This window comes from Microbacter margulisiae, from assembly GCF_014192515.1.
Taxonomy (GTDB): Bacteria; Bacteroidota; Bacteroidia; order Bacteroidales; family Paludibacteraceae; genus Microbacter; species Microbacter margulisiae.
This window is the reverse complement of record NZ_JACHYB010000002.1, coordinates 692,060-922,745: the sequence shown is the minus strand read 5'-3', so window position 1 is coordinate 922,745 and position 230,686 is coordinate 692,060. Positions and strand designations below refer to the sequence as shown.

Here is a 230,686-nt window from a genome sequence, read left to right as displayed (position 1 = left end):
GTCTAAAATTGTGTACGCTAGCGATTATAATAAAAAGATGCGTATCATCAAGCTTGTTGGAGAAGCCTATTTTGATGTGGTTCATAATCCAAAATGTCCATTTGTTGTTGAAACAGGATTTGTAAATGTAAAAGATATAGGAACCGCTTTTGATGTGGAAGCCTATCCCAATGATTCCATCATTAATGTGTCATTGGTAAGGGGAGAAGCAAGAGTGGTATCGGCAATTGACCAAAGCCAGATTGCTTTGTTGCATCCTAATCAAATGGTATCCATTAATAAAGCTAACCTATTCAGTAAATTAACCAATTGTAATGCAGTTGATCAAAGCATATGGATCAGAAATCAGATACGGTTTAACGGCACTACTCCCGATGAAATGTTTAATCAGCTTAGCCGGTGGTATGGCGTAAATATTGAAGTAGCCGATGCATCTCCACAAATGCGTTACTGGTTGACTCTAAAAACAGAATCATTGACGGAAACGTTAGCATTAATCAATAAAATATCGCCTATTACTTATACGATAAACGGAGAGGAGGTGCATGTAAAATTCAGGCCGTGACAAAAAACAACAGAGCATGAAGAACGGCCATTCTCCATGCTCCCTGATGTCATCAACAAGCGATACACATTCTGATGTTTTTCCTTTTGAGATAGGAAAAGAGTGCTTATTGTTTTATGTCGGCAAATATACAAATAATAAATTGATCATATTGTAAAGATTGTTGTTCTGTTGTTAATATTCAAGATTTATGTATAACAATAGAACGCCAATAATTTATGTGCTATCAATCTATTGGATTTTGATGTTGTAGAAGGATATATTCCTTCATTATAGCTACTTTGACTAGTAAAGATTGAGCCGACCAATCATTACTTTATTAACCTGAGAAGGTCGGCAAAATGATTTTCTATAAATAAAATTTTAATCACATGAAGAAACAATTTATCCTAATTGTGGCATTTATGTCAATAGTGGGGATGCTTTATGCACAAACGCCCACCATTGACCTATCGCTCAAGAATGTGCCATTAAAAGCATGTCTCTCTGCCATTGAAAAACAGTGCGACTATACTTTTATGTATGACAATTCCATTAATACAGATCAACCGGTAACGGTTGAAGCTAGGCAAGCAAGTTTACCGGTTGTTTTACAGAAAGTATTTGAACATACCTCCATTCGTTACGAGATCGTCGGGAAACAGATTATTCTGAAAAATAAACCTGCAACATCGTCAATTACTTTTACGGGTAAGGTCGTTGATTCTCAAAATGAACCCTTAATCGGAGCTTCCGTGATAGTAAAAGGAACGTCGAAAGGCACGATTACCGATGTGCATGGTAATTTTTCAATATCGGATATTCCGCTGAATACCAATTTAGTGGTATCCTATATTGGATATAATAGCAAGGATATCGTAGCGAATTCTGCTCATCAGACAATAACACTATCCGAAAACAACAGGCAATTAAATGAAGTCGTTGTTGTGGGATATGGAGTTCAACAGAAAAAACTGATCACCGGAGCTACCGTTAATGTCAGCGGGCAAGATTTACAAAAGTTAAGTACGACCAATGCGCTGCAGGCTTTACAGGGTCAAACTGCCGGTGTTAATATTACAACCACTTCAGGACAACCTGGCGGTGGCATTAAAGTCAATATCCGGGGTGTTGGTACGATCGGAAACTCGAACCCTACCTATGTTGTAGATGGAGTGATCACGAATGACATCAGTTATTTGGACAATGCAGACATTGCTTCGGTTGATGTTTTAAAAGATGCCGCATCGGCAGCTATCTACGGGATCAATGGTGCAAACGGAGTTGTTTTAATTACTACGCGCGGTGGGAGCTTTGGCGTCAATGGAGCTCCAAAAGCACAAATTTCTTTTGATACCTATTATGGATTGCAGAATGTTGCCCGAAAATTAAGCCTGTTGAATGCTCCGGAATATGCAACCCTGCAAAATGAAGCTGCCATTAACTCAGGAGTAACTCCATTTTTTACGCAGGCTCAAATCAATGCTATGGGGCCTGGTACAAACTGGCTGGATGAAGTATTATCCAAGAATGTTCCCACGCAGAATTATAACATTGCTGCAACGGGTGGAAATGCAGCTTCGATGTATTCTTTGGCATTTTCCTATACCGATCAGGGAGGTATCATCGGAGGCGCTAGTTTATCGGATTATCAGCGGTATAATTTTCGGGTAAATACCGAAGATAAATTATATGGTAATTTCATGAAACTGGGAGAACATTTCACCTATTCGCACATCAACCAAAGAGGGATTCAGGATCAGGGGATATACAATAGCTCTCTACGGGGAGTCTTTAATACCAGCCCTTTTTTGGCCATGTATGATGCCAATGGAAATTTTTTGAATAGTACGAAATCAACATTTTACAACGGAGGACCATGGGATACCGGAGAAGCCAATCCCTATGCAATGATGTTGTATACCAACCAAAGCAGGACGAATTACGATAAGTTGTTAGGAGACGTTTACCTCTCCATTCAACCGGTTAAAGGCTTAACTGTTAAGTCGACGTTTGGATTGGAATACGATGGCAGCGCTTACCATGGGTATTCTCCGACATACGACCTTTCAGCCACTGCCATCAATACGACTGAATCCATTTCACAATCTTCTTCTGTAGGGTATACCTGGAATTGGGATAATACGGCTAATTATATCTTCAAAGTCAATAAAAATCATTTTGATGTATTGCTTGGTAACTCGATTCGCCAGTATACCGGATCTTGGTTATATGGTTCAAATCAAGGGAGCACCTTGTTTGGAAATTTGCAATACGCTTATTTAAGCAATTCGGCTATCACTTCTATTGCTGCTTCGACAAGTTCAACAGATACGAAGGTAGTCACTAACACGATTTCCTTAACAGGTAATGCAAACCCGGTTGTGGCACACTCTTCGTTCTTTGGCCGTATTAATTATGATTATAACGAAACTTACCTGGCTACGGTCGTTCTTCGTGCTGACGGATCGACCATGTTTGCACCAGGGTACCAATGGGGAGAATTCCCTTCGTTTTCTGCAGGATGGGTCATAACCAACGAAAAATTTATGGCCCCAACGAAAAATTGGCTGGATTTCCTGAAGTTACGGGGTAGCTGGGGGATCAACGGGAACGATAACATTTCCACCACTTTTGCCTATGAATCTTTAATTGCATTATCGAATGCAACCTATAATTTAGGCGGTACTGATGTCCCGGGTTCTTATCCAAACACGATCGGGACAAAGAATTTGAAATGGGAATCTTCCCATCAGCTTGACTTCGGTTTTGATGCCCGGTTGTTGGAAAATTTGAATGTGAATTTTGACTGGTATAACAAAACTACGAAAGATTGGCTGGTACAGGCTCCGTTACTGGCTACAGCAGGAGTTTCTACCCCTCCGTATATTAATGGCGGCGATGTAACAAACAAAGGAGTTGAAGTTCAATTGTCTTACAACAATCATATCGGAAGGGATTTCCACTATACAGTTACCGGCACCTACAGTTACAATAGAAATAATGTGACCAACATACCTACGGTGGACAGGATTATCCATGGAGGCACTAACATTTTATTTGCCAATTCCGGTGAATTCTATCGTGCACAAGCCGGAAATCCTATTGGATTTTTCTGGGGATACAAGACAGCCGGTATTTTCCAATCCGAAGCTGATGTGTTGGCCTGGAGAAGTAAAAGCGGAAAAGTGTTACAACCCAATGCCCAACCGGGTGATGTGAAATATGTAGATGTTAATGGCGATGGGGTTATCGATGCCAACGACAAAACTGATATCGGTGATCCGAATCCTCATCACATGTTTGGAGCTACGCTTTCCTGTACATTTAAAAACTTTGATTTCTCGGTCGATGCAAGCGGAGTCGCCGGAAATAAAATCGCACAATCCTATCGGGAAGAAGCCAGCCAGTATAGTAACTGGACAACGGCTATGTTGAACCGGTGGCATGGAGCAGGCACATCCAATACGATGCCTCGTGTCACTTTAAATAATAGCAACTGGGTCAATTTTTCAGATTTATATCTACAAAATGGGGCATATCTGAGAATTAATAACGTTACGTTGGGTTATGATTTTGCGAAACTGATCAATTGCAAATACATCCATCAATGCCGTTTGTATGGCTCCGTAGAGAACCTCTTTACCTTCACCAAATATAACGGAATGGATCCTGAAGTGGGATTCAGTACCCAGGGCGCCGGCTCAAACTATAATTTTGGTCAGGGTGTGGATGTTGGCATGTATCCTCGTCCCAGAACCTATTTGGTTGGCCTTAGTGTTAAATTCTAAAATGAAATACGAATATGAAAACATATAAGATTTTTACAATCGCTGTTGTTGCGATCCTCTCTTTGGGTTCTTGTACGAACTTTCTGACCACGCAACTCACAAGCTCAAAAACCAGTGACAGCTATTACCAGACACCTTCGGATGCCGCTACTGCGTTGGTTGGCTGTTATAATGGACTGGATCTGATATGGAACAGCGGAGTTGCAGTGCCATTGATGGCCGAAGTGGAGTCGGATAACTGTTTCGGAGGAACCGGAAGTTCGGATGGTTATGGGTATGAAATGATGGATGAGTTTAATAAATCTGTTTCTCCATCTGATGTTTCCCTATTTGAGGGTGATTGGGAAGCTTATTATCAAGCCATTTACCGTTGCAATACCCTAATTGGAAAAATAGGGCAGGTAAATTGGGGGAAGGATACGGCATCAGCAAAAACAGATGAAGGTGAGGCAAAATTTCTGCGAGCCTATTTGTATTATGATTTAGTACGCTTATTTGAGAAAGTACCTTTAATTACGGTTCCTACTATGGCGAATGTGCCGCAAGCCAGTCCTGACAGTACCTATGCCCAAATCATCAGTGATCTTAAATATGCTGCAGCAAATCTACCGTCAACGCCTTATCCCAATGTGGTGAACGGAAGGGCGACAAAATGGGCTGCTGAAGCTATGCTGGCACGTGTCTTTCTGTTTTATACAGGTTATTATGGGAAGGCCGATTGTGCAGGATTTACCAAAGCCGATGCTTTGGCAGCAATCGATGATGTGAGGGATAACAGTGGTTATGGGCTTGTAACCGATTATACCACGTTATGGCCCGCTGCTTCGGCTGCCAAAGGAGTGACCTATGCCGGCGAGGATAACAAGGAGGTTATTTTCTCGATTAAATATACCGGGAATGGGAATTATAGTGGAAATATTACCGGAAATCCCTTTGCTATTATGACCGGTATGCGTATTGGCGCTGGCGGCGGTACCAGCATTTATCCCTATGCTTACGGATGGGGTGCTGCTACTGTAGATCCGAAACTATGGAATGCTTTTAGCGCATCAGACAGCCGGCGCTTTGCTTCCATTACTTCCATTACGGACGAGGGGTTGGATACTAAATATACTACTATTACAGGGAAAGCATTTACCGGTGACAATAACCGCGAATATACCGGCTATTACCTGAAGAAATATAGCCCGATGTGCGATTCTTTAAATAATGCTCTCCCGAATACCAATTATTTAGTGGCACAACCACAGGATTATTTTGATATGCGTTATGCCGATGTATTGTTAATGGCGGCAGAATTAGAATTAGGGACAAATTCAGGGCAAGCGTTAATAGATTTCAATCGGGTACATACCCGTGCAGGATTAACGGCTGCAACTTCCATTACGTTGGCAGACATCATGAATGAGCGTCGATTGGAATTTGCAGGTGAAGGCATCCGCTATTGGGATTTGTTACGGCAGGGAATTCAAACGGCAGCAACTACCATCGTGGCAAATACTACTGCCTCTTATCTTAGTGACGGCACTTCATCTCCAGCCATTACCGTAGCGAATATTGAGGCTACCCGCGGATTTCAACAGATTCCTGAAAATCAAATCACATTGTCCGGAGGCGTTCTGAAACAAAATGCTGGCTGGTAATTACTCACTAATTAACACAATACTGATATGAAAAACAGATTTAAAATATTCTTTTCGCTATTGGGATTGAGTCTGCTCTTTACGGCATGTACGCCTGATAACCCACATATGGCTGCATTATTGGATAAAAGTGCCCTAAAATTTAGTGTGACTCAGGATCCCTCAAATCCTAATAAGGTTATTTTGACAAGTGAAACGCCTAACGTCACTCCGTATTGGGTTACCCCCATGGGAAATTCAACCAGGGTAGTGGATACGATTGATATTCCTTTTCCCGGGACAGATACTATTTATTATAGTGTTGAAGGCGCGGGAGGCCTTACTCAAGCGGATCCTTATGTGGTGAATATCACTACAATTGATCCGGCAGCTGTAAGCGGTCAAATGTGGGTTGATCTTGCCGGAGGGTATGGAAAATCGAAAACCTGGGTGTTAGATCTAAATCCTGCTGATGGTTCAAGTAAATTATTTAGCGGACCGATATATTTCGCTGGTTTAAACGCTGATGGTACGACATGGGAATGGGATGCCGCATGGTATAGTTGGGTTATGCCGTTAGGAGATTATGGAACCATGACTTTTAATTTGATTGGTAATGCAAATTTTAGCTCGGATAATAAAATGATACCTTCTTTAGGAGCTGCAAGTGGTCATTTTATGTTGTGGCCGGATCAAAATTTGTTGCAGACTTCTGGTGCACAACTTATACATTCTACATCACAAGGCACTGGTCAAAATTGGTTTGCAAAATTGAAGATTGTATCCCTGACTGCCAATGGATTGCAGATTATGGCTACAACTGACAATAGTAATTGGGTCTTTTACAACTATGTTTCTCAAGATTATTATAATTCTCATTAATTGCTTGGTTGGTATTAGTTGATAATAGGTTAGAGGCTGGTTGAACATGAAATTGGGTTTGAATTTGGTTTTATGTCAATCAGCCTCTATATTTTCTTAATTTCAGGATGAAGACCATGTGGCATCCTTTGATGTCACTGTTGTGAAGTATTAAAATTATCTACACTAAAGATTATTATGAATCGGATATCAAATGACAAACATTATCCAAACGCCACCATTAAAACAAGCCACATGAAGATCAATGAAATTTTTCGCATCAGCATTATATGTAGTGTTCTACTGTTATGTTCGTCGCAGATGAGGGCACAAATGGATTATTATCCGCCGGGATTTGATAGCATACCGTACCCTCAGGGGAAATTCAAGCCCACCGACCAGTCACTCAAGCAGTATCACTATCCGAAATGGTTCCGTGACGCCAAGTTTGGGATTTGGGCACATTGGGGGCCACAATCCGTACCAAGACATGGCGACTGGTATGCCCGGGATATGTACATTCAACACGGGCAAAGTTGGGAAACATCTGATTACAAGGATCACCTAAAAAGATACGGCCATCCCTCGAAGTTTGGCTACAAAGATATCATCCCCCTGTGGAAAGCACAGAAATGGGATCCGGCCAAACTGATGGCCCTTTACAAGAAGGTAGGCGCCAAATACTTTGTCAGCATGGGAGTCCACCATGACGATTTCTTTCTGTGGAACTCCAAACTCCACAAGTGGAACGCAGTCAACTACGGGCCACACAAAGACGTAGTAGGCATCTGGGAAAAAGAAGCCAGGAAAGAAGGCCTCCATTTCGGTGTATCGGAACACCTGGGGGCAAGTTACACCTGGTTCCAGAAAGCCCACAGCATGGATACCACAGGCCCGATGAAAGGCGTACCCTATGATGCGAATAACCCGAAATATTTTGATTTATACCATCGCAAGGCAGCCCCGGGAGATAACGGGTGGCTGACGAATAATCCGGAATGGCAGCATGAATGGTATTATAGCATACGGGAGTTGATCGATAAATACCACCCCGATCTCCTGTACTCTGACAGCGCCCTTCCTTTTGGGAATATCGGGCGAAGCCTCATTGCCCATTTTTATAATGACAATATGGCACAACACGATGGGCAACTGGAAGCCGTGTATACCTGCAAGGAACCCTCGCAGGGGCGCTTTGTCCAGGACATGGAACGCGGGGTGATGGACACCATCAGCCAATATCCGTGGCAAACGGACACCTCCATAGGGGATTGGTTTTACCGGACCGGCCAACAATATAAAAGCGCAACAGAGATTATCCAGATGCTGGTGGATATCGTCAGTAAAAACGGGAACCTGTTGATAAATGTTGTCCAGACACCCGAAGGGAACCTGGAACCGGATATGCTGCACATTTTGCATGGCATTGCCCAATGGACGGCGGCCAACGGAGAAGGTATCTATGGATCACGCCCCTGGAAAATATATGGGGAAAACCCGGCCAACGCCAAAGAAGTGAAAAGTGGGATGTTTAACGAAAGCAAGCTGCAATACAGCGCACAGGACATACGCTTTACCACAAAGGGGAAGACTCTCTATGCCTTTTGTCTTGGCCAGCCAACGGGGGCTATCCGTATTGTGTCATTGCGTAAAAACAATCCATACGAAAAGAAGGCCATTGCTTCCATCACAATGCTAGGCAGTAAGGAACATGTGAGATGGCATCAGCAAGACGATGCCTTAGTGATCGACAAACCGGCAGTACTCCCTGCATGGAAAGTACTTGGATTTAGAATCACGTTCAGAAACAAATAATTCTTTTGATCATCCTTGATTAACAGTATGAACAAGGAGGGAGAAAATATATAATTAAGTTTGAAAAATATGAATGTCATAATCAGAATGAGAGCATTGTTATTATTGCTTTTTATTCATAGTTCTGTGTTTCTCTATAGTCAGAATGACCAAGCGTTCACAGAACCGCGGGAAAGGATTAATATCAACCGCGAGTGGAAGTTTAAATTAGGTGATCATCCCGGAGCAGAAGCGACATCATATGATGATAAGGCGTGGAGTACTATAAATTTACCACATAATTTTAGTATCCCCTATTTTCGGTCACCGCATTGGTATACTGGATATGGTTGGTATCGTAAATATTTTAATGTTCCTGCTCAATGGAAATCCAAACGGATATTTGTAGAATTTGAAGGCGCTTTTCGTGTAGCACAAATATATGTCAATGGCCATCTGGTTGGCATACACAAAGGAGGTTACACGGGTTTTTCTCTGGATATTACGGATTGGGTGCAGACCGGGAGAAATGTGTTGGCAGTCCGGTTGAATAATGACTGGAGTCCACGGCTGGCACCCCGTAATGGTGACTTTAATTTTACAGGAGGAATTTATCGTGATGTTTATCTTGTTGTTACGAATCAGGTACATGTTACCTGGTATGGTACCTTTGTGACAACACCTAATCTTTCCAGGAAATCTGGCATTGTTAATATTAAAACAGAAATAAGGAATGACAGCAATAAAACAGGATATTATACATTAACAACAGACATTGTAAATCCTTGCGGAAAAATTGTATCCACTGTTTCTTCGAGTGTGATAATCCCGGATGATTCGACTATTGCGTTTGACCAAACCACAACTTCGATAAAAGCGCCTAAACTTTGGAGTCCGCAACACCCTTTTATGTATAAGGCAGTAAGTATTATTCTGGAAGGAAAAGATACGATCGATAAATACATAACGCCTTTTGGATTCAGATGGATAAAATGGACAGCAGATAAAGGCTTTTTTCTGAATGGTAAACATTATTATTTTAGAGGAGCCGATGTTCACCAGGATCATGCTGGGTGGGCCAGTGCGGTTACCGACGCAGGGATACTTCGTGATGTTCGTATGATCAAAGATTGCGGTATGGATTTTATACGAGGTTCCCACTATGCGCACTCGCCTTCATTTTCAGATGACTGTGATACACTGGGGATTTTGCTTTGGGAAGAGAATGATTTTTGGGGATCCGGAGGTACGCAACAAGAGACCGGAAATTGGTATGATGGAGCCGGAGCTTATCCAATGAATGCGCAAGATCAGCCTTATTTTGAAGAAAGTGTGAAGAACGATCTTCGGGATATGATTCGCATTCACCGCAATCATCCGTCTATAATTGTATGGAGCATGTGTAATGAACCCTTTTTTACCGATGCAAGTACCATGCCTCGCGTAAGACAATTTTTAAAAGAACTGGTTCAATTATCGCATAAGCTGGATCCGACACGTCCCGCAGCAATAGGAGGTTGCCAAAGGGGAAACATAGACAAGATAGGTGATGTTGCCGGATATAATGGAGACGGTGCCAGATTATTTATTAATCCCGGGATTCCCAATGTTGTTACTGAATATGGTTCAACTATTGCAAAACGACCCGGACAATATGCCCCAGGTTGGGGAGATCTGCAGCAGAAAAAATTTTCATGGCGAAGCGGGCAGGCCATATGGTGTGGCTTTGATTATGGTACCCGGGCCGGGGATTTCGGTATGATGGGCATGATTGACTATTTTCGCCTACCTAAAAACATATGGTATTGGTACCGCAATAAATACAGACATATCCCCCCGCCTCCTCCAGCCATACAAGGTATTCCTGCCAAATTGAAACTGACGGCAGACAAAACTACCATTTCCAATACGAATGGGACTGATGATGTTCAACTCATTGTTTCTGTTTTAGATAAAAATGGAAAGCAGCTTAGCAATTCCCCTGATGTAACATTGCAAATTGTATCGGGTCCAGGAGAATTTCCTACAGGGAACTCGATAACCTTTAAGCACAATTCGGATATTGATATTAGAGATGGAAAAGCAGCCATTGAGTTCCGTTCCTATTATGGAGGACAAAGCATAATCCGGGCAATGTCGCCGGGTTTACAAAGTGATTCTGTTATGATTGAAACAAAGGGTTCTCCTCGTTATATCGAAGGAGTAACGCAAAAAACCGTGTATCCTCCTTACGTTCGTTATACTCTGAAAAAGGAATCCGCTAATAAAGATCAAAAAGTAGATATAGCTTTTCAGAAACCAACCCTGGCCAGTAGCGAAATGCCAGGGAAGTTAGCAAGTCAGGCTAATGATAAGGACACGACCACGATATGGCAGTCCGAGGCCAATGCTCCTGTAAAATGGTGGCAGGTAGACCTTGAAAATCTATATACGATTTCCGAAATAAAATTGTTGCTGCCTCCGGGGGAATCAGAAGCATATACTATTGAAGTTTCCAAAGATAATCAACACTGGACAACTATAGCTACTCAAAATGTAATGAACAAAAATGCAAGGTATTGCAATTGTGATGTAGATTCTAAAGTCGTTGTACGTTTTCTGAAGATAACTTTCACGGATTCGATCAATAGGCCTGCTTCAATTAAAGAGATTATGGTTTATGGCACTCCTGTTAATTAGCAGGCTGGGATTTTCTTTGAGTTATAAATTTCATGGATTGGTAGATGAGGTGTAACATCATTAAAATAGACTTACAATGAATGCTTATGTGCTATTTTGAATGTTCATTGAGTTTCTGGTGAGTTGATTTATTTTGTCGAAGCTAGCAAAAATGGAGAGATAATAGATCATATATAATTTGATCTTTATTTGTTGTAATATTCTGTTTTGTAGTTTTGTATATATGTTTTATTCTATTCCTAATTATACATGACCGTAGCAAAATGCAACAAATATGGTAGTTGTATGCAACAAAATAATACCATGATCCTGTAAAATTACAGATATTTTTGTGATGGCAATTATACCAATAGTTTGGCAACAAAATGTTCATATTAAGCCGTTATAATGTTGTATAACAAGATTTTAGGTTTAATGTGGGAGACAGTAAATTCTTATGTAGAGAATAATGACGTTTCTATTTAATGTTACGACATATTCTAACTGTTTGATATGTAATATACTAAATCGATAACAACAATGACAAAGATCAAGATTCTATTTTCATCCATGTTTCTGTTTATTTTTGGATGTTTATTGCATGCACAAGTACTATATGTTGGAACGAATTACCATCCTCAGGATGATAAAAATATTGAAAAAATAAAACACGATATTGAACTAATGAAGGCAGCCGGGTTTAATGTTGTTCGTATGGGACATTTGGCTTGGGATAGCTATGAGCCTTCTGAAGGGAAATACGATTTCGGTTGGTTTGACAGCGTTATGGACATGATGCATAAAGCCGGAATTAAAGTAATTCTGGATATAGCAGTACGACCTGCACCGATCTGGCTACATGCTAAATATCCATCCATTAATGTAACAGACCCGGAAGGCAAAGTGCTATACCCGAACCACCGTTATATGGATGACATAGGGGATCCCATGTTTCAGAAGTATGCGTTAGAGTTTGCAGATACTCTTTCAAAGCATTATGCGAAGTATCCCGCATTGTTGGCTTTCGGGATTGACAACGAATCCGGCGATGGCCCTATTTCTTATTCCGAAACAACAAGACAAAGGTTTATTATCTGGCTGAAGAAGAAATATACGACTGTCAATAATTTAAATAAAGCATGGGCAAGCCAGCGTTGGTCGCGAAGAATAGATAACTTTGATGAAGTTGGACTTCCCGTATCAGGCCAGATAGATGGCCCTCCCGAAAGAATGCTCGATTTCAGACGTTTTATTTCAGACGAAGTCAACCAATATCTTTTTAAGATCATAAACAAGGTACATGCTAATGCACCCAATGTTTTGCTGACTACTAATGCCTGGTATTATAGTCCGCTGCGATATTTCGATTATGCCCCCATTGCTTATTCGGGTAAAATGACCCGGGAAGGGGACGGGTTTTATCCGGGGAATTCCCTGATTGACAATACCGGCCTTTATGGCGCTGCATTCGGAATCGTACGCATTCAATATGAAAGTACGAATCCTTTTTGGTGTACTGAGTTTACGTCCCATAATGCTGTGCCAAATTCAATCCGTAAGTCAGCCTATGCTTCATTGATGTATGGAAACCAAATGGTTTGCGGATGGACATGGCAAAGTATGTGGGGAGGTGAAGAACAATACCTGGAAGGCATGACAGACTGGGACGGCATTCCAAATAGAAAATATTACGAATACAAAAAGATCGCCACAGAATTTAAGAAGATAGAAAAATATTTTCCTTATAAAGAGAAAGCAGAAGTGGCTTTGGCTTTTTCCTTCCCAAGCCAAATTGTTAGTTATGCTTATTCAGAACAACATGAAAATCAGGTACAAACCTGTTTTGACCAGTTTTTTAACCGAAATATGGATGTAAGAATGGTTGATATCCGGCGAAGCGATTTAAAATACAAATTATTAATTTTACCAGGTGTGGCCGTTATGGATTCGGTAACAGCAAAAAAAATCCGTGACTTTGTATCGAATGGAGGTACAGTGGTGATGACAAGTTATTCAGCTCTGGTAGATACTGCAAATCAGGTATTTGCCAGTACTCATCCGGGCTTGTTGAATGATGTCTTCGGAATCCGGGTGGGAAGCTATGAACTTGTTAATGCAATGAATGAATTATCGAGACTTTCCTATAAAGGAGATCATATACGCGTGAGTTACAACGGGGAAAATATTGAGACTCATTCTTCCCAATATGATGTAATTCAACCGAAAGGTGCTAAAGTACTCGGATATATAACCAGTCTGGATCAAAATTACCCGATTATTACTTCGAATACGTATGGTAAAGGAACGGCCATTTATATCGGTTTACCGGCAAGAGGAGCTTTATTAAGTCCATTATTGGATGATTTGATCAATAAACTTGCCATTCAAAAAGGACCGGATGTTCCTGCCGGTGTCATGGCAAGACAGATCGACAAAAACCATATCCTGTATTTGAATATAAGCGATGCACCCAAAGAGATTCCTATGAAAGGAGCATCCAAGAGTATTCTCTACGATAAAGATTATTCCGGCAACTTTACCATAGCACCGAACGAACCTGAATTTATTGAATTAAAGTAAGTTGTTAATCCTATAAAATATCTTGATTTCAAGCTGATTATTAAAACACAGAAGATGAGTAAAATTCTAATTGCTGTTTTGTTGATGCAGTTGCCTTTGTTTGCCAATGCTCAATATCAGACCCATCCCAATGTCAAAGGCAAGAGCTATTATGTAAATCCAATTTTTGCCGGAGATTATCCCGATCCAAGCATACTACGTGTTGGGGACGATTACTATATGGTCAATTCATCTTTCCAATATTATCCCGGGTTATTAATATGGCATTCCAAAGATTTGATTAACTGGATGCCCGTAACGCATGCTCTGCACAAATATGTGGGTTCGGTTTGGGCTCCCGATTTAGTTAAGTACGACAACAAATACTATATCTATTTTCCTGCAAATAATACGATTTATGTGGTTACCGCCAGTTCAGTTAATGGTCCCTGGAGCAGTCCGGTTGATTTGAAAATCAGTAATGGCTGTATCGATCCCTTTCACTTTGCCTATAAAGGGAAAAGATACCTGTATTTTAGTAATGGAGGGTATGTCCCTTTATCAGACGATGGGCTTTCGGTTACAGGTACATTAAAAATTGCATATGGAGGTTGGCCGATACCCTCTGATTGGAGTATTGAATGTTTCTGTCTGGAAGGCCCAAAACTTATGAAGCGGGGTGATTATTATTATCTGACAGTAGCTGAAGGTGGAACAGCAGGCCCTCCTACCAGCCACATGGTCATTTCAGCTCGTTCAAAGTCCCCTTTTGGCCCTTGGGTGAATTCGCCGTACAATCCTATTATTCATACCAGGTCGATTGCAGAGACATGGTGGTCGCAAGGACATGGCACACCTTTCGAAGATACAACCGGAAAGTGGTGGATCGTTTTTCACGGATATGAAAAAGGTCATTATAACATGGGACGTCAAACCTTACTCGAACCTATCGAATGGACAAAAGACGGTTGGTTTAAAGTTCCCAAAGGCATCGAAACCGATAAACCCATCAAAAGGCCCGAAGGAACTTCTTTGCCTTCAAAGTTTACTTTAAGCGATACGTTTGATGGGCCTGCATTGCATCCGCAATGGCAATTTTTTGACGAATACGACACCAGCAGATACCATTTTGTCAATTCCTGCCTGGCGATTAAAGGGGAAGGTGATTCGGCTGCCAATTCTCATCCGTTGTTGTGCACCGCGTCGAATCATTCATACATAGCCCAGGTAGAAATGTTCCTGCAAGGGAAAGCAACCGGTGGACTGGTGCTTTTTTATAACAGTTCGGCACAATCAGGAATATTAGCAGAACAAGGAAATATTTTGGCTGATCTTCGCGGTTGGCAGTTTGTTGCCAAAAAAGCAGTTATTAAGGATCACGTATTTCTTCGACTAAAGGTTATAAACAGCATCGTAGATATGTATTACAGCCTTGATGGAAAACGGTGGAATAAAATAGAAAATTCTTTTGACACTTCTTGCTATAATCATAATGCGTTCGGGGGATTTTTAAGTGTAAGAATTGGTCTTTGTTCCATGGGTGACGGGATAGTTAGGTTTGAAAATTTTGTGTATAAACCAATAAAATAGATAGTGGTTTTGAGAAACATGGACGGACGGATAATAGATGTTTAATACTGAAACGTATTTTCTTCTGCGTTGTAAACGAGGAGGAGAATGATAATATTATGAGTTGCTCTCGAAATCCAACGAGTATTCAGTTTTTTGTAAAGAAGGTTTTTTAGAAGAAGTACAACGATTATCTTAAATGTGATAGCATGATTAATCCCTAATTCAATATAGCGATGAGCCGTATTATTTTTTTAGTTGCGACCTTTATGTTGCTTATTGTTATACCCAGTAATGCCCAACAACCAGCTCCTGTGAAAGTGGAGGATGGGTTATTGCAAGGGAAGTTCGAAAATGGATTGACGGTTTATTTGGGCATCCCCTTTGCCGCGCCGCCTGTGGGCAACTTAAGATGGCGGCCTCCACAACCTGCAGCAAAATGGGATGGCATTCGACAAGCCACCACGTTTGCCCCTTCGCCGATGCAGACCGGCAACCCACCGGCAGGAAAAAGCGAAGACTGCCTTTATCTGAATGTATGGACACCTGCAAAATCGGACGATGAACATTTGCCGGTACTTGTCTGGATTTACGGTGGCGGGTTTAGCACCGGATCAACAGCCGAGTCCTGGTACGATGGCGAAAAACTAGCCCAAAAGGGAGTCGTCTTTGTCAGTATTGCTTACCGGGTTGGCCCGCTTGGTTTTTTGGCAGAGCCTGAACTAAGTGCAGAGAACCCTCATCATGTTTCGGGTAACTATGGTTTGCTCGATCAGATTGCCGGATTGCAATGGGTACAAAAGAATATTGCCGCATTTGGTGGCGATCCGAAAAAAGTAACCATCTTCGGAGAGTCGGCAGGTGGAATTTCAGTTAGCATGTTGTGCGCTTCTCCTTTGGCAAAAGGACTTTTTCGTGGTGCTATTTCACAAAGTGGTGGCTCATTTGGACCCACGCGAGGGAAGACCTATCCCGGTGAAAATATGAAAACCCTCAAGCAGGCTGAGGATGAAGGCCTGGCGTATGTTCATCAAGCCGGGGCAACCTCCATTGCCGAACTTAGAAAAATGGATGCCGATAAATTGCCTATGGGTTGGGACGTTGGATGTTCGTGGCCTGTTGTTGACGGGTATGTCATCCCTGATTGTCAGTATGCAATGTACAAAGCCGGGAGTTACAACGACGTCCCAGTGCTTATCGGTTATAATTCTGATGAAGGATTGTCTTTTATGCCTGGAAGGACACCCCGGGAATATATAAAGTGGGTCAAAGCCCGGTATGGAAAATTTGCCTGTGCATTGCTAAAGGCGTATCCTTGTGGTGAACATTCAGTTACCCGAACTGCCCGCAACCTTTCACGCGATGCCGCTTTTGGATGGCATAACTGGACATGGGCACGGCTTCAGTCCAAAACAGGAAAATCAAAAGTATATTACTATTTTTTCGACCAACATCCGGATTATCCTAAGGGTTCACCCAAATATGGTGATGGCTCGCCGCATGCACAGGATGTTGTCTATGTGTTTCAGCATATAGACCCGTCGAATACTCAGACGACAAAATCCGATTTGGAGATTTCCAAAGCGATGGGCACATACTGGATTAATTTTACGAAGTATGGCAATCCGAATGGAAAAGGTGTACCTGAATGGCCTGCTTTTACCAACAGCAATCCCAAGGTGATGTATTTTGGCCCGACACCGCATATTGGCCCGGTGCCTAATGCCAAATCGCTTAAAGTACTTAATGCTTATTTCAAATGGCGTATGACACCACAAGGAGAGGCTTGGGCGAAATAATGATGATGCCAATGAAAATATGTAAAGCTTTCATGTTGAACGAAGCAAAATCCGTCTGCCAGATGGAAAGGAACCAGAAATTAAATGGATGGATTACATTTTGCAGGATAGTAGTTGTCTTGTTGTTACTGAATCCTGCAAAAGGGGACGGACAAAGTATCCGGCAAAACGGTGCATGCATAAGGGTCAGAGAAAATTTTGATTTCGATTGGCAATTTCACAAAGGCGACATTGCAATGAAACATGTTGTCAAAGCCGGAGGCCAGGGGGGGATAACGGATGTGAACGTGCCGGTTCTTAACCAGCCAGATACCGTTATTGATTATACGAATACTAACAGTGCCAGGGTATTTTATCCTCGTGATTGGAAAGAGGTCAACCTTCCGCACGACTGGGTGGTGGAAGGCCCTTTTGTACCTGATGATAATTTGGGTAGCCAACCTGGAGCCAATGGATATTTGCCCACCGGTATTGGGTTTTACCGGAAAGAATTTGCAATACCTGCATCAGACGAAGGCCGAAAAATATCCATCGAGTTTGAAGGGATTTTCAGGAATAGTACCGTTTGGGTGAATGGACATCTTTTAGGACATCATTCAAGCGGCTATACTCCATCGAATTACGATTTGACAGATTTTTTGCGCTATGGCAATGAAGGTAAAAATGTTATTCTGGTAAGAGTTGATGCCCGGCAACCTGAAGGTTGGTGGTATGAAGGTGGTGGTATTTACAGACACGTTTGGCTTATTGTAACCGACAGGTTGCATGTAGCCAGGTTTGGTACTTATATAACCACCCCGCATATTTCGAAAGAAGAAGCGACAGTGAGCCTTAAAACCACGTTAAAAAACGAGTACGATGTAGCTAAAAAAGTGATGCTTATTTCGAAAATTGTTGATAAAAGAGGTGTTGTTCTGGATACAAAAACCTCGTCACAAACTATTGCACCGTTGTGCACAACTGAAATAGCACAGACAGGTGCTATCCACAAACCCATGCTGTGGTCTCCCGAAACTCCAAATCTGTACAAAGTATTGACAGAAGTTTCTACGAATGGAAAAATCGTTGATACATATGAGACTACTTTTGGTGTCAGGACAATCGTGATCAATCGCAACGGTGTCTTTCTTAACGGAAAACTTTACCCTGTGAAAGGAACCTGCAATCATCAGGATTTTGCAGGTATTGGCGTTGCACTTCCTAACAAAATAAACTGGTACAAATTAAAACTGCTCAAAGAAGTTGGAAGTAATGCTTACCGTTGTTCGCACAATCCTCCTTCACCGGAGTTACTTGATATGTGCGACAGTATGGGAATGCTCGTTTTAGACGAGAACCGTCTTTTGTCGAGTAGTAAGGAAGGATTAAATGATTTGAAAACCATGTTGTATCGTGACCGTAACCATCCTTCAATCTTTATGTGGAGCATGGAAAATGAAGAATGGCTTGAAGGAACTACAATGGGCAGGAGAATCCTCAAAACAATGGTAGAAACCACTCACAAAATTGATCCTACCCGTCCCGTGACAGCAGCAATGAATCATGGACGCAACGAAAACGGATATTGCGATGTACTCGATGTTGTGGGTTACAACTATGGTGACAAGGGAATGGCTTATGTGAAAGATCATCAAAAATACCCTAACCGGATAGAATTCTGCACTGAGTCTACAAGTTTTGTCTCTACACGTGGCGAATATGCCAATGATTGGGGAAAAGGCTATGTGTCGAACCTCACTAAATGGGAACCAAACTGGGGACCTTTTCCTGGTGAAGACTGGGCGGATATTGTGAAGTATCCTTACCTTGGTGGAACCTTTGTTTGGACAGGGTTCGATTACAGGGGAGAACCTACGCCTTATAGATGGCCGTGCGTCACTTCTCAGTTTGGGTTTATGGATATTTGTGGGTTCCCCAAAGATGGATATTATGCGTACAAGGCAGCATGGACTAATAAGCCGGTAGTTCATATATTTCCTCATTGGAACTGGCCAGGGAAAGAGGGAGACAGTATTCAAGTGCACTGTTATACCAACTGCCAGGAAGTGGAATTGTTCCTCAACGGAAAAAGTATAGGAAAACAAAAAGCAGTTCCTTTCCATCAATTGATTTGGAATCTTGTGTATGAACCCGGCAAATTAGAAGCTTGGGGTTATAAAGGAGGGAAAGTAGTAACCAAGGATATTGTAGAAACTACGACTGCTCCTTCACAGGTTGCATTAAACAGTGATTGTAGCACACTCAAAGCTGATGGTTGTGATGTTTCGGTGATCAGGATAGCGATTAAAGATGCAAAGGGTAGGGTAGTGCCTACAGCCGATAATCTTGTAAAATTCTCTATTGAAGGTCCCGGTAAAATCATTGGTACCGGTAACGGCAACCCAAGTAGCCACGAACCCGATAAAGCCAGCCAGCGTAAAGCTTTTAACGGATATTGCCTGGTAATTGTTCAGTCCGATAAGCAAATCGGTGAAATTCGATTAAAAGCTTCTTCTGAATCGCTTAAAAGTGACGAAGTTGATATAAAAGTTGAATGACTTGATCCACAAACTTTCCATTCAAAAAGGGCCGGAGGTTCCCTTCAGGTGTCATGTCAAGGCGGATTGCCCCCCCCCACTATATTTGAACATAAGCGAGACCCTTAAAGAGATTCCTATGAAAGAAAGATCAAGAAGTATTCTTTACGATAACGCCGGAAGAGCCGGAATTTATAGAAATTAAACAGATAAATTATTAGGAGTATGATTAAGTATTTGTTGTGTGGAATCATTCTTTCAGTGTGTTCAATCAGCTTTAGCTATGCCCAAACGGCACCTCCTCTCCCATGTGGTCCTGTCCCAAGTGCAAATCAAATGCGATGGCAGGAAATGGGATATTATGCATTCATCCATTTTTCATTAAATACCTATACCAATCAGGAATGGGGATATGGAAATGAAAGTGTCAAGTTGTTTAATCCTAAAAGACTAAACCCTGACCAGTGGGCCCGGATTGCTAAAAAAGCAGGAATGAAAGGGATTATTCTGGTGGCAAAACACCACTGTGGCTTTTGTCTTTGGCCATCAAAGTATACAGACTATTCTGTGAAAAGCGCTCCCTGGAAACATGGCAAAGGAGACGTGGTTCGCGAACTTGCCAAAGCTTGTAAAAAATACGGACTAAAACTGGGTATTTATTTGTCGCCTTGGGATAGACATAGCGCAGACTATGGAAGTCCTGCATACATCACTTATTTTCGAAATCAACTAAAAGAACTCCTCTCCAACTACGGACCTATTTTTGAAATCTGGTTTGATGGTGCAAATGGAGGTTCGGGTTGGTATGGCGGCACAAATGAAACCCGGATGATTGATCGTAAAACGTATTACGATTGGAAAAATACCTACAAACTGGTTCGTAAACTACAACCGAATATAGTAATCTGGAATGATGGAGGAGATCGTGCTGATTTGCGCTGGGTCGGAACCGAGGCAGGTTCAGTCGGCGCAACAAACTGGAGTTTGTTAGATAGTACAGGTGATGTACCTTATAATATGTTACATTATGGTGTGGAAAATGGGAATGCGTGGGTGCCCGCTGAAGTAAATACTTCCATTCGACCAGGATGGTTTTATCATAAAAGTGAAGACAGCAAGGTGAAAACATTGCCACAGCTTATGGATATTTATTATCATTCGATTGGCCGTAATGCCAATTTATTACTTAGTTTTCCTATTATGCCCAGTGGGTTAATTAATAAACGGGATGAGAAAGCTGTTTTGGAATTTGCCAAAGCTGTTAAGGAAGCATTTGCTGTTGATTTGGCGAAAAATATGAAAACCACTGCCTCTAACGTTCGAGGTAACAGCGAAGAATATGGAGCTGACAAAGCTGTTGACAATGATCAAAACACGTATTGGGCTACTGATGATAGTGTAACAAAAGCCTCATTGACAATAGATTTTGGCAAACCAACTACTTTTAACCGTTTTTTAGTGCAGGAATATATCCGTTTGGGACAACGCGTGAAAGCTTTCACAGTTGAGGCTCTTGTTGACAACACTTGGAAAGAAGTAGCCAAAGCAACAACAATCGGATATAAACGTATTCTTTGTTTTCCAAGCATAAAGGCAACAAAAGTGCGTCTCAATATTACCGATTCGAAATGTTGTCCTTTAATTTCCAATATTGGAATTTATGATGCGCCGCAAATCCTGACTTCTCCTTCTATTATTAGAAATCAATCCGGTGACATAATAATAACCCCGGCAGATAAAGAATCGATTGTCTACTATACATTGGACGGAAGCGACCCAACCCCGAAATCAAAAACATATACCGGTCCTTTTCCAACAGAAGGGAAAGTGGAAGTGAAGGCGATTGCATACAGTCCTACTTCAGGTAAAAGTAGCCCTGTATGTCAGGAAACATTCGACATTTCCCGAAAGGATTGGAAGATTATTGGAATCAACGATGAAAAAGCATACGCAATATTAGACGGAGATCCAACTACTGCATGGCATCAAAGCAGTGACAAAAAATTGCCTGTTGATTTGGTTATCGATTTAGGTAAGGAAGAAAATCTCTGTGGTTTCAGATATCTACCAGATCAGAACCAATGGGGGGGTGGCATCATTACCAATTACCAGTTTTATGTTTCGCAGGATAATAAAAAATGGAATCTGATCAGTCAGGGAGAATTTTCGAATATAAAAAACAACCCATTGTGGCAAATCAAAAATTTTCCGGCGGTAAAAGCCCGTTATATCAAATTTAGGGCTTTGCATAATACAGAGGGAGATAACAATATAGGATATGCCGAAATCGGTGTAATTACAGAATAATTGGCACTATGAAGGTAATTAAGAAAATATTCAACGTATTTTTTGCCTTGTTTTTGCTAAGCATAAACGTTGAGGCACAAACAACTTTTTTTGTTTCTCCCAAAGGCAATGACACTAATCAGGGGACACAAGCCAGGCCTTTTGCTTCAATAAGCAGGGCTGTAGATGTTGCCAGGGAAACGCCGGGAAAAGTTGTAGTATATCTTAAAGGTGGCACGTATTACCTAAACCATCCGATTGTTTTTACTTCCGAAGATTCCCCGGGAAAAAACGTGTCACTCACAATAAGAAATTTTAAAAATCAGCAAGTGACCGTTAGCGGGAGTGTCGCTTTACATTTGAAATGGACGATTTATAAAAACGGCATCTGGCAGGCAAAAGTGGAAAAGAAACTGATTTTTGATGAATTGTTTGTCAACGGACAATTGCAACATATGGCGCGGTATCCAAATTACAACCCTGCTGCTCATTTTTTTGGAGGAACGTCCGCCGATGCCATTTCCAAGGAACGGGTTGCCCGCTGGAAATCGCCTGCAGGAGGATATGTACATGCCTTGCATCCATGTGAATGGGGCGATGTCCACTACCTTATCACTGGGAAAAATGACAAAGGAGATCTTACGCTTGAAGGAGGATGGCAAAACAATCGTCCGATGGGTATGTCTAAAAAGTACCTTTTTGTGGAGAATATTTTTGAGGAGCTGGATACTGTGAACGAGTGGTTCTACAATAAAAAGACCCAAATATTGTATTACTATCCTCCTAAAGGATTGAATCTCAAAACAGCAAAATTTGAAACGCCGCAGATTGCTCATCTGTTTGAGTTCAGAGGCTCGGCTGCTAACCCGGTTCAGAACATCACGGTAGAAGGGTTGACCCTTACACAAACCTTACGCACATTTATGGAAAATAAGGAACCACTACTACGTAGCGACTGGACAATATATCGTGGTGGCGCTGTCTTTTTTGAGGGTGCGGAGAAATGTTCCCTTGAAAATTGTACGCTACATAATTTGGGTGGCAATGCGGTGTTTTTTAGCGATTTTAATCGATATTGCACCGTGTCAGGTTGTCTGATTTCCGATATTGGCGCAAGTGCAATTTGCTTTGTTGGAGATCCGAAAGCCGTGCGTTCACCATGCTTCAACTATTACCAGTTTGTTCCACTCGATAAGTTGGATTGTACTCCTGGCCCTAAAACGAACAACTATCCTGCTAAATGCGAAGTTTATGATAACCTGATGTTCAACCTCGGACAGGTAGAAATACAATCGGCAGGAGTAGAATTGTCCATGTGTCAAAGCATTACCGTAAGTCATAACACTATTTACGATGTGCCACGTGCCGGCATCAATGTTAGTGAGGGAACCTGGGGCGGTCATACAATCGAATATAACGATGTGTTCAATACTGTGGAAGAAAGCGGTGACCATGGATCGTTTAATTCGTGGGGACGCGACCGTTATTGGCGCGCCGATAAGAGAGTGTTGGATTCGATTGTTGAAAAAAACTTTAATCTCGCCCTGCTGGATGTGGTGAAACCGATTACCATTCAAAACAACCGTATGCGTTGTGATCATGGCTGGGACATCGATTTGGACGACGGTTCTAGTAATTATATCATCCGTAACAACCTGTGTCTGAATGGAGGTATCAAACTTCGCGAAGGTGTCGATCGTGTTGTAGAAAACAACATTATGATAAACAATACTTTTCATCCTCATGTATGGTTTAAAAACTGCAATGATATATTCATGCACAATATCGTTTCGATGGGATATCAACCTATTAACGTGGAAAGTTGGGGCAAAGAAGTTGACTATAATGTTTTTCCTGATTCGGCTTCGCTTAAGGCAGCGCAAGACAGGGGCATCGATAAACATTCGGTGTGTGGGAGACTTGAATTTGTCAATCCGCGGGCAGGTGATTTCCGATTAAAAGCCGGATCGATAGCTTTTTCTGTTGGTTTCAAAAATTTTGCAATGGACAATTTTGGAGTTGTTTCTCCGAGATTGAAAGCCCTGGCAAAAAAAATACCTATACCTTCAGTACATGTAAGTGAGAAAATGGCTACTGATAAAATAATAGATTTCATGGGGGCTCAAGTGAAGAATCTTAATTCACTTGATGAACGTTCAGCTACGGGCATGGACAGCACTCGGGGCGTGTTTGTAGTTAAAGTGACTGCCGGATCAGTGGCAGCCGGTTTTTTGCAGGCCAATGATGTGATCCTGTCTTTCGACAACAGGGAAATCAACAACCTGGATGATTTGTCCGCAGCCCGTATGTCGGTGATCGGAACAAATACTGAAGTTGTGCTATTCCGAAACCAGAAAAAGTTAAAAGAACGGGTTGAATTAAAGATGAAATGAGCCAATATGTACAAAAAGAATCGATGTTTTTACCAAAGAATCCGAATTCTTTTGCAAAGTAAAAAGGGTTTATGGAACAAGAAACCGCAATGGATATCATTAACACATTGAACACACTATAGATATAAACAAACAAATCAGATTACAACTCCTGTTCGACGTAGGCTGAGGTCATACACCGAATCCTTTACATACTATGGCGAACAGGGGCTTGTGTTACTCAGTTATTCGATCATTCATTCATTTTTACCCGCCTGTCCGGCTAGAGAACAGAAAATCTGTTAATCAAATAAGCACATAGTATCAAAGTGATTTTTTAATGAGCGACTATCTAAACGAGATATCCCCTGTACGTTATTTCTCTTTTTATGTATATTTGTCATGAATTAAGTATATCGGGGGAAATGTGTTTTAAAACGTGAATGATATTCATGAAAATGCTCTTTCAATGACGGGGGAATTGGCTATGTCACCCATCCTTATCCACACAAACGCACGCCGCCGTATGTCCCGAAATGGGAAGAAGATTTTGGATTCGCCGCCAATAAATATCCGGTCATTGCTACTGAAATCGGCTTTACGTTGGGAGACGGCAGTATAAAAGATAATGGCGATTATGGAAAGGCAATTATTCAATATCTTGAAGGGAGAGGCATAAGCTGGATATGGTGGGTGTATGATCCTCAATGGACTCCCGGCATGATTGAATCGTGGAAGACATTTAAATTGACGGATTGCGGCAAATTCTTTGAAAAAGCGGCAAAAGGAGAAATTGACAAATAAGTAAGTAATCAAAATTAAGCGACACTATGAGAGTAGTTAATAAACATACTTTTTCCAATAGCTGCCAACGTTCTGTTGGTGGTATAGAAAAGTGTGTCTGTACTGCCATAGTCCTGTGGTCTGATCCATTTTCCCTTCAATATTCTCCAAAGCGTTTCAGCGATATTCAAGTATGGGGAATATGGCGGCAGGTAGAAAAGGAAAAGTTCTCTTTTCTCCCAGACCGGACGCAACTCCCTTATTTTATGATTGCGATGGACGGTCGCATTATCCAGTACCACAAAGGTTTGCTCACGCACATGAAACGAAAAGGCGTCGAGGAAATCGACAACCTTGTCTGCGGTGATACTCTCAGTGGTGGTAAAACCCTGATAATGATTTCTTCGGTCAATCATTCCAAAGATGTTCAGTCTTGCACTTCGTTGGGAGACAATGCCTACATCCTCTCCTGGCAACTGCCAACCGTAGGGGACGTACCCTTCGGTACAAATATGGCTCTCATCGGCATAGTAGAGAGCGATACGTCCCTCTCTTTCCTGTTGTTCAAGTTCTTGCAGCTTCTCATACTTGTATTGATAAAGCTGCGGCGAGGGGACTCCCCTTGGGCGTTTCCTTATACGCTTATATCTTGCGTCAATGCTGATAAAAAACGTTTGAAGGTCAGATCACTCGCCTCTTTCCCGGTAGCTTCCTGCCAAGCGACTTTGGCTTTGCTCACACTCTGCCTGTCTTGTTCGATCGCTGTGCGCACAGCCTGTTCGTCTGAGCAATCCATGATCGGTTTCCGACCTCGACCCGAACGAGTTTCCAATCCGGCAATACCTTCTGATAAAAAGCGTTTTACCCACGAATTCACCGATACAAAACTCATCTCGGTTTGTGCGCCTGCTTTGGCTGAAGACAGACCATCCCCCTTGAGAAGAACTGCTCGGCAACGCATGCGCAAACAGTGGCTCGCGCCCTTGCGGAAGCCATGCTCCAGTTCCCCTCGTTGGGCTTCCGTTAATTCCAGTTTCTTTATCTTTCCCATTGCTAATCGTATCTACCATAATAATAGAACGCAAAGTAAAACTAAATATTTTATATAAACTAATTATGAACATCTACTTAGAAAAGATACATATGTATAAAATGCACCCGTTCAAAGGAATTATCTGCTTTGTGGGTATGTTGTTATTGGCAACAGCATTTTCTTTTGGAAAAAACCAGGCAAAAGAAGGCAATTCCTCTTCTATTAGGGAGCATTTGCTTATGGACTTTGGTTGGCGGTTTGCATTTGGAAATGCCATAGATACAAAGAAAGATTTCAATTTTGGAACAGGTTATTTTTCATATCTGGCCAAAGCCGGCTATGGTGATGGACCCGCATCTCCTGGTTTTGATGACCGTTGCTGGCGGTTATTAAATCTTCCGCATGATTGGGCAGTAGAAATGCCTTTTAGTCCTAAGGCAAGTTCAAGCCATGGGTACAAAACAGTTGGGAGAGGTTTTCCGGAAACCAGCATAGGATGGTATCGCAAAACTTTTTTTATCCCGGAAACTGATCTTGGCAAACGTATTTCTATCCAGTTCGATGGAGTTTTCCGTGATGCAAAGGTATTTGTAAATGGCTTTTATCTTGGGCATCATAGTTCCGGATATTTACCTTTTACCTATGACATTACCGATTATCTAAATTATCATGGGAACAATGTGGTTGTGGTTCGTGTGAATGCAACCAGAGAAGAGGGTTGGTTTTATGAGGGGGCAGGTATTTATCGCCATGTCTGGTTGAATATCACCTCGCCGCTTCACGTGGCTCAATATGGTACTTTTATTACCTCTACCCTTACTAAAAAGCATTCTGCTGATGTGATGGCGCGGGCTACGCTTGCAAACGATGGACGAAAAACCAGCGTGTTTGAAATTACCCAGACGATCGTTGATGCTAAAAGCAATATCATTGCAACAAGAAAAATCGCTAACCTGAATTTAAAACCTGGTGAACATAAAGAATTTTATTGTGTTTTATCCGTTAAAAATCCTGAATTGTGGGACGTTAACTCTCCTTATCTGTACAAACTGATTACACAGGTTGTTTCGGATGATACGCTTACAGATCGTTACACAACATCATTTGGAATACGCACTGTCCGTTTTGATCCGGATAAGGGATTCTTTCTTAATGGAAAACATCTGACCATCAAAGGGACAAATAATCATCAGGATGCTGCCGGAGTAGGCATTGCAGTTTCCGATGCCATGCAGGTTTTCCGTATCAAACGATTAAAAGAGATGGGTGATAATGCCATCCGTTGTTCCCATAACCCTCCTTCACCGGCTTTTTTGAATGCTTGTGACAGTTTGGGAATGCTGGTGATTGATGAAAACAGGGAAGTAGGGACGAATCCACAACAACTTCATCAACTAAGGGAGATGATCTGCCGTGATCGCAATCATCCTTGTGTATTTCTCTGGTCATTAGGTAATGAAGAATGGGCTATTGAGGGTAATATAAAGGGAGCCCGAGTTATCAGAACCATGCAGGACTATGCCGAACGATTGGATTCTTCCCGGGCTTTTACCGCTGCTGTAAGTGGCGGCTGGGATAATGGGATCGGAATGGTCACCCAGGTAATGGGTTACAATTATATTGTACAAGGTAATATAGACGAACACCATGCTAAATTTCCCTGGCAGTCGGGCATTGGTACGGAAGAAAGTAATACGATTGGGACACGGGGCGTTTATATTACGAATGATTCAACAGCACATATGGCGCCGACAAACCGGATGCCGCAAAATGTCGGAACAGAATCAGGATGGAAATTTTATGCTGCACGGCCTTTCCTGGCTGGCTTATGCTATTGGACGGGATTTGATTACCGGGGAGAACCTACTCCATATGGCTGGCCACAGGTCTCTTCGCAATTTGGTATTTTGGATATGTGTGGATACCCCAAAGATATTTTTTATTACCTAAAATCGTGGTGGGGAAAACAACCTGTTTTGCACATTTCTCCTTATTGGAATTGGAATGTAAAAAAAGGTACGCCGATTCAGATCATTGCATATAGCAACTGTGATTCGGTAGAACTGTTTTTGAATCATAAGAGTTTGGGGGGCAAAATAATGCCTGTAAATTCGCATCTGGCATGGACTGTTCCGTATGAACCGGGGACTTTGTTAGCGCTTGGATTTAAAAATGGAAAACAAATTATTGCCGACAGTGTACAAACGTCCGGACCTCCGGCTGCCATTCGGCTTATTCCGGATCGGTCTGTCATTAAAGCCGATGGTGAGGATGTTTCAGTAATTACGGTTCGGATGAATGATGCAAAAGCCCGATTCGTGCCTGATGCTGATAATGAGATCTATTTTCATCTGACCGGGCCTGGAAAAATTATTGGCGTTGGCAATGGAGATCCTTCTTCACACGAAAAAGACCGGTTTGTTGAAAACAATCAACTTGTGACTATTGATAGTCTCACGTTCAAATTAATTAAATCACAACAAGATTATCCTGATGCTATCAAGACTTGGAATGATCGATATTGGCCTTCATTGACTACGGCCCAGGGTGACTACAACATACAGCCGCACGATTCTCTCAAAGCATGCATTATTTGTGGACAATTTTATTTGTCCTCCTATGAATCAAATACAACCATTGCTTTGTGGCCAAAAAGCCTTGGAGAAACAGAGAATGTTTATATCAACGGGCATCTTATCGCTAGCCATATAAAAAGGAATGATCCGGTTGTACGCTATGAGATTAATCATGCGATTCTTCATAAGGGGAAAAACATCTATACGGTTGTCGCAATTCCTTTTGAGAAGAAATACCAGTATGAAATTTTGAATACTGATCCGGGTACTATTCAGGTGTGTACGCCTGCTTTAACGTGGCGGCGAAAAGCATTTAACGGCTTGGCACAAGTGATTGTGCAGTCAGACAAGACGCCCGGAACTTTAATTTTGTCGGCAACATCCGATGACCTATCAACAGCAAAGATTATGATCCGGACAAAACCCTGTAAGTTATATCCTGAGGTGCAGTCTGCAATTCAAACAAAATAGTGTATATTTAAAGATTCAAAGAGGAGTGTGATTTTATCGTATCTTTGTCCAGTACTAAGTATATCATGGGGGAAATGTGTTTTAAGATGTGAATGATATTCATAAAAATGTTCTTCCCCTTCTTTTGGTATTTAAGATTTCAAAAGTCAAGGCGAATTCTGTATCCTGAGGACCAACTAAAAATCATACTATGGGAAATAATATACGCAAGTTATTCCTTCTTGTCTTTGTTGTGTTTTATAATCTGCAGGTTAACGGGCAGTCTTCCTATGTATTCCATCATTTACAAACAGATGATGGGCTCTCTAATAGTCATGTAAATGCAATATTAAAGGATAGTTATGGGTTCCTGTGGATAGGTACTGAATCTGGACTGGACAGGTATGATGGCTATGGATTCAAAGTGTATACCAATCGTCCTAATACACCAAATTCACTTTTAACAAATGATATTATAGGATTAAGTGAAGACGGTCTTGGAAATATCTGGATAGATGTTGGATTTGGTTATATGGTGTACGATCGTGATAAAGACTGTTTTGTTACTGATATCCCCAAATTTTTACAGAAGTTATCTATTTCGGTAGGTAACAGTTATAAAATATATGTTGACAGAAATCACGATTTGTGGGTGTTGAGTGATCAAAAAGTGTTTTACTTTGACACACGAAAAAAAACGCTGAAAGTATTTCGGGTAAAACTCCCAGAATCTGACATTACTACTTTGAATTTAAGTGATGATGGAGAAAGCCTTTATGTAATCAGTAAAGGCGGATCATTGTGGCAGTTGGATAAAACCGGTAAAATAACATGGATTAAATTGCCTGATTTTGTCAAAAAAAAAATAGAAAATAGCTACAACAGGATTTATGTGGATAGTTATAACGGATTATGGATCTTTTCAGATAAATCCGATTTGCTTTATTATCGAGAAAATTCAATTCAACAATGGAGGAAAGTGATTTTAAGGTCAACCATAAACACCCAAAATGATGTTGTGCAAAGTATTCTTGACGACGAAAATGGCCATGTTTGGATTTGTACTGACCACAAAGGGGTGTTTTTATATGATAGAAACAAAAAAACCTTAACTAATATTCGACACGATCCTGATCTATATACATCCATTGCCTCTGATAATGTAGATTGTATTTATCGGGATAATAACGGGACAATCTGGTTGGGACATAACAAGACGGGAATCTCTTACTTTAATGAGAGTTTTCAGAATATTATTAATGTACAACTCCATGAATGTAGAAACATTAATGCTATTTTAGAAGATAAAAAAGGGAATATATGGATTGGCACAGATGGAGAGGGGCTATTTGTTAAGGACAAAATATCTAATTCAATTCAGAAACTTCCGATGCCTAACTTTGCCATAGTCTCTTTGCTTGAAGACAGCAAAGGCAGGGTGTGGATCGGTACTTATCAACATGGTCTGTTTTGTTATGAGAATGGAAAACTTACCCAACTGAGTGCTAGTAATAGCAGTTTAGCAAATAACAATATCTGGAATTTACAAGAAGATTGTAATAGTACTTTGTGGGTAGGTTCCTTAAATGGGCGAATTCAATGCCTGAATCCTGATAATAGGGCTTTTGACTTTCTGAAGAGTCCTGACGGAGAAATCGACAATCCACTGGATATGTATTATGACGGCGGAGATAAATTATATGTTGGGACTACTTATGGCCTCTATGTGAAAAATATCATTACCGGCAAACAAAAAGTGTATTTGGGGAATAATCGAGGTACACAAAAATTCAAACAACCATTTATCTCAAATGTATATAAAGATCGAGAAGGAAACTTATGGCTTGGACATGCACAAGGCATAACCGTGTGGGATTTGAAGAAAGACACTCTATACTATATTGATAAAGCGAGTGGATTGTGTGATAATATCATTCATGGCATTGTTCAGGATAATTACGGGAATATTCTGGTAACAACAAGTAACGGACTATCAATCCTTTCTGAAACAAGAGATAAGTATGGTAATCTAAATTTTACTTGCAGAAATTACTCTACTAAAGATGGACTGAAAAATAACTATTTCAATAGCCATTCAATTTGCAAACTACGTAACGGAGATATTTTGTTGGGAGGAGCAGATGGGTACACCCTTGTCAATTCAAATAAAATGTCAGAAAAGAATCAGCCGCTTGCCAAAATAACTTTTACGGAATTAAAAATAGAAGGTCATGTTATTCAGGTAGATTCCCTCTATAACGGACACAAGCTGTTGAAACGTTCATTGGAACAAACCACAGCGCTCACATTCAGATATGATGATAAGCTGATTGCATTGTATTTTACTACGGGAGATTTGCTTAATGCAGACAGAGTAGAATATGTTTACAAGTTGGAAGGGTTCAATAATCAGTGGATGTCAACGCAAGAAAACAAAATTGAATTCTCATCGCTTCCTCCCGGTAATTATCGCCTTTTAATGAAAGCGTGTAACAGTGACGGTACCTGGAATGAAATTCCAACTGTTTTAAATATCAAAGTTACACCGCCATTCTATTGGTCATGGTGGAGCATTGCTTTATATATTCTCATGTTCAGTGTACTTGTCATATATATTATCCAGCGTGCTAAGAAGCATCACCGAACAAAACTGGAACAGCAACGTATACGACTGGAACATGAGCAGAAAATTAGTCTTAATGAGATGAAATTGCGTTTTTTTACCAATATCAGTCACGATTTACGTACTCCTCTTACACTTATAATGACTCCAATCCAGATGTTGCTAAATGAAGTTTCGGATGAAAGACTTCATAAAAAACTTTATACAATGAACAAGAACGCAGAGCAGTTATTACAACTCATAAATTCTCTGTTGGATTTCCGGAAATTAGATGTTGGAGCCGAAACATTACATCTCAAGAACGGTGACATAGTGAATCTTATCAATGAGATATATTCTTCATTTCAGGTTTATGCCGCTGACCGACAAATAACCTTCACTTTGGTAAAAGAAATGGAAAGTTTATCTATGCAATTCGATTCAGATAAAGTCCAAAAAATTTTAATTAATCTCCTTTCCAATGCCTTTAAATATACTCCGGACGGAGGAAATATCATTGTCAGTATGCATCGGCAGCAAGATAATATCAGTGTTAGTGTCTCTGATACAGGTTCTGGCATCAGTGACGCAGAAAAACAACATATTTTTGAACGCTTTTTCCAGGTTCCAGACAGACAAGAAAAAACAGGTAGTGGAATTGGCCTGCATATTGTAAACGAATATGTACGCATGCATGGGGGTGTTGTCTCGGTAGTTGATAATGTGCCTGTGGGAAGTGTATTTACATTTACGCTTCCTTTTATTGAGGCCGATGCATCCGATGGGGAACCAATCCCAAATCAAATCCCTGAAGAGGAGGTTCCGGATCAACCGGAAAGCCCTAAAATTCCAACTAAGGCAACAATATTATTTGTAGATGACAATCGAGACCTTTGTGATTTTATGTCAGATAGCCTCTCTGATGAGTATGTTGTATTGACTGCGCATAACGGACAGGAAGCAATGGAACAATTGAATGCGTACGATGTAAATATTGTTGTAAGTGATGTAATGATGCCGAATATGAGTGGCACAGAGCTCTGTAAACTAATCAAAACGAATATTCTTTGGTCTCATATTCCGGTCATCCTGCTGACTGCCCGTACGGCTGAAGAATCTCAAATAGAAGGATTAGAGCTGGGGGCAGACGACTATATAACTAAACCATTTAATCTTAATATTCTAAAGCTACGTGTTCGTAAATTTATTGAATGGACGGAAAAGTGCCATATTGCTTTTAGTGAAAAGGTGGATATCTCTCCAAGCGAGATAACGATTACTTCATTAGATCAACAGTTAATAGAAAAAGCGATCAAAGTAGTTGAGGAAAATATGAGTGATACAGAATTTTCTGTTGAGACCCTGGGGTATGCAGTAGGAATGAGTCGTAGTCATTTATACAAGAAATTAATGAATATTACCGGCAAAGGACCTGCCGAATTTATTCGTACCGTTCGTCTAAAACGAGGTCGTCAATTACTGGAGAAAAGTCAATTGCAAATAGCGGAGATTGCCTATGCCGTTGGATTTAATTCCCCAAAAATATTTACCAAAAACTTCCGAATGGAATTTGGAATATCACCTTCTGAATATTTGCGTAGTCTGAAAAATCCAAGGCAGAATGATTAGTGTTATTTCACCTTTCGCAAGTACTACAAGCCCCTATTTACTTCCTTTTTACGACAAGGCAAAAAGGAAGTCAGGTACATGGTTTGCAAGATGATTCTCGCCAATGTAAGCTTGCAAAGTCATAATGTAAGCCTGCATTCGCCAGATTCATGTTGTTTCTCGCCAAAGTAAGGACGCATTTGCCAACTGCAACCTGATTTTCGCCAATGTGAACTTACATTCGCCAAAATCAATGTGTTTTTCGCCAATGCAAGCCGTATCTCGCCAATACAAGGTTACACTTGCCAACTTTAAACTGTATTTTGCCAATGTCAGCTTGTTTTCGCGGAATTGAGCTTGCAAAGCCTATAAAACAGTTGGGAAAACTACTATGACACCTTACATGATGAAGGAAACCTATCATATATGAACAAAACATCATGTAAAACTAATGGAAACAGGTTTAATCATCAAAAACAAGGGAGCAGCAACTAGCGTAGAAAAGAGAAAAGAGAGTGAAGCTCTATCTAACATGGGGAAGGGCCAAAATGAGAATGTTTATAAAACAAGTACCCCAAACCCCAGCCGATATAATACCGGATTATCAAAACAACACATGAACTATCCGCTTGTATTTTTTATCAACTCCCCGCTTCAACGAAGCGGCCTGCGAACTGGCAAAATTATTGACTCAACTCCAAACTGTATATCCAGGTTTTAACCTGAAAATTATCTTCAAAACTACTGCTCCTTAAAAACTTTTTTCAGGCATTGACATCATCCACCTTTTTGATCCTTGCTGGAGTCTAAAAACAAAATTGTATGACGAGGCTTATTATTGACTGCTTTTCTTAAGCCTGATTGGCATGAAAAATTTAATCTGATACTTCGAAGAATTGTTAATGGTGCGCCGAATATTAATCGATGTAGAAACAACGATTTAAGCTTGCATTCACGAGAATAGTTGTATGTTAATTACAAGTATATTTTTGCTTCTGTTTGTTTTAATATTCTGGTATGTAGTTTTATATGTGTGTTTTTATCCTGCTTCTATTATGTGTGATCGTATGAAAATGCAACAAATATGGTAGTTATCTGAAACAAAAGGATACCATGATCCTGCAAAATTGCAGATATTTTTGTAATGAAAATATTAGTATATGCCACTTGAAATGTTAATTTGATTTTGAACGAACTTACATGTTTTCTGGTAAAATCAAAGCAGGGGAGTAGATGCTTTACGATATACATATATTTTCTTGCTTTGCTAATTCTCAGTGAAACATATATTGCAGTTTGTCCTGATTAATAGAAGGACCATTAGGTTCTTGCTTTTGCCTGACAAGATGCAGTCAATTGGATGGAATGAAAATATCGCTTTGTTTAATGAGAAACTGTCAGATCGTATGCAGTATTTCTTCTTGATCAATTAAAGAGGGTATATTACATAACCGCCCAATATAAAAAAAGGGAGCAACAGTACTACTTGCCAACTAGTTGTACTGTTTAGCCGTGAAAATTGTTGGCATTGAATTTTTAATCTTTTAATTTTAATTACATGAAGAAACAAATCATTTTGATCGTAGCGTTTCTGTCAATGTTTGTCTTTGTTTTTGCACAAACAGGCAATCTTGATGTAACGCAAACTCAGGTTAGAGTGACGGGAAAAATCATCGACGCTTCAAGAAATCCCCTTATTGGAGTTGCTGTCGCCGTCAAAGGAACTACTCAGGGAACCATTACAGATGTTAATGGTAAATTTACCCTAAATAATGTGGCGAAGGATGCTGTTTTGCATATTTCTTATGTTGGCTATATGTCTAAAGATGTACGGGTTACATCGGGTGATATGTTGATTATGCTTGAAGAAAATGCTAAGCAAATGGACGAAGTGGTGGTAATTGGCTATGGAAAAGAGAAAAGAAAAGATCTTACCGGTTCCATCTCTTCCATTACGGGAAACGACCTTCGCAAAACAGTACCTACCACTTTTGACCAGGCACTGCAAGGGAAAGTTGCAGGTGTAATGATACAGCAAATATCAGGGCAACCCGGTGGAGGTGTCTCGGTGCAGATACACGGTGTATCATCTATTAGTGGTTCAAATTCTCCATTGTATGTAATTGATGGTGTTATAATCCCTCCTGTCAGCGATCCCGGTGGTGGGTCGAACCCATTGAACTCGATCAATCCTTCTGATATTGAATCAATTGATGTGCTGGAAGATGCTTCTGCAACAGCCATTTATGGATCGCAGGCTACTAACGGAGTGATTGTTATTACAACCAAAAGAGGTCATGCTGGCAAACCTAGGGTAACTTACGATTTTAATTATGGTTATCAAGAAATTCCTAAAGAACTTCCAACCGTAAATTTACAGCAATTTGCAACGCTGCTTAACGCCAGGGCCCAGGTTTGGGGTTTTGATGCCAGACCTGAATTTGTTAATCCTCAATATTTGGGAACAGGTACCAATTGGCAAAAGGAATTGTTTCGCAAAGCGCCTATGAGTAACAATACAATAACGTTAAGTGGTGGAGATACTAAAACAAAATACATGCTTTCTGCCTCCTATTTTGATCAGGAAGGAATAGCGTTAGGCTCAGAATTCAAAAGATATTCAGTAGGATTTAACTTAGACAATAATACCACTGACTGGCTAAAAATAGGAACAAGTATTCAGTTGGGACATACAGATGAAAATGTAAATTCTACCACTTCAAATGTAATTTCTACTGCATTGAATTTAACTCCGGATATTCCTGTGAAAAATCCCGACGGCTCTTGGGGTGGCGTTACCAATACAAGCGGTTGGGTGAACCAAGTAAATAATCCTGTTGGAATGGCGTTGTTAGTTAAGGACACGAAAGGAGGAAACCAACTCTTTGGTAATATATATCTTGAAATTCAATTTACAAAAGATTTGTCTTTAAGAAATGAGGTATCCGGCAATTTTGATTTTTCAACAGAAGATCAGTTTATGCCTACGTATCAATTTGGTAAAGCGGTAAATAATATCAATTCTGCCCAATATTATTCCGGTCAATATTATTCTACGGACGTCCGGAATTATTTAACTTACAATCATGCATTTAAAAAACTCAATGTCAACGTAATGGTCGGACATGAAGCGCAATTAAGCACTTCTGCCAGTGTATCGGCAAAACGCACAAATTTTCCATCCAACAATGTAACTTCGATTAATAGTGGAGATGCCACCACGGCAAGTAATACCGGTGTTAAACAGTCGGGTCCTGCCTTGGAATCTTATTTTGGCCGTGTTAATCTTAATTTGGATGATAAATATCTGTTGACGAGCAATGTGCGTGGAGATGGCTCTTCCAATTTTCCTGCAGGAAATCGTTGGGTAGCTACCTATTCAGAGGCATTTGCATGGAGAATTAATAAAGAATTGTTTTTTAGAAATATAAGATTTATCAATGACTTGAAGCTGCGCATAGGTTATGGGTTAACAAATAATCAGAACATCCCGGGCAACACATATGTGACACAACTTGCATCGGCAGCCAATGGCTTATCGGGTGTTGCTCAATTTCAAAACAATTTAGGCAATCCTTATGTGCAATGGGAAAAAACAAAGGATTCCAATTTAGGGCTGGATTGTGCATTTTTAAACTCGAGAATTAACTTTACATTAAATCTTTATAATAGACGAACAGATGGACTTTTACTGCAGCTTCCGCTTCCATTATATTCAGGTACTACTACCGGATATTCGCCCGGTGCACTCAATGCTCCTTATGTAAATGTGGGTTCTGTTCAAAACAGAGGCTTTGATTTTAGAATCAGCTCGACAAATATTGATAATAGTCTTTTTACATGGAGAACTGATTTTACGCTTAGTCACAATGCCAATAAAGTAGTAAGTTTGGGTTCCGGTGGAGCCGCTGCCAATTTAAGTGAAACCTATAACGGCTATGTGGTGGAAAAAACGGTTGTAGGACAGCCTATTGGCTCATTTTACGGATACGTGTATGATGGGATTTTCGCTACTGCAAAGGATTTCAAAACGCATGCTTTGCCTGTTGACCAGAATGGTAACCCCCGGCCTATTTCTCCCGCAGGTGGTGGAATATGGTATGGCGACCGCATGTTTAAGGATTTGAATGGTGACGGTGTTATCGATTCAAAAGATCAAAAATTTTTAGGTTCTCCGCTACCTACATTCCAGTTTGGATTTAACAACTCTTTTACTTATAAAAACTTCGACTTAGATATCTTCTTTGCGGGAAGTGTCGGGAATAAAGTATTTAACGAATTAGCAATCGCTCAAACAAATCCCCAAAATAACACTTCCTATTTTACTTCGGTAATGAATTATGCAAGATTAGCATTGATAAATCCCAGCGGTTCGGCTACCGATGTGAATAACGTGTATGTTACGAATCCTAATACGAACATCGTGGGGTTGAGAAACGACAATACCAATGAAAATGAGCGCCCCAGTAATTTGTATATTGAGGATGGCTCTTTTATACGTTGTAAAAACATAACACTCGGATATAGATTACCGGAAAACATAATGAAAAAAGTTCATTTACAGTCATTGCGGTTATATGTTACCGTAGCCAATGCTTTCCTCATTACAAAATACAGTGGAATGGATCCGGAAATAGGTTCCTGGAATCCACTTCAAGCCGGATGGGATAGTGGCTATTATCCACAGCCGAGGGTATATACTTTAGGGTTTAATCTTGAATTATAATATTATAAGCCGGTTCCTGTCATAACAGGATGACTTCTAAACAATCATATAAACATATACGTATGAAATCATTTAATAAAATAGTAATACTGATACTATTTGCAGCAACAATTGCCGGATGCAGCAAGAGTTTTTTAGATCGTCCTTCGCAATCACAAATCAGTTCTGATAATTTTTATCAAACTAAAGCTGATTTAAGATTGGCTACCGCCAATTTATATGGAGGGGCGACTTGGGGTAATTGGAATTACAGCGCCTATCTGCAATTAGGCGATATACTATCCGGAAATCTTTATTATTCATGGTTTGGAGATTATATTCAATTGGCAACCCGTACTATTACTGCACAGAACAGTGTTTTGCAAAGCGCATGGACAGGGTTATTTAATACGGTTGCACAATGCAACTCAACCATTAACGGAATTGAACAATATGGATCTCCGAATATAGCTGTAAGTGATAAAAATGCTGCCTTAGGGGAAGCAAGATTTATCAGGGCAATGGCATATTATAATCTAGCGATACTTTTTGGGGCAGTCCCCATTATCGAGGACAACTCCAAACTGATAAAAAATCCTTTACTTAACCGCAATATTCTTAGTGATGTATATAAATTTATCGCTAACGATTTGACTTATGCAGCACAAAACCTCCCTGCTACGGATGTTGCCGGTAGGGTAACCACCTGGTCGGCACAAGGCATGTTGGGGAAAGTGTATTTAACAATGGCAGGTCTTGGACAAAGTGGAGGTATTCGTAATGTGGCATACTTGGATAGTGCTAAAAAATATGCAGGCAATGTTTGCAAAAATAGTGGATTGACATTACTGCCAAACTACGCCAATCTTTTCAAAACGCAATACAATAACAATCAGGAATCATTATTTGCATTGCAATGGGCACCTGGTGTTGGTTGGTTAGATGGGAATATGCTGCAGCATTATTCACCCAGTAACGACATTATGCCTCAACAAACAGGCGCATGGACACCCTTAGCCCCAACCTACGCTTTATATGAGCTTTATTCTGCGCAAGATAGCGTAAGGCGCAAAGCGACCTTTATGCTTCCCGGAGACTATTACCCGGAATTAAATGCTGCAGGGGGCGGTTATACGGCAACCGGTGCTGCAATGAAAAAACACATCGTTGGGACTGATAAAGATAATAATTCTCCAACGATGGATCAGAATTCATCTATCGAAGATAATGCACTTCTCCGTTTAGCTGATGTTTATTTGATATATGCTGAAGCAATTCTTGGTAATAATGCAACTACTTCTGATCCAGATGCACTGACCTATTTTAATAAAGTACGTATAAGAGCAGGGCTGGATCCGGTGACAGTAATCAATATGGATTCCATTATGAAAGAACGAAGAGTTGAACTTGCTTTAGAAGGTCAGTACTGGACAGACTTAGTTCGGCTTTCGTATTACAATCCTCAAAAAGCCATTGATATGCTTAATGCGCAGCAAAATATAACATTTAGCTATGCAAATGGCGTTGCTACGCCCACTCCGGCAGGTTCAGCGGGAGGTCCGATAGATATTGTTCCGGCAACCATTAGCAATTTTACTTTGCCATTACCGGCATCGGAGGTTACATCAGATCCAAAATTAGACGAAGCGCCGGTGCCATATTATTAATCCTTAAAAATTAGCTTTATGAGAACATTACATAAAAAGATAAATAGTTTCATCCTTCTTTGCATGACGTTTGCTTTAATCACTTTGTCGTCTTGTAATAAAGACAACCTGGCATTAGCCCCGGTAATTACAAGCATTCGCAATTATGCAGCAGCCCCCAATGATACATTGGTAACAAGTATAATACCCGGACAATGGATTGTCATTCAAGGACAAAATTTAAAAAATGCTGTTGCAATTCTTTTTGACGGAGTGCCTGCACAATTTAATTATGAGCTGTTTGCAAATGACAAGGCTGTACTTCAAATCCCTTCGTCAATACCCTTTAACAGTGTATCTGCAGCCGATCTCAATACTGTAACATATATTACCACAGCCGGTACAACTACTTTTAAATTAAGTGTAAATTCACTTCCGGGTACCATCACCGGCAATTCAATGTCTGCAAGTGATGTAGTAGGTGATTCGGTTTATATTTATGGTACCAATTTGTATTTGATTAAAAACGTAACCATTGCAGGAGATACCATTTCGCCATTTACAACGGCACAAGATGGTAGTCGCATAGGATTCAAGCTTCCGGCTATCACGCAGCCAATGCCCTGGCATGTAAGAGTTACAGCAGCCTCCGGTATTTATACTTATGATATTTCTATAGTACCAATAATTTCAGGCGTTTCTAATGCAAATCCTTCGGAAGGCGATTCAGTATATGTTTATGGAGCGAATTTGAATGGTATTCAAAGTTTAAGTTTTGCCGGCGCAAGTATTACAAGCTTTAAAGAAGCTCCCAATGGTTCTTCTGTTGGGTTTGTGGCACCTTCGCTTTCGCAATGCGCACCAGTTAAAATCGTGAGCACTTATGGCACAGCCTCTACCGTTTACAATGTTAATACTCAAATATCAACTGACGGCATGTTAGCTAATATGGAGTGGGGTAATTATTTTGGTTGGGGATGGTGGGGAGGCGTTTCCCTTACTGTTAATAGTGTCGCAAACAGTGGCGGTTGGATTGCCGTAAAATCTGACTTTGATGGAGTATTGGGGACAGACAACAGTATGTTTGTGTCTTATAATACTGGTATTATGAAAAGTGGTGATGGAACATCGGGTGATGGTAAATATAATTTCCCGATTGGAGCTAATCAATGGGTACCGACAGCTAATCTTTCGGATCCTGTTGGTAACTGGGCAATTCAATTTGAAATAAGTGTTCCTCACCCCTGGAATGGTGGTACTCTTTGTTTGGTAAGTGGTTTTGCCGGTAACTATATAGCTCGTTATGAACCATGGCAAATCTCTGCTTCAAGTACAGCAGCTTTTTCCACCAGGGGTTGGAGAACAGTGACCATTCCTTTGTCTGCATTCCGGGCAAGCGATCCAACACTGGGTGATGGAGAGGGTGCTTCGGTTCCAAGTTTAACGGATTTATTGGGGAGTACCGGTAATACAAGTTTGAGTATTTACCTTCATAATTTCAGTACTTCACCAACTGAAACTGGTTTTTATGCTGCCATTGATAATGTCAGAGTGGTAAAAATTAAATAGTAACCAATAATGAGGGTACGGGACATAGATCCCGTACCATTTTCTAAAAAACATTTAAAAAATAAATACATGAAGAATAAATTATTTATTGGTATTGCAGGAATATTGCTTTCATTTCTGCTTTTCAATTCTTGTAAAAATGAAGAGCCAGTTCCGCAACTTACCATTTCTAATACAACAGATACGATACCTCAAACAGGTGGAACCAAGTCCCTTACGTTTACTTGCAATGCTTCCTGGAGCATTGATACAACAGGATTTGAATGGTTGCATGTAAGCCCGATATCAGGAAATAGTGGTAATGACACTATTCGATTGACCGCAGCGGCTAATTCGTCATTAAGTCGTTCATTAATCTTAAATATCATCAGTACAAATGGACAAGAAAGAAGAATTACAGTTTTTCAAGCTGCGAATATTTTTCCATCTTATAACACATCACCGATAGCACCTGATTCAACAGGAATGGGTAGTACGGCTGCTCAATTGGCCGCTAAGTTTAAGTTAGGGATAAATATAGGAAATACAATGGAAGCACCAGGCGGCGAAACCGGTTGGGGCAATCCGGTGATCACGCAGCTATACATTGATTCTCTAAAAAAAGCCGGCTTTACTTCCATTCGAATTCCTATCGCATATGATTATTCTCACATCATCAACAAGGCAACAGCACAAATAGACCCGGCTTGGCTCAACAGGGTAAAGGAAGTAGTGCAATATTGTATCAATGATGGAATGTACACGATGATTAATATTCACTGGGATGGTGGATGGTTGGACTGCAACGCTACCGGTGCTCAGTTAGATACTATTAAAGCCAAGCAAAAAGCATATTGGGAGCAAATAGCTACAACAATGCGAGGTTTTGATGAGCACCTCATGTTTGCCAGTGCCAATGAGCCATCTAGCAATACTGCTAATTTTTCTTTCACTTTGCCCACCGTGACCAATTTATACGACTATCATCAGATTTTTATTAATGCGGTGCGTTCAACCGGTGGTAGAAATGCGTATCGTACGTTGATAATTCAAGCTCCAAATACTTCCAGCGATTTGGCTGATTACTTCACACCCGGTGGTTTGCCTGGTATGCCCCATGACAATGTGCCCAATAGATTGATGTTAGAGTTTCACTATTATGCTCCTTTTAATTTCTGTTTGGATACTGATCCTACAACAGCTTTTTTTTACTGGGGACAAAATTATCATTCCACTACTGACCTGTCGCATAATGCAACTTACGGTGAAGAACCTTATGTGGATGGCGTGTTTTCGTTGATGAAAAAAGAATTTGTTGACAAAGGTATTCCTGTGATAGTGGGTGAGCTGGGTGCATTTCCGCCAAATAGTAGTCTGACAGGCGATAATTTGAAGCTTAGTTTAGCTTCTCGTGGTCATTGGTACAGCTATGTTTGTCATTCGGCATTAACTCATGGTGCTTTGCCGTTTATATGGGATACCGGTGAAATCATTAACAGGAATACCGGTGCCGTACAGAATAAACAGCTTTTGGATTCAATACAGAATGCAGTATCGAATTGATAATATAAAGTGCCTAATTATCAGTTAATGAAATATTGCAAGAATCCCTTTTTTTAAGTCTTAAAAGCTTTATCTCAACCTCTTTCTCTCCGATAACAATCGGAGAGAAAGAGAATTTGCCATAGAAACAGTAACAAGCAATAATTCAAGTCTCCATGTGTCAGAAGTACTGAGTCCGTGCCAATGAGTATTTTTTAGATTTCTACCAGCTACTTGTCAATAGGTGAGTGGTTTGCACGAGCTATAGCTATTATGGTTTTACTTCTATGTTTACCCCTTCAATTCTAATTTAAATAAAAAACACTCTTCCTTTTGTGTTGACGTTCCTGTGGTCATTTCTTAATGCAAAGGATATTACTGAGTTTGATTTTGATGGTGTTGTCCCGATTTTCTAAAATGGTGGTTGGGGCGATATAGTTGTGTTTGACCAGGGAAGGTCGACAAATCAAAGCTTTTGTTGTAAATCATGACGGGCATATACCAATCAATGTGAATTTGTCGTCTCTTCCCAGAGGGTCTTATCTATTGTCAGTAAAAAGCAGTCATTGTACATCAACTAAATAGCTTTACTGGCAGATAAATAAATGATAATAATGTTTATATCGAAATAAAGTTTAAAAAGTTCAAGTTTAATAATTTATGATGTTGAAAAATATTGCATTCGTTACCTTTTTCCTTGTTGTATTGATAAGTGGAGCCATGGGTCAAACAACATTCAAAAATCCCGTACTTACAGGTATGAATCCTGATCCAAGCGTTTGTAGGGTTGGCGATGATTTTTATCTGGTTACTTCCAGTTTTGAGTATTTTCCTGGTTTGCCAATCTACCATAGTAAAGATTTAGTACACTGGAAAATGATTGGTTATGTTTTGTCGCGTACAAGCAATTGTCCTCTGGGAGGAGCTTATTCCTCAGGTGGAAATTTTGCCCCTACAATCCGATATCACAATGGCACTTTTTATGTTACATGTACCAATTATGGCGGACATGGTTCGCAAGGAGCTTTTTATGTAACGGCAACAAATCCTGCAGGACCATGGTCGGATCCTCATTGGGTTAATAATTGGGGAGTTGATCCATCTTTATTATTTGCAAATGACAGCGTCTACTACGTTTGCCCTGATAATAAAGGTAATTTTTTGTTGGCAACCTTGAATCTTGCTACAGGCAAGTTCTACAAAGCTCCTAAAGTAATTGCACATGGAACAGGTAGCTCAAGTCCTGAGGGGCCGCACTTGTACAAAATAAACGGATATTACTACTTAATGTCTGCCGAAGGCGGGACGGGTTATCAGCACATGGAAGTAATACAGAGGAGTCGGTCTCCTTGGGGGCCTTATGAGGTAAGTCCAATAAATCCCGTCATTTCCAATAAAAACGATTTCGATAATCCATTTCAGGCAATAGGCCATGCCGATTTAGTGCAGCTTCCGGATAGTAGCTGGTGGTTAGTGTGTCTTGGAATCAGGCCACAGGGAGGGCATTATCATCATTTGGGTCGTGAAACTTTTCTTGCACCTGTTACATGGAATGCCGATGGCTGGCCAAAGGGGGGAACTAATGGGGTCGTGAATCCAGAATACGTTGTTCCTAATCTTCCTGAATATAGTTGGGGGAAGGATCCAATACGCGATAATTTTAGCCGTACTACACTTCGACTTTGTTGGAATTTTATCCGTAATCCATATTCGGCCGATTGGTCGCTAACGGCACGACCTGGGTTCTTACGTCTGTACGGCTCAAGAATAAGTCTTAAAGATCAGGATTCTCCGGCTTTTATTGGCCGTCGCCAAACTGCTTTTAATATGGTTGCTTCGACGAAGATTAGCTTTACTCCTACTACCCCAAATGAAGAAGCGGGTTTAGTGGTAAGAGGTGATGATCAGAATCATTATGATTTTCTTATAACACTTCTTGACGGCAAACGGGTTGTTATGTTACGAAAGTATTTGCATAATAAAGCTGTAAGTGTGACTTACAAAAAAATTCCTGATGGGGACATTATTTTGAGAATTGGAGCTACTGCTTTTAAATACAGTTTTTGGGTACAAGAAGAAGGAAATAAAGCAGAATTTGTTGGTTCAGCCACAACTAAAGATTTGTCTACTGAAAAAATAGGCGGGTTTATAGGTACTTATATAGGAATGTATGCCTCGGGCAATGGAAAGGCTAATGTCAATCCTGCCGATTTCGACTGGTTTGATTATGAAGAAAACCCAGTAGTGCCATATTCTTGGCTAATGAGAAGTAAAGATATATCGAACTAGGAAGAAAGAGTTTTCTGTTACAAATATGAAGAGAATATACATCTGTCGAGAGAAGTTAGATTCTATAAATCAAAATTTTGTATCTTTGCCTCTGTCGGATGCAGAAAAAACAGTCCTTTATTTGGTTTTTATTGTAGTATCTGCAGGGAAGCAATCCATCAAGATTCTTAGGAAGTTTGGAAGTGATTTGCGGATCCGATGGCCGCAAATCACTTTTTCTCAAATCTCTGGAATGAATTTGCATATCGTAATTTGGTAAATTAAAAATAGACTTGAAATGAAACATGCAAACGGAATAATTTTAGCGTTATCACTATTGGTTCTTTTATTTTCCTCCTGTTCAACAGAGAAAAAAATTGCCTGTGTAGGCGATAGCATCACCGAAGGGTATGGATTGCCATGCCAAAGTAAAACCTCCTATCCGGTTCAGCTCGACAGCATTTTAGGAAAGGGTTATACGGTAATGAATCTGGGACGAAGCGCCACCACGCTTAGGAAACATGGAGATTTCCCCTATTGGACATGCAAGGAGTTTTACGATGTATTTGCATATAAGCCCAATATCATTATTATTCAGCTTGGCACCAATGATACTAAAACCCAAAACTGGGATTCGACCAGCTTTGCCAGGGATTATCAGGCGTTGGTAGATACTTTTGAAACGATACATCCCAGGCCAGCGATTTATCTTTGCCTGCCTGTTCCGGCATTTAAAAGTAAATGGACGATTAATGATTCTACATTAACCAAATGGATCATCCCTATAATAAAAAACGTCGCTCAAAAAAATCATCTTCATGTGATGGATCTCCACGACCAAATGAAACCCTATGGTCAATATTTCTTTGACGGGATTCATCCCGATGTAGAAGGCGCCAGAATCATGGCAGACGTTATAGCGAAAGATTTAGAACACAATTCAAATAAATAGAAAAGATGAAAGTAGTCACATTTAAACTGAATCTGATTATTGTTGCGTTGATATTTTCTTTTAGTGCCGCAACAGCTCAAACCAATGTAATTAAACTCTGGCCCAATGGAGTTCCGAACTCAAAACCTGATCCGTCCTATAAAGCACAAATCGGTTCCAATCAGTACTTTACATGGGAAAAGAACATATCCGATCCTACGCTTGATTATTATCCTGCACCGGCAGACAAAGCTAACGGTACGGCAGTTATTATTTGTCCTGGCGGGGGATACAGTCTATTGGCCATCAAGCATGAAGGATCGCAGGTTGCAGAGTGGATGAATACGCTTGGTATCACGGCTTTTGTTTTAAAATACCGCCTGCCCGACTCGGCAATTATGGTCGATAAAACCATTGGCCCGCTACAGGATGCCCAACGGGCGATGCGCATCGTGCGCAGCCATGCGAAACAATGGAACATTGATCCCCACAAAATAGGTATCATGGGTTTTTCCGCTGGTGGACATGTCGCTTCTACATTGTCAACGCATTATAATCAAAAGGTTTATAAAATGAAAGATTCAGTCAGTGCGCGACCCGATTTCTCCCTTTTAATTTATCCCGTAATTTCGATGAGGGAAAAAATTACTCACATGGGTTCGCGTATTAATTTGCTGGGAGAGCATCCGGATTCGGCATTGGTACAGTTGTATTCAAATGAATTGCAGGTCAATCAGAATACCCCTCCGGCTTTTTTGGTACAATCGCTGGACGATAATGTGGTTCCAGTGCAGAACAGTATCGATTATGCATTGGCTCTTACGAAATATAAGATTCCCTGTGAGCTTCATTTATATGAAAGAGGAGGGCATGGTTTTGGATTGGCAAACTGGACACATGATACAGAATCATCCTGGCCGCAAGCCTGTATCAGATGGCTTAGAATGCATGGTCTCGTAAAGTAGGGACTATTGTATATTTTTCTAAAGATAGTACTGGCCTTTTGTCAGGAATAGGACATTCCCGGCAAGCTAAGAATGAGGAAGTCTTATTGTATGGAATATAAAATGGCTAATCACCGGATGAAAATTTCCTGCGTACAAAAAATTCTGTGAATTCAATTGGAAATGGAATAGCAAGAAAGTAGGGTGAATTAATTATACATGAAATTAGCTCTCAGAATTCATTTTTTTTGTTTTATGATGTTATTGGACGAATAGTTTATCGCACTTCAATATTAAACGGTATGGCGAAACTGTCATTGCTGTTACGTGAAAGTTGCTGTTAATCTTGTTTTTTCTTTTCCCTTACTGTATATCTTGTCAAAACTTCGTGGTTTGAAATTTATTGTTTAAGTTTGCCTCGTTAATACAATCTTATAGATATTCGCTGCTATTCATGTGGCAATATGCCATATTTTCAGTTGTATTTGATAATATCTATGTAACTTAAAAACACTATGAAGCGATTTGCAATTATTGTAGCCGGGGGGAAAGGAGTCAGAATGGGAACGGAACTCCCAAAACAGTTTCTGGAGTTGGATGGAATGCCTGTTGTGATGCGTTCAATTGAAGCTTTTGCCCGTTTTGACGCTGGTATGAAGATATTTGTTGTATTGCCTCAGGAACATTTTAATACATGGGGGAAGCTTTGCATAAAATATCATTTTAAAATACCCCATCAAATCGTACCGGGTGGAGATACCCGTTATGATTCTGTGTCGCATGCTGTAGAAATGGTGCAGGGGGAAGGTCTTATTGCTGTACATGACGGAGTTCGTCCGTTGGTTAGCATTGATTTGATTCAAAGATGCTTCGATGTGGCTGAAAAAATGGGATCAGCAGTTCCGGCATCTGAAATTGTAGAATCTATTCGTCAGCGTACCAACCATGGAACAAAAAGTGTCAATCGGAATGACTTTTTCACTGTCCAGACACCTCAGATTTTCAATTCCATTGTTTTAAAGATGGCCTATCGCAAAGCGCAACCGGATAATTATACAGATGACGCTTCATTGGTTGATTCATTTGGTATTGCAGTAAATATAATTGAAGGAGAGCGTCGGAACATTAAGATTACCAATCCGGTAGATTTGAAAGTTGCAGAATGGATTCTTTCGTTGGATAAAAAATAAACGAAATTTTTCAGCATTATGATAGTCCGTTATCTATCAGGATTGACGGTTCGTTCTGCTGTGATAAAGATGGTTGGGCTCAAGTTGTAAAATGGTTTTTGCTTAAGACATTTTCTTACGGCATGATTGATCTCAATACAAGCGATATTCAGTTTATTCCTGGCATTGGCCCCAAACGGGCCGAATTATTACGAAATGAACTGCAAATAAAGACAGCCGAAGATCTACTCTATTATTTCCCGTATAAATATATTGACCGAAGCCGGTTTTATTCCGTTGCCGAATTGCAACATGACGTTGGATATGTGCAACTGAAAGGGAGTATTGTCCATTTCTCAAGGCAGGGAGAAGGTCGTCGCCAGCGGTTAACTGCCCGTTTTGCTGACGGAACAGGGTCATTGGAATTGATTTGGTTTCAGGGGATTCAATATGTTCAAAAACAATATCAGGTTGATACTCCGTATATTATTTTTGGGAAACCGACTGTTTTCAATGGTCGGTTTTCTATTGCTCATCCTGAAATTGAGTCAGTTGACCAAAATACATTGCAGACAAATAGTATTTTGCAGGGTTATTATGGTACGACAGAAAAGATGAAATCTAATTTTCTGAATTCAAAGGCGATTCAGAAGATCATGTTTACATTGCTTCATAATCTGTTAGAACCAATTCCCGAAACACTTCCGTCATATTTGATAAAAAAATTCACTTTGATGCCTTTGCATGAGGCGATAAGCACTATGCATTTTCCTGTAAATGCACAGAGACTCTCTAAGGCAAAACAGCGCATTAAATTTGAAGAGCTTTTTTATATTCAGCTTTCTCTTTTACGGATAGCAAAACAGCGGGCCATGCAATCGAAAGGTTATATGTTTGCGCACGTAGGGGCTTATTTCAATACGTTTTATCATCATTGCTTGCCTTTTGAACTGACAAATGCTCAAAAAAAGGTAATCCGCGAGATACGAGCCGATGTTGGGAGTGGACATCAGATGAACCGATTGCTACAAGGCGATGTGGGAAGTGGCAAAACTTTGGTCGCTTTGATGGTGATGCTCATTGCAATGGATAATGGCTTTCAGGCTTGTATTATGGCCCCAACAGAGATTCTGGCAATACAGCATTTTGAGACCATCAGTCGTTTCTTGCAAAAAATGAATGTTACAGTTGGTTTACTGACAGGTTCTACGCGTAAGTCAGACCGGGTAAGATTGCATGAGCAATTACGGGCAGGGTCACTTCATTTATTGGTTGGAACCCATGCTTTGTTGGAAGATGAAGTACAATTTGCCAATTTAGGCTTAGTGGTTATAGATGAACAGCATCGTTTCGGCGTTGCCCAACGGGCTAAAATGTGGATGAAAAATGAATTGGCTCCTCATATCTTAGTTATGACTGCCACTCCCATTCCCCGTACCCTGGCCATGACGTTGTACGGGGATCTGGAAGTGTCTGTGATCGATGAGCTGCCTCCGGGAAGGAAGCCAATCCAAACGCTTCATTTTTATGAAAAAAGGAGAGGTGCGTTGTATCATTTTATAGAACAAGAAATTACGGCAGGACGTCAGGTCTATGTCGTGTATCCGCTTATTGAAGAATCGGAAAAGATGGATTTTCAAAATCTCACCGATGGATTCAATATGATTAAAGAACGATTCCCTAAGTTTAGTGCAGGTATGGTACACGGACGTCTGACTCCAACCGAAAAAGAAGCCGCAATGACCCAGTTCGCAGAAAGAAAAATACAAATTCTGGTTGCTACTACTGTTATTGAGGTTGGTGTCAATGTGCCTAACGCATCGGTGATGATCATTGAAAGTGCCCAACGATTCGGACTTTCACAACTTCATCAGTTGAGAGGAAGAGTAGGCCGCGGATGTGATCAGTCGTATTGTATACTTATGACTCCTTTTGAGCTCGGAAAAGACACCCGGAAGCGAATGGAGATTATGACCCGCACGAATGATGGCTTTGAAATTGCAGACGCAGATTTGAAGCTTAGAGGACCCGGAGATATTGAAGGAACGCAACAAAGCGGAATTCCTTTTACTTTACGTGTTGCCAATTTAGCCCGAGATGGACAAATGCTTCAATTTGCACGAAAAATAGCCATGGAAATGCTTGAGGAAGACCCCCTATTGCAACGTCCTGAACATACAATATTGAAAAAGCAACTCCAAAAAATGCAAAAAGGCACTATAGACTGGAAAAAAATCAGCTAAAAAAGGTTCACTAAATTTGGAGATATCATTTTTTATTTCTTACTTTGACCTGAAATTAGAATTATATCGAATTAGTATACCATGCAAAGAACACTTATTTTGTTGAAACCTAGCTCTATAGAGCGTGGTTTGGTTGGAGAAATTCTTTCCAGATTGGAGAAAAAAGGCTTACTTATTGTTGGAATGAAAATGATCCGCCTTTCGGACGAATTAATAGAAGAACATTATTCCCATTTAGTTAGTAAACCTTTCTTCCCTATACTCAAGGAAGCTATGCAAAAAACGCCAGTAATTGCGATGTGCGTAAAAGGGAAAGAAGCTGTCAGACTCGTTCGTGAAATGGTGGGACCTACAAATGGTCGTAATGCAACGCCGGGGACAATTCGTGGAGATTATAGTATCAGCGCTTTGAAGAATCTTATTCATGCTTCAGATTCATTAGCGACTGCACAAATAGAGATAGACCGGTTTTTTAAGCCGGAAGAACTTTTTGATTATAAAACGGTGATGTCAACTGCGTTGTATGCACCAGATGAACTGAATTGATAAACCCACAACGAGAGCTATGAAGAAAGTGATTTTTTTCTCCTTTATTTGGCTGTTTTCTTACGGATTTGCACCTCATGCTTTTGCTAAGAAAAGAGTACACGTAAGGCACCACTATTCGCATCCTCGACAATTAGCCGCTGTAGATGACGTGCAACGCCAAATTAATGCTTTAAATGCTTTGATGTTGCAAAAGATGCAACAAGAAGAGGATCCCAATGCTACTGAAGATGATTCGAATATTCCTGCCAGTGGTATTTACGAATCATGGACAAACAGTAGAATAAATCCATATCATATGCCTGTTTCCAAACTGCCAGATTCTGTTAAGATTGATGTTTCGCAGTTTGTTCCTCCTGTACAATCATGGATTACATCGCATTTTGGGTGGAGAAGTCGTTTTCATCGCATGCATTACGGAACGGATCTGAAGTTAAATATTGGTGATCCTGTTCGTTGCGCCTTTGATGGTAGGGTTCGTATTACAGGTTATGAACCGGGCGGATACGGCAACTATGTTGTTGTTCGCCATGATAATGGACTGGAAACAATTTACGGACATTTATCCAAGATACTGGTTCGTGAAAATGAATATCTTAAAGCTGGAGATGTTTTAGGATTAGGAGGTAGTACAGGGCGTTCCACAGGACCACATTTGCATTTTGAAGTACGTTATCTGGGTAATGCTATTAATCCGGAAAAGATATTTGACTTTGCAGATGGAACACCATGGCACGATACTTACGAAATCACTAAGCGCGGATCTTTTGATTATGAATATGCTCATTTAACTCCATCTTCTAATTTTAGAAAAAGTTTGGCCAGAGCGCATAAAGCAAAAAGAAGATACCACAGAAGATAGTCAGAAATTAATCATATTGAATAATAGAGAAGAAAAGGTTCGTGAGCTTATTGCTTGCAAACCTTTTTTTATCTATTAGTAGTTTGATTTTACCTAAGACGACTCAATATTGATAAATCCAATAGAAAAAAGGGAGCAATCTTGAGAAACAAATACAACCAATTGAAAAAAAGCGTACCTTTGTGCCGCTTTTCGAGAAAAAGCACTTAGGCTTTTATTTTATTTATTTAATTCAACAATCAATGGCAACGAAAATCAGACTACAAAGACACGGCCGCAAGGGATATGCCTATTATCACATTGTTATCGCCGATGGTCGGGCACCGCGTGATGGAAAATTTATTGAGCGAATCGGATCGTATAATCCTAATACAAATCCGGCAACGATTGATCTTAACTTTGATCGTGCTTTGTATTGGGTAAATGTTGGCGCAGTACCAACGGATACAGCTCGTAATATTCTTTCGGATGAAGGTGTCTTATTGATGAAGCATTTGCAGGGAGGCGTAAAAAAAGGTGCATTTGATGAAGTAGAAGCTCAGAAACGATTTGCTGCATGGAAATCCGCTCGTATTGCATCTGTGGATTCATTGAAAGACAAATTATCTGCTGAATTGCAAGAAAAAAGCAAAAAACGTCACGAAGAAGAAGTGGCAAAAAATCAGGTTAAAGTTGAAGCTTTGGCAAAAAAACAAGCTGAAGAATCGGCTGCGCTTGCTGCTAAGGCTGTTGAGGCTGCCAAAGAAGCTGCTGCCGCAGCTGCAACAGCATCAACAGAGGCTGCAAATTAAAAAAATAGCACTTTGTGCTTGTTGTTCTTCAAGCCGTCTATTCTCAATTGGATAGACGGCTTTTTACTTGCATCTGCTCTGTCATGGTTTTGCTGAAGTTGTCCAAACCCAAAAAATTGAGTACCTTTGAACATCATTAATGGTCTATCATAATCAGAAGATTGGATTTGGTTTCTGTCTGAACCATAAGAAATAACCAGTCTTGTTTCTTTTCAATATCAATTTTATGCTTACTACCGATCAGCAATACGATGTAATTATTCGTCAGTGCCGTGATATTTTTTCTAAAAAGCTGATGGATTACGGTAGTTCCTGGCGTATTTTACGTCCTGCATCAGTTACCGATCAATTGTTTATCAAAGCAAGCCGGATTCGTTCGCTTGAAACGAAAAAGGAAGCTATGATTGATGAAAGTGCTAAAAATGAATGGATTGCGATTGTTAACTATGGTGTAATCGGATTGATTCAATTGGCAAAAGGATATGCCGAAGAGGCTGATTTATCTCCACAGGATGCTTTAACTCTTTATGATTTTTATACTCAGCAATCCAAAGCATTGATGATGGCTAAAAATCATGATTATGGTGAAGCATGGCGCTCAATGCGTATTGCTTCATATGTTGATCTTATCCTAACCAAACTCTACCGTACCAAGCAAATTGAAGATAATAAAGGAAAGACTCTGATATCTGAAGGTATCGATGCAAATTATGCTGATATGATCAACTATGCTGTTTTCGCCTTGATCAAACTTGAATTTGAGCCTGACTCTGAATCAACAATTCAGTCTCCGGAATGATTATATATGCAAAAGACAAATAGCACGAACTTTTCATCATGAACTCTTTACTAACCAATTTGTTAAAAATTTTCCGCTGGTTACTTGGTGTAGTTTTTGTCTTTTCGGGTTTTGTCAAATTGATTGACCCGCTAGGTACTGCGTACAAATTTCAGGATTACTTTGCGGTGATGGGATTGGAGCGCTTGTCTGGATCGGCCCTTGTATTTGCGGTTGCGTTGTCTGTTATTGAATTATTGATCGGATTAAATCTACTTGCTGGTATTCGATTGAAAATTACAATGATCACTGCGGCTGTTTTTATGATAGTAATGACGCCATTAACGCTTTGGATTGCTTTGAAAAATCCTGTATCAGACTGCGGCTGTTTTGGAGATGCCTTGGTGATTGGCAATTGGGCTACTTTCGATAAAAACATAATCTTATCGCTGCTGGTAATAGCCATCTTTATTTTAATGCGTTATCATACAGTGATCTTAAAACCCAAGGCGGAATGGGTTTTAATGGGATATTCCCTGATTTTTGCCATGGCTTTTGCACATGTTAATTATCATTATTTGCCAATGATCGATTTTCGTCCTTACAAAATAGGAAAAAATCTTCCGAAGGAGATGGCTGTTCCTCCTGGAGCTCAGGCAAATGTCTATTCGACGACATTTACTTTAGAAAAAAATGGAGTGCAGAAAGAATTTTCCTTAGAGAATTATCCAGATTCGACGTGGACGTTTGTAGCACAACATACGCGATTGATTAAAAAGGGATTTACTCCTGCCATTCATGATTTTTCCATTCGCGATGCTAATATGAATGATCTGACAGACAGTATATTGAACTTAAATAAGTATCTTTTTTTGTTGGTATCATATGATTTGGATCAAATGTCGACAAATCATCTTGCAAGAATTGAACATATCTACCAGTTTGCTCAACAGAATCATTATGCTTTTTACATGCTTACGGGTTCAGCTAGTGACGTTATAGCTCATTTCCAGCAAGTCAACAAAGTCGGGTTTCCAATTTGTACTACTGATCCTACGACATTAAAAACAATGATACGTTCTAATCCGGGGTTGATACTTCTGTATCACGGGACGGTGCTAAATAAATGGTCAAACGATGCATTGCCCCGTTTGACAGATCCCCTAAGCAGCAATCCGAATGATGAGACACCTTCTATTCCTTCAGCCTGGGAGGCACTGGGCTTTGCGGTACTGTATATCATTCTGTTTTGGGTTATCCGCCTATGGCTTACGACTAAATATAAACAGTCAAAAAATAGTTATTATCAAACTACTAATTAATCAATCAAATGAGAAAAAACATTGTAGCAGGGAATTGGAAAATGAACAAAACCTTGCAGGAAGGACTTGAGTTAGCTAAAGAATTGAACAGTGCGTTAAGTGGCAAAACCACTAATTGTGATGTAATTATCGGAACTCCTTTTATTCACTTGGCTTCCGTAGCATCTGCGATAGATACCAAACATATTGGTGTTGCTGCTCAAAATTGTGCAGATAAGGCATCTGGAGCTTATACGGGTGAAGTTAGTGCAGCAATGGTGAAATCTACCGGTGCAGAATATGTTATTCTTGGACATTCTGAACGCCGTGAATATTACAGCGAAACCAGTGAAATTCTGAATAGTAAGGTGGCTTTGGCTTTAGAGAATGGATTAACACCGATTTATTGCTGTGGAGAAGCGTTGGAAGTACGGAATGCAAATACTCAAAATGATTTCGTAAAAACACAGCTTGATGAAACAATCTTCAACCTGAGTGCAGATGATTTCAAGAAAATTGTCATAGCTTACGAACCCATCTGGGCCATTGGTACTGGCGTTACGGCTTCGACTGAACAGGCCCAGGAAATGCTTGCTTTCATACGTAGTCTTATTGCTGCAAAATTTGGTAAAGAAATTGCAGAAAATACATCTATTCTTTACGGCGGAAGCTGCAATGCAAAAAATGCTGCTGAATTGTTTTCTCAACCGGATATTGACGGTGGCTTAATCGGAGGAGCTTCTTTAAAAGCAGCCGATTTTCTTACGATAATTAATGCTTTCTGATTATAAACTTTTCTGAGCATAAGAGAGGAGCATACGATATCGTTTGCTCCTTATTTTTTTATTTATTGGGTACTTTTGTTACCTTTAGTCCTGAAAAATATAAACAGACAGAGCGCTGTGAAAAGCTATCTTTGTCTGTTATTTTATCTGATTCGGAAGTATGATATCGTTAGAGGCATTGTTGGATCAATTGAATGAAAATCAAAAAGAAGCTGTTGTTTATAATGACGGGCCTTCGTTGGTGATAGCCGGAGCCGGGTCTGGAAAGACGCGTGTACTCACGTTTAAGATTGCTTATTTATTGTTGAATGGATATCATCCTTCCACAATCTTGGCTTTGACATTTACCAATAAGGCTGCACGTGAAATGAAACGACGTATTGCAGATTTGGTAGGGCATGAACGTGCCCGATGGCTTTGGATGGGAACCTTCCACTCCATCTTCTCCCGAATGCTGAGAGCCGAAGCAGAACGAATTGGATTTACCAGAGATTTTACGGTGTACGATGCTTCTGATTCCCGTAGTGTCCTGAAATCAATCATTAAAGAGATGCAACTGGATGATAAGGTGTATAAACCCGGATTAATTCAAAGCCGTATCTCGTATGCCAAGAATAATTTAATTACAGCTTCTTCATATGAAACATATGCTGATCTGTTAAAATCAGATGCAGCTCAACGGATCCCGCAATTTAGCCGCATTTATGCCGAATATGCCTATCAATGCCGTAAAGCAAATGCAATGGACTTTGATGACATGTTGCTCTACGCCAATATTCTTTTCCGTGATTTTCCGGAAGTCTTGGACGATTATCGGAGCCGGTTTCAATTCATTCTGGTTGATGAATATCAGGATACGAATCTGGCACAGCATATCATTGTAAAACGTTTGGCTGAAATCCATCAGCGTATAGCCGTTGTGGGGGATGATGCGCAAAGTATTTATTCGTTCCGTGGCGCAAATATTGATAATATTCTCCAGTTCAAAAGCCAGTTTCCTAATAGCAAACTGTTTAAATTAGAGCAGAATTATCGATCGACACAAAATATTGTTGCGGCAGCCAATAGCTTGATTCAGAAGAATAAAGCGCAGATTCAAAAAAATGTATTTTCAGAAAAGAATAAAGGGACACGAATCCAACTGATATCAGCGCTGACAGATACGGAAGAAGGATATTTGGTGGCAAAAGAAGTGGCTGACCTTTATTATCAGGAACATGACCCATACAGCGACTTTGCCATTCTATACAGGACAAATGCTCAATCCCGGAATTTTGAGGAGGCTCTCCGTGAGCGAAATATTCCATATCGGATTTATGGTGGACTGTCATTTTACCAACGAAAGGAGATTCGCGATGTATTGGCCTATTTCAGGCTAATTGTAAATCCTTCTGACAGTGAAGCCCTGAAGCGTTGCATCAACTATCCTGCCCGTGGCATTGGCGAAACAACTATAAACAAGGTTAGCGATTCTGCCAGACAGAATCAGGTATCTCTATGGTCGGTCATTGGTGATCCTCAGTTTTTTCAATTGCCTGTAAATAAACCAACAGCTCAGAAGTTGCTCAATTTCCATGATATGATTTATTCGCTGTCAGTCGAAGCCCAAAAACTGGATGCATACGAACTGGCAGTAAAGATCATCAAAACGGTAGGAATTAATGAAGACATGCTGGAGGATAATGCTGTGGAAACGCTAAGCCGGCGTGAGAATATTCAGGAATTGCTGACAGGAATTCATGAGTTTTGCGAACAAAAAGTGAATGAAGGTGAAACGCAAATTGGTCTGACGGATTTTCTATCTGAAGTTTCTTTGTTGACCGATCAGGATATGGATACCGCCGAATCAACGGATAAACTTACCATGATGACCATTCACGCCGCAAAGGGATTGGAATTTCGTAACGTCTTTATTGTAGGAATGGAAGAGGACTTATTCCCGTCCGGTTATGTCTCTTCCGACCGCGAACTTGAGGAAGAACGGCGATTGTTCTATGTTGCTTTAACCCGCGCTGAGGAACGTTGTTATATCAGCTATGCAAAAAGTCGATTTAAAAACGGGCAGTTGAACTTTACCCATCCAAGCCGCTTCTTATCAGATATTGACCAGGCTTTGATTGATCTGCCAGCTGATTTCCGCCAGGCGCATGTTGAGCAACCCAAGCCGCTGGAAGTATATAATAAGAATATGCCTCCGCAACGTCCATCAATGTCATCCGGGCCTGTTTCTTCCTGGAAACGGTTAACACCAGGCGCATCCAAAGAAGAAGCATCTTCTGATACCGTATACCAATCAGGTGGAGGCGTGACAATTGGAAACAAGGTCTATCACGAAAAATTTGGCACAGGAGTCGTTCTGGCTTTGGAACAAATGGACGGCAACTGGAAGGCTAACATCGATTTTGGAGATAACGGCACACGTGCTTTGCTTCTCAAGTATGCCAAACTCAAGATTTTGGAATAACTAATTGTGAATATTGCGTCATTAGAATAATCTCCATCCCAGAGAGAGAAAAATGACATGTCCGCTGTTGCTGGTGCTGAATGTTTGTCCGTTTAATGTGAATGATGTAGCCGGTGAGAAATAATGGCAATAATCCACATTAATACTTAAGGCCAGAATATCGAATCCTGCACCGAATTGCCATCCCCAGTTCCCGCTCTTGACCTGTTGGGTAAGGCTTGAACTAAAGGATCCCCAGCTATTTGTTTGTGTCATGGAAGACCCCGCGTTGAGAATAAACCGGGGACCGGTAGTTACATGCAAATTCAGGACTTTCAAGTCAATGAGTTTGTATCCTAACAATACAGGTACTTCTATTGTATTGGATTTGAATGAGCTTTGCAGGGGTGTATTGTCTACATACACGGTTTGGCTGGCTTTCTTAAAATCGAAGAGTACCTCAGGCTGTAGATAGAGTTGCTTGGCTCCGATCCGCATCCATCCTCCAACTTGTACACCATTCGCAAAGCCTGATTTTAATTCGTTGACTACATTACTGGAAAGATTTAAATCTTTCATTTCGTTATAGCCGGAAGCTGCTTCATATCCGGCCTTTACACCGATGCTTAACATTTGTGCAAACAAAAGTTGTCCTGAGAAAAGGATAAGACTGAGGATAATAAGCTTTTTCATGACAATGTGATTTATATTATTTCAATATGTAAGGTATGCGTGCTACGACTGACATACTGCATTGGTAGTAACATGTCTCTGTTGGAACATGTGTTTTCAGCTTAAAAATAGAGTTTTTATAGTTCTATATTTCAAAGATAGATAGATCCAACCTCAAATGCATCTCCTTTGTTGTTATTTAACGAATTAGATTGGTTTGAATGATTGGTCTCTACCTGTTACAGCTCACGTTATTACATCAAACAGGACTAACATATTGTCACAAAAATGGATCTTTCTGGTGAGGAATATTTGTCTATAAATCGTGCTTAGGGTATACAATTCCACACTGCGCTCTGATGGCATCCATCATTTCCATTAATTGCAGGCTATCGGTCCAGCTCCATAGTTCGCTTTGTGTCTTTCCGGCCAGGATACAAGCTGCTGCCTCTTCCGCTTCGTATTCATAACCATTCCCTTTTATGTCGAATGAATAGATCTTTTCGCTTCCATCCAGATAAGTTGCTTTTATGTTGCCCGGGGCGAACCACACATGTTCGAGGGTAAGTTTCCCTTTTGTGCCAATGATTTCGGCTACAATAGGTGCTTCTCCCATAAATGAGGAATACATGACGGCAAGCACATCCTTGTCATATTTGAATGTATAGCTGCTGCTATTGTCACCTCCCTGTTCGCTTAGGCCTGCCATAGCTGTAAAACTTTTCGGTTTCCCCAGTAGAAACAGGGACAGGAAAATATTATAAATGCCAATGTCTAAGATGGCTCCACCACATAAATCAATATTGAAATGGCGATGTTCCGGCCCGTTTACCGATCTTATGGAAAAGAAAGCGGTTAATAGTTTTACTTCGCCAATCTCCCCCGCATCGACGAGTTCTTTTGCTTTAATAATATTGGGCAGAAAACGGCTCCACAGGGCTTCCATCAGGAATAGGTTTTCCGCTTTGGCTTTTTCCATCATTCGTAGGGACTCTTTACGATTGACTCCCATCGGTTTTTCGCAGAGTACATGTTTATGATGATTGAGAGCAAGGATGGTATTTGCTTCGTGCAGATTGTGTGGTGTCGCAATATATACCACATCAACCTCGGGATCACCTATGAGTTCTTCGTAACTTCCATACGCTTTTAATATCTTAAATTCAGAAGCAAACTGAGTTGCTTTCTCTTTGTTCCGGGATCCAACGGCTATCAGTTCAGAGTTTGTTACAACTTGTAATGCCTGGGCAAATGTGTGTGCAATTCGTCCCGTCCCTAAAATTCCCCATTTGACGCGTCGATTTTCCATTGTATATAGGTTTATATCATAAAATCAGATTGACTGTCATGCGTTTCAGTGATTGCTCAAAATTGCTGCTGAAACCTTCGCAAGATAAGATGTTTTTTCTGAAAAGGCAAGGGAATAATGCTCTGGTTTTTAATTGCCAGAAGATGGTTATGACGGTTCTCTGACATAATTTTGCTTCCTGTTGTCACGATCTTAAAAGAGGATTATGAATGGGACTGCCTAATATTTAATTGTTGTCTATAACTATTTATTTCATAGCTAATCCTATATTTAGCTATAGATATCTCATAATATATTACTATGAAATATCTATGGGTTATCTATGGAATAAGTATGGAATATATATGGGTTATTATATATGAATATGTGATTAAAAGTTTAGGAAGCAGAATTATAATGTTTTATTGAGATTCAAAGCAGAGTGAACCACTCGCAGAGCTAACGCCCTGTTTTATTGAGGAACCTACGAAAAGGCATAATTTTATTGTATAGGTTGATGTTTAGCTATATATTCGGTAAAGGTCATGAAAACACAGTTTTGTGTTTTTGCTTGATCAATGACCGTAGCTAAACGCGAGGTAAAAGGATCTCCCGAATGGGTACAAATATAATGGGGAAGTCCAAATTTAGCTTGGTGTAAATCAACAAACTCCCAAGGGTGAAAGTAGATGACTGCATATCCATCATGTTGTAGTGTTTTTGTCAATAGTTTGATATACAGTTTGACGGGCATATTATGAAGGGATAACCAAAATAAAGGAATCCGCAAATATGGGGTTACAGAGGCAGGAATTTGCCATAGATTTTCATTCCGAAAAATTGTGCGCGGCTGGAAATAGTGGTTATAGCGTCCGGGAAGAAAAGTTGGATTAAGCGACGAATCGTAATGATAACCGGCTTTTTCAATTTCGTTAGGGGCGATTTTCATCATACGAGCCATACGGAAGCCATAGACAGGATGCTGTGTGATAAGTTCAAGTGCTTGTTTGGAATCGGCTAAATCTGTTAGCGTAAAGGTAGAATGTGAAATGCCATGAGAAGCCACTTCATGTCCGGCATTTACCATTTCGTTTATTAAATCAGGGGCATATTGTGCAAATCTGACAGTACAAAAAAAGGTCGCTTTTATCTGTTTTTGCGTAAGTAGTGCGAGAATTTGCTTTGTTCCTTGTATGGAAGGTATCATTTGCTCTTCAAAAGATAGGGATTTCCCGTATTCATTTGGTGTATCAAACTCTTCAATATCAAAGCTTAATAAAAGGTGCATAAAACCGGTGTATAATCTTATTGATGATCAGGGATGTTTGTTTTTCTAACTATATACAAGGGTCTGTGTTTTACCTGTAAGAATATTTTCCCAATATAAAGTCCAATTGTCCCCAAGATAGTAAGTTGCATCCCTCCAAAAAAAGCAATTGCAATAAGGATTGATGCCCAGATAAAAATAATATGTCGATGAGGTTGAAAGCTAATAATTACGAATGGAATAGCCAAAATTGCCAGCAGGGAGATGGTTAATCCTAAGTAAATTGCTGCATATAATGGTCTGATGCTTAATGATGTTATGCCATTGATTGCCAAAAGGAACATTTTTCGAAGTGAGTATTTTGTTTTTCCCGAGAGCCGTTCATTGGGTTCATAGTTTATAGCAGTTTGCTTGAATCCCAACCATGGAATTAAGCCACGAATAAAAAGATCATTTTCGTTAAACCCGGTGAATATCTCGACTACACGTCTGTCCATCAAGCGAAAATCGGCTGTTCCTTTCTCAATATTGACTTCTGCCAGCCAATTAAAAATGTGATAATATATTTTCCCTGATTCCTTTTTTACTAAAGATGTGTTTTGATTTTCTATACGTCTTGTATAAACAATATCATAACCTTCTTCCCATTTTTCAATTAAACTATTAAGAAGATGTGGTGGATGTTGCATGTCGCAATCCATTGTAATGACACAATCTCCGGTAGCATAATCGATCCCGGCTTTCAATGCGTTTTGGTGTCCAAAATTACGGGAGAGCTCAAGATAAAAGACATGTTTGTCTTGTTGTGCTATCTTTTGTATTTGAGTTAGTGTATTATCAGTGCTACCATCATCTATAAAAATAATTTCGTATTGATACCGATGATGTGGAAAAAAACTCTTTATTGCAGTCGTTAAGGGAGCAATATTATTTTCTTCATTATAAGCCGGGATAACAATACTGATTGTTTTCATGTGATGTTATAGGTTTTATGTTTCAAAAATGTAGTTTCATAAACAATTGTAAACCATATAATTGTGCATGGAAGAGCTAAGAGCGCATACGGAAACATGTAGTGGTTGCGCAAATAGGCAGGAAACAGGTCGGATGACGGCATGCTGGTAAACACGAAGGCAAGTGTTAGCAATATCCATTGCCACCTGGTGATGGAGTGTGGTTGGATAACAAACCATATTGCAACTCCAACTATGCCGATAATGAATGTGTTCGGTTCGGTGCTGGTGCTAAACAGGACGGTGAAAAGCAGTACTGATGCCAGCGTGAGCATTTGGAATCCTGCTTGACGATAGCGATTAAACTGTAAATATGAGACCAGGAATAATATTGCTCCAACAGCCAGCATGGGGAAGTTGGACCATTCAAAGTGTCCTGTTGTCTTGCGAATCATCCCCATGACGGACATGTCCTGCATGAGTGAGAATGTATTTTCCCTGTTTTTTAAGATGAGTTCATGCCCCCAGGCAGCGTATTGGTTGAGGATGTATTCGGGAGAGGAAATTACCATAGGCAAAGCTCCCAGAACAATGAACCACACCATCAACCAGCCAATGAAGCGCAGTTTGCGCCTGGAGAAAAACAGGAAAGCAAGCCCGACAATGCCATATAGTTTTACAAGCGTTCCGATGACAATGAATAGTGACGCCCATATCTCTTTTTCTTTGCGGGTACTTGTCAGGGTGAGTATAATCAGGGCTACTATGGCAATATTAAACTGAACATTGGTAAGGGAAGTGAATAGTGAGTTGTAAGAAAACCAGAAAATAACAGCATGTTGCCATTGTTTGAGCGGTAGTTGCCGGATTGCAGCAAACAGAAGGAGCGCAAGCGAGGCTTCCCACAACGGCACTCCCAACCAATCGGGAAGCAAAGCAAACGGAGCTATGATAACGCCAAAGAGAGGGCCATAGTTATTTACATCTTGATATAGATGGGGATAGGGTGGAAATAGAGGTAATTTCTCTACTACATGCCAGAATACATATTTGTATATGAGATAATTGTTGTGTACACTGTGAGTCACTACTCCTTTTATAGCAATAAACAATCCGGTTCCAATCCATACAATAAGGCTAGTCCGGTAATCTTGCCAAAATGATCTGTTTAGTAATTTTGATGAGGCTGTTTTGACGCTTTTTAGTAGTGGATTCATGAAAGATTTATATGGGGATTGAATGAGATATGTTATTTAATATAATCTCTAATTAGCTCTACAAAGATATTGATGTTTGTTTAACTGTTTAGTTAAATTCGTGTAATTATTGAGATTTTCTGTCCTCCGTTGTCTTAATAATTATTCCTTTAGAATTCTACAAGATAACGCATCTTCTGACTGGATTTAATTTGAGGGAATGTCCATTCTATTCTTTGTAAATTACAAAGATGTTGATATTTATAGCAATGTTAGTGTTAAATAATATTATAATGCTTGATACCTCTTTTGATTTACATTACCTTCGTAAGCAAATACTCGCAAACAAAATGGCACGCAAAACGACTGAAGTAAGGCAGGATGAGATAAAACAGGCGGTATTAGAGATTATCTTTACTGAAGGATTGAAGTCTTTATCGACAAAAAATATTGCTAAACATATCGGGATGAGTGAAGGTGCTATTTTTCGTCATTTTGCTACCAAGCAGGATATCCTTTTGTCAATTTTGGAAGATGTTCAACGTGAGTTAATAAACCAGTTACGTGAAGTCGCCGTATCATCATTGTCCCCCGATGTAAGACTGGAGAAATTTTTGTGTGTAACAATCCGATATTTGGCCGAAAAAAGAGGTATTACCCTGTTATTATTCTCGGAGGCATTGCATAGCGACGATTCGGCTTTGAAAAGCAGTTTGCAGCAAATATTTAATATTCAGCGGAATCTGGTGAGTAAAATTATTCTTGATGGGGTAGCGATAGGGATGTGGGATGATCAGGCCAACATTGACCGTGTCCCTTTAATTTATCTGGGCATTCCTGTTACCTTAAATATCGAACTGGCACTCAATGGTGGTCTTTATTATCAGACTGATTTTTGCAAGCAAATGCTGGAGCTTTTGCTTAAGATGTTGCGGAAATAGTTTTCGAAGTAGTTGCTGTTGAGTAACTACTTACATGTAAAAAGATTTGAACCTATCCACTAATTTCTTTTAGAAACGTCATCATCTTATAATTTATCATTTAGATGGTAAGTTGTATTTTTTACCGTTTTTCTTTCCCATCAACCAAAATCTTGATATAACTTTATTTTTTAGTGCATTGTGGTTATTATGTGATGAGCCTGACTCAATATCGAATATTTTGCAGTGTCTTATGTGTTAATATATAAAAATATAATTGCTTCATATTTTTACCGGCTTGTATAGAATTCATACGCTTCCTGCCGGGTAAAATAAGTGAGGTATGATCAAGATCGTCATAATCCATTCTTTGAAATATTTTATCGCGACATGGTTTTGTGTATAAATATATGCTGTGTTGTCTATCTATAGCAGGTTCAAAAGTGAGTGTCAATGTTTAATTTAGTATTTAACTTTTTTGCTAAGTTGATATAAATAAGGAGAGTATCAGAGATTAATAAATATCAAAACGTGGCTATTTTGATTCAAAAAATGTAATACCGGAATGAAAACACAAATGAGTGAATATATTTGCTGTGCTTTGTCTCTGTAAAGTTGGTTCATGATATATATTGTAAGTACATACTTACAATGTTTCATCCGGATATTCAATTTTCTAAATATAAACGACGATGGGAACTATTAAGCAAGTGATTTTCAAAGAAGCTGTGAATCAGGTGATAGCTAACAGGACATTACGCAGTGTAGCTGTCAGACAATTGGACAAGTATTTGTACAATAGCATTATGAACCTGGGGAAAGAGCAGCTACATCAGGAGAAGCTTGATCAGTTTGCCTTTGCAAGCGGCATTTTACATCAGGCAAAGAAGAATCTGGATAAAAGGGTGATTAACCCAAATGTGGTAAAGAAGATGGCTCAGGTATTTGTAGGTGATTCCTATAGCCCCGACCGTTATGCTACGCTAAACACTGCCAAAGAAACTTTCAAGGAGAAGCATGGCGAGTATCCTCCGACTTTTCTTGTTTTATCACCGGGCAAAGGATGTAATCTGCATTGTGTAGGATGTTATGCTTCGGCTGACTCTGCTATTGCGGAAAAGCTGGATTTTGAAACTGCGAGACGTATTGTCAAAGAAAATCACGACCTTTTCGGAAGCCGTTTTATGACTATTAGCGGGGGCGAACCGTTCATGTATAAAGATAGCGGAAAAACGTTGCTCGATATATTTGAGGAGTTTAATGACACGTTTTTTCTGGTTTACACAAATGGAACCCTGATCAATGAAACTATTGCCGGAAAATTAGCGAAACTTGGGAATGTGACTCCCGCTATTTCGGTTGAAGGGTGGGAAGAACAGACGGATAGCAGGCGGGGGAAGGGCATTTATAGCCATATTTTGAAAGCAATGGCTAACCTAAGAAAAGTAGGTGTTCCTTTTGGTATTTCGGTGACAGCCACCAGTCAAAACTTTGATATTTTGATGCAGGACGATTTTTATGATTATTTCTTCAATGAAGAGGGCGCGACTTATATGTGGCAGTTCCAGTTAATGCCTATCGGCAAGGGGAAGGATGTGGTCGATCTGATGATTCAACCTGACCAACGGGTCAAGTTATATGAGAAATGGTCTACACTGCTTAATGAAAAACATTATCCTATTGCTGATTTCTGGAATTCCGGTTCTTTGTCGAGCGGCTGCATTGCTTATGGACGCTTTGGCGGCTATTTCTATATTGATTGGAATGGAAACGTAATGCCTTGTGTATTTGTGCCTTACTACAAAGATAATATTAAAGATATTTATGCAAGCGGGAAGGATCTGGGAGATGCCATTCAATCTAAGATGTTCAGGAATGGAAGAGCCTGGCAAAACAAATACCGCTTTGATGATCCTGAGCACCGGGGGAATGGTTTGATGTCCTGTTCGATTCGTGATCATTATGACAATTTTAAACACCATATTTTGACGCCGGATGCAAAAGGTGAAGATGCAGATGCAGAAGCCGTATTGAGTGATCCGATGTATGAAGCCATGATGAAAGATTTTGATGACGAATTAAGCAGATTGACAGACAAACTTTTTGAAGAGAAATATCTGAAATCGGAGAAGAACCTTGTCAGTCATGAAGTAGATCAATAGGATTTACTCCCATGAGGTTTGTATTTTTGAGGAAGTATGGGCGATAGAGAACGACGACTCCCCCTGCAACAGAAAATTTCTTGAGCTTGATAAAAATGTGATCAATGAGCATTGATTGTTTATTTTAATTTTTTGAGTATGAGAAAATTATTTGTAACCTCGTTTTTATTGATTTGTTCAATGACATGGGTGATGGCTCAATCTATGTCGAATAAAGAATTGAACAATGGTGAATCAAATTTCACTTTAGGAGCCTTTGGTGGGCTAAACATCCCTGATTTAACCGGGGGTGGCGGCAATCCCTTAAGCGCCAATTGGTCATCGCGTACCGGAGGTGCTTTTGGTGTCACGTTCAATTGGTACACAAGTTCGCATTTTGCATGGCGTGCCGATCTTCTCTATTCAAGTGAAGGTGGAAAAAGGGATGGGATGCAGGCGTTAGATGCTTCATCAATTAATCCGCAAGTACCTGCCGGTACCTATTTTTATGCAAATTACAACAATGAATCTGTATTGAATTATCTGGAGCTTCCTGTAATGGCCAAGTATATTCTTCCTTTAAGCAAGACATCGAAGTTTTATATTGACTTCGGTCCGTATGTTGGCTTACGGTTGAATGCAAAACAGGTTACGGGTGGCTCAAGCATGGTTTATGCTGATGAGGCAGGAACGCAACCTGTTTCAAGCCAGGCCGTTTCATTTGATGCCAGTACAAGTGTTACCAGCCAAATCAATACATTTAATTTTGGTTTGACCGGGGGCATTGGTTTTTCGCAGAGTGTGGGGTTTGGTGCAATTACACTGGATTTCAGAGGCGCTTATGGGTTAACTAACGTTCAAAGATATGCTCAGGATGGGAGTAACCATATTGGGAATCTTTTGATCTCGTTAGGTTATTCTGTTCCATTGTAATATAGCCATAGCTAAGGGGTATCTTTTGTTAACCTTGGGGGTGAAAGGAGTTGGAGTTTTCCACCCCTTTCACCCTTGTTATTTTATGCGATACTATATCGGGAAAAAGCATTCGGGAGCATATACTATAGCTGCCTGCATATTTGCATATCATCCCGTGAAATGTCTTGTCCGATGGATGTAATCAATTAATTTTCTTTTTGATAGGGGTTGTATGGAAATATATAGCTACCTTTGCACGAATTTTAAAATAGCTACAATGACATTTGAAGAGTTGGGTATTGATAGTAACATTCTAAAGGCTATCAATGAATTAGGCTACGAAACCCCAATGCCTATCCAAGAAAAAGTAATTCCGGTTTTATTACAAAGTGAACACGATGTGATTGGACTGGCACAAACAGGGACTGGTAAAACGGCAGCCTTCGGAATTCCTATCATTCAAAAAACGGATTTGTCATTCCGGCATCCTCAATCATTAATTCTTTGTCCTACACGCGAATTATGCTTGCAAATTGCTGATGATTTGATTGATTATTCGAAATATCAGGAAGGTTTGAAAGTTCTTCCGGTTTATGGAGGTTCAAGTATAGAGAGTCAAATCCGCTCATTGAAAAAAGGCGTTCATATTATTGTCGCCACGCCCGGCCGTTTGATTGATTTGATGAAACGGGGAACTGTTAAACTGGATGCTGTTCGCAATGTTGTAATGGATGAGGCGGACGAGATGTTGAATATGGGCTTTACTGAGAGTATTAATGCTATATTAGCTGCTGTACCGCAGGAAAGAACAACTCTGCTTTTTTCGGCTACTATGCCGAACGAGATTGCCCGCATAGCAAAAACCTACATGCACAATCCCCAAGAGATTGTTGTCGGCAACCGGAATGAGAGTACTAATAATGTAAAGCACCGTGCTTACGTAGTACATGCTAAAGATAAGTATTTGGCTTTGAAGCGTATTGCGGATTATTATCCTAACTTCTACGGCATTGTTTTTTGTCGTACCCGAAAGGAGACCCAGGAAGTCGCGGATGCTTTGATCCGCGATGGATATAATGCAGATTCCTTGCACGGTGACCTGTCTCAACAGCAACGCGATTATGTGATGCAGAAATTTCGCATACGGAATTTACAAATTCTGGTGGCTACCGATGTGGCTGCACGCGGATTGGATGTGGATGATCTGTCTCACGTGGTTAATTACGGTTTGCCAGATGATATCGAAACCTATACTCATCGCAGCGGGAGGACCGGACGTGCGGGTAAAACAGGGATATCCATTGCTATTATTCATAGCAAGGAAAGGCATAAACTTCACGATATTGAGCGAAAGATAAATAAGAAGTTTGAGCCAGGTGTCATTCCGACGGGCAAAGCTATTTGTGAGAAGCAATTAATTAATTTGATTGATAAGATAGAAAAGGTGGAAGTCAATGAAGCTGAGATTGCCGATTTGCTCCCTGTTGCATACCGTAAACTTGACTGGCTGTCTAAAGAGGATGTCATTAAACGATTAATTTCAATGGAGTTTAATCGGATGTTTGAATATTATCGCGATGCTGATGAATTGGATGTTCCGATTGAAACATCCGAAAGACAGGGGAAAGTCCGGGGAGAAAAAGGATTTGCCCGGTTGTTCGTCAATTACGGAAAAATGGACGGGATGATGCCTCCTCATTTTATTGAAATCATCAATCAATATGTCCCAAAACGAATTGATATCGGGAGAATAGACATTCTTCCCAAGATATCGTTTATTGAAGTCCGTGAATCGGATGCTGATTTGGTTATCCGTTCATTAAACAAGATTAAAGGATTGGAGCGTAAACTGGTGGTAGACCGCGCTCAACCAGAGAACACACATGGAGATAATAAGTCCCGTTCAGGGCAGAAATTTGCTTCTCAGGACAGGAAACCACGCCGCAGATAACGCTTCGTTGGTTTACTGTGTGTGGGTGCTTTAATGGGATCTCCTGCTGATGACTAGTCCTAAAAAACCGTTACAGGTTTATTGAACAAAAATACTCTTTTTATCAAACCTTATCAAGGCTAGCCTTGATAAGGTTTTGCTTTTTATAATTTCTAATTTTTATTTCTTTTTGGCAGTGCATCTGTTCAGGTGTTTTCATGTAACACGACCAGTGTGGCCTTTGTGTATTGTAAATATGAACAGCATCTTCTACCAATAATTTCATTGTTTTGATATCTACCAGATAATCCTCCAGAAAAAACTCCTGTTTTAATATCCCATTTACCCTCTCAGCTATCGCATTGGCATAAGGGTCATAATGCTCAGTCATACTTGGTATAATCTTTTTCTTTTTCAATACATTTTGATAATCGTTACTGCAATACTGTAATCCTCTATCCGAATGATGGATCAGTTTGTTTTTATATTTTTTTTGTTTAATGGCCATGTTTAATGCTCTCAAAGAACCTTCAGTGGACAAACTATTAGAAACATCATAACCCATGATCTTTTTGGAATATGCATCTGTAACTAATGCCAGATAACAGTTCCTGTCCCTGCCCCCGATATAAGTTATATCCGATACCCAAACCTGTTCGGGATGGGTCAGTTCTATATCTGCCACCAAATTCTTGTGCTTTCTAAAACGATGGTGGGAGTCTGTGGTTATACGATAATTTCTCTTTGGTTTAATCAACATCTGATTAGCCTTTAGTATAGATAGAAACTTGTCACGGCCAACATGTAATTCTATTAATGGTTCATAAAGAAGATAATATAACTTCCTGAATCCTATTCGGGGCATATTTTTCCGTATGGGACGAACCATTGTTAATACTTGCTCTGCCTTGTCCTGTTTCTTCTGTTTTGACCTACAATAACGATAATAAACCTGTCTACTTACCCCGAGCAATCCACAGGTGGAGGTTTTGCTCACTTTGTTTTCTTGGCTGAATCGGTCGACTGTTCGGGTAAAGAGTTTTTTCGGATAGAGATATTGTACTCTTTTTCTGCCATATCAACCATCATGTCAAAGAAAGCTGCTTTCATATCAGATTGCTCTGCCTGTTTTTCTAGAAATGCCTTTTGCTTTTCTAAAACCTTGATCTTTTGTTCTAATTCAAGGATCTTTTGATCTTTACTTTTTGGCATATTACTCGGCGTTTGATTTTCCCAATCAAAGGTACCATATTTTCTGAGCCAACCAACAACTGTGGATCTTCCCTGTATACCATATTTCTTCGTAGCTGATGTGACTGAGATATCTCCTCGTTCTATCTCTGAAATAATCGATAATTTTAAGGACATGCTATAATCCTTTTGAGTGTGCTTTACATACTGATTCTTAATTTCTTCCATTATTTTACGCTTTTTGTGTAACGCTATTTCAGGACGAGACATGAACAAAATAAAAAAGAGAGTGCTTCAACAAGCACTCTCTTTTTTATTCTATGGTTATAGCATATTAGAAGAATTTCTGTCTATTATCTGTAATGGTTGCTTTTTCTTTCAATACCTGGAACATAAGATACGGTAACATGTAAGCCTGACGCTCATCAAGTGATTGTTCTTCGTTTTGTACACTAAACGCATCTTGTTTCTTTTGGATACCCGAAACATTCAGTACATAGACTCCCATTTTGCCTTGTAACGGCATTGAAAGCTTGTTCGGCTGGCTGGCAGTAGCAGCTCCGACGATAAGAGGTTCGTTGGTTAATGAACCAGCTCCATTGCTATAGAAATTCACATCGTTTGCTGTATCAACTTTTAATTTCAACGAAGCAGCAAGAGCGGGTAATGTTTGGGCTGTTGCCATAGTGGCCGAAATATTCTTCATCATAAGCTGTGCTTTTTTGTCTGTGATCAATTGAGCTTTTAACTCAGGTGTGACAGCTTCAAGAGAACGATAACCCTTTTTGTGTTTTGCAACAATGGCAGCAACCACCAACTGGTCGTTTTCTGCTCCACATTCCAGCACGTCTGATACAGAGCCTACTTTGTTGTCGTTTACCCACCGAATTATCGAGCGGGAGTTTTTAATCATCCCGATTTGTGGTGCGTTAGGATCCACCTGATTGGCCGGGTGAACTACCAGATTTTGTGCTTTTGCAGTTGCATCAAAGTTTGAAATTGATGTCACAGCTGCTGCAAATTGTTTAGCCTGATTGTAATACTGTTCGCGGGTAGGATCGCTCGATACAACACGCATAGTGATAACGCCCAGTTTTACTTTTGGAACGACATTCTTTTGTGCTGTTACCTGAATAAGCTGGATGCCCTGCGGTTCTTTGTCAACAATAATGTTGTTTATGCCTGATTTGAAAATCTTATTTGCCAGAGGCAGGTTGAAGCCCATTTGAAGTAAATTTGGTTCACGAACCCATCCGATTTCGCCGCCATTAGCTGCTGTCTGTTGAATGCGGGAATATTTTTTTGCTAATGCTCCAAAGTCAGCACCTCCCTTGATTGCTTTTTGAATACTGTCAGCAAGTAAAGTTGTTGCTGTATCGGTTTGTGCCACAACAAAGATGTGACGGATGTTGACAGAATCAGGCATCATGGTTTTAGCTTCTACGATTTTTGCCATGACGTAAGTGTCATTTTCCAATGTTGGACCAAAAATATCCCCTGTTTTGCCATTCATTGCAAAATCCTGAAGGAACGGAGGAATTTCATCTTTGCTTAGAGGAACGTCAACGTATTTGGAGTCGGAATTGTCATTAATGATGGTTGAGACATCAGTAGCAGATGCCAAGCCTGCTTTCAAGCCGTTAATCTTTTGAGCAACGGCATTGTAGTCAGCCTGTGATGGCTTGATGGGGATTAAAATGTATTTGAAGTCGTTACTGGCATCTTGTCTGTAACGATCCTTTTGTTGTTCATACAAGTCTTTGATTTCGCTGTTGCTGACAGTTACTGATGCATCCGGGATTGTATAGTACGGCTGCATTACATAAGTCATGTTCGCGGAAATTTCATTACGATCAAAAGCATATTTTGCATCCAGCGCGTTGCTGGTAATCGTTTTAGAAAGCAGTGTGACATACTTTTGTTGCAGGGCATTATCTTTTACCATTTTAACCCAAAAATTCCAATATTGTTCAAACTGTTTAACCTGGTCAGCTTGTTGCGGATCATTTTTCTGAGCGGCCTGGCTTAATCCTGTTAAGAAGTTGAGTAAAGCCTGTTTGCTGAAAGTTCCCGTTTGTGGATCAGTAAAGACACGACGACCGGTAATAAGAGGGCTGATATGATCACCGATAGTCAGATCATTCATTTCTGCTTTGGGGACAGTCAACCCCAACTCACTAGCCTGGTTTCCTATCAGAGTAGAATTGAGATAGTTTGACCAAACCTGTGCCCTGATTTGTGCATTCATTTCATCACTCCCTGTTTGACCGGTTTCAATCTTATATACATCAGTCAATTGATCTATATCGTCGAGGAATTGCTGATATTTGATGGTTTTCCCATCAATAACGGCGACTTTCATCTTTTCCTGACCAAAAAAAGACTGGCTGGAATTCAGAAAGTCTCCAATGATAAATGCAAACATGGCTAATCCTACGGTTACCACCAAAAATACTCCTTTACGTCTAATTCGTTCTAATGTTGCCATTGAATAGTGTCTATTAAGGGATAATAATAAAGTTCTGTAATTTGCAGTTTTTGATATTAAATCAATGATTTTCAGTGTTATGTGTATAACTATTCTTCTCTCACCCAATAACCCAAACTGCTTCAAATCAGGGCACGAATATACAAAAAAATGTTTATAGTATAATGGTGTCTTATCCCTTCAATTTTTTTAAAGGATTATTCACCTATTAATACGTCAAATCCTTGTGATTTTATACGTTGTGCAATGGATGTGAGTTCCTCGTGCGTGGCTTTTTGCAGTGTCTGAGTAGGCGCTTCACGATCGAGTGTATAAATCATGACCTGTTTCGGTTTAATCTGTTGAAGCGCTTCTAGCCATGCTCCAATTTCTTCCGGTGTTGTATTGTCAATGGTTTGTCCTCCGGTTTTCCCATGTAAAAACATTGTTTGGATAATGAGTTTTCCCTCAAACTTTTTCAGATGCTCAATAAACCAAGCCGCATTGACGGTAGTCGATCCCGGTTGATTCAGTAACCTGAGTGTTGTGTCAACAGCTGAATCAAGTTTGAGAATGTTGTTGTCTACCCGTTGCAGTGCTTCAAATACCGAAGGTTTGTCTATCTGAGTGCTGTTTGATAATACGCTGATTTTGACATCGGGGAAATATGCATCACGGGCTGCTATCGTATCATCAATAATGCCGGCAAAATCTTTATGAATGGTTGGCTCTCCATTTCCTGCAAACGTGATTACATCCAGAGGCTGATTTGCCTCTTTCATTGCCGATAACGTTGCTATAAGCTCTGTTTTCACTTCGTCTCGCGTGGGAATATACGCCCCTTTGGCGGGGGTATTAAAGCCACATTCGCAATATATACAGTTGAAAGAACAAACTTTTGCTGTTGTAGGCAGCAGGTTGATGCCAAGCGAAACGCCCAGCCTCCGGCTTTTGACCGGACCAAAGATGATTTTGTCAAATAAAAAAGTGGACATGCAATTTTTTGTTGTTTCAGAGTCTTACAGCATACGGATGTATGCGTATTATAATTTCCAGCCGGCAATGCGCTGCATTGCTTCGGTGGTTTGTTGAAGGCTTCCGAATGCTGTCAGGCGGAAATAACCTTCGCCGTGTGGGCCAAATCCTACCCCCGGTGTACCTACAACATTGACTTCGTTTAATAAACGGTCAAAAAATTGCCATGATGAGATATTGTCAGGCGTTTTGAGCCAGATATACGGAGCATTTACTCCTCCAAATGCTGCAATGCCTTTTTTCTCAATGCCTTCACGGATTAAAGTGGCATTATGCATGTAGTGTGCAATTGTTTCTTTGATCTGTTGTTGTCCTTCAGCAGAATAAACGGCTTCAGCAGCCCGTTGTACGATGTAGGCTGTCCCGTTGAATTTTGTCGTTTGGCGTCTGTTCCACAGACGGTTGAGCGGAATACGTTCGTGGTTTTTCGAATGTGCGGTTATATTCTTCGGCACGACAGTATATCCGCAACGCAGACCGGTGAACCCGGCAGTTTTTGAGAAACTGCGGAATTCAATGGCTACATCCCTGGCACCTTCAATCTCGTAAATGGAATGGGGGACATCCGGTTCGCTGATAAACGCTTCATAAGCGGCGTCAAACAAAATGATGGAATCCTGTTCCCTCGCATAATCAACCCATTTCTTCAGTTCATCCCGTTTTAACGTTGTCCCAGTCGGATTGTTGGGATAGCAAAGGTAAATGATATCAGCATGTTTGTCGGGCAATGACGGTACAAACTGATTTTCGGCTGTACATGGTAAATAAACGATGTTATTCCATGCTCCACTGGCGTCCTGCATGCCGGCACGGCCTGCCATAACGTTGGTATCCACATAAACGGGATAAACCGGATCGGTAACTGCGATGATATTATCTTTGCCGAGAATATCGCCAAAGTTTCCTGTATCACTTTTGGCTCCATCGCTTACAAAGATCTCGTCAGGACTTATGGAGATGCCACGTGCTTCAAAATCGTGACTGACAATTGTCTGACGCAGGAAGTCGTATCCCTGTTCAGGCCCGTAACCTCTGAAAGTGGAGGCTTGTCCCATTTCGTCAACGGCTTGGTGAAGTGCAGTGACAACGGCAGGAGCTAATGGGCGGGTGACATCCCCTATGCCCAGGCGAATGACGTTTGCACTTGGATTGTGTTCTTTGTATGCAGCTACTTTACGTGCAATTTCTGAAAATAAATAGGTCTCTGACAGAATAATGAAATTGTCGTTGATGAATGCCATATATACTTGTAGTTTACTGTTTCGTTTTTTTTGATAAGTTGCAGTTTGGATGTGGTCTTAAGCCGGGAAATATTCTCCTTCAAAAACGGTGGTCGCTGGCCCGGTCATATAGACGTGGTTATCAGCTTCTGACCATTCGATGAATAAAGTTCCTCCTTTTAATTCCATCGTGACTCTTCGTTCTGCTTTTTCATTCAGGATAGAGGCAACAGTAGCTGCACATGCTCCCGTTCCACATGCCAGTGTTTCACCTGATCCCCGCTCCCAAACGCGCATTTTTAAATGGTCAGGAGATAATATCTGAACAAATTCAGTATTGGTTCGTTTTGGAAAAAGCGGATGGTGCTCTACTTTAGGCCCTACTTTTGGTAAATCAATTTCATCCACATTATCAACAAAAATAATAACATGAGGATTGCCCATAGACAACGCCGTGATATTGACTTTCTTTCCGTCCAGCGCAATAGGGAAGTCGATAATCTCATCTTCGTCGCTGTGAACCGGAATCTGTTTTGACGATAAGATCGGTTCTCCCATGTCCACGCGAACAGATGTTACAATTCCTTCTGCAAGTTGGAGGTCTAACCGTTTTTGGCCTGAAAGCGTTTCAAGTGTGATCGAAGTTTTATCGGTCATCCCGTGGTCGAATACATATTTTGCGATACAACGCGAGGCGTTTCCGCACATCTCGGCTTCCGAACCGTCAGCATTGAAAATACGCATTCGAAAATCAGATGTTTCCGATGGCAGAATAAGAACCAATCCATCGGCGCCTATGCCAAAATGCCTGTCGCTAATTGCAATGGAAAGGGAAGCCGGATCTTCAATGGTCTCGACAAAACCATTTACATAAACATAGTCGTTTCCGGCTCCGTGCATTTTAGTGAATTTCATACGATAGTAATTTTATTTTTTCAGGGATGTATGGAATTGACATGCCGGCATGATCTTACGGTGTGGTGTGCAAGCCAGCTGTGCTCGTTTCATATTTATTCCTGTTTTATAGTTTTGAAAATATTCATTTAAATCGCAATCCTGATGCCGGCAATTTCATAAGGTACTTCAATACTGTATGCAAAATAATGATCCGACTTTATTCCCCCGGCGATTTTATCGGGCGTGTATTTTTATTTTCGTAATAGTTTATAAAGGCCTGATTGACAATTTTATTTCCTCCGGGGGTAGGATAATCTCCCGAGAAATACCAATCTCCTTTATGGTTTGGACATGCATGATGCAGGTTCTCAATCGTTTGATAGATAATTTCAATGTCAGTGTGGCAATCGTCAGGCCGTACCAGTTGACTGATTTTTGCTGCAATTTCTTTATCAGTGAACGGTGTGTAAATTTCTTTGACATAATTGACAACCTTCTCTTTTGGCAGGTTTTCCTGTGCTTTGCTTTTACGGTAAACTTCATCGATGATGGCTTGCCTGCCTTGTTCTTTAAGCAACGCAATGGCTGCTGTGAAAGCGATGAATTCGCTCAAGCGGGACATGTCGATGCCGTAACAATCCGGGTAACGGATCTGGGGTGAGGACGAAACAATGATAATCTTTTTAGGATTCAACCTGCTGATAATCTTTATAATACTTTGTTTCAGGGTAGTCCCTCTTACAATGCTATCGTCGATGACCACAATGTTGTCTTCGTGTTCCCTTACAATGCCATATGTTACGTCGTAAACATGAGCTGCCAGATCGTTTCTGTTAGTATCTTCCGTAATAAAGGTTCTTAGCTTGATATCTTTTACCGTTAATTTTTCGGTGCGTACCCTTTTAGCGAGAATCTCTTCTACTTCTTTTTCCGTGAGCGACTTTTTTTGATGCAGGATTGCGCTCGTTTTTTGCTGGTTCAGATAATTGTCGAATCCCTCCATCATGCCATAATAAGCCACTTCGGCTGTGTTGGGAATAAATGAGAGAACTGTATGATCCAGATCGTATTTGATGGATTCGAGAATTTGTGGCGTGAGCAATTTGCCCAGCATTTTCCGTTCCTGGTAAATATCGCGGTCACTCCCTCTCGAAAAATAGATGCGTTCGAATGAACATGGTGCGATTTTGTCGGAGGTATGCAGTTGTGAAATTTTTAAGGAACCGTCTTTTTTGATAAACATTCCTGCTCCGGCAGGGAGTTCGTGAATATCGTCTGTTTTCAGGTTGAAGACGGTTTGCATGGCTGGACGCTCCGATGTAACAACGATTATCTCGTCGTTGGCAAAATAATATGCCGGACGGATTCCCCATTGATCGCGGAAAACGAAAGCATCACCGCTTCCGGTCATTCCGGTGATTACAAAACCTCCGTCCCAAATTTTGGTTGCTTCTTTTACAATGGGTTCAATGTCGATATCATGTTCTATCTTTTCCTTGAGTGCTTCTCCAGTGAATCCCTGAGATTTTAGAGAAACATTAAGCTCTTCAACAGCAGAATCGAGCATATTTCCCAATTGTTCTAAAATAATGAAGGTGTCTGCATTATGTCGTGGATGTTGTCCTTCGGCAACGATCTGATCGAATATTTCATTGACGTTTGCCAGATTGAAATTTCCGGCCAGACAGAGGTTTCGGCTTCTCCAGTTGTTCCGACGCAGGAAAGGGTGTGTATATGCAATTCCTGACCGGCCAATGGTTCCGTAACGCAAATGCCCCATGTAAATTTCACCTAAAAACGGAGCTTTCTCTATATGATTACCATTGTTATTCCCTTGATTAAAGGTAGCAAGCTGTTGATTCACAACATTGAATACTTCACTGATAGCACCATTTCCTAAAGCTCTTTCCCTAAAAATATACTCTTCGCCGGGGCTGGCATGAAGTTTTACCGTAGCGATGCCGGCGCCTTCCTGTCCGCGGTTATGTTGTTTTTCCATCAACAGATAGAGCATATTGAGTCCATATCTCTGGCTGCCATATTTCTTTTCATAATAAGCCATCGGCTTTAATAATCGCAGAAGTACTATACCGCACTCATGTTTTATAGGGTCGCTCATTGTGTTAAATTGAACAGTGTGTAAAAGAGAAGTTCTTTTCTTGAAATCTAATGCAAAGGTAGTGCTTTTTTGACGTAATCAGGTTGTAATGTTTTCTTTATTTGTGTGGAAGGGCCTATTTACAATGGGTAATCTCGTTAATATCGGGCAAAAAAGTTATCTTTGTACATAAACTCAGAAACTTTTAATAGATTCAAATAATGAAGATTACAATTCGGAAAGCTACACAGGATGATTACCCTGCTATTTTGGAGATGATAAAAGCGTTGGCTGTTTTTGAGAAAGCCGGAGATAAAGTGTCCAATACAGTGGAACAGATGATAGAAGAACAGGCATTCTTCCGTTGCCTGATTGCAGAAAACGACCAACATCAACCGGTAGCTATTGCCCTCTATTTTTTTGCTTATTATACTTGGGTAGGCAAATCACTCTACCTGGATGATTTGTATGTGAAAGAGACATATCGTAAACAGGGCATTGCGACGCAATTGTTACGTGCGGTTTTTGATGTGGCACGGGAGGAAAATTGTCACAGGGTTCGTTGGCAGGTACTCAACTGGAACGAAAATGCGCTGGCTCTTTACCGTAAGTGTGGTGCCACCATTGATAGTGAGTGGTCGAATTGTGATTTTGACAGGGAGGGTATCGTAAACTTTTCAATTTAACCTGTTTGTCTCTTTATGGAAATTAACGCAGCTCTTGCAAAAAGAGATTGAATGATTTTCCAAAATATTTTTGTTGTTGAATATTAATGTTTACGTGTTGTTTTTTGCGTTTGAAATGAGTATATTTACGTCAAATTCATTGTTTAACAAGTAAATAATTCAAAATTTATGAGATCATTAATTGGCAAACAAGCGCCGTTGTTCAAATCACCGGCGGTAGTAAACGGGAAAGAAATTGTAAGCGATTTTTCACTTGAACAGTTTATTGGCAATAAATATGTAGTCTTTTTCTTCTATCCGATGGATTTTACCTTTGTGTGTCCGACAGAGTTGCATGCTTTTCAGGAAAAACTGGCTGAGTTTGAGAAACGGAACGTGGCTGTAATCGGATGCTCCGTTGATTCTGAATATTCGCATTTTGCGTGGTTGTCAATGGACAAAAACCATGGAGGCATCAAAGGCGTAACATATCCTATTGTGGCTGACTTCTCGAAAACAATTGCTGAAAATTTTGGCGTGTTGGCTTCTGACATTGACTATGACGATGAAGGGAATGCGTATTCCGTAGGTGATCCTGTTGCTTTTCGCGGATTATTCCTGATCGACAAAAAGGGTGTTATACGTCATTGCGTGATTAACGACCTTCCATTGGGCCGCAACGTGGATGAGGCATTGCGTATGGTTGACGCTTTACAGCATTTTGAAGAATTCGGCGAGGTTTGTCCTGCAAATTGGACCAAGGGCAAAGATGCGATGAAAGGAACCTCAGAAGGGGTGGCAGACTACCTGAGCAAACATTAACCAACATCAGATAAAGGTATAAACAAAAGGATTCCTCAGAGCGGGGAATCCTTTTTTTATTGGATGATCGGAGAGCGTGGAAGCATTCAAATTTTGCAGATATGCTACACGGAAAAATAGGCTTCCAGTTCTTTCAGTGTGTCTTCGTTGGTTTGCAGATCTTTCACCATGTCTCCCTTTTCGAGGACAACAATGCGTTGGCAGACTTCGGTCACATGGTTCAGGTCATGGCTTGAGATAAGCATGGTCATGTTTAACCGGTTTTGAAGATCAATCAGAAAACGTTTCAGACGAATTTGCGATGACGGATCGAGCGCTGTGAAAGGTTCGTCGAGGATCAGTATCTGAGGATCACCCAGAAGCGCTGCTGCTATGCCAATTTTTTTCTGATTGCCTTTAGAGAATTCACGGATCAGTTTTTTCTTCCCGATAATTTCTCCGTTGAAGAAATCCTGCATTGTTTCGATAAACTGGGCGATATCTCCTTCGGACTTGTTATATAGTTTTCCCACAAACGTAAAATATTCTTCAGGTGTTAGGAAATCAATCAGGAAACCTTCGTCGAGGAAAGACCCGGTAATCATTTTCCATCTATCGTTGCGGGCTACTTTTTGTCCGTCAATCATAACCTCGCCGTTAGTGGCTTCTATCAGGTCAAGGACGAGACGGAAAAAGGTGGTTTTACCTGCACCGTTGTTGCCTACCAGTCCGAAACTTTCACCCCGGGCAACAGTAAGGGTGGGGATATTCAAAACGGTTACGTTGTTGTATGCTTTTTGCAAATTGGTAGCTTGTATCATGGGAATATGCAATTTTGGTGTTGTATTCTGGAGCGGCATGTCGGTTATTCTTTTTCGCGGAATCCTTCTGCCATTACATATTTTCGGTTGTTGAACTGTTTGACGCAGAGATTGATCAGTGGATTGCGGAGCGCCAGTCCGATGATGCCAAGAATGGCAAGTGTCCAGAGGGCTGTGCCAATAGATGTGAAGAAGGCGATCACATTGACCAGTAACATTGGGAGAAACATGATGGGCAATACAATAAGGAAGCTTTTATACGTGGTTCCCTGGTAATTCATCACCGAAGAACGTGACAAGTCAACCCGTTTGGTGTTATAAGTGGCGAGGAACAGCAACAGGTAAATATTGACCCCGATATTGAAAAGGAATGCTGCCAGATGCATATAAACGATGGTTGATCCAAACAGGAAATAGGGGGTCGTGAGTACAAAACAGATGACATTGAAGGCAAGCATCAGGTAGTAATTAGCTTTGATATACGTGGGTACCGGGATATTTTTTGTCAGCAACCCGTCGAAATGCGTGCTGTCCCAGCTAATCGACCATTGCCCGTAGATATACATCAGGATGCCGGTCATAAACATGGCAATGAAAAATAACATGCCATAACCGTAAGCATGGTGCGGATTGTTATAAAAGAGCAATCCGTAAAAAAGGAAGATGATGGATAAGAAAAGCATGCTTCGTGTCCGTTTGTGGCGCAGCATCAGCTTGACTTCCACCGAAATCAGTTCTCCGATGATACCGAAGCGGTTCAGGAAAGCCAGGTCGGCTGTGGCAGTCTTGGATGTTTGCAACTTGCGGTTGAATCGTTCGGGATAGTAGTTTTGAGCAAAAAACCATTTATTGAGCATAAATGCCACTGCTACGGCCAGCAGTGGCAGCAGCAATCCTACGGGGCTGAGTACGATGAATCCGAACAATGCCTTAGACAGGGCGAAGAGCGAAAATACCCTGAAATATTCCAGCGTTACAATGATGGCAATAATGCCCAGCACCATGAAGAACGAAAGAAGATTACCCCCGAATTTGCGCTTCAGGAAGGCTGCCAACAGTGAGTTGAACCACACCATCAGCTCAAAAGCCACCACAAAACGCAACGCTACCATGCCGTTGTAATAGCCAGCCACCGAGCGTATGGCAAAAGGGATGACTGCCAATAACAAGGCATAATTGGCAGGACTGGCCAGGGGTTTCAGAAGCAGGAAATTGATCAGGGTAGAGCGTTTCAATGGCAGCACCTGATACGAAGGCAGGTTGATAGTGTTCAACTGCTGCATCAGAAACCGTAGTGTGAGTCCTCCCAGCAGCAAGTAGATCATGGCTCCGTTGAACAACTGCATCGGGGTGTCTTCCCCCGGCACTTTCTCCAGTATTTTATTCAGGGAAAATCCCAGAAAGAAAAGCAATCCACATATGTATAATACAAAAATCCCTATAAAGAAACTTGCCAGGGCATTTCTGTAAAATCCCTGCGAGCGGATGCTTTTTATCCATTCCTGTTTGATAAGATTCGGTGTCAGCATATCGTTGTGTCTTTTTACAGGGGCAAAGATAAATAAATTTATTTTATGTCAATATACATCAGGGAAATTATTAAAAAGTACGAATCAATAAAAAAGCCGCTTCAACGTAAATGTCGATGCGGCTTTTGATATGTTGTATATCCGTTTTGAAATTGTCTGATCAGTCGAAATAACCTTTCATGATGCCCCGTGGCGAGTTTCGTACAAAAAGGATCACTTCGTCGCGTTCCTTTGTTGCCGGCAGTTCGGCTTCGATATGTTCGATGGCGGTGCTGTTGTTCATACCCGAGAGATAAAGGAAACGATAGATCTCCTGGATATCCCTGATCTGTTCGTTGGTATAACCCCGGCGGCGCAGTCCAACCGAATTGATGCCACAGTAGGATATCGGTTCGCGGGCTGCCTTTACAAACGGTGGAATATCTTTATTGACTTTCGATCCACCCTGAATCATCACATGTGCCCCGATGTGGGTGAACTGATGAATCAGCGAACCGCCTCCGATGATTGCCCAGTCGCCTATGGTAACTTCACCTGCCAGTTGAGTGGCGTTCGACATGATGACATTGTCACCTACTGTACAATCGTGAGCTACGTGGCAATAAGCCATGATCAGGCAGTTCTTCCCGACAATGGTATGTCCTTTTGCAGCAGTTCCGCGGTTGATGGTGACACATTCGCGGATGGTTGTATTATCCCCGATGATGGCGGTTGTATCTTCTCCCTGAAACTTCAGGTCCTGGGGAATGGCGCTGATGACCGACCCCGGGAATATCTTGCAGTTTCTGCCGATACGTGCGCCCTCCATAATGGTCACGTTCGATCCGATGTGAGATCCTTCAAGGATAACGACATTTTTATCAATGGTTACGAATGGCTCGATGACTACGTTCGAAGCTATTTTTGCTTCCGGATGAATGTATGCTAACGGTTGTTTCATTTGATACGAATTTGAATACTAATGAATGTTTTTCGCGTTGTTTTTCCGGTATGAATGGAACGTATGGTTTCCCTAAGGTTATTGGGTTTTTATTTATTTTTGGTGATCTGAGCCATGAATTCCGCCTCGCATACAATTTTTTCACCTACGAAGGCATATCCCTTCATTGTGGCGCAACCGCGACGGATAGGCGATAACAATTCCAGGCGGAAAATAACAGTGTCACCCGGAACCACTTTTTGTCTGAATTTCACCGCGTCAATTTTCATGAAATAAGTGGAATAAAGTTCGGGATTTTCCACCTGATGCAGGATCAATAATCCTCCGGTCTGCGCCATAGCCTCCACCAAAAGGACACCTGGCATAACAGGTTCCTTAGGGAAGTGCCCGTTGAAGAAAGTTTCGTTGACGGTGACATTTTTTAATCCTGTGATGACCGTCTGGTTGATGTTCAATACTTTGTCAACCATCAGAAAAGGCCAGCGGTGAGGCAGCATTTTCTTGATCTGATTGATATCCAGAAATGGTTCCCCATTAGGATCATAATCGGGCAGGGGTACTTCCTGACGTTTGATTTCCTTACGGATAAGTTTTGAAACCGAGGTGTTGGTTTTGTGTCCCGGACGCGTAGCAATCACCCTTCCCTTGATAGGTTTCCCGATCAGGGCAAGATCGCCTAACACATCCAGCAGTTTGTGTCGTGCGGGTTCGTTGTCAAATTGCAATTCTGACAGGTATCCCAGTTCGTCTACTTTTTTATGTGGATGATTGAGCAGGTCGGCTATTCGGTCAAGTTCTTTCTGATCAATGATTTCATCGTAGATTACCAGTGCGTTTTCCAGATCACCGCCTTTGATGAGGTCCATTTTAAGAAGCTCCTCCAGTTCTCTGACAAAGACAAAAGTACGGCAGGATGCAATTTCTGTGGCGAAGAGCGACAAATCATCCAGTACTGCATACTGGTTATGTAAAATAGAAGAATTGAATCCGATTAAGGTTTGGATGCTAAAATGATCATCCGGAAGGATGGTTATGGATGAATGAGTGTTCGGATCGGTGTATTCGATTTTTTTCTTAACGATAAAATACTCTTTCTCCGCTTCCTGTTCAACGATACCAACTTCCCGAATCTTTTGAATGAAAGGTTTTGCACTTCCGTCGAGGATTGGAAATTCCGCTGCATTTACCTCCATGAGGCAATTGTCTATCTCGGATGCGAATAATGCAGCCATTGCATGTTCAATCGTGCTGATCTGAACATTGTTATGTGATAAAACAGTTCCGCGTGTAGTTTGTGTTACATACTCTGCCAAAGCTGGTATGGTTGGTTGACCTTCTAAATCAATTCTTTTAATGATAAAACCATGATTTTCGGGAGCCGGAAGAAAGTGTAATTCAATGTCTAACCCTGTGTGTAATCCCTTGCCTGTTAAGGTAAAGCCACGTTGTAAAGTTTTTTGATTTGGCATGTTGATTAGATGATTGTCCTGATTTAATGGATATTTTTACGCAACTCTTCAATTTCTTTTTTTAATGCGTCAATGCTTTTGTCTAATTCGGGAAGTTTGCGAAAAACAACATAAGCTTTAGTGTATTGAACATGTGAAAATGCAGGTGCACCCATGTATGTAACGTTGTCGGGAATTTTACTGATGACACCGGTTTGAGCTGCTAATTTGACATTGTTGCCAATAGTTAAATGTCCTGATATCCCGACTTGTCCGCCGAACATACAGTTTTCGCCGATTTTTACCGATCCTGCAACACCCGTTTGAGCGGCCAGCACACTATTTTGTCCGATTTCCACATTGTGGGCTACCTGTATCAAATTATCCAGTTTTACTCCTTTATGGATGCGGGTCGAACCCATGGTTGCCCTGTCTATGGTAGTGTTTGCACCAATTTCAACGTCATCTTCCAATATGACATTTCCGATTTGGGGTATTTTATTGTAGCCACCGTTGTCGTTGGGAGCAAAACCAAATCCGTCAGCTCCAATTACAGTTCCGGCATGAACCACACAACGATTTCCGATGACACAATCGGCATAGATTTTCACACCCGGATAAATAATGACATCATTACCCAGTGTTACATTGTTGCCGATATATGTTTGTGGATAAATCTGGACATTGTTGCCTGCTTTTACTCCTTCTCCAATAAAAGAAAAGGCACCAACATAGGGATTTTCTCCTATTTGTGCCGATTTGGCAATGAATGCCAGTGAGTCGATGCCCCGTTGCTGTTGTTTTACACTATTCACCAGCTGCAACAATTTAGCTAATGACTGATAAGCATCATCTACTTTTATAAGGGTTGTTGAAATAGATTGTTCGGGAGTAAAATCTTTATTGACCAGTATGATACTTGCTTTAGTATCATAAACATAGTGGGTGTATTTCGGATTGGACAAAAATGTGAGCGTGCCTGGTTCGCTTTCGTCAATCTTTGAAAGGTTGTTGACTGTAATTTCAGGGTTTCCAACCACCTCTCCTTGTAAGAAATCCGCAATTTGTTGAGCAGAAAAATCCATTCGTCAAAATTTTTGCAAAGGTATAATAAATGTCTTGTGTGACAAACAATGTGTTTTGCATCGTAAATATCACTTGTTTTCGTCTAAAGATGCCGGAGATTGTTTTTTCGTTGCATCGGCTGTTTACAGGCTCCTGATGGGGAAAAAGTATTGTTTTTCTTGTCAAAAGCGGATGTTATAGATGATGTTGCATTTTCTTCCGTCATTTTCTACTCACACTCATTCTTTTGTGGTTTGCAAAGGTAGTGTAATTTCTTCAACTTTTGACTCCTGTATCTTATGAAATATTTTTATTAATCAGATATATTTTGTGATTTATTATGAATTCGTTTCTCCTGTTTCGAGGGGTATGAAAGGTGCGTTTGTCCTCTATGTCCGATCGGATACGATAATGAAAAAGAAGAATTCGGCAGGAGGCTCGATTACTCCGAAAAAAGCACTATTTTTGTACTCATTATCAATCTTTGTCGTAACAACATGGATAAGAAGGAATTTTCGCGGTTTGTGCATTTCTTTTCGCGTAGTTTATTGCTTAAAAACCTAGTGTTGGCATGTGTTATCATTGTGCTTCTGTTTGTTGGTGTCCTTTTATGGCTCAATATTTATACGCATCATGGAGAAGCGCTCGAGGTGCCTAATTTGGTAGGATTGCGTTTGGATGATGCTTCGAATCTGTTAGCTAATGATGAATTACATTACCAGATTGTTGATTCTGTTTTTCAGCCCAATAAACAACCCGGAGTGGTGGTTGAGCAACAACCTACTCCCGGATCGTTCGTTAAGAGTTATCGTGATGTTTACCTGACGATCAATGCAAGACGTCCGCCCGGAACTCCTATACCTGATGTACGTGACCTGTCGCTACGTCCTGCCCAGGCTTTACTCGAAAATATGGGTCTGCATGTTGGAAGTGTGGAATATGTACCTTCCGATTTTAATAATTTGGTGATGGATATTAAATATCAGGGACGTATCCTGGCTCCAGGGCAACAAATACCCGCCGGAAGTACAGTTACGCTGGTAGTAGGACGAAAAGCATTACCTGCAGACGGATTGTTGGTAATGCCTGATCTGACAGATATGAATCTTGAAGAAGCAACTTCGTTGGTCAATAATGATATGCTGACACTTGGTGCTATTAATTTTGACGAACAGCCCTCTTCAGATCAGGATAAAGCAAATTTTGTGGTGTTTAAGCAATTGCCTGAGGCGGGTGATTCTATTCCTGCCGGCAAACCGGTGACCATATGGTTGACAAGAAGTAAAATCAATCCCAATGCTGCTGATTCTGCCGCATTAAATAATAAAAAGCCACAGAAGCCGAAGAAGAAAAAAGACATCGAGAAGTTTTTTTAGTGATAACATGTGTCACACCAACTTATGATATCATCTTTGGAAGACGAACAGGAAGAAGAAATTGAATCGTGGGAAGAAAATACGGAACAGGAACTGTACGAACACTTCAGGTTTGTAGTGGATCGGGGACAAACTCCGTTACGGATTGATAAATTTCTTTTTGATCGTATTCAGCATGTTTCCCGTAACCGGATTCAGGAAGCTGCGGCTGCCGGAGCTATTTTGGTCAATGGCAATGCGGTAAAAGCCAATTATCGGGTGAAACCTGACGAGGTAATTACGATTGTGATGGCTTATCCTCCTCATGAAGTTACCATCACCCCTGAAGCTATACCCCTCGATGTTGTTTATGAAGATGCTGATTTGTTGGTGGTCAACAAACCTGCCGGTTTAGTGGTACATCCCGGACATGGAAATTACCACGGTACATTACTTAATGCGTTAGCCTTCTATTTCAAGGATGACCCTGCCTTCGATGCCAATGATCCCCGTTTAGGCTTAGTGCACCGTATTGATAAGGACACATCCGGTTTATTGGTGATTGCGAAAAATGAAACGGCAAAAACAAAGCTTGCCGAACAGTTTTTTTATAAAACCACTAAACGGCTTTATCAGGCGCTTGTTTGGGGAATCCCTGAACAAAACGAAGGTACCATCGAAGGGCATATTGGACGAAGCCAAAAAGATCGACAAGTAATGACAGTGTATCCGGAAGGTGAGCATGGTAAATCGGCTGTTACGCATTATCGGGTATTGGAGCGTCTGGGGTATGTGTCGCTCGTGGAATGTCGTCTTGAAACAGGCAGAACGCATCAGATTCGTGCACACATGAAATATATCGGACATCCGCTGTTTAATGACGAACGTTATGGCGGATCTGAAATTTTGAGAGGGACCACTTTTGCAAAATATAAACAATTTGTGCTCAATTGCTTTGCGGTTTGTCCACGACAGGCATTACATGCCAAGACGTTGGGGTTTGTGCATCCCCGTACTGGCGAATCGCTTTATTTTGACAGTGAATTGCCTGAAGACATGCGATTGCTGCTTGACCGTTGGCGTGGCTATATAGCATCACGCGATTGAATTACAATAACAATAGAAAGGGTTCATGATGCAAACAAAAAAACGCAAAATTATTAATGACCCTGTTTTTGGGTTCATTTCCATTCCTACCGAAACCTTGTATGATATTATCCAGCATCCTTATATGCAACGATTGACCCGGATCAAGCAACTGGGTCTTTCTTCTTTTGTATATCCGGGAACGCAACATACACGTTTTCAACATTCATTGGGGGCTATGCACCTGATGGGTGAAGCTATCCGCCAACTACGCTGGATGGGCGCTGATATCAACGCTGAAGAGGAAGAGGCTGCCTTAGCGGCCATTCTGCTGCATGATATCGGACATGCTCCTTTTTCGCATGTGTTGGAAAATAGCCTGGTATCAGGAATTTCCCATGAGGAAATTTCATCACTCATGATGGAGGAAATCAGCCGTGAGATGCCTGCCTGCCTGCCTATGGCTATTTCGATTTTTAAAGGGACTTATCCCAAATATTTTCTTCACCAGTTAGTTTCCGGTCAATTGGATATGGATCGGCTCGATTATTTGCGGCGTGACAGTTTTTATGCCGGCGTCACTGAAGGTTCTATTGGTTCAGCACAGATTATCCGTATGCTGGATCTTTTTGAGGGAAGGCTTGTTGTGCAGGAAAAAGGTGTTTATTCTATCGAGAAATTCCTGTTGGCAAGGCGCCTGATGTATTGGCAGGTTTATCTGCACAAAACATCGATTGCTGCTGAAGAGTTATTGATTCATGTGCTATCGCGTGCCAAGGAGCTGACGCTTGCCGGGCATCATTTGTTTGCTTCGCCTTCGTTACAATTTTTTCTGAATCAAAAGATTGTGAAAGATGACTTTTATCGTTCTCCCGAAGTGCTTCATAATTATGTCAATCTTGATGATAGTGATATTGTTTCTGCCATAAAAGTATGGATTGTGTATCCTGATATTATTTTGTCGACTTTAAGTAATGCATTTATTAATAGAAGATTATTTAAAGTGTCTATACTTCGGAAACCAATGGACAACCTGGAAATAGAACGGTTAAATGAACGCTATGCGACGTATTTCGGTATTACAAAAGAAGAAGGACGCTATTTTTGGGCAGAAGAGCAGGTGGCAAACGAAATATATGCCGCTAACGAGGATGGAATAAAAATTAAATATAAAAATGGAGATTTGAAGGATATTACAGATGCTTCTGATATGTTTAACCTGGATATGTTGTCCAAAGAAGCAACGAAATTGTATCTTTGCTATTTACCGGTTAATGATTGATTTTTCTTGATTTTATGATGTTTAGTATAATCAAATATAGAAACTTATGAGTACAAAAACGGCTTTTATTACCGGAACAACTTCCGGTTTTGGTTTGGCTATTGCCAATCGGCTGGCTTCTTTAGGGTGTAACCTTATTATTACAGGACGCCGTCGGGAGCGTCTGGAAACTGAGGCTGCCGATATTCGTTCGCATTATGGAGTAGAAGTGCTACCATTGTGTTTTGATGTTCGCGATCGTGAAGTATGCCGGCAAACTGTAGAATCATTGCCTGAACGCTGGAAACAAATTGATTTACTCATTAATAATGCCGGACTGGCTGCCGGGGCAACACCTGTGCAGGATGGCGACATTGACGATTGGGAACGAATGATAGACACCAATGTAAAAGGATTGCTCTATATAAGCCGGTTTGTGATTCCACTTATGGTGAAAAGAAAATCAGGACATGTCATTAATATTTCTTCCATAGCAGGTGTCGAGGTTTATCCTTCTGGGAATGTCTATTGCGCCACCAAACATGCCGTTAATGCGATTACCAAAGGGATGCGCATTGATTTGCTGAAAGAAAATATTAAAGTAAGTTCTATTTCTCCCGGAGCTGCCGAAACGGAATTTTCCCTGGTGCGTTATCATGGCGATCAGGAAAAAGCAGATGCTGTTTATAAAGGTATTGTACCTTTGAATGCGGAAGATATTGCCGATGCTGTGGAGTTCATTGTTACACGTCCTCCTCATGTCAATATCAATGATATTTTGCTAACTCCTGTTAGACAGGCAAACACTTATGTGTATCATCGGGAAGGCTAACGGAACCTGTTTTTTTTGTTGGTATGTAGAGTCATAGTTTTTACATTCTTTTTTATCATGCGTATGGCACCTGATTGGCAATTATCCGAATCGGAACGGCAAGAAATGATAAGTCAGTATCGTGCTGCATTGCATGTGGTTGGAGTAAAACTTAAACCACATGAACTAAAGACGCTGCGAGACTGGGTTACCCGTTCTTTCACACAAAATCCATCGGAGGATTCGTTCCGCTTATTGATACGCAATTTGCGTATTATTCAGTTGTTGGTAAACGAATTCATGCTAGGTCGTTCTTCCATTTTGGGAACGATTTTGTATGATGGATTACTGGATGGCACCGAGACGGTTGAATCTATCGAGAAGCAGTTTGGGGATTCGGTAGCTGTCATTGTTCAGGGTCTTTACCGGGCACATGATTTGTATGAACGGAATATTTCCATTGATAGCGAAAATTTCAGGCAGTTGTTGCTCACTTTTGCCGAAGATCTTCGGGTCATCCTGATTATGATTGCCGATCGTCTGGATACGATGCGTAATCTGAAATTGTTGGATGAAGAACTCCGGCCTAAAGTGGTTTACGAAGTGACGCATCTCTATGCACCACTGGCTCACCGTCTGGGTTTGTATGCCATAAAAACGGAAATGGAGGATTTGTCGCTGAAATATGAACAGCCGCAGGTTTATCATGATATTGCCAGAAAACTTAATGAGACAAAGCGGTCGCGTGATGCATATATTCAGGCATTTATTGAGCCTGTGAAAAAAAGGATCGAACAGGCAGGTTTTGATTTTGAAATCAAGGGACGCACCAAATCCATTCATTCCATTTGGAACAAAATGAAGAAACAAAACACTTCATTTGAATCCATTTATGACTTATTCGCCATCCGAATTATTCTGGATACACCGGTAGAAGCTGAAAAATCATCTTGCTGGCAGGTTTATTCCATCATAACTGATATGTATACGCCCAATCCAAAAAGATTGCGTGACTGGCTTTCTATTCCCAAATCAAATGGTTATGAGTCACTGCATATTACGGTAATGGGGCCGCAGGGCAAATGGGTGGAGGTGCAAATCAGAACCCACCGTATGGATGAGATTGCAGAGAAAGGGGTGGCTGCCCACTGGAAATACAAAGGGATCAAAAGCGAATCCGATAGTATGGACCAATGGCTGAAAAACATACGGAACATTCTTGAGAATCCTGATTTGAATGCTACCGAAGCCGTGGATACATTCAAGCTGAACCTCTACGATGACGATGTTTTTGTCTTTACCCCCAACGGAGATTTGTTTAAGCTGAAAAAAGGATCTACCGTGCTTGATTTTGCTTTTGCCATCCATACCAGCGTGGGAAGCCACTACGTGGGAGCTAAAGTGAGCGGGCGGAATGTTCCTATTCGTTATATTTTGCGCAATGGCGACCAGGTTGAAATTCTGACTTCACCAAGCCAGACTCCAAAACGAGACTGGCTTAACATCGCAGTTACTTCTAAAGCGCGTGCTAAGATCAAGCAGTCAATCAAGGAGCAGGAAAACAAAGATGCAGATCTTGGTCGTGAAGCATTGATGCGCCGGATGAAAAACCGGAAAGTGGAGTTTGATGAGTCGCAGATGACAGGTCTTTCGCGGAAACATGGCTTTAAATTTATTTCCGAGTTTTATCAGGCGATCTCGTTTGGACAATTGGATGTGATTGAGCTTTGTGACGAGCTGCAGGAAATGGCGAAACATGGTAATGATGAAACGGATACCACCGCATTACGTAGTGTGGAACATTTCACTAAGCAGACAGATCTGGAGAAGATCACTACGGAGAATGATGTCCTGGTCATCGGTAATGACGTCAAAAACGTACAATATTCTTTTGCCAAGTGTTGCAATCCAATCTATGGTGATGAGGTGTTTGGCTTTGTCTCTGTTTCAGGAGGTATCAAGATTCACCGGACGAGCTGTCCCAATGCACAACAACTTAAAGAACGCTTTGGTTACCGCATTATTGATGTGAAATGGACTGGCAAATCGGGCAAGGTTGATATGGCTACCCTTCAGATTATTGGCAATGATGATATCGGTATTGTCAATAATGTGACCTCTGTTTTATCCAAGGAGAAAAACGTACAAATGCGTTCCATTACGGTTAATTCTCACGAAACTTTTTTTGAAGGAACCATCTCGGTGATGGTAAGCGATGTGGCACAATTATCGTCTTTAATCAAAAAACTGGAGATGGTGAAAGGGGTGGTGCGGGTAACCCGGCTGTAAATCAGTTTTCTTTATTTTATGCCCGACAATTATTCGAAGTAGATGTTCTGGTATATTTCATTCAACTTTGTAAGATAAGAGTGAATGCTATATTGTTGTTGCACCCAGGCCGCAGCTTGTGTGGCTTTTATCTGGTAGAGTTCGCGCTTGGAAAGGAATGCCACAAATTGATGGAACAATGCTTCGTCCTGTTTTGTCGGATACAAGTTGGCATAGGTTCCTTCGTTTGTGATTTCCCTCATCACCTCCCAGTCATTGACGAATACGGATATTGCACTTGCCATAGCTTCAATCACGGCAATGCCGAAAGTGTCGTGGTCGCTGGCATAAAGGAAAGCATCCAGTTGTTTCAGGATGGACGGGACATCTTCGCGTGAACCCAGAAAAAACACATTGGAGCTGAGGTGATGTTCATTACAAAATTGCATGCATTCCTCAAAGCGTTTGGGTTCTGTTTTGCTTTTGGCCCCAACAAACAGAAACCGGAAATCAACTTTTGCATCATGAAGTCGTTTCAGAAACCGGCAAAGTGTCATCTGGTCTCTACCTGGTACAAAATTGCCCACACTGCCCAGCAGCAAGACATCCTTTGGAAAATGTAATTCGTCCCGGATATTGTTTATTTTTGCACGATCAAGCTTTTCAAAGGAGATGCCATTGTACAATGTTTGGATTTTAGTTGCTGCGAGCGAATATCGTTTTTGATAATATGCCTTTTGGGTATTGCTTACACATAAGATCATATCCGTCCAATGCATTGCCTGCCGAAGAATGACCCGATCTGTCGTGTTGAATCCGGCATCGTAGCCATGTAGCGTAAGCACTACACGAACATGCATAAAAAGGGTTGCGATTCGGGCAAAAATAGCATCCAAGGGCTGTTGTGCATGAAGGACAGTGATGTGTTGGCTGTGAATCAGGTTTCGCAAACGAAGAAAATATCCTGCATCCAGCGGATACTTTGGCCGAAGTTTGAATAATGGGACTTGGGATGCCTGAAAATCGTTGGATAGTTGCCCCTCTTTCCGGTAGATGCCTATGAAATCGAATGACGATTGTGCCTTGTTCCGAAAACAATCAAGCAGGAGCATTTCCGTTCCGCCACGATTGAGCGAACCAAGCATATAGGCAACCTTCATGTTTATTTTGTTCCGTGTTTGACAAACTGCTTTGCCCTGGAACCAATCTGCATAAGTTGGCTATGGAGCCGGAGTAATCCGATTGGACTCCGGTAGCGTATGCGTTCCTTCAGGGGTTGTTGTTCCCATGCCACTTTGTCCAGTTCGTATAAAGCAGCTTCCCGTGTTGGTTTGTTAAGATAATAGGGTAGCAGGACATACACCCGCAACGCGTCCAGCAGAGTTTTTAGCGCTGCATTGTTGCGTTCTTTTGATTCCAGATATCCTAAGTTGAAAATATAATGCTCTTCAGGCTGATAAAGATCTGTATTTCTGACACCACGGGTTTTGATGTCAACATCATGATTGTAAAAAGCTAACGGTTTGTTCAGAAGAGCTACTTTATGATTCAGGGCCACACGGATCCACAGATCGAAATCTTCTCCCAATTTTAATCTCGGTTTAAATCCTTTTTCTTCCTGAAAAATCGGTTTGCGGATGATGGCTGCGCTGGTCCATACCGGCATACACAGGGTTTTGGCATACACTTTGCAATAGTCAATGTATCCCATTTTGAAATCGGGATTTACTCCAATTTCCGCTTTTACCCGCTGTTCGTGTTTTACCTGATAATAGGAAGACCCATAAAGCGCTGCATCCGGATATTTGTCGATGAGTTGTTTCATCTCGGCAAGGTAATGCTTGTGCCACCAGTCATCGGCATCCAGAAAGGCTATATATTCGTATTTGGCTGCATTAACACCGTTGTTACGGGCTATGGCTACACCCTTGTTCTGCTGATTGATAATGCGGACATGTTCTTTAACCGAAATATTCCCTTCCTGCTGCTGTGAGCGTAAAAAATATTCCACGATATGTACGCCGTTATCAGTAGAACCATCATTTACGATAATGACTTCAAATTCATGAAACGATTGATTTAGAACCGATTTCAACGCTTTTTCAATATAAGCGGCTTTGTTATAGAGGGGGATAATGACGGAAAACATACAGTTAAGCAATGAAGGGTAAGTAACTCCGTTTTTATGTTTTGTTATGGACAAAGATAAGGATTGTTTGCGAAATCAGGTTCGTTTTTATATGATTTTTTTCAAACTTGTGATCTACAGAAAAGCTTATTGCTACTGATGTTTGTGTAATCTTCGGGAAGCGTTTTTTGCTGTAGTGCTGATATGTTTTGATGGCCCGTCCTGGATGAGTTGAGGCATAGGTTAAGTTGCAGCAGTTCTTCGTGGTTTACTGAGAATATCTTTGAAATATAGCTTTTTTGGCGTGGAGATAAGTCTAAAAACGTACATGTTTCAGATAATAGCCCAGAACATAGCGGCGAAACAGTACCAACCCTGCGATGCATAGCAGGGCACAGATAAGGAATGAAATAGAAAGAGACGTGTGTTCCGAGATAATACCGACCGCTACCATCCCACTACCCATACCCAGATCCAACGCCGTGTAAAGCGTGGAATTAGCAGCCCCCCGGTGAGAAGGTTCTGCCAGATTATTCACCATGGTCTGAAATACAGGGAAAACCACCCCGTTCCCGAATCCGATAATCATGGCTGAGGCAAAATAACCCATTGGAGTTTTAAGCAATGCGAGCATGGCAAATCCGAAGATATCCAGAATCAGGCATAATGTCAGGATACGGGCTGGTCCATGTTTGTCGAAAACTTTTCCTACAGTGATCCGCGAAATAGCAATTCCTATGGCAAAAATCAAAAAGAAGAGGGAGGTATTTTGTACTCCGACTTCTCGTCCGTAGAGCGCTACAAATGACAGCAACCCTCCATAGGCCATCATGACTATCAGCAGGTTGAATGACGACGACAAGGCTTTGGGTTCAAAAAGATTATGCAGATTGAGATTCAGGTTGGCTATGGCAGGAGTGGCGTTTCTGGGTATTTTGACCAGATAGCCGCTGAGTGCACCCAGGGAACTGATCAACAACAAACCCCAGAACATGGCCATGTAATCCCACTGGCGTGCTATAAACAATCCTATGATTGGCCCGACTGACATGCCCAATGTGGTGGAAAGGGAATAAAACCCGATGCCCTCGCCCCGTTTGTTGGCTGGCATGATATCGACGGCCATAGTAGCTCCCGAGATAGTAGCTACGCCCCATCCCAGACCTTGCATAAAACGCAGTAGTGTGATAAAGGCAATAGATATCGCCACTATATAACCGACAAAAACAGCAGTGTAGAGAATTAATGCCGCAAGGAAAATCATTTTACGGCCAAACTTATCGAGAGCGAAACCTGAGAAGGGTCTTACCAAAACCGATGCAATGGTATAGACGGCCAGCACAATACCGATGGCGCTGTTGTCAGCGTGAAGATTGACGGCTAAATAGATGGGAAGGGTAGAAATAAGCGCATAATAGGTGATGCACAATAAAAAATTGGAAAGGGTTAGTAGGATAAAGTCTCTGTTCCAAAGTGTTTTGTCCATTATTTTTTATTCTAAAAATACAAATGCAAAGTTAGGTCGCTTTTCGTAAGAACGTTACATGAGGATGCAATTTTAATCAGTCTTTCGGGAAGGATGCAGATAATCGTTATGTTTAGAGCCGCCACTTTACAGGGGGCTTCTCCGTATCTCCAGGCCACCTCTAATTTAGATATAGTATATATGTAGCATATATATAGCTTATATATAGTATATATATAGCATATCTTTAAAAAGGAGTAATATATCAGCTATATATGTGTTGTATTTATATTGATAATCAGTTATTAATAACTTAGAGATACGACAGAGATACGGTAAAGGTTGCCTGAAACCTATTCAAAGTGAAAGTTTGAGCATAATCCGGGGTTACAAACAAGATATATCTTTGATTAAGCCGTATTCGTTCCTATTCCCGGTTAGCGACTGAAATGACTCAATGATTGATGAGTAACAGAAATCGGACACAACTATTAAGTACACTTTTGTGGCTTTGCTCAAACAATTCTTTTCACTTCATTTTATGATTTTTTGAATGTATAACTGCCAATGCGAGATGAAACGTGTAAATTTGCAGCTTTCCTGTTTTTATAAACAGTTCCTTATAAATAATTTGTATGTGCATTCTGGTCCTGTTGTTTACCAGGGCGACCAGTAAAATAAAATTCCACAATGGTTACCTGATTCAGGTTGTCAGAAATGGAGTTAAAAAAAAACGGCTGTATATCGCTATGAAGCCATAAACGCTGCAAGAAATCAATAACTGATGATGTGATTAAAATCTTATTTTGAATACGGCATTAATCTTAGTTATCACGGAAAATGGACTATTAAACAATAAACAAAACCTTATTCCCTTATTATATGAAACGAGCACGACAGAAAAACTTTGACACACAAGGTAATGTTTATGTGCGAGTTCCATGTGACCTTTAAAAATCAATTATAAACACATGAAAGGGAACATAAAATGACTCACGCCCAATGAGATAATGGCTTTAACCAGTTTCACATCCTACGGGTAAAAATAAAAATAAACGTATGAAATCTTTTCTTTCGCTTTCGGAAGCCATGCCCCGCATGATGGATAATCCTTTTGTTGATCCGGCAAACTGGCAGATGCAGGAGGGCGAGGTATGGGCACTGACGGGTGGCAACGGGAGTGGAAAATCATTACTGGCTGGGATGATTGCCGGGAAATGTGCATTACAGCATGGCGAAATTACGTATTCTTTTGCAGAGGCTGTCCATTTGCAATTTCCCGACAAGCCATTTCATCCCTGGGAACATGTCCGTTTGGTAGGTTTTCATGCAGCCTATTCTTTGGCAGATTACCGTACGCTGTACTACCAACAGCGTTACCATCAGACTGAGACGGATGATTCTCCTCTGGTAAGAGATATATTGGCTGAGGAAGAACGTGAAAGCATGGTGGCTGAAGCGTTGCAAATAGAACATTTACTGGATAAGCGCCTGATTCAACTATCGAGCGGAGAGTTGCGAAAATTGCTGATTGCAAAAGTAATGACAGGCAATCCGCGTCTGGTGATTTTTGATAATCCGTTCATCGGGCTTGATGCTACGTCGCGTGCACTGCTGGATGATTTGTTTACAGGTCTTCATCGTCATGGCATGCCTCTGATTTTCCTGTGTGCCTCACAGCGTGAGATGCCTTCGTGTGTGACGCATGTTTTACAAATGTCGCATTGTGCTATTGTAAATCAAATGCCTGTCGGTCAGTTTTGTGAGCTACATACTGATGTTCCGGCTTATTTGTTTGATACTTCTGTTGACGGCTCATTGTTCGGACATTCGGTTGTATCCACAGAGGATTATGCCATTGCTGTAAAGATGGAGCATGTGAATATCGAGTATGGGACTAAGGTTATCCGGAAGGATGTGAACTGGACCATCCTGAAAGGGGAGAAATGGGCGCTGGCAGGCCCTAACGGAGCGGGGAAATCGACACTGCTGAGTTATATTTTTGCCGATAATCCACAGGCCTATTCTAAACAACTGACACTCTTTGACCGTTTGCGGGGCACCGGAGAGTCTATCTGGGAAATCAAGGCGCGCATCGGGTTTACTTCGTCGGAGATGCATCTCTATTACCGGGAGAATGTGTCATGCCTGGCGGTGGTGGCTTCCGGATTTTTTGACAGCATAGGGCTTTACCGCAAATGCAGCGAGCAGCAAATGCAGCAGGCGGAACAATGGCTAAAGTTGCTGGAGAGTGAGCATCTAAAAGATCGAATGTTTCTGAAAATATCTTCGGGGGAACAGCGACTGGTGCTGTTTGCACGGGCATTGGTGAAGAATCCTGCTTTATTGATTCTGGATGAACCTTTTCATGGATTGGATGACCGGAAGAAAGCCCTATGCCGTCACATTGTCGAAACCTATGCATCGCAACCCGACAAGACATTGATTTATGTGACACATCACCGCGAAGAAATTCCTGATTGCGTGGGACGGTATATGGAGTTGGGGTTTTGAAAAATAATCACAGCGGCTATTGCAAAATGATACTAATATTCGTATCTTTGTAGCGCATCGTAACCCGAATATTTTTAAGAATGAAGTATTCAGAATTAGAGCGAAAACTTTCAAAAGCAGGTTGTCAGTTGATGAGAAGTGGAGGAAATCACCCAATTTGGTATAGCCCCATAACTGGAATGACCTTTCCAACCGGCAACCATAAAAGTGAAGAGGTAAAAGCCGGAACATTAAAATCAATTAGTAAACTATCGGGAGTTGATTTTTAATCCGATTAATGTAGATATGTGAGTCCCATTTGAACATTTGACCATAATGAATTTTTTTTATACAGATGAAAGCAATAGTAATAATTGAAAGAGGCAACGACGGAACCTATGATGCTTATTTGGAAAGCACTGAAAAATTAAGTTTCGGTTTACTTGGTCAAGGTAAGACGGTAAAAGAAACTATGGATGATTTTATAAATTCGAGAGATGAAATGAAAGCATATTATGCTGCTGAAAATAAACCTTTTCCCGAAGATTTGGAGTTTGAATATAAATATGATGTACCTTCATTTCTTTCTTATTATTCCAAAGTATTATCATTAGCCGGTTTGCAACGACTTACAGGAGTAAATCAAGGACAATTAAGCCATTATGTTACCGGACACAGAAAGCCAAGCCCAAAAACAGCAGAAAAAATTGAAAAAGCGCTACACAATTTCGCCAATGAAATTAGTCAGGTTCATTTTGTATAATTGAACTATCGTGTTGTTTCACATATTCACCTCCTTTGTTCTTTTCCACGCTTTGATTTAGAATCCTGCTTTATTGATTCTGGATGAACCTTTTCATGGATTGGATGACCGGAAGAAATCCCGGCATGTGTCGCTCATATCATGCAACTGGAATAGATCTGGCAACGAAGTTAAAAGAAAGTGTGAAGTTTTGAAGTTAAGGGAGTTAAAGTCAAAACGATGTCAATTTATATCCCAAGCAAAGAGATGGATCTTTCAGGGGCGGCATTCCGGAGATAATACGCTCGTGCTCCCTGTTCCAGTTTATGGCGGTATGATGTGTCATGCAACAAAAGACGTATCGCCTGATCCATTTCATCCCTGTTGTGATGAATAATATGAATGTTTTCTCCGTGCATAAGCGGTTCTGGCAAGGCATTGGATAGTGGTGTAGAGATAATGGCTTTGCCAAGCGCCAGGTATTCACCCAGTTTCCATCCGTGACAATTCCAAAAGGCAGGCGTATTGAATACAACCGTAGATGCTTTTGTTTTCTGCAGATAAGTTTCCGGAGACATGTAGCCGTGAAATACAAAATCTTTGAAACGTTCATTCAGGGGATGTGTTCCTGAATAGTAAAATCCGCCTTCAAAATTTATCTCAGGCAACGATTTGCAAACTTCCATAAAGTTTGCCCGTGGAATGTTGACCCGTTCATCATTTTGGTTGTATTCGTCGTTTTGCCATAATGTGCTGACGTGGAAAATGTACTTTCCCTGTGCGGGTTCCGGTGTGTACGCTTCAACAGGAAGCCGTAGTGAAAATTGCCGTTTGTATTTTCCGATAAATTTGCGGCTTCCGGATATATTTCCGGTTTTTAGCAAATTAGCGATGGCATAATACATCGTTTGTTGCAGATTCCAAATCCGGATGCCGAACCCCGGGGCTAACGAGACAATTTTCGGAAATCCGGACTTTGGCGTTTTCTCCCAGTTTGTGTTTACCTTCCCGTAGATGTCGCACCATTGGTAACATGAATGATCTATGGTATCAAAGTCACCAGCATCAATGGTCACGTTGGTTGATTTCCCATTTTGCCGGATGACGAAATTGAAACAGCTGGTTCTGTTTTGCAGACTCCGGAACGGAGCATTGTGAAACGTGAGCGAAGCGTTCCCAAATCTTTCAATTAGCCCCCTGATATAAAAGGAAGCGTAATAAACATTGACGAAAGGATCGATGATGATAGTCATGAGGAATGTTTGTTTCTAAGATTTCTTTTATAGGCGCGGGTATAAATTAAAATGGGGGCAATCGGATAAAGCAATGTATGCGCCTCTTTTAAATGGCGTAACAGCATAAGCTTCCATCCATTTATTGCATTCTCATGCAGCAGTATTGGAGCCATATTGTTTAGATAATGCATTGCTATTTCTCTTTCAAAAGCTTTGAAATAAAAGAATTGCTTGATAACAAAATTAAAATACCATAATGCGGCTTGGTATACGGTTGTAGAGAGTTGGGGATCATTTGCTTTTATTTCCTCTGAGAATTGGGATAGGTCTGAAGCGAGGGTATAAACTGAAAGGTATTTAGTAGCTGTCATCCTTGTGTTTACTGTGGAAGTAGGATTGAATCTATAATAATAGCAATACTTGTCGCAGTGTCGAAATCGTTTTGCATAATATACTGAGCGTAACGAATAGATTTGATCCTGAAGGTAATTGCCAACTTTGAAATAAAGCTGTATTTCGATTAAAAAACTTTTCAAAAAAACTTTTCTTCCTACAGAACCATTCAACTGCCAATCAGCTCCAAGTTGATGTATGAAATTTTTTCCCGGAATAACTTCGGTTGGGTTTGCTAGTTTATTTTTTATTATATTCAGTTCAAGATCAACTTTATATAGTTCAAAGTTCAATACATCTAAATTATTGTCCTCACATTCGGAGATAAGAGTCCCAATAATATTATGCTCTATGTAATCATCCGGATCGACGAACCAGATGTATTTCCCTTTTGCCGCGTCAAAGCCTATGTTTCGCGAAATTCCCTGATGTTTATTAACTGCATTTTCGATCAGGCTTAAATTGGCATGTTTTGTTTGATATTGTATGATGATGTCCCGTGTTCTATCAGGGGAACAATCATTAATGCAGATAATTTCATATTCCGATTCGGGAATGTCTTGCATATACAGGCTGTCCAAACATTCGGCTATGTATTGTTCTACATTGTAGCAGGGAAGTATGATAGAAAGTTGCATGGTGTTGAACTTAAGCTTATATTATACATCTACAAATTAACGGTTTGCTTTGGCTATGGCTTCCAGTGTCAGGTATATGCTGAACAAAAGAGGATGTATTAACAGTAAAGTATATATTCTCTTATGCCGGGGGTAAACACTTACCGTTTTGAAATTTGCCCAATTAATATGTTGTTTGATTACTTTGGTTGTCAAAAGATTCTTTTTGTTGTGTGGATACATGAATGCTCCGAAGTAATAACCTGCAATTTCACGGTAAAGGTAGCTTTTGTCGATATTTTGTTTTGGAATAAAGAAATCGGACAAGGTATTGGCAATATCTATTTTGTCCAATATTCTTTTGGGGTTTTCCGATTGCGTGATGCTTCCTTTCCTGATACGATAAACGTACAGTATCTCAGGAATAACTTTTACCGATTGTGCATAATAACAGACGAAAGGTGCAAACAGATTATCTTCATGGAAGATGCCTTCTCTAAAAAACAGATTATGTTGCAGCAGAAAGTCTCTCCGATAGATTCGTAGAACAGCACAAACAAAATGGAATTTGCGGCTTTCCAACGAGTATTTGTTATAATACGGCCAGCCTTCGATATTGAATTCCGTAATACCCGGATCAGGTATTTCCTGTTTGCCATCCTCGAAATAGCGTCGTCCGTTAAAGCCGATCATATCTTCGTTGCCAGCCTGACGATAGAGTGTCTGCAATGCGTTGGATTCGAGCCAATCGTCGCTGTCTAAAAACAAGATATAATCGCCATGTGCAGCTCGAATTCCCCGGTTTCGGGCAGCGCTGAGTCCTTGGTTAGTTTGTGAAATCAGTTTAATGTGTGTGTGTTTACCTGCATATTCTTCCAGTATTGTCCCGCTTTCATCTGTAGAGCCATCATTAATACAAAGGATTTCATAGTCTGTGAACGATTGCAGTAGAACCGAATCGAGACATTGCCGGAGGTAGGGAGCAACGTTATATATGGGAATAATGACGGAAAAGAACATATGTTTTTTATTTTTTTGAGGCATAATACCAGCGCCTTATTTTTCGTCGTTGTGTATTGGAAAAAGTGAATATGATCCAAATCAGATTGCGAATTTTCTTTTCTATATCTTCTTTAAATTTCTTGCCTGTTTTTGTCTCGCAATATGCAACCACAGCGTTGATGCGTCGTGTGTGGAATCGGTTGAAATAGTAATTTCTTGAGAACCATGTATGCAGGAGAAACGGTTCCCCATTGTGATTTTTTAAACAGGTGGAATAATGGTCGGAATGATCTTCTGCATCAAGATAGAACGTTTTGAAATACTGATTAATCCATAAAAAAAATGGATAAAACGGTTCTGCAATTTCAATCCGGTAATTCGTTTTTAATAAGTATTTCGGATGTGACGAAGCATCAAATGGTGGATGTGCTGCAATGTTTTTGATTTCATTCAATGAAAACCGTTCGCGAATTTTTTTTGTATTGAGAATGTTGAAATAGGGATTGGTTACCACAGGACTGTAAGCACGAATTCCTACAACACCGCCATCCGGCATGCCACAATTTACATAATCATTATCAATTACGTATTGAATCAGGCTTTGCAACCTTTTCGTATTAAACACGAAGGCATCTTCATCAATATTAACTACGATATCAGCTTCCGTGTCTTCAAGTATTTTATAGAAGTAACCATCGGCGGTAGTGTGTGTCAATCGAATTTTAGGATAGGGTAGATCCATGAAAAACATGGCTCTGTCGTATAGAGCCGGATTCATGGAACGGGTATAGATTTTGATGCGATAATCCTCCATGCTACTTCAGTTTAGATGTAGGAATGGGTTGTGCTGTTTTGTGGAGCATAACCTTAATCCATAGTTTGATGTTAAATTTTAAAGGTAAACGGAACAGAATGCCTGATGAAAACAATGAAATATATCGATTTAATGTATATCGTTCAACAAACCACTCTTCAACAATAAAGTTTCGGATTTTAGCAACAATATGCTGTTGAAGAATTTGATGCAAAGCCTTCTGGTTCAATGTCGGGTGAAGCATGTTGGCTTGTAGTATCCGCTGCTTGCACTGGTCATACGCTTTGACCTCATTAATGGCAGAAATACCCTTTGTTTCTGCAAAGGTAGAAATAAAAAGTTGTGTATCTTGCTGAGAGAGTGCAGGAAATAGTTTTTGAAGATAGAGCGTTCTGACCTTATCACTCATTTGTGATTGATTGGTTCTGGTTTCTGATACCTGTGTGGCGTGCATCCGGTAAAGAAAAAGCGTTTCGGGAATATTGTACATCTTTAATTGCATAACACATTTTGTCCAGAAACGGTAGTCTTCAGCAGGAAAAAATTCCTGTTCATATTGCAAATGAGCTTCCACGATAGATTTTTTACGAAATAGTGGAATAATCATGCAACATCCAAAAAGCAAACCAACTTTAATTGCTTCATGATCTTGAGGATAACGAACCTCATAATTTTTGCTTCCAAAAAAACGGTATCCTGCTCCGCAAATATCAATGTCCGGGTGCCGATCCAGGATATCTACCTGTCTTTTTAACCGGTCGGGGAGGCTGATATCATCGCCATCCATCCGTGCTATGTATTCTCCTGCTGCCAGTTCAATTCCCCGGTTTAAGGTATTTGCCAATCCTATATTGTGTTCATTCTCGATAAAACGGATACGGGAATCGGTAAATTGCAGTACCTTATCGCGGGTTGTGTCGGTAGAACCGTCGTTGATGATTAGTAGTTCAAAATCCGTATACGATTGATTTATAATGCTTTCTATAGCTTCCTGCACATAGGTGGCTACGTTGTAAACAGGCATCAGGACGGATATTTTCGGAGATGTTTTCATGGCTGGTAAAGCAAAGCGCGTTTGAAATAAAATGGATTCTGATGTTGCCGCTGCATCCCTCCATCGATACATACTGCAGATAAGTATCCGGATTGTTTTACGGCTGCTGCCACGTAATTATTCATATCACCGTAAGGATAGGCAAAATGGGTTGGTTCCTGTCCGGTTTCTTTCTTAAGACGTTGGCGCGATTGTTGCAATTCATTCATCAGCGATGATTCATTGAGTTGTGTCAGCGAAGTATGGGTTACGCCATGCGAGCCTATAGTGCATAGCCCACTTCTTAGCAATGTACGGATATCATCCCAGGAAAGTAACAGATCAGGCATAGCCATGTTTTGATATTCATTGAACGTTGAACCCAATAGTTCCTGTAATGCGGTTTTTGCATTTGCCGACGGATGGTTGCGCATCTTTTGTTTAATCGCTTCGAATGTTTGATTTCTGTCCGATATCGAATCACATGGGTAACTGTCGCCATCGTTTACAATAAATGTTGATTCATTTAGCAGAAGATTCTCCAGCCAATACCACCACACAAACGCACGGTTGTCAGGGAAATCTGTTGTCACATACACAGTGAATGGAATATGGTATTTTTGAAAGACCGGCAATGCCATCGTTAGATTATCCCGGAATCCATCATCAAATGTAAAACAGAGATAGGGTTTCTGAGCTTTATTCCTGTGTATCTGTATTTGATAAGCTTGGTCAATGCTTACGAACTGATAACCGGCAGCCTGATATTGTTCTATCGTTTGCTCTAAAAATGCAGGTGTAATTTCCAATTTCCTGTTGTCAATAATTGGGCTGCGTACTTCTACCACCCTGTGTAGCATCAGGATCAATCCTGCAAAAGGATTGAACTGATCATAAATTTTGTTGATCAGTGGGAAATGCTTTAGTAACGATTTAACATGAGACATGGAAACGCCGGAATTTGTTAGTAGAACTTATATGGTGTTTGTTGCAAAGATATACATCATTATGTTATTCATGCCATTTTAAAATGAGTTTGATAATAGAAAATTGTATATTAGCCACGAAGACCCAAAGTCACGAAGGAGGCACGAAGATTGTCTTTATTATCTGATTTGTTTGCGATGCTTAGCCCCCATGGTGTCTTTGTGTATGTTGTTATTTATTAGCCACCAAGGCTCAAAGTCACTAAGGGGGCACAAAGAATATTATTGTACAATTTGTTTGTGTAACTTCGTGTATTAGTGTTCTTGTGGCAGGATGTCGGTTATTAGGCACGAAGACTCAAAGTTACGAAGGAGTCACAAAGATTGTCTTTATTATCTGATTTGTTTGTGATGCTTAGCCCCTTGGTGTCTTTGTGTATATTGTTGCTTATTAGCGATAAAGACTCAAAGTCACAAAGAGGACACAAAGACTATTTATTGTCTAATTTGTTTGTGTTACTTCGTGTCTTTGTGGCAGGGGTTTTTATAAAGCATCTTCGTAGTTTTCGCCGTAATAGTTTTATTGTCATTTTGTTATATAAAAAATGATTGATAGGTCGCAATTGCTTAAAATCCCTGAGAGGTTCCCAGGGTAATCCCGAGGCATATATATCACTGACATAAGCATGAAAAGCTTTTATGATTAACTGTTGGTCAGATACAATTTTGTTATTCCATAACCAATTATAAATATAGAATAGTTCTACCAGATAATCGTATCCGGCCTTTTTAGAAACATTAGAGGTATGTCCCCGGTAGTTACTCAGTAATTGAGGGGTATAGGCAATGGAGGAGATGGCTGCTATTCGAAGAAAACAATACCAGTCACCTGAAAACCGAAAAGCATATGGGAACGGAAATATTGTCTCCAGTATTGACTTGCGGAGCAGCACTGCACTGGCATTGTTGATGGTGCAATCCCATAAAAGTGCCCGTTCAATTTCTTTATTTCCTTCCCAGCAATAATCCTTCTGCCAGTGATCGGAATTGAACTTTCCCGTTTTATAAGCGGCAAATATTGTTGCCTTTTCTCCCTCAATATGAATTTTGCTGTCACAATAGGCAAGTCCTGCTGTGGGTTGTTTGTCAAGAACATGCGTTAACGTGGATAAAAATTCCGGTTCTGCCCAGTCATCACTTTCAGCAATCCAGATATATTCACCTTTTGCCAGTGCAATTCCTTTCTCCCATTGCCTGAAAGTGCTTCCACTATTAGTTTCATTGAAGATAATCTGTGTAACTTTCGGATGATGTCTGTACGTATTCAATATTTCCTGGCTATGATCGGAAGAACAATCATCTAACAGAATCAGTTCAAAATCCGGATAAGTTTGATCCAGTATGCTATCAATCCGTTGCTTCAGGAAAGGGGCATGGTTATAATTGGGTACGATGACCGAAACTTTGGGCATGAAATGGGAGATTATTATTGAATGAAACAAACAGCCAATTTGTTAATTGTCATGCTGTTTAGTTAAATGTTTTTTTTATGATTTTCACAGGCATTGTCAATATGTTTCCAATACGGTATGCTGATGATTGTTTTTTGAAATGAGCTATCGTATTATCAATGATAAATGCATAATGTTTCCGGTATAAATCATAATGTTTATCGAAAAGATATGCGTTACGTCTGAGATAATCTTTATTCTGAAGGTGAATATCCATTAATGATCCTTTCCGGATTCTGTAGTAAAACAGGGCTTTTTCGATGAATATGAACTTCCATCCTTGTTCATATAGTTTGAGCCAGAAATCCCAATCTTCAAGTGTCAGAAAATGGCGGGATTCATCAAAACCGTTTACACTTTCCCATGCTTTTTTACGTATAACAGCACACATGTCGATATAGTTTGACACCAAAAGCTCTTTGATGTCAAAAGGAGCAACTTTGAACTCACCTCTACTGGCATCGCCTATAAAATTGGCTTTTGCATATACTACTCCTGCCTCATGATTTTTCAATAAACTATTAATGCCATAATCAATATATTCCGGAACAATTGAGTTGTCACTATCCAGAAATAATAAAAAATCCCCTTGAGCAATTTTACAACCGGCATTTCTTGCCGCAGCGGGGCCAGCGTTAGATTGTTTTAGCACGATATGTTTTCCGGATAGCGAATCCAAAAGTTTAAGTGTTGTAAGATCCGTCGATCCATCGTCAATGATAATGATTTCACACGTATAGTTGCCTGTATAGGCGTACACGCTTGCTAATGCTTCGGGGAGGTACTCTCCTGTATTGTAACATGGAATTATGACAGATAACATAATCTTAGAGGAGTCCATTTGCATAAAAGTTTATGATTGACGATAAAAAAATGCTTTAGTTCCAAACGGCTACTTACGGAATGACAGGCGCAGCGACATGTAAATTTCTCTGAAATTCTTCAATAATAGCCTGGTTTTCATGCTCGTATTGTAATCCCATTTCCAGTTCACGATTTACTTGTGATAAACGTTTCCGATACATATTAATGCGATTGAGCATATATTCGATTCCAAGATTTTTATAGTGTAACAATTTTAGTTCGTCATATTGACTGATTTTTACAATGCCTTCCGGATAAGCTTCATGTGCTCCCGGTTTAAAATTAATCTCCGTAATCCGGTGAGGATCAAATAAAATCATTTTATTGAAATAGTGGCTTGGAAATCCGGTTTTAACAGACTGTGTTATACTTTTTGTGGCGTCAGGATAATATGCTGATATCATTTCAAATCCATGAGGTTGAAAGATCGATTTGTTGGTTAAATGAACAGTCAGAAATGATTTTATTTCGGGGTGATACAAAAATTCATCCATGTCACAAACGATAACAAAGTCGGCTTTTCCTCGTGATTGTTTCCATGCGTTGTTTTTGATTTGTTGATGGGCAAGGTCATTAAATGTGCCTCCAGTGTCATATTTGAGAACGGTGATATTGGATTGGGCTGAAAGCAACGAATCCGTAGTATCGTCGGAATAGTTATCATAGATATAATAATGATCCACAAATTCGTTGTAGTGTATTAAGAAGAACGGAATGATTTTTTCTTCGTTCCAGCAGACAGCATAAAGGTGTACCACGGGATGATGAATGCCCAAGATCCGTTTTTTGATCTGCCATACTCTGCAAAGGACCATATTGCATGCCAATTGCAAAAGCGTTTTGAGGCGGTGTTTTTTCTGGAAACGGATATTATAATGGGTAAAGAAGGTCGTAAGCATGGCATTTAAAATTCGATCTGGTGAAATTTAGCGGTCATAATACCAACGGGGAACTCTTTCCTGACTTTGAATCCCCACCAATAGGCCGGTGCATAAATTTGGGCAGAAGGTTTGTGCGACAAATAAGCTGCCCACCAGGCAAACGTGCTATTGGCAATAATGGCAATATCTGCATGTTGAATCAACTGAAAATCGATAATTGAGGGATTCGTTTCAAACCGATAATTAGGATGGTTGCCAAAATCATTTTTGACGCTTTCGATATCGTCGCTGATAAACAAGATAACATAGTCGTCCAGTTGTTTAATCTGCTCAAACGCTTTTTGATAGTAAGTAAGTGGCAGGGCAATGTTGACTCCTCCAATGTCATCGTATCCGACGAGATTGTAGTCCTTTCTTCTTAAATGGACAACAATGGTTTTGTGCGTACGGAAAAGTTCTCCGTATTTATTTTCAAAAGCGTTACGATATGATTTTTTGATCCGGAATCGTCTGCGAATGGTGTCTGGGAATGGTTGAAAATAGCGTTCGGACTGGAAAAAGCCGTCGTAATAACAATTGTTCTCAATGTTGTCTAAGAGATGCCATTCATTGTCATCTATTTTTGTCTTAATCATATGCTTTACCAGTTTTCTGCATACGCGTGAATATTGCCGGGTGATTTTGGGATAAGAAAACACAAAACGGGTAAAAGGATCCAGTTTAAAATACTCCAGTTTGAAAGGATAGTAAGGTGTATTTAAAAATGGGATGAAGCGGGTATGTAGCCGTTTTGCATTTGCTGCTCCAAAAGCGTATTGAAACAGTTGATTCCCCATTTGGCATTTCAGTGAGACAATGATCATTAGTGTATGTTTATGCCTGAAAAACTTTGGCAAATGATGCCATAATACTTATAAACCGTCTGACTAGCCTCCATAGCCAGGGATGTAGCATGATGGTTTTAATATTTCCGATGTATTTAGTGCTCTGCTCGCTTTTTAATTGTTGCAATGTTTGATAATCAGCTAAGATTCTTTCCGGAAAATATTCGCTTAATATTTGCGTCCTTTCGTTGTTTTGTAATTCTGAGAATACCTGGTTTTGACTGATTCCCATCATATCAAAATAGATGATGGTTTTATTCAGGTAATAAGTAGAACAGTTTTCAAAAATGATTTTTTCAATCTGAAATTTCCAATCGGAAGCTATTTTATAATGTTCATCATACAAAGTATCAAATAATGTTGCTTTGTGGAAAGTTGCCTGATGCGAGATGGTTCCCGTATAAAGCAGGAACCCAGTGAGTTTAGTAGGATATGTTTTGAATGTAATATGTTGCTCATTATAGAATAGGGCATCGTTACCATACAGAATATCTTCAGTTCTGTTCAATGCAAATACTTCTTTGAGAATGGACTCTGAATACAACCAATCGCCTGAATTGAGAAATTGCAAATATTCTCCTTCCGCTTTTTTAATGCCCTTATTCATGGCATTATAAATACCTGTATCGGGTTCACTTATCCAATATGTAATTCGATCCGCAAATTGTCTGATAATATCTACGCTTTCATCAGTACTTCCTCCGTCAATGATGATGTATTCAAAATCGGTGAAAGTTTGGTTTATCACGCTTTCTATGGTTTTACGTAATCCTTCGGCGTTATTGAGGTTGATGGTGATGATAGATAGTTTAGTCATAACAATTGCATCATAATTTACTTAACCATATTCCCAGAAATCGGTCGTAAACCATATATCCTCTTTCCGATTTGTAAATAAGTTCTTTCTCGAGCAATTTATTTAATGCACGAGTTATGCTGCTCACATTTTTAAGTCCGTATTTGGAAATAAACTGACCGGCATTGATTTGTGTTACGATCTTTTCTTTTGCCACTGCTTTTAGTAAATTTACCTGAACTGACGAATAAGCATTGAGCAATTCCTGATAACTATACGTGTTTTCTTCGAGCAATTCATGCAGGGCATAATAGACTAACTCCTGTTCATCTATGTTTGTGCGATATTCGTAGAGACGATTGAGCACTGCCTGTACATACCAGGTGTGCCCTTCGAATAGAGTGTAAACCGTATCAAAACAAGCTTCGCTCAGGGTAAATCCTGCCTTTTGAAAATGAAAAGAAGCAAATTGATAATAGCGCTCGCGGGTTACCACATCTAAAGTCATCAGTTGTGTGCTTTGGTAAAAAGGTCGCTTAGCCGATAGAAATATCTCGCTCATCAGGTGCTGCCTGCTACCCGAAAAAATAAATTTCACATTGGTTGAAAACTGTATATACGAGCGTAAAAGTGCTTCTGTCCCTTTTTCAGGGTATTCGGCAACCTGTTGAAATTCATCAACAGCTATGTAACAACGCTTGCCCGACTGCTGCAAATACGAAAAGACTTCCTGTAGACTGTTATGAGCTGTTTCCGTTTCAATCTTCACACTTAATTCGGGTTGTCCGCTCAGGGAGTCGTACGAAAGCACCGGACGAAAACTTTTGAAGAAAGCAGCAAATCTTTTCATTGCTTTTTCCAAATTATCATCTACTTTTCCCAATACATTTTCGGCAAATAGCTTTACAAAGTCATTCAGATTTTGAGTAGCATAAATATCTATGTAGATGCATACAATATTGCTTTCTTTTTCAGTGAGTTGATAAAAAACGTGGCGGATAAGCCCTGTTTTTCCGTAACGGCGTGGGCTCATCAACGAAATATTTCTATCGTTATCCAAAGCCGAAATAATTTTTGCCGTTTCCGTTTCACGATCGCAAAAATAATCGGGACTGTGATAGCCTGCGATCAAGAATGGATTGTACGGTTTATTCGTGGTCATTGGTTGATAATTCCTTTATTGGTTCATTGTTGCAAAGCATGTATTGGCTGAATATCAGGGTGCATGTTTGTCTGGTACGACAAAATTACAAACAATATCGCATAATGCGATACGCAATGTGCGATATAAATTATTATTACTCAAAATCGGTATAAGTCCGCCCCATATATTCCATAATTTTATGCAGTTCGTAGGCGTTGTTGTGGTTGATGGTGATGATAGAAAGTTTGTAGTTCGTTTTTTTCTGAAATAGATTAAACAGAAGGATTGCCAATGCGTTTATAGCAAACCTCAATATCTTTTATTGCAATAATGTTTTCGTATGGATAGTGTAATTTTTTTTCTTGCAACTGTAATCTATTTGTGTCCTTATCATATGAATACCAATTATATCCAAATGATTTTACATAGTCAAATAATTCGCCACAATAATAACCTGCTGCAAATGCATTTGTTTCCGTAAATTCTACTAACAGAACAGGGGCCTCTGTTGAAGCTAAAAGTTTAGAGGCTCCTTTTAATACATTTAATTCCCACCCTTCTACGTCAATTTTCATTAAATCTATATGTTGAATTTGATTTGTTTCATCGTATTCATCTAAGGTAATTGTATGCACATTAGTTATATTACTATTATTAAGTTCATTTAGATTTGCAAAACTATTCCATGCATCATACCCGTTAGTAGACAAGTGAAATGGCAAGATTTCTTTTGAGTTGGACAATCCAATATTCTCTAATATAACATTAGAATATGAATTTAGTTGGATGTTCTTTTCTAATCTGGAAAAAGTAGAGGGAGCTGGTTCAAAGGCGTATACTGTACCCTGAATACCTACTATATTGGCAGCATATAATGTATATAGCCCGATATTAGCTCCAATATCATAAAAACAATCTCCAGGAGATAAGAATTTTCTTAGAAACATGATTTCTGTTTCTTCAAAGCTGAAATAAATATATTTGCATAATAGGCTGTCTTTGTATAAAATAATTTTAATATTGTCATCCAGTTTATGTTGAAAATAATCTGAATTCTGTGTGAAATTTGCTAGCCATGTCGTTTCTTTGATAGCTTCTGGATCAATAGTTTTTTCTCGTTTCCTAATATAATAGGAAAGCCAGCGTCTGCAAAAATTAGCGATTTTGACATCAATTGCTTTATGCATAATGTTTATTTAGTTATGATTTTATTCTCCCACATGATAAATGGATTAATTATGCCAGGTCTGTAGTCTGATATGTATACTTTATTTATACCATCTACGTTATAATAACTTAGTGGAATTTTTATGCTATCGTATATTATCCATCTAACATTATGAATTCCTACAGAAACACTTAGAATATATTCTCCTTCTAAAAATAAATTATTAGGTATTGTGGCTTTGGATTCATAGATTCCTTTATTTATCGTTTCAATGGTATCAGAGTGGTCATCGTGGAATGATCTGAAAATTACCATGCCTGTTTGTGTATTTATTAGGTCAAAACCAATTCTCAATGCATAAGTTTCCTTCAATACTTCATATTTAAAATATACTTCTATGTCCTTGTTGGTATAAAAGGATTCTGCTGTCTTTCCTTCTTGTACTGCGTAAACATTAAGAAGTTTAAAGTTCTTATCATCGACTTGTTTACTCAATTGCTGTTGTATGTTTTCTAATTTTGCAAACATACTATCTTGTAAATAAAATGCTACCCCTTTGTCAACATTTCCAATAAAACTAACAGATCCATTTTTTAAGACGCAAATATTTTTACATAATTGTTGTATTGCCCCCATATTATGACTAACAAACAATACCGTTCTCCCATCTCCATGGGAAACATCCTGCATTTTGCCAATGGCTTTTTTTTGAAATTCGGCATCGCCAACAGCCAACACTTCGTCCACAACCAGAATTTCAGGTTCCAGGAATGCGGCTACGGCAAAGCCAAGCCGTACTGTCATCCCGGAGGAATATCGTTTTACCGGCGTATCAATATAACGTTCCACACCTGCAAAATCCACAATCTCATCAAACTTCCGGTTGATTTCAGGTCGTGTCATTCCCATGATTGCTCCGTTCATGTAAATGTTTTCCCGTCCTGTCATTTCGGGATGGAAGCCGGTGCCTACCTCCAGTAAAGAGGCGATACGTCCTTTCGCTTTAATGATGCCTGTTGTAGGAGTCGTTACTTTGGAGAGAATTTTAAGAAGGGTGCTTTTTCCTGCGCCGTTTTTACCGATAATGCCTACTACATCCCCTTGTTCCACTTCAAAATTAATATCTTTCAGCGCCCAGACATATTCACTGGTTCCTTTGTGGGCGCGGTCGTTTATTTCACCTATCTTCAGGTATGGGTCTTCCCGGCGCAGCATATTCATCTGCCACCAACGGTTGAGGTCGTGCGATAGTGTGCGGGTGGAGACCAGCCCGAGGCGGTATTGTTTGGAGATGTTTTCGAATTTAATAGCCGTCGACATGTAGTGGATAGTGTAAAGTTTATGGTGTAAGATATTAATGAATTAGTCGTTTAATCGTTTTTTATAGGCATTTTTCAATGCACTTAATTTTATTGCAACCTTATCGACTGCCGATTTCTGGGATTCAAATTGTTCTTTGGTTATATATTCTAAGTCTAGAGCAAGATAAAATTGACAATAAACTTCCATAAGTGATCCATAGGCTATTTCAATAAATCGTATTTTTTCTTTATCTGTCGTTCTGGAAGTGCCTTCAGCAATATTTGAAGCAATTGAAACAGACGCTCTTTGTATTTGAGAACATAATCCATATTTTTCGTGTTCAGGCATAGTTTTTGTCAACGTATAAACATCCACTACAAAATTACGAGCATCTTTCCATACCTCTAAATTCTCGAAACTATACTTGCGTTCCATCTTGTTCTGTTTTATGTGGTTTTTTACACTTTACACTATACACTTTCTTCTTTACACTGTATCCATAAACGATCGCTCTACCTTGTTGAATGTGATGATGCCAATGGCCAGGATAAAAAGCATAAAAACAAAACTATAGGTTAGCATCCCCCAACTGAATACGCCAGCTCCGAGGGTGCTGTACTTAAAGGCTTCTATGATGGATGTGAGCGGATTGAGTGCCATGATCCATTGCCGGTGGGGAGACATCATGCTGAGGGGGTAGATCACAGGGGTGGCATACATCCAAAGCTGGACAATAAAGCCGAATAATAACGTTAAGTCGCGGTACTTGGTCGTCAGAGATGAGATCAGGATACCGAACCCCAGGGATAGGCCTGCCATGATGACTAACAGAACCGGAAACAACAGAAGGGTTACATTCGGATGAATGGGGGTTCCGATATAGATATAATAGAGATACACCAAGAGGAATAGTCCCAATTGTATGGCTAACCGGATCAGGCTTGATGTGATTGTCGACAAAGGTACTACAAGGCGCGGAAAATAGACTTTCCCGAAGATGGAGGCATTATTAGTGAAAGTCGATGAGGTACGGTTCAGGCACTCGGAAAAATAATTCCACATTGAGATGCCTGCCAGGTAAAAAAGGGGTTGCGGAAGTCCGTCAGTAGAGATATGCGCAATGCCGCCAAAGACAATCATGTACATGATGGTTGTAATGGCAGGTTGAATGATAAACCAAAGTGGACCCAAGATGGTTTGCTTATAGGAAGTGGTAATGTCGCGCTTTACAAACATATACCATAAGTCGCGATAACGCCATACCGCTTTCAAATCAATGTCAAGGAGTCTGTTTTTGGGTTTGATGACGGTGGTCCATTCCTCGTTTTCGTTGTTCATGGGCAAAAGGAGAATAAAACGGGTTCAGAAAGCAAAGATAAGTAAAAAAATATTCTTTGATATCCTGCGGATCGAGATTATCTCTCATTGTCAGACTCTGCCCCGTTATGAAAACGCTCCTTGTCTACCGACAGCTGCTCCCATCGCTCCATTTCTGCTGCAAGTTGTTGTTGTAATTGTTGGTATTCTTCAAAAGCAGATGGATCATTGTCTTCATTCAAAGCAATTTCAAGTAGGGTAATCTCTTTTTCAAGCCGGTCAATGGTGCTTTCGATTTCTTCCAGTTGCCTTTCCAGTTTTTTTAATTGGCGGTTATATTCTTTTCTTGCCGAATATTCCTGTTTTGTGTCGCTCCCCGGTTTGCTGATTTTTATTGTTGTGGGAGAAGTTGAAGCGGGGGTTCGTTCCAGTTCCTGCAGGGATTCCATTTTTTTATGACGAAGAAAGTCGTAAATTCCACTCAGATGTTCGCGTACTTTTTGTTGTCCGAATTCATACACTTTGGTAGCCAGCCCGTCAAGAAATTCGCGATCGTGCGATACGATGATAGCGGTGCCGTCAAATGCTTTGATAGCGGATTTCAGTACATCTTTGGAAGGAATATCCAAGTGATTGGTAGGCTCATCCAGAATCAGAAGGTTGACGGGTTCAAGCAGCAGACGAATCATAGCCAGCCGGCTTCGTTCTCCACCGGACAGCACTTTGACTTTTTTCTCTGAGGCTTCACCTCCAAACATGAATGCTCCAAGGATATCGCGGATTTTGGTGCGAATATCACCCACGGCAACATCGTCGATGGTTTGAAAAACCGTTTTGTTTTCATCGAGCAGTGATGCCTGATTCTGGGCGAAATATCCGATCTTAACATTATGTCCAAGACGAAGTAATCCGGAGTGATCTGTTTCTCCCATTATGCATTTTACCAAAGTGGTTTTCCCTTCTCCGTTTTTTCCTACAAAAGCTACTTTCTCTCCCCTGCGGATCGTAAGGCCGATATCTTTTAGGATAACTTTCGTATCATAAGTTTTGGTCAGATGTTCAATTTCGAGTGGTAACGTTCCTGACCGGGGAGCAGGCGGAAATTTAAGATTTAGGCGTGATGAGTCGATTTCGTCCAGTTCAATGCGTTCAAGTCTGGCCAGTTGTTTAATACGGGATTGTACCTGCACAGCTTTGGTGGCTTTCGAGCGGAACCGTTCGATAAATTGCTCGGTATCCTGAATCAATTTTTGTTGATTCTCGTATGCCCGTTGTTGTTGCTCAAGCTGTTCCCTGCGCAAGGTGACATATTTCGAGTAAGATACCCGAAAATCATGGATATGACCCAGCGACAGTTCAATTGTCCGGTTCGAAACGTTATCCAGAAAAGCCCGGTCATGAGACACCAGCATTACTGCCCCTGATTGGTTTGTCAGAAAGTTCTCAAGCCATTGTATGGATTCGATATCCAGATGATTTGTAGGCTCGTCCAATAACAAAAGATCGGGTTTGCGCAGCAGGATTTTTGCTAACTCGATACGCATCCGCCAGCCACCGCTGAATTCATCGACCCGACGATCGAAATCGGCGCGCGAAAATCCTAATCCTGTCAATGTCTTTTCTGCTTCAGCGTGATAATTGCCTTCGCTGATCAGGTGCAGATATTCCGTTTGGTGCGTCATTTGCTCTATCAACCGGTGATACTCATCCGACTGGTGATCGGTTCTTTGTGACAGTTGGGCAGTCAACTGGTCAATGGACTGTTGGATTTGCAGGATTTCCCTAAAAGCAGATTCTGTTTCTTCCATAACCGTCAGCCGGCCTGCCGGCAAAAGATGTTGGGGCAGATATCCGATGGTGATATCGGGCGATTTTACGATACGTCCTGATGTTGGATTTTGTTCTCCTGCGAAAATTGAGAGTAGGGTTGTTTTTCCTGCCCCGTTTTTCCCAACCAGAGCAATGCGATCTTTGGGATTGACTAAAAAAGAGATCGAATCGAAAAGTGTAAAACCGCCAAACTCGACGGTCAGTTGTTCAGCTGAAATCATTTGTTGATGAGGCGCATTTTAAGTAAAGATTTCATGTGAGGGTAATTCCCCCGGAAAAGATGACCCTGAATGCGTTATATTTGCAGGTATAGTCATAATTGATTGCAAAGATACTATTTTTGTGAAGTGCCGCCAAATGAGCCCAAAACGTCATGTTTTCAATGATAACTTATTTCTAAGAGGTGTTGATAATCTGTTCGTAAAAAGGATTTGGCAATTTCAAGTTGATGATTTAACTTTGTCTTTGATAAAATCGAACGGAGCAATGTATTCCGTGATTTTAGTTGTTCAATTTCATTTATCTAACTATTTTTTCCGACTATGAAATTTGTTGCTTCCAGTACAGCTTTGCTAAGTCATTTGCAGGCTGTTAGCCGTGTCATAAATTCGAAGAATACGATGGCTATTCTCGATAATTTTTTGTTTCAAATAGAAGGTTCTTCTTTGAAAATCACTGCCTCGGATTTGGAGACAACCATGATTACCTCGATGGAAATTGTAGATGCGGAAGGGGAGGGGAGTGTTGCCGTGACAGCCAAACTTTTATTGGATACTTTGCGTGAATTTCCGGAGCAACCGCTGACTTTCGAAATTGATGATGAAAATCTGGCAATGGTGATCTATTCTGAAAACGGGCAATATAATTTTATTGGACAGAATGGCGATGATTATCCACTTTTGCCGGCCATGCCTGAATCGGCCAAATCGATTACCATGGATGTGGCAACGCTTAACGACGGCATACAATCTACCTTTTTTGCTGCCGGAGACGATGAGTTGCGTCCTGTGATGATGGGTATTTACTTTGATCTTACTCCCGAAGCTATGACGGTGGTTGCTACCGATGCCCATAAGCTGGTTCGTTTCCAAAACAGCGAAGCCCGCAGCGAGGAAGCCTATTCTTTTATTCTGGCGAAAAAACCGGCCAATATGTTGCGGAATATTTTACCTAAGGAGAGCGGTGAAGTCCTGATTCGTTTTGACGATAAAAATATTTGTTTCATTTTGCCTACATATACGTTGTATGCCCGTCAGATCGAAGGTCGTTACCCGAATTACAACGCGGTTATTCCCATGAATAATCCGTATAAGGTGATTGTTGACCGTGCGACTTTGTTGAATGCGGTGAAGCGTGTTTCTGTATTTTCAAATCAGGGAACGAGTTTGATCAAATTGCATATTGAAAATGATCAGATTGTGATTTCCGCTCAGGATATTGATTTTTCTATTTCTGCCGAAGAGTCTTTACGCTGCCAGTATGAAGGGGAACCTTTGTCAATTGGTTTTAAATCGTCATTTCTGATTGATATTATTGGCAATCTGGCTTCCGAATCAATTATACTGGAGTTGTCGGATCCTTCACGCGCGGGCATTTTTATGCCTTTTGAACAAGCGGAAAAAGAGAATGTTTTAATGCTATTGATGCCTATGCTGCTAAACAATTAATATTTTATTTGTTTTTTATTCACGCAGGTCATTTGAAAAAATGGCCTTTTTTTCAATTTAAATTACCAAGTATGAAAAAGCAGATTTTTTTAGTAGGTCTTTTTTTGACGATTCTTTCGTTTGGATTTTCTGCATCGGCACAAACCGGTGAAGTGAGAACCATTAATGCTGCGCAGTTTAAGCAGTTGATTTGGAATTATGACAGGAATCCATCTGTGCATCTGGAATCCAGATTGCCTGTTCTTGTCGATTTTTTTGCCACATGGTGCCCTCCGTGCAAACGTCTGTCTCCACTTGTTGACCAGTTGCAACGTGAGTTTAAGGGGAAAATAATTGTTTATCGTGTTGATGTTGATAAAGATCCTGTGTTATCACAGCAAATGGGTATTCAGGCCATGCCCACCCTGATGTTTTTCAATAAACAAAACACCCGATATGAATCAGTTGGTTTTGTCGACTATCAAACGCTAAAGCAATTAGCTATTACAAAATTACTTAGAAGATAATATTGTCATTGAGATTTATAAAAAATCATCCGCAGCAACTATCGATAGATGCATATGATTATGAATTGCCGGATGAGCGAATTGCAAAATTCCCTTTACAGCAACGAGATGCGTCAAAGTTGTTATTGTATCGGGAGGGAGGAGTCAGCCATACAGTGTTCAGCTCGTTGGCTGATTATCTGCCTTCGCAAACCCTTCTGGTACGAAATAATACAAGGGTTGTACAGGCCCGCCTTATTTTTCACAAAGCGACGGGAGCACGTATAGAGCTGTTTTGTCTGGAGCCTTTTTCTCCATCGGATTATGCATTAATGTTTCAACAAACCGGTTCATGTCAATGGATCGGTTTGATTGGAAATGCAAAGAAATGGAAAGAAGGTGTTTTATCGCGACCTTTCGAAATAGAGGGTAATCTTTATACATTAAAAGCTACACGCGTTGCGTCACATGGCAAAGCATATGTGTTGCAATTTGAATGGGATGCTCCTGTTTCGTTTGCCAATCTTTTGGAAAAGGTCGGAGAATTACCTATTCCACCGTATCTGCATCGTGAAGCCCAGGCTTCCGATAAAGTGACTTACCAAACCGTTTATGCTCAGATTGAAGGATCAGTGGCTGCTCCTACGGCAGGTTTACATTTTACCGAATCAGTCTTGTCTGATTTGAAGAAAAAAACGATTGAGTGGGTAGATGTAACTTTACATGTGGGTGCCGGTACCTTTCAGCCAGTGAAGGCAGATGCCATGAAGGATCATGAAATGCATACAGAGAGCATAGCGGTGACCCGTGATGTAATCCGGCGTTTGCTTGAACACAAGACGCCTCTGGTAGCTGTGGGGACTACATCCGTGCGAACACTTGAAAGTCTTTATTTTTTAGGGAAAAAATTGCTTGTGAATCCATATCTGTCTGATTTTCATATAGATCAGTGGACTCCTTACGAGAACGATGATTTTAATCCTTCTAAACAAGAAGCACTGAGCGCCCTGATAGATTATCTCGACCGGTTGCATGTGGCTGAATTGCATGCTTCAACGCAGATTTTGATTGCTCCTGGCTATACGTTTCATTTGGTAGATGCATTGATTACTAATTTTCATCAGCCACGCAGTACGTTGTTGCTTTTAATTTCCGCTTTTGTTGGCGACGACTGGCAACGTATTTATGAATATGCATTACAAAACGATTTTCGGTTTTTAAGCTATGGAGATAGCTCATTGCTTTTCCCAAAAAAGGCTAGTGTGTGAAATTTGGGTTATTCTGATATTTAACTATTTGAAAAAATATAACATAAAAAGTCCATGTGCTGCCAGATAGCATGAAAATAAGGGATTATGGAATTTTATTTGTCTTGTAAAAACAAAATTATCTGCCAATGAGTAACGAAAATAAGATCACTTCCTCGTTTCAAAAAGAATATTTACTATCCGATATGATGGCTCATTTTGGAGTGAATTCTTCTGATTTACAGATGGTCATTCATGAAGCCATGTCAACGGGAGGGGATTTTGCGGATCTGTTCTTTGAACACACTTTTGATTCGATGTTGAATTTACGCGATGGAGAAGTCAATGCAGTTTCTGCCAATATTGATTTTGGAGTAGGAACCCGTGTAGTCAATGGAGACCAGACGGGCTACGCCTACACCGAGACAGTTACTTTGGAAGAAATGCTGAAAGCTGCCCGTACGGCTTCGCGTATCGCCCGGGAATCGACTCCGCATCATGCGGTAGCTTTAGATGCCAGTCGTGATGTGTCGTCCTTTTATCCCCTTGTACAGTCTTGGGAAGAAGGGAGAGTAGAACAAAAACGACCTTTTCTGCAAAAGCTGAATGATCGTATTTTTAGCTTGAGTAATTATGTGTCGCGGGTACTGGTGTCGCAAACAGATACTACTTCCTATATCCTTTATGCCAATTCCGAAGGTGTTTTGACATGTGACTACAGGCCAATGGCAACATTGTCGGTTACCTGTGTCATGGAGAAAGACGGTCAAGTGGAAAATGGACGTGCTGCACGGTCGTTCCGCATGGGAACCGAATTCCTGACAGAGTCGCTGGTGGAGACACTAGCGCAGGAAGTGGTAAAGCAAACATTGTTTCTGTTTGATGCTGTTTCTCCAAAAGGAGGCGAAATGCCTGTTGTAATGGGTGCCGGTGGTTCGGGAATTTTATTGCATGAAGCCATAGGACATGCTTTTGAGGCGGATTTTAACCGGAAAAATATTTCTATTTTCTCTGATCAGTTGGGGAAGAAAATTTGTCATGAATCGATATCTGTGGTTGACGATGGTACTATTGCGTTCAATCGGGGAGCGGTTAATATTGATGATGAAGGAGTAGAAGGACAAAAAACATATCTTGTAAAGGATGGTATCCTAACGAGCTATTTGCACGACAGGATCAGCGCTCGTCATTTTGACGTTCCTCCTACAGGCAACGGGCGCCGTCAGTCATTTCGGTTTGCACCTATTCCCCGTATGCGGGCTACTTATATGGAGAACGGTCAGGCAACCGAACAGGATTTGATTACTTCTGTAACAAGAGGTATTTATGTTGATTCTTTCACGAACGGTCAGGTACAGATAGGAGCTGGTGATTTTACGTTTTTTGTTAAAACCGGATATTTGATTGAAGATGGGAAACTAACTCAACCTATCAAAGATATTAATATTATCGGCAATGGTCCTAAAGCTTTGTCTGATATTAAGATGGTTGCTAACAATTATGCTATGGATAACGGAACATGGACTTGTGGCAAAGATGGACAAAGTTGTCCTGTAACCTGCGGCATGCCATCGGTATTGGTATCAAAGTTGACCGTGGGTGGAGCAACCGAATAAATCTTTTTAGCGAAACTATTATTTACGATTAAAATGATATCAACTAATCAGAAAGAATTAGCCTTGTGGTTGAGGGATTACTTGTTGAGACACGGGGTGCAGGCTTGTCGCATCGGAATGTATTCAGGAACTGACAGTTCATTTGAAGTTCGCGACGGAAAAATAGAGCATCTACAGCAAGCTGAAGAAAATCAATTGATCGGTTATTTATTTGTGGATGGGCGTTATGGCTCTTTCTCCACAAACCGACTGAACAAAGAAGAACTGGAACATTTTTTTTCCCAGGCAATTGTTTCGACTCGTTTGTTAGCCGTTGATGAAGCCCGTCACTTGCCTGATGGTAATCGTTATTTCAAGGGTAGCGATCAGTTTTTATCGCTTTATGATCCTGATATTGCTAAGCTTGATCCTGATTTTAAATTGAAGGCTGCTTTTGATGCTGCTGCAGAGATTGACCGTAACGATGCCCGGATTATTTCGGTAGCATCTGCCTATGGGGACAATGAAAGCTTTACGTATTTGATTGACAGTAATGGATTAGAGATTGAAAGCGCTTCCTCATCGTGTGGCATTTCAGTGAGTATTTCTGTTCAGGGAGAAGGTGATGCCCGCCCCGAAGCGTATTGGTATGATCAGGCTTTATCATGGAAAGCTTTGCAAAAAGAAGGTATAGGAGTAACTGCATTAGATCGGGCCCTGATGAAAATAGGGCAACGTAAAATACAGTCTGCTGCCTATCCGATGGTTGTTGAGAAAAATGAAGTACGGACATTATTGTCACCTCTGCTGAATGCTTTAAGCGGGGCTGCGTTACAGCAAAATAATTCATTCCTGATAGGAAAGCAAGGGCATAAAGTTGGATCGGATAAATTGAATTTAATAGATAATCCATTATTGCCCCATACGATCGGAGCGCGTGGATTCGATCGCGAAGGTATTGCTTTGAAGCCGCTTAGTGTGTTTGATCATGGCATTTTGCAAAACTATTATATCGATACCTACAACGCCCATAAACTGGGTGTTGATCCTACCACAGGATCTCCATCCGTACTACAGTTCAATTTAGGAGACAGTGATCGTCAAGCACTTTTGAAGCATCTTGATACAGGTATTCTGATTACTGGTTTTAACGGAGGAAATTGTAATAGTTCCACAGGCAATTTTTCCTATGGTATTGAAGGTTTCTGGGTTGAAAAAGGAGATATCCAGTTCCCAATTGGCGAAATGAACCTAACAGGCAACATGTTGGCTTTGTGGAATCATCTGGTTGAAGTGGGCAATGACCCGATGAAGTCGTCTGGCTGGCAGACTCCAAGTTTATTGTTTGATGCCGTTGATTTTAGCGGGATATAGGCTGAAGTTTGTTTTATAATTTCTTTCTCAGGAGATGCAGACGTGCTTTTTACAAAAGCATCAGTGTACTTTTCATGAAAAAGATGTAATTTTGTCATGTTAAGACAATGCGTCAGGATTTTTCTTTCAATGTTATTTGAGCCAATAAAATGAGTATGCAACTATCGGAATTACAAGCTGTAAAACAACGTTTTGGAATCATTGGCAATTCTCCGCTACTCAATCGTGCTATTGATATTGCAGTTCAAGTATCAGCTACCGATTTATCTGTTTTGATTACGGGTGAGAGTGGTGTCGGGAAAGAGAACTTTCCTCAGATTATTCATCAATTCAGTCATCGGAAACATGGTCCGTATATAGCAGTTAACTGTGGAGCGATTCCTGAAGGAACGATTGATTCTGAACTTTTTGGTCATGAAAAAGGTTCATTTACAGGTGCTTTAGGCGATCGGAAAGGCTATTTTGAAGTGGCTGATGGTGGTACTATTTTTTTGGATGAAGTGGGTGAATTGCCTCATTCGACGCAAGTGCGTTTGTTACGAGTACTTGAAGCCGGAGAATTTATGAAGGTAGGATCTTCTAAAGTTCAGAAGACCAATGTACGAGTGGTTGCCGCTACCAATATGAATATGCAGGAAGCTACCCGGGAAGGGAAGTTTCGCGAAGATTTATTTTATCGTTTGAATACTGTTCCTATTTTTATTCCTCCACTTCGGGAGCGTAAAGAAGATATCTTGCTTTTATTCCGAAAATTTGCTGTGGATTTTGCTGAAAAATATAGAATGCCAGCTATCCGTCTTACCGATGATGCACAACAATCGCTGGTTAATTATTATTGGAGAGGCAATATACGGCAGTTGAAAAATATTACCGAACAAATTTCGGTTATTGAACAGAACCGAGAAATAACAGGAGACGTACTTCGTATTTATCTTCCTGATAATGAAATGGAAAAATTACCTTCCTTGTTAGGCCATGCTTCCAACGATCAGAGAATGTTTGCTAATGAGCGGGAGATTCTGTATCAGGTTTTGTTCGATATGCGCAAGGATATGAACGACTTGAAAGCTTTGGTACATGAACTAATGGCAGGAGAGAAGGTGAATGTTTCTCCATCAATGAGCACTGATGAATTTGAGTTGATCCGTCCGCAACACATTTCTTCTTTGAAAACTAAGGATACATTTATGTCTTCTAAATATACTCCTGCTATGGAGTCTGAAGATAAGGAGGGTCATATTGAAGACACACAGGAAATTGTGGAAGAATCCCGATCTTTGCAGGCTATAGAAAAAGAGATGATTATAAAATCGCTAGAACGTAATCAGGGGAAAAGAAAACTGGCTGCAAAGGAACTGGGCATTTCTGAGCGAACGTTGTACCGGAAAATTAATGAATACGGATTGGATAAATTAGGCTGAGTCCTGATTTGTATTATTGATTAGAAACATCAAACAGTATTTTAGTGAAAACAGTTTCTGTATATTGTGCCTCAAGTAGCAAAGCCTTGCCGAGTTATTATGAAGCGGCAGCCAAGGCAGGAGAGTGTTTTGCGAAAGCAAAAATCCGGGTTGTCTTTGGTGGTGGTAAAGCTGGATTGATGGGAGCTATGGCTGATGGCTTATTGCAGAACGGAGGGCATGCAACAGGTGTGATTCCTCGTTTTATGTGCGATGAGGGATGGCATCATGATGGATTGACTGAATTGAAAATCGTTGAAACTATGCATGAACGAAAGGCATTGATGGCTGCGATGGCAGATGCCGTTGTTGCAATGCCCGGAGGCATCGGTACTTTTGACGAGCTTTTTGAAATTATTACATGGAAGCAGCTGGGATTATTCAATAAACCGATTGTTATTTTGAATACCAATAACTATTTCCGCTATTTTCTTCAACTTATACAACATGCTGAATCAGAAAAATTTATTCGAAACGAACATCGCCAAATCTGGCAAGTGGTAGAAACCCCCGAGGAGGTATTACCTGCTATTGAGAATGCTATGATTTGGCCTGATGATGCACGCCAATTTGCTGCTGTTTAATATGAGTTATACTACTCCTGATACAACTTCCTTTTATATTTCGCAAAGAATAGCTCCTATGGATACCTTATGGGGACGGTATGGGACGAATATTTATTTGCGTACTCAATCGACATGTCCGGTAATAATTCAGCAAACCGGATTTGAAGGCATCAATATTCATTCCGGCTTGTTTTCCTACAACGTTTCGTCGGGTATTTTTTTATTAATAGGTGTGATATATGCCTATCTGATACCACGTGCTACCAAAATTTTTAAAGATGGTGCCCGTGCAGTGTTTCAGAAAAAAATGGGCAGGAGTTCTTTGTTCGAGGAAGAATTAGGAGCGATCGAATTCAGGTATCGGCTTGTTTTGTTGTTTTTAGGGGTTCTGGGATTTACCACTTTCTTATATCCTTTCGCCGCATCGTTTTTTCCTCATGCTGATATTGTGTTAGGATTCGTAATATTAGCAGTCACTTTCATTGGCGTGTTGCTGTTTTTTGGCATAAAATGGTTGTCATTCCGACTGCTGGAATTCGTATTTTTTGCTTCAGATAGACGGGCTTTGCAGTTTCGGAGCGCTTATTTCTCCATGTTGGTTGGTTTAGGTTTTTGTATCCTACCTTTAATGACAGCAGAAAGTTTTGTTTCCATAGGCTTATCGGGAATATTTAATACTATTATATTGATTTTGTGCGGAATATTTTTCTTTTTGATTTTATATAAAATAGTCCAACTTTTTTGGAATTGGCATGATTCAATTTTCTATATTTTATTGTACCTTTGCACACTTGAAATTTTGCCAGTTTTAGTGAGCTTGCAAATGCTTAAACAATTGAGTTTTGTCTTACAAATAAAGTGATTACGTTTTGAAGGTAAAGAAAATTCTGGTTTCACAACCACCGCCAACATCTGAAAAGTCTCCATATTTTGACATTATTGAGAAATATGGAGTGAAGATTGATTTCCGTCCTTTTATAAAGGTAGAACCGGTAACGGCGAAAGAGTTTAGACAACAAAAAGTTGCTATTTTAGATCATACTGCTGTTGTGTTTACGTCAAAGACCGGCATAGATCATTTCTTCCGTATTTGTCAGGAAATGAGGATTACTGTTTCAGAATCCATGAAATATTTTTGTGTTTCTGAATCTGTTGCTCTTTATTTGCAAAAGTATATTCAGTACAGGAAGAGAAAAGTATTTTATGGGGCGACAGGTAAATTGGCTGACTTGTTTTCTATCATTTCCAAACATTTAGAAGAATCTTATCTGGTAGTGCTTTCCGATGTTCATAATGAGGAGATTCTTCTTTTATTGGAAAAGAATAAAGTTCAGTTCCATGTCGGTATTATGTATCGGACTGTGAGCAATGAATTTTCTCAGGATGAGGAATTTAATTATGATTTGTTGATTTTCTTCAGTCCCCAGGGAGTCGCTTCTCTATTGAAAAACTTTCCAAATTTCGAGCAGGGAGAGATCAAGATTGCCACTTTTGGAGCGACAACTGCGCAAGCTATTCGAGATGCTGGGTTGCAACTTGAAATAGAAGCTCCCCGTCCCGAAGCACCTTCGATGACTGCAGCGTTGGAGTTGTTCTTAAAGGAAAACCACAAGAACAACAAAAAATAGTTTTTTTAATTAACGTAAAAAGCCTACTTTTCATTTTTAGAGAGGTAGGCTTTTTACGTTATATACAATCGTGTTTTAAAGGATCAATCGGGAAAGTTGTGTTTTTGTTGATTAAGCATAAATTTTTGTTAGTCTGAAAAGGAAAAAATTCACATCTCTCACGCCTCTGAAAGATGCCCTAAAAGCTTTGATTTTGGCATTGAATGATTCTGCAGAAGCATTTGTACTTCTGTGATTAAAATAATTCAGGATCGTCAAATAATGTGATTGAATGGTTCTGGTGATGCTTCCAAATGACAAAATACCTGAGTTATCAACCCTATCATACCACTGTGCCAGTTTAGCAAAAGCTACTCCTTTGTCTTTTGTTTGATGGTAAATAGCCCCCAATTGCAAGGAAAAATGATATGCTTTCTTTAGGTCAGGATACAGTTCAAAAAGAATTTCAGCTCTTGTTTTCTGAGAATATGTCCATGCTGTGGGTTTCTTAAACAACAAATATCTGCTACGCGCCAGTAGTTGCTTGAGAGTGTCTCCGTTTGCCAGAACCGGTGGATTGTATTTCCTTCCGCAGGCTTTCGCTAATGCCATATCGATCGTTTCCCTGTCCAGTGCATTCCAACGATGTTTAATTCTGAGCTCCTGAACGGCATCATAAGCCAACTGTTGAACATGAAACCTGTCGGTCACTCTACTGGCTTGGGGAAAGCAAATTTTGATCACGTATTCCATATTGGCTGCCATATCCATGGTAACTTCCCGGACTTTCCACCTGACACGCTTTGGCAGCTTGTTGAGAACCGCGACAATATCCTCTGCCTTAGTTCCCCGAACCATAGCCACAATGGTTCCTTTACCTCCTTTTGCCGCTTTGTTGGTAACAAGAGTATATAGTTCTCCGTTAGACAAGCTAGTTTCATCTATACTTAAGAAACGGTCTACATTATCCGGATAAAGCAGCCATTGGTGAGCATGAGATTTTTGATCCCACTGATGATAATCACTCAGATAGTCCTTGTATTGCTCTTGCAACTGCTTTCCATCCAGATAATAATGCACTGCAAGGGATTTAGCACTTATGGGATGAATATCCAGGTAATTCTTTTAAAAAAGCCGCGAATTCCTGTGTAAATCGCGTTCCTTTTGCCGTAAGTTCCCAATTTCGGCTAACCACTTGGTTTGTATTGGCATTCAACCACCTTCGACACTTAATCTTCAAATCAAATACCTTTCCTCGTATTGGAAAATCATGTATGGTTTGTTCCTGATGAAAGCCATGACAACGAAGAGGTTCTCCTGCATACTCTGAAGGAATATCAGGCTTTTCTTCAAGATAAACCGCATAACCTATCCCAATGTTCCTAACTGATTTTATTTCAAAATACTCCAGGATCCCTTCTGGCAATATTAACTCCAACAACTGATGTTCCGCTGACTTTAATTCTGTCTCTTTTTCCATGAAACAAAATTATCATTTTTTATCCTCTAACACAACTTTTCCGATTGATCCGTTTTAAAGACCTTTGGTCTTTGCTTCGTTCCAGATAATATTCATTTGCTCTAAAGTCAGATGTTTTAGGTCAATGCCTTTCTGAATGGTTTGTTCTTCCAAATAATTGAAGCGCTGAATAAATTTGGTGTTAGTTCTCTCTAATGCATTGTCAGGATTAATGTTGTATAAACGGGCAGCGTTAATGATGCTGAATAGGAAATCTCCAAATTCGGCTTCGCTTTTTTCTGCATCTGCCTGTGCAATTTCTGTTTGCAATTCTCCAAGTTCTTCAGCCACTTTCTCCCAAACATCTTCCCGTTGTTTCCAGTCAAACCCTACCCCGCGAGCCTTGTCTTGTAAACGATAGGCTTTGATTAAGGAAGGCATAGATTTGGGAATTCCTGCTAAAACAGTTTTATTTCCTCCTTTTTCTTTTAATTTCAGCTTTTCCCAATTCTCTTTTACATCATTGGATGTTTCTGCCTGTGTCTCTCCAAAAATATGAGGGTGACGGTAAATAAGTTTTTCGTTGAGCCCATCAATGATTTGGTCGAGTGTAAAGTCATTTGTCTCACTCCCTATCTTGGCGTAAAAGACGATATGTAAAAGTAAATCTCCAATCTCTTTTTTGAGTTCTTTCGTATTGTTTTTTGTGATGGCGTCCGCCAGTTCGTATGTTTCTTCTATTGTTAACGTACGTAGACTTTCGAGTGTTTGTTCTCTGTCCCATGGACATTTTTCCCGAAGTTCGTCCATGATAAGTAACAATCGCTCGAATGATTTTAAAGCAGCATCAATATTTGTGTTCATTGTGTTGAATATTAATAAATTAATGGATTGACAAATGCTCAATGACAATCTTTATGCCAATCCCGATAAGTAAGAGGCCCCCGACTATCTCAGCATAGTTCTGAAAATGATTTCCTATTTTCCTCCCTACAAAAATGCCCAGCAAAGCAAAAGCGAGTGTAGTCAAAGTGATAATGAAAACTGGCAACCAAATCGTTTGATGAAGCGCTGCAAATGTGAATCCTACGGCAAAAGCATCAATACTGGTTGCGATACCTAACGTGAAAAGAAATTTATAGGAATTAAGCCGGAGTGATTTCTTTTTATGTGGATGATGATATTCGATGATGCCATCATACACCATCTTGCCTCCTATCCAGGTCAGCAGGCCGAATGCAATCCAATGGTCAATATGTGACAAAAGATCGGCAACATGTTCTCCAAGAAACCATCCTAAAACAGGCATCCCGCCTTGCATAACAGCTAAAACCAATGCAAAGCGTAGAATTGTTCCTATTTTTAAAGGCTGCTTGCTACATCCTGCTGCGACTGATACTGACACAGTATCCATGCAAAGACCGATTGCAATGATAAATATAGTAAAAGAATTCACGTCTATTTTTCAATCGAATCCCTTTCTTACATAGTTTCGATGAGATTCAGCATTTTAATAGTTGCTTTGATAGCGGCTTCAGTTTGATCCGGATCTAATGCTCTTGTTTTGAATGTCCTGTCATTAAATTTCCATGTGATTACAGTCTGTACAAATGCGTCAGTACTTCCACCTGGAGGAATCGTGACTTCGTAATCAATGAGGATTGGATGCGGTTTCTTTAAGCTATCATAGATTTGCCAGAGTGCTTTCATAAATGCATCGTATTGACCATCGCCAACGGCAGTCCGTTGATATACAACTCCTTTAATGTCTATTTTAATCGTTGCAACGGGTTTTAATCCCTGTGCAACGGATAAGGAATAATTTAGGACACGAATATTTTCGTCTACTTCCTCACTATGTAATAAATCGGAGATAATATAAGGCAGGTCTTCCATAGAGACTAATTCTTTTTTATCTCCTAATTCAATAATATGCTGAGTCAAGAGCTTCATGGAAGCGTCATCCAGTTCAATCCCCAGGCTTTCCAGATTTTTCCGGATATTGGCTTTCCCTGAAGTTTTTCCTAAAGCGTAAGAACGTTCACGTCCAAAGCGTTCAGGCAATAAGTCATTATAATATAGATTGTTTTTATTATCACCATCAGCATGAATACCGGCACATTGTGTGAAGACATTTTCTCCGATGATGGGTTTGTTGGCCGGAATACGAATTCCGGAATAACTTTCCACGATTTTACTAACGTGGGCAATGCGATCTTCTTTTGTGCGCAGCTTGGCATGTAAGTGGTCGGTTAGGACTGCCATTACGCTTGATAGCGGCGTATTACCTGCCCGTTCACCAAGTCCGTTGACAGTGGCGTGTATGCCATGGACTCCCACCATTACTGCAGCAAATGAATTCGCCACAGCAAAATCATAATCATTGTGCGCATGGAAATCAAAATGTGCTGAAGGATAGCGATCAATCATGTCTTTGCAATAAATTCCCGTTTGATAAGGATTTAAAATGCCTAATGTGTCGGGTAGCATAAAGCGCATGATGGGTAGCTGGAGAAGATGATCCATCATAAAATATACGTAATCGGGAGAATGTTGAATCCCGTTGGACCAGTCCTCTAAATAAACGTTTACCTGAATGTTATTTTGTTCAGCATAATGGATAACTTGTTTAATATCAGCGATATGCTCTTCGGGGGTACGATGTAATTGTGCGGTGACGTGTTTCAGGGATCCTTTGCACAGCAGATTAAGTACCGCAGCTTTGGTTTCTTTCATCCAATCTACCGTGATCGTTCCGTCTACGAATCCTAAAACTTCGATTCTCGACAAATAGCCTCTTGCTTTTCCCCAGTTGATGATGCGGGCTACTGCTTCCTGTTCTCCTTTGGAAACACGGGCAGATGCGATTTCGATACGATCTACTTGTACTTCTTCCAGTAAGAGACGGGCAATGCTCAGCTTTTCGTTGACAGCAAACGATACGCCGGATGTTTGTTCTCCATCGCGTAGCGTAGTGTCCATAATTTCGATGGTCGGCTGCATGTTTATGTTCATCTTTCCTGAATTTTAACTTTTTTCGAAATGTGTATCCACCGGCATGTGTGATAAGGAATTACAGAAACATCGCTCAAAAATCATTCTTTTTTATTGAATGATTTATCTTGAAGCTAAAAGAAGCGCAGCCACTATTCAGCAACTGCGTTTCTTCGTTTTATAGCATTGGTTTGTTGTCAATTAAGTGTTCATTCCACCACAAACGTGGATTACCTGTCCTGATACATAAGATGACAGATCGGAAGCCAGAAAAAGCGATACCTTGGCAACTTCGTCAGGAGTTCCGCCACGTTTTAATGGAATAACTTCCGTCCATTTTGCACGTTGTTCGTCTGTAAGTGCATGTGTCATTTCCGTTTCAATAAATCCAGGAGCAATGGCGTTTGCACGAATATTACGTGAACCAAATTCTTTGGCAATTGACTTTGCTAATCCAATCATACCGGCTTTTGAGGCAGAATAATTTGCTTGACCTGCATTTCCGGAAACACCAACAACGGAACTCATATTGATAATGCTGCCCTTTTTTTGGCGAACCATTGTAGGAATAACGGCATGTGTAAAATTAAAGGCTGATTTCAGATTGACATTGATTACCATGTCCCATTGTTGTTCGGTCATACGCATCATCAATCCATCGCGTGTGATGCCGGCATTATTGACCAAAATATCAATCTGTCCGAATTCTTTGACAATCTCAGCCACTACTGTATGTGTATCGTCAAAATTTGCCGCGTTTGAAGCATACATTTTGGCTTTTACGCCAAATGCGGTTAGTTCATTTTCGGTAGCTTTGGCTATGTCGTCATATGCCAAATCAGTAAATGCGATATTTGCTCCTTCTTCAGCAAATCGTAATGCAATTGCCTTTCCTATTCCTCTTGCAGCTCCTGTGATAAGCGCTACTTTTCCTGCTAAAAGTTTCATTGTCGGTTTAGTTAGATTTTGAAAATTAGATATGATACAAAGATAATGAATTTTGTGACGTTTGTGTAAGTGCTTTCAATCTCCCTTTATAATTGGGCTTCTTTAATGCGTTCTGCATTCTCTGCAACAATTAATTTGTCGATGATGGGCTGTAAATCGCCATCCATGATGTTCGGTAAGTTATAAAGCGTAAGATCAATCCGGTGGTCGGTGACACGGCTTTGGGGATAATTATACGTACGGATTTTTGCCGAACGATCTCCTGTGGAAACCATCGTTTTACGCTTGGATGCTATTTCGTCCAGGTATTTCTGATATTCCATGTTATAAATTCGGCTTCGCAGTTCCACCATAGCTTTAGCCTTGTTCTTTAACTGTGATTTTTCATCCTGGCACTGCACGGTTATTCCTGTAGGAATATGTACCAGACGAATAGCGGAATAGGTAGTGTTCACAGATTGTCCTCCGTGTCCCGAAGCACAAAAAATATCTACCCGAATGTCTGATTCTTTGATATCAACGTCAAATTCATCTGCTTCCGGCAGTACAGCAATAGTTGCTGCCGAAGTATGTACTCTTCCTTGTGTTTCAGTTGCTGGTACGCGTTGGACACGATGGACTCCAGATTCGTATTTTAGAATGCCGTAAACTCCTTCACCCGAAATTTCCATTACAATTTCCTTAAATCCACCGGCTGTTCCTTCATTGAAATTGGTAACCTGAATTTTCCATCCTTTGTTTTCACAGTATTTAGTGTACATTCTGTATAGGTCGCCTGCAAAAATCGAAGCTTCATCGCCGCCTGTTCCTGCCCTAATCTCCATGATAGCATTTTTTGCATCCTGAGGATCATTGGGTACCAGCATAAGTTTGATCTGTTCTTCCAGAACAGGCAATTTCTCCTGGATTTGTTCGATTTCTTCTTTGGCCAGATCACGCATTTCAGGGTCGCCTTCCGTTTCAAGGATGGTTTTTGCCTCTTGCAAATGTTCTAAAAGTTGTTGATATTCTTTCTGGGCATTTACAATTTGTTCCAATTCATGATATTCTTTGTTGAGTTTCACGAATCGCTGCATGTCTGCAATGACACTCGGATCTGTGATTAATGTGGAAACTTCTTCAAAGCGTTGTGATAATCCTTCTAATCGTGTTAAAATTGTATTATTGTCCATGTCGTATCTTTTACAAACTACAAAGGTACGATTTTTTAAGTGGACAACCTACATCAGGCAATACCGCGCCCGGCGAGCTTAAACCAGTTCCATCCAATCACTAGGAAAACGATAAACGCCAAAAACGGGATAAACCATTTTCGCTCCTTTTTCCCGGTTTGGGTCATGCCATATGCTGCCATGGCTAAAAGGAAAGGAACTGCTGGTAAATGAAATCGCTCGGACATGGCAAAAGCACTTTTGGCGATAATGAGCAGATAGGTAACAAAGAAAGTAATGATAAAAAGGTGTTCTCTCCATTGTTTCCTTCGTATTAGCAAAAAGAGGGCAAGCAGAACAAAAAAACTATACACATTGCGGTCGAAATATCCACCGGAAAACATCATCTGATTTTTTTGTTCATCGTTTGCTAACGTGAAGGTTGGGAATGGAAGTGTGATGATCATCGGGGCAAAAAGCGCCATGGTGCCGTAACGGGCAAATGAATTGCCCCCTTTTTCAATAGCTCTGTATTTCATGCTGGTAGCTTGGTCAGCATTCCTATATTCGTATAATTCATGAATTTCATTCGACATTCTGGCAGAAAGAAAAACGCTTAGAGCCGCAACTACCCAAACTCCTATGATAATTCTTTTTCCCCATTTCTTGATGTTTTGTCCTTTTGAAAAAACCAGTGCAGTCATTAAAGCAAAAATAGCAGTAATCCCAAGTGCAGTACGAAACAGGAAGAATACCAGAGTAAGTACGATGGTAAGAATAAATGCTTTAGGTTTTAGTTTTTCTCCCCGGATTAGTTGGTCTGCATTTTCAGCAAAAGCTACTACAAAGAAAATCATCATTGTTTCTTTAAGATGAATACCAACGTAAAAGAAAAAGTTTGGGAGCAGCATAAACATGATGCCTGCGAGTCTTCCGGCAGACTCTCCAAAATTGCGGGTTGTCAACCGGTAAAGTAAAACAGCCGTCCAGGCGCTGAAAATAGCATGGATTAATCTTTGAACCAGTAAAGACGGGCCAACAGTCAGGTCAAGGAATGATAGCCACAAAGGAAATCCCATATCGGATACATCCATTCCTTTATTGGCAAAAATGGCAAGAAATTGTCCATTTCTGATCATATCAGCAAATGCCATTCCATGTGTCACGTATCCATGTGAATCAGCTGCCGCAAATTCAAAGGGTTGCCCGCTCATCCAGATATAGAAGAAATACGCAAATACAACCCATATGGCATGTAGAACCAAAGAGTTGATAAATAGGCGTTTTTCAAAGCGTTTTACACTGCTTGACCGCCAACGTTTGGAAAGGATTTGTGTGAAATAGAAAAAGCCAACTGCTTCGATGATAGCAAATATCATCCACTGAAATGGCAATAACCGATTATAAAACAATAAGTTTGTCCCTACGAGAGCCAGAAAAAAAGCGGCAATGGCTTTTGAACTGAAATATTTTGGCAGATAAAGATTTTCTTGTAAGGGATAGTTGTTTTCCATAGGTTATACAGCGTCAATAGACCGGAGCCGATCAGGCAAAATGGCTAAGTCCGGCTCATTTGTCTTTATGTTTGGTAGCGTTACTCTTTTTTTGGACGCTCCAACCAAACTTCCCGATCTCTTCTCCTAATTTGTAATAATGACCGTGTGAATAGGTAATAAGATGTGCCTCATTCATTTTAAATTGCCCGGTTAATTCATCAATAAATCGCGCATCGGCCTGAATATTGACCACTTCAGCGATAAACATGTCATGTGAGCCTAAAGGCATGATCTCTTTTACCCGACATTCAATACTCATTGGGGCTTCCTGAATGATGGGAGCCTTGATTTGTTTTGATACACCTGGTGTCAGATGCATTTCTGCAAATTTTTTATAATGTTTTCCAGACCGGACACCACACCAATCCGTTGCAAATGCCATATCTTCATTGGTCAGATTGATAACAAACTCTCGGTTTTTTACGAGAATAGGATAAGAATGTCGTTGTGGACGTACTGAAATATAACACATGGGAGGATCGGTACAAATGGTGCCAACCCAACTTACAGTTAAAATATTATATTCCTCTTCATCTGCCCCGCAACTGATTAAAACAGCAGGCAAAGGATAAATCATTGTTCCCGGCTTCCAATCAATTCTATCTGGTTTATCCATGTCTATCTTATTTAATTTTAATTTCATCCTCCGTCATCATACGTTCACAATAGTGGCACCGGATGGTAAGCGGAGCGTGATTGGTGACGTCGAATAGAGTAATGATTGGCTGATGATTGGTAACACAGTTTGGATTACCACACCGGACTATATCTTCAAAACGGTCGGGTATGCGTAATTTCTTCTTTTCTATTACCTCAAAATCGCGGATGATATTAAGCTGTGCATCAGGGGCAACCAGGGCTATTTTATTGATATCTTGATCTGTTAGAAATTTGTCGGAAATTTTTATAATACCTTTTGATCCTAGTTTTTTACTGGATAAATTATTCCCAACTGTGATTTGGTTTGGGAGCTCTGCTAAATGTAAAATAGAAACCACCTGGAATAATTTGTCGGAAGGAATGTGATCAATCACTGTTCCGTTTCTCAGCGCAGCCACCATTTTTACTTCTTTCGATTCCATGAAGCTTGTTATTGAAGATTTGTATTATAAAATGACCCAGCCAATATTAAAGGTAATAGCATTTCTGTTGAGCCCTGCCCAACGATTCGGAATAGCATTAATTTGATCAATGGTGGAATACGTTTTCCAGTGCCCAACATGCTTGAGTTCATAACCAAGAGATGCCGTAAAACATTGTTTCCCCATAAAAAATTTATATCCAACACCAATATGCATCCATTCGCCTGCTTCAAAAGCTCTCCACCAGGAGAAACTATCGCCTAATTTTACAAAAGCGAAAGGCGTATTTTTTGCGTCTTTTAGGTATCCACGCAAATCGATATACAAAGGCAATGAGTTAGCATTGGGCTGCATGTAACGTTCATAAGCTACCCCAACTCCTGCAGAATAATTTGGAGTGAAGTAATAACCAATGTTCATGGCAACTGAGTAGGACATAGGAGAATAGCTGTCGTAAACAGCTTTTTCCTGAAGATTATAAAGTGGATAATTGGTTGCCAGAAAACCGTAGCCATAATTAATTTCCGGAATAAAATATAGATCACTGTTCTTTTTCGGATCACGATCCTGACTGATGAATTGTGATTGAGCTGCTAAACCAGAGACAGCAGCAATGAAAATGAACAAAAAAATCAGTTTGCGTTTCATATCGAAGAATTTGAAAGTTATAGAATGAAAATATAAATTATGAGATTAATTTTAGAACATAAGCAATCACTGCCTGACGCACAAATACACCGTTAAGGGCCTGTTGAAAATAATAGGCCTTTTCATTTGCGTCTACGTCTTCATCAATTTCTGTGACACGTGGCAACGGATGCAAAACGCGCAAATTGGGCCGCGTATTCTCAAGCATTTTATTCTTGAGAGAATAGACATTTTTCACTTTTTCATATTCCATGAGATCCGTAAATCGCTCACGTTGTACCCGCGTCATATAAAGGATATCGGCGGTGTTAATTTTGTCGTTCAGTTCATTGTATTCCGTAAAAGGAATGTCTTTTTCATTGCAGAATTGTTTGTATTCCAACGGCATTTTCAATTCGTCGGGAGCAATGAAATAAAAATGAGGATTAAAATGAGCCATTGCCATGAGTAGTGAATGCACGGTTCGTCCATATTTCAAATCTCCTACCATAAAGATATTCAAATCTTCAAGTTTTCCCTGTGTTTTTTTGATAGAATACAGATCGAGAAGCGTTTGTGTAGGATGTTGGTTGGCGCCGTCGCCTGCGTTGATTACCGGAACGCTGGCTACTTCAGAAGCATAACGGGCTGCACCTTCCAGAGGGTGCCTCATGACAATAAGATCGGCATAATTGCTGACCATTTTGATGGTATCTTTCAATGTTTCTCCTTTGGATGAACTTGAAGTTGAGGCATCTGAAAAACCAATAATTCTGCCTCCTAAGCGGTTTACAGCTGTTTCGAAACTAAGCCGTGTTCGCGTTGAAGGTTCAAAGAAAAGCGTTGCAACAACTTTTCCGGCCAAAAGAGATTGATTAGGATTTTGTTCAAATTGTTCCGCAAGCTGCAGAAGACGTAAAATTTCGTCTTTCGAATAGTCGGTTATGGACACTAAACTTTTTTGCATAGCAAAAGATTACTACGTGATGCGTGAAAATCAATGGATCTGGATCACTTGTTTTGATTGATAGAAAGAACGTGGATTACGATGAAAATTGGATATCATTCGATTCCAGTATCGATTACAAGACAAAATTACTGCTTTTTGTTTAGATCGCTCTTTGCCTGTTGTGGAATGTCAATTTTTTTTATTTTTTTTGCAAGACATTTCTTCCAGACATGATTACTCTTGATGCAGAGAAATCATTCGGAGGATAAAGAATTGAATCGAAACGCTTTTGACCTGAAATATATGAACCCGATTTTTCTGATTGGTTATATGGGTAGCGGTAAATCCACTGTTGGAAGACTTTTGGCAAAGCATCTGCGTTTGCAGTTTATTGATCTGGATGCATGGATTGAAAACCGGTATCGCAAGTCTATTCATGATCTTTTTGCCGAATACGGAGAAACAGGATTCAGGGAAATTGAACATAAAAACCTGATTGAAATTTCTGAATTTCAGGATGTTGTTGTTGCAACAGGCGGAGGAGCGGCTTGTTATCATCAAAATATGGAATGGATGAATGCCCATGGTTTCACCATTTATCTGTCTGCTTCAGTTGATATGTTGGTGGATCGGTTAAAAACCGGAAAATCCAAACGCCCTCTAATTAGTCAGAAGTCTACAGCAGAGATGGAACGTTTTATCCGTGAGAGTCTTTTACAGCGAGAACCATATTATCGGCAAGCCTTGCTGTTGATTAAGTCCACTTCAGAGGCTCCCGAAAAACTAGCTGAGCATATTGCAGAAGAGATACTCCGTTTTGAGAGTCGTTCTTAGAATATATGCAGGAAAAAATCAAATGCATCGTATATTTCTTCTCTGGTAGCATGTTGATTAATCCGAATTTCTCCGGGCTCATTAAGTAAGGTGAAATTAATCCCTGAAGCATCATTTTTTTTGTCGTGAGTCATTAATTCGAGCAATACAGGATAGTCGGTTTTTTCAAATGAGAATGCTCCGTAATGTTGTTTGATATGTTGTACGGCCTGATGAAGAATAATTTCCGGTAATCCAACTTTTATATGTGATAGGTATAGTTCACAAATTAATCCGAACGCCACAGCATAACCATGCAACAAAGGTCTTGCAGTAGAATAAGAAAAACTTTCAAATGCATGTCCGAAGGTGTGCCCTAAATTAAGCGCTTTCCGAATGCTTTTTTCTGTCGGGTCTTGTTCAACAATAGCCTCTTTTACTGCAATAGATTGTTCGACAAGCTTTCCCAGAGCATCATAGTCTACGTTTGTCCACTGGAAAGAGAGAATTTCTTCCCATGCTTTTGTTGAGGACAGCAGAGCATGCTTTATCATTTCCGCCCAACCTGACATGAGATTTTCGTGATTTAACGTGCGGAAAAATTGTGGATAAAGGATTACTGCTTCTGAAGAATGAATAACGCCGACTTCGTTTTTTAAACCGTTAAAGTTGATCCCCGTTTTTCCTCCGACAGCAGCGTCGACTGCTCCCAAAAGCGTTGTCGGAACATTAATATATCGGATACCACGCTTGAATGTTGAAGCGGCAAATCCCCCAAGGTCAGTTACCATACCTCCACCGATATTGATCAACAATGAATGGCGTGTGGCTTTATGTGTGGAGAGAAACTGCCATACGGATGCCAGGTTGTCTATTGTTTTATGATCATCACCTGCTGGAATTTCAATGACAGGATATTCGCTCTCCATTTTGGAGAGGCATAGTTTATGTGTATTACTGTCAACCAGTAAAAAGATAAAGTCGGGCGCTAAAACAGCAATCTGATTTTTTAATTCTTGCTCAAAATCGTATGTAATGGTGACTGATTTACTCATAGAAACGTTAGAAAACAGAGACAATTAAAATTTATACCAAAAATATTATATATGCCTGTAAATATGACTTTTGAAAAGACAAAGATACGCAAAAGATTTTATTTGGAGCAGAAACTGATTTTCGATTCCTGTCTTTATTGTTGTTTATATTTAAGCTCAATGACCAATGCAAGTATTGCCCAAAGTAACATTTGCCATGTAACCAAAGTCCATCCACCATGTTTCCAACTCAATAGTCCGACAAATGTTCCGATAGCACCACCAATAAAATAAGAAGTCATGTAAATAGTGTTGATCCGGCTGTGTGATGTTTCATCCAAAGTGTAAATCAACGCTACATTGGTCACTTGTGTTGCCTGAACACCGACATCCAGAATCAGCACGGCAACAATTAAGGCTACTACCGAAGTCGGGAAGATTTTCATTAGAAGAATGCTGGTAATCACTAATGAAACTGCTAAAAGCAACGATCTTCTGGATTGTCCTCTATCAGCCAGTTTTCCAAAAACGGGAGCCATCATTGCCCCGGCTATGGCAACCAGTCCAAAAAGTCCGATTGTATCGGTATGAAAATAAAATGGCGGAGCACTCAGATGAAATGTTAGAATGGTCCAGAAAGAACAAAAAACGCCAAATAATAAGCCTCCTGTCATTGAAGCTTCTCTAAGCAATGCAAATCGTTTGATCTGGACAAGAGCCGATCGTAATAATTTGAAATAATGGCCAATAAATTTAGTGGTTACATTGGGTAAATAGATTTGCAATAGAACAGTGATGGAGAGAGTCATGAATGCTGAAAAGCCATACACATAGCGCCAACTGAGCCATTCAGCAATGAATCCGCTAAATACCCTCGCCGCCAGAATGCCTATTAAAATACCAGAGAAAATTGTGCCAACCGTTTTGCCCCTGTTTTCAAAATCGAGGCTGGCTGCCATAGGCAAGATCACTTGTACTGAAACTGATAGAATCCCGATGAGAAGGCTCAGTGCCCAGACTTCAAACAGTGTGTTGGCGATGGTCATCCCTAATAGCGCAACTGTCAGCAGTGATAATAGCGTGAGAATAAGATTCTTTTTGTTTAGCTTATCGCCAAGAGGAATGATGAAAAATAGTCCTAATCCATATCCGATCTGGGAAAGCATGGAGATATCTCCTGCCTGATTTTCAGATGCTTTCAATGAATTTGCAATCTCTTTCAGAATAGGCTGATTGTAGTAGATGTTTGCTACCGATACACCAGCCGCCACAGCCATTAGGATTACCTGAAATTTGGATAAAGAATTTTTTTCGGGCATATTGACCGTTTATCAGAATAACACAGACTCATTTCAAAACAGAAAGAATCTGCAATTTATGAAGTAAAGTTTGTGGTTAATTTTTATCTACCAACTGATAATTTGATGCATTGTACCGATCGCCGGTATTTGGATAAGTAGCCAACAATCGTTCTATATCGGCAAAATCCTGAGCGGTTAGGATTACATCTACAGCTTCTGCGTTTTCAATCAGATATTTTCTCTTTTTGGTTCCCGGAATAGGTATGATATTGGGGCTTTGAGCCAGCACCCATGCCAAGGCCAATTGTGCAGGTGTACATCCTTTCTTTTGAGCAATTTGAGCAAATCCTGCCGCTAATTTCTGGTTGTTATCGGCATATGTCTCCTGATAGCGTGGCAATGTCTTGCGAAAATCATTCTCTTTGAGGGTAGTTACATCCAACATATTCGTCATAAGTCCGCGGGCTAGCGGACTGAAGGGCACGACTGTAATCCCCAATGCTTTACAAGCAGGCAAAATTTCTTTTTCAATTTCCCGGGTTAGTAGCGAATATTCGCTCTGTAACGCACTGATGGGATGTACAGCACAGGCTCTTCTTAATGTGTTAGCCGAAACTTCTGACAGCCCCAGAAAACGTACCTTTCCCTCCTGAACCAATTCGGACATTGCCCCAACCATCTCTTCTACAGGAATATTTGGATCAATGCGATGTGCATAATATAAATCAATGACATCTGTTTTGAGTCGTCTGAGACTTTGTTCAATTGCGGTTCTCATGTATTTTGGCGAGCCATCAAACTGGTTGGCAGATTTTCCATCTGAAATTGAGCGAAATCCAAACTTGGTTGCGATGAAAATCTTATCCCGATGATGTTTTAATACGGTAGAGATTAATTCTTCATTTTTTCCGTTGCCATAGATATCTGCTGTATCCCAAAATGTTACGCCTATTTCAATGGCTTTTTCCAATGTTGCAATGGATTCATTGTCGTCGGGTTCTCCATAAGCATGACTCATACCCATGCAGCCCAGCCCGATAGCCGGAAGCTTAATGTCTGTTTTCCCTAATTTTCTGTATTGCATAGTCTGAGGTATTATGTTGTTTTCTTGTTAGAATGATTGTCAAAATGATTTACAAAGATATACCTTAATTTGAACGGCACATGTCATGTTTATTCAAAACAACAAAGTTTATGGCTAGTCCATGGATGTAAAATCAATAAAGCCTGCAAATCTTTTTGATTTACAGGCTTTATAAAGTCGGGGTGAGAAGACTCGAACTTCCGACCTCCACGTCCCGAACGTGGCGCGCTAGCCAACTGTGCTACACCCCGATTGTATGTCTAAAGCTAAATGATTGAAAAATTTGCTTTGTTTCTGATGCATTAATGAGCCGGAGTTGCAGGCTTTGGTGCTTGCTGAGGTTGTTGCGGCTGTTGTTGTGCCGGTATGTTATAATTTGGGATAGCTGTTTTTGCTGCTTCCTGTTGTTGTGCGGCAGCAGCACCTTCCGGAATCGGGGATGCAGTGGACTTAGAAGACTGTTTTTCAATAATACCGGTTGAAACAATGGCAAACAAAATGATGGCACCCGCCAGCGTCCAGGTTGCTTTTTCCAGAAAATCGGTCGTTTTACGTACACCCATAATTTGATTGGATGATGAGAATCCGGAAACTAAACCACCTCCTTTGGAATTCTGAACCAGCACGACAAGCACTAATAGAATCGATGCCAGAACAATCAATATGATTGCTAATGAGTACATAAGTCTATGATTTATGAATAGTTGTTATTATCTTTTCAAGGAAACGAATTTGGTCTGCAAAGTAAACACTTTTTTCCGGAATATTCAAATGTAAAACATGTAATATTTTAAGGGCTTCTTCATAGCGTTTTTGTTTGATCATTTGAATAGCCCTCTCTTCGGTATAAGTCTCCGGTTCTTTTGTTGGTTGAATCTTGCTGGGTTGAGAAGTGTGGTTTTGTTCTGTTACGGTTTCTTTTGATTTTTGTCTTGCTTCACGCAGTTTTTGAGCTAAGCTTTTTAACGAGTCTTCAGGATGATCGTATACATCAATGGATTGTATAGTAAAATAATCGCCTCCGAAAGCGTAGAGTGGCTTTTGTTCCCTGACAGGTTCCTGCTGCACCGGTTTTTTATCGGGAAAGAGCAAAAAATAAAGTTGACGCCGGTCGGGGCAATAGGTTGCAGTACGTCGCGTTTCCCTTTCCACCCGGACATCCTGCATGTTTTGCAGACTTTTGAGCCATAGCATCCGTGTAATGGCGAAATAAGGATAGACTTCACATATTTCCTTTAATGCGGAACTTTGCTTTTCTCCCAAAGATTCGGGATGCTGCATCCATGCGGTGAGTTCGGTCGTTGTCATATCCTTACCATTTTGCAACGGTTTGATTGTAAATATTTTCTACAATCTCTTTTATCATTTCCGATACTAACTGGTCTTGTACTTGGTTAAGCATTAAATTGCTTGAGAATGTCTGTGATGACGAAAAAGAAGAGTCAAAATTATCTTTTTCATTTTTGGTGTTGACAAAGTGGACCTTGACAGTGAGGGTCAGTCGTGTCTCTCCTGCTAATCCGCTGGTTTGAATAGCCAGAGGCGTCAGATCATATCCGGTAATCTCACCGCTGATCTGCAGGTCTCCATTGCGACTGACGGGCTGCAAACGGGTATATTGTGCAAAATAGTTTTGAAGTGCAATGTTAAAATTCTGTGCTAAAGGAGGATAAACCAGTGGTGCATTATTAGGAAAGTCAGAAATAGTAATGGTTTTAATTTTTGAATAATCAATGGAAGATCCGTTGAACTTGTAAGAAAGAGCACAAGAATCAAAAGTAAAGACTACCAATAACCACAGTGCGAACAATGCCAGCTGATTATGCCGTTGCTTGAAAAACAGGTGTTTCATTTGACGGTTTTGATTTTGTAGGCACATTTTGTTGTGCCCTTTAAAATGCTATTGAGTTTCCCCTGAATCAATTGGCGACGGATAGGTGAAATTCGGTCGATAAAGAGATGTCCTTCGACGTGATCATATTCATGTTGAATGACGCGGGCAACATATCCATCAAATGTTTCAGTGTGTTCTGTAAAATCAGGATCCTGATAGGTAATAACAAGATGATTAAAGCGTGGCACCGTCTCGTGAATTCCGGGCAAACTTAAGCATCCTTCTTCTTCGTTTTCTTTCTCTCCACTGAGTTCAATAATCTGCGGATTGACAAGAACGCGTTTAAAGTCTTTTAGTTCAGGCTTTATGTCGTTCAAAAGGGATAAATCAATCACAATAAGACGAATGCTTAGTCCGACCTGAGGTGCTGCCAGACCAATACCATCAGCGTGTGCTAATGTTTCGGTCATATTGGCGATTACTTCCTGAAGATTACGATAATCCGGATCGATAGGTGCTGCTACTTTGCGTAAGACCGACTGTCCGTATGTGTAAATTGGATAAATCATTATTTATAAAGTGGTTGTTGTTATGTGTGCTGAATAAATTTGAAGTCAAAACGGGCAATTATCGTTTACTTTCAAGGTATGACTGAAGCAAAATGGTAGCACTGATTTGATCAACTAATGCTTTGTTTTGCCGTTCTTTTTTCTTTAATCCTCCTTCAATCATTGCTTTATGCGCTAAGGATGAGGTGAATCGCTCATCAAACATAATCAGTTGTTTGCCCGGAAAACGCTTTCTGAATCCGTTCACAAATGGTGTGATAAAGCGCATAGATTCCGAAGGTTCATTGTTTAATTGCTTCGGTAGTCCGACGACCACCAAATCAACCGGTTCGGTGGTAAAGTAATTGCCCAAAAAATCAAATATTTGTCCTGACGGAACCGTTGTCAGTCCGTTGGCTACGATTTGCAATGTGTCTGTAACTGCTATACCTACCCGCTTTTGACCATAATCAATGGCTAAGATTCTGCCCATGCTTTTTATGTTCAATTTGGATACAAAGGTAATATAAACCGTTCATAAAATCTTCTCTGACGTTGTTTTGCTCCAAGAATGTAATGGTTTCGAATGGATTGTAAAAAAGCAGACTTTATTTTCCGTTGCTGTTTGTTGCGTGTTTCCCTGGTTTGGGTTTTTCAGTTGCCATAGCAATTTGTTTCAGTAGTTTCAACATTTGCGGAATGTTGGCAATGTGGTATTTGGCAAGAGATGGGCTTGATCCGATACGGATTGTATATGCTTTCTCCAGGATAGATTTGAACATGAACTCGTCGGTCCGGTCGTCACCGACAGCAAGCAAGAAGTTGTAATGCTGGCCTTGAATGAATTTTTTTACGGCTTCTCCCTTGTCATATTTTCCACATTTGACTTCCAAAACCTTATGGCCTTCCAGAATCTCAAAATCTGTTTTTTGATGAATCATCTCTACCAATCTGTCGCGTAATTCATGTAGCCTTATTTTTGTGCAGTCAGGTTTCGCGTTACGATAATGCCAGGCCAGACTTCCGCTTTTTTCTTCGATAAGCGTTCCTTCGCAACGGCTGACATAATCTTCCAGAAGCGGTTTGACATTTTCTTTCCATGAATTGTCGGAGTTTACTGTAGAAACCCAATTGGTACCTTTTTGTTTGATAAAATAGCCATGTTCTGCTACCAGAGAAACCTCTTGCCCGGCAAATTGTTGATCTAAAAATTCCTTGTTTCGTCCGCTGATGATTACCACCTCGTTTTTAGGATCAGAGGCAAGCTGACGAATTGTTTTTGCTGTTCTTTCTGATAGGACAGCCAGTTCAGGCAACTTAGCAAAAGGAACCAGGGTGCCGTCGTAATCAAGGAATAAGATCCGGCGTTCAGCGTTTCTATAATCGGAAAGCATATCCTGAATGATTGATTCGTCTATGAATTTCGCCTTCATTGCGTGTTGCTGCTTTTTGATATAGAATGTCTGGTTGAAAAAATCGAATGCCCATTGAAAAACATCATAATGAATAATGCGTTCTTTCATTTTTTCGAGACGTTCGTGTTTTTCTTCTGAATTCATATCGAGTGCTTTGACGATAGCTTCTGCCATTTCCATTCGGTCAAAAGGATTAATCAGGATGGCTTCGTTTAGTTCGTCGGCAGCGCCTGCTACTTCACTTAAGACCAACATCCCTTCATTTTCAGTTTGGCAGGCAATGTATTCTTTGGCAACCAGGTTCATCCCATCTCGTAATGGAGTGATCAATCCTACATCGCTCATATCGTATAGTGCTACCAGCTCATGGAAGGAGAGCGATTTGTACTGATAGACAATCGGGCGCCACTCAAGCGTACTGTATTTCCCATTAATACGCCCTACCATTGATTCGATTTCTTTCTTCATTTCCCGGTATTTTCTGATGTTGTCTCTGGATGGTACAACAACAAAATTGAAAATGACTTTCTTGTGCCATTCTGAATGTTTTTCGAGGAATGTTTCGTAGCCTTCAAGTCTGGCTAATAATCCCTTGGAGTAATCGAGCCGGTCAACAGAAAAGATTAGTTTCTGGTTAGGCATGATTTCCTTGATTTTGTTTTTGTAGTGAATGGTTTTGGGCAGAAAGCAGGCGAGATGGAATTTATCGTAATCAATGCCGATTGGGAACGCTTCTGTTTTTACCAGCTTGTTGTGTGTATAAATCTGGTTTTGACGACATTCATAGCTGGTGGTTCGTTTGACGGATTTGATAAAATGTTGTGCATAATCGTGTGTGTGGAATCCCAACATGTCAGCTCCCAACAATCCTTTGATGATTTCTTCCCGCCAGTTACGCGGTAATAAGCGAAACAGCTCAAATGACGGGAAGGGAATATGAAGGAAAAAGCCAATGGTGGCGTCCGGAACTTTTTGTCGGATCATTTCAGGAAGTAACATGAGTTGATAATCATGTATCCAGATAAAATCTCCGGGGCGGATAATTTTTACCAGCTCGTCGCAAAAACGTTCATTGGCTTCCTTATACGCTTCGAAATAGCTTTCTTCAAAGACACAATAAGAGGGGAAGTAGTGAAACAAAGGCCATATCAGATCGTTACAGAACCCACCATAGTATAACTCATTGGTTCGTTGTGCGATTTCAACAGGGACGATTTCAAAATGACTATTTTCAATTTTAGGATTTGTAGCCTGTTGAGGCAATGTTTCTCCAATACCTGCCCAAACAATTTTGTTGTCAATGAATTCGCTTTTTGTTTGTTGCAGATTTTCAGATAGAGCAAGTATGGCGGAAACGAGCCCCCCTGAGTTTTGCATGGCTTTATATCCTTTTTTGGTTTTGATGAACTTGAATGGCAGACGGTAAGCTGCAATCACTAATCGTTCAAAATGTGAAAATGTTTCCATGTTTTATGTTGTTATAAATAAATGCTTTAATTGAATAGAGTGATCATGCAACGAGGTTGCTCTGAATGATCAACCTGGTTTGCATGCAATAGCCGAAATGTTCCCTACGTTTCATAAAGGCAGGTAAACAAGGCAATTTTCAATGATCTGAGCGTACTAACGCTCCGTTAGGGCTTAATGAATTTCGAAGCTTTGCGTTCGTCTGAGAACAGCATCGCTGTATTGATTAAAGCCAAATGTGAATATGCCTGGGGAAAATTACCAAGCAATCTTTTTGTGGTGAAATCGATATCTTCGCTGAACAGGCCAACATGGTTGGAACAACGAAGTAATTTATTGAAAATAGTTTGCGCTTCATCTTTTTTACCAATGCGTGCTAATGCCTGCACCAACCAGAATGTACCGATGGTAAAAGAAGAACTGGGTTTCCCAAAATCGTCGTGATTTACATATCTGTACATCAGATCATTGTGAAATAACTCTTTTTGACAGGCGAGCACTGTGCCTACATATTTCGGATCATTGGCTTCAATAAATCCGTATTCTGCCATGATCAGCAACGATGCATCCAGTTCAGTGTTGTCGTATGTTTGCGTAAAGGTTTGCAACGATTCGTTCCACCCTTTGGTCAAGACATCTTCTTTGATCCGGTTTGCAATGCCGCTCCATAATTGTACATAATAGGGTTTGTTCAATAGCTTTGCAATTTTTATGGCTCTGTCCAAGGCTACCCAACACATGATCTTCGAAAATACAAAATGCTTTTCTTCGTTGCGTATTTCCCAGATACCCTGATCTGGTTTCTCCCAAACATTGGATACGGTTCTGATAATATTCCGGACAATTTCCCACATTTCTTCCACTTCATCAAGCATGCCCGGAAAATAGTTATAATATTGATAAATAACATTCAATAAATATCCAAAGACATCATTTTGCCGTTGCGAAAAGGCATTATTCCCGATGCGTACCGGCTTGGAATCTTCGTAGCCGGACAAATGAGGCAGACTGACCTCCATTAAGTCGCGTTCTCCACGGATACCATACATAATCTGAAAAGTATCATGTTTTGAACGTAAAATGCCTTTTATGTATCCCATAAATCGCCTTGCTGCTTGATTATGACCCATTTTCAGCAGCGTGTCGATGGCCATGGAAGCATCGCGTAGCCAGCAGAACCGGTAATCCCAGTTGCGTACTTCACCCAATGTTTCGGGAATGCTAGTGGTTAATGCTGCCAGTACCGCTCCTGTAGACTGGAATGATAACATTTTAAGTATTAAAATACTACGCGTCATCTCTTCGGTATATTTCTCAAATTTCTTAGACCGGTTGGCCAGATTGAGCCAATAGACTTTGGTACGTTGAAATTCGGTGTACACTCTTTCCAAATCGACGTTAATGATCTTTTGGTTGTACGAAAGCAGCAGAAACTGGTGCGTTGTCAGTGCGATCTCGTTTTCGTTTAAAATATCGTCCGGATCAATGCTTGTATACAGATAAACGCAGTCTGTTGGACTGATAACCGATTGGCTGCGGATATAATTGTCTTCCTTTATGTGCTTTACGTCATCTTCGCCGTAATTCAGTTTGGGACGATAACGAATTTTGAATGATGGTTTCCCCGACGAAAAACGGATGTACCGGTAAATTTCAGGCGGTGTAAAATATTCCTGTTCTGTCTTGTAACGAGGCATGAAGTCGATGATACTGAAACTTCCTTTGGGCGATTTGAATTTCGTGACCACCACATTCGTGTGGTACATATAGTTTTGCGAAATAACGTATGAAGAATCCACTTCAATACTGAACTGTCCGCCTTTTTCTTTGTCCAGTATTTTTGCAAAAACCGATGGAGAATCAAAATCAGGTAAACAGCACCAATCAATACTTCCTTCTTTCGATACCAATGCTGCACTGCGACAATTACCAATCACCGCATAATCTAAATTGTCCATCATAAGTTTATCCCTGGTTGAATATAAATGAATACGATAATCCGTTTTATGCTGCATAAAACGTTCGCCAATATACGAATAATAATGAATTATTACGATTTACATTAACTTATAAAAGCTAAATTTAAGTTTATCGTGATGCTGTATAGTCATGCGGTCAACAAAGAAGATGTCGATGTTGATTCCTGTAGGTAACAGATGTAGATTTCGGATAATTTATACGTTAGGAGTATTCTCGAATGCAAAGTAGCTTCTTGTTATTTATTCTTTTCAATAGCCGGCATCCTGGTCGATTAAGATTACTGTAATACGGTGTTTGGGGTAAGATTTTTCTGTGATAGTCCAAGTGTTGCAAATCCGTTGCGGGCTTCGGCATTCCTGGCAAATTCCTGTTGTTTGACACGGCAATTTAAAATTAGTATGCCGTTTGCTGTTCATCGGGGCGGAAATGGTCTTGATACGCTGAAAAGCTTCGTCCAGGTTGTTTACGATTTTGTTTTTACCGATAAACACAACGACATGTTCAGGGCCAAAAGTCAATGCTGCCACACGGTTTCCGATCATGTCCAGATTGATCAGCTGTCCTTGTTCGGTGATAGCGTTGGTGCCGGTGATGAAAAGATCCACCGTCAATGCCTTTTTGCGTTTACGAATTTTTTCCTCCAGACTGTCATCGGGCGCAAAAGTGTCAATGAATTCAATTCCAGGTTTTGCCCTAAGCAAGTCAAGCGCCCCGCTCTGGCGCATGGTGATGGAGTCGGCATAGGAAGCGCTGGAAATCGGTAGTTTGTTGACGATTTCATTTTCAAAAACCGTTTTTGCCGCTTCCAACGTAGGTGCATAAAATACCTCGAAATTGTTGCGTTCCAGTTGCCGGATGACGTTTTGGAGCGTTATATCCATAGTTATGCAGTTTTAGCAGTATGGAGATAAATAGTGTATGAACAGTTACTCTATTTCAATGTCGTATTTGTCCAACAAACCCATTACTCCGGTTTGCGAAAATTTGGCCTTTTTGATGCGGTTCTTTTCCGGATCGATTGAGTAATTATAGGAGGTACGGAAATCGACTTTTTCTACATTCGTATAGTCAAACAGCGTTTTGTTTAAGTCGCACGTATCAAAAACCGATCCTGTCAGATCTGCCTCGCTCATGTCCACTTCCTGAAGGTTGCACGAGCGAAAGTGCGTCTGCTTGAGTTTCATCTTATGAAAAGAGGAGAATTTCAAGATACAGTTTTCAAAGGAAGCAGAAAAAAGAAACTCGTTACAATCGTCAAACTTTACCCCTAGCAGCTTACAATTGACAAACCTTGCATTCCGCAGAGCCGCACTTTTGGTGTTGACAAGGCTGAAGTCACAGCCGTCAAATGTACAATCCGTAAAAAAGACATGGGATAAATCCGCTTTATGAAAGATGCAGCGCACAAACTTGCAATGCTCATATTCTCCTTTAAACAGGTTGTTTTCGGTGTAGTCGTTTTTTTCAAAAACCGTATTCTCAATCAACTTTTTGTTCATTATTGCCAGGCATTACCCGAAAAGAATTTGACAATCAGTGTACAAAAAAAGACTAAACAAAAGCAATGCTTTTTCATTTAGTCTCTTTTGATTATGATAAAATGGTGGAGTATAGCGGACTCGAACCGCTCACCTCGACACTGCCAGTGTCGCGCTCTAGCCAGATGAGCTAATACCCCCTGATTTTTGCGGGACAAAGGTACGACTTTATCCGAAAGAAAAAGCGTACTTTTGCAAAAAAATGTGTGATGTACCTTTTTAATACGACCTTTTATATTGAAGATGGGTTGACAGATGCCTGGATGAAATGGCTGTGGAATGTATATTCTCCAATGATGCAATCGTCCGGGAAATTTACTCATCCGTTGGTCTATCGGGTGCATTCTTTGCAGGGTGAGGAAGGGTCGAGTTCGATTGCCGTACAATTTTCGGTGCAAAGTGTTGAGGACATTGCACAATGGGAAGAGGAAATTAGCGGGCGTGTTGCGCAGTCGATTCAGGAGATATTCGGAACCAAAGTGCTTTATTTCTGGACTGTTTTAGAACCTTTGGCATGAAAGCTTCAGTAAATCCACGCATTATATTAGGGGTTGATCCCGGAACAACCGTGATGGGATATGGTTTGTTGCGGGTTACCGGCCAAACACCTGAGATGTTGACTATGGGGGTAATTGATTTGAAAAAGATCCGGGATCATTATGCCAAGTTGCAGCGCATTTTTGAACGGACTCTTTCCTTGATTGATGAGTATCATCCTACTGAAATGGCTATTGAAGCTCCCTTTTATGGCAAGAATGTTCAGTCAATGCTGAAACTTGGGCGCGGACAGGGGGTCGCAATGGCTGCGGCGCTTTACCGTAATCTTCCGATCACCGAATATGCTCCGTTGAAGATTAAGATGTCCATCACTGGCAATGGAAACGCTGCGAAAGAGCAGGTGGCTGATATGTTGCGACGTATTTTACAAATTCCACCTGAAAATATGCTTGAACGTCTTGATGCTACGGATGGACTGGCTGCCGCTTTATGTCATTTTTATCAGACCAACCGTGTGCAAGGCGAAGCTCCTTTTTCCAACTGGAAAGATTATATTGCAAAAAATAAGGACAAGTTGATTCAAAAATGAAAAATTGTTCTGCAAAAGCAGTATGTTTCTTTGTGCAAAAGAACAACATGCTCGTTGTTTGTTTTATCTTTGCACTTCTTGTTCAAATCAAGTATCAATGAACCGGATTTTAGGTGACCAGAAATGGCGAACGGTGACAAAGGTCATGCTTTTTGTGATGGCAATCGTGGTCATAGTAGCTATCTTCCCCCGCGAAAGTCATTTCAATTATAACTTTGCTGTGGGAAAGCCCTGGCGCTATGGACTCGTGACAGCCTCATTTGATTTTCCTGTTTATAAAAATGCACGGCAACTGCAAAGCGAGCAGGATAGTGTATTACGCGCATTTACTCCTTATTATTTACTCAACGACACGTTATCCGGCTTTGAATTAAAACAATTAAAACAGAGTCTGGAGAAGATGTCCCCCCAGGTGGCTCCTCAGCTTGCCTATCTGAAAAGTGCTTTGTCGACGGTTTATGACAAAGGCATCATGCCAACCGATGATTATAATAGATTGGTAAGTCGCTATCCCTTTGTCAATATTGTGAGACAAAACCGGGCTTCAAAGTCATTCTTAAAAGATATTTTTACGGTAACTTCTGCTTATCAGTATATTGTTGGCAATCTTCCTGCCTCGTTTGATAAGAATGTATTCCAGTCATTGAATATCAATAGCTATATTGTACCTGATCTGCAATATGATGCTGTTATTTCCAATCAGATCAAAAATGATTTACTGCGTTCCGTGTCCGAGACTTCCGGGCTGGTTCAGGCAGGCGAAAGGATTATTGACCGTGGAGATATTGTGACGGATTCTTCTTACCGGGTGCTCACCTCGTTGCGTGTCGCTACCGAACGCCAGCACCGGGACACGCATAAATCGTGGTTGGTGGTTGCCGGAGAGTCATTGTTAGTGACGGCTTTGATGTCGTTACTTTTCTTATATCTGTACCTGTTTCGCCGGCGGGAGATTTTTGCACGTTTCAAGAATGTGTTGTTCATTGTGATGATGATTGTTTTCATGGTGGCAGTAGCTTTCACAGTTGTCTCTTTCACGGGGCTTAATATCTACGTTGTGCCTTTCGCCCTTTTGCCCATCATTATCTGTACTTTCTTTGATGCACGTTCAGCGTTGTATGCCCATATTATCACCATCTTACTAATTTCGTTTGTAGTCACGACATCGCCCTTGCAGTTTGTAATTCTGCAAATCATGGCAGGGATGACCGTCATCTCCAGCTTGCAGGATTTGACGCAGCGCTCGCAACTGGTAAAAACGGTAGGGCTTATTTTTGCAACATACAGCGTGGTTTATTTAGGTATTACCCTGATTCAAAACCAATCACTGGATAAGATCGTATGGATCAACTTCCTGTATTTTGGATTAAATACCTTGCTACTTTTGTTTGCTTATGCGTTTATCTATTTGATTGAGAAATCATTCGGATTTTTGTCCAATGTCACCCTGATTGAGCTTTCCAATGTCAATAGTCCATTGATGGTGCAGTTTTCGGAACAGGCGCCGGGAACATTCCAGCATTCGCTTCAGGTGTCGAGTTTGGCTACGGAAGCCGCCCAGAAAGTACATGCCAATAGCTTGCTGGTGAGGACAGGCGCTTTATATCATGATATCGGAAAGATGGTTCATCCGATATATTTTATCGAGAACCAGACAAATGGCATCAACCCTTTGAACGAGATGTCGGATGAGGAAGCGGCTCAAATTGTGATCAGTCACGTAAGCGATGGCGTACGCATTGCCAATAAGTATAACCTGCCCTGGCAGATTATCCAGTTTATAAAAACCCATCATGGACACAGCAAGGCGAAGTATTTTTATCTGCGTTTCATGCAGGGAAATCCTGAACGGAAAATAGACGAGAAACTTTTTACCTATCCCGGTCCGAATCCCGGTACCAAAGAGACGGCGATCCTGATGATGGCTGATGCGGTTGAAGCAGCCTCCCGCACATTAACGGAATATACGGACGAAAGTATTAACGAACTGGTGGATAAGATTGTCCAGACGCAGATTGCCGAAGGGGCTTTTCAGGATGCTCCAATCACCTTCCGCGATATCGAAACAGTGAAGACGGTTTTCAAAGAGAAACTGCGCAACATGTACCATCACCGTATTGCATATCCCGCTAATATTTTGCCTGAGGAAGTATAGGCAACGTGGACTTCATTTCCTTTTTAGACCATTGTTATAATAGAAAAGCCTTCACCCACGTGATGTAGTGAAGGCTTTTTATGTGATTTTGCCGATCGGCTATTCTGTTTTCTCCGTATTTTGTTGTTTTAAAAAAGCATTCATCATTTCCGTATGCTCTTGTTGCATGTTTATAAATGCCTGTTGTTGGGCTTCGAGTATATGTTCTATCTTTTCATGCAAAACCTGAATCTCCAGTTCCGACTTCAGGTTGATCATATAATCCTTTTGTGCCCGGTCCCGGTCTTTAGCTTCCTGCCGGTTCTGGCTCATCATGATTACAGGTGCCTGTATGGCAGCAATGCATGAAAGGATCAGATTCAGCAGTATGAAAGGGTAGGGGTCAAATCCCTTGTTGCTTAGCCAGAAAGCATTAATGGCGATCCAGATCAGCAAGAATCCTAAAAAGGAAAGGATGAATGTCCAGCTACCTCCGAAACTTGCCACCTTATCAGCAATGCGTTGCCCGAAGGTAGGAGACTCTGCCGCCTCACTTTCCTGCAGTTGATCCGTCAGGGTTTTCCGTTTTGTCAGGGAAGAAACCACTTTTTTCTCCAGTTCATTGAGTTTGCTTTTGTCTTTACCCAGTGAGTGGAGTATATGTTTTTCGCGGTAGTGGTTAAGCTCCGTAGTGGAAAGGGATTGATCCCGGGTAAAGTCAGGATGATCTTTCCGGATCAAATCGAGAATGGATGGGCGCAAGGTAGTCCCTGCTATGCGTTCCGAAACGGGAAACTCTTTTTTTGACAGGTCGCTGATAAATGTTGCCATGTGCATTGAAATTAATTGGGTTGCGGACAAACACAAAGATACAAAAGGAATCGTTATTATCCCATCTGTTTTTTTAGCGAAGGGCTCGCTTTGTCAAAGAGCTCGCTATTGGATAAGTTAAATGCCTTTAGGTAGTTCATCATCATTATTGCTTCGTTCATCTGGATATTGTTTAGCTACAAAAAACAAGACTAAACTTCCAATGAATAAAACCAATGAGCTGGCCAACCATAACCAATAGCCGGTACTATAACCCACAATCAAATACTTATTCCCTGCTTCATCAAGAACAGCATCATGGAACAAAAGAAATAAAGATGATAAACTAGACGATAATGCACTGCCAATCAACAGAAGTTGTTGTTTCGTCGTAAATAGCATCAATATCCATGTTGTTAGAAGGATTGGATTTGCTAACCACGTGATTGAAGATCCTCCAGTAAACAGCATACCCCAAAAACCCCCAAGTAAAGCACTTAATGAGCTTACAGTTCCATCCGATACAGAAAAACAGTCCTGAGTTATGGAGACCGCAAATAAGCCGATACTTAAAGTTAGGGTAATTAATTTAATATATACAATAGGTTTTGCTATCTTGGCCATTTTTAGAGTGTGCTTTTTTGTTTTAGTGAAACCTTCTTTAGCAGTGAAGGCCTCACTATCTTTAGTTTGCGCCGAAAGGTTTTTTGTTTCATTCATTCGTTGATTCGAACTCATCGGATGAGTTAATCCCTGACAGGCGTGAATCTCGCGTTGTCATTCAGCTTAGTGTAGTTTAAAAGTGATAGGCAGGGTATAGAGCACATTGACCGGTTTGCCCCCCTGATACCCCGGAGTCCATCGCGGCATGGCTTTAACGACCCTGATCGCTTCTTCGTCAAGCGCTTTGGTAACTCCACGAATGACATGGACTTCGCTTATATTTCCTTCTTTGTCAACAACAAACTGACAGATTACCCGTCCCTCAGCGCCTTGTTTTTGTGCTTCTACCGGATATTTGATATGTGAGGCAAGATATTCCGCTAATGAAGTTCCTCCATCCCCGAATTTTGGCAATACTTCAACAACTCTATAAACATTCTTGTATTTCACCGGTTTATAGGTGGTCTCCTGTTGTTTTGCTTTTTTCGCTGAAGCTTCATCAGCGCCATAGCCCACTACAGTGACCTGGGTTAAGGTATTACCTGCATTTTGCTTTGCTTCGTCTGTTTGACGGGGTTGTGCGTAGCTAACGAGGATTAATCCTGCCATTGGCACCACCATAAGGCTCTTCGCTATGGAGAGTCTTTTTGATTTTTTCTGTTTCATAGTCGTAATGCGTTTTAATGTTAATGGATATGAGAAATGTAATGCAACGGAATACATCGCTTCTCCTATGCTGTGTTTTAGTAGGATATGAATATATTCCTGTTTGTATTCGGTTCCTTCAATGGCTTTCCGGTCAGCAATAAATTCGCAATTCACCTGTATAGCTTTGGCGTAAAGCCACATAAATGGATTGTAAAACTGAATGATACACATCACACGTGATAGCCATAGATCGAGATAATGCAGTTGCCGGATATGTGCAGACTCATGTCTGATGATAAGCTTTTGTTCAAGTTCCGATTCGATATCTTTTGGCATAAAGATGTACTGTCCGAAAGAGAAGGGAGCGTTTTTCAGATCGGTGTAAATAATTTTTTGCGCAGATGGCAGTCGTTTGTTTTTCAGAATCTCCCGGACGATTTTGACCAGATGCAGCATAACGCGGATTATTAGCACTGCGCTAGCCGTGATGTAAAGAATAACAATGGAGATGAGAGCTATCGCTTTCCATGAAACGGGGTCTGCCTGTTGTCCGATAATGGTGGCATAAACGCCTCCTGTCTGGATAAGAGGTCTGTTTCCATTAAGTGCTGTGTAATGCACCGTTACAAACGGCATAACTATCGAAGCAACAATTCCCGCGAGCAGGAATGCGCGGTTAAATCCGTGGAATGACTCTTTTTGCAAAAAGAAATGGTGGACAAGATAAAATATCATGATCCACAGCGAAGATTTTAGGAGGTAATCAAAATAAATTTCCATAATCGTTATGTTTCAGTATTGTTGATTTCATCTTTAACTGTCTTCATAATTTCATCTATTTCCTGTACGGAAAGATTGTTCTCTTTTGCAAAGAACGAGGTCAGTCCTGCGAAAGAGTTGTTGAAATAGTTATGCAGGATATTCGTAATCTGTTTCTTGGAATATTCCGTTTTACTTACAAGCGGAAAATAGACGAAGGTTTTGCCATAGGCTTTGTGACTGACAAACTCTTTCTGTTCCAGAATGCGGATGATGGTTGACACCGTATTCCTGGCTGGTTTCGGATCGGGAAATCTATCCCGGATGTCGGCTACGATGCCTTCGCCCATTTCCCACAATTGTTGCATAATCTGTTCTTCTGCTTTGGTAAGTTGTTGCATGATTCTTATTGTTTTGTGTGAGTAAACTTTTCCAGTTCCTGTATCCTCTCCCTGATGGAGTTAATAATGCCGGCTATGACACTGTTTTCTGCCTCTTTATTCGTTGTGTGTTTATTATCCCACATGTTTACTATTATTTTGTAATAACGAAGCGCTTCCTGTTTGTCATTCATGCAATTATCTGCCCGGATAGCCAGCATAAGCAATGTATTTCCATCCTGAGGGTTGAATTGATATGCTTGTTTATAGGCTTTGTAGGCATCCGTACAATTGCTTTTGTCATATGCGTCGAATGCTTTGCCCAGATTAAAGTAGAGCGATGAGAGATAAACCGAGTCGGGTGTTGCAAGATCAATTGCTTTTTGCAGATAATAGATTCCTTGTGCTTTGTAAAACGATAAGTAACACGATACTCCCAGATAATTGGCAATCATGTCATCGGAGGTGTCTTGGTGGTATGCCTTTTCAAGAAGCTGTACTGCTTTGTCGTACATTTTATTTTTGAAGCAACTGATGCCATAATATTTTAGTACAAACAGCGAGCTGTCTTCCGATGCATAGCACTTTGCGAAATGACTGACAGCAACTGAATCCTTATTTTGCAAATAGTAAATGTAGGCATTCGTGCTGTTTATCCTTTGATTAGTAGAATCGTTTTTTCTGTACTGACGGGTTACGGCCAATGCCTCATCATATTTCTTTTGCTTTATCAGGATATTGCATAGAGCATTGGTGGACACCACATCGCCGGGATTGGCGCTGATTGTTTTGTGATAAAACCAAATTGCTTTGGGAATGATTTCCAAGTCATCATAACATATTGCCAGAGAGCGATTGATAAGTATGTTTGTTGAATCTGCCTGATACATTTTTTCATAAAGCATTTTGGCAAGAGGGATATTGTTTGTTGTCAAAAAATAGTTTGCGGCTTCCATATGCAGGGCAATGTTGCCTGAATCTTTTGCTATTGCCTTTAGATAGAACTGAGAAGCTTTTGTTTCATCACCTGTCATACGGTAACACTCCGCTATTTTAGCCAGGGCATCTACTCTCAGGCTATCCATAGCAACTGATTTCTTTAGGGATGCAACCGCATCCATCGGCCTGTAAAGATTTAATTGCGTGATGCCTCTCAGGAAGAAATATTCAGAAGATCGGGAGATGGGCTGTTTCCCACAAGCATCAAGTACGCTGAGTGCAGCCTGATAATTTGATGCAGCAATATATGATTTTACTTCATCTATGGATTGCGATTTTGCTAAACGGGGTAAAGCGATAAAGGCAATGACAGAAACAAGTATCCATGTTTTCATTTGTTTGCTATTGTATTTGAAGCATAGATTGGAGACATCATCTATCCGAATATATGTTGTTTGGTAGCTTATTTCAAATAATAAGGGAATAAGGTTCGTCTGATTTTTAATCATCTGTTTTTCTGCTACTAAGGGAGAATCTCTTATCCGAAATAAGATTTTAATCCCTCCGGTAATTGACTTTATTTCTTTATTATCTATTACATACGCTTTTTAATCAATACTGCTTTAATCGGATTATACATTCTGTTGTATAGCTAACCCTCGACAAATATATGACTAAAAAGTTAGGCAATGCAATAGCTTTTGAAATAATTAACTAATAAATTAGTCAAAAGACGAACAACTACGGCAATGATGTATGGTAAGGGGCCAGAAAGTAAACCAACCGTTTATCCTTTCCACTTTTAGGATTGCCGGGCATAGATAATTTGCAATGAATTGATATGCAAATGCCCAAAAAAACAAAAAATGTAACACAAAGTTGTTGTTGTTTTACAAGGCTCAATTTTGTATTTATTTATTTTGTATCTTTAGCCAGTTAAAACAAGTCCTGAAGATATTGTTTTTATTGCAAGAAAGTATGCGCCGTTTCCTTTCCTTTCTTTTGCCTGTTCTATTGCTTACAGCCTGTGGACACACTCCACCACAGGACAAAGTCTTGCTTGCCAAAGCCGACAGCCTGATGGGAACAAATCCTCCAGTCGCTCTGATGGCATTACGGCAAATCAGAAATGTACGGCAGCTCTCCTCTCCCGATCATGCATGGTATGCCCTGTTGATGAGCCGGGCGCTTGATAAATGCAATATCCATGTGCAATCCGACTCACTTATCCGCATCGCCACACATTATTACGGCGAGGATAACCCCGTTTGTGCGGGATATGCCTGGTTCTACATGGCCCGCGTGGATGAACACCGGGGCAACGCTGAAGGGCGCGCCACCTCCCTGCTGAAAGCCCAACAGTATGCCCTGCAGAGTCGGGACTATGCACTCCGCGGATTGATTTACGGGGACAAAGCACGGGAGTTTCAGGAACAATGGCAACTGGATAGTTCATTATTTTATTTTCATCAGGCTTATTATTCATTTAAACAGGGCATAAGTCGACGTAATGAAGTGGTGAACTTATTAAGCATAGGATATACGCATTACTTAAAAAGGGAATTCGACAGCGCTCTGGTGTATTACCAATATGCCGGAAAGCAGGCCGTTTTTTTGCAGGATACCCTTGTCAGGTCATCCATTAACAGGGAAACAGGGCTGACATTTTTTTATAAAAAGAATTATTCCCAAGCGCTACACTATTTCAGGTTGGCTTCCGAAGTGTCCGATGCTTTTGATTATAGTAAATGGTTTGATATCGCTATGACTTACCTTCAAATCAATGAACCGGACTCTGCACGGTTCTACCTGCTCAAGTGCAAAGATCCTCATGAAATGGCTCCCGACTATTACCGACTATGGGAAATCTTGTATGAAAAGAAGGGAAATCTCCCGCTAGCGCTTCACTATGCCAATAAAGTCTCCATCGCTAAAGATTCGCTAAATCGGCTGGCCCTGAAAGAAAGTTTTGCCGGGTTGGAAAAGAAGTACAACTACCAGCGGATGGTGGCGGAAAACAGTAAACTGGCGGCTGCCAACCAACAAAAGATGAACCTGCTGCTTATGGTGCTTGTGGCGTTGCTTTTCATCCTCTCTTTCTTCCTGCTGTTTTACCTGAACCGGAAGAAAAAAGAGCTGGCACAACAACAGGTCATCATCAATCATCAAAAAGAACGGACACAATTGATGGAAAAACAGCAGCACCTGCAAAATGTGTTACAGCATAAAATCGATACGTTCAGGCAAAATGTATTGGCCGGTCTTCAGCTTCCGGAACAACAGACAGAAGATGCTTGTGTACCCGGATTGAATCAACCTCAATTAGAAGAGGTGTTAAGCAATATTGAAGCCTGTTACAACGATATTGGCGTAAAGCTTCAAACCCGTTTCCCGATACTAACCCAGCATGAAATTCACATTCTTATGCTTATTCAGGTACATTTTACCTCGTCCCAAATTGCCGGTGTACTGGGCACTTCAGAAAATGCTATTAACGTCACCCGTTCCACGATCCGCAAGAAGCTGAATCTAAGCAATAAAATCAATTTGGTTACCTTTCTTTCCCATGTTTGTACAGATCAGGGAGAAGAAAAGGTCTGAAGTTACAGGAAGGTAAAGAAGAACTGAAGAATCGGGAAACCGGTTCATCCAAAATTCCCATAACAGGTTGATTTTAGGCCTTCGCCTTTCGATCTGCTGTTTATTTGTTTGTCTTTAGACCTTCGATATTAGACCTATTCCACTTTACGCTTTTGTCCGTTGTTCTCTTTAAACTCTTGTTTTTTTACTCATTCCTCCATTCCTTCTATCTTTAGGCGGGCCTGACCCGCCGGATTTATACATCCGACGAGACGTAATGTGTTTTCGTATGGCATAAATCCTGTTTTCAAATTTCCTTTTCCTTCCCTCGCGGCAGAGCCGCTCAATATTTGTAGCAGAATGAGATGATACGATGTCGCCAGGAAGATGCAGAGCATTGTAATATTAAATCAGTTGGCACAATGATGACCCTGACCCGTCGAATTTATAAATCAGAAGTGACGGGGTTAAAAAAAATTTAACCCTATCCCCAATTAAATGACCGAATAATAGAATGATCTAATCTTACCCCCGTTCCGGGTACTTTCCTTCATCAGAAGGGCAGAACAATCTGACAATCAAGCAAAGGCTGCCATGGTTACCAAAACATGATGATCAAGCGTTGTCCCCAATGTTAATAACAGAATAACCGATAAAACAACATGAAACGAGCACGACAAATAAAGCATGACACACAAAGAAATGTGTATGTGCGAGTTCCATCTGACCAATAAAAAAAATTATAAACAGATGAAATTAAATAAGTTAGAGAAGTTATAACCCTCAGTTCCTCAAATCTTCAGTCCTGTTTGGTTTGTCTCCTGCTTTAGCCGGAGGATAGTAGGAAAAATCCCTATCCCGGCTTCAACCAAAGGATTATGGAATGCAGCTGCCAATAAAAAAAACCGCCGAAGCTGTAAAAGAAAAAAAAGAACGTTAGTTCTGAAATCTAATGTACTGAATCACTCCATTTTTTTACCATAAAACCCTGATTCCACCCTATAGGCAAAAAACCTAAGGTAGAAGAAGCTTGTTTGATTGCATAATTCATTCATTGTGAGTTGTTTGTTTGTGCTTAATTATCCTTAAAGTTAAGGTGCCTTCCTGATGATATTTGTCTCTGTTCTGATTTTTTTTATATTACTTTGAAATAAATCAAATAACAGAAATGGGCATGCAACTACATCCTTGTATTGACATGTGAATTTCAGAGCATCTTTAACAACAAAATTCTTTTAGTATGAAAACAAACCGCTCATTTTGGAAAAAAGGAGTCATGGTTGTAGCCCTGCTTCTTTACTGTGGCGTCCTGTTTGCAGACGATCCACCTCAACCTCCAGTAGTAAACCCTAACCCTGTTTCGCAAACTCCTCCTCCCATTACCATTGGGCATGTGGGATAATTGATGCTTTTTTGATTGGTAAATCCGGAGCGGCGTGATGCCGCTCTTACCTTTTCTCCATTGTCCCGTATCATCCGAAAGGATACCCACAGAGATACATCTCTTCAGGCAAACAGCTCTTTTTTTCGATACATCAAAGAGCCTCCCTTGTTATTTACGGGGCTTGCAACCCTGTAAAACAAAAAATGGCCTCCCTGTGAGTGCCACACAACAAAGTGAACCAAAAATTGAAGTTTAACAAACCCAGAGAAGCCGCAACAAAAATACTTACTTTTCCCGATATCATTGCACAGGCTGTAATAGGCGGGCGTGTCCGATTCTGAAAAGGAGTTGGTTGCGTGAAAAAAAGAGCGAATACCGAAAAGCTTTACGAGTAGGAAACTTCAACTCATATCATTATGGCAACTATTAATGTTTTAATCGCAGTGGATGCTGCAAAATTAGCCCAACAAGTAGCAGATGGTTCCCTCAAACCAGGGACAAAGGATAATCCTACCAACCTGGGGTCTTATGACCAATCCGATGTTTATATTGCAATGATTACGCAAAGCGGAAATGTGGACAATACTTCACAGGGTAAGTCGGAACTGGAAATCAAATGTAACGGAGGGGATACTATCCAATGGGCCATCACCTCATTTACCAATAACTTCGATCACTCCGTATTCCTTTATAACGGGCGATTCAATCCTGCCGATGCGATGAATATGATGAGCTATAACTCTTCACAGACTAAAAACTACCTCCCTGCACCGGGTACCGGCGGCTCCATCGGGAATATCACAAAATATATCAACCAGGTTGTCACTGCCCAGGCAAACGTGGCAAGGGTTGAAGTCAGGATACAATATTTTCTGTCATTCCAGTTGTATGATAATGCTAAAGGGTCGATTATCGGCTACTTTGCCTGGGATCCATTCATTAACGTTCATTGATGTGAATTCCTTTATCCAAAAGAGGAGCCGGTGATTCCGGCCTCCTGCTTTGGATATTTATGCGAGTCCGTAACTTATTCTTTTCACGTAACGTTTGAACTATGCCAACTATCAATATTTTAATTGCAGTCGATGCGGCAGCTTTAGCCCGGCAAGTCAGTGATGGTTCTGTGAAATGCGGCTCGATGCGTTGGCCTACCTCGTTAAATTCGTATCGCCGGACCGATGTTTATCTTGTTATGCTTTCTCCATACGGTCCGATTGACAACAAGAAACAATTGTCGGATTTGCTGATTAATCCGCAGCAGGATTACACCATTCGGTGGTCGATTACCTCGTTTGCCAACAATTTCAATCACTCACTGTTTTTCTACAAGGTGCGGAGCAGCTGGTCCGAGTACGATTCCACACAAGTGGACAATTATTTGCCTGCGCCGGGAGATGGCATCTCAACCGGAACGGTCACCCGATACGCGAATCAGGTGGTCACTGTCCGCTCTGCCATTACATGGCGTTGCTCCCTGTGCTTCCAAGTGATTGATAATGCCACCGGGGAAAGCATCGGCTTTTTTAAATGGAATCCATTTTGATGGTATCCCTGGATATATTCTTCTGTCAGGCAAATAGACATTCGTAACACACAGTTTGTGCTGTTTATAGTGAACTTTTACGTACATGGCGGAGGCCAGAAACCGCTTGAAAAAACGGGGTGTAACCTGAAAAACCATACGAGTAGGGGATTAAAAAATAAAAGATTATGGAAGCAGCAGTAGGAGGATGGACTCCTTTTAGCACACAAATTCCAGCTGATGTACTGGATGTATTCAAAAAATCCTTTGCAGGATTTGTAGGTGTAACTTATAGCCCCCTGGCTTATGCATCGCAGGTTGTGGCTGGAACAAATTACCAGTTTTTCTGCAATGCAAAAGGCGTTTATCCCGGAGCAGCAAACGAAGCCGCAATGGTAACTATCTATAAACCTTTGCAGGGAGATCCGCACATCACATCCATTCACAAAGTATAGCCTTTGGTTGTGGGGATCATGAGAGCCGGCGATGAAGTTATTTGTTGCCGGTTCTCTTTTTTTATGCTTTTCTCAGACACAACTGAATAACAAAATGACTGAATAATGAAACTGCAGAAAGATCTATTCAATTGACAATGCAAGTAATCTGTTTAATTATTGCGTGTGTCTGGATTCACAAATTATAAATGATTGGAAGATGTCACCGCTACGCGGCTATTGTGATGTAATGGATATTGTTTTCTACGAAGATATCAGGGCTAACGCCCCTATACATGGAAGGACTGGCAATCAGGAAAGTCTCTCTACTTTGGAGAGGGATTTAGGGAGAGGTCTGAATATCCCTGGTTACTAAAATATTATTCTCAAGTGTATCCTGTCCCCTTTGGTGAAAGGGGACGAGTGGAGCGGAGGGTTGGAAATCAAATACCCCCGTCATGTCGGATTTATAAATTTGACGGGTCAGGTCCCTCAATCCTTCAATTCTTCAATCCTTCAATCCTTCAATCTATAGGGGCGTTAGCCCTGTGATCTGTTTCATTTATGTGAGGGCTGGATTACAAATTATCAGGAATTAAAGATGTCACCGCTACGCGGCTATTGTGATGTAATGGATATTGTTTTCTACGAAGATATCAGGGCTAACGCCCCTATACATGGAAGGACTGGCAATCAGGAAAGTCTCTCTACTTTGGAGAGGGATTTAGGGAGAGGTCTGAATATCCCTGGTTACTAAAATATTATTCTCAAGTGTATCCTGTCCCCTTTGGTGAAAGGGGACGAGCGGAGCGGAGGGGTTGGAAATCAAATACCCCCGTCATGTCGGATTTATAAATTTGACGGGCCAGGTCCCTCAATCCTTCAATCCTTCAATCCTTCAATCTATAGGGGCGTTAGCCCTGTGATCTGTTTCATTTATGTGAGGGCTGGATTGCCAAATTATCAGGAATTAAAGATGTCACCGCTACGCGGCTATTTTGATGTAATGGATATTGTTTTCTACGAAGGTGCCAGAGCTACGCTCCTCCCGTCATGTCGAATTTACAAATCCGACGAGTCAGGAAAGTCTCTCTACTTTGGAGAGGGATTTAGGGAGAGGTCTGAATGTTCGTGGTTACTAAAATATTATTCTCAAGTGTTATCCTGTCCCCTTTGGTGAAAGGGGACGAGCGGAGCGGAGGGTTGGAAATCAAATACCTCCGTCATGTCGGATTTATAAATTTGACGGGTCAGGTCCCTCAATCCTTCAATCCCTCAATCCTTCAATCTATAGGGGCGTTAGCCCTGTGATCTGTTTCATTTATGTGAGGGCTGGATTACAAATTATCAGGAATTAAAGATGTCACCGCTACGCGGCTATTGTGATGTAATGGATATTGTTTTCTACGAAGATATCAGGGCTAACGCCCCTATACATGGAAGGACTGGCAATCAGGAAAGTCTCTCTACTTTGGAGAGGGATTTAGGGAGAGGTCTGAATATCCCTGGTTACTAAAATATTATTCTCAAGTGTATCCTGTCCCCTTTGGTGAAAGGGGACGAGCGGAGCGGAGGGTTGGAAATCAAATACCCCCGTCATGTCGGATTTATAAATTTGAGGGGTCAGGTCCCTCAATCCTTCAATCCTTCAATCCTTCAATCCTTCAATCTATAGGGGCGTTAGCCCTGTGATTTTCGTAGGAATATATATTCCACCCATGACAAAGGAGCGTTAGCTCTGAGATCTTTAAAACATGACCATTGACAATGAAAATTTGAAGTTAAAGAGGATGAGACGTTCCGAAGTTAAAGAAGTTGGAACCTTCAGTCCTTCAATCTTTTTAGCGATATGTATTACAGGATTTTTCTTATTGTATGTTTTTTATTCGTAGCCGGCTGCGGGGATATTGTGTGGCCGGACAACGTATTGTTTTTCCGGAAAAACGGGCGGATACAGCATAACACCGATAAAACGGCTGCACCGCATAAACTGTTCATAACGAAACGAAAACCCGGGCCACACGACTATAAAAGATGGTTATCACTGGCTGCACGATATCTGAAAACAGGCCAAGCGGACTCCGCCAGGCTATGCCTGGCCCGTTGTCCCGATCCGCACGAATTGGCCCCCGAATATTTCCACCTCTGGCAACAGGTCGAAAAACAGGAGGGTCATCCGGACAGGGCACTCTATTACGCCGAACGGGTAACCATGGCCAAAGATTCGCTCCGGGACAGCATGCTTGAGCAAAGTTTGTACGGTCTGGAGAGGAAATATAACTATGAACGCTTTATTGCCGAAAACGATCGCCTTATTATCGAAAACCAGCATGGCAAAGTGTACCTGTTGCTGTTGACGGTTATCGTCCTGATTGTTGTCTCCCTGTTGCAATATCACAAATATAGGGCCCGGCAAAAGGAGCTGGAACAAAAAAATGCATTGATTGCCCGCGAACAGGAAAACAATCGTCTTACCTTGCAGCAACTTAAGCTACAACAGACTATCATTGAAACGCTGGAATTTTACCGGACAACCCGCTTAACCGGATATTTATCCGATAAAACCGCCGGTAATTCCCCGTCCGTCCGCCAGATGCAGGCCGCCACCCGCATAGAACTGCGCGACCGTATCATGGCCTGCATTCAGGTCATTTATCCCCAGTTGTATGATTATTTGTTGTCGCATCCTTCCAATCTCAATGCTACCGAGATGCTGCTCTGTTGCCTCATCCATGCCGGGTTCGAGGTGTCGCTCATTGTGGCATTGCTCAACATCAAAAAAGAATCGCTTTATGTGTTCCGGTCGAAGATCAGGGAGAAACTGGAACTGGATAAAAATGAGGATCTCTCTTCATTTCTTGCCAAAAAACAGGCTCCTTTTCAGGGCAATTTATAGGGTTTTTTGACCAGTTAATATGCTTACATTTTCAAAAGCCTGTATTTGATTGGATATTAATAAGATGCGAATCGTTAAATAACGCAAAGTTAATATATCCGTTTTTTTGAACTGTACAGCCCAACTCTGTTATTATTCTTTACTTTGCAGCGCTCACCCATTCAAAATCAAATACTATGAGCGCTACTTATTTTCTTACCCGGCGGATTAAATATTCAATAGAACGAATTCTATCTCCCATACGATATGTCGAATATTGGACACATCGGATTCCATATTGGATACGACGGATAGAATATTTGGTACGACGAATTCTATATTTCACACGTAGCATCCAATATTCGACAGAGCGAATCAAATATTCCATACGACGAGCCGAATATTCAACACAACAGATTCCATATTGGATACGGCGAATAGAATATCCGACACGACGAATTCCATATTCAATACGTAGAATTCAATATCCGACAGAGCGAATCAAACATTCAACACAACAGATTCCATATTGGATACAACGGATAGAATATCCGACACAACAAATTCCATATTCTTTCCGCGGGGAGCAATTTTGGAAGGCGGATCGGATGTTGAATAAACGGGATAACCCTTCTGATGGCATACATCGATTTATCGTGCGTTCATACATAATTAATTTACTATTAACTTTATAACAATGAAAAAAGTAAAAGCGCTTTTGGATTTTATCCAATATCCGATTCCGGCAAAGATTACATTTTACTACAATGTGTATGATAAGCTGACCGGAAGTAGCCTGTTTCCCGAACCAGATGTACCTCTCCCGGAGCTCAAAACAGCTATAGATACCTTTAATACTGCTTATCTGGCATCCAAAGACGGGAGTCATACGGCAATCTCGGCCATGTACGATGCCGAAGAAGTAGTTGATCATGATCTCCGCCTTACGGCGGCTTATGTCAACCGGATTGCCAATGGAGACGAAACGGCTATCCTGAGTGCCGGGTTTCACACTTCAAAACAGCCCGCTTCCATTCAAAAGCCGGTTTTGGCAGCCATTGACGGTGACAACTCAGGTGCTATCAATTTGGTGGCAAAGGCAATACCCAAATCCCGCGCTTACATTTGGCAAATGGCAAAGGACAAACTGCCCGAGACGGAAGCAGGATGGGGAATTGTGGGATACAGCACCCAGGCTTACCTCCAGTTAACCGAACTGACAGTGGCTACGAGGTATTACTTCAGGGTGGCTGCCATTACGCCAACCGGCAATACCGACTATACTCCTGCCGTAATGAAATTGGTGGTGTAGGAAAGAACAGAAAGAAAATAAAAAGATAAGAACGCACGAATTTTTTTCTGATCTGCTCTTTTACTGACCGGATAACTCTAAGTCATCCGGTTAGTTTGGTTACAATCAAATAACAGAATAACCGATTCAGTTGACAATGGACAATGGAAATCTGAAGAGAATGGTCAAGTAGACAGCGGTTGGAAAAAGAAAGAAATTTTAATACATTCTCCCTGTCATTTATAAACTGTAAAGTTTTTTCTAAAATGGCTATTTGTAGCATGCAGATATTTAATGACATATAATAGCTAAAAAAATGCAATGTAAAGTTGCTGCTTTTTGAGAAAACGGGATTTCGTATTTATCTATTTTGTATCTTTAGCCAGTTAAAACAAGTCCTGAAGATATTGTTTTTATTGCAAGAAAGTATGCGCCGTTTCCTTTCCTTTCTTTTGCCTGTTCTATTGCTTACAGCCTGTGGACACACTCCACCACAGGACAAAGTCTTGCTTGCCAAAGCCGACAGCCTGATGGATGCATATCCTGAAAGCGCCCTGATAACATTACGGCATATCAGAAACCTCCGGCAGCTCTCCTCTTCCGATCACGCATGGTATGCCCTGTTGATGAGCCAAGCACTCGACAAATGTAATATTGAAGTACAATCTGACTCCCTTATCCGTATCGCCACACATTATTACAGAGTAAACGATCCAGTCCGTGCAGGATATGCATGGTTCTACATGGCCCGTGTGGATGAAAATCGCGGAAATAGCGAAGGTCAGGCAGCAGCGTTGCTTAAAGCCCAGACATACGCTACTCAAAGCTGTAATAACAAACTGCTTGGCTTTGTTTATGGAGATAAAGCCAAAATGTACCAGGATCAAAACCAAGTGGATAGTATGCTACATTATAATCTTTTGGCATATTCCAATCTGAAAAAAGCAGGAGATCAAAGAAATTCTATTGTCAGCCTATTAGTAATAGGCTACAGTTACTATCTGGCAAAACAGTATCAGAGTGCATTATCATATTATAATTTGGCATTAAAAGAGTGTTCAACAAAAGAGCCCTTTTTAATTTCTTCTATTCATCGGCAGCAATGCCTGACATATTATTGTTTGAAAAAGTATCATCAAGCACTTCATTTTGCCAGGTTGTCAACATCAAGCTCTGACATATACAACTATAGTAAAATGATTGATTTGGCAATGGTTTTTAATAAACTCAATCAGCTTGATTCTGCTGGTTTTTATTTGAGAAAATGTGAGAATCCACACGAAATGGCTTCTGAATATTATCAAACCCTAATCAATATTGGTGCTAAACAAAAACAATGGAATGCTGTTATTTATTATACCGACAGGCTGGTAACTGCTAAAGATTCACTGTATAAACATTCCTTATCGGAAAGCTTTGCCGGGGTGGAGAAGAAATATCATTACAAAAATGTCATTTCTCAAAATAAATCACTGATTATCAAGAATCAGCAGAGTCATATTGCCATTCTTTTCCTGTTGTTGATTATAAGCATAGGCGGAATTGTTTTTTCTCTTTTTAGAAATAAACAAAATGAGAAAATGTTGGAGCAGCAGCGTTTATTGACCAGTAAAGAAAAAGAATTGGCTCTTCACGCAGAAGAAAGAGTTGCAACACTGCAAAAACAGATCAATGCACAACAAAATGCCTTAAAGGCTCTTTCTAAATTAAGACGCAAGATGAGAGAATCTGCAAAAGTCAGGTTTCCTGAGGATAGGATGTCCACTCACCTTCTTGATGACACAGATCAGGAAACTATTGATCAAATCATAAAAGATGTGGTCGAAAATGTAGATTTACTTTATAATAATATATCCAAACGATTGATGGATTTCTTTCCTGATCTTTTGGAAAATGAAATTCTGATTTGCTGTTTTCTGCTGGCCGGTTTTGATAATGTTACTATCTATACCACCCTTCATCTTCAACCAGGTTCCTACAATGTCAAACGGACAAATCTTAGGAAAAAGCTGCACCTTGACCACGAAGCTGAATTAACCGATTTTCTCGCCAAATTTTAGCCCTGTTTTTTATATCTGTAAATGTCATTTTTTCCGATTAGTATGCAGGAATGTCATTTATTGTGTTATGTTGCTGAAATATAATGTGATGCAAGAGTGTTAATTGTGTGTAAATTAGTATGATTTGTTTACAGGATAATTTGGGTTATCTGAAGGATAGCCTGTAATTTTATCCTGCAAAGAAAATGGTATAAGAATTACTACAATAATAATTGATAGTCATGTTGTATGGTTTTCTTCGAAAGTTATTTATTCTAATTTATAGTTTCACAGTGAAAACCTACAAATCTTTTTTATTTCCAATATTGATTATTGTCTTGTTGATGATTTATCCCGAATCATCTCGAGGGGATGATCCTACAAATCCTAATCCTCCAATTAAAACACAATCAACTCAAATTTACACTCCCTGTCTTGTTTCTCAAGATGGTTCTGTTATTACTGTTGAGTTTACTGCTAACTGTGGGTATGTGACTATTTCTCTAGTAGATAGCTTCAATAATATTGTTTACGAAACCAGTATGATTGGTTCTGTAGATTCATCGATGGCGATAAATACTGCCGGATGGACGAGCGGGACTTATATATTGGTAGTGACAAACGATAGTGGTGCCATATTTACCATAAATGTGGATATTCCGTAAATCAGTTTTTATATCAGGCTAAAATGTAATTTGATATGGAAGGTACGGTTATTCATTTTTGATTATATGCCATGAATCTGATAGAAAGATATTAAATCGGTAAATTTTACAACATAAATCAGTTGTAAGTATATAGATAATAAAGCGTCTATATAATCTAAGTCTCATTAAAAGCATTTTGCATGAAAGTTATTCAATCATTTTGGGGAGGTCAACATAAAAGCATTCAAAACAGCTATGGTTGGTTAGACTATAAATTCCATTGGCTGGGATGGATGCTGAGTTGCCATCAATTAGTGAAATATTATAATGACGTAGAACTTTATACGGACGAGTTCGGGTATGATATTTTAATTTGCAAATTACATCTTCCATACACAAAAGTCCATGTCATACTCGATGAACTCAATAATTTACCCAACGATCTTTGGGCAATGGCTAAAATAAAAACATACTCCATGCAAAAAGAACCATTCCTGCATGTGGATGGTGATGTTTTTATCTTTGAACCTTTTCCTGAAGAATTTATTAATTCCCCACTTATTGCACAGAACAGGGAGTTTACGACAACCTATTACCGGGTCATGTGGGATAAAATATATCCGAATCTGGAATATTTACCCGAACAAATGGAAAGCTTTCATCAGGGACGTAATAATTTAGCTTATAACATGGGCATTGTTGGTGGAAATGATGTCAGTTTCTTTAAACGTTACAGCCGGCTCTCGTCTGATTTTGTTTATCAAAATAGTCAGATCTGGGATAAAATCAATTTATTCAACTTTAATGTATTTTTTGAGCAGGTTCTATTTTGTGAGTGTGCTGATTCCGAGGAAAAAACGATTGATGTATTGATCAACGGGGATATTGGAGACAATGAGTATACAGGTTTTGGCGATTTTGACGCTGTACCCGATAACAGGAGATACCTGCATTTAATAGGCGTATTCAAAAGAGATGCTTGGACATGTTATAAGATGTTGCAGTATTGCTGGTATCATCATCCGGAATGGATTAAAACTCTTTTTGATCTTACCATCCCTGATTGGAGTCAAAAGTTTGATTTTCGATTTACAAAAGATGAGAATGATGAGTTGATCGAATGGTATGCAAAACATTTGGAAGAAGAGGAAATAACTGCCACCCGGTTATTAGCACGGGATCTTTTTACTTATGAACAAATCAGGAAAATCGACAGCTATGAACAGGAAGGGCTTGACTATAAAATTACCTTGTTGCCAGAAATAATGATCAGGGAAAAACAAAACGGAGGTCATAATGTAAGCACCAAAGAAATATTTGAGTATAGTTTTTCTATTGATCTGGATCAAATGAGCGAAGTGATATTATATGAATTGAGCACCTCCAGGCTAAAGTCAGAATTATATGCCGCCATGCTTAGCCATTTTGAAACAGCTCCTTCTCCTGAAGATGCAGAAAAGCTACAAGCGGTACTGCTTGAGCATATTAAATATTACATTGGCCTTAAGATTATTACAATTTATATTTGAGATTTGAAAATTTGAAGATGGAAAATTTTGAAGTTAAAGACGATATGTTGTCGAATGTTTGACATCCAACTCACGATATATACAGATCTGTTTAAAGTTTGAAAAGTGCATTTGATATCGAAATAAATGAGGTAAATTTTTATATTTATGAATCTTCTACTAAAACCCTTTTCCTGCAAGCGCTGTTTGCTACTGCTCTTTGTATTCAATAGCCTGGTGATCTGGAGCCAGGTTGAATTGCGGGGCAAAGTCGTAACCCCAAACCACCAGGGCGTCGATTTCGCAGAGATAGACCTGTTGAAAGACAGCACCTTTGTCAAACAGGCCCTGTCCGATACCGATGGAACCTTCACGATAGCCATTAAAAAAGGACGATATGACCTGCAGGTCAGGCAATGGGGAAAGCTATTGAAAGACACCACGCTACTATTGGAGCACAATATAAACATAGGCAACATATTCATAGATCCCACCCAAATGCTGCACGAAGTCGTAGTAGAAGGTCACCAAAACCTGTTTGAACGCAAGCCCGACCGGCTGGTCTTCAATGTCGCCAATTCCATCATCAGCACAGGCGGCGACGCCCTGGACGCTTTACGCGTCACGCCCATGCTGCAAGTGACAGACGACCAGATCAGCATGATAGCCAAAAGTAACCTGATGGTCATGGTAGACGACCGCGTTATCCCCCTCAGCGGCCAAGACCTGATCAGCTACCTGAAAACCATCCCTTCATCCAGCATCAAAAGCATAGAAGTCATCACGACCCCACCGGCCAAATACGAAGCAGAAGGCAACAGCGGTATCATCAACATTGTGCTGAAGAAAAACCGGACGGATTCCTGGAACCTTAATCTGCGTGGCACTTATACACAAGCTACCTATCCAAGCGGTAATGCCGGAGCTGACTTTAACTACAAGAAGGGAAGGATGTCCATGTATGCTAATGTTACCACCGGAGCCGGGAAAAATTTATTTCAGATGAAGAACCTGATCTATTATCCCGATGAAACATGGATATTGACAGCTCCCTTTCGTGGAATCAATAAATATGCGAATGCAGATATGGGAATTAATTATAGAATGAGCGATCGATGGGAAATCGGGGCCATGTATTTCGGAACGATTTCAAGAGATCATCGTGGAAATAACTCTATATTAACTACGATATACAATAATGCAGATAACTCAATCAAAGAGTTTATGCCTACTACAAAAACTAGTGATTTTTATAGTAATCTCCATGCCGTGAATCTGAACAGCACGATCAAACTCGATACGCTGGGGAAGAAAATAACGGTTGATCTGGATTATTTTATCAACCACAGTCATGATTCCATCAGTAATTGGGGAAACAGCCTCTATCCGGACCAAAGTATGATCCCCGGTTCCTATTATGCCAATATGAACCGGAATAAAGGAAAAGTAATCAACTATTCGGCCAAGATTGATGTGACGTTACCCTATTCATGGGCCAGCCTTGACTTTGGCGGAGAGGTATCCTTTACCAACAATAATAACGACTATATTTTTTACGACAACACGACAGGGCAGCCGGTGGTGGACAACAACCAAACCAATACCTTCCGCTATCGGGAGAACATCCAGGCAGCCTATCTGTCAGCCAGCAAGAAGCTCTCTAAGGTATTGAGCGCACAGGCCGGGTTGCGGTTGGAAAACACGGAGACCCAGGGCTATTCCCAAACGTTGAATCAGACAAACAACCATAACTACCTCAAGCTATTTCCCACCTGCTACCTGACCTACCAATTGGGCGGTGACAAGTCTATTGCATTGAGTTACAGCCGCAGAATTAACCGTCCTGCCTATAATGATTTGAATCCTTACAAATCGTATTTGAATTCTTATGATTACAACGAAGGAAATCCTTTCCTGCTTCCTTCCTTTTCCAATAATGTAGATTTTTCAATCACGACAGATCATTTCGTGCATGATTTTTGGTACAGCAGTTTTACAGGGGATATCTACACATTTCCTTTTATTGATCCCACCACCCAGGTGATACGTTACTATCCGGAGAATTGCATTGATTACTACAGCACAGGTATTTCCGAATCCTTCACATTTAATAAATTATGGTGGTGGAACTCGTACAACAATGCCGTCTGTTATTATATCCGGAAGAGAGCGACGATACCCGAGGCTATGCCATTACTCCACAAGGTAAGCGGGAACTTCACTACCAATAACGATTTCATGCTCAATAAAAAAAGAACCCTGATGTTCAATCTCGGTTTCTATTATGAGTTCCCTTATTTAGCGGCTTACAACAACGTGGATGCCACCTGGTATGCCTATGCAGGGATTAAGATGCTGTTGTTAAAGGAAAAATTAATCTTATCGTTAACAGCAAACGATCTGTTCAGGACAGACCATGCAAAATCTACTGTTCTCTCAAATAATATTAGATATACATTTGATAATTATGGTGATACGCAGTATTTACGTCTGGCGGTAAGCTATAGATTCGGGAATAAGCTTGTCCGGGTAGAAAAGCGCAATGTAAGCAATGAAGATGAACGGGAAAGAGTGAAATAATATTCTTGTATTTGTTTATAATTTGTATTTTCAGTACATATTCTGCAAGTAAGGTGGCCAATTACAAGCGAATCAATGTATTTAAAATAGATTTTTGATTGCAATCGAAAGTAGACCGATAATGATTCTATGTCTATAATAAATAACTATGAATCGCCATTAGTGTCCACTAAAAAAAATTAAGAGTCAGTTGATCTGACGAGAGTTCTTTGACATCGTTTCTATCTGTATTAAAAAACAGCTCACCAATTGGTGATTTGTCCAGCAGAGATATTCCTAATATCTGCAGGACTTCATATGTTGAGCGTTTAATCATAAGTTCATTTTCAATGATTGCAACCAGGCAATATGAAATTACCGCAGTGTATATTTGTATTCTGACAGCATTTTCTGTCATCCCCCAAAAGGACTTAATTTTTAAGTGTTGCTTAATCCATTTGAAGAATAACTCTACTTGCCAACGGTTTTTATAAAGTAATGCTATCTGTTCAGAAGTTAGTTCCATGTTGTTCGTCAGGTAAACAAATGTTCTGTTTGTTTCCTTGTCGTAATAAACAACTTTTCTAATTTCATCCGGATAATATTGCGATATATAAAATCCTGTAAGTTTACCGATTTGATCACTCATCACTCCGTTTCTTTCATTTACGGGATTCATTTGAGTGTACTGGAACTGAAGATTTTTCTTGGCTCTAATCACAAAATAAGCTGTATGCTTTGTGATATTATAAAGCCTTTTGTAGTCTACATATCCACGGTCAAATACATAATACGCACCAGATTCATAAGGAATTACATCCATTGCATTCATGTCATTTACAGTAGCGTTTGTAATATGAATGAATGCCGGAATCTGTGTTGTTATGTCATAGAGCGTGTGAAGCTTAATACCCGCTTTTGTTGTACGAAACTTCGCCCACCAAAACACATTCAAACATAAATCAATGGTCGAAGAATCAAAAGCATAAACTTTACCGTCTATTTCAAAGTTATCGTTTGCCCGACGCTTTCGGGCAATTTCAATCAAATAATAGGCATAGTCTCCAAAGATTTTACTATCACGTTTTTCATTTGCTTTGGAAAGATTACTTCGGGTAACATTTTTTCCAAATCCCAAATGATATTTCTTCTGGCGATGTGCCTCTATAGCTAAAATCAAATCCCGAAGGCTATCGCGATTTGAAAGTTGACCAAACATCATTACCAACAATTGATTCCAACAACTGAAATGTTTTACATATTTGTTGCCTTCATACTTGGCGACAAATCCGTCAAAAACACGTTGAGGTAAAAACTCAATCATTTGTGCAAAAATATATTTTCCTGTATTCATTGCCCGTTTTTTTACATTTCGGGCAAGATAAAAAAATCAAATCGTCACGCAATATATTTGCTCGGAAAATACTGATAGAAAAGGATTTCAAAGAACTATTAATGAGTTTTAGTGGACACTAATGATGAATCGCTATTAATTAATATGTTTAATATTTTATTGTTATGGAAACAACGAATAAGTTAACCAAGCTTTCCGAAGAAAATGGAATTTTCAAAGGTGGATTTGCCTCATTAACAACAGAGCAGCTTAGTAAATTAAAAGGAGGAAGTGGGGTAACCAATAATGGAGTATGTTTAAATAAGTGCTAAAATGTAACTGTCCATATTAATTCGATTTTTAATTGAATTATGAATAAAGAAAGGGGAAGATTTCTTCCCCTTTTAATGGACTCTATTATGTGTATTAAACAGTTCTGTGTTATACCCATGAATATCAATTTTCATTTTGTAAATCAATTAATTTATTTTGTCCTATGAGGGTTAGTCAATATAACATTTTTTTTCCACATCTGCACTATGTGGTCGGATATAATGCCTTAGCAGATGACTTTATTTTTTTAACTGTGGAACTATATGAATTGTTTAGTAATACTCTTCTGGAAGATATCAACAGGCTGGAAACTCTTCATCCTGATTTCTGGAATTTACTTGTTGCAAAGAGTTTCTGTATTCCGGAACAGACAGACGAATTACAAAAAGTAAAAGATTTGGTTTATTCAATTGACCGGAATTCGGAACATTATCATCTCATTATTAATCCGACGTTGAACTGTAATTTTAAATGCTGGTACTGCTACGAAACGCATATTCCTGGTTCAAAAATGAATAAAGACACTATTGAAAAAATTAAAAGACATATTGCCAAGAAATTGAGCAACGGAATTATTAAACAATTTACTGTCAGTTGGTTTGGTGGTGAGCCGTTGCTGTATTTTAAACAAGTAATACTTCCTATGCTTGAGTTTGTTCATGAATATACAGGCAGCAGGGATATTCAATTTAATTCTGATTTTACATCAAACGGCTTATTGATCGACGACAACATTTTGTCAGCATGCAAAAACTTACACGTTACTCAGTGGCAAATAACCTTGGACGGGCATAGGAAACGGCATAATCAGGTACGCTATATCGGCCAGGGGAAAGAATCTTATGATCTTATTGTGGCAAATATTAAGCGATGCTTGCAAGCAGGTATGAAAGTAACTTGCAGAATCAACTTGTCAAAGGAAACATTAACGGAAGATGTAACGCAGATTATTGAAGATTTCTCGGATTTATCTTCAAGCGAAAAACAGTTGATTGATTTTTCCTTTAATAAAGTATGGCAAGAATCTACAGACCTTCACACAGAGATATTACAAATCATTAAATTTTTCCACGATCAAAATTTTGTGGTGAACTATAATAAGTTCATTGATACTGTCAGGAATTCTTGTTATGCGGATAAGATGAATCAGGCCACGATTAACTATAATGGAGATGTTTTCAAATGTACAGCCAGGGATTTCATTCCGGAAAGCAAGGAAGGTATATTGACAGAAAAAGGTGATATAGAATGGAATAAAAAATATTATGAAAGGATGGATGCCAAATTTCATAATCCTTCATGTTTGATTTGTAAAATCTTGCCTATATGCAATGGGGGATGTTCTCAACAGGCATTAGAGCATAAAGGGAGGGAATATTGTATTCATAATTATGACGAAAATATAAAATTAGACATCATCCGAGATAAGTTATTGTATGTTATAAATTAAATATGTCGTTATTTTTAATATATACATTATCACATATCCGATCTTTAACAATAAAATAAGGATTATAGTATGAGGCGAATATGCCAAAGCATATCCTCGTACCATGTGAGAGAATGCTTACATTTTATAATGGAGTTTCCTATAACTCTGAAAAATCAATTATAAATATATGAGATATCTTGTCATACTTACATTTCTACTGGCTAGTATTTTGCATATGCAAGCTCAGATCGTAAAAGAAGTACGTGTGAATACTGCTGGTACCATCCATACGGTCAAAATTAACGACGTTGCCGCCGTCTGTTTTTTAGCGGGCAGCACCTACAAGGTGGAAATCGAAACAGAAAAAGCAAATCAGCCCAATGTTACAGTTACAGAAACCAACCATCAGCTTGCGATAGACGTGACACACAAATTAAACTCCAAACGCTGCATTGCCTATATTACGATACCCAATAAACCGGTAACCATCATAGCCAGGAATGTAGCCAGTTGTTATACAAGCCCAAACAGCACCCTGGAACTCGATAACTTACAGTTTGACGCCCGATCGGTAGCCAGTATCAAAATGAATCTTATATCTAATGTTTTTAACTGCACGTTCAATGCCGTTGCCTATGCAGAGATGACAGGCTCTGCCAACCGGTGCAAATTTGATTTTACCTCCACCACGGATATAAAAATGGGGAATTTTAAGATCAAGGATCTGGATTTAACGGCCCACAGTGGTATTTCTATGAGTCTTTATGTAAGCAAGCAGTTGAAATCCGATGTAAATAATGTTATGCATTTTGACCTTGCAGGACATCCTCTTATTATAAACTAACGCCTCCTCTTTAATTTCAACAATATACGATTTAGGTTGAATGAAATTTACGCCTCAGCATGATCAAATGGACTGTGGTCCGGCCTGTCTTTCAATGATTGCAAGTCATTATGGGAAAGAATATAGCATACAGTTTTTACGGGAAACATGCTATCTTACCCGGGAAGGGGTGTCTTTATTGGCTATCGTCCAAGCGGCTGATAAGATGGGGATGACTACTTTGTCGGCTAAATTGACTGTCGATAAATTAATCGAACTTGTACTTAGCTCACAAGTACCAATGCCCTGTATTCTGCACTGGAACCAAAGTCATTTTGTTGTCTTACGTAAAATAAACAGAAATTCATTGACAAGAAAATATACTTTTCAACTTGCAGACCCCGGACATGGTTTTATTACGTTATCACAAGATAAATTCGAAGCATCCTGGCTTTCGGAAGATAAAGAAGGTGTGGCCATGTTTGTCGAACCCACTCCTAAATTCTATGAGCTTAATCCTCAGAAAAATGTAAAATTCTCAATACGATATTTGCTTGATTATCTGATTCCCTTCCGTAAGCATTTATCTGTCATGCTTATCCTTTTGCTGATTGGGAGTGGATTAAATTTGATTTTTCCGTTTCTGACACAAGACCTTATTGATAAAGGGATAAATCATAAGAATCTGAATCTTATTGTCCTAATCCTGATTGCACAGCTCTCTTTGTTTGTCGGAGTCATTGTTATAGAAATACTGCGTAACTGGATAACGCTTATTGTAGGAGCGCATCTTAGCATCAATATTATATCCGATTTCTTGAAAAAGATCTTTAAATTACCTATTAAGTTTTTTGATTCCAAAATGGTAGGAGACCTTCAGCAACGTATCCAGGATAATGAACGTATTGAGCATTTTATCACATCCCAAAGCATACTTACAGTATTTTCCATGATTACATTTATCGTATTCTTTGGTGTCTTGTGTTATTATAGCTATGAAATATTAGCCATTTATCTGGTTTTGACTATTGTTGCTGTATTTTGGTCATTTGCATGGTTGAAGAAAAGAAAAATTGTGGATTATTTTAGGTTTCAGGAGCAGAGCCGGAATCAAAGTTCAATATACGAAATTCTGAATGGAGTTACTGAGATGAAACTTAACCAACTTGAAGATTATAAACGAAATGAATGGGAAGAAATACAAAAGAAATTATTCAAAATTAATATCAGAATTTTGAGATTAGATCAATTCCAAAACTCAGGATTCGAGTTCTTCAATCAATTAAAGAATATTCTGGTAACATGTTTAGCTGCTTATTTTGTCGTACAGGATAAGATGACATTGGGACAATTGATGAGTGTTTCCTATATCATAGGGCAAATGAATTCTCCTGTTAATCAACTAGTCACCTTTTTTCGCTCATTACAGGATGCCCGTTTATCCTTGGAGCGTCTTAATGAAGTACAACAAATTGCAGAGGAAGAGCAGCCTAATCAAATTCATTTATTGGACAAATCCCTTAATGAGCATATAGAAAGGCACGGAATTCAGATTAATAATCTCTCATTTCAATATCAAGGGCCCATGTCTCCTTTTGTGTTAAAAGATATTGACTTGTTTATTCCCGAAGGGAAAGTTACAGCTATAGTAGGAATTAGCGGAAGTGGCAAAACAACCTTGATGAAATTATTACTTAAATTCTATGAATCAGTTCAGGGTGATATATTCTATAATGAATATAATATAAATGAGCTATCGGCAAAAAGTCTACGTGAGAATGTTGGCGTAGTTATGCAGGATGGTTTTATATTTTCCGATACAATGGAAAGAAATATTGCTACAAGCGACAGCACAATAGATAATGAAAGGTTACAGCAGGCGGTTCAAATTGCATGTATAAAGGATTTTATTGAGGAATTACCTCTTGGGTATAAAACCAAAATAGGCTCAATTGGGAATAGTATTTCCGGAGGGCAACGGCAACGCATTTTAATTGCTCGTGCCGTGTACCGAAATCCACGATATATCTTTTTGGATGAAGCAACGAGTTTTTTAGACGCTAAAAGCGAAAAAATGATCCATGATAACTTAAAAAAATTCTTTGTAGGGAAAACGGTTATTATTATTGCCCATCGCCTTTCAACTGTAAAAAATGCAGATCAAATAGTCGTTTTGGAAGAAGGAAAGATAGTTGAAATAGGGTCTCATGAAGAGTTAACACATAAACAAGGAGCTTATTATCAATTAGTAAAAAATCAATTAGAGCTAGGAAACTAAAGCAAAGCGAGGAGAAAACTGCAAATTTCATTCTCACTCCACGATACAACAAGCAGATTACAAGTTATTTTACGGGATTAATTCAAAACAAATAAGAAAATAAATTAATGACTTAATGTTCACGTTCGTGAATTTATAGGCAGAAAAGAATTAAAAATGTAGATCCGCTGATTTATATCATAGTACACAATAGTTCTTTATGCAAAGCGATGGGGACAGGGCGGCGGGATGCCACTCTGTTCTTATTTTGATTAAAGAGCATGTGTGCTTCCGCTTTTTCAGGGATCGAGAGGTTCAAACGGATTAATCTGCAGGGCTACTTCTTGGGGATAAAATTCAATTGCCCGTTTTGACACACGTTTTCCCAGACGATACGGAACCATGTTCAAATCCGTTTCGCATCGTTTTGCAAACATGCCCTGATCTTTAATATAGTTGATGTGCGATTCGGAGGAAGTCATTAGGGCTGGCCGATCCAATGGAAATCCTTTCCTAATCATGATTCTTACCGTGTTGCGTACATTGGTGTTAGTATGCCTTGCATGGGGTTCCATAATGATGGCATCTTCGGGAATCCCCCACCTTTTCATCAGGTACTTCTTCATTTCGTAGGCTTCGCAATAGGGCGTATGGTATGGGTGGACTTTTCCGCCCGAAACAATGATGAAGGGAGCCAGGTGCTTTTTGTACAAGAGAGCGCCATAAGCAGCTCTTAATCTTCCGAACGGACTGATCTCCGTGTTGAGGGTCTCCGGTCCGGCGCCTAACACCAATATTGCTGTGTAAGAATATTTTGCCCAGTTAGTATGCATTATTTTGGCATAGCTTTTTTGGTTTACTCCTTTTCCCAATGGTTCATAATCGATGGCCAGATCCCTGTCATTAAAATCCAGAATGGTTTGTACAGCGGTGAGTGGCACAGCAAAGAAAGCATTATTCCCGGAGACAATTGCTTCGATATTTTGCTGGCATGCGGGTAGGATTCCCTGGGTATAGTATGCGCTGTGTACATTGAAAGAGATGGAATCTATGGAGGCATATTCAGGTCGTTTTGCCGCTGCATACACATCGATTGCGTAATTCATCCCATTGGCATCCTGATCCCAAATGGCTTTCAGCAGGCTTTTCCCCTGAAATTTTTTTGCCAGCAGGATGTAGCACCCGGAAGGAAGGATGTGCCGTTGTATCATACTATCCAGAATAGTTCCGGGTGTATAGAGCGCTGCCAAACGGTTGCCTATGTCATCTATCTCTTCCGGGGAAAATTTAAATGCTGCAATGATCTCCGCAGAAGTGGTTGCCGCTGCTAATTTCTGTTGTTTTTCCTTACTTATTGCGCAGAGAACCGGATCGTTGGTGATGAGTTTTCTGGCTGCCGGAAGATGTTCGAGTAAAGAGACGAAATAATAGTTCTTGGTTTCAACGCTGGCCGGCGCCAATAGTTTGTAGCCGGGAACCACCTGTGCATAAGCATATATAAGGGTGGCAGTCAATAAAAAGACAATGGATAGCAGCTTCTTCATATGGTGTAATGTTGTTTGTAAGGAGGTATAAAATGTTGTATCACCTCATATCGGTTTTCTGTAGCAAATATACATAGGGGATATATGATTTCCATGGAACGGGGTTAGAAGATTTTATTCAAGGTTGATCCTTTCAATCGGGAAGGAGAGGATCCACTTCAGGGGATTTTTCGTATCTCCCAAGCTTTTTTTTTCGTGTAAAAGACAAATTCAGGATCGATTTAGCTTTTTCAGAGGCATGATGTAGGAATTTTTTTGCAGGATTTCCGTAAAGATTTTAGCGAAAAGAGGGGAAAAAGGGAATGCTGAGGACAAGACATTGGGGTTTTTTTCTATTTTTTGAGAGAGGAATTTGATTATTCAGGATGGATAATCATGATATGGGAGGGTATTTTGGATGTATTTTGGCCTTATTTTTTCATTTAGGGCAGAGTCCGGTGGATAAATGGGGGAAAAATATATTCTTATATTTCAGTTTGTTGTATGTTTTTTGAGGGAAAATAGGATAAAAAAGGGGGATAAATTTGGAATGGGAATAAAAAAGGGCTTATCTTTGCAGCCGCTTTGCCAGGGGACATGAGAGTTCCTGATCAGGGGGGCGGAAAAAAAGAGCACAAGATATTTTGCAGACCGAAAAAAAGCAGTATCTTTGCAGTCCGTTTCGCCAGGGCAGGCGGGCGAGCGATCTTTGGAAGAATGAACAACAAATGTAGTATACAAGGAAAGGTTAGAAAAGAGCTAACCGTCAAGAGCCAAAACAGGGGGTTTGTATTTCGGTTAGAGACCGGGGTACAGGCAAAATAAAAAGGAGACATCCTGAGCAGAACAAGTTTTTTCAGCGCGAGCAGAAAAGACAGAAAGAACAAAAGAGATTAATACAATGAAGAGTTTGATCCTGGCTCAGGATGAACGCTAGCGACAGGCTTAACACATGCAAGTCGAGGGGCAGCACAGGTAGCAATACTGGGTGGCGACCGGCGCACGGGTGCGTAACGCGTATGCAACCTGCCTATAAGAGGGGGATAGCCTTCTGAAAGGAAGATTAACACCGCATAAGACAAAGAAACCGCATGGTTTTTTTGTTAAATATTCATAGCTTATAGATGGGCATGCGTCTGATTAGATAGTTGGGAGGGTAACGGCCTACCAAGTCAACGATCAGTAGGGGTTCTGAGAGGAAGGTCCCCCACACCGGAACTGAGACACGGTCCGGACTCCTACGGGAGGCAGCAGTGAGGAATATTGGTCAATGGGTGAGAACCTGAACCAGCCAAGTCGCGTGAAGGAAGAATGTCTTATGGATTGTAAACTTCTTTTGCAGGAGAATAAAGTGGGATACGAGTTATCCCTTTGTAGGTATCCTGCGAATAAGGATCGGCTAACTCCGTGCCAGCAGCCGCGGTAATACGGAGGATCCGAGCGTTATCCGGATTTATTGGGTTTAAAGGGTGCGTAGGCGGTTTGTTAAGTCAGTGGTGAAAGGTTTGCGCTTAACGTAGACATTGCCATTGAAACTGGCAGACTTGAGTACAAATGAGGTAGGCGGAATGTGTTGTGTAGCGGTGAAATGCATAGATATGACACAGAACACCAATTGCGAAGGCAGCTTACTGGGATGTAACTGACGCTGATGCACGAAAGCGTGGGGATCAAACAGGATTAGATACCCTGGTAGTCCACGCAGTAAACGATGATTACTAGCTGTTAGCGATAGAATGTTAGTGGCTAAGCGAAAGCGATAAGTAATCCACCTGGGGAGTACGACCGCAAGGTTGAAACTCAAAGGAATTGACGGGGGCCCGCACAAGCGGAGGAACATGTGGTTTAATTCGATGATACGCGAGGAACCTTACCCGGGCTTGAAATGTACCCGAATAGACTGGAAACAGTTTAGCCAGCAATGGCGGGTATGTAGGTGCTGCATGGTTGTCGTCAGCTCGTGCCGTGAGGTGTCGGCTTAAGTGCCATAACGAGCGCAACCCTTATTGATAGTTACTAGCAGGTAAAGCTGAGGACTCTATTGAGACTGCCACCGTAAGGTGCGAGGAAGGTGGGGATGACGTCAAATCAGCACGGCCCTTACGTCCGGGGCGACACACGTGTTACAATGGATGGTACAGAGGGGAGCTACTTAGTGATAAGATGCCAATCTCAAAAACCATTCGTAGTTCGGATCGGAGTCTGCAACTCGACTCCGTGAAGCTGGATTCGCTAGTAATCGCGCATCAGCCATGGCGCGGTGAATACGTTCCCGGGCCTTGTACACACCGCCCGTCAAGCCATGGGAGTTGGGGGTGCCTAAAGATTGTGACCGCAAGGAACGATTAAGGGCAAAACCAGTGACTGGGGCTAAGTCGTAACAAGGTAGCCGTACCGGAAGGTGTGGCTGGAACACCTCCTTTCTGGAGAGATGTCTCTGAAACCCTTGAAAGAGGCACAAGACAAAGGTTAGGTCAAGACAGCCTGACTTGTGTACTGCAAAAGTTGTTTTTCATGATAAAAGCTGCGGAAAGAGAAAAGATGCAGCACGGATCCTCAAGGCAGGGGGAAAGAACAGTCCTATAGCTCAGTTGGTTAGAGCGCTACACTGATAATGTAGAGGTCGGCAGTTCAACTCTGCCTGGGACTACAAAAAAACAATTGGCAATGGACAGTGACAATTGGCGAAGGACGAGTCAAATAGTCAGGAGCATAAACAGTCAGGTATAATTGTCAATTATCAATTATGAATTGTATAGCATAAGGGGGATTAGCTCAGCTGGCTAGAGCATCTGCCTTGCACGCAGAGGGTCAACGGTTCGAATCCGTTATTCTCCACAAAAAGGGGACAACCAGGGGAGGTTGTTTGGCATGGGCAGGGAGCAATGCAAAGCCAGTATGGCAGGCACAGGATTGATGAGCAATTAAGAAAAAGCAGGAGCATGCTGGAATCCTCCCGGTAAAGAGCAAGCAACCCGAGCGCGGGAAGCGGAAGAGACAAGGGACAAAAGATGAAAGAAGGAGTAACATGACCACAAGGGGTCTGCACGGTAATAAACCCAGAGCGGGTTTGAGCAGTGCGCACGGTTCGAATCCGTATCACTCCACGCAAGGCGTAGAGCCAGAAGGCAACGCCGTAAGGTCTTTGACATATTGAAAAACAAGAGAGAAACGAGTAAAGTAAGGCGAAGGGTGAAAGTAGTGATACTGAGCTTAACGCAAAAGAAACAAATGAGATGTATTTTTCTGGCAACAGGGAGATACGTTTTAGACAAAAAGTAAGCAAGAGCGCAGGGTGGATGCCTTGGCTCTCGGAGGCGAAGAAGGACGTGATAAGCTGCGAAAAGCTGCGGGGAGGTGCAAATAACCGGTGATCCGCAGATGTCCGAATGGGGCAACCCATCCCGTTGAAGGCGGGATACTCGGCGAAAAGCCGGGGGCGAACGCAGGGAACTGAAACATCTTAGTACCTGTAGGAGGAGAAAACAAAAGTGATTGCGCAAGTAGTGGCGAGCGAACGCGCAGGAGCCCAAACCAAGAGTGTTTTGGCATTTTTGGGGTAATAGGACCTCGATATATAATTATAAACAGAATCAGAACCGTAATGGAAAATTGGACCAGAGGGGGTGAAAGTCCCGTATGAGTAAAGTTTATAAGAGTTAGGGGTATCCTGAGTAGCGCGGGACACGAGAAATCCTGTGTGAATTAGGCGGGACCATCCGCTAAGGCTAAATACTCCCGAGAGACCGATAGCGAACAAGTACTGTGAAGGAAAGGTGAAAAGCACCTCGAATAGAGGAGTGAAAAAGAACCTGAAACCGTGCGCTTACAAGCGGTCGGAGCATATATAATATGTGACGGCGTGCCTATTGCATAATGAACCTACGAGTTACTTTCACCGGCAAGGTTAACCCCGTCACGGGGGGAGCCGAAGCGAAAGCGAGTCTGAAAAGGGCGTTAAGTCGGTGGGAGTAGACGCGAAACCAAGTGATCTACCCTTGAGCAGGTTGAAGTCCCGGTAACACGAGATGGAGGACCGCACCGGTGAGCGTTGAAAAGCTTTCGGATGACTTGAGGGTAGGGGTGAAAGGCTAATCAAACTTGGAGATAGCTCGTACTCCCCGAAATGCATTTAGGTGCAGCCTTGAGAAAGTTTATAAGAGGTAGAGCGACTGATTGGATGCGAGGGTTTCACCGCCTATCAAGTCCAGATAAACTCCGAATGCTTATAAATGATTTTCAGGAGTGAGGGTGTGGGTGCTAAGGTCCACATCCGAGAGGAGAAGAATCCGGACCAACCGCTAAGGTCCCCAAATAGATGCTAAGTTGAACTAACGAAGTCAGACCGCAGAGACAGCTAGGATGTTGGCTTGGAAGCAGCCATTCATTTAAAGAGTGCGTAACAGCTCACTAGTCGAGCGGTCAGGCATGGATAATAATCGGGCATAAAGCATCTTACCGAAGCGATGGTCTCATATGGTAAACATATGAGAGGTAGGGGAGCATTCCTGGACAGCGTTGAAGATATTCCGTAAGGGGTGTTGGAGCGCCAGGAAAAGCAGATGTAGGTATAAGTAACGATAAAGAGAGTGAGAAACTCTCTCGCCGAAAGACTGAGGGTTCCTGAACAACGTTAATCGGATCAGGGTCAGTCGGGGCCTAAGGTGTACCTTTTTAAGAGGGGAGCCGATGGAAGAACCGGTTAATATTCCGGTACTACCTTATAGAGAGAAGTGGGGACGGAGAAGTGACAATCCGGCGTCCTGACGGAATAGGGCGTTAAAGGGGGTAGATGTTGAGAATGGCAGGCAAATCCGTCATTTGAGTCGAACCTGACAGTACAGAGAGCCTTCGGGTGATCTGAAAAGGATGTAAACAGGCTTCCAAGAAAAGCCGCTATCGTTAATTTATAAGGTACCCGTACTCTAAACGGACACACGTGGTCAAGTAGAGCATACTGAGGCGCTCGAGTGAATCACAGCTAAGGAACTAGGCAAAATAGTCCCGTAACTTCGGGAAAAGGGACGCCATCTGAATAAGGTGGCCGCAGAGAAATGGCCCAGGCGACTGTTTAACAAAAACAAAGGGCTTTGCAAAATCGAGAGATGAAGTATAAGGCCTGACACCTGCCCGGTGCTGGAAGGTTAAGAGGAGAAGTCAACCGCAAGGCGAAGCTTTGAATTGAAGCCCCAGTAAACGGCGGCCGTAACTATAACGGTCCTAAGGTAGCGAAATTCCTTGTCGGGTAAGTTCCGACCTGCACGAATGGTGTAACGATCTGGGTACTGTCTCAGCTGTGAGCTCGGTGAAATTGTAGTATCGGTGAAGATGCCGATTACCCGCAACGGGACGGAAAGACCCCGTGAACCTTTACTGCAACTTTACATTGAATTTGGGTAATTAATGTGTAGGATAGGCCGGAGACTGTGAGTCAGGCACGCTAGTGTTTGAGGAGTCGACGTTGAAATACGGCCCTTTGATTATTTGAGTTCTAATTCCCTGTTAAGGGGAGACAGTGTATGGTGGGTAGTTTGACTGGGGTGGTCGCCTCCAAAAGCGTAACGGAGGCTTCCAAAGGTGCGCTCAGTCCGATTGGTAACCGGACGAAGAGTGTAATGGCACAAGCGCGCTTGACTGAGAGACCGACAAGTCGACCAGGTAGGAAACTAGGGCATAGTGATCCGGTGGTTCCGTATGGAAGGGCCATCGCTCAAAGGATAAAAGGTACTCCGGGGATAACAGGCTGATCATTCCCAAGAGCTCAAATCGACGGAATGGTTTGGCACCTCGATGTCGGCTCGTCACATCCCGGGGCTGGAGAAGGTCCCAAGGGTTGGGCTGTTCGCCCATTAAAGTGGCACGCGAGCTGGGTTCAGAACGTCGTGAGACAGTTCGGTCCCTATCTGTTGTGGGCGTAGGAGATTTGCGAGGATCCGGCACTAGTACGAGAGGACCGTGTTGGACGAACCTACGGTTTACCGGTTGTTCCGCCAGGGGCACTGCCGGGTATCCGCGTTCGGGCAGGATAAGCGCTGAAAGCATCTAAGCGCGAAACCAACCTCAAGATAAGATCTCCATGAGGGCCGTTGAAGACGACGACGTAGATAGGCTGCAGGTGTAAAGGCAGTAATGTCAAAGCCAAGCAGTACTAATTGCCCGAAACTTTTTGTAAGTTTGTAGCTACCCAGTCAGGTAGCAAGGTGTAAGGTTCAGTAGTGCTATTGGAGCCGTTGCCAACTTTAGGGTATTTTCTTTCTTGTTTTTTGGTAAGTCATACAAAATATATTGGCAGCCTCAGGTAAAGATAAGCCGGAGGGCCAGAAGATTTAGGTGGCTATAGCGCTGGGGATCCACCTCTTCCCATTCCGAACAGAGAAGTTAAGCCCAACCACGCCGATGGTACTGCCCACAAGGTGGGAGAGTAGGTAGCCGCCACTTTTTAAGAGAGCTTCATTTGATAACAAATGAGGCTCTCTTTTTTTCCCATAACAACCTCACTCCCCTGTTCAAAATGCTGACGCTAATTTATGAAACTGTAAGGTTGGATCATCTTCTTATTGTTTCTTTAATAGAGAGATATCTCGGATAACCGATTGTAGTTTGGCAAGAAAAGCGGCACTTTCTGTCCGTGGAATGGATATAACCATGTGGCAGGTGCTCTCAAATTGTTGTTCCTGAATAGTAACATGCCAGGCTTTGATTGCAGCCATTACCTGAGGCATTTGTGCATAATCAAAGGAGAGCTGCATTGTTTGTCTGATTTCTTCTTCGCTGATTTCATTATTTGCCAGGGCATCAGTAGCCGATTGTTTGTAGGCGTGAGTCAACCCGCCTGTTCCCAACAAAACACCTCCGAAATATCTGACTACTATAATCAATACATTCGTGAGCTCATATGAATGAATCTGCCCTAAGATGGGGCGCCCTGCAGTGCCTGAGGGTTCTCCGTCATCATAGGCACGATATTGATTTTTCTCCTCGCCCAATACATAAGCATAGCAAACATGCCGTGCATCATAGAAACGTTTTCTGAATGATTCTATGATTTGCCTGATCTCCGTTTCGCTTGACACCGGCATGGCAAACGAGAGAAACTTACTCCCTTTTTCTTTGTAGATGCCTTCTGAAGTTCTTCGTAATGTACGTATGCAGTCTGACATATGCTCCTTGAATTGAATGCGTTATTTTTTTTGTAAATAAAGCTGTTTTTAATTGAGTGTTCTATTACGAATACAAGCTTCTGCCTAAAAATATGTACTTTTGTGTTGTCGTATTCCTTTGTTAATTGTCTGATTTTTTTGATAAGTATAGTATGTTCCAGACCTATAAATCTCATTATTTTAAGGCGATAGCCATGGTAGCAATACTGGGGCTGTTTTTGTCGTCTTGTTCCCGCGAGAAATATCCCGAAAGTCTAACTATAATTCCTGCTAATGCTTCGTTAGTAGCTTCTATTAATATGAAACAACTTGTTGATAAAGCTGCTTTGAGTTCATTCAAAAATCTACCATCAATCGCGATGATAACTCATGGTGGACCTGGTGGGGAGCCTATGTTGAAAACGTTAATTGACCATCCTGAAAAAAGCGGCATCGATTTTAAAACTATGTTTGTGTTTTTGTTGCCTCCTAATCAGACGGGAATCTCTTTTCCACTGCACTCTGCTTCATCTTTTGAGAAAGCCGTAGTAGCCATTGGAAAAGAGGGATATTATCCGGTAGCGATTCAAAAAGCTTCCAAATGCAAATATATCTTTTTTTCGGCACAGGACAGCATGGTCTTGGTATGGGATCATCATAAAGCATTAATCCTAATACATTCGTCTCCTCAATTAGCTTTGGCTGTGTTTGCCACTCCAGTAGCAAATAATATTCTGACAAACAGGGATTTTGTCCGTTTTTATCAAAACCAGAAAGATATTGCTTGTTGGATAAACCTGAACGAATTTCACCAATGTAGTTTTTTACCAAAAGAAACATTGGATACGCCGTTTACAAGCAAAAAATACCTTCATGCATACCTTTCTTTTGATAAAGGAAGCATTGACGGACATCTCGATTTTGTTACAAATAATGATTCTGTAGTGAGACATTCAATAGCAAAGCAACCGGAGGATAGCAGCTTTATGTCTTACCTACCTGCTAATTCCTTACTAATAGCCAAGCTGTCTGTTCTTCCTGAGATTGCATTTCCTTATCTTGCAGCAGTGAATGAATCGTCATCTTCATATCAGCAGTTTCTTCATGCATGGTCGGGAGACGCCGCGTTGTCTTTTTTCGGTTTTGCAAATTCAGATTTTCCGATTCCTCAAATGGTACTTCTGGCAACACTTCGTGACCGGAAAGGATATGACGTTTTGCTGAATGAATTGTTGCAACATTTTCAGAAGAGGAGCATGGGAGGATATACGGTAGTGTCCATCCAACCTTTTACATTATATACTGCTCTTGTGGGGCAAACAATGATGGTGACCACAAATCAGATTATGATCCGTGATTTTGTAGCTAACCGGGCATGTGATAATCCTGTACAGTCCACTGCCTGGAATGGTGCAATCCATGATCCTTTGTTTCTGTATGTTAATTTGGATTTACAAAAGTATCCTGCGGCATTAGCAGATTTCTTGAGTAATTTTGGAATAAGCTCCTTTGATGCTGTGAAACAGAATTTTATTTTCAAGGATTTACAGGTTTCTTATAATCCATCCACTAATAGAGCTTCTTGTGAATTGCGTTTGAAAGATACTACCCAAAACAGTTTGCATGTGATACTGCAGAAAGCCAATGAAGCTATTGGCTCAACTAATTAATTTATAATTGCTTGTTAAAGTGCATACAATAGAACTAACTCAGGTCGTTCCAGAACCGATTGTCGATATTGCTGCCCGGGATTTATCTGTTTGGTATACCGATCGTCGTTTCGAGCGTGGGCATCATTATTTAATTACATCAGAATCGGGAAAAGGAAAATCTTCTTTATTCGATTTTTTTTATGGCCGGCGTAATGATTTTGTCGGAACAATTTCATTTGACGGACACTCGATAAAGTCGCTCCGAACCAACGACTGGGTAGAAATCAGGCAGAATCATTTAAGTCTTGTCTTTCAGGGATTCAGACTTTTCTCCGAATTAACGGTATGGGAAAATTTGCAACTTAAGAATCAGCTGACTCATTATTTGTCTTCCGAAAAACTGAATCATTTGCTGGAGGCGATGGGAATTGCAGACAAACGAAATATTCCTTTACGATTCTTGTCCTATGGTCAGCAGCAACGGGTTGCTATTGTGCGGTCGCTTTGCCAACCATTCGACTTTTTGTTGCTTGATGAACCTTTTAGCCATCTGGATGAAATAAATCAACGTACAATTTGTCGTTTGATTTCAGAAGAAATACGAGAGCGGGGAGCAGGTTTACTTCTCTCTTCGTTAGGCGATCCCTATTTTTTTGACTTTGATGAAAAGTTAGTGTTATAGCTAAATTAAAATATTACATTTATGTTGTTGTGGCATTTATTGCGTAAGAATATTGCTATTGGTCAGCTGATAGGGTATGTGCTTGCTACGCTACTGGGTCTAACTATCGTACTGATGTCAATTCAGTTTTTTGAAGATATTCGTCCGGTCTTCAACGAAAAACAAGGTATTTTTGCGCACGATTATCTGGTAATCAGCAAAAAAGTTTCCATTTTCAGAACCTTGAAAATCACGAAGACGTCTTTTAGTAATGAAGAGATGAAAGAGATTGAAAGTCAACCCTTTGTTAAACGTATTGCCGGTTTTACCACCGCTACTTTCAGGGTTTATGCCTCGGTTGCCATGGGAGGGAAAATCGCCAATTTAGGTACTTCGCTATTTTTCGAATCCGTCCCGGATGCATTTTTAGATGTGAAACCCGGAGATTGGCAATGGAATCCAAGCAGTAATTTTATTCCTATTATTTTACCTCGGTCGTATTTGACGCTTTATAATTTTGGATTTGCTCCAAGCCAGGGACTTCCTCAGCTTTCTGGTAGTATGTTGTCTCATTTGGATCTGACGATTGAACTTTCAGGAAATAATAAGGATGCAGTTTTTCACAGCAGGATTGTCGGTTATACGGATCGTATTAATTCAATTTTGGTTCCGCAGTCATTTATGAATTGGGCAAATGATCAATTTGGTACAGGATTGAGCTTTCCATCACGACTCATTGTGGAACCTTACAACCTTACTGATCCCCGGATGGGCGATTTTTTTGCTTCACATGATTATGAGGTTGCCAATGATAAAGCTGTTGCCGGCGAAGCCTCTTCATTTTTACGTACCCTGATTTTCGTAGTGCTTACAATTGGAATGGTTATCACCTTGCTGGCACTGGGATTGATGCTGCTTAGCATAAACCTGTTGATCCAAAAGAATCATGATAAGATAGAGAATTTGGCCCTGACGGGTTATCCCACTGAATCAATTGCCCGGCCCTATCAGGGGTTGGTGATTGTGGTAAATGGTGTGATCTTCGTCTTATCACTCCTGTTGGTTACCTATTTGCGCAATTATTATATCACTTTGTTCTCTTCGTCAATGCACATTGACGATTCGCTTTGGGACTGGGGAAGCCTTATTTGGGGCGGTGGTATTATTGCTGCATTAACAGTGGTAAACAGCATTTGGATCTATTGGAAAATACGGGAGATTCGCCGTTAAAAAAAGAGTCGTCTGTAGGTCTTTCCGATAGTGTTCCCGTGAATTCCGGAGTTGTAAGGGTATTGTTTTCTGTTTGGTAGATAGAAAATTAAGTTCTAACTTTGCAACTCGCTTTTTTGACAACATAATGTCCAATTTATTAACAGTTACTCTATTCTTATTTTATGGAAGAACAACAAGAAAACATCGTGGAAGATGTAAAAAATTCCGCCGCTGAAGAACCTACACAACAAGCTGTTGAAGCCAACGACCAGCCTCAGCAAGCTGAAGAAACAACTCAACCGGTAGCAACACAGGAACCCCAAAAAGTAACTGCTCCTGCAGAAGACTTTGATTGGGATGTATATGAAAAAGGAGATATACAGGTTACTAACCGTGCAGAGCTTACAAAACAATATGACACAACCCTCAATACCATTAAGGAAAAAGAAGTTGTTGAAGGAACTGTCATTGCAATGAACAAACGTGAAGTAGTGGTCAATATCGGATTTAAATCGGATGGCATTATTTCTTTAAACGAATTTCGCTACAATCCTGATCTGAAGATCGGCGATAAAGTAGAAGTGTATATTGAAAACCAAGAAGATAAAAAAGGTCAACTTATCCTTTCCCACAAACAGGCACGTACGTCACGTTCGTGGGATCGCGTAAATGCAGCACTTGAAAATGACGAAACAATCAAGGGTTATGTAAAATGCCGTACCAAAGGAGGTATGATTGTTGACGTATTTGGCATTGAAGCTTTCTTGCCAGGCTCACAAATTGATGTTCGTCCTATCCGCGACTACGATGTGTTTGTTGGAAAAACAATGGAATTCAAAGTCGTAAAAATCAATCATGAGTTCAAGAATGTTGTTGTTTCGCACAAAGCATTAATTGAGGCTGAACTTGAACAACAAAAGAAAGAAATTATCTCAAAACTCGAAAAGGGACAAGTACTCGAAGGTACTGTGAAGAATATTACCAATTACGGTGTATTTATCGATTTGGGAGGTGTTGATGGTTTGATTCACATTACTGATCTTTCCTGGGGTCGCGTTTCACATCCGGATGAAGTAGTGAAACTGGATCAAAAACTGAACGTAGTTATTATTGATTTCGATAACGAAAAGAAACGTATTGCTTTAGGATTGAAACAACTAACTCCACACCCATGGGACGCTTTGGATGCTGATCTGAAAGTAGGAGACAAAGTAAAAGGCAAAGTAGTGGTTGTTGCCGATTATGGCGCTTTTGTTGAAATTTTGCCAGGTGTAGAAGGTTTGATCCATGTTTCGGAGATGTCATGGAGCCAGCATTTACGTAGCGCTCAGGACTTCCTGAAAGTTGGTGACGAAGTTGAAGCTGTTATTTTGACTCTTGACCGTGACGAACGTAAGATGTCATTAGGAATCAAACAATTAAAACAAGATCCTTGGGTTAATATTGAAGAAAAATATGCTGTTGGTTCGAAGCATACTGCCCGCGTCCGCAATTTTACTAACTTCGGTGTATTTGTTGAAATTGAAGAAGGCGTTGATGGCTTGATCCATATCAGCGATCTTTCATGGACACGTAAGATTAAACATCCATCCGAATTTACCCAAATTGGGGCAAATATGGATGTTGTAGTCTTGGAAATCGACAAGGATAATCGTCGTTTAAGCTTAGGCCACAAGCAACTGGAAGAAAATCCATGGGATGTTTTCGAGACAATCTTCAAAGTAGACAGTATTCACGAAGGAACCATTATTGAATTGTTAGATAAGGGCGCTGTTGTTGCTTTGCCTTATGGTGTTGAAGGTTTTGCTACTCCGAAACATTTGATTAAAGAAGACGGAACTGCGGCTAAATTGGATGAAAAATTACCGTTCAAGGTGATTGAATTCAATAAGGATGCAAAACGTATCATTGTTTCGCATAGCCGCATTCATGAAGATGAACAACGTGCTGCTGCTCCAGCTGCAGAAAAGAAAGAATCATCTCCTAAGAGAGGAAGGAAATCCGCTGGTGACGAATCAGGTTCCAGCGCTCCTACTGCACCAGTTTATGAAAAAACTACATTAGGTGATATTCAACAATTGGCTGATTTGAAGGATCAATTGTCGGAAGAAGAGCATACACAAGCTGTGAAAGCTGCTGAAGCACATGCAAAACGTGTTGCTAAAAAAGCTGCTGCTTCTGAAAACAGCGAAGAAGAAAAAGCAGCTGAATAAGCTGTTTTTATCAATATTACAAAAAGCTGCCTGTTTTAGGGCGGCTTTTTTTGTTACTTTTGTAAGCATTCTGTTAAGGATGCTTCCTGATTACATGATACTGTAAAACTACCTGATATGGCTCACATTGAAAATGATCCGAAGTATAAAGGGCTTGTTGTAAACGATGGAATTGTACAACCGCCGAGTGTGAATCCTTATTTGCAATCCCAACGGATAAAGAAAAGAAAACAATATTCTGCTGCTGAAATTGTAGACGGTATTGTTAAGGGAAATCGGGTAATTCTGAGTCAGGCTGTAACGTTAATTGAGAGTGAACTTCCAGAGCATGAGATCATTGCTCAGGAAATTATAGAGAGATGTCTTCCCTATTCAGGAAATTCGATTAAAATAGGGATTACCGGAGTGCCCGGAGCTGGAAAAAGTACTTTTATAGAGGCCTTGGGAATGTTTCTGGTTCAGCAAGGTCATCAACTGGCTGTTTTGGCTATTGACCCCAGCAGTGAAAGGACAAAAGGGAGCATACTAGGGGATAAAACCCGTATGATAGAACTGTCACGGCAACCTAATGCATTTATCCGGCCTTCGCCATCGGCAGGCACATTGGGAGGCGTTGCCCGTAAAACGCGAGAAACAATTCTGTTGTGTGAGGCGGCAGGTTTTAATACTATTTTTGTGGAGACAATGGGTGTTGGTCAATCGGAAACGGTTGTTCATTCTATGGTCGATTTCTTTTTGTTGTTACAAGTAGCCGGTACTGGTGATGAACTGCAGGGGATCAAACGGGGAATCATGGAAATGGTGGATGGAATAGCCATTAATAAGGCAGAAGAAGGCAACCTGGAACGGGTGAACCTTACCAAAGCCCAATTGGTAAATGCTTTACATATGTTTCCTTTGCCGGAATCCGGATGGACACCTAAAGTAATGACTTGCTCGGCTATGAATCATACGAATATAGATGTTATTTGGGCTATGATTCTGAGTTATATTGATTTTGTTAAAGACAATGGTTTCTTTCAACGCAATAGGACACAACAGGCGACTTACTGGATGTATGAAGCAATCAACGAGCAACTTAAAAATCATTTTTATAATGATCCTAATATTGCCCGTTGGTTGAAGGAATATGAACAAAAGATTTTTGCAAATGAAATTTTCTCTTTTGCCGCAGCTTCCCGTTTACTTGATCTTTATTTCAATCAATTATTGAAGCAGAAGGTATAACCCGCTTTTTAATCAATCGGATATTCTTCGAAGGCGTATAGAACTGTTGATAAATAGCGTTCGCCTGTATCCGGAAGTAAAGTGACTACCATTTTATCTGCATTTTCGGGTAGCTTAGCGATTTGTAAAGCTGCAAATACAGCTGCTCCGGCAGAGATACCAACGAGAAGCCCTTCTGTGCGTGCCAATTCACGGCTTGTTTTGATGGCATCGTCATCACTTACCTGAACAATATGGTCTACCCAGCGTGGTTCGTAATTGACCGGCTGAAATCCTGCCCCAATGCCTTGAATTTTGTGGGGCCCCGGAGATCCACCTGACAATACGGGTGAATTTTTAGGCTCTACGGCTACAATTTGGACGTTTGGATTATGTGTCTTTAGTGTTTCGCCAACACCAGTCACCGTGCCTCCTGTGCCTACTCCAGCCACAAAAATATCCACATGTCCTTCTGTATCTCTCCAGATTTCTTCTCCAGTTGTCTTTTTGTGTATGATTGGATTAGCGGGGTTTTCAAACTGCTGTAGAATGACTGCTCCCGGGGTTTTTTCTTTCAATTCATTAGCTACACGGATTGCCCCTTTCATACCTTCCGGACCCGGAGTCAATACGATTTCTGCGCCTAATGCTTTCAATAAGTTGCGTCTTTCAATACTCATTGTTTCCGGCATGGTGAGGATCAGATGATACCCTTTTACGGTTGCTACCCATGCTAGCCCAATGCCGGTATTCCCGCTTGTGGGTTCAATGATGGTTGCTCCAGGTTTTAAAGTCCCATTCTCTTCTGCTGCCTGAATCATCGCATTAGCGATACGGTCTTTGACACTACCTCCGGGATTGAAAAATTCTAATTTCAGAATAAGAGGATTCTTTAAACCATGATTTTTACTGAAGTGCTTTGCTTCCAGTAATGGTGTGTTACCGATTAAATCGGTCAACTGAGAAGCTATTCTTGTTGTTGTCATAATATGTCTTGTTTAGAGTTTATCGAATGCTTGAGCAAAATCAGCAATAATATCATCAATGTGTTCAATACCGACGGATACTCTTAATAAACCGGCTTCAACACCTGATGCCTTTTGTTCTTCTGCTGACAATTGCTCGTGTGTGGTAGATGCCGGGTGAATAATCAGTGATTTGGCATCGCCCACATTGGCTAAGTGACTTAATAATTTTACGTTGTTAATTAAAGTGTCTGCATTTTTTGGATCACCTTTGACTTTGAAGGTTAGGACACCGCCAAAGCCTTTTTTGAAATATTTCAAAGCAAGTTTGTGATACAGACTGCTTTCGAGTCCCGGATAATGTACATATTCTACTTTGGGGTGTTGTTCAAGCCATTGGGCTAGTTTTAATGCATTTTGCACGTGTCTTTCTACCCGTAACGAAAGCGTTTCCAGTCCTTGCAATAGCAGGAATGAGTTGAATGGACTAATGACATTTCCCCAGTCGCGCAGTCCTTCTACACGGGCGCGAAGAGTGAAAGCTATATTACCAAAAGGACCGCCAGTCCCAAATACATCCCAGAAAACCAGCCCGTGATAGCTTTCGGAAGGTTCTGTAAAGGCTGGGAATTTTCCATTCCCCCAGTTGAACTTACCGCTATCGATGATGACACCTCCCAGCGATGTGCCATGTCCGCCGATCCATTTAGTGGCCGATTCAACGACCACAGAGGCTCCATGTTCCAAAGGTCTGAAGATGGCTCCGCCAGCTCCGAATGTATTATCTACAATTAATGGGATCTGATGAAGATCTGCAACTGCTGCGATAGCTTCAAAATCCGGAATATTAAGATCCGGATTACCAATGGTTTCCACATAAAGTGCTTTGGTTTTTTCGTCAATCCGTTTTTCAAATTCTTCCGGATCGTCGTTAGGTGTGAAACGTACTTCGACGCCTAATCGTTTGAATTGATTCTTGAATTGATTGTAAGTACCACCATAGAGGTGTGATGTTGAGACAAAATTATCGCCAGCTTCGATGATGTTATTAAGTGCTATGAATTGTGCCGATTGACCGGAAGATGTGGCCAAAGCGCTTAGGCCTCCTTCAAGGGCGGCGACTCTTTTTTCAAACACATCCGTTGTGGGATTCATCAAACGTGTATAGATGTTCCCAAATTTACGTAATGCAAACAAATCTGCCCCATGTTGAGCATCGTCAAAAAGGTAAGAACTTGTTTGATAAATAGGAACGGCGCGGGAACGTGTTAATGGGTCGACTTCTTGTCCTGCATGTACTTGTAGTGTTTCAAATTTTAATGATGAATTAGCCATAATGAGTGTGTTATAAATATTTTGTTGATTACAAAGATACAGCAAGAATAAATTACTTCACAATACCATGATCATGGTAATTTTTAGCTAATAGAACATCAGAAGCAGCATTATGGCTTTTTATCCTTTTAAATCGAAAATCAATAACATTGAAAAATGAGAAGACTGCCATGGGAAATGTCCAGTCGAAAAGAATCGGTTAAACTCTCGTTCAGGGTTCCTTGCCACCAATTTGTCAGTGGTCTATTGTTCAATGGATATTTTAATCCATAAGATGTAATTTGTTGGGTAGGATCAATGGAGAATAAAGAGATTTGTTGTCCGGGATAGCTTTTAATTATTTTGGAATCACTAACGACGATGAAAATACCAAAATCGGTCATCATACGAATAGAGGGAAGATATGTGGCATAATCGGCCAAAAGAGAAATGTTTCCCAGTGTGTGATCTTCGCGTAATCCTGTAGCTCCCAGAATAGTGATATTTGAAGCGTCTTGTCCCAGACAAAAACGAAATCCTTTGGTCAGATCGTTTGTTTCCTGATCAGGACTATGTACCAATCGATCATGAAAACGGACTCTCACCTCTGGACTGATACTGTCGAAATCACCTACAATATAATCGGGTTCCTTCCCAAAATCGAGTAATTTTTGCGATGCGCCATCACAGCAAACTATCTTATGCGCTTTTTCTAAACATGCCAGGGCTTGTGGATGAGAAGGAAAGAGCCCATCTGCTAAAAGAACGTATGAAATTGAGGATTGAGTCATAATCAGTATTGGCTAAATCCATGCAGGTCTTCATATCATGTATTCGGCGACAGAAAGAATTCCGGCCCGGAGTGCATATTTTGTAGCCTCATGGATGTTATTGACTTCTAACTTATGAAAGATGTTTTTTCGGTGTGTATTGATGGTATGAAAACTCAGATTCTTCTCTGCAGCAATTTCTTTCGTTGTTTTTCCAAGCGACATCATGCGCAGAATGGATTGTTCTGTTTCACTCAGGATAGGTTTATTCTGACTGTAATCAAGGTTATTTTCTGCTATCGTCTGAATTGTTCTTTCATCCAAATAACGTTTCTGTGCTATATTTAGCCGAATAGCCGTTTTACACTCATCTAATGAGGCTTCTTTCAATAACACGCTGATAGTCTCAGATGAGGTGTCGATACGTCTCAGAAACTCCAGACTCAATTCATCCGAAAAAATAATCCATCGGGTTAAAGGATATCGTTGAGCCATGTTGAGCAACTCCCCTATATCATTAAAGTCGGCAAGCGTATAATCCAGAATAACAATTGTTTCTGAAGTTTGTCGTAAGACGGTGCGTAAATCACTTTTTGTGTAAACATCGGTCGTGACATGAGAAGGAAATGTTTTCGCAAGAAGCGTTTTTATTCCCAAATGTGTGATTTCCTGATTATCAAACAAGATGAATGCCACTTTATTCATATCATGCTGTGTATGTTACAAACTATTGTTCATCAGGCATCACGCTAAACAGAGGTACACTTTCTACCGTTACACTGGTTGGGTCAAGCCCCAGTATTTGTGTATCCGAAGTAGAGAATCGTTTCATGAAATAATAAAAGGAAAGAATTGTTTTCTTGACAGGTGGCAGTTTTGTGTCTCCCTGTAAAATACGTTCCACAACCACAAATCTGAAATCACCTCCAATGTGATGATTATACAATGATGGATAACGGCTTGCCAGAGAAACCATGCCCTTTTCTTCCATTTCCAGTGCAATCTGGCGGATATATTTATCGATATGGATCCCTAACTTAAAGCCTGCATTGATATCGATACGGAATATCTTTTGCTGAGAAAACGTCTTAACCGTATAACTGAATTCATAAGGTTCGTCACTGCGTGAAAGATATACAAACCAATAGGTGTCAGCTCTCTTGGGGAGCAGGTGGATTAATGAGTAAATTACTTTTCGTTCTATTTCATTTGGATATTTTGCCCGAGTCACATACACCAGGTGAGTGGCAAATTTCGGAATGGTGGTGTCTGTACTTATTTCTTCCAAAACAGGAATGGTTGATTTGATGGGCTGATAGGTTACGGCGCGGTTTTTAATTCGACGACCGTTGTACCACACATACATAAATACGAATATAATGCCTGCAATAATAATAGTTGCAAAACCTCCGTGAGCAAATTTATTCAGGTTTGCAATCAGAAAGTTTGTTTCTACTGTTAAGAAGAATGCTGTGATGGTAATGCTGATCCATAATGAAATATGCTGCATTCTGAAATAGAGGAAAAGCAACATGGTTGTCATCAGCATGGTGATAGTGATGGATAATCCGTAGGCTGCTTCCATATTGTTGGACGATCGGAATGCCAATACAATGGCAAGGCATAGCGTTAGCAGAATGTAATTAACCATAGGGATATACATCTGCCCTTTTACTTCGGTAGGATATTTAATATAGATATTTGGCCAGATATCCATTGAAATAGCTTCGCTGATAATGGTATATGATCCACTGATCATAGCCTGACTGGCTATAATTGCTGCTAAGGTGGCCATGAGTACCCCAAAAGGTGAAAACCAAGTAGGCATCATGGCAAAGAAAGGATTAACTGAGCCTGACATGGATGAAGCGTGAGTCAGGATCCAAGCGCCTTGTCCCAGATAATTAAGGATGAGCGATGATTTGACAAAGATCCATGAGACTCGTATATTGTTCATCCCGCAATGTCCAAGATCCGAATAGAGGGCTTCTGCTCCTGTAGTAGCCAGAAATACGGCACCTAAGATGACATAGGCGCTTGGAACTTCCCGCAAGAACCGGAAAGCATATATTGGATTAAATGCTTTTGCTATTTCCGGATATTGTAAGAATCCGATGATTCCTAATGTGGCAAGCATGGAAAACCAAATTAGCATGATGCTGCCGAAATATTTACCGAGCCAGGCCGTCCCGAAAGGTTGAATAAGAAACAACACAAGTAGAATGGCAATCGTTACAGGGATAATGGGGACAACTGATAAAACGCCATGCACACCTTCTATAGCCGAAATCACTGTAATAGAAGGCGTGATAACGCCGTCGGCAAGTAGGGTGGCTGCTCCGATGGCAGCGATGATGTAGGCCCAACGGTATTTTTTCCGAATTAAGGCGAACAGCGACATGATGCCACCTTCTCCCTTATTATTGGCCCGTAACGTAATAATGACATATTTGACAGTGGTTTGTAGCGTCAGTGTCCAGATGATACATGAAAGCGCTCCGATAATGGCATTTGCATTCAGGTATGCTTTGGGCAGGCCGTCGTAAATAGCCTGCATCACATAGAGAGGGGAGGTGCCGATGTCACCGTACACAATGCCGATGGCGACGATAAGTCCGATAATACCAAAAGGAACTTGTTTTCTTGTTTGTGTCATATTCGTTTTGTTGAAAAGTGCAGCTAAGTTACATGTTTCTTTGAAAAAAAGGAAAGCATACGCAGTGATTGCCTAGTTATTATTGTACGTCATTTCCCTGAAGAACTCCCATATTACGATGCCGGCTGTAACGGAAACGTTGAGTGAATGCTTAGTGCCATATTGTGGTAATTCAATGCAACCTTGGCACATATCCACAACATCCTGTTGAACACCTTTTACTTCGTTTCCGAGGATGACGGCATATTTTTGTCCTGTTTGTAAATGTAAATGATTGAGCATGATACTTCCTTCAGCCTGTTCAATGGCAAAAACAGTGTAGCCCTCTTTTTGTAACTGAACAACGGCATCTTCTGTCTGTCTAAAATAATACCAGTCGACAGAAAACTCTGCTCCAAGGGCTGATTTATGAATTTCGGCATGAGGAGGTTGTGCCGTAATGCCGCAAAGATAAACGGCTTGTATCAGGTAAGCATCGGCTGTGCGAAATACGGAACCCACATTGTGCAGGCTGCGTACGTTGTCGAGAACTACCACCAGGGGAAGTTTCTCTGCCTCCTTGAATTCGTCTGTGGAAAGACGATTGAGTTCCGTTATCTTAAGTTTACGCATCGTTTTATTTCACTTCCACGCCGTTGGTGACTTTCGCTCTCGGCTGAATCAATATTAGTTTGCCGTCGGCATCTTCAGCGGAAAGGATCATTCCTTCGCTCATAACGCCACGAAGTTTCTTGGGCTCGAAGTTAGCTATGAAACAGACTTGTGTCCCTATCAGTTCTTCGGGATTGGGATAATATTTGGCAATGCCTGACAGGATGGTGCGTTCCTGTAATCCGTCTGCAATGCGGAATTGTAACAGCTTGTCGGCTTTCGGCACTTTCTGGCAATCGAGGACGGTACCCACGCGGATATCCATTTTCGTGAAGTCTTCGAATGCCACGTTCTCTTTCACAGGGTTGGCTTTGAAGGCGGCTGCTTCGTTGGCCTTTTTCGTGTTGAGCAGTTTCTGTATCTGGGCTTCTACTACGTTATCCTCTATTTTTTCAAAAAGAAGGGTAGCTTGGTTCAATGTATGGCCTTCGAGCAGAAGGGAGAAACTTCCCAAGGCGCTCCATTCCCATTGTTGCAAGCCGATCATGTCGCGCAGTTTTTCTGCTGAGAAAGGTAGGAACGGTTCAAATGCTATGGCAAGGTTGGCTGTAATCTGCAGGCTCAGGTTCATGATGGTGGCGACGCGGGACATATCTGTTTTGGCCAGCTTCCAGGGCTCCATGTCAGCCAGGTATTTATTGCCGATACGGGCGAGATTCATCGCTTCCTTCAACGCATCGCGGAACCGGTAGGTGTCGAGCAGATGCTCCATTTCAGCTTTGACGGCTACGAATTCGTTTATCGTTTGTTGGTCATATTCGTTGAAGTTGCCTTTTGCAGGTACTTTCCCGTCAAAATATTTTTGTGTCAGCACCAGTGCGCGGTTTACAAAGTTACCGAATATGGCTACCAACTCGTTGTTGTTGCGTGCCTGAAAGTCTTTCCATGTGAAGTCGTTGTCCTTGGTTTCGGGAGCGTTGGCGGTGAGTACGTAGCGCAACACATCCTGCTTGCCGGGAAATTCTTCAAGGTATTCGTGGAGCCACACTGCCCAGTTGCGGGAAGTGGATATTTTGTCCCCTTCGAGGTTAAGAAACTCATTTGCCGGAACGTTATCGGGTAGAATATAAGAACCTTCGGCTTTGAGCATTGAGGGGAAGACGATGCAATGAAAGACGATGTTGTCTTTCCCAATGAAATGTACCATCTTGGTTTCCGGGTCTTTCCACCATTTTTCCCATGTGTCGGGGAGTAATTCTTTTGTGTTGGAGATGTAGCCTATCGGGGCATCGAACCAGACGTAGAGCACTTTGCCCTTGGCATCTTCGAGGGGAACGGGAACGCCCCAGTCGAGGTCGCGACTTACGGCGCGGGGTTGCAGTCCCATATCCAGCCACGATTTGCACTGCCCGTACACGTTGGGTTTCCATTCTTTATGGTTTTCGAGAATCCATTCGCGCAGCCATGCTTCGTGCTTGTCGAGAGGAAGATACCAGTGGGTGGTTTCCTTCAGCACGGGACTGCTGCCGCTGATAGCTGACTTTGGGTTGATCAGGTCGAGCGGACTGAGCGATGTGCCGCATGATTCGCACTGGTCGCCATAAGCTCTTTCGTTGCCGCAATGGGGGCATTGGCCAGTGATGTAGCGGTCGGCAAGGAACTGTTGTGCTTCTTCATCGTAATATTGCTCGGAGGTCTTGGTGATGAATTCACCTTTGTCATAGAGTGTCTTGAAAAAGTCAGAAGCGGTCTGGTGGTGAATACGGGAAGTTGTGCGGGAATAGATGTCGAATGATATGCCGAATTCTTCGAACGAACGCTTGATGATAGAGTGGTACCGGTCGACTACTGCCTGAGGGGAGATGCCTTCATTGCGGGCTTTGATGGTGATGGGAACCCCGTGTTCGTCGGAGCCTCCGATCATGATTACTTCTTCTCCCCTGAGCCGGAGATAACGTGCATAAATGTCGGCAGGTACGTATACGCCTGCCAGGTGGCCGATGTGTACAGGCCCGTTGGCATAGGGCAGTGCAGTAGTGATTAGTGTTCGTTTAAATTGTTGAGCCATTGTGGTATGTATGGTTTGTTTTGAATGTACTGTTGTTGATTTTAAGGAAGGATATTCCGCGTATATCTGTTGTGCAACGGGTTGTCGTGTGAGTGGCAGATTGCAAACAGATTAGAAAAAGCGCACAAAGATACAAAAACTACTTCATAATACCTTTTGTGGAGGAGCCTGAAGTGTTAAACGGGTGGATTTCAATATTCCGGCTGCTTTAATGCTTTGTTTAGGACTTATTGAACAGGGGTGAATAAATATTGACAATTATGCCTTTTTGTTTTTGTTTATGTGAATATTTTTTTACCTTTGCCATGCAGGCCTTGGTTGAATAAAATGGCTGAGCCTGGAAGCACGGGGTTGTGTATCGTGTTCTTCAGTTAAATAGCTGTTTTTTGTGGGGGTGTGGCTGTGCTGATTTATGTGTGTATCGATTTTTTAGTATTAATCAATTAAAACATTTTTCAATGAGTAGCATCTTGCATCGCATTAAAGCGAATTTGTATGACAATCTTCTGACTGAAGATCCGAATGATTTTGTGGCAAGGGTAAGTTCCGAACGTACGCTCGATGTAGCTGACATTGCCAATGCCGCTGTGACACGTGGCGGCGCTTCCGTATCGGCTGTCGATATGGAGCATCATGTGAATCTTTTTTTTAAGGAAATGACCTATCAGCTGTGTGACGGATTCTCTGTCAACACTGGTTATTTCACGGCAGCGCCACTGATTAAAGGTGTATTCAACAGTCCTGTGGAAGGTTTTGACCCTGCCAAGCACAGTGTGATTTTCCAGTTCAATCAGGGTGACGTAATGCGCAAAGAGATTTCGAACATCGAGGTTCAAATCATGGGTGTGGCCGAAAGTGGCATGTCAATTGTGCAGGTGACCGATGTGAAGACAGGGGAGGTGAATGGTGTCATCACGCCGGGGCGCAACCTGAAAATCAAGGGCAGCAAGATTAAACTGGCTGGGAGCGATCCCTCCATCGGTATTTATTTCACCAACGAAACCACAGGCGATGTCGTCAAAGTAGATACCTCCGATGTGGTGATCAACAATCCTTCAGAACTGATGATCATTACGCCTTCTCTTCCGGCAGGCACATACACCCTGAAGATGACAAGCCAATTCACTAATAGTTCTTTGCTGAAAGAACCCCGCACGGCGATATTTGACAAGGTACTATCCGTAAAATGATTGTAGCGGATGGCACTACAGCACGATAGTGGATGACGCTACAGTGCGCTCAATGTCATTAAGTTAGCGATATAATTATCTGATTATCAACAATAAACGCTTGTGTATATGAGTTGTTTTTTGTATATTTGTTTCAGAATCAAATAGTTATTATCATGAAAAAAAACGCCGGAAAGTATATTGGAACTGATAAGGAAAAGAGTATTTTCGCAAGAAATAGTTTTACAGTTCAAAATGTTAGAGACAGATTTTACAAGAAACAGGAAGCAATCATTTCATAGTGCTATTGTCTTTATGATAAATTTTCTCACTAAAAGTCTTTCGGTTGAGATAACTAACTTTATTAGTTTCATAAAGTACAATATGCCTGGTGCTTCGATAAATGGTATTACAAAAAGTGCTTTTGTACAGTATCGTAAAAAGATAAAGCCGGAAGTGTTTAAGTCACTTTCAGATAGTTTGATTGAGGAGTTTTATACAGACAATCATTGCTGTCCCATTAAAATCTAAGGAAGCTCTTTGAAATATTTGAAATTTAGTTCATTACTGGGTTTTTTCGATTAAACGGATTTCAATTTGCACTTTTGCAATACTTAAACAGATTTGTAAATGCATAAGGAAAAATACGTTTTCGCTCAGTTAGCCTCTTTCTTGGATCGGAATAAGTTCAACTACATTGTTCGCAAGTTCGATGGCGACAAATATGTAACGCATTTTAAATGCTGGAATCAATTACTTGCTCTGATGTTCGGACAACTGTCCAACCGAGAAAGTTTATGAGATTTGATTGTCGCACTTGATGCTCATCACTCCAAATCTTACCATTTGGGTTTTGGCAAAAATGTTTCAAAATCATCTCTGGCAAGAGCCAATCAAGACAGAGATTATCACATTTTTGAAGAGTATGCTTACTACCTGATAAACGACGCGAGAGAGAAACGAGTTTCTGACATTTTCAAACTTGGTGGTAATGTCTACGCTTTCGATTCAACAACGATTGACTTATGTCTTTCAGCCTTCTGGTGGGTGAAGTTCCGTAAGAAGAAAGGTGGGATCAAAGTACATACATTATACGATGTAGAAACACAGATACCAGCATTTTTCCATATCACTGAAGCGTCAGTACATGACTCAAAGGCAATGAAAGAAATTCCGTATGAATCAGGATCATATTATATATTTGACAGAGCGTACAACAGCTTCAAAATGCTGTATAAGATTCATCAGATAGAAGCTTTCTTTGTTGTTAGAGCCAAGAAGAACCTGCAATACAAATCCATCAAATGGAGACGCAGGTTACCTGAGAATGTGCTTTCAGATGTGATGATTGAATTGACGGGATTTTATCCAAGTCAATACTATCCGGGAACTCTTCGTTTGGTCAGATACTGGGATGAAGAACAAGAACGTGAGTTTGTTTTCTTAACCAATGCGATGCATATTTCAGCTCTTCATGTTGCCGAACTTTACAAGAACCGCTGGCAAGTTGAGCTGTTCTTCAAATGGTTGAAACAACATCTGAAAATAAAGAAATTTTGGGGTACAACTGAAAACGCTGTTCGGATTCAAATCTACGTAGCTATATGCACATATTGTCTGGTGGCAATAATCCAAAAGGACATGCAACTTGACAGTAGTACATATGAGATTTTGCAGATATTGAGTATGTCATTAACTGATAAAACTCATCTTCGGGACCTCTTCGAGAGAACTAAATTCCAAAATGACAAAGATCGTTTTAGGCTTAATGTGCCAAGTTTATTTGATTTTTAATTCGCCCCAATTTTAATGGGACACTAGTGACAGACAATGATGCATCGATAAAGCTCTGGAATGGATTTAGGTTGTTGGCTATTGATGGGTCAAGATTGGTTTTGCCCGATACTCAGGAGTTGGAAAGCATTTATGGCAGGACTAAAAACCAATCTGAAACCGGGGTGGTACAGGCCAGAATATCGGTATTGTACGATGTTTTGAATCGGTTTGCCATAGATGGTGTTTTAGCTCCACTGTCAACTGGAGAGAGTGTTTTGGCGTTGAATCATTTGGTTTTTGCAAAAGCTAACGACTTGATTATTTACGATAGAGGTTATCCTTCTTTCAATTTGATTTATGAGCATTTTGAAAAAGGAGTAGATTTTCTCATCCGGGTTAAAGCTGATTTTAGTAACCTCACCCGGGAATTTTACCAGAGTGGACTACAGTCAGCTATTGCTCGAATGCAACCTGGAAAGAACATAAAACTTTCAGATAAGCCGTATTCGAAAAATACATTCAAAGATGTCCGGCTGGTTCGGGTTGAACTACCTGATGGAGAAATAGAAATACTGATAACCTCTTTGTCTGACACACAAAAATATCCAAACTTTCTATTTAAAGAACTGTATTTTTTAAGATGGGGAATCGAAACGTTTTATGATGAATTGAAGAACAAGATAAAAATAGAACATTTTTCAGGCTATTCAGAGCATTGTATATTGCAGGATTTTTATGCAGCCTTATTTGTGTCAAACGTTCAGAGTTTAATCGTTGGAGACATAAATGATGAATTAGCCAAAGAATCAACCAAATATCAATATCAATACAAAGTCAATAGCAATTTATCATACGGCTTTCTCAAAGACAGGATAATTTTACTGTTTTTCTCGGAAAAGGATATGAACGAAATAGTATCAGAACTCAAAGCGTTGTTTAAAAAACACACGATACCAATACGACCAAATAGAAGATTTGAAAGAGATACTGACAAATACAGAAAAAGAGGTAAACCGAAGTTGCTGAAAAACAATAAAAATACTTTCTGATGGCCTTAACTTAATGACATTGACAGTGCGATAGTAGGTGACGCTATAAGCCGATAGTGGGTGATGCTATCGCCCGACACATGATATAAGAAACTTTAGGCAGGGATTCCATAGTAGGAGTCCCTGTTTAACCCAAGTATGGAGAACCCCGAAAATCCAAAAAAGAGTAGGGAGCCTAAGCCGAAAAGCTAACGAGTAGGCGCAACTAAATACGATATTAATATGGATATAAGAGAATTACAAAACGGGAATTGGGTTTTGCACAATGGGGAACGTGCAACAGTATTGGGATTTGATCATAATGTAAACCCACCAAAGCCAATTCAATTAAATGATTCAAAATATTATGGTGAGAATGAAATTGGTCCGATGCCGTTGGATGAAGAATTGCTTATAGAATTAGAATTTACGGTTGTTCCTACTGGATATTCCAGAGGTTCTTTGCTTCTTGATGTACCTGTTAATGGTAGTTATAGTATTCTTCAGAACCCTATTACAGATCCAAATCTTCATCAGCCAATCCGGTATGTTCATACACTGCAAAATCTTTTATTGGCTATAGATTCACAAAACTCATAATTTTTGACTTGCCTGAAGATGTATCACTGGCCGGATGACGAGACGTTGTTCGGCCATTATATTTTACAACAATGAATGGCGGCTCTTTCAGCTTTTTTCTGCAACTTTGTAAGAGATTTAAAGATCATTCTACCTTCCGATATTTACCTATAAATGAATCCTTATGAAGAAACGTGTATTCATGCTTTTGATGGCCGCAATGACAGGATTGATAGCCATGGCGCAAGATCTGGAAGCGCCCGGACAAGTGACAACCCTTGAAGATGTGAACAGAACGCCGGAGCCTTTCATGTATTCGGTAACCACCCTAACGTCGCAGGACTTGAAATGGAGCATGCACTATGCGGGCAGCTATGGACAGAATGTTGAGGGCCCTTTCGGATACGAAGGCGTCAGCCAGCAAATTGCTGTGAAAGGCTATCTGGGCAATCGGCTTACACTTTTGGCCAATGCCTCTCTGGGTATTCCCAATGAAGGAGGTAATGTGACCAGTGCCCAACAGGTGGAGGTGATCCGTGATCTTATCGGGGGCAAAAGGCTAATGGGTCTTCGTATAGGTCTTGGACTGGGCGTAAGCAATGACTTTAGCAATGCCAAGTCTCTGCTGAGCCGATTGACGCTTGCTTATGATATGCCTTACCTGAAACTGAGCGGGAATGCCTTGTTTGAACACACCTTCCTGAAAGGTCGCGACCCCTTGGATGTCATCATCAATCTTGGAGCACAATACTGTGTGGCCGGTAATCTGTATGCCGGACTGGAAGCGGTAGGGCAAGATCTGGAAGGCTTCTGGGAAACGGATGAAGCCGAGGGTGGTGCCAAAATGCTCGTCGGGCCATCCCTGAGCCTGGCGCCAAAAAAGTCGAGGCTTTCGTTTTCGCTTTGTGGAGGCCCCGAGATACGCGCCACCCATAGCCAGATGACCAATCCCTATGCCATACGGGAACTGCCTGTGCAATCCGGTTTTGTGGTCATGGGTAGTGTGATCTTCAATTTGCAGGGTTCCTGAGTGCATCTTTAATTTCAAACTATTATGATTCATACTGAAAATCACCTGAAGAATTCGGATTTCATCACTGATGTTGTGATCGGGATGAGCGACGGGCTGACTGTTCCTTTTGCTTTAGCGGCTGGTGTAAGCAGCGCCGTGGCCAGCAATCACATTGTGACTACCGCGGGCATTGCCGAGGTAATAGCAGGATGCATCGCTATGGGGCTTGGAGGTTATCTGGCGGGCAAGACCGAGTGGGATCACTATAAATCGGAACGTGCCAAAGAAGAATACGAAGTAGAGTTTATCCCCGAGAAGGAAAAAGAAGAGATAAAAGAGATTTTTGCAGCGTATGGATTCAGCGAGGATTTCCAGACCCGCCTGGCTGAAGAGCTGTCGAGGGACAAGGAGAAATGGGTGGACTTTATGATGAAGTATGAGCTGGGGCTTGAACGCCCCGATCCCAATCGTGCCTCCAAGAGCGCCATCACGATTGGTTTGAGCTATGTGGTCGGAGGGATGATCCCTCTTTCACCCTATTTCTTTACTGCTACTCCTGCAATGGGGCTGCACATTTCAGCCATCATCACGTTAATTTGTTTGTTTGTGTTCGGCTTTGTCAAAAGCAAAGTCACTGGACAACCCTTGTTTACAGGTGCGTTGAAAGTAATGATTATCGGAGCGTTGGCTGCTGCAGCTGCTTTTGTTGTGGCCAGGCTGTTTGCCTAACCTCCCCATCCGTCGCGGTCGAGATTCCGGTAGTTAATGGCTTCGGCGATGTGGTGTCCAAGCACTTTGTCACTACCTTCGAGATCCGCTATGGTACGCGATACCTTCAGGATGCGGTCATATGCTCTTGCCGAAAGATTGAGTCGCTGCATGGCATTCTTCAGTAGTGCCGAACCTGAGGCATCGGGTTGTGCATACTGCCGTAATAGCTTTGAACTCATTTGTGCATTGCAATAGATACCTCTTGTCTCTTTAAAACGATTTTCCTGAATATACCGCGCTTTCATGACACGCTCGCGGATTGCACTACTGGGCTCAGGCTGTGCTGAGCCGGCCAGTTTGTCGAAAGGCACCGGAACGATTTCAATCTGAATATCAATGCGATCGAGCAATGGGCCTGAGATTCGTCCCAGGTATTTTTGGATGGCACCTGGTGAACAAACGCATTCCCTGTCGGGATGGTTGTGATAGCCGCATGGACAGGGATTCATCGAAGCCACCAGCATGAAGCTCGCGGGATATTCAATAGCGAACTTGGCGCGCGAAATGCAAATCTTACGTTCTTCCAGTGGTTGTCGTAATACTTCCAGTACGCTGCGCTTAAATTCAGGTAATTCATCCAGAAAAAGTACCCCATTGTGTGCCAGGGAAATCTCTCCAGGTTGAGGGAAAGTACCACCCCCTACCAGGGCAACGTCGGAAATGGTATGGTGGGGATTTCGGAAAGGTCGCTGTGCCAACAACGAAATATTGGTTCCCATCTTTCCTGCTACCGAATGAATTTTGGTTGTTTCCAATGCTTCGTGAAGCGACAAAGGAGGAAGAATGGAGGGAATACGTTGCGCCATCATGGATTTTCCCGCGCCCGGGGGACCTACCATAATCAGATTGTGACCACCGGCAGCTGCTACTTCAATAGCCCGTTTCACGCTTTCCTGACCGCGCACATCGGCAAAGTCCGATTCGAAAAGTCCTATCTGTTCCATAAATTCCTGCCGGGTATCCACTATGGTTGGCTCAATTGTGATATCACCATTGAGAAAATCGAGCACCTCTTTGATAGTTTCTGCACCATAGATAGAGATATTGTTGACCACAGCAGCTTCGCGTGCATTTTGTTTAGGAACAATCATTCCTTTAAAGCCTTCTTCACGCGCCTTGATGGCGATCGGAAGCATCCCTTTCACAGGTTGCAGCGTCCCGTCAAGTGAAAGTTCTCCCATGATGAGATATTGATCCAGTTCATCGCTTTTAATCGTTTTCGAAGCAGCCAGAATTCCGATAGCGAGTGGTAGATCGTATGCAGAACCTTCTTTGCGGATATCTGCCGGAGCCATGTTGATCACCACCTGGTGACGCGGAAATTCGATGTTATTGACCTGCAATGCTGAAATGATGCGTTGTTGACTCTCTTTGACGGCGTTATCGGGTAAGCCGACCAATAAAAAACGGATTCCCCGCGATACATTTACCTCGATGGTTACAATGGTTGCATGAATGCCATGCACAGCTGCTCCGAACGTTTTGACTAACATGGTGTAAGCAAAATTAGCATTTATATGCATACAAAAGTACTAATGTTTGCTTAATATCGAAAATGATTGCCATTATTTCTTATTGTTGATTTTTTGTTGTCCTTTATGCTGTGATTACTGATATTATTGACACTTGCGTGGTTGTAAAGAAGATGTTCCACGGCTTTTATACGCCTTCTTTTGCGTCCTTTTTCTCCTCTTTTTGAAAGAAATAAATTGGTTCGCTTTGAACGAATGGCAATAATCGTTAAATTTTCATTGTCATCGTTTTTTTGCCACTTTTTTTGTTTTTTTTCTTGTACATTCGCTATGCCCTTTATTCTGAAATCTATGTTGACAGCTACTGAGATACAAAAAATTATTAATCAGAGAATTGAATCCCTTTCATTTCCGGCTACTCCTGCCGATTTATATGATCCCATCCAATATATTCTTTCGTTAGGAGGTAAAAGGCTACGTCCAACTCTCACATTGATGGCGTGCAATTTGTTTTCCGATGAGGTTGAATTGGCAATTGAACCTGCTTTGGGAATAGAATTGTTCCATAACTTTACGCTCTTGCATGATGATATCATGGATAAGGCGGATAAACGAAGAGGACACCTTACCGTTCATCGTAAGTGGAATGAAAATGTAGCTATTCTATCCGGAGATGCGATGCAAATAGAAGCTTATCGTCATATATCCCTTACTTCTGTTGCAAATCTGCCGAGGGTACTTGCCCGTTTTTCGCAGACAGCTATTGAAGTGTGCGAAGGTCAACAAATCGATATGGATTTTGAGAAGCGATGTGAAGTTCCGGAAGAGGATTATCTTGAAATGATACGGCTTAAGACAGCGGTTTTAGTGGCAGCCAGCCTTCAGATAGGTGCTTGGATGGGTGGAGCCACTGAGCAGGAAGCTGGATTGTTGTATGACTTTGGGTCTTCGTTAGGGCTTGCATTTCAGCTTCAGGATGATTTGCTGGATGTGTATGGTGATGCAAAGACATTTGGGAAAAATATCGGAGGAGATATTGTTTCCAACAAAAAAACCTTTTTGTTGATTCTTGCTATGAATAGCGCTACCGGAAGTATTAAAGAATCCCTTTTACGCTGGATAAAAGAACCGGTAGTAAATCCTGAAGAAAAAATCAAGGCTGTCACTGAAATATATGATACGTTGGGGATAGGATCCATTTGCAAAAAGCAGATTGCTTCTTTTCATGAAAAAGCATTTGTGGCGTTTGATAAACTTGGCTTACCCCTGTCGCGGAAACAAATATTGATTGATTATGTCTCTGCCCTGATGCAGCGTCAAACTTAATATTAACATCTTAATTCGTTGGAATCATGCCTTACAGAAGATTACCCAATACCGATCAGGCACGCCTTCGTGCGCTTCGTGCTGTCCTTACGGCCTCTGCAGCCCAACCAGGAGATTCTGTTGTTTCGTATAAATCTCAACTTGAGGCGAAAACATGTTTTCAGAATTTCGAACAAACCATTTCTCATTACCAGCAAATGTACGATCGGCAAGTTACTGCCAGCAAGGATTTGCAAGAGGTTTTTCATAATGCCCGCCTTTATCTTTCCCATTTTATTCAGGTATTTAACCTTTCGGTGATTCGTGGTGAAATAAAACCCGAAATAAAGAGGCTTTTTCATATATCTCCGGATGTTGCTTCAATCCCTGATTTTTCTTCGATGGATAGTTTACTTGAAACCGGAGCTTATGTTATCGAGGGCGAAGCAGAGCGTATTCGTCAAGGAGGTACTCCGTTGTACAATCCGGCTATCGCAAAAGTCAAAGTGCATTATGATATCTTTAAAGAACGCCGACTGAATCAATTATCATTGCAACAAAATACCCAACGATACGCTGCACAGGTAAGCGCTATGCGTAATGATGTGGATACGTTGATTGTTGATCTTTGGAATCAGATTGAAGCATCTTTTCAATCGCTTTCACCCTATCAGCGGTTGGAAACTTGTAAGGCGTGGGGAGTGGTTTATTATTATCGGCGTGGAGAAGCGGTTTTAACTCTGGAAAATGATTGCATCGCTGATGCCGAACCTGTAGAAGTAGAGGCGATTGCCGCGATAGCAATTCCTGAGACTGTTATAGCTGAACCATTACAGGAACATCTATTGTTTGATGAGGAGGAAGCGAAAGAAAAAGAAGAAATACCCATGTCTGTACAAATGAGATCGCTGATGTCTAAAAAGAAGAGAAATCATCCCGTATCTCAGGATCTTTTGCTCTCTTTATTCTTTCAATAGCCGGAATCCAGGCGTACTTTACACACAAAAGCTGCTATAAGAAAGATGACTTTCGCATAGCAGCTTTTTGTGTTGTAGTTGTAAGATCTATACTACATAAGTTGTTGAAGCTGTATCTCCACCTTTTCCTGTCCAGTTGGTATGGAAGAATTCGCCACGCGGTCTATCGACTCTTTCGTAAGTATGTGCGCCGAAATAGTCGCGTTGTGCTTGTAAAAGATTAGCCGGGAGACGTTCCGTGCGTAATCCGTCGAAATAACATAATGCTGCGGTTAACGCTGGCACAGGGATACCATTGGAGAGAGCGGCTGCGCATACGCGACGCCATCCGGACTGGGCTGCTTCGATAATGTTTTTGAAATAAGGATCGAACAACAGATGTTCCAGGTTCGGGTTCTTATCAAATGCCTTTTTAATATCGCCTAAGAAGACAGAACGGATGATACATCCTCCACGCCACATTAATGCGATTCCTCCGTAATTCAGGTTCCACTCGTATTCTTTGGCCGCTTCCATCATCAGGTTATATCCCTGAGCATATGAAATAATTTTTGCTCCAAATAACGCATCTTTCAGATCCGAAATCATCTGAGCTTTATCTCCTGTGAAATTCACTTTAGGGCCTTGTATTAATTTTGAGGCTTCAACGCGCATCTCTTTTTGAGCGGATAAACAACGGGCAAAGACCGATTCTCCAATCAGTGTCAAAGGAATGCCAAGATCGAGAGCCGATACGGCTGTCCATTTTCCGGTACCTTTTTGGCCTGCCGTGTCGAGTATTTTTTCAACCAGAGGTTCTCCATTTTCATCTTTGTATGCTAAAATATCACGTGTAATTTCGATGAGGTATGAATCGAGATCGCCTTCGTTCCAAGCCTTAAATACTTCATGCATTTCGTCAGCAGACATTCCCAGCATGTCTTTCATAATCTGGTAAGCTTCGTTGATAATTTGCATGTCGCCATATTCGATGCCGTTGTGCACCATTTTGACAAAATGACCGGCACCGCCCTCGCCGACCCAGTCGCAGCAAGGTGTTCCGTCTTCCACTTTTGCGGAAATAGATTGAAAAATATCTTTGACGGCAGACCAGGCAGCGGGTGATCCGCCAGGCATCATTGAGGGGCCGTTCAAAGCACCTTCTTCACCTCCTGAGACACCGGTTCCGATATAAAGTAGCCCTTTGCTTTCAACGTATTTAGTGCGCCGGATAGTATCCGGGAAATGGGAATTTCCCCCGTCGATGATGATATCGCTCGGCTCCAGGTGAGGTAATAATTGATCAATAAAATCATCCACAGGTTTGCCCGCTTTTACAAGCATCATCACCTTACGCGGTCTTTCGAGCGATGCGCAAAGTTCGGCAATGGAATGTGTTGCTATGAAATTTTTCCCTGCTCCGCGACCATTTACAAAATGATCAACACGTTCTACGGTACGGTTAAAAACGCTCACTGTGTATCCTTTGCTCTCCATGTTTAGAACCAGATTTTCGCCCATCACGGCTAATCCGATTAATCCGATGTCTGCCAGTTTTTTCATAAAATGTTGATGATTAATTAAGTGTTCTTTTTTTATTTATTATCAATGTTGAATCCCAGTTGTCGAAGTTTGGCTATAGTCTCATCTGTTATTTTGGTAGGAATAATGGTATAGGCCGGAAATTCCCGACGGGTAGGGTAGTCGCCGCGTAGTTGCTCAAACTGAGCTGTATTGTTTCTGAAAGTAGCGTCATCCTGCCGGATATCATATGTTGCCAGTATTGCTTTTGCCAATATTTGTTGTTCCGTTAAGCCGGATCCATTAATTTCAATAACAGGATTTTGAGGTTTTTCGACACCTGACGGCTGCCAGTCATTTAAACCAAGATTGAAAAACGTATTGACTGCATGCACGCTCATTTGTGTCCCTAATGCTTTTCCGTCTTTGGAATAACCTGCAATATGGGGAGTGGCCAGTTCTGTCTGACTTAATAAGTCGAGATCGATTCCGGGTTCGTGTTCCCAGCAATCGCATACAAAAGAAGAGATTTGCTGTTGAGCAATCGCTGTTTTGACGGCTTCCGTTTCCACCACTTCGCCGCGGCATGAATTAATCAGCACCGGTTGTCTTTTCAGCTTTGCAAAAAACGGTTCATCCGCAAGGTGATAGGTGGCATCTTCTCCTTTCATGTTTAATGGCACGTGCAGCGTGATAATATCAGCTTCTTCCATAACTGTCTGTAACGATACAAATCCGGATGAACCTTCGGTGCGTTCCCGGGGAGGGTCATTCAGCAGTACTTTCATTCCTAACAGATCACACAACCGTGCAATTTTCTTTCCTACATTTCCAACCCCTACGATTCCCATTCTCAACTCTTTTAGTTGCAGGTTTTTTTTCGTTGCCAGCACCATCAATACGGAGGCAATGTATTGTTCAACCGACTTGGAATTGCAGCCAGGGGCATTTGTCCATTGAATGCCATGCGTAGCGCAATAGTCAATATCAATGTGATCGAATCCGATGGTCGCTGTTGCGATAAATTTCACCGACGATCCGGACAGTAATTTTTCATTGCAAATTGTGCGTGTACGGGTGACCAACACATCAGCGTCTTTCACTATGTCGGGTGTCGTTTTTGATCCGGGGAGATAGATCACTTCCGCTTTCTCTTCGAAAGCTCCTTTTATGTAAGGGATTTTGTCATCAATAACTATCTTCATAAATCTCTTGCTTAGTAGTCAAATCTATCCTTATATGCCCATAGTCCCAGGGCAGGATTGGAGATATAGAAAATCTCTTCTCCGTTTTCCAGTGTATTGTATCCGTCATGGAGTTTCCCCGGATTGTACAATGCTGTGATTTGGTCAATATCGCCATACTTGAAACCAACGCTTTCTATTTCTGCCTTTGTCAGATTCTCCGGTCCTTTTCCCGGGCAATAGGTAATGCTGAATCTTCCTTCAGAGGATCCATGAATCAGATGGGCGGCAGCGCTCAGGTTGTTTCTTAAATCTTCGTTCTCATTGCATGCCCTGAGGGTGGCGGGCGTGCCGAAGTATCCGTATTTCCGGATGAGACGGTCGATTTCCTTGTCTTCACCGAATTCTCTCAGTGCCGGTGCAATCACGATCAGTTCTCCACCGTCGTCTATTGCCATCCTTGTCCTGTAAACAGATTTATTTCCCAGCCATGTACTCTTAAATTCAGTCGGATCCAGATAAACCACCACCTTTTTTAAGGGTTTGTCCAGCATTTCGAAATTTACTTGCAATGCCAATTTAGCAGCTTTATCGAATACTTCAAAGTCATCGCCAATAAAAAGTCCGCGTGTCTTAATTTTTCCATCGCTTTTGTCAAGTCCCACTACCGTTTGTACATACACAATCGGAAGATGTTTGGTAAAATGCTCGGAAGCGTAATTGAATAAGCGGCGCACAGGCGTATCGGCATGTCCCATCATCTTTTCCATTCCATACACAGCTCCTACGAAATGGCTTTTATTGATGCCTTCCACTCCTCCTGTCCCGACAAAGATGTTCTTATTGTAATTTGCCATTCCCACTACTTCATGAGGGACAACTTGTCCAATGGAAAGGATCAAGTCAAAATGTCCCTCTAAAAGCAATTTGTTAACCTGTGCAGGCCAGGGGAAGCTGACAGCTCCTCCTGAAACTTCTTTTACATATTCCGCCGGGATCATTCCCACGGTTACTACGTCATGCCTCCAATCGTGATCGCGAATTAACGAGGGTGGCAATGAGCCGAACATATGAGCAATCTGATGAGGAGTCATGGGGGTATGAGTGCCTAATGCAGGCAATACATCCGTCAATGCCTCTCCATAATATTGCCACGTAAATTCGGTAAGTTCGCCGGAGCGGCTTGGCAGCCGCGTATAATCGGGAGGAATAGCAAGTACTTTTGTCTTCTTCCCCAGTTTATCTAATGCTTCATACAGACCCTTTTTTAGGTCATTAGCATTGAGTTCGTGATGTATAGAACCTATTTCGTAATACAACATAATATTCAGTTTGAGGCCATAGTTTTTCTTTGTTACTTATTTTTTACCTCTGCCTCCTTTTTTACCTATCTTTTTACTCTTGCATTGCCTCCCCAGATGCTCCATATCATTTCTTCATCTGCAGGTTGTGCATAGTCGGTCAAAAATGTTGTAGCCAACGCTCCGGATGCCCATCCGAATTGTCCCCATTTTTCAGGTTCCCAGCCTTTCAGAATAGCATATAACATACCGCCTACAAATCCATCGCCGCCACCGATACGGTCAAGGACATTTATTTTTCGCGGTTCAATGACCTGCCAATTGTTTCCTTCGAGCATGATTGCTCCCCAAAGGTGTTCGTTCGCACTGATTACCTGTCGCAATGTGGTAGCAAAAACAGAAGCATTGGGGAATGATTTTTTTACTCTGGAAATCATTTCCTTGAATCCTTCGATTTTTGCTTCAATACCTTTCCCTCCGGCTTCCGGACCTTCTATACCCAAACATAGTTGAAAATCTTCTTCGTTGCCAATTAAAATATCTGATACAGATGCAATTTCGGTAAAGATCCCGCGTAGTTCTTTTTCACGTCCTTTCCAAAAAGAGGCTCTGTAGTTCAGGTCGAATGAAATACGCGTTCCATGTTTCTTAGCAAAACGGGCTAGTTCAAGGCAAAAATTACTTGTTTCAGGAGAGAGTGCTCCAATCAATCCCGACAAATGTACGACCTGAACCCCTTCTTTTCCAAAAATCCGTTCCAGATCAAAATCTTTTACATTCAGCGTGCGTCCTACTTCGCCAGCCCGGTCATTCTGAACGCGCGGCCCTCTTAACCCGAATCCGCTATCGGCAATATTAAACTGATGCCGGTATCCCCACGGATCTCCTTGGGCAATTTCCGGCCCTTCGTAGTCCATGTGTCTGCTTTTTAGATCGTTTTTTATAAATTGAGCTATCGGGCTGTCTTTTACAAAGGTAGTCAAAACTTTTACGGGAAGTCCTAAATACGATGCTATGCTGGCCACATTGGTTTCAGCACTGGTAGCTTGCATTTCAAACAGATGACTGCTATGGACGGGTTGTCCGTTTACCGGCGTAATCCTGACTCCCATACTGGAAGCTACTAATAAAGAATATGCACAATTTTTTTTTAATTCTAGGCTCATATCTATTTGTTTAATATGTAGTGTTTTTGTTGTTAAATGGCGAATGCATCAAATCCACCGTCAATTATGGTCAAGGTTCCTGTAACAAATTTGGAAGCGTCACTAGCCAGCCAATGCAAGGTTCCTAATAATTCTTCTGCTTCGCCAAAACGTCCGAACGGCGTATGGGCTATGATTGTTTTTGCCCTGTCTGTATAAGAACCATCAGGATTAGTCAGTAAGGTTCTGTTTTGTTCCGTAAGGAAAAAGCCCGGAGCCATGGCATTTACTCTAAATCCTTGCCCAAATTTAGTGGCTAATTCTATGGACAAATATTTTGTGAAATTAGTTACAGCGGCTTTGGCGGCACCATATCCCACTACGCGTGTGAGTGGTCGTAAAGCTGATTCGGATGAAATATTAATGATGCTACCCTGCTGTTGTTTCACCATTTCTTTTGCAAAAACCATCGTGGGAATAACAGTTCCCATCAGATTCAAATCTACCACTTTACGAAAATCATCAATATTTAGATCGAAGATCGTTTTATCCGGAGAAATTGTTGCTCCCGGCATATTGCCGCCGGCTCCATTAATTAATACATCAATATGTCCGAATGTGTCTATAATTTTGCGCGCATTGGTCTCCAACTGGGCTTGATTAAGAACATCTGCCTGTAAAAATATTGCCGTACCGCCTTGTTTGTGAATACTTGAGACCAACGCTTCTCCGTTGGCAATATTTCTTGCCAAGATAGCAATTTTTGCCCCTTGTTCTGCCAAATATTCTGACATTTTACTACCTAAAACTCCGGTGCCACCGGTTATGACAACCACTTTGTCGTGTAAATCAAATAAGTTTTGCATAATGTTGAGTATTTTGTTTTGTTCTGTATAGTATTAATGTTTTTATGTTTAAATATTTGGGCGATTTGACCTATTCTCCCAAACCAAATAATCGTTTTAAGTGCCGGTCAAATATGTTTTCTTCAACGCATTGACCGATGATTTCTGCGTGTTGTTCCAATAAATCTGTGTAGGTCGTTCCCATATCCGCTGCAATTTTATATGCAACGTGGATCAACTGGCGGAAATTCGGATTGTAATCAGGATGTCCCGGAATGTGTCGTAAGGTATTTGCAAACTTTTCGCTATCCCAACTGTTTACTTCTTCAATCGATGGTAATTGGGATACGTCAATGTCGATTACATCAGCATAAGGGGCGCATAATTCATCTTTCAATCCCAAGGAAGTAGCATAAATTTTCTTTGCGATTGTAAGGGCTTTTCCCCCAGCAAGCGCCAATCCTATAACTTCTTCAAGCCAGGTGGTACCTGCAGTTTTCAGATGTAATCCTTTGTTATGCTTTTTGATGATTTGAGCCATAATTGGGTAAATGGAAAATTTATCGCTGCCAGAATGTATGCTTAATTTCAACTCTTCCGGCAAACCAAATTCTTTGACAGCAAAATCAAGAATTAGCACATCTTCTTCAAATTCTTTAGCAAATTGTTTTGTGTCTCCTTTGTAATCAACGCCTTTGTTGAATCTTCCTGTAAATTTTGGCGCAATAGTCTGCGCTGGAACTCCTTTGTCTGCCAACATTTTTAAAATAAACAGTAGTTCAATTGGTGTTTGTGGGCTTTCCACTTCATCCATAGATACCTCCGTGATAAAGTTATCTTTCCCTTTTTTGTTTTCAAGAAAATGATATATTTCGGAAGCCTGTTGGGTGGCAGCTAAAAATTTTGTGGCGATGTTTTGGAGTAATTCTTCTGAAACGAGCAGCGGATGATCAATTCCCGGAATACTCAGATCTCCTATGTATTTTTGGCATGAAGAAACGAATAATTTAATATCATTTTCAGCGCTTTCTTTTCCGATGAAAGCTGCTACATCAAGCGTAAAGAAATCAGCGGTTTCTACAAATGGTGATACTGTGCCTAAATTGATATGGTCGGCATCTACAAAATACTTTCCTTGAAATTCCAGCGTAGCTACCGCTAAATCAGCCTCTTTGCGAACGTCTGAAGGATGCGAATGTATGTATATGTGTTCACGGTTTGATTTATTCCAAACCGGACTGATATTGACTCCATATTGGTTTGCTTTTGCTATTGCGCGGAGTTGTGCTACTCCTTGATGTGCAAAACGATCTCCAATGCCAATGCTGTTTTTTGCTAATTTCATAATGATCAGTTTAATAAGTTAAGATTACGGTGTTTCAGGTTTTTTGCTCGGAAACGATTTGATCCCCCCCTTGGGGAGTTTGTTTATATACTTTCAATGATGATGTTCTGAATGGTATTTTTCAGGTAAAACATTCTTATAAATATCCGGTAAATAAACAATAATTTAGAAAATAGACCGACCGTTTTCGTACACAGAAAAATTTTTCTACAAAAATACTATTTAATTTGATATTCTGTATTGGTCTTAGAAAATTTATAAGGATAAGATGAATTGGCACATCTTCTTGATGTTTTGCTACATCAAAGAATCAAATCAATACAATGGAATTCTCTTTTCAGAGATTGTTTTGATGTAAAGAAGGTTTATTTGTTGGATGGTCCTGATTTGGAATTATAGGGGAAAACGAACCTGATAAAAATAGTGAAGCTTTCTCTTTTTATATAGAGAAGGCTTCACTACATGTAAAAATTGCACAATTATTGAATCGTCAATGTAATGATTGATTTTGCAGGAACTTTCAGTACAACGTCATTTCCTTTTAATTTGGCCGATGTAAAAGGCTTCAATTGAACTGTAGAAGGAAGATCAAATGTATTGATATCAGTCAGATTCTTAGAGGTGAGAATTTCTCCCATAACGCTTTTGTATGTTCCATCGCGGAGCACGCAAGTAAGATCTGCATCTCTTGTTGGATCTATATTGACAATCGACAAAGTTAGAACGCCATCTTTTTCGGAAGCTGAAGCGCTTAGCATTGGACTGTCTTCACTCCCAAGGTTGACGGAGTCACATTTCATGTTCGAATCAAGGAATTGGCCTCCCATATGTCCTTTGTACATTTCAAAGGCATAATATGTTGGCGTTAAAATCATTTTATCTCCCTTGGTCAGAATAATAGATTGCAATACATTGACCATCTGTGCAATATTTGCCATACGTACCCTGTCTGCATGTTGATTGAAAATATTGAAATTCAATGCAGCGATGATCGCATCCCGTAAGGAATTTTGTTGGAATAAGAATGCCGGATTGGTGCCAGGTTCAACATTGGTCCATATTCCCCATTCATCCACTACTAATCCGATCTTTTTTTGGGGATCGTATTTATCCATAATGGCAGAGTGTTTTGCGATCAATTCGCCCATATGTAATGTTTTTTCAATCGATGTGAGATATTCCTGATCACTGAAGCTTGTGGCCGATCCTTTGTCTGCCCAGGTTTTGGGAACAGTATAATAATGTAATGAAATTCCCTGCATCCTATACCCTATATTTTTCATCAAAACATTGGTCCAGTCGTAATCATCAGCATTTGCTCCGCTGGCAATCTTGTAAAGAACATTTCCATTATAGTTGGGAAGAAAAGTTGAAAATCTGCGATATAAATCAGAGTAATACTCTGGTGTCATGTTTCCACCGCAGCCCCAGCTTTCGTTTCCGACTCCCCAAAATTTAACCTTCCAGGGGGCTGGGTGTCCATATTTTTTCCGAAGATCAGCCATCGGGCCGTTTGTCGCGGTAATATATTGTACCCAATTAGACATTTCTTTAGGCGAACCGCTTCCAAGATTTCCGCTTATATAAGGTTCTGCTCCTACCAGCTTACAGAAATTGAGAAATTCATTGGTTCCAAAACTATTATCTTCCTCGCCGCCACCCCAGTTGTTATTGATAATAGGTTTGCGTTGGGATTGGGGACCGATGCCATCCATCCAATGATATTGATCGGCAAAGCACCCTCCAGGCCAACGGATGACTGGGACGGATAGTTGCTTGATAGCATTCACTATATCCCGTCTGTATCCATCAATATTGGGAATCTTTGAATTTTTTCCTACCCAAATACCTCCATAGATGCCTGCTCCCAAATCTTCAGCAAATTGACCATAAATCTCTTTGTGAATTTTAAACTGGGGATGGTCTGTTGCAATGACCAGAGTTGCTTTGGAGGGTTGCGCCATGGCAAAACCTCCGGAAAGCATCAGGCTGATTAAGAAAAAACTAATTCTTTTCATAGTTAGATAAATTAAAAACCAGGTAATTATAATAATGAAAGAGGCCCTTGTTTGTTGCCTTTATTTTTCAACAGAGAATTTATAGATAGAATATGTTGCGTATTTCTTTCCGGGCTTTAGCACAATGGATGGGAAATTCTTGTGGTTTGGAGCATCCGGATAATGTTGTGTTTCCAGACAGAATGCCGTGCGGTAACCGTCTTTTATATTCTTATTTTGAAGGATATTGTTTCCTGCCATGAAATTCCCGCTGTAGAACTGAAGCCCCGGCTCAACAGTATAAACATCCATTTGTATACCTGATTTGTCACCAATAACTGTTGCTGCATGGAACAGGCTGCCTGCTTTGGGATTATTCAATACATAGTTGACATCATAGCCTTTTCCGTAAGCCAGCTGGGTATTCTTTTCCCCAATGCGTTTCCCTATGGCCGTTAAGGTACGGAAATCAAACGGCGTTCCTGCCACTGAATCAAACTTGCCGGTTGGAATCTGAGTGGAATCCACAGGAGTAACCTGGTCGGCATTCAGTTGAAGCTCCTGGTTGTCGATGGTTCCGCTGCCTTCTCCGTTAAGGTTGAAGTAGGAGTGGTTTGTCAGGCTGACCAGGGTTGTTTTGTCCGTCTGGGCTTCATAACTAATTTTTAATGCATTGTCTGATCCCAGGGTATAGGTCACATGAATCTGCAGGTTTCCCGGATAATTCGCTTGCCCGTCTTTTGACAGGTAGCTCAGTTCCACCGTTGAGTCATTGGGTTGTGTAGCATCCCAGACCACATCCTGGTAACCGGGTTCCCCACCATGTAATGAGTTGGGTGGATTGTTGATGGCCAGATGGTATGTCTTTCCGCCTAAAGTAAACATTCCTTTGGCAATCCGGTTGGCCACACGCCCGATAATGGCTCCATAGAAACGATCGGGAGAAGTAACGTATTCCTTCACATTTGTGAAGCCTATGATTACATCTGTCGGTACATTGTTTTTGTCGGGAACGACGATGCTCACCAGCCGTGCTCCGTAATTGGTGATAGCCACCTGCATGCCATTCTTGTTTTTCAGGAGATAGAGGCTCGTTGTTTTCCCGTTAATGGTGTCTGCAAAATTCTTTGCCTGCAAGACGGGAACGCCGGGATTGGTACTTTGTTGTTGATTGGTTGCCGTATGCGACTTGCATGAAGCCAGCATGGCAATCGTAAGGCTTAGCCATACATAATGTTGAATGTTTTTCATATTACTCTCATTTTAGAAATTAGTGTGTTGGGTATTATTTGTTTGTCTGTTGCTCAATAAAACCACCAAGTATAGAATATTTTTCATACAAAGCTTTGTAAGCTTTCGCGTTAGCTGCATCAGGCTGATATTCGGCATCAAACCCATTGCTCATAGCTTTTTGGGCATCGAGTACAGAAGGGTATAAACCGCCAACTACGGCTGCTGCCATGGCAGATCCCAATGCACATGCCTGTTCGCTACTGGCAACAAGAATTGGCATATCCAGGACGTCTGATACGGTTTGCATGACGAATTTTGATTTCTTGGCAACCCCTCCTAAGGCAATTACGCCTTTAATTTCTACGCCCTCCTCTATAAAGCGATCTACAATTTTCTTTGCCCCGAAAGCGGTTGCTTCCACTAATGCCCGGTAAATGCGGGGAGCATCCGTTCCCAGTGTAATTCCTGTTATGGCTCCTTTTAGTAGTTGGTTTGCATCGGGTGTCCGCCGTCCATTCATCCAATCAAGGGCAATCACCCCGGATTCACCAATTGGTATTTTCAGTGCCTGGCGTTCCAGTTCCGGAATCATGGCAGAGGAAATTTCATCTATGAGTTTTTTTCTTGTTGTTTCATCCAGCACAGCAGAAGAGCTCAGCAGTGTGTTGACAGGCCACATCAGCAACTCTTTGAACCAAGCATATACATCTCCGAAAGCCGATTGCCCAGCTTCCAGCCCCATCATTCCGGGCACTACAGAACCGTCGACCTGTCCACAAATGCCTTTGACCAATTTGCCTTTTACTTCTTTTTCAGGAGCTATTAGGATGTCGCATGTTGAAGTTCCCATCACTTTACTAAGATAGTAAGGTTTTATTTCTCCTCCAATAGCGCCTAAATGAGCATCAAAAGCGCCGACTCCTACGGAAACTGATTCAGGTAAACCTAACCGTGTCGCCCATTCAGGAGAAAGATTGCCTACTTTTATGTCGCACGTATCTGTTTGTGAAAATAACCGTTCACGTAATCCCTTCAACAGAGGATCTAGCTTAACAAGAAATTCTTCGGGTGGAAGTCCGTCCCAATCCTCATGCCATAAAGCTTTATGCCCGGCAGCACATCGGCTGCGTTTCATGCTAAGCGGATCTGTATTACCTGTGATTAGTGCAGGAATCCAATCGCAATGTTCCACCCATGAAAAGGAAGCTTCGCGTACCTTTGCATCCTCGCGGAGCACATGTAGCAGTTTTGCCCAGAACCATTCCGAAGAATAAATCCCTCCTTCATATTTTGTGTAATCTTCTCCGCCCCATGAACGGGCCATTGTATTAATCTCTTCTGCTTCCTGTGTTGCTGTGTGATCTTTCCATAAAACGAACATTGCATTCGGATTTTCGGCAAATTCGGGTAACAATGATAGCGGAATACCTGCTTCGTTAACTGCAACAGGCGTTGATCCGGTGGTGTCGACTGAAATAGCCACAACATTTTCAGCCACGTTATCCGGAGATTTCGAAAGCGCTTCCCTGATGGTAAATTCAAGCCCTTCGATATAGTCAAGCGGGTGCTGGCGGAACTGATTTTTTGAAGGATTGCAATATTTTCCTGCTTTCCAGCGTGGATAATAAAATACGCTACCAGCTACTTCTTGCCCATTTTCTGCATTCACAATAAGGGAACGAACTGAATCCGATCCGTAATCCACTCCAATGGTGTATTTTGACATAACTTCTTGATTTAAATATTTTGATTTTCAGATAAACTATCAGATGATTTGTTGCTGTAAAGAATTCTGTTGGTTATTATTCACCTTTTGTTACCAGAAATACCAGTAAAATGCAGCGCATAAGGCTACAACGCCCAGTGACGTAATCACATCCCATTTGTTCCAGCTTTTGTTGATCAACGCTTTGTAATCTTTGGTAAAAGTGATAAATTCAACCTGTTGAGCAGTTGGTTTAGGCGTAAAAAACGATACCACAACCATGGTCAACATAATGAAAATAAGCAACCAAACTTCAAAAATAAGCCAGTTGGTGTGCCAGAACCAATAGGTAGAATTCCAGAAAGAACCGGTCATTACGTTTTTACCCGTATCTGTTAATATATTGGTCAGCAAGCGTACCATACCGATACCAAAACCGACTATTAAACCAGTTTCGCCGGCTTTAGGGGTAATTTTTTTTGAGAATATTCCCAGTACAAATACAGCCACCATGGCCGGTGCAAGCAACGATTGAATCCCTTGCAGGTAAGAATACAAGCTGCCGAGACTCATCATCACAGGTATCCATGCCATACCCAAGATAACCACTACAACTGTTGCAATACGACCTACCAAAACATATCTTTCTTCGCTCTTACCCTTGAAGTTTGGTTTATAGAAATCTTCTGTAAACAGCGTAGCACAAGAGTTGAAGAATGCAGATAATGAAGTAACAAGAGCCGATATAAATCCAATTGTTACAATCCCTTTAACACCAGCAGGTAATACGAACTTCACCATTTGGCCAAAAGCCATATCAGGGTTGGCCAATGAAAAACCGCTATCAGGACGTGCAGCCAATGCAGCTGCTACCATTCCTGGAATCAGGAACATAAAAACAGGTAATAATTTAAAATAACCGGCAGCGATTGTTCCTCTGCGGGCCCGTTTCATGACCACATCGTTGGCTTCGCCTTTGCTTTGCCCGAGTACCCGTTGAACAATATGCTGGTCGGTTGCCCAATACCAGAATCCGATAATAGTAGCTCCGATAAACACCCAGAAGCCCGGATAGTCGTCATACAACGGGTCACCGGTATTGAAGTGAAATAAATGGTTGGTGCCGTAGGCGACGCCATCCTTACCGACATTAAGCGTTTTGGAATAATTAATCATGTCTGTCCAGCCAGCACTGATACTTCCATGACCGAGCGCCGATAATCCAAGGAAAAGTACCAGAAATGAACCGATGATTAGAATGGGTGTCTGAATAGCCGATAGCGTCATTACGCCTTTCATGCCGCCAAAGACAGTGAAAATCCCTGTCAGCACAATCAAGCCGATAGCTCCGTACCAGAATGGCAAACCAAGAAGACTTTCCATAAAAATACCACCCGTGAAGGCTGTGACGCTTACTTTGGTCAGTACGTAGGCTATGAGTGTTATGATGGATAGCCACGAACCGGTGGCTGGTGTGTAACGGTTTTTGAGAAAGTCGGGCATAGTAATGATTTTACCTAACTTATTGTTCATAAGCTGATAAAATGGAACGAAAAGCCACCCCAGAATAAGAATCATCCAACCCTGCATTTCCCAGTGTGCCATACCAACACCTGCTTTTGCTCCGGTACCTGCAAGACCGACAAGATGTTCCGAACCAATGTTGGCCGCAAAAATAGCCGCTCCGATGATGTACCATGGTTCGCCTTTACCAAAGAGGTAATCTTGACTGTCGGCACCCTTTTGGGCTTTTTTATGCTTGTTTATCGAATACCATACTGCCCAGGCTACAGCCAGAATACCTACTGCAATGATTACCCAGTCGAGCCAAATAAACTCATGTGAATTCCAATTCATTGTTTTTTGTTTTTATTAAATTTATGATTATCTGTTGTATATCCAAGTGCTTTTATGCGCTTTTCCCGTTTCAGGAAAAGTTGATGTCCGTGCGTATGGCAGCATGCCGTTTGTAACCCATTTCTTTAGATGTAGGCGATTGAGATGTTCGTTTCATATTGCTGTCCTTTTCAGAAAGTTTTGCTTGTTGTATACATGTATTATTGCCTGTATTTGCTTCATTTATGATTTTCCCCTGAATGGTCAGGAATCCATACCTCCATCTCATCGACTCCCCGGTTGCTCCATGCGTAATATGGAATGGCTTTGATGAGGCAGCTCTGATTAACTACTCCTTGATTCGTTTGTTTAACCACTTTGGCCTCGCCTGTTATCATGTCGATGCCACCTAACAAATCAGGATAAAATGTTGTTTTTAGTTTTGTGGCATCGGGAAGTATGATGTCCGAAACATTTCCTCCGTTATCTATTCCTTCCAGGCAATAGACAATCGGACCCCGTTCCAAAGTCACTTTCCCCTGATCATTCTTAACCTGCTGATTGGCTATCACACGTCGGATAGGCATGGGAAGGGTATATGCAATCTCGTCATTCTTTCCCCATGTCCGGCTAATAACGGCATATCCTTTCCTTTTTATGAAAGAAACAGGTTTCCCGTTGATTCTTATTGTAAAAGTTTTCGGATCAGTATGTTTGAACGCATACAGGTTGCTGGGCACAGGCTGGTTTTGTACCCACCCCGGGATACGGAGGCAAACTGAAAAGCGGGAAGGATGTTCCGGATGGACACCTATCCTGATATTTCCGCTCCATGGATAATTTGTCTGTTGATCTATTTTTACCGGCATTCTTCCGTTTAATGTAACGTCGGTTTTGCTGCCTACAAACAAATTGATATAAAGGCTGTCCCTGTTTTGTGCGTAAATATATTTTGGCAGGGAAGGCATGAAGCGGCACATATTTGTGGGGCAACATGAGCAATCAAACCACGGCTGGCGGGTTAAACTTTCCCGGTTAAACTGGAACTTCCCGTCACAGGCAAGCGGATTGGCATAAAAGAATTTATCACCACTGATGGAAACTCCTGCGCGTAAACTGTTATATAGCGTACGTTCAAGAACATCAATATATTTTGCATCTCCATGCAACAGGAACATGCGGTAGTTCCAGAATACATTTGCAATAGAAGCGCAAGTCTCATTATAGGCAGTCAGGTTTGGCAACTGGTAATTATCTCCAAATCCTTCCCACTTTGGAATGGCGCCGATACCTCCAGTAATATAATATTTCTTTGAAACCATATTGTTCCATATCTTGTCAATGGCATGCCGATAAGCAGTATCGCCGGTTAGCGCAGCAACATCGGCCACTCCTGAATACAGATAACCGGCCCTCACCGCATGACCTTCAGCAACAGTTTGATCAACGACCGGTTTGTCATCTTGTGAATAAGTGGATCTGGGATTGTTGTATCTTCCCCGGCAGTCGATAAAAAACTTGGCCAGATTGAGGTATTTCTTTTCGCCGGTAATGCGGTATAAACGTACTAAACCCATCTCAACGATTTCATGTCCGGTAGCATCATGT

181 protein-coding genes, 4 tRNA genes, 3 rRNA genes and 1 pseudogene (2 of these 189 cut by a window edge) are annotated in these 230,686 nt (G+C 40.9%); 97 read left to right on the top strand and 92 right to left on the bottom strand.

Going from position 1 to position 230,686, the window contains the following annotated elements; genetic code table 11:
* The 14 genes from FHX64_RS12840 to FHX64_RS12775 all read left to right on the top strand — a co-directional run.
* Positions 1-565 carry the 3' portion of a FecR family protein gene (locus tag FHX64_RS12840; protein WP_183414231.1) on the top strand. It extends 431 nt beyond the left edge of the window, so 565 of the gene's 996 nt are visible here — the last part of the coding sequence; its start codon lies off the left edge, out of view; the stop codon is at positions 563-565.
* Positions 566-936: 371 nt separating this feature from the next.
* Positions 937-4,335, top strand: coding sequence for a SusC/RagA family TonB-linked outer membrane protein (locus FHX64_RS12835; RefSeq protein WP_246392479.1), 3,399 nt, complete (start codon positions 937-939; stop codon positions 4,333-4,335).
* A 14-nt stretch (positions 4,336-4,349) separates the two neighbouring features.
* A complete protein-coding gene (locus FHX64_RS12830; RefSeq protein WP_183414229.1) occupies positions 4,350-5,978 on the top strand; it encodes a RagB/SusD family nutrient uptake outer membrane protein in 1,629 nt (542 codons plus the stop codon).
* A gap of 27 nt (positions 5,979-6,005) precedes the next feature.
* Positions 6,006-6,839, top strand: coding sequence for a hypothetical protein (locus tag FHX64_RS12825; RefSeq protein ID WP_183414227.1), 834 nt, complete (start codon positions 6,006-6,008; stop codon positions 6,837-6,839).
* 234 nt (positions 6,840-7,073) lie between these two features.
* Complete coding sequence (locus tag FHX64_RS12820; protein WP_246392477.1) at positions 7,074-8,633, top strand: alpha-L-fucosidase; 1,560 nt, start codon at positions 7,074-7,076, stop codon at positions 8,631-8,633.
* Between the two features lie 69 nt (positions 8,634-8,702).
* Positions 8,703-11,291, top strand: coding sequence for a glycoside hydrolase family 2 protein (locus tag FHX64_RS12815; RefSeq protein WP_246392476.1), 2,589 nt, complete (start codon positions 8,703-8,705; stop codon positions 11,289-11,291).
* 519 nt (positions 11,292-11,810) lie between these two features.
* Positions 11,811-13,850 carry a beta-galactosidase gene (locus tag FHX64_RS12810; RefSeq protein WP_183414225.1) on the top strand — a complete coding sequence of 680 codons (2,040 nt, stop codon included), beginning with the start codon at positions 11,811-11,813 and terminating at the stop codon, positions 13,848-13,850.
* A 54-nt stretch (positions 13,851-13,904) separates the two neighbouring features.
* A complete protein-coding gene (locus FHX64_RS12805) occupies positions 13,905-15,419 on the top strand; it encodes a family 43 glycosylhydrolase (protein ID WP_183414223.1) in 1,515 nt (504 codons plus the stop codon).
* Between the two features lie 215 nt (positions 15,420-15,634).
* On the top strand, positions 15,635-17,197 hold the full coding sequence (locus FHX64_RS12800) for a carboxylesterase/lipase family protein (RefSeq protein ID WP_183414221.1): 1,563 nt from the start codon (positions 15,635-15,637) through the stop codon (positions 17,195-17,197).
* Between the two features lie 11 nt (positions 17,198-17,208).
* Positions 17,209-19,734 carry a beta-galactosidase GalA gene (gene galA, locus FHX64_RS12795; protein ID WP_221202212.1) on the top strand — a complete coding sequence of 842 codons (2,526 nt, stop codon included), beginning with the start codon at positions 17,209-17,211 and terminating at the stop codon, positions 19,732-19,734.
* 204 nt (positions 19,735-19,938) lie between these two features.
* The gene (locus FHX64_RS12790; protein WP_183414220.1) at positions 19,939-22,020 is read left to right on the top strand and encodes a discoidin domain-containing protein; all 2,082 of its coding nucleotides are present in this window, start codon (positions 19,939-19,941) and stop codon (positions 22,018-22,020) included.
* Between the two features lie 8 nt (positions 22,021-22,028).
* Positions 22,029-24,392 carry a PDZ domain-containing protein gene (locus FHX64_RS12785; protein ID WP_183414218.1) on the top strand — a complete coding sequence of 788 codons (2,364 nt, stop codon included), beginning with the start codon at positions 22,029-22,031 and terminating at the stop codon, positions 24,390-24,392.
* A 418-nt stretch (positions 24,393-24,810) separates the two neighbouring features.
* Positions 24,811-24,993 carry a hypothetical protein gene (locus tag FHX64_RS12780; RefSeq protein ID WP_183414216.1) on the top strand — a complete coding sequence of 61 codons (183 nt, stop codon included), beginning with the start codon at positions 24,811-24,813 and terminating at the stop codon, positions 24,991-24,993.
* Entirely contained in the window at positions 24,975-25,175 is a 201-nt protein-coding gene (locus FHX64_RS12775) for a hypothetical protein (protein ID WP_183414215.1), read from the top strand. The genes FHX64_RS12780 and FHX64_RS12775 overlap by 19 nt, the downstream gene beginning before the upstream one ends.
* A gap of 14 nt (positions 25,176-25,189) precedes the next feature.
* On the opposite strand, the gene FHX64_RS12770 is transcribed toward FHX64_RS12775, so the two are convergent.
* Both FHX64_RS12770 and FHX64_RS12765 read right to left on the bottom strand, forming a co-directional pair.
* The gene (locus tag FHX64_RS12770) at positions 25,190-25,792 is read right to left on the bottom strand and encodes an IS630 family transposase (RefSeq protein ID WP_183414530.1); all 603 of its coding nucleotides are present in this window, start codon (positions 25,790-25,792) and stop codon (positions 25,190-25,192) included.
* Positions 25,789-26,115, bottom strand: a complete 327-nt coding sequence (locus tag FHX64_RS12765) for a helix-turn-helix domain-containing protein (protein WP_246392474.1) — start codon at positions 26,113-26,115, stop codon at positions 25,789-25,791. The genes FHX64_RS12770 and FHX64_RS12765 overlap by 4 nt, the downstream gene beginning before the upstream one ends.
* Before the next feature lie 155 nt (positions 26,116-26,270).
* Here FHX64_RS12765 and galA (FHX64_RS12760) point away from each other — a divergent pair, with 155 nt between their 5' ends.
* From galA (FHX64_RS12760) to FHX64_RS12670, 19 genes are all read left to right on the top strand, one after another.
* Complete coding sequence (gene galA, locus FHX64_RS12760; protein WP_246392472.1) at positions 26,271-29,234, top strand: beta-galactosidase GalA; 2,964 nt, start codon at positions 26,271-26,273, stop codon at positions 29,232-29,234.
* 190 nt (positions 29,235-29,424) lie between these two features.
* Positions 29,425-33,444 (top strand): hybrid sensor histidine kinase/response regulator, encoded by a 4,020-nt coding sequence (locus tag FHX64_RS12755; protein ID WP_183414211.1) that lies wholly within the window; start codon positions 29,425-29,427, stop codon positions 33,442-33,444.
* Positions 33,445-33,874: 430 nt separating this feature from the next.
* The gene (locus tag FHX64_RS12750) at positions 33,875-34,144 is read left to right on the top strand and encodes a hypothetical protein (RefSeq protein ID WP_183414209.1); all 270 of its coding nucleotides are present in this window, start codon (positions 33,875-33,877) and stop codon (positions 34,142-34,144) included.
* An 837-nt stretch (positions 34,145-34,981) separates the two neighbouring features.
* The gene (locus FHX64_RS12745; protein ID WP_183414207.1) at positions 34,982-38,149 is read left to right on the top strand and encodes a SusC/RagA family TonB-linked outer membrane protein; all 3,168 of its coding nucleotides are present in this window, start codon (positions 34,982-34,984) and stop codon (positions 38,147-38,149) included.
* Between the two features lie 62 nt (positions 38,150-38,211).
* Positions 38,212-39,795: a RagB/SusD family nutrient uptake outer membrane protein gene (locus tag FHX64_RS12740; protein WP_183414206.1), complete on the top strand. Its 1,584-nt coding sequence runs from the start codon at positions 38,212-38,214 to the stop codon at positions 39,793-39,795.
* A gap of 18 nt (positions 39,796-39,813) precedes the next feature.
* Positions 39,814-41,343 carry a glycan-binding surface protein gene (locus tag FHX64_RS12735; RefSeq protein WP_183414205.1) on the top strand — a complete coding sequence of 510 codons (1,530 nt, stop codon included), beginning with the start codon at positions 39,814-39,816 and terminating at the stop codon, positions 41,341-41,343.
* Positions 41,344-41,412: 69 nt separating this feature from the next.
* Positions 41,413-42,885 carry a cellulase family glycosylhydrolase gene (locus FHX64_RS12730; protein ID WP_183414204.1) on the top strand — a complete coding sequence of 491 codons (1,473 nt, stop codon included), beginning with the start codon at positions 41,413-41,415 and terminating at the stop codon, positions 42,883-42,885.
* Between the two features lie 639 nt (positions 42,886-43,524).
* Complete coding sequence (locus FHX64_RS12725; RefSeq protein WP_183414203.1) at positions 43,525-45,153, top strand: glycoside hydrolase family 43 protein; 1,629 nt, start codon at positions 43,525-43,527, stop codon at positions 45,151-45,153.
* Positions 45,154-45,430: 277 nt separating this feature from the next.
* On the top strand, positions 45,431-46,084 hold the full coding sequence (locus tag FHX64_RS12720) for a GDSL-type esterase/lipase family protein (protein WP_183414202.1): 654 nt from the start codon (positions 45,431-45,433) through the stop codon (positions 46,082-46,084).
* A gap of 5 nt (positions 46,085-46,089) precedes the next feature.
* Positions 46,090-47,028, top strand: a complete 939-nt coding sequence (locus FHX64_RS12715) for an alpha/beta hydrolase (protein WP_183414201.1) — start codon at positions 46,090-46,092, stop codon at positions 47,026-47,028.
* A gap of 494 nt (positions 47,029-47,522) precedes the next feature.
* A complete protein-coding gene (locus FHX64_RS12710; protein WP_183414200.1) occupies positions 47,523-48,197 on the top strand; it encodes a 2-C-methyl-D-erythritol 4-phosphate cytidylyltransferase in 675 nt (224 codons plus the stop codon).
* A gap of 122 nt (positions 48,198-48,319) precedes the next feature.
* A complete protein-coding gene (gene recG / locus FHX64_RS12705) occupies positions 48,320-50,419 on the top strand; it encodes an ATP-dependent DNA helicase RecG (RefSeq protein WP_183414199.1) in 2,100 nt (699 codons plus the stop codon).
* An 81-nt stretch (positions 50,420-50,500) separates the two neighbouring features.
* Positions 50,501-50,965: a nucleoside-diphosphate kinase gene (gene ndk / locus FHX64_RS12700; RefSeq protein ID WP_183414198.1), complete on the top strand. Its 465-nt coding sequence runs from the start codon at positions 50,501-50,503 to the stop codon at positions 50,963-50,965.
* A gap of 19 nt (positions 50,966-50,984) precedes the next feature.
* Entirely contained in the window at positions 50,985-51,827 is an 843-nt protein-coding gene (locus FHX64_RS12695; RefSeq protein ID WP_246392470.1) for a M23 family metallopeptidase, read from the top strand.
* 242 nt (positions 51,828-52,069) lie between these two features.
* Complete coding sequence (locus FHX64_RS12690; RefSeq protein ID WP_183414197.1) at positions 52,070-52,618, top strand: 30S ribosomal protein S16; 549 nt, start codon at positions 52,070-52,072, stop codon at positions 52,616-52,618.
* Between the two features lie 226 nt (positions 52,619-52,844).
* On the top strand, positions 52,845-53,417 hold the full coding sequence (locus FHX64_RS12685) for a DUF1599 domain-containing protein (protein ID WP_183414196.1): 573 nt from the start codon (positions 52,845-52,847) through the stop codon (positions 53,415-53,417).
* Positions 53,418-53,455: 38 nt separating this feature from the next.
* A complete protein-coding gene (locus FHX64_RS12680) occupies positions 53,456-54,718 on the top strand; it encodes a BT_3928 family protein (RefSeq protein WP_183414195.1) in 1,263 nt (420 codons plus the stop codon).
* A gap of 8 nt (positions 54,719-54,726) precedes the next feature.
* Positions 54,727-55,482: a triose-phosphate isomerase gene (gene tpiA / locus FHX64_RS12675; RefSeq protein ID WP_183414194.1), complete on the top strand. Its 756-nt coding sequence runs from the start codon at positions 54,727-54,729 to the stop codon at positions 55,480-55,482.
* Between the two features lie 160 nt (positions 55,483-55,642).
* Positions 55,643-57,946, top strand: coding sequence for an ATP-dependent helicase (locus FHX64_RS12670; protein WP_183414193.1), 2,304 nt, complete (start codon positions 55,643-55,645; stop codon positions 57,944-57,946).
* A gap of 21 nt (positions 57,947-57,967) precedes the next feature.
* On the opposite strand, the gene FHX64_RS12665 is transcribed toward FHX64_RS12670, so the two are convergent.
* From FHX64_RS12665 to FHX64_RS12645, 5 genes are all read right to left on the bottom strand, one after another.
* Entirely contained in the window at positions 57,968-58,618 is a 651-nt protein-coding gene (locus FHX64_RS12665; RefSeq protein WP_183414192.1) for a porin family protein, read from the bottom strand.
* A 295-nt stretch (positions 58,619-58,913) separates the two neighbouring features.
* Entirely contained in the window at positions 58,914-59,906 is a 993-nt protein-coding gene (locus FHX64_RS12660; protein WP_183414191.1) for a Gfo/Idh/MocA family protein, read from the bottom strand.
* 481 nt (positions 59,907-60,387) lie between these two features.
* The gene (locus FHX64_RS12655; RefSeq protein WP_183414190.1) at positions 60,388-61,173 is read right to left on the bottom strand and encodes a polysaccharide deacetylase family protein; all 786 of its coding nucleotides are present in this window, start codon (positions 61,171-61,173) and stop codon (positions 60,388-60,390) included.
* 17 nt (positions 61,174-61,190) lie between these two features.
* Complete coding sequence (locus FHX64_RS12650; RefSeq protein WP_183414189.1) at positions 61,191-62,126, bottom strand: glycosyltransferase family 2 protein; 936 nt, start codon at positions 62,124-62,126, stop codon at positions 61,191-61,193.
* On the bottom strand, positions 62,123-63,322 hold the full coding sequence (locus tag FHX64_RS12645; protein WP_183414188.1) for a glycosyltransferase family 87 protein: 1,200 nt from the start codon (positions 63,320-63,322) through the stop codon (positions 62,123-62,125). Before FHX64_RS12645 ends, FHX64_RS12650 begins: the two co-directional genes overlap by 4 nt.
* Before the next feature lie 272 nt (positions 63,323-63,594).
* Here FHX64_RS12645 and FHX64_RS12640 point away from each other — a divergent pair, with 272 nt between their 5' ends.
* The 4 genes from FHX64_RS12640 to FHX64_RS12625 all read left to right on the top strand — a co-directional run bounded on the left by FHX64_RS12640 (position 63,595) and on the right by FHX64_RS12625 (position 69,228).
* Positions 63,595-64,242, top strand: coding sequence for a TetR/AcrR family transcriptional regulator (locus tag FHX64_RS12640; RefSeq protein ID WP_183414187.1), 648 nt, complete (start codon positions 63,595-63,597; stop codon positions 64,240-64,242).
* Positions 64,243-64,913: 671 nt separating this feature from the next.
* Positions 64,914-66,383, top strand: coding sequence for a radical SAM protein (locus FHX64_RS12635; protein ID WP_183414186.1), 1,470 nt, complete (start codon positions 64,914-64,916; stop codon positions 66,381-66,383).
* A 138-nt stretch (positions 66,384-66,521) separates the two neighbouring features.
* Positions 66,522-67,295 (top strand): porin family protein, encoded by a 774-nt coding sequence (locus FHX64_RS12630; protein WP_183414185.1) that lies wholly within the window; start codon positions 66,522-66,524, stop codon positions 67,293-67,295.
* 259 nt (positions 67,296-67,554) lie between these two features.
* On the top strand, positions 67,555-69,228 hold the full coding sequence (locus tag FHX64_RS12625) for a DEAD/DEAH box helicase (RefSeq protein ID WP_183414184.1): 1,674 nt from the start codon (positions 67,555-67,557) through the stop codon (positions 69,226-69,228).
* A gap of 103 nt (positions 69,229-69,331) precedes the next feature.
* Here FHX64_RS12625 and FHX64_RS12620 read toward each other — a convergent pair whose 3' ends face one another.
* The 7 genes from FHX64_RS12620 to FHX64_RS12595 form a co-directional block, all read right to left on the bottom strand.
* The gene (locus tag FHX64_RS12620; protein ID WP_183413736.1) at positions 69,332-70,204 is read right to left on the bottom strand and encodes an IS3 family transposase; all 873 of its coding nucleotides are present in this window, start codon (positions 70,202-70,204) and stop codon (positions 69,332-69,334) included.
* Entirely contained in the window at positions 70,201-70,626 is a 426-nt protein-coding gene (locus FHX64_RS14350) for a hypothetical protein (RefSeq protein WP_246392446.1), read from the bottom strand. Before FHX64_RS14350 ends, FHX64_RS12620 begins: the two co-directional genes overlap by 4 nt.
* A gap of 106 nt (positions 70,627-70,732) precedes the next feature.
* Positions 70,733-72,886, bottom strand: a complete 2,154-nt coding sequence (locus FHX64_RS12615; protein ID WP_183414183.1) for a SurA N-terminal domain-containing protein — start codon at positions 72,884-72,886, stop codon at positions 70,733-70,735.
* Positions 72,887-73,083: 197 nt separating this feature from the next.
* The gene (locus FHX64_RS12610) at positions 73,084-73,860 is read right to left on the bottom strand and encodes a radical SAM protein (protein ID WP_183414182.1); all 777 of its coding nucleotides are present in this window, start codon (positions 73,858-73,860) and stop codon (positions 73,084-73,086) included.
* Between the two features lie 48 nt (positions 73,861-73,908).
* Positions 73,909-75,141 carry an LL-diaminopimelate aminotransferase gene (locus FHX64_RS12605; protein ID WP_183414181.1) on the bottom strand — a complete coding sequence of 411 codons (1,233 nt, stop codon included), beginning with the start codon at positions 75,139-75,141 and terminating at the stop codon, positions 73,909-73,911.
* 57 nt (positions 75,142-75,198) lie between these two features.
* Complete coding sequence (gene dapF / locus FHX64_RS12600) at positions 75,199-76,035, bottom strand: diaminopimelate epimerase (RefSeq protein ID WP_183414180.1); 837 nt, start codon at positions 76,033-76,035, stop codon at positions 75,199-75,201.
* 199 nt (positions 76,036-76,234) lie between these two features.
* Positions 76,235-78,136 (bottom strand): amidophosphoribosyltransferase, encoded by a 1,902-nt coding sequence (locus FHX64_RS12595; protein ID WP_183414179.1) that lies wholly within the window; start codon positions 78,134-78,136, stop codon positions 76,235-76,237.
* A 200-nt stretch (positions 78,137-78,336) separates the two neighbouring features.
* Between FHX64_RS12595 and FHX64_RS12590 the strand changes: the two genes are divergently transcribed.
* Both FHX64_RS12590 and FHX64_RS12585 read left to right on the top strand, forming a co-directional pair.
* Positions 78,337-78,801, top strand: a complete 465-nt coding sequence (locus FHX64_RS12590) for a GNAT family N-acetyltransferase (RefSeq protein ID WP_183414178.1) — start codon at positions 78,337-78,339, stop codon at positions 78,799-78,801.
* 168 nt (positions 78,802-78,969) lie between these two features.
* Positions 78,970-79,602: a peroxiredoxin gene (locus FHX64_RS12585; RefSeq protein WP_183414177.1), complete on the top strand. Its 633-nt coding sequence runs from the start codon at positions 78,970-78,972 to the stop codon at positions 79,600-79,602.
* 104 nt (positions 79,603-79,706) lie between these two features.
* Here the strand turns inward: FHX64_RS12585 and FHX64_RS12580 are convergent, their stop codons facing one another.
* The 5 genes from FHX64_RS12580 to lpxD all read right to left on the bottom strand — a co-directional run bounded on the left by FHX64_RS12580 (position 79,707) and on the right by lpxD (position 85,404).
* Complete coding sequence (locus FHX64_RS12580; protein ID WP_246392468.1) at positions 79,707-80,441, bottom strand: ABC transporter ATP-binding protein; 735 nt, start codon at positions 80,439-80,441, stop codon at positions 79,707-79,709.
* Between the two features lie 5 nt (positions 80,442-80,446).
* On the bottom strand, positions 80,447-81,931 hold the full coding sequence (locus FHX64_RS12575) for a DUF5687 family protein (RefSeq protein ID WP_183414176.1): 1,485 nt from the start codon (positions 81,929-81,931) through the stop codon (positions 80,447-80,449).
* Positions 81,932-82,091: 160 nt separating this feature from the next.
* Entirely contained in the window at positions 82,092-82,871 is a 780-nt protein-coding gene (gene lpxA / locus FHX64_RS12570) for an acyl-ACP--UDP-N-acetylglucosamine O-acyltransferase (RefSeq protein WP_183414175.1), read from the bottom strand.
* A gap of 89 nt (positions 82,872-82,960) precedes the next feature.
* A complete protein-coding gene (locus FHX64_RS12565; RefSeq protein WP_183414174.1) occupies positions 82,961-84,340 on the bottom strand; it encodes a bifunctional UDP-3-O-[3-hydroxymyristoyl] N-acetylglucosamine deacetylase/3-hydroxyacyl-ACP dehydratase in 1,380 nt (459 codons plus the stop codon).
* A 23-nt stretch (positions 84,341-84,363) separates the two neighbouring features.
* Positions 84,364-85,404 (bottom strand): UDP-3-O-(3-hydroxymyristoyl)glucosamine N-acyltransferase, encoded by a 1,041-nt coding sequence (gene lpxD, locus FHX64_RS12560; protein ID WP_183414173.1) that lies wholly within the window; start codon positions 85,402-85,404, stop codon positions 84,364-84,366.
* Positions 85,405-85,881: 477 nt separating this feature from the next.
* Here lpxD and FHX64_RS12555 point away from each other — a divergent pair, with 477 nt between their 5' ends.
* The 5 genes from FHX64_RS12555 to FHX64_RS12535 all read left to right on the top strand — a co-directional run bounded on the left by FHX64_RS12555 (position 85,882) and on the right by FHX64_RS12535 (position 92,186).
* Entirely contained in the window at positions 85,882-86,760 is an 879-nt protein-coding gene (locus FHX64_RS12555; protein ID WP_183414172.1) for a PASTA domain-containing protein, read from the top strand.
* A 24-nt stretch (positions 86,761-86,784) separates the two neighbouring features.
* Complete coding sequence (locus FHX64_RS12550) at positions 86,785-87,846, top strand: RluA family pseudouridine synthase (protein ID WP_183414171.1); 1,062 nt, start codon at positions 86,785-86,787, stop codon at positions 87,844-87,846.
* A gap of 25 nt (positions 87,847-87,871) precedes the next feature.
* A complete protein-coding gene (locus FHX64_RS12545) occupies positions 87,872-89,107 on the top strand; it encodes an HD domain-containing protein (RefSeq protein WP_183414170.1) in 1,236 nt (411 codons plus the stop codon).
* Between the two features lie 46 nt (positions 89,108-89,153).
* Positions 89,154-89,918, top strand: coding sequence for an SDR family NAD(P)-dependent oxidoreductase (locus FHX64_RS12540; RefSeq protein ID WP_183414169.1), 765 nt, complete (start codon positions 89,154-89,156; stop codon positions 89,916-89,918).
* Positions 89,919-89,981: 63 nt separating this feature from the next.
* On the top strand, positions 89,982-92,186 hold the full coding sequence (locus tag FHX64_RS12535; RefSeq protein WP_183414526.1) for a RelA/SpoT family protein: 2,205 nt from the start codon (positions 89,982-89,984) through the stop codon (positions 92,184-92,186).
* A 29-nt stretch (positions 92,187-92,215) separates the two neighbouring features.
* On the opposite strand, the gene FHX64_RS12530 is transcribed toward FHX64_RS12535, so the two are convergent.
* The 3 genes from FHX64_RS12530 to FHX64_RS12520 all read right to left on the bottom strand — a co-directional run bounded on the left by FHX64_RS12530 (position 92,216) and on the right by FHX64_RS12520 (position 95,779).
* Entirely contained in the window at positions 92,216-93,325 is a 1,110-nt protein-coding gene (locus tag FHX64_RS12530; protein WP_183414168.1) for a glycosyltransferase, read from the bottom strand.
* A gap of 2 nt (positions 93,326-93,327) precedes the next feature.
* Positions 93,328-94,368 carry a glycosyltransferase family 2 protein gene (locus FHX64_RS12525; protein ID WP_183414167.1) on the bottom strand — a complete coding sequence of 347 codons (1,041 nt, stop codon included), beginning with the start codon at positions 94,366-94,368 and terminating at the stop codon, positions 93,328-93,330.
* A 241-nt stretch (positions 94,369-94,609) separates the two neighbouring features.
* The gene (locus tag FHX64_RS12520) at positions 94,610-95,779 is read right to left on the bottom strand and encodes an MFS transporter (RefSeq protein ID WP_183414166.1); all 1,170 of its coding nucleotides are present in this window, start codon (positions 95,777-95,779) and stop codon (positions 94,610-94,612) included.
* A 1,038-nt stretch (positions 95,780-96,817) separates the two neighbouring features.
* Between FHX64_RS12520 and FHX64_RS12515 the strand changes: the two genes are divergently transcribed.
* The 3 genes from FHX64_RS12515 to FHX64_RS12505 all read left to right on the top strand — a co-directional run bounded on the left by FHX64_RS12515 (position 96,818) and on the right by FHX64_RS12505 (position 99,014).
* Positions 96,818-98,272: an ATP-binding cassette domain-containing protein gene (locus FHX64_RS12515; protein WP_183414165.1), complete on the top strand. Its 1,455-nt coding sequence runs from the start codon at positions 96,818-96,820 to the stop codon at positions 98,270-98,272.
* 80 nt (positions 98,273-98,352) lie between these two features.
* Positions 98,353-98,541 carry a type II toxin-antitoxin system HicA family toxin gene (locus tag FHX64_RS12510; RefSeq protein ID WP_183414164.1) on the top strand — a complete coding sequence of 63 codons (189 nt, stop codon included), beginning with the start codon at positions 98,353-98,355 and terminating at the stop codon, positions 98,539-98,541.
* Between the two features lie 65 nt (positions 98,542-98,606).
* Entirely contained in the window at positions 98,607-99,014 is a 408-nt protein-coding gene (locus FHX64_RS12505; protein WP_183414163.1) for a helix-turn-helix domain-containing protein, read from the top strand.
* Positions 99,015-99,241: 227 nt separating this feature from the next.
* On the opposite strand, the gene FHX64_RS12500 is transcribed toward FHX64_RS12505, so the two are convergent.
* The 17 genes from FHX64_RS12500 to FHX64_RS12420 form a co-directional block, all read right to left on the bottom strand.
* On the bottom strand, positions 99,242-100,246 hold the full coding sequence (locus tag FHX64_RS12500; protein ID WP_183414162.1) for a glycosyltransferase: 1,005 nt from the start codon (positions 100,244-100,246) through the stop codon (positions 99,242-99,244).
* Positions 100,243-101,259 (bottom strand): glycosyltransferase family 2 protein, encoded by a 1,017-nt coding sequence (locus tag FHX64_RS12495; RefSeq protein ID WP_183414161.1) that lies wholly within the window; start codon positions 101,257-101,259, stop codon positions 100,243-100,245. The genes FHX64_RS12500 and FHX64_RS12495 overlap by 4 nt, the downstream gene beginning before the upstream one ends.
* A gap of 36 nt (positions 101,260-101,295) precedes the next feature.
* Complete coding sequence (locus tag FHX64_RS12490) at positions 101,296-102,282, bottom strand: glycosyltransferase (RefSeq protein WP_246392464.1); 987 nt, start codon at positions 102,280-102,282, stop codon at positions 101,296-101,298.
* A complete protein-coding gene (locus FHX64_RS12485) occupies positions 102,266-103,054 on the bottom strand; it encodes a hypothetical protein (protein WP_183414160.1) in 789 nt (262 codons plus the stop codon). Before FHX64_RS12485 ends, FHX64_RS12490 begins: the two co-directional genes overlap by 17 nt.
* A 1-nt stretch (position 103,055) precedes the next feature.
* Complete coding sequence (locus FHX64_RS12480; RefSeq protein WP_183414159.1) at positions 103,056-104,180, bottom strand: glycosyltransferase family 2 protein; 1,125 nt, start codon at positions 104,178-104,180, stop codon at positions 103,056-103,058.
* Positions 104,105-105,034: a polysaccharide deacetylase family protein gene (locus tag FHX64_RS12475; RefSeq protein WP_183414158.1), complete on the bottom strand. Its 930-nt coding sequence runs from the start codon at positions 105,032-105,034 to the stop codon at positions 104,105-104,107. The genes FHX64_RS12480 and FHX64_RS12475 overlap by 76 nt, the downstream gene beginning before the upstream one ends.
* A 470-nt stretch (positions 105,035-105,504) precedes the next feature.
* A complete protein-coding gene (locus FHX64_RS12470) occupies positions 105,505-106,485 on the bottom strand; it encodes a glycosyltransferase family 2 protein (protein WP_183414157.1) in 981 nt (326 codons plus the stop codon).
* A gap of 58 nt (positions 106,486-106,543) precedes the next feature.
* Complete coding sequence (locus FHX64_RS12465) at positions 106,544-107,365, bottom strand: glycosyltransferase family 2 protein (protein ID WP_183414156.1); 822 nt, start codon at positions 107,363-107,365, stop codon at positions 106,544-106,546.
* 55 nt (positions 107,366-107,420) lie between these two features.
* Positions 107,421-108,287, bottom strand: coding sequence for a glycosyltransferase family 2 protein (locus tag FHX64_RS12460; protein WP_183414155.1), 867 nt, complete (start codon positions 108,285-108,287; stop codon positions 107,421-107,423).
* 5 nt (positions 108,288-108,292) lie between these two features.
* Positions 108,293-109,132, bottom strand: a complete 840-nt coding sequence (locus FHX64_RS12455; RefSeq protein WP_183414154.1) for an alpha-1,2-fucosyltransferase — start codon at positions 109,130-109,132, stop codon at positions 108,293-108,295.
* Between the two features lie 10 nt (positions 109,133-109,142).
* On the bottom strand, positions 109,143-109,970 hold the full coding sequence (locus FHX64_RS12450) for a glycosyltransferase family 2 protein (RefSeq protein WP_183414153.1): 828 nt from the start codon (positions 109,968-109,970) through the stop codon (positions 109,143-109,145).
* Between the two features lie 10 nt (positions 109,971-109,980).
* Positions 109,981-111,111, bottom strand: coding sequence for an AAA family ATPase (locus FHX64_RS12445; protein ID WP_183414152.1), 1,131 nt, complete (start codon positions 111,109-111,111; stop codon positions 109,981-109,983).
* Positions 111,112-111,365: 254 nt separating this feature from the next.
* Positions 111,366-112,280 (bottom strand): FkbM family methyltransferase, encoded by a 915-nt coding sequence (locus FHX64_RS12440; RefSeq protein ID WP_183414151.1) that lies wholly within the window; start codon positions 112,278-112,280, stop codon positions 111,366-111,368.
* A 5-nt stretch (positions 112,281-112,285) separates the two neighbouring features.
* A complete protein-coding gene (locus FHX64_RS12435; RefSeq protein ID WP_183414150.1) occupies positions 112,286-113,581 on the bottom strand; it encodes an ABC transporter ATP-binding protein in 1,296 nt (431 codons plus the stop codon).
* A gap of 42 nt (positions 113,582-113,623) precedes the next feature.
* Positions 113,624-113,998, bottom strand: coding sequence for a four helix bundle protein (locus tag FHX64_RS12430; protein WP_183414149.1), 375 nt, complete (start codon positions 113,996-113,998; stop codon positions 113,624-113,626).
* 51 nt (positions 113,999-114,049) lie between these two features.
* Positions 114,050-114,901: an ABC transporter permease gene (locus FHX64_RS12425; RefSeq protein WP_183414148.1), complete on the bottom strand. Its 852-nt coding sequence runs from the start codon at positions 114,899-114,901 to the stop codon at positions 114,050-114,052.
* Positions 114,902-114,978: 77 nt separating this feature from the next.
* Positions 114,979-116,931 carry an ABC-F family ATP-binding cassette domain-containing protein gene (locus tag FHX64_RS12420; RefSeq protein WP_183414147.1) on the bottom strand — a complete coding sequence of 651 codons (1,953 nt, stop codon included), beginning with the start codon at positions 116,929-116,931 and terminating at the stop codon, positions 114,979-114,981.
* A gap of 321 nt (positions 116,932-117,252) precedes the next feature.
* Here FHX64_RS12420 and dnaN point away from each other — a divergent pair, with 321 nt between their 5' ends.
* The 9 genes from dnaN (at position 117,253) to FHX64_RS12375 (ending at position 126,732) form a co-directional block, all read left to right on the top strand.
* Complete coding sequence (dnaN, locus tag FHX64_RS12415) at positions 117,253-118,377, top strand: DNA polymerase III subunit beta (protein WP_183414146.1); 1,125 nt, start codon at positions 117,253-117,255, stop codon at positions 118,375-118,377.
* A 71-nt stretch (positions 118,378-118,448) separates the two neighbouring features.
* Positions 118,449-118,883: a thioredoxin family protein gene (locus tag FHX64_RS12410; protein WP_183414145.1), complete on the top strand. Its 435-nt coding sequence runs from the start codon at positions 118,449-118,451 to the stop codon at positions 118,881-118,883.
* Between the two features lie 17 nt (positions 118,884-118,900).
* Complete coding sequence (locus FHX64_RS12405) at positions 118,901-120,130, top strand: S-adenosylmethionine:tRNA ribosyltransferase-isomerase (protein ID WP_183414524.1); 1,230 nt, start codon at positions 118,901-118,903, stop codon at positions 120,128-120,130.
* 128 nt (positions 120,131-120,258) lie between these two features.
* On the top strand, positions 120,259-121,725 hold the full coding sequence (locus tag FHX64_RS12400) for a TldD/PmbA family protein (RefSeq protein ID WP_183414144.1): 1,467 nt from the start codon (positions 120,259-120,261) through the stop codon (positions 121,723-121,725).
* Between the two features lie 33 nt (positions 121,726-121,758).
* On the top strand, positions 121,759-123,078 hold the full coding sequence (locus FHX64_RS12395) for a TldD/PmbA family protein (RefSeq protein WP_183414143.1): 1,320 nt from the start codon (positions 121,759-121,761) through the stop codon (positions 123,076-123,078).
* Positions 123,079-123,233: 155 nt separating this feature from the next.
* A complete protein-coding gene (locus tag FHX64_RS12390; RefSeq protein ID WP_183414142.1) occupies positions 123,234-124,499 on the top strand; it encodes a sigma-54 interaction domain-containing protein in 1,266 nt (421 codons plus the stop codon).
* Positions 124,500-124,543: 44 nt separating this feature from the next.
* Entirely contained in the window at positions 124,544-125,122 is a 579-nt protein-coding gene (locus FHX64_RS12385; protein ID WP_183414141.1) for a TIGR00730 family Rossman fold protein, read from the top strand.
* Position 125,123: 1 nt separating this feature from the next.
* A complete protein-coding gene (locus FHX64_RS12380; protein WP_183414140.1) occupies positions 125,124-125,966 on the top strand; it encodes a DUF4271 domain-containing protein in 843 nt (280 codons plus the stop codon).
* 7 nt (positions 125,967-125,973) lie between these two features.
* The gene (locus FHX64_RS12375; protein ID WP_183414139.1) at positions 125,974-126,732 is read left to right on the top strand and encodes a uroporphyrinogen-III synthase; all 759 of its coding nucleotides are present in this window, start codon (positions 125,974-125,976) and stop codon (positions 126,730-126,732) included.
* A gap of 111 nt (positions 126,733-126,843) precedes the next feature.
* On the opposite strand, the gene FHX64_RS12370 is transcribed toward FHX64_RS12375, so the two are convergent.
* From FHX64_RS12370 to pyrB, 12 genes are all read right to left on the bottom strand, one after another.
* The gene (locus FHX64_RS12370; protein WP_425487970.1) at positions 126,844-127,791 is read right to left on the bottom strand and encodes an ISAon1 family transposase; all 948 of its coding nucleotides are present in this window, start codon (positions 127,789-127,791) and stop codon (positions 126,844-126,846) included.
* A 10-nt stretch (positions 127,792-127,801) separates the two neighbouring features.
* Positions 127,802-128,191: an ISAon1 family transposase N-terminal region protein gene (locus FHX64_RS12365; RefSeq protein WP_183411864.1), complete on the bottom strand. Its 390-nt coding sequence runs from the start codon at positions 128,189-128,191 to the stop codon at positions 127,802-127,804.
* A 54-nt stretch (positions 128,192-128,245) separates the two neighbouring features.
* Positions 128,246-129,034, bottom strand: a complete 789-nt coding sequence (mazG, locus tag FHX64_RS12360) for a nucleoside triphosphate pyrophosphohydrolase (protein ID WP_183414138.1) — start codon at positions 129,032-129,034, stop codon at positions 128,246-128,248.
* A gap of 19 nt (positions 129,035-129,053) precedes the next feature.
* Positions 129,054-129,584, bottom strand: coding sequence for a manganese efflux pump MntP (locus tag FHX64_RS12355; RefSeq protein ID WP_183414137.1), 531 nt, complete (start codon positions 129,582-129,584; stop codon positions 129,054-129,056).
* 68 nt (positions 129,585-129,652) lie between these two features.
* On the bottom strand, positions 129,653-131,185 hold the full coding sequence (locus FHX64_RS12350; protein ID WP_425487969.1) for an alpha-isopropylmalate synthase regulatory domain-containing protein: 1,533 nt from the start codon (positions 131,183-131,185) through the stop codon (positions 129,653-129,655).
* Positions 131,186-131,365: 180 nt separating this feature from the next.
* Complete coding sequence (gene fabG / locus FHX64_RS12345; protein ID WP_183414136.1) at positions 131,366-132,112, bottom strand: 3-oxoacyl-[acyl-carrier-protein] reductase; 747 nt, start codon at positions 132,110-132,112, stop codon at positions 131,366-131,368.
* An 86-nt stretch (positions 132,113-132,198) separates the two neighbouring features.
* Positions 132,199-133,284 (bottom strand): peptide chain release factor 1, encoded by a 1,086-nt coding sequence (gene prfA, locus FHX64_RS12340; RefSeq protein ID WP_183414135.1) that lies wholly within the window; start codon positions 133,282-133,284, stop codon positions 132,199-132,201.
* Positions 133,285-133,337: 53 nt separating this feature from the next.
* The gene (locus FHX64_RS12335) at positions 133,338-134,777 is read right to left on the bottom strand and encodes a glycosyltransferase family 39 protein (protein ID WP_183414134.1); all 1,440 of its coding nucleotides are present in this window, start codon (positions 134,775-134,777) and stop codon (positions 133,338-133,340) included.
* A 55-nt stretch (positions 134,778-134,832) separates the two neighbouring features.
* Entirely contained in the window at positions 134,833-135,435 is a 603-nt protein-coding gene (locus FHX64_RS12330; RefSeq protein ID WP_183414133.1) for a flavin reductase family protein, read from the bottom strand.
* A gap of 7 nt (positions 135,436-135,442) precedes the next feature.
* On the bottom strand, positions 135,443-135,901 hold the full coding sequence (pyrI, locus tag FHX64_RS12325) for an aspartate carbamoyltransferase regulatory subunit (RefSeq protein WP_183414132.1): 459 nt from the start codon (positions 135,899-135,901) through the stop codon (positions 135,443-135,445).
* A 24-nt stretch (positions 135,902-135,925) separates the two neighbouring features.
* A complete protein-coding gene (locus tag FHX64_RS12320) occupies positions 135,926-136,549 on the bottom strand; it encodes a hypothetical protein (RefSeq protein ID WP_183414131.1) in 624 nt (207 codons plus the stop codon).
* 37 nt (positions 136,550-136,586) lie between these two features.
* Complete coding sequence (gene pyrB / locus FHX64_RS12315; RefSeq protein WP_183414130.1) at positions 136,587-137,495, bottom strand: aspartate carbamoyltransferase; 909 nt, start codon at positions 137,493-137,495, stop codon at positions 136,587-136,589.
* Positions 137,496-137,780: 285 nt separating this feature from the next.
* Here pyrB and FHX64_RS12310 point away from each other — a divergent pair, with 285 nt between their 5' ends.
* Entirely contained in the window at positions 137,781-138,311 is a 531-nt protein-coding gene (locus FHX64_RS12310; protein WP_183414129.1) for a shikimate kinase, read from the top strand.
* On the opposite strand, the gene aroB is transcribed toward FHX64_RS12310, so the two are convergent.
* The 14 genes from aroB to FHX64_RS12240 all read right to left on the bottom strand — a co-directional run bounded on the left by aroB (position 138,308) and on the right by FHX64_RS12240 (position 150,631).
* Positions 138,308-139,345, bottom strand: a complete 1,038-nt coding sequence (aroB, locus tag FHX64_RS12305) for a 3-dehydroquinate synthase (RefSeq protein ID WP_183414128.1) — start codon at positions 139,343-139,345, stop codon at positions 138,308-138,310. The two genes, FHX64_RS12310 and aroB, sit on opposite strands and share 4 nt — an antisense overlap.
* 134 nt (positions 139,346-139,479) lie before the next feature.
* The gene (locus FHX64_RS12300) at positions 139,480-140,643 is read right to left on the bottom strand and encodes an MFS transporter (RefSeq protein ID WP_183414127.1); all 1,164 of its coding nucleotides are present in this window, start codon (positions 140,641-140,643) and stop codon (positions 139,480-139,482) included.
* A 76-nt stretch (positions 140,644-140,719) separates the two neighbouring features.
* Positions 140,720-141,709, bottom strand: a complete 990-nt coding sequence (locus tag FHX64_RS12295; protein WP_183414126.1) for an aldo/keto reductase — start codon at positions 141,707-141,709, stop codon at positions 140,720-140,722.
* A gap of 177 nt (positions 141,710-141,886) precedes the next feature.
* Positions 141,887-141,960: transfer RNA gene (locus tag FHX64_RS12290), tRNA-Pro, on the bottom strand.
* 51 nt (positions 141,961-142,011) lie between these two features.
* The gene (gene secG / locus FHX64_RS12285; RefSeq protein ID WP_183414125.1) at positions 142,012-142,392 is read right to left on the bottom strand and encodes a preprotein translocase subunit SecG; all 381 of its coding nucleotides are present in this window, start codon (positions 142,390-142,392) and stop codon (positions 142,012-142,014) included.
* Positions 142,393-142,396: 4 nt separating this feature from the next.
* Complete coding sequence (locus tag FHX64_RS12280; RefSeq protein WP_183414557.1) at positions 142,397-143,017, bottom strand: hypothetical protein; 621 nt, start codon at positions 143,015-143,017, stop codon at positions 142,397-142,399.
* Positions 143,018-143,021: 4 nt separating this feature from the next.
* Positions 143,022-143,561: an LptE family protein gene (locus FHX64_RS12275; protein ID WP_183414124.1), complete on the bottom strand. Its 540-nt coding sequence runs from the start codon at positions 143,559-143,561 to the stop codon at positions 143,022-143,024.
* Complete coding sequence (def, locus tag FHX64_RS12270; protein ID WP_183414123.1) at positions 143,558-144,112, bottom strand: peptide deformylase; 555 nt, start codon at positions 144,110-144,112, stop codon at positions 143,558-143,560. Before def ends, FHX64_RS12275 begins: the two co-directional genes overlap by 4 nt.
* Positions 144,113-144,170: 58 nt before the next feature.
* Positions 144,171-144,584 (bottom strand): Holliday junction resolvase RuvX, encoded by a 414-nt coding sequence (ruvX, locus tag FHX64_RS12265; protein ID WP_183414122.1) that lies wholly within the window; start codon positions 144,582-144,584, stop codon positions 144,171-144,173.
* 115 nt (positions 144,585-144,699) lie between these two features.
* The gene (locus FHX64_RS12260) at positions 144,700-146,973 is read right to left on the bottom strand and encodes a bifunctional alpha,alpha-trehalose-phosphate synthase (UDP-forming)/trehalose-phosphatase (protein WP_183414121.1); all 2,274 of its coding nucleotides are present in this window, start codon (positions 146,971-146,973) and stop codon (positions 144,700-144,702) included.
* A 167-nt stretch (positions 146,974-147,140) separates the two neighbouring features.
* Positions 147,141-148,931 carry a glycoside hydrolase family 15 protein gene (locus FHX64_RS12255; protein ID WP_183414521.1) on the bottom strand — a complete coding sequence of 597 codons (1,791 nt, stop codon included), beginning with the start codon at positions 148,929-148,931 and terminating at the stop codon, positions 147,141-147,143.
* A 270-nt stretch (positions 148,932-149,201) separates the two neighbouring features.
* Entirely contained in the window at positions 149,202-149,834 is a 633-nt protein-coding gene (locus FHX64_RS12250) for a lactate utilization protein (RefSeq protein WP_183414120.1), read from the bottom strand.
* A 45-nt stretch (positions 149,835-149,879) separates the two neighbouring features.
* Positions 149,880-150,452, bottom strand: a complete 573-nt coding sequence (locus FHX64_RS12245) for a pentapeptide repeat-containing protein (RefSeq protein ID WP_183414119.1) — start codon at positions 150,450-150,452, stop codon at positions 149,880-149,882.
* A gap of 102 nt (positions 150,453-150,554) precedes the next feature.
* Positions 150,555-150,631, bottom strand: a tRNA-Ala gene (locus FHX64_RS12240).
* 69 nt (positions 150,632-150,700) lie between these two features.
* Between FHX64_RS12240 and FHX64_RS12235 the strand changes: the two genes are divergently transcribed.
* From FHX64_RS12235 to FHX64_RS12225, 3 genes are all read left to right on the top strand, one after another.
* Entirely contained in the window at positions 150,701-151,009 is a 309-nt protein-coding gene (locus FHX64_RS12235; RefSeq protein WP_183414118.1) for a DUF4286 family protein, read from the top strand.
* On the top strand, positions 151,006-151,578 hold the full coding sequence (ruvC, locus tag FHX64_RS12230; RefSeq protein ID WP_183414117.1) for a crossover junction endodeoxyribonuclease RuvC: 573 nt from the start codon (positions 151,006-151,008) through the stop codon (positions 151,576-151,578). Before FHX64_RS12235 ends, ruvC begins: the two co-directional genes overlap by 4 nt.
* A gap of 97 nt (positions 151,579-151,675) precedes the next feature.
* The gene (locus tag FHX64_RS12225; RefSeq protein WP_183414116.1) at positions 151,676-153,733 is read left to right on the top strand and encodes an HD family phosphohydrolase; all 2,058 of its coding nucleotides are present in this window, start codon (positions 151,676-151,678) and stop codon (positions 153,731-153,733) included.
* Positions 153,734-153,832: 99 nt separating this feature from the next.
* On the opposite strand, the gene FHX64_RS12220 is transcribed toward FHX64_RS12225, so the two are convergent.
* From FHX64_RS12220 to FHX64_RS12200, 5 genes are all read right to left on the bottom strand, one after another.
* Entirely contained in the window at positions 153,833-154,543 is a 711-nt protein-coding gene (locus FHX64_RS12220) for a DUF1003 domain-containing protein (protein WP_183414115.1), read from the bottom strand.
* Positions 154,544-154,660: 117 nt separating this feature from the next.
* A complete protein-coding gene (locus tag FHX64_RS12215; protein WP_183414114.1) occupies positions 154,661-155,242 on the bottom strand; it encodes a hypothetical protein in 582 nt (193 codons plus the stop codon).
* A gap of 66 nt (positions 155,243-155,308) precedes the next feature.
* Positions 155,309-156,613, bottom strand: a complete 1,305-nt coding sequence (locus FHX64_RS12210) for a M56 family metallopeptidase (RefSeq protein ID WP_183414113.1) — start codon at positions 156,611-156,613, stop codon at positions 155,309-155,311.
* Between the two features lie 5 nt (positions 156,614-156,618).
* Positions 156,619-156,993 carry a BlaI/MecI/CopY family transcriptional regulator gene (locus FHX64_RS12205; RefSeq protein WP_183414112.1) on the bottom strand — a complete coding sequence of 125 codons (375 nt, stop codon included), beginning with the start codon at positions 156,991-156,993 and terminating at the stop codon, positions 156,619-156,621.
* Between the two features lie 5 nt (positions 156,994-156,998).
* The gene (locus FHX64_RS12200; protein WP_183414111.1) at positions 156,999-158,306 is read right to left on the bottom strand and encodes a tetratricopeptide repeat protein; all 1,308 of its coding nucleotides are present in this window, start codon (positions 158,304-158,306) and stop codon (positions 156,999-157,001) included.
* Positions 158,307-158,889: 583 nt separating this feature from the next.
* Between FHX64_RS12200 and FHX64_RS12195 the strand changes: the two genes are divergently transcribed.
* The 15 genes from FHX64_RS12195 to FHX64_RS12125 all read left to right on the top strand — a co-directional run bounded on the left by FHX64_RS12195 (position 158,890) and on the right by FHX64_RS12125 (position 174,771).
* Positions 158,890-160,512, top strand: a complete 1,623-nt coding sequence (locus FHX64_RS12195) for a LuxR C-terminal-related transcriptional regulator (RefSeq protein ID WP_183414110.1) — start codon at positions 158,890-158,892, stop codon at positions 160,510-160,512.
* 1,219 nt (positions 160,513-161,731) lie between these two features.
* Positions 161,732-161,893 (top strand): hypothetical protein, encoded by a 162-nt coding sequence (locus FHX64_RS12190; RefSeq protein ID WP_183414109.1) that lies wholly within the window; start codon positions 161,732-161,734, stop codon positions 161,891-161,893.
* A 398-nt stretch (positions 161,894-162,291) separates the two neighbouring features.
* Positions 162,292-162,828, top strand: coding sequence for an AidA/PixA family protein (locus FHX64_RS12185; RefSeq protein ID WP_183414108.1), 537 nt, complete (start codon positions 162,292-162,294; stop codon positions 162,826-162,828).
* A 101-nt stretch (positions 162,829-162,929) separates the two neighbouring features.
* Positions 162,930-163,418 carry an AidA/PixA family protein gene (locus FHX64_RS12180; RefSeq protein ID WP_183414107.1) on the top strand — a complete coding sequence of 163 codons (489 nt, stop codon included), beginning with the start codon at positions 162,930-162,932 and terminating at the stop codon, positions 163,416-163,418.
* Between the two features lie 167 nt (positions 163,419-163,585).
* Complete coding sequence (locus FHX64_RS12175) at positions 163,586-163,852, top strand: hypothetical protein (RefSeq protein ID WP_183414106.1); 267 nt, start codon at positions 163,586-163,588, stop codon at positions 163,850-163,852.
* A 199-nt stretch (positions 163,853-164,051) separates the two neighbouring features.
* On the top strand, positions 164,052-164,207 hold the full coding sequence (locus tag FHX64_RS12170; RefSeq protein WP_183414105.1) for a hypothetical protein: 156 nt from the start codon (positions 164,052-164,054) through the stop codon (positions 164,205-164,207).
* 225 nt (positions 164,208-164,432) lie between these two features.
* Complete coding sequence (locus tag FHX64_RS12165) at positions 164,433-164,588, top strand: hypothetical protein (protein ID WP_183414105.1); 156 nt, start codon at positions 164,433-164,435, stop codon at positions 164,586-164,588.
* Positions 164,589-165,191: 603 nt separating this feature from the next.
* A complete protein-coding gene (locus tag FHX64_RS12160; RefSeq protein WP_183414105.1) occupies positions 165,192-165,347 on the top strand; it encodes a hypothetical protein in 156 nt (51 codons plus the stop codon).
* Positions 165,348-165,680: 333 nt separating this feature from the next.
* Positions 165,681-166,727, top strand: a complete 1,047-nt coding sequence (locus FHX64_RS12155; RefSeq protein ID WP_183414104.1) for a hypothetical protein — start codon at positions 165,681-165,683, stop codon at positions 166,725-166,727.
* A gap of 176 nt (positions 166,728-166,903) precedes the next feature.
* Positions 166,904-167,401 carry a hypothetical protein gene (locus FHX64_RS12150; RefSeq protein WP_183414103.1) on the top strand — a complete coding sequence of 166 codons (498 nt, stop codon included), beginning with the start codon at positions 166,904-166,906 and terminating at the stop codon, positions 167,399-167,401.
* Positions 167,402-167,403: 2 nt separating this feature from the next.
* Positions 167,404-168,018 (top strand): hypothetical protein, encoded by a 615-nt coding sequence (locus FHX64_RS12145; RefSeq protein WP_183414102.1) that lies wholly within the window; start codon positions 167,404-167,406, stop codon positions 168,016-168,018.
* 407 nt (positions 168,019-168,425) lie between these two features.
* Positions 168,426-170,057, top strand: a complete 1,632-nt coding sequence (locus FHX64_RS12140; protein ID WP_183414101.1) for a hypothetical protein — start codon at positions 168,426-168,428, stop codon at positions 170,055-170,057.
* Between the two features lie 272 nt (positions 170,058-170,329).
* Complete coding sequence (locus FHX64_RS12135; protein WP_183414100.1) at positions 170,330-170,701, top strand: DUF3244 domain-containing protein; 372 nt, start codon at positions 170,330-170,332, stop codon at positions 170,699-170,701.
* 182 nt (positions 170,702-170,883) lie between these two features.
* Positions 170,884-172,212 (top strand): DUF6734 family protein, encoded by a 1,329-nt coding sequence (locus FHX64_RS12130; protein ID WP_183414099.1) that lies wholly within the window; start codon positions 170,884-170,886, stop codon positions 172,210-172,212.
* Between the two features lie 147 nt (positions 172,213-172,359).
* Positions 172,360-174,771: an outer membrane beta-barrel protein gene (locus FHX64_RS12125; RefSeq protein ID WP_183414098.1), complete on the top strand. Its 2,412-nt coding sequence runs from the start codon at positions 172,360-172,362 to the stop codon at positions 174,769-174,771.
* A gap of 169 nt (positions 174,772-174,940) precedes the next feature.
* Here the strand turns inward: FHX64_RS12125 and FHX64_RS12120 are convergent, their stop codons facing one another.
* Entirely contained in the window at positions 174,941-176,104 is a 1,164-nt protein-coding gene (locus tag FHX64_RS12120; protein ID WP_183414097.1) for an IS4 family transposase, read from the bottom strand.
* Between the two features lie 164 nt (positions 176,105-176,268).
* Here FHX64_RS12120 and FHX64_RS12115 point away from each other — a divergent pair, with 164 nt between their 5' ends.
* The 4 genes from FHX64_RS12115 (at position 176,269) to FHX64_RS12100 (ending at position 180,949) form a co-directional block, all read left to right on the top strand.
* Positions 176,269-176,415 (top strand): hypothetical protein, encoded by a 147-nt coding sequence (locus FHX64_RS12115; RefSeq protein ID WP_183414096.1) that lies wholly within the window; start codon positions 176,269-176,271, stop codon positions 176,413-176,415.
* Between the two features lie 164 nt (positions 176,416-176,579).
* Complete coding sequence (locus FHX64_RS12110; RefSeq protein WP_183414095.1) at positions 176,580-177,866, top strand: radical SAM/SPASM domain-containing protein; 1,287 nt, start codon at positions 176,580-176,582, stop codon at positions 177,864-177,866.
* A 169-nt stretch (positions 177,867-178,035) separates the two neighbouring features.
* Complete coding sequence (locus tag FHX64_RS12105) at positions 178,036-178,692, top strand: GIN domain-containing protein (protein WP_183414094.1); 657 nt, start codon at positions 178,036-178,038, stop codon at positions 178,690-178,692.
* Between the two features lie 40 nt (positions 178,693-178,732).
* A complete protein-coding gene (locus FHX64_RS12100; protein ID WP_183414093.1) occupies positions 178,733-180,949 on the top strand; it encodes a peptidase domain-containing ABC transporter in 2,217 nt (738 codons plus the stop codon).
* Positions 180,950-181,227: 278 nt separating this feature from the next.
* On the opposite strand, the gene FHX64_RS12095 is transcribed toward FHX64_RS12100, so the two are convergent.
* The gene (locus FHX64_RS12095) at positions 181,228-182,472 is read right to left on the bottom strand and encodes a YdcF family protein (protein ID WP_183414092.1); all 1,245 of its coding nucleotides are present in this window, start codon (positions 182,470-182,472) and stop codon (positions 181,228-181,230) included.
* Positions 182,473-183,349: 877 nt separating this feature from the next.
* Between FHX64_RS12095 and FHX64_RS12090 the strand changes: the two genes are divergently transcribed.
* The 5 genes from FHX64_RS12090 to rrf all read left to right on the top strand — a co-directional run bounded on the left by FHX64_RS12090 (position 183,350) and on the right by rrf (position 188,889).
* Positions 183,350-184,874: ribosomal RNA gene (locus tag FHX64_RS12090) — 16S ribosomal RNA — on the top strand.
* Positions 184,875-185,027: 153 nt separating this feature from the next.
* Positions 185,028-185,101, top strand: a tRNA-Ile gene (locus FHX64_RS12085).
* A gap of 114 nt (positions 185,102-185,215) precedes the next feature.
* Positions 185,216-185,289, top strand: a tRNA-Ala gene (locus tag FHX64_RS12080).
* Between the two features lie 434 nt (positions 185,290-185,723).
* Positions 185,724-188,622, top strand: a 23S ribosomal RNA gene (locus FHX64_RS12075).
* Positions 188,623-188,777: 155 nt separating this feature from the next.
* Positions 188,778-188,889 (top strand): 5S ribosomal RNA (gene rrf, locus FHX64_RS12070).
* Together the 16S, 23S and 5S rRNA genes with 2 tRNA genes alongside form the textbook arrangement of a ribosomal RNA operon.
* Before the next feature lie 116 nt (positions 188,890-189,005).
* On the opposite strand, the gene FHX64_RS12065 is transcribed toward rrf, so the two are convergent.
* Positions 189,006-189,611: a YigZ family protein gene (locus FHX64_RS12065; protein ID WP_183414091.1), complete on the bottom strand. Its 606-nt coding sequence runs from the start codon at positions 189,609-189,611 to the stop codon at positions 189,006-189,008.
* 152 nt (positions 189,612-189,763) lie between these two features.
* Between FHX64_RS12065 and FHX64_RS12060 the strand changes: the two genes are divergently transcribed.
* From FHX64_RS12060 to meaB, 5 genes are all read left to right on the top strand, one after another.
* The gene (locus tag FHX64_RS12060; protein WP_183414090.1) at positions 189,764-191,260 is read left to right on the top strand and encodes a DUF4836 family protein; all 1,497 of its coding nucleotides are present in this window, start codon (positions 189,764-189,766) and stop codon (positions 191,258-191,260) included.
* Between the two features lie 19 nt (positions 191,261-191,279).
* On the top strand, positions 191,280-191,924 hold the full coding sequence (locus FHX64_RS12055; RefSeq protein WP_183414089.1) for an ATP-binding cassette domain-containing protein: 645 nt from the start codon (positions 191,280-191,282) through the stop codon (positions 191,922-191,924).
* A gap of 21 nt (positions 191,925-191,945) precedes the next feature.
* Positions 191,946-193,133 (top strand): FtsX-like permease family protein, encoded by a 1,188-nt coding sequence (locus tag FHX64_RS12050; RefSeq protein ID WP_183414088.1) that lies wholly within the window; start codon positions 191,946-191,948, stop codon positions 193,131-193,133.
* A 164-nt stretch (positions 193,134-193,297) separates the two neighbouring features.
* Positions 193,298-195,328, top strand: coding sequence for a 30S ribosomal protein S1 (gene rpsA / locus FHX64_RS12045; RefSeq protein ID WP_183414087.1), 2,031 nt, complete (start codon positions 193,298-193,300; stop codon positions 195,326-195,328).
* A 117-nt stretch (positions 195,329-195,445) separates the two neighbouring features.
* Positions 195,446-196,555 (top strand): methylmalonyl Co-A mutase-associated GTPase MeaB, encoded by a 1,110-nt coding sequence (meaB, locus tag FHX64_RS12040; RefSeq protein WP_183414086.1) that lies wholly within the window; start codon positions 195,446-195,448, stop codon positions 196,553-196,555.
* 8 nt (positions 196,556-196,563) lie between these two features.
* Here the strand turns inward: meaB and cysK are convergent, their stop codons facing one another.
* From cysK to metG, 7 genes are all read right to left on the bottom strand, one after another.
* Positions 196,564-197,520: a cysteine synthase A gene (gene cysK, locus FHX64_RS12035; protein ID WP_183414085.1), complete on the bottom strand. Its 957-nt coding sequence runs from the start codon at positions 197,518-197,520 to the stop codon at positions 196,564-196,566.
* A 12-nt stretch (positions 197,521-197,532) separates the two neighbouring features.
* Entirely contained in the window at positions 197,533-198,834 is a 1,302-nt protein-coding gene (locus FHX64_RS12030; protein WP_183414084.1) for an O-acetylhomoserine aminocarboxypropyltransferase/cysteine synthase family protein, read from the bottom strand.
* Positions 198,835-198,974: 140 nt separating this feature from the next.
* Positions 198,975-199,604, bottom strand: coding sequence for a thiamine diphosphokinase (locus FHX64_RS12025; RefSeq protein WP_183414083.1), 630 nt, complete (start codon positions 199,602-199,604; stop codon positions 198,975-198,977).
* Positions 199,605-199,634: 30 nt separating this feature from the next.
* Entirely contained in the window at positions 199,635-200,288 is a 654-nt protein-coding gene (locus tag FHX64_RS12020; RefSeq protein ID WP_183414082.1) for a response regulator transcription factor, read from the bottom strand.
* Between the two features lie 22 nt (positions 200,289-200,310).
* Positions 200,311-202,239, bottom strand: a complete 1,929-nt coding sequence (locus FHX64_RS12015; protein ID WP_183414081.1) for a KUP/HAK/KT family potassium transporter — start codon at positions 202,237-202,239, stop codon at positions 200,311-200,313.
* Positions 202,240-202,311: 72 nt separating this feature from the next.
* Complete coding sequence (locus FHX64_RS12010) at positions 202,312-202,851, bottom strand: RNA methyltransferase (protein ID WP_183414080.1); 540 nt, start codon at positions 202,849-202,851, stop codon at positions 202,312-202,314.
* A gap of 4 nt (positions 202,852-202,855) precedes the next feature.
* On the bottom strand, positions 202,856-204,898 hold the full coding sequence (gene metG / locus FHX64_RS12005) for a methionine--tRNA ligase (protein ID WP_183414079.1): 2,043 nt from the start codon (positions 204,896-204,898) through the stop codon (positions 202,856-202,858).
* A 458-nt stretch (positions 204,899-205,356) separates the two neighbouring features.
* Here metG and FHX64_RS12000 point away from each other — a divergent pair, with 458 nt between their 5' ends.
* From FHX64_RS12000 to FHX64_RS11975, 6 genes and pseudogenes are all read left to right on the top strand, one after another.
* Positions 205,357-206,088: a DNA-binding domain-containing protein gene (locus FHX64_RS12000; protein ID WP_183414078.1), complete on the top strand. Its 732-nt coding sequence runs from the start codon at positions 205,357-205,359 to the stop codon at positions 206,086-206,088.
* A gap of 609 nt (positions 206,089-206,697) precedes the next feature.
* Positions 206,698-207,861: pseudogene (locus tag FHX64_RS11995) on the top strand (IS4 family transposase).
* A 26-nt stretch (positions 207,862-207,887) separates the two neighbouring features.
* Positions 207,888-208,892: an IS4 family transposase gene (locus FHX64_RS11990; protein WP_183414077.1), complete on the top strand. Its 1,005-nt coding sequence runs from the start codon at positions 207,888-207,890 to the stop codon at positions 208,890-208,892.
* A gap of 222 nt (positions 208,893-209,114) precedes the next feature.
* Complete coding sequence (locus FHX64_RS11985) at positions 209,115-209,471, top strand: hypothetical protein (protein WP_183414076.1); 357 nt, start codon at positions 209,115-209,117, stop codon at positions 209,469-209,471.
* 163 nt (positions 209,472-209,634) lie between these two features.
* Entirely contained in the window at positions 209,635-210,480 is an 846-nt protein-coding gene (locus tag FHX64_RS11980; protein ID WP_183414075.1) for a hypothetical protein, read from the top strand.
* A gap of 24 nt (positions 210,481-210,504) precedes the next feature.
* Entirely contained in the window at positions 210,505-211,191 is a 687-nt protein-coding gene (locus tag FHX64_RS11975; RefSeq protein ID WP_183414074.1) for a VIT1/CCC1 transporter family protein, read from the top strand.
* Here the strand turns inward: FHX64_RS11975 and FHX64_RS11970 are convergent.
* Complete coding sequence (locus FHX64_RS11970) at positions 211,188-212,726, bottom strand: YifB family Mg chelatase-like AAA ATPase (RefSeq protein ID WP_183414520.1); 1,539 nt, start codon at positions 212,724-212,726, stop codon at positions 211,188-211,190. The genes FHX64_RS11975 and FHX64_RS11970 overlap by 4 nt on opposite strands.
* 330 nt (positions 212,727-213,056) lie before the next feature.
* Between FHX64_RS11970 and FHX64_RS11965 the strand changes: the two genes are divergently transcribed.
* Positions 213,057-214,031, top strand: a complete 975-nt coding sequence (locus FHX64_RS11965) for a polyprenyl synthetase family protein (protein ID WP_183414073.1) — start codon at positions 213,057-213,059, stop codon at positions 214,029-214,031.
* A 26-nt stretch (positions 214,032-214,057) separates the two neighbouring features.
* A complete protein-coding gene (locus FHX64_RS11960; protein ID WP_183414072.1) occupies positions 214,058-214,987 on the top strand; it encodes a hypothetical protein in 930 nt (309 codons plus the stop codon).
* An 87-nt stretch (positions 214,988-215,074) separates the two neighbouring features.
* Here FHX64_RS11960 and gnd read toward each other — a convergent pair whose 3' ends face one another.
* The 11 genes from gnd to FHX64_RS11905 form a co-directional block, all read right to left on the bottom strand.
* Complete coding sequence (gene gnd, locus FHX64_RS11955; protein ID WP_183414071.1) at positions 215,075-216,529, bottom strand: decarboxylating NADP(+)-dependent phosphogluconate dehydrogenase; 1,455 nt, start codon at positions 216,527-216,529, stop codon at positions 215,075-215,077.
* Between the two features lie 32 nt (positions 216,530-216,561).
* Positions 216,562-217,692 (bottom strand): 4-phosphoerythronate dehydrogenase PdxB, encoded by a 1,131-nt coding sequence (gene pdxB / locus FHX64_RS11950; RefSeq protein ID WP_183414070.1) that lies wholly within the window; start codon positions 217,690-217,692, stop codon positions 216,562-216,564.
* Positions 217,693-217,703: 11 nt separating this feature from the next.
* Positions 217,704-218,993: a nickel-dependent putative hexonate epimerase gene (locus tag FHX64_RS11945; protein WP_183414069.1), complete on the bottom strand. Its 1,290-nt coding sequence runs from the start codon at positions 218,991-218,993 to the stop codon at positions 217,704-217,706.
* Positions 218,994-219,058: 65 nt separating this feature from the next.
* Complete coding sequence (locus tag FHX64_RS11940) at positions 219,059-220,138, bottom strand: sugar kinase (RefSeq protein WP_183414068.1); 1,080 nt, start codon at positions 220,136-220,138, stop codon at positions 219,059-219,061.
* 32 nt (positions 220,139-220,170) lie between these two features.
* Positions 220,171-220,983 carry an SDR family oxidoreductase gene (locus tag FHX64_RS11935; RefSeq protein ID WP_183414067.1) on the bottom strand — a complete coding sequence of 271 codons (813 nt, stop codon included), beginning with the start codon at positions 220,981-220,983 and terminating at the stop codon, positions 220,171-220,173.
* A gap of 70 nt (positions 220,984-221,053) precedes the next feature.
* Entirely contained in the window at positions 221,054-222,307 is a 1,254-nt protein-coding gene (locus FHX64_RS11930) for a tagaturonate epimerase family protein (RefSeq protein WP_183414066.1), read from the bottom strand.
* Between the two features lie 479 nt (positions 222,308-222,786).
* Positions 222,787-224,325, bottom strand: coding sequence for an alpha-N-arabinofuranosidase (locus tag FHX64_RS11925; RefSeq protein WP_183414065.1), 1,539 nt, complete (start codon positions 224,323-224,325; stop codon positions 222,787-222,789).
* A 60-nt stretch (positions 224,326-224,385) separates the two neighbouring features.
* Positions 224,386-225,555: an aldose epimerase family protein gene (locus FHX64_RS11920; protein ID WP_183414064.1), complete on the bottom strand. Its 1,170-nt coding sequence runs from the start codon at positions 225,553-225,555 to the stop codon at positions 224,386-224,388.
* Between the two features lie 34 nt (positions 225,556-225,589).
* The gene (locus FHX64_RS11915) at positions 225,590-227,263 is read right to left on the bottom strand and encodes a ribulokinase (protein ID WP_183414063.1); all 1,674 of its coding nucleotides are present in this window, start codon (positions 227,261-227,263) and stop codon (positions 225,590-225,592) included.
* 90 nt (positions 227,264-227,353) lie between these two features.
* Entirely contained in the window at positions 227,354-229,099 is a 1,746-nt protein-coding gene (locus tag FHX64_RS11910) for a sodium:solute symporter (RefSeq protein WP_183414062.1), read from the bottom strand.
* A 218-nt stretch (positions 229,100-229,317) separates the two neighbouring features.
* Positions 229,318-230,686, bottom strand: the 3' portion of a protein-coding gene (locus tag FHX64_RS11905) for a glycoside hydrolase family 127 protein (protein ID WP_183414061.1). The gene runs 626 nt beyond the window's last position; only the last 1,369 of its 1,995 coding nucleotides appear in the window; its start codon lies off the right edge, out of view; its stop codon occupies positions 229,318-229,320.

Excerpts from the sequence above, each read along its gene's own strand:
- FHX64_RS12175 (WP_183414106.1), top strand. The coding sequence starts at position 163,586 with ATGGAAGCAGCAGTAGGAGGATGGACTCCTTTTAGCACACAAATTCCA.
- FHX64_RS12125 (WP_183414098.1), top strand. The coding sequence starts at position 172,360 with ATGAATCTTCTACTAAAACCCTTTTCCTGCAAGCGCTGTTTGCTACTG.
- rpsA (WP_183414087.1), top strand. The coding sequence starts at position 193,298 with ATGGAAGAACAACAAGAAAACATCGTGGAAGATGTAAAAAATTCCGCC.
- FHX64_RS12540 (WP_183414169.1), top strand. The coding sequence starts at position 89,154 with ATGAGTACAAAAACGGCTTTTATTACCGGAACAACTTCCGGTTTTGGT.
- FHX64_RS12235 (WP_183414118.1), top strand. The coding sequence starts at position 150,701 with ATGTACCTTTTTAATACGACCTTTTATATTGAAGATGGGTTGACAGAT.
- FHX64_RS12535 (WP_183414526.1), top strand. The coding sequence starts at position 89,982 with ATGGCACCTGATTGGCAATTATCCGAATCGGAACGGCAAGAAATGATA.
- FHX64_RS12150 (WP_183414103.1), top strand. The coding sequence starts at position 166,904 with ATGAGCGCTACTTATTTTCTTACCCGGCGGATTAAATATTCAATAGAA.
- FHX64_RS12065 (WP_183414091.1), bottom strand. The coding sequence starts at position 189,611 with ATGTCAGACTGCATACGTACATTACGAAGAACTTCAGAAGGCATCTAC.
- FHX64_RS12530 (WP_183414168.1), bottom strand. The coding sequence starts at position 93,325 with ATGAAGGTTGCCTATATGCTTGGTTCGCTCAATCGTGGCGGAACGGAA.
- FHX64_RS12800 (WP_183414221.1), top strand. The coding sequence starts at position 15,635 with ATGAGCCGTATTATTTTTTTAGTTGCGACCTTTATGTTGCTTATTGTT.
- metG (WP_183414079.1), bottom strand. The coding sequence starts at position 204,898 with ATGGCTCAACAATTTAAACGAACACTAATCACTACTGCACTGCCCTAT.
- FHX64_RS12550 (WP_183414171.1), top strand. The coding sequence starts at position 86,785 with ATGATATCATCTTTGGAAGACGAACAGGAAGAAGAAATTGAATCGTGG.
- FHX64_RS12575 (WP_183414176.1), bottom strand. The coding sequence starts at position 81,931 with ATGCTGACACCGAATCTTATCAAACAGGAATGGATAAAAAGCATCCGC.
- FHX64_RS12680 (WP_183414195.1), top strand. The coding sequence starts at position 53,456 with ATGAACTCTTTACTAACCAATTTGTTAAAAATTTTCCGCTGGTTACTT.
- FHX64_RS12365 (WP_183411864.1), bottom strand. The coding sequence starts at position 128,191 with ATGGAAAAAGAGACAGAATTAAAGTCAGCGGAACATCAGTTGTTGGAG.
- FHX64_RS12295 (WP_183414126.1), bottom strand. The coding sequence starts at position 141,709 with ATGCAATACAGAAAATTAGGGAAAACAGACATTAAGCTTCCGGCTATC.
- FHX64_RS12470 (WP_183414157.1), bottom strand. The coding sequence starts at position 106,485 with ATGCCCAAAGTTTCGGTCATCGTACCCAATTATAACCATGCCCCTTTC.
- FHX64_RS12585 (WP_183414177.1), top strand. The coding sequence starts at position 78,970 with ATGAGATCATTAATTGGCAAACAAGCGCCGTTGTTCAAATCACCGGCG.
- FHX64_RS12050 (WP_183414088.1), top strand. The coding sequence starts at position 191,946 with ATGTTGTTGTGGCATTTATTGCGTAAGAATATTGCTATTGGTCAGCTG.
- FHX64_RS12825 (WP_183414227.1), top strand. The coding sequence starts at position 6,006 with ATGAAAAACAGATTTAAAATATTCTTTTCGCTATTGGGATTGAGTCTG.
- FHX64_RS12020 (WP_183414082.1), bottom strand. The coding sequence starts at position 200,288 with ATGAATAAAGTGGCATTCATCTTGTTTGATAATCAGGAAATCACACAT.
- FHX64_RS12450 (WP_183414153.1), bottom strand. The coding sequence starts at position 109,970 with ATGACTAAACTATCTATCATCACCATCAACCTCAATAACGCCGAAGGA.
- FHX64_RS12215 (WP_183414114.1), bottom strand. The coding sequence starts at position 155,242 with ATGAATGAAACAAAAAACCTTTCGGCGCAAACTAAAGATAGTGAGGCC.
- FHX64_RS12145 (WP_183414102.1), top strand. The coding sequence starts at position 167,404 with ATGAAAAAAGTAAAAGCGCTTTTGGATTTTATCCAATATCCGATTCCG.
- FHX64_RS12160 (WP_183414105.1), top strand. The coding sequence starts at position 165,192 with ATGTCACCGCTACGCGGCTATTGTGATGTAATGGATATTGTTTTCTAC.
- FHX64_RS12015 (WP_183414081.1), bottom strand. The coding sequence starts at position 202,239 with ATGACACAAACAAGAAAACAAGTTCCTTTTGGTATTATCGGACTTATC.
- FHX64_RS12280 (WP_183414557.1), bottom strand. The coding sequence starts at position 143,017 with ATGACAACGACCGAACTCACCGCATGGATGCAGCATCCCGAATCTTTG.
- prfA (WP_183414135.1), bottom strand. The coding sequence starts at position 133,284 with ATGGACAATAATACAATTTTAACACGATTAGAAGGATTATCACAACGC.
- gnd (WP_183414071.1), bottom strand. The coding sequence starts at position 216,529 with ATGAAAAAACTGGCAGACATCGGATTAATCGGATTAGCCGTGATGGGC.
- FHX64_RS12490 (WP_246392464.1), bottom strand. The coding sequence starts at position 102,282 with ATGCCTCAAAAAAATAAAAAACATATGTTCTTTTCCGTCATTATTCCC.
- FHX64_RS12710 (WP_183414200.1), top strand. The coding sequence starts at position 47,523 with ATGAAGCGATTTGCAATTATTGTAGCCGGGGGGAAAGGAGTCAGAATG.
- FHX64_RS12115 (WP_183414096.1), top strand. The coding sequence starts at position 176,269 with ATGGAAACAACGAATAAGTTAACCAAGCTTTCCGAAGAAAATGGAATT.
- FHX64_RS11915 (WP_183414063.1), bottom strand. The coding sequence starts at position 227,263 with ATGTCAAAATACACCATTGGAGTGGATTACGGATCGGATTCAGTTCGT.
- FHX64_RS12170 (WP_183414105.1), top strand. The coding sequence starts at position 164,052 with ATGTCACCGCTACGCGGCTATTGTGATGTAATGGATATTGTTTTCTAC.
- FHX64_RS12025 (WP_183414083.1), bottom strand. The coding sequence starts at position 199,604 with ATGACTCAATCCTCAATTTCATACGTTCTTTTAGCAGATGGGCTCTTT.
- mazG (WP_183414138.1), bottom strand. The coding sequence starts at position 129,034 with ATGAACACAAATATTGATGCTGCTTTAAAATCATTCGAGCGATTGTTA.
- FHX64_RS12635 (WP_183414186.1), top strand. The coding sequence starts at position 64,914 with ATGGGAACTATTAAGCAAGTGATTTTCAAAGAAGCTGTGAATCAGGTG.
- FHX64_RS12555 (WP_183414172.1), top strand. The coding sequence starts at position 85,882 with ATGGATAAGAAGGAATTTTCGCGGTTTGTGCATTTCTTTTCGCGTAGT.
- FHX64_RS12185 (WP_183414108.1), top strand. The coding sequence starts at position 162,292 with ATGGCAACTATTAATGTTTTAATCGCAGTGGATGCTGCAAAATTAGCC.
- FHX64_RS11940 (WP_183414068.1), bottom strand. The coding sequence starts at position 220,138 with ATGAGCCTAGAATTAAAAAAAAATTGTGCATATTCTTTATTAGTAGCT.
- FHX64_RS12740 (WP_183414206.1), top strand. The coding sequence starts at position 38,212 with ATGAAATCATTTAATAAAATAGTAATACTGATACTATTTGCAGCAACA.
- FHX64_RS12205 (WP_183414112.1), bottom strand. The coding sequence starts at position 156,993 with ATGCAACAACTTACCAAAGCAGAAGAACAGATTATGCAACAATTGTGG.
- dnaN (WP_183414146.1), top strand. The coding sequence starts at position 117,253 with ATGAAATTTGTTGCTTCCAGTACAGCTTTGCTAAGTCATTTGCAGGCT.
- FHX64_RS11920 (WP_183414064.1), bottom strand. The coding sequence starts at position 225,555 with ATGAAAAACATTCAACATTATGTATGGCTAAGCCTTACGATTGCCATG.
- FHX64_RS12610 (WP_183414182.1), bottom strand. The coding sequence starts at position 73,860 with ATGTCCACTTTTTTATTTGACAAAATCATCTTTGGTCCGGTCAAAAGC.
- FHX64_RS12455 (WP_183414154.1), bottom strand. The coding sequence starts at position 109,132 with ATGATCATTGTCTCACTGAAATGCCAAATGGGGAATCAACTGTTTCAA.
- FHX64_RS12685 (WP_183414196.1), top strand. The coding sequence starts at position 52,845 with ATGCTTACTACCGATCAGCAATACGATGTAATTATTCGTCAGTGCCGT.
- FHX64_RS12815 (WP_246392476.1), top strand. The coding sequence starts at position 8,703 with ATGAATGTCATAATCAGAATGAGAGCATTGTTATTATTGCTTTTTATT.
- FHX64_RS12445 (WP_183414152.1), bottom strand. The coding sequence starts at position 111,111 with ATGACCACGAATAAACCGTACAATCCATTCTTGATCGCAGGCTATCAC.
- FHX64_RS12400 (WP_183414144.1), top strand. The coding sequence starts at position 120,259 with ATGAGTAACGAAAATAAGATCACTTCCTCGTTTCAAAAAGAATATTTA.
- FHX64_RS12810 (WP_183414225.1), top strand. The coding sequence starts at position 11,811 with ATGACAAAGATCAAGATTCTATTTTCATCCATGTTTCTGTTTATTTTT.
- FHX64_RS12505 (WP_183414163.1), top strand. The coding sequence starts at position 98,607 with ATGAAAGCAATAGTAATAATTGAAAGAGGCAACGACGGAACCTATGAT.
- dapF (WP_183414180.1), bottom strand. The coding sequence starts at position 76,035 with ATGAAATTCACTAAAATGCACGGAGCCGGAAACGACTATGTTTATGTA.
- FHX64_RS12790 (WP_183414220.1), top strand. The coding sequence starts at position 19,939 with ATGATTAAGTATTTGTTGTGTGGAATCATTCTTTCAGTGTGTTCAATC.
- FHX64_RS12435 (WP_183414150.1), bottom strand. The coding sequence starts at position 113,581 with ATGTCGACGGCTATTAAATTCGAAAACATCTCCAAACAATACCGCCTC.
- FHX64_RS11910 (WP_183414062.1), bottom strand. The coding sequence starts at position 229,099 with ATGAATTGGAATTCACATGAGTTTATTTGGCTCGACTGGGTAATCATT.
- FHX64_RS12510 (WP_183414164.1), top strand. The coding sequence starts at position 98,353 with ATGAAGTATTCAGAATTAGAGCGAAAACTTTCAAAAGCAGGTTGTCAG.
- galA (WP_221202212.1), top strand. The coding sequence starts at position 17,209 with ATGAAAATATGTAAAGCTTTCATGTTGAACGAAGCAAAATCCGTCTGC.
- meaB (WP_183414086.1), top strand. The coding sequence starts at position 195,446 with ATGGCTCACATTGAAAATGATCCGAAGTATAAAGGGCTTGTTGTAAAC.
- FHX64_RS12250 (WP_183414120.1), bottom strand. The coding sequence starts at position 149,834 with ATGGATATAACGCTCCAAAACGTCATCCGGCAACTGGAACGCAACAAT.
- FHX64_RS12260 (WP_183414121.1), bottom strand. The coding sequence starts at position 146,973 with ATGGAAACATTTTCACATTTTGAACGATTAGTGATTGCAGCTTACCGT.
- FHX64_RS12595 (WP_183414179.1), bottom strand. The coding sequence starts at position 78,136 with ATGAGCGACCCTATAAAACATGAGTGCGGTATAGTACTTCTGCGATTA.
- FHX64_RS12765 (WP_246392474.1), bottom strand. The coding sequence starts at position 26,115 with ATGCGTTGCCGAGCAGTTCTTCTCAAGGGGGATGGTCTGTCTTCAGCC.
- secG (WP_183414125.1), bottom strand. The coding sequence starts at position 142,392 with ATGTACTCATTAGCAATCATATTGATTGTTCTGGCATCGATTCTATTA.
- FHX64_RS12615 (WP_183414183.1), bottom strand. The coding sequence starts at position 72,886 with ATGGCAACATTAGAACGAATTAGACGTAAAGGAGTATTTTTGGTGGTA.
- FHX64_RS11980 (WP_183414075.1), top strand. The coding sequence starts at position 209,635 with ATGAAGAAACGTGTATTCATGCTTTTGATGGCCGCAATGACAGGATTG.
- FHX64_RS12730 (WP_183414204.1), top strand. The coding sequence starts at position 41,413 with ATGAAGAATAAATTATTTATTGGTATTGCAGGAATATTGCTTTCATTT.
- FHX64_RS12460 (WP_183414155.1), bottom strand. The coding sequence starts at position 108,287 with ATGCTTACGACCTTCTTTACCCATTATAATATCCGTTTCCAGAAAAAA.
- FHX64_RS12300 (WP_183414127.1), bottom strand. The coding sequence starts at position 140,643 with ATGCCCGAAAAAAATTCTTTATCCAAATTTCAGGTAATCCTAATGGCT.
- FHX64_RS12275 (WP_183414124.1), bottom strand. The coding sequence starts at position 143,561 with ATGAAACACCTGTTTTTCAAGCAACGGCATAATCAGCTGGCATTGTTC.
- FHX64_RS12545 (WP_183414170.1), top strand. The coding sequence starts at position 87,872 with ATGATGCAAACAAAAAAACGCAAAATTATTAATGACCCTGTTTTTGGG.
- FHX64_RS11960 (WP_183414072.1), top strand. The coding sequence starts at position 214,058 with ATGCCTTACAGAAGATTACCCAATACCGATCAGGCACGCCTTCGTGCG.
- pyrI (WP_183414132.1), bottom strand. The coding sequence starts at position 135,901 with ATGGAATCGAAAGAAGTAAAAATGGTGGCTGCGCTGAGAAACGGAACA.
- FHX64_RS12440 (WP_183414151.1), bottom strand. The coding sequence starts at position 112,280 with ATGCATAAAGCAATTGATGTCAAAATCGCTAATTTTTGCAGACGCTGG.
- FHX64_RS11945 (WP_183414069.1), bottom strand. The coding sequence starts at position 218,993 with ATGTTGTATTACGAAATAGGTTCTATACATCACGAACTCAATGCTAAT.
- FHX64_RS12580 (WP_246392468.1), bottom strand. The coding sequence starts at position 80,441 with ATGCCGCTCCAGAATACAACACCAAAATTGCATATTCCCATGATACAA.
- FHX64_RS12425 (WP_183414148.1), bottom strand. The coding sequence starts at position 114,901 with ATGAACAACGAAAACGAGGAATGGACCACCGTCATCAAACCCAAAAAC.
- FHX64_RS12645 (WP_183414188.1), bottom strand. The coding sequence starts at position 63,322 with ATGAATCCACTACTAAAAAGCGTCAAAACAGCCTCATCAAAATTACTA.
- FHX64_RS12335 (WP_183414134.1), bottom strand. The coding sequence starts at position 134,777 with ATGGAAAACAACTATCCCTTACAAGAAAATCTTTATCTGCCAAAATAT.
- FHX64_RS12750 (WP_183414209.1), top strand. The coding sequence starts at position 33,875 with ATGGAAACAGGTTTAATCATCAAAAACAAGGGAGCAGCAACTAGCGTA.
- fabG (WP_183414136.1), bottom strand. The coding sequence starts at position 132,112 with ATGAAACTTTTAGCAGGAAAAGTAGCGCTTATCACAGGAGCTGCAAGA.
- FHX64_RS12520 (WP_183414166.1), bottom strand. The coding sequence starts at position 95,779 with ATGGACAAAACACTTTGGAACAGAGACTTTATCCTACTAACCCTTTCC.
- FHX64_RS11970 (WP_183414520.1), bottom strand. The coding sequence starts at position 212,726 with ATGTTAGTCAAAACGTTCGGAGCAGCTGTGCATGGCATTCATGCAACC.
- FHX64_RS12190 (WP_183414109.1), top strand. The coding sequence starts at position 161,732 with ATGAAAACAAACCGCTCATTTTGGAAAAAAGGAGTCATGGTTGTAGCC.
- FHX64_RS12200 (WP_183414111.1), bottom strand. The coding sequence starts at position 158,306 with ATGAAAACATGGATACTTGTTTCTGTCATTGCCTTTATCGCTTTACCC.
- FHX64_RS12475 (WP_183414158.1), bottom strand. The coding sequence starts at position 105,034 with ATGTCTCATGTTAAATCGTTACTAAAGCATTTCCCACTGATCAACAAA.
- FHX64_RS12380 (WP_183414140.1), top strand. The coding sequence starts at position 125,124 with ATGAGTTATACTACTCCTGATACAACTTCCTTTTATATTTCGCAAAGA.
- FHX64_RS12835 (WP_246392479.1), top strand. The coding sequence starts at position 937 with ATGAAGAAACAATTTATCCTAATTGTGGCATTTATGTCAATAGTGGGG.
- FHX64_RS12625 (WP_183414184.1), top strand. The coding sequence starts at position 67,555 with ATGACATTTGAAGAGTTGGGTATTGATAGTAACATTCTAAAGGCTATC.
- lpxA (WP_183414175.1), bottom strand. The coding sequence starts at position 82,871 with ATGAAACAACCGTTAGCATACATTCATCCGGAAGCAAAAATAGCTTCG.
- FHX64_RS12785 (WP_183414218.1), top strand. The coding sequence starts at position 22,029 with ATGAAGGTAATTAAGAAAATATTCAACGTATTTTTTGCCTTGTTTTTG.
- FHX64_RS12670 (WP_183414193.1), top strand. The coding sequence starts at position 55,643 with ATGATATCGTTAGAGGCATTGTTGGATCAATTGAATGAAAATCAAAAA.
- FHX64_RS12695 (WP_246392470.1), top strand. The coding sequence starts at position 50,985 with ATGAAGAAAGTGATTTTTTTCTCCTTTATTTGGCTGTTTTCTTACGGA.
- FHX64_RS12130 (WP_183414099.1), top strand. The coding sequence starts at position 170,884 with ATGAAAGTTATTCAATCATTTTGGGGAGGTCAACATAAAAGCATTCAA.
- FHX64_RS12640 (WP_183414187.1), top strand. The coding sequence starts at position 63,595 with ATGCTTGATACCTCTTTTGATTTACATTACCTTCGTAAGCAAATACTC.
- ndk (WP_183414198.1), top strand. The coding sequence starts at position 50,501 with ATGCAAAGAACACTTATTTTGTTGAAACCTAGCTCTATAGAGCGTGGT.
- FHX64_RS12010 (WP_183414080.1), bottom strand. The coding sequence starts at position 202,851 with ATGCGTAAACTTAAGATAACGGAACTCAATCGTCTTTCCACAGACGAA.
- FHX64_RS12195 (WP_183414110.1), top strand. The coding sequence starts at position 158,890 with ATGCGCCGTTTCCTTTCCTTTCTTTTGCCTGTTCTATTGCTTACAGCC.
- ruvX (WP_183414122.1), bottom strand. The coding sequence starts at position 144,584 with ATGGGCAGAATCTTAGCCATTGATTATGGTCAAAAGCGGGTAGGTATA.
- FHX64_RS12110 (WP_183414095.1), top strand. The coding sequence starts at position 176,580 with ATGAGGGTTAGTCAATATAACATTTTTTTTCCACATCTGCACTATGTG.
- FHX64_RS12095 (WP_183414092.1), bottom strand. The coding sequence starts at position 182,472 with ATGAAGAAGCTGCTATCCATTGTCTTTTTATTGACTGCCACCCTTATA.
- FHX64_RS11935 (WP_183414067.1), bottom strand. The coding sequence starts at position 220,983 with ATGCAAAACTTATTTGATTTACACGACAAAGTGGTTGTCATAACCGGT.
- FHX64_RS12690 (WP_183414197.1), top strand. The coding sequence starts at position 52,070 with ATGGCAACGAAAATCAGACTACAAAGACACGGCCGCAAGGGATATGCC.
- FHX64_RS12165 (WP_183414105.1), top strand. The coding sequence starts at position 164,433 with ATGTCACCGCTACGCGGCTATTGTGATGTAATGGATATTGTTTTCTAC.
- FHX64_RS12630 (WP_183414185.1), top strand. The coding sequence starts at position 66,522 with ATGAGAAAATTATTTGTAACCTCGTTTTTATTGATTTGTTCAATGACA.
- FHX64_RS12155 (WP_183414104.1), top strand. The coding sequence starts at position 165,681 with ATGTATTACAGGATTTTTCTTATTGTATGTTTTTTATTCGTAGCCGGC.
- def (WP_183414123.1), bottom strand. The coding sequence starts at position 144,112 with ATGATTTATCCAATTTACACATACGGACAGTCGGTCTTACGCAAAGTA.
- FHX64_RS12420 (WP_183414147.1), bottom strand. The coding sequence starts at position 116,931 with ATGATTTCAGCTGAACAACTGACCGTCGAGTTTGGCGGTTTTACACTT.
- FHX64_RS12465 (WP_183414156.1), bottom strand. The coding sequence starts at position 107,365 with ATGGACTCCTCTAAGATTATGTTATCTGTCATAATTCCATGTTACAAT.
- FHX64_RS12755 (WP_183414211.1), top strand. The coding sequence starts at position 29,425 with ATGGGAAATAATATACGCAAGTTATTCCTTCTTGTCTTTGTTGTGTTT.
- tpiA (WP_183414194.1), top strand. The coding sequence starts at position 54,727 with ATGAGAAAAAACATTGTAGCAGGGAATTGGAAAATGAACAAAACCTTG.
- FHX64_RS12000 (WP_183414078.1), top strand. The coding sequence starts at position 205,357 with ATGAGTAGCATCTTGCATCGCATTAAAGCGAATTTGTATGACAATCTT.
- FHX64_RS12330 (WP_183414133.1), bottom strand. The coding sequence starts at position 135,435 with ATGGATAAACCAGATAGAATTGATTGGAAGCCGGGAACAATGATTTAT.
- FHX64_RS14350 (WP_246392446.1), bottom strand. The coding sequence starts at position 70,626 with ATGGAAGAAATTAAGAATCAGTATGTAAAGCACACTCAAAAGGATTAT.
- ruvC (WP_183414117.1), top strand. The coding sequence starts at position 151,006 with ATGAAAGCTTCAGTAAATCCACGCATTATATTAGGGGTTGATCCCGGA.
- FHX64_RS12255 (WP_183414521.1), bottom strand. The coding sequence starts at position 148,931 with ATGGACAATTTAGATTATGCGGTGATTGGTAATTGTCGCAGTGCAGCA.
- FHX64_RS12120 (WP_183414097.1), bottom strand. The coding sequence starts at position 176,104 with ATGAATACAGGAAAATATATTTTTGCACAAATGATTGAGTTTTTACCT.
- FHX64_RS11925 (WP_183414065.1), bottom strand. The coding sequence starts at position 224,325 with ATGAAAAGAATTAGTTTTTTCTTAATCAGCCTGATGCTTTCCGGAGGT.
- FHX64_RS12395 (WP_183414143.1), top strand. The coding sequence starts at position 121,759 with ATGATATCAACTAATCAGAAAGAATTAGCCTTGTGGTTGAGGGATTAC.
- aroB (WP_183414128.1), bottom strand. The coding sequence starts at position 139,345 with ATGAGTAAATCAGTCACCATTACATACGATTTTGAGCAAGAATTAAAA.
- FHX64_RS12105 (WP_183414094.1), top strand. The coding sequence starts at position 178,036 with ATGAGATATCTTGTCATACTTACATTTCTACTGGCTAGTATTTTGCAT.
- cysK (WP_183414085.1), bottom strand. The coding sequence starts at position 197,520 with ATGACAACAACAAGAATAGCTTCTCAGTTGACCGATTTAATCGGTAAC.
- pyrB (WP_183414130.1), bottom strand. The coding sequence starts at position 137,495 with ATGCAAAAAAGTTTAGTGTCCATAACCGACTATTCGAAAGACGAAATT.
- FHX64_RS12500 (WP_183414162.1), bottom strand. The coding sequence starts at position 100,246 with ATGACTATCATCATCGATCCTTTCGTCAATGTTTATTACGCTTCCTTT.
- FHX64_RS12030 (WP_183414084.1), bottom strand. The coding sequence starts at position 198,834 with ATGGCTAATTCATCATTAAAATTTGAAACACTACAAGTACATGCAGGA.
- FHX64_RS12220 (WP_183414115.1), bottom strand. The coding sequence starts at position 154,543 with ATGGCAACATTTATCAGCGACCTGTCAAAAAAAGAGTTTCCCGTTTCG.
- FHX64_RS12650 (WP_183414189.1), bottom strand. The coding sequence starts at position 62,126 with ATGAAAACAATCAGTATTGTTATCCCGGCTTATAATGAAGAAAATAAT.
- FHX64_RS12565 (WP_183414174.1), bottom strand. The coding sequence starts at position 84,340 with ATGCCAAATCAAAAAACTTTACAACGTGGCTTTACCTTAACAGGCAAG.
- FHX64_RS12590 (WP_183414178.1), top strand. The coding sequence starts at position 78,337 with ATGAAGATTACAATTCGGAAAGCTACACAGGATGATTACCCTGCTATT.
- FHX64_RS12820 (WP_246392477.1), top strand. The coding sequence starts at position 7,074 with ATGAAGATCAATGAAATTTTTCGCATCAGCATTATATGTAGTGTTCTA.
- FHX64_RS12655 (WP_183414190.1), bottom strand. The coding sequence starts at position 61,173 with ATGCACCTTTTATTAAGCTTTGATATTGAAGAGTTTGATACACCAAAT.
- FHX64_RS12480 (WP_183414159.1), bottom strand. The coding sequence starts at position 104,180 with ATGTATCGATGGAGGGATGCAGCGGCAACATCAGAATCCATTTTATTT.
- FHX64_RS12725 (WP_183414203.1), top strand. The coding sequence starts at position 43,525 with ATGATGTTGAAAAATATTGCATTCGTTACCTTTTTCCTTGTTGTATTG.
- FHX64_RS12605 (WP_183414181.1), bottom strand. The coding sequence starts at position 75,141 with ATGGCATTCATCAACGACAATTTCATTATTCTGTCAGAGACCTATTTA.
- FHX64_RS11930 (WP_183414066.1), bottom strand. The coding sequence starts at position 222,307 with ATGAAATTAGCAAAAAACAGCATTGGCATTGGAGATCGTTTTGCACAT.
- galA (WP_246392472.1), top strand. The coding sequence starts at position 26,271 with ATGAACATCTACTTAGAAAAGATACATATGTATAAAATGCACCCGTTC.
- FHX64_RS12245 (WP_183414119.1), bottom strand. The coding sequence starts at position 150,452 with ATGAACAAAAAGTTGATTGAGAATACGGTTTTTGAAAAAAACGACTAC.
- FHX64_RS12310 (WP_183414129.1), top strand. The coding sequence starts at position 137,781 with ATGAACCCGATTTTTCTGATTGGTTATATGGGTAGCGGTAAATCCACT.
- FHX64_RS12390 (WP_183414142.1), top strand. The coding sequence starts at position 123,234 with ATGCAACTATCGGAATTACAAGCTGTAAAACAACGTTTTGGAATCATT.
- FHX64_RS12485 (WP_183414160.1), bottom strand. The coding sequence starts at position 103,054 with ATGGAGGATTATCGCATCAAAATCTATACCCGTTCCATGAATCCGGCT.
- FHX64_RS12735 (WP_183414205.1), top strand. The coding sequence starts at position 39,814 with ATGAGAACATTACATAAAAAGATAAATAGTTTCATCCTTCTTTGCATG.
- FHX64_RS12060 (WP_183414090.1), top strand. The coding sequence starts at position 189,764 with ATGTTCCAGACCTATAAATCTCATTATTTTAAGGCGATAGCCATGGTA.
- FHX64_RS12830 (WP_183414229.1), top strand. The coding sequence starts at position 4,350 with ATGAAAACATATAAGATTTTTACAATCGCTGTTGTTGCGATCCTCTCT.
- FHX64_RS12660 (WP_183414191.1), bottom strand. The coding sequence starts at position 59,906 with ATGGAAAATCGACGCGTCAAATGGGGAATTTTAGGGACGGGACGAATT.
- FHX64_RS12745 (WP_183414207.1), top strand. The coding sequence starts at position 34,982 with ATGAAGAAACAAATCATTTTGATCGTAGCGTTTCTGTCAATGTTTGTC.
- FHX64_RS12320 (WP_183414131.1), bottom strand. The coding sequence starts at position 136,549 with ATGAAACGCAAACTGATTTTTTTGTTCATTTTCATTGCTGCTGTCTCT.
- FHX64_RS12225 (WP_183414116.1), top strand. The coding sequence starts at position 151,676 with ATGAACCGGATTTTAGGTGACCAGAAATGGCGAACGGTGACAAAGGTC.
- FHX64_RS12100 (WP_183414093.1), top strand. The coding sequence starts at position 178,733 with ATGAAATTTACGCCTCAGCATGATCAAATGGACTGTGGTCCGGCCTGT.
- FHX64_RS12350 (WP_425487969.1), bottom strand. The coding sequence starts at position 131,185 with ATGAACATAAACATGCAGCCGACCATCGAAATTATGGACACTACGCTA.
- FHX64_RS12715 (WP_183414201.1), top strand. The coding sequence starts at position 46,090 with ATGAAAGTAGTCACATTTAAACTGAATCTGATTATTGTTGCGTTGATA.
- FHX64_RS12355 (WP_183414137.1), bottom strand. The coding sequence starts at position 129,584 with ATGGATACTGTGTCAGTATCAGTCGCAGCAGGATGTAGCAAGCAGCCT.
- lpxD (WP_183414173.1), bottom strand. The coding sequence starts at position 85,404 with ATGGATTTTTCTGCTCAACAAATTGCGGATTTCTTACAAGGAGAGGTG.
- FHX64_RS12515 (WP_183414165.1), top strand. The coding sequence starts at position 96,818 with ATGAAATCTTTTCTTTCGCTTTCGGAAGCCATGCCCCGCATGATGGAT.
- FHX64_RS12720 (WP_183414202.1), top strand. The coding sequence starts at position 45,431 with ATGAAACATGCAAACGGAATAATTTTAGCGTTATCACTATTGGTTCTT.
- FHX64_RS12430 (WP_183414149.1), bottom strand. The coding sequence starts at position 113,998 with ATGGAACGCAAGTATAGTTTCGAGAATTTAGAGGTATGGAAAGATGCT.
- recG (WP_183414199.1), top strand. The coding sequence starts at position 48,320 with ATGATTGATCTCAATACAAGCGATATTCAGTTTATTCCTGGCATTGGC.
- FHX64_RS12180 (WP_183414107.1), top strand. The coding sequence starts at position 162,930 with ATGCCAACTATCAATATTTTAATTGCAGTCGATGCGGCAGCTTTAGCC.
- pdxB (WP_183414070.1), bottom strand. The coding sequence starts at position 217,692 with ATGAAGATAGTTATTGATGACAAAATCCCTTACATAAAAGGAGCTTTC.
- FHX64_RS11985 (WP_183414076.1), top strand. The coding sequence starts at position 209,115 with ATGGATATAAGAGAATTACAAAACGGGAATTGGGTTTTGCACAATGGG.
- FHX64_RS12495 (WP_183414161.1), bottom strand. The coding sequence starts at position 101,259 with ATGCAACTTTCTATCATACTTCCCTGCTACAATGTAGAACAATACATA.
- FHX64_RS12805 (WP_183414223.1), top strand. The coding sequence starts at position 13,905 with ATGAGTAAAATTCTAATTGCTGTTTTGTTGATGCAGTTGCCTTTGTTT.
- FHX64_RS12665 (WP_183414192.1), bottom strand. The coding sequence starts at position 58,618 with ATGAAAAAGCTTATTATCCTCAGTCTTATCCTTTTCTCAGGACAACTT.
- FHX64_RS12140 (WP_183414101.1), top strand. The coding sequence starts at position 168,426 with ATGCGCCGTTTCCTTTCCTTTCTTTTGCCTGTTCTATTGCTTACAGCC.
- FHX64_RS11965 (WP_183414073.1), top strand. The coding sequence starts at position 213,057 with ATGTTGACAGCTACTGAGATACAAAAAATTATTAATCAGAGAATTGAA.
- FHX64_RS11975 (WP_183414074.1), top strand. The coding sequence starts at position 210,505 with ATGATTCATACTGAAAATCACCTGAAGAATTCGGATTTCATCACTGAT.
- FHX64_RS12410 (WP_183414145.1), top strand. The coding sequence starts at position 118,449 with ATGAAAAAGCAGATTTTTTTAGTAGGTCTTTTTTTGACGATTCTTTCG.
- FHX64_RS12210 (WP_183414113.1), bottom strand. The coding sequence starts at position 156,613 with ATGGAAATTTATTTTGATTACCTCCTAAAATCTTCGCTGTGGATCATG.